This window comes from Flavobacterium sp. CLA17 (assembly GCF_013112255.2).
Lineage (GTDB): Bacteria > Bacteroidota > Bacteroidia > Flavobacteriales > Flavobacteriaceae > Flavobacterium > Flavobacterium circumlabens.
Window position 1 is genome coordinate 634,385 of the sequence record NZ_CP068294.1, and the last position, 230,686, is coordinate 865,070.

Annotated in this window: 195 protein-coding genes, 4 tRNA genes, 3 rRNA genes and 1 pseudogene (2 of these 203 cut by a window edge); 100 read left to right on the forward strand and 103 right to left on the reverse strand. The window is 35.2% G+C overall.

Annotation, left to right across the window (positions count from 1 at the left end; translation table 11 throughout):
• The 10 genes from HAV12_RS02660 to HAV12_RS02705 form a co-directional block, all read right to left on the reverse strand.
• Positions 1–813: the 5' portion of a thrombospondin type 3 repeat-containing protein gene (locus HAV12_RS02660; RefSeq protein ID WP_171568347.1), read on the reverse strand. 10,518 nt of this gene lie to the left of the window's left edge; 813 of the gene's 11,331 nt are visible here — the first part of the coding sequence; the start codon lies at positions 811–813; the stop codon falls past the left edge of the window.
• A 16-nt stretch (positions 814–829) separates the two neighbouring features.
• On the reverse strand, positions 830–1,543 hold the full coding sequence (locus HAV12_RS02665; RefSeq protein WP_171568348.1) for a hypothetical protein: 714 nt from the start codon (positions 1,541–1,543) through the stop codon (positions 830–832).
• A 4-nt stretch (positions 1,544–1,547) separates the two neighbouring features.
• Positions 1,548–5,300 carry a VWA domain-containing protein gene (locus HAV12_RS02670; protein WP_171568349.1) on the reverse strand — a complete coding sequence of 1,251 codons (3,753 nt, stop codon included), beginning with the start codon at positions 5,298–5,300 and terminating at the stop codon, positions 1,548–1,550.
• A gap of 69 nt (positions 5,301–5,369) precedes the next feature.
• Complete coding sequence (locus tag HAV12_RS02675) at positions 5,370–8,069, reverse strand: hypothetical protein (RefSeq protein ID WP_171568350.1); 2,700 nt, start codon at positions 8,067–8,069, stop codon at positions 5,370–5,372.
• 66 nt (positions 8,070–8,135) lie between these two features.
• Positions 8,136–10,784 carry a hypothetical protein gene (locus HAV12_RS02680; protein WP_171568351.1) on the reverse strand — a complete coding sequence of 883 codons (2,649 nt, stop codon included), beginning with the start codon at positions 10,782–10,784 and terminating at the stop codon, positions 8,136–8,138.
• 67 nt (positions 10,785–10,851) lie between these two features.
• Positions 10,852–13,389 carry a PKD domain-containing protein gene (locus HAV12_RS02685; RefSeq protein WP_171568352.1) on the reverse strand — a complete coding sequence of 846 codons (2,538 nt, stop codon included), beginning with the start codon at positions 13,387–13,389 and terminating at the stop codon, positions 10,852–10,854.
• Positions 13,390–13,460: 71 nt separating this feature from the next.
• Entirely contained in the window at positions 13,461–17,387 is a 3,927-nt protein-coding gene (locus HAV12_RS02690; protein ID WP_171568353.1) for a PKD domain-containing protein, read from the reverse strand.
• 11 nt (positions 17,388–17,398) lie between these two features.
• Entirely contained in the window at positions 17,399–23,029 is a 5,631-nt protein-coding gene (locus tag HAV12_RS02695; RefSeq protein ID WP_171568354.1) for a hypothetical protein, read from the reverse strand.
• Positions 23,026–23,628, reverse strand: coding sequence for a hypothetical protein (locus tag HAV12_RS02700; protein WP_171568355.1), 603 nt, complete (start codon positions 23,626–23,628; stop codon positions 23,026–23,028). Before HAV12_RS02700 ends, HAV12_RS02695 begins: the two co-directional genes overlap by 4 nt.
• Positions 23,612–23,974 (reverse strand): OmpH family outer membrane protein, encoded by a 363-nt coding sequence (locus HAV12_RS02705; RefSeq protein WP_240345226.1) that lies wholly within the window; start codon positions 23,972–23,974, stop codon positions 23,612–23,614. Before HAV12_RS02705 ends, HAV12_RS02700 begins: the two co-directional genes overlap by 17 nt.
• 1,221 nt (positions 23,975–25,195) lie before the next feature.
• Between HAV12_RS02705 and HAV12_RS02710 the strand changes: the two genes are divergently transcribed.
• Positions 25,196–25,372: a hypothetical protein gene (locus HAV12_RS02710; RefSeq protein WP_171568357.1), complete on the forward strand. Its 177-nt coding sequence runs from the start codon at positions 25,196–25,198 to the stop codon at positions 25,370–25,372.
• Positions 25,373–25,725: 353 nt separating this feature from the next.
• On the opposite strand, the gene HAV12_RS02715 is transcribed toward HAV12_RS02710, so the two are convergent.
• The 4 genes from HAV12_RS02715 to HAV12_RS02730 form a co-directional block, all read right to left on the reverse strand.
• Complete coding sequence (locus HAV12_RS02715; protein WP_171568358.1) at positions 25,726–26,262, reverse strand: hypothetical protein; 537 nt, start codon at positions 26,260–26,262, stop codon at positions 25,726–25,728.
• A 3-nt stretch (positions 26,263–26,265) separates the two neighbouring features.
• Positions 26,266–27,519, reverse strand: a complete 1,254-nt coding sequence (locus HAV12_RS02720) for a hypothetical protein (protein ID WP_171568359.1) — start codon at positions 27,517–27,519, stop codon at positions 26,266–26,268.
• 149 nt (positions 27,520–27,668) lie between these two features.
• Positions 27,669–28,313, reverse strand: coding sequence for a hypothetical protein (locus HAV12_RS02725; protein WP_171568360.1), 645 nt, complete (start codon positions 28,311–28,313; stop codon positions 27,669–27,671).
• A 158-nt stretch (positions 28,314–28,471) separates the two neighbouring features.
• On the reverse strand, positions 28,472–28,876 hold the full coding sequence (locus HAV12_RS02730) for a hypothetical protein (protein WP_171568361.1): 405 nt from the start codon (positions 28,874–28,876) through the stop codon (positions 28,472–28,474).
• A gap of 149 nt (positions 28,877–29,025) precedes the next feature.
• Here HAV12_RS02730 and HAV12_RS02735 point away from each other — a divergent pair, with 149 nt between their 5' ends.
• Positions 29,026–29,211, forward strand: coding sequence for a helix-turn-helix domain-containing protein (locus tag HAV12_RS02735; RefSeq protein ID WP_240345282.1), 186 nt, complete (start codon positions 29,026–29,028; stop codon positions 29,209–29,211).
• A gap of 115 nt (positions 29,212–29,326) precedes the next feature.
• Here the strand turns inward: HAV12_RS02735 and HAV12_RS02740 are convergent, their stop codons facing one another.
• A complete protein-coding gene (locus HAV12_RS02740; protein WP_171568363.1) occupies positions 29,327–29,761 on the reverse strand; it encodes a RadC family protein in 435 nt (144 codons plus the stop codon).
• A 78-nt stretch (positions 29,762–29,839) separates the two neighbouring features.
• A complete protein-coding gene (locus HAV12_RS02745) occupies positions 29,840–30,235 on the reverse strand; it encodes a hypothetical protein (RefSeq protein WP_171571621.1) in 396 nt (131 codons plus the stop codon).
• Between the two features lie 488 nt (positions 30,236–30,723).
• Here HAV12_RS02745 and HAV12_RS02750 point away from each other — a divergent pair, with 488 nt between their 5' ends.
• The 4 genes from HAV12_RS02750 (at position 30,724) to HAV12_RS02765 (ending at position 35,054) form a co-directional block, all read left to right on the forward strand.
• Positions 30,724–31,953, forward strand: coding sequence for an LA2681 family HEPN domain-containing protein (locus HAV12_RS02750; protein WP_171568364.1), 1,230 nt, complete (start codon positions 30,724–30,726; stop codon positions 31,951–31,953).
• Positions 31,877–32,239, forward strand: coding sequence for an LA2681 family HEPN domain-containing protein (locus tag HAV12_RS23030; protein WP_171568365.1), 363 nt, complete (start codon positions 31,877–31,879; stop codon positions 32,237–32,239). The genes HAV12_RS02750 and HAV12_RS23030 overlap by 77 nt, the downstream gene beginning before the upstream one ends.
• Before the next feature lie 321 nt (positions 32,240–32,560).
• Positions 32,561–33,085 carry a hypothetical protein gene (locus HAV12_RS02760; RefSeq protein ID WP_171568366.1) on the forward strand — a complete coding sequence of 175 codons (525 nt, stop codon included), beginning with the start codon at positions 32,561–32,563 and terminating at the stop codon, positions 33,083–33,085.
• Between the two features lie 22 nt (positions 33,086–33,107).
• Positions 33,108–35,054: a TIGR04086 family membrane protein gene (locus tag HAV12_RS02765; protein WP_171568367.1), complete on the forward strand. Its 1,947-nt coding sequence runs from the start codon at positions 33,108–33,110 to the stop codon at positions 35,052–35,054.
• A gap of 60 nt (positions 35,055–35,114) precedes the next feature.
• Here the strand turns inward: HAV12_RS02765 and HAV12_RS02770 are convergent, their stop codons facing one another.
• The 7 genes from HAV12_RS02770 to HAV12_RS02800 all read right to left on the reverse strand — a co-directional run bounded on the left by HAV12_RS02770 (position 35,115) and on the right by HAV12_RS02800 (position 41,117).
• Positions 35,115–36,173: a DUF3871 family protein gene (locus HAV12_RS02770; protein ID WP_171568368.1), complete on the reverse strand. Its 1,059-nt coding sequence runs from the start codon at positions 36,171–36,173 to the stop codon at positions 35,115–35,117.
• On the reverse strand, positions 36,148–37,017 hold the full coding sequence (locus HAV12_RS02775) for an AAA family ATPase (protein ID WP_171568369.1): 870 nt from the start codon (positions 37,015–37,017) through the stop codon (positions 36,148–36,150). Before HAV12_RS02775 ends, HAV12_RS02770 begins: the two co-directional genes overlap by 26 nt.
• Positions 37,018–37,128: 111 nt before the next feature.
• Positions 37,129–38,343, reverse strand: coding sequence for a site-specific integrase (locus HAV12_RS02780; RefSeq protein WP_171568370.1), 1,215 nt, complete (start codon positions 38,341–38,343; stop codon positions 37,129–37,131).
• Positions 38,344–38,425: 82 nt separating this feature from the next.
• Positions 38,426–39,700: a DUF3987 domain-containing protein gene (locus HAV12_RS02785; protein ID WP_171568371.1), complete on the reverse strand. Its 1,275-nt coding sequence runs from the start codon at positions 39,698–39,700 to the stop codon at positions 38,426–38,428.
• A complete protein-coding gene (locus tag HAV12_RS02790; protein WP_171568372.1) occupies positions 39,681–39,974 on the reverse strand; it encodes a helix-turn-helix domain-containing protein in 294 nt (97 codons plus the stop codon). The genes HAV12_RS02785 and HAV12_RS02790 overlap by 20 nt, the downstream gene beginning before the upstream one ends.
• Positions 39,975–40,099: 125 nt before the next feature.
• On the reverse strand, positions 40,100–40,954 hold the full coding sequence (locus HAV12_RS02795; protein WP_171568373.1) for a hypothetical protein: 855 nt from the start codon (positions 40,952–40,954) through the stop codon (positions 40,100–40,102).
• A gap of 89 nt (positions 40,955–41,043) precedes the next feature.
• Positions 41,044–41,117 (reverse strand) — tRNA-Ala (locus tag HAV12_RS02800).
• Positions 41,118–41,223: 106 nt separating this feature from the next.
• On the opposite strand from HAV12_RS02800, the gene HAV12_RS02805 reads away from it, so the two are divergent.
• From HAV12_RS02805 to HAV12_RS02815, 3 genes are all read left to right on the forward strand, one after another.
• A complete protein-coding gene (locus HAV12_RS02805) occupies positions 41,224–41,988 on the forward strand; it encodes an enoyl-CoA hydratase/isomerase family protein (RefSeq protein ID WP_171568374.1) in 765 nt (254 codons plus the stop codon).
• Between the two features lie 222 nt (positions 41,989–42,210).
• Entirely contained in the window at positions 42,211–42,663 is a 453-nt protein-coding gene (locus HAV12_RS02810; RefSeq protein ID WP_132037325.1) for a 6-carboxytetrahydropterin synthase, read from the forward strand.
• A gap of 70 nt (positions 42,664–42,733) precedes the next feature.
• Entirely contained in the window at positions 42,734–43,477 is a 744-nt protein-coding gene (locus HAV12_RS02815; RefSeq protein ID WP_171568375.1) for a UDP-2,3-diacylglucosamine diphosphatase, read from the forward strand.
• Here HAV12_RS02815 and HAV12_RS02820 read toward each other — a convergent pair whose 3' ends face one another.
• The 8 genes from HAV12_RS02820 to HAV12_RS02855 form a co-directional block, all read right to left on the reverse strand.
• The gene (locus tag HAV12_RS02820) at positions 43,478–44,689 is read right to left on the reverse strand and encodes a cytochrome c3 family protein (protein WP_171568376.1); all 1,212 of its coding nucleotides are present in this window, start codon (positions 44,687–44,689) and stop codon (positions 43,478–43,480) included. It lies immediately after the preceding gene.
• Between the two features lie 83 nt (positions 44,690–44,772).
• Positions 44,773–45,129, reverse strand: coding sequence for a hypothetical protein (locus HAV12_RS02825; RefSeq protein WP_171568377.1), 357 nt, complete (start codon positions 45,127–45,129; stop codon positions 44,773–44,775).
• 105 nt (positions 45,130–45,234) lie between these two features.
• Entirely contained in the window at positions 45,235–46,149 is a 915-nt protein-coding gene (locus HAV12_RS02830; RefSeq protein ID WP_171568378.1) for an alpha/beta hydrolase, read from the reverse strand.
• Positions 46,149–47,429 carry an MFS transporter gene (locus tag HAV12_RS02835; protein WP_171568379.1) on the reverse strand — a complete coding sequence of 427 codons (1,281 nt, stop codon included), beginning with the start codon at positions 47,427–47,429 and terminating at the stop codon, positions 46,149–46,151. The genes HAV12_RS02830 and HAV12_RS02835 overlap by 1 nt, the downstream gene beginning before the upstream one ends.
• Positions 47,419–49,122 (reverse strand): single-stranded-DNA-specific exonuclease RecJ, encoded by a 1,704-nt coding sequence (gene recJ / locus HAV12_RS02840; protein ID WP_171568380.1) that lies wholly within the window; start codon positions 49,120–49,122, stop codon positions 47,419–47,421. The genes HAV12_RS02835 and recJ overlap by 11 nt, the downstream gene beginning before the upstream one ends.
• A 161-nt stretch (positions 49,123–49,283) precedes the next feature.
• On the reverse strand, positions 49,284–49,628 hold the full coding sequence (locus HAV12_RS02845) for a HopJ type III effector protein (protein WP_171568381.1): 345 nt from the start codon (positions 49,626–49,628) through the stop codon (positions 49,284–49,286).
• A 147-nt stretch (positions 49,629–49,775) separates the two neighbouring features.
• Complete coding sequence (rsmI, locus tag HAV12_RS02850) at positions 49,776–50,510, reverse strand: 16S rRNA (cytidine(1402)-2'-O)-methyltransferase (protein WP_171568382.1); 735 nt, start codon at positions 50,508–50,510, stop codon at positions 49,776–49,778.
• Between the two features lie 102 nt (positions 50,511–50,612).
• A complete protein-coding gene (locus HAV12_RS02855) occupies positions 50,613–51,614 on the reverse strand; it encodes a hypothetical protein (protein WP_171568383.1) in 1,002 nt (333 codons plus the stop codon).
• A gap of 244 nt (positions 51,615–51,858) precedes the next feature.
• Between HAV12_RS02855 and HAV12_RS02860 the strand changes: the two genes are divergently transcribed.
• Positions 51,859–52,449, forward strand: a complete 591-nt coding sequence (locus HAV12_RS02860; protein ID WP_042565610.1) for a thymidine kinase — start codon at positions 51,859–51,861, stop codon at positions 52,447–52,449.
• Between the two features lie 45 nt (positions 52,450–52,494).
• The gene (locus tag HAV12_RS02865; RefSeq protein ID WP_171568384.1) at positions 52,495–52,932 is read left to right on the forward strand and encodes a hypothetical protein; all 438 of its coding nucleotides are present in this window, start codon (positions 52,495–52,497) and stop codon (positions 52,930–52,932) included.
• A gap of 240 nt (positions 52,933–53,172) precedes the next feature.
• On the opposite strand, the gene rpoN is transcribed toward HAV12_RS02865, so the two are convergent.
• The 3 genes from rpoN to HAV12_RS02880 all read right to left on the reverse strand — a co-directional run bounded on the left by rpoN (position 53,173) and on the right by HAV12_RS02880 (position 58,845).
• Positions 53,173–54,633 (reverse strand): RNA polymerase factor sigma-54, encoded by a 1,461-nt coding sequence (gene rpoN, locus HAV12_RS02870; RefSeq protein WP_132037336.1) that lies wholly within the window; start codon positions 54,631–54,633, stop codon positions 53,173–53,175.
• A gap of 96 nt (positions 54,634–54,729) precedes the next feature.
• Entirely contained in the window at positions 54,730–56,163 is a 1,434-nt protein-coding gene (asnS, locus tag HAV12_RS02875) for an asparagine--tRNA ligase (protein ID WP_132037337.1), read from the reverse strand.
• A 315-nt stretch (positions 56,164–56,478) separates the two neighbouring features.
• A complete protein-coding gene (locus HAV12_RS02880; RefSeq protein WP_171568385.1) occupies positions 56,479–58,845 on the reverse strand; it encodes an RND family transporter in 2,367 nt (788 codons plus the stop codon).
• 182 nt (positions 58,846–59,027) lie between these two features.
• Here HAV12_RS02880 and HAV12_RS02885 point away from each other — a divergent pair, with 182 nt between their 5' ends.
• The 4 genes from HAV12_RS02885 to HAV12_RS02900 all read left to right on the forward strand — a co-directional run bounded on the left by HAV12_RS02885 (position 59,028) and on the right by HAV12_RS02900 (position 63,515).
• Positions 59,028–59,357: a multidrug efflux SMR transporter gene (locus HAV12_RS02885; protein WP_171568386.1), complete on the forward strand. Its 330-nt coding sequence runs from the start codon at positions 59,028–59,030 to the stop codon at positions 59,355–59,357.
• 202 nt (positions 59,358–59,559) lie between these two features.
• Positions 59,560–60,321, forward strand: a complete 762-nt coding sequence (locus HAV12_RS02890; RefSeq protein ID WP_171568387.1) for a sensor histidine kinase — start codon at positions 59,560–59,562, stop codon at positions 60,319–60,321.
• The gene (locus HAV12_RS02895) at positions 60,284–61,003 is read left to right on the forward strand and encodes a LytTR family DNA-binding domain-containing protein (RefSeq protein WP_171568388.1); all 720 of its coding nucleotides are present in this window, start codon (positions 60,284–60,286) and stop codon (positions 61,001–61,003) included. The genes HAV12_RS02890 and HAV12_RS02895 overlap by 38 nt, the downstream gene beginning before the upstream one ends.
• A 241-nt stretch (positions 61,004–61,244) precedes the next feature.
• Positions 61,245–63,515, forward strand: a complete 2,271-nt coding sequence (locus tag HAV12_RS02900; RefSeq protein ID WP_171568389.1) for a cation:proton antiporter — start codon at positions 61,245–61,247, stop codon at positions 63,513–63,515.
• A gap of 332 nt (positions 63,516–63,847) precedes the next feature.
• Here HAV12_RS02900 and HAV12_RS02905 read toward each other — a convergent pair whose 3' ends face one another.
• The 3 genes from HAV12_RS02905 to pyrH form a co-directional block, all read right to left on the reverse strand.
• Positions 63,848–66,343: a DUF5686 family protein gene (locus HAV12_RS02905; protein ID WP_171568390.1), complete on the reverse strand. Its 2,496-nt coding sequence runs from the start codon at positions 66,341–66,343 to the stop codon at positions 63,848–63,850.
• Positions 66,344–66,461: 118 nt separating this feature from the next.
• Positions 66,462–67,025: a ribosome recycling factor gene (gene frr / locus HAV12_RS02910; RefSeq protein ID WP_132037344.1), complete on the reverse strand. Its 564-nt coding sequence runs from the start codon at positions 67,023–67,025 to the stop codon at positions 66,462–66,464.
• Positions 67,026–67,175: 150 nt separating this feature from the next.
• Positions 67,176–67,883 (reverse strand): UMP kinase, encoded by a 708-nt coding sequence (gene pyrH / locus HAV12_RS02915; protein ID WP_127340530.1) that lies wholly within the window; start codon positions 67,881–67,883, stop codon positions 67,176–67,178.
• A gap of 192 nt (positions 67,884–68,075) precedes the next feature.
• Between pyrH and HAV12_RS02920 the strand changes: the two genes are divergently transcribed.
• Positions 68,076–68,693 carry a thioredoxin family protein gene (locus tag HAV12_RS02920; RefSeq protein ID WP_171568391.1) on the forward strand — a complete coding sequence of 206 codons (618 nt, stop codon included), beginning with the start codon at positions 68,076–68,078 and terminating at the stop codon, positions 68,691–68,693.
• Positions 68,694–69,050: 357 nt separating this feature from the next.
• Here the strand turns inward: HAV12_RS02920 and truB are convergent, their stop codons facing one another.
• The 4 genes from truB to HAV12_RS02940 all read right to left on the reverse strand — a co-directional run bounded on the left by truB (position 69,051) and on the right by HAV12_RS02940 (position 71,912).
• The gene (gene truB, locus HAV12_RS02925) at positions 69,051–69,746 is read right to left on the reverse strand and encodes a tRNA pseudouridine(55) synthase TruB (RefSeq protein WP_171568392.1); all 696 of its coding nucleotides are present in this window, start codon (positions 69,744–69,746) and stop codon (positions 69,051–69,053) included.
• Positions 69,746–70,543: an undecaprenyl-diphosphate phosphatase gene (locus HAV12_RS02930; RefSeq protein ID WP_171568393.1), complete on the reverse strand. Its 798-nt coding sequence runs from the start codon at positions 70,541–70,543 to the stop codon at positions 69,746–69,748. The genes truB and HAV12_RS02930 overlap by 1 nt, the downstream gene beginning before the upstream one ends.
• Positions 70,544–70,733: 190 nt before the next feature.
• On the reverse strand, positions 70,734–70,976 hold the full coding sequence (locus HAV12_RS02935; RefSeq protein WP_171568394.1) for a DUF3098 domain-containing protein: 243 nt from the start codon (positions 70,974–70,976) through the stop codon (positions 70,734–70,736).
• A 60-nt stretch (positions 70,977–71,036) separates the two neighbouring features.
• A complete protein-coding gene (locus HAV12_RS02940; RefSeq protein ID WP_171568395.1) occupies positions 71,037–71,912 on the reverse strand; it encodes an ABC transporter permease in 876 nt (291 codons plus the stop codon).
• 675 nt (positions 71,913–72,587) lie between these two features.
• Here HAV12_RS02940 and HAV12_RS02945 point away from each other — a divergent pair.
• The 5 genes from HAV12_RS02945 to HAV12_RS02965 all read left to right on the forward strand — a co-directional run bounded on the left by HAV12_RS02945 (position 72,588) and on the right by HAV12_RS02965 (position 78,709).
• Complete coding sequence (locus HAV12_RS02945) at positions 72,588–75,683, forward strand: leucine--tRNA ligase (RefSeq protein WP_171568396.1); 3,096 nt, start codon at positions 72,588–72,590, stop codon at positions 75,681–75,683.
• Positions 75,684–75,957: 274 nt separating this feature from the next.
• Positions 75,958–76,809, forward strand: a complete 852-nt coding sequence (locus HAV12_RS02950) for an alpha/beta fold hydrolase (protein ID WP_171568397.1) — start codon at positions 75,958–75,960, stop codon at positions 76,807–76,809.
• Positions 76,809–77,279: an RNA polymerase sigma factor gene (locus tag HAV12_RS02955; RefSeq protein ID WP_171568398.1), complete on the forward strand. Its 471-nt coding sequence runs from the start codon at positions 76,809–76,811 to the stop codon at positions 77,277–77,279. Before HAV12_RS02950 ends, HAV12_RS02955 begins: the two co-directional genes overlap by 1 nt.
• Positions 77,269–77,859, forward strand: a complete 591-nt coding sequence (locus tag HAV12_RS02960) for a hypothetical protein (protein WP_171568399.1) — start codon at positions 77,269–77,271, stop codon at positions 77,857–77,859. The genes HAV12_RS02955 and HAV12_RS02960 overlap by 11 nt, the downstream gene beginning before the upstream one ends.
• Before the next feature lie 163 nt (positions 77,860–78,022).
• A complete protein-coding gene (locus HAV12_RS02965; RefSeq protein WP_171568400.1) occupies positions 78,023–78,709 on the forward strand; it encodes a zinc metallopeptidase in 687 nt (228 codons plus the stop codon).
• Positions 78,710–78,867: 158 nt separating this feature from the next.
• Here the strand turns inward: HAV12_RS02965 and HAV12_RS02970 are convergent, their stop codons facing one another.
• The 3 genes from HAV12_RS02970 to HAV12_RS02980 all read right to left on the reverse strand — a co-directional run bounded on the left by HAV12_RS02970 (position 78,868) and on the right by HAV12_RS02980 (position 81,005).
• On the reverse strand, positions 78,868–79,338 hold the full coding sequence (locus tag HAV12_RS02970) for an Lrp/AsnC family transcriptional regulator (protein WP_007811264.1): 471 nt from the start codon (positions 79,336–79,338) through the stop codon (positions 78,868–78,870).
• Between the two features lie 233 nt (positions 79,339–79,571).
• The gene (locus HAV12_RS02975) at positions 79,572–80,321 is read right to left on the reverse strand and encodes a uroporphyrinogen-III synthase (RefSeq protein WP_132037353.1); all 750 of its coding nucleotides are present in this window, start codon (positions 80,319–80,321) and stop codon (positions 79,572–79,574) included.
• Positions 80,322–80,336: 15 nt separating this feature from the next.
• Positions 80,337–81,005, reverse strand: coding sequence for a DUF4271 domain-containing protein (locus HAV12_RS02980; RefSeq protein WP_132037354.1), 669 nt, complete (start codon positions 81,003–81,005; stop codon positions 80,337–80,339).
• Between the two features lie 105 nt (positions 81,006–81,110).
• On the opposite strand from HAV12_RS02980, the gene HAV12_RS02985 reads away from it, so the two are divergent.
• Genes HAV12_RS02985 through HAV12_RS02995 form a run of 3 tightly spaced genes read left to right on the forward strand, consistent with a single transcriptional unit; the run spans position 81,111 to position 83,691 of the window.
• Complete coding sequence (locus HAV12_RS02985; RefSeq protein WP_171568401.1) at positions 81,111–81,836, forward strand: polyprenol monophosphomannose synthase; 726 nt, start codon at positions 81,111–81,113, stop codon at positions 81,834–81,836.
• Positions 81,837–81,849: 13 nt separating this feature from the next.
• The gene (locus tag HAV12_RS02990) at positions 81,850–83,190 is read left to right on the forward strand and encodes a dihydroorotase (RefSeq protein WP_171568402.1); all 1,341 of its coding nucleotides are present in this window, start codon (positions 81,850–81,852) and stop codon (positions 83,188–83,190) included.
• A 12-nt stretch (positions 83,191–83,202) separates the two neighbouring features.
• On the forward strand, positions 83,203–83,691 hold the full coding sequence (locus tag HAV12_RS02995) for a DUF4296 domain-containing protein (protein WP_171568403.1): 489 nt from the start codon (positions 83,203–83,205) through the stop codon (positions 83,689–83,691).
• 4 nt (positions 83,692–83,695) lie between these two features.
• Here the strand turns inward: HAV12_RS02995 and HAV12_RS03000 are convergent, their stop codons facing one another.
• Both HAV12_RS03000 and HAV12_RS03005 read right to left on the reverse strand, forming a co-directional pair.
• On the reverse strand, positions 83,696–84,697 hold the full coding sequence (locus HAV12_RS03000) for an NAD-dependent epimerase/dehydratase family protein (RefSeq protein WP_171568404.1): 1,002 nt from the start codon (positions 84,695–84,697) through the stop codon (positions 83,696–83,698).
• 142 nt (positions 84,698–84,839) lie between these two features.
• A complete protein-coding gene (locus tag HAV12_RS03005) occupies positions 84,840–86,087 on the reverse strand; it encodes a tRNA modification GTPase (protein WP_171568405.1) in 1,248 nt (415 codons plus the stop codon).
• Between the two features lie 270 nt (positions 86,088–86,357).
• On the opposite strand from HAV12_RS03005, the gene tyrS reads away from it, so the two are divergent.
• Both tyrS and HAV12_RS03015 read left to right on the forward strand, forming a co-directional pair.
• Positions 86,358–87,653: a tyrosine--tRNA ligase gene (gene tyrS, locus HAV12_RS03010; protein ID WP_171568406.1), complete on the forward strand. Its 1,296-nt coding sequence runs from the start codon at positions 86,358–86,360 to the stop codon at positions 87,651–87,653.
• Between the two features lie 168 nt (positions 87,654–87,821).
• The gene (locus tag HAV12_RS03015; protein ID WP_171568407.1) at positions 87,822–88,169 is read left to right on the forward strand and encodes a hypothetical protein; all 348 of its coding nucleotides are present in this window, start codon (positions 87,822–87,824) and stop codon (positions 88,167–88,169) included.
• Positions 88,170–88,230: 61 nt separating this feature from the next.
• On the opposite strand, the gene HAV12_RS03020 is transcribed toward HAV12_RS03015, so the two are convergent.
• From HAV12_RS03020 to HAV12_RS03035, 4 genes are all read right to left on the reverse strand, one after another.
• Positions 88,231–89,211 carry an acyl transferase gene (locus HAV12_RS03020; RefSeq protein WP_171571622.1) on the reverse strand — a complete coding sequence of 327 codons (981 nt, stop codon included), beginning with the start codon at positions 89,209–89,211 and terminating at the stop codon, positions 88,231–88,233.
• Between the two features lie 177 nt (positions 89,212–89,388).
• Positions 89,389–89,727 carry a T9SS type A sorting domain-containing protein gene (locus HAV12_RS03025; RefSeq protein WP_171568408.1) on the reverse strand — a complete coding sequence of 113 codons (339 nt, stop codon included), beginning with the start codon at positions 89,725–89,727 and terminating at the stop codon, positions 89,389–89,391.
• A gap of 126 nt (positions 89,728–89,853) precedes the next feature.
• Positions 89,854–90,993, reverse strand: a complete 1,140-nt coding sequence (locus HAV12_RS03030) for a hypothetical protein (protein WP_171568409.1) — start codon at positions 90,991–90,993, stop codon at positions 89,854–89,856.
• A gap of 210 nt (positions 90,994–91,203) precedes the next feature.
• Positions 91,204–93,987: a TonB-dependent receptor gene (locus tag HAV12_RS03035; RefSeq protein ID WP_171568410.1), complete on the reverse strand. Its 2,784-nt coding sequence runs from the start codon at positions 93,985–93,987 to the stop codon at positions 91,204–91,206.
• A gap of 230 nt (positions 93,988–94,217) precedes the next feature.
• On the opposite strand from HAV12_RS03035, the gene HAV12_RS03040 reads away from it, so the two are divergent.
• The 3 genes from HAV12_RS03040 to HAV12_RS03050 all read left to right on the forward strand — a co-directional run bounded on the left by HAV12_RS03040 (position 94,218) and on the right by HAV12_RS03050 (position 97,671).
• On the forward strand, positions 94,218–94,901 hold the full coding sequence (locus HAV12_RS03040) for a response regulator transcription factor (RefSeq protein ID WP_026983516.1): 684 nt from the start codon (positions 94,218–94,220) through the stop codon (positions 94,899–94,901).
• A gap of 225 nt (positions 94,902–95,126) precedes the next feature.
• Complete coding sequence (locus HAV12_RS03045; RefSeq protein WP_171568411.1) at positions 95,127–96,212, forward strand: cell wall metabolism sensor histidine kinase WalK; 1,086 nt, start codon at positions 95,127–95,129, stop codon at positions 96,210–96,212.
• 163 nt (positions 96,213–96,375) lie between these two features.
• A complete protein-coding gene (locus HAV12_RS03050) occupies positions 96,376–97,671 on the forward strand; it encodes a porin (protein ID WP_171568412.1) in 1,296 nt (431 codons plus the stop codon).
• Here HAV12_RS03050 and HAV12_RS03055 read toward each other — a convergent pair.
• The 7 genes from HAV12_RS03055 to HAV12_RS03085 form a co-directional block, all read right to left on the reverse strand.
• The gene (locus HAV12_RS03055; RefSeq protein WP_171568413.1) at positions 97,668–98,744 is read right to left on the reverse strand and encodes a glycosyltransferase; all 1,077 of its coding nucleotides are present in this window, start codon (positions 98,742–98,744) and stop codon (positions 97,668–97,670) included. The genes HAV12_RS03050 and HAV12_RS03055 overlap by 4 nt on opposite strands.
• 243 nt (positions 98,745–98,987) lie before the next feature.
• Positions 98,988–99,557: a hypothetical protein gene (locus HAV12_RS03060; protein ID WP_171568414.1), complete on the reverse strand. Its 570-nt coding sequence runs from the start codon at positions 99,555–99,557 to the stop codon at positions 98,988–98,990.
• A 63-nt stretch (positions 99,558–99,620) separates the two neighbouring features.
• Positions 99,621–103,049: a hypothetical protein gene (locus HAV12_RS03065; protein WP_171568415.1), complete on the reverse strand. Its 3,429-nt coding sequence runs from the start codon at positions 103,047–103,049 to the stop codon at positions 99,621–99,623.
• A gap of 188 nt (positions 103,050–103,237) precedes the next feature.
• Positions 103,238–103,867 (reverse strand): hypothetical protein, encoded by a 630-nt coding sequence (locus tag HAV12_RS03070; RefSeq protein WP_171568416.1) that lies wholly within the window; start codon positions 103,865–103,867, stop codon positions 103,238–103,240.
• A 421-nt stretch (positions 103,868–104,288) separates the two neighbouring features.
• A complete protein-coding gene (locus HAV12_RS03075; protein ID WP_171568417.1) occupies positions 104,289–104,516 on the reverse strand; it encodes a DUF5808 domain-containing protein in 228 nt (75 codons plus the stop codon).
• 169 nt (positions 104,517–104,685) lie between these two features.
• Positions 104,686–105,039, reverse strand: a complete 354-nt coding sequence (locus tag HAV12_RS03080; RefSeq protein WP_171568418.1) for a hypothetical protein — start codon at positions 105,037–105,039, stop codon at positions 104,686–104,688.
• Between the two features lie 11 nt (positions 105,040–105,050).
• Complete coding sequence (locus tag HAV12_RS03085) at positions 105,051–105,542, reverse strand: hypothetical protein (RefSeq protein ID WP_171568419.1); 492 nt, start codon at positions 105,540–105,542, stop codon at positions 105,051–105,053.
• A 155-nt stretch (positions 105,543–105,697) separates the two neighbouring features.
• Between HAV12_RS03085 and HAV12_RS03090 the strand changes: the two genes are divergently transcribed.
• On the forward strand, positions 105,698–106,051 hold the full coding sequence (locus HAV12_RS03090; protein WP_171568420.1) for a helix-turn-helix domain-containing protein: 354 nt from the start codon (positions 105,698–105,700) through the stop codon (positions 106,049–106,051).
• Between the two features lie 81 nt (positions 106,052–106,132).
• Here HAV12_RS03090 and HAV12_RS03095 read toward each other — a convergent pair whose 3' ends face one another.
• Together HAV12_RS03095 and HAV12_RS03100 are read right to left on the reverse strand one after the other, a co-directional pair.
• Positions 106,133–107,392, reverse strand: coding sequence for an aspartate kinase (locus HAV12_RS03095; protein WP_171568421.1), 1,260 nt, complete (start codon positions 107,390–107,392; stop codon positions 106,133–106,135).
• 335 nt (positions 107,393–107,727) lie between these two features.
• Positions 107,728–108,201, reverse strand: coding sequence for a GNAT family N-acetyltransferase (locus tag HAV12_RS03100; protein ID WP_171568422.1), 474 nt, complete (start codon positions 108,199–108,201; stop codon positions 107,728–107,730).
• Positions 108,202–108,372: 171 nt separating this feature from the next.
• On the opposite strand from HAV12_RS03100, the gene fbp reads away from it, so the two are divergent.
• Positions 108,373–109,380, forward strand: a complete 1,008-nt coding sequence (gene fbp, locus HAV12_RS03105) for a class 1 fructose-bisphosphatase (RefSeq protein ID WP_132037375.1) — start codon at positions 108,373–108,375, stop codon at positions 109,378–109,380.
• Positions 109,381–109,557: 177 nt separating this feature from the next.
• On the opposite strand, the gene HAV12_RS03110 is transcribed toward fbp, so the two are convergent.
• Positions 109,558–109,989: a TerB family tellurite resistance protein gene (locus HAV12_RS03110; protein ID WP_132037376.1), complete on the reverse strand. Its 432-nt coding sequence runs from the start codon at positions 109,987–109,989 to the stop codon at positions 109,558–109,560.
• Between the two features lie 169 nt (positions 109,990–110,158).
• Here HAV12_RS03110 and HAV12_RS03115 point away from each other — a divergent pair, with 169 nt between their 5' ends.
• The 5 genes from HAV12_RS03115 to HAV12_RS03135 all read left to right on the forward strand — a co-directional run bounded on the left by HAV12_RS03115 (position 110,159) and on the right by HAV12_RS03135 (position 113,554).
• A complete protein-coding gene (locus HAV12_RS03115) occupies positions 110,159–110,752 on the forward strand; it encodes a HupE/UreJ family protein (protein ID WP_171568423.1) in 594 nt (197 codons plus the stop codon).
• A 5-nt stretch (positions 110,753–110,757) separates the two neighbouring features.
• Positions 110,758–111,189, forward strand: coding sequence for a dCMP deaminase family protein (locus HAV12_RS03120; protein WP_171568424.1), 432 nt, complete (start codon positions 110,758–110,760; stop codon positions 111,187–111,189).
• Entirely contained in the window at positions 111,190–112,767 is a 1,578-nt protein-coding gene (locus tag HAV12_RS03125) for a S41 family peptidase (RefSeq protein ID WP_171568425.1), read from the forward strand.
• A gap of 16 nt (positions 112,768–112,783) precedes the next feature.
• Positions 112,784–113,149: a nuclear transport factor 2 family protein gene (locus HAV12_RS03130; protein ID WP_171568426.1), complete on the forward strand. Its 366-nt coding sequence runs from the start codon at positions 112,784–112,786 to the stop codon at positions 113,147–113,149.
• 93 nt (positions 113,150–113,242) lie between these two features.
• Entirely contained in the window at positions 113,243–113,554 is a 312-nt protein-coding gene (locus HAV12_RS03135) for a hypothetical protein (RefSeq protein ID WP_171568427.1), read from the forward strand.
• Positions 113,555–113,653: 99 nt separating this feature from the next.
• Here HAV12_RS03135 and HAV12_RS03140 read toward each other — a convergent pair whose 3' ends face one another.
• From HAV12_RS03140 to HAV12_RS03150, 3 genes are all read right to left on the reverse strand, one after another.
• Positions 113,654–114,259, reverse strand: a complete 606-nt coding sequence (locus HAV12_RS03140) for an FAD-dependent oxidoreductase (protein ID WP_171568428.1) — start codon at positions 114,257–114,259, stop codon at positions 113,654–113,656.
• Between the two features lies 1 nt (position 114,260).
• Positions 114,261–114,461, reverse strand: coding sequence for a hypothetical protein (locus HAV12_RS03145; RefSeq protein ID WP_047778985.1), 201 nt, complete (start codon positions 114,459–114,461; stop codon positions 114,261–114,263).
• A 104-nt stretch (positions 114,462–114,565) separates the two neighbouring features.
• On the reverse strand, positions 114,566–115,144 hold the full coding sequence (locus HAV12_RS03150) for a MarC family protein (RefSeq protein WP_132037383.1): 579 nt from the start codon (positions 115,142–115,144) through the stop codon (positions 114,566–114,568).
• A 400-nt stretch (positions 115,145–115,544) separates the two neighbouring features.
• Between HAV12_RS03150 and HAV12_RS03155 the strand changes: the two genes are divergently transcribed.
• From HAV12_RS03155 to HAV12_RS03250, 20 genes are all read left to right on the forward strand, one after another.
• Positions 115,545–116,114 (forward strand): DUF3109 family protein, encoded by a 570-nt coding sequence (locus tag HAV12_RS03155; protein ID WP_132037384.1) that lies wholly within the window; start codon positions 115,545–115,547, stop codon positions 116,112–116,114.
• A 346-nt stretch (positions 116,115–116,460) separates the two neighbouring features.
• Positions 116,461–117,450, forward strand: coding sequence for a ribonucleotide-diphosphate reductase subunit beta (locus HAV12_RS03160; protein ID WP_132037385.1), 990 nt, complete (start codon positions 116,461–116,463; stop codon positions 117,448–117,450).
• A 266-nt stretch (positions 117,451–117,716) separates the two neighbouring features.
• The gene (locus tag HAV12_RS03165) at positions 117,717–120,119 is read left to right on the forward strand and encodes a ribonucleoside-diphosphate reductase subunit alpha (RefSeq protein WP_171568429.1); all 2,403 of its coding nucleotides are present in this window, start codon (positions 117,717–117,719) and stop codon (positions 120,117–120,119) included.
• A gap of 164 nt (positions 120,120–120,283) precedes the next feature.
• Positions 120,284–120,490 carry an addiction module protein gene (locus HAV12_RS03170; RefSeq protein ID WP_171568430.1) on the forward strand — a complete coding sequence of 69 codons (207 nt, stop codon included), beginning with the start codon at positions 120,284–120,286 and terminating at the stop codon, positions 120,488–120,490.
• Positions 120,490–120,789: a type II toxin-antitoxin system RelE/ParE family toxin gene (locus tag HAV12_RS03175; protein WP_171568431.1), complete on the forward strand. Its 300-nt coding sequence runs from the start codon at positions 120,490–120,492 to the stop codon at positions 120,787–120,789. The genes HAV12_RS03170 and HAV12_RS03175 overlap by 1 nt, the downstream gene beginning before the upstream one ends.
• 364 nt (positions 120,790–121,153) lie before the next feature.
• Positions 121,154–121,981 (forward strand): prephenate dehydratase, encoded by an 828-nt coding sequence (locus HAV12_RS03180; RefSeq protein WP_171568432.1) that lies wholly within the window; start codon positions 121,154–121,156, stop codon positions 121,979–121,981.
• 192 nt (positions 121,982–122,173) lie between these two features.
• A complete protein-coding gene (locus tag HAV12_RS03185; protein ID WP_171568433.1) occupies positions 122,174–123,319 on the forward strand; it encodes a pyridoxal phosphate-dependent aminotransferase in 1,146 nt (381 codons plus the stop codon).
• Positions 123,320–123,553: 234 nt separating this feature from the next.
• Positions 123,554–124,411, forward strand: coding sequence for a prephenate dehydrogenase (locus tag HAV12_RS03190; protein ID WP_171568434.1), 858 nt, complete (start codon positions 123,554–123,556; stop codon positions 124,409–124,411).
• Positions 124,412–124,424: 13 nt separating this feature from the next.
• Positions 124,425–125,507 carry a bifunctional 3-deoxy-7-phosphoheptulonate synthase/chorismate mutase type II gene (locus tag HAV12_RS03195; RefSeq protein ID WP_171568435.1) on the forward strand — a complete coding sequence of 361 codons (1,083 nt, stop codon included), beginning with the start codon at positions 124,425–124,427 and terminating at the stop codon, positions 125,505–125,507.
• Between the two features lie 380 nt (positions 125,508–125,887).
• Entirely contained in the window at positions 125,888–129,196 is a 3,309-nt protein-coding gene (locus HAV12_RS03200; RefSeq protein ID WP_171568436.1) for a VIT domain-containing protein, read from the forward strand.
• Between the two features lie 139 nt (positions 129,197–129,335).
• Positions 129,336–130,313: a ribosome small subunit-dependent GTPase A gene (gene rsgA / locus HAV12_RS03205; protein ID WP_171568437.1), complete on the forward strand. Its 978-nt coding sequence runs from the start codon at positions 129,336–129,338 to the stop codon at positions 130,311–130,313.
• A 131-nt stretch (positions 130,314–130,444) separates the two neighbouring features.
• Positions 130,445–130,897: a D-aminoacyl-tRNA deacylase gene (gene dtd, locus HAV12_RS03210; RefSeq protein ID WP_171568438.1), complete on the forward strand. Its 453-nt coding sequence runs from the start codon at positions 130,445–130,447 to the stop codon at positions 130,895–130,897.
• Between the two features lie 63 nt (positions 130,898–130,960).
• Positions 130,961–132,868 (forward strand): DUF3857 domain-containing protein, encoded by a 1,908-nt coding sequence (locus tag HAV12_RS03215; protein WP_171568439.1) that lies wholly within the window; start codon positions 130,961–130,963, stop codon positions 132,866–132,868.
• 8 nt (positions 132,869–132,876) lie between these two features.
• On the forward strand, positions 132,877–134,892 hold the full coding sequence (locus HAV12_RS03220) for a DUF3857 domain-containing protein (RefSeq protein ID WP_171568440.1): 2,016 nt from the start codon (positions 132,877–132,879) through the stop codon (positions 134,890–134,892).
• Entirely contained in the window at positions 134,893–136,884 is a 1,992-nt protein-coding gene (locus HAV12_RS03225; protein ID WP_171568441.1) for a DUF3857 domain-containing protein, read from the forward strand.
• Positions 136,885–136,887: 3 nt separating this feature from the next.
• Positions 136,888–137,214, forward strand: a complete 327-nt coding sequence (locus HAV12_RS03230; RefSeq protein ID WP_012022600.1) for a nucleotide pyrophosphohydrolase — start codon at positions 136,888–136,890, stop codon at positions 137,212–137,214.
• 134 nt (positions 137,215–137,348) lie between these two features.
• Entirely contained in the window at positions 137,349–138,572 is a 1,224-nt protein-coding gene (aroA, locus tag HAV12_RS03235; RefSeq protein ID WP_171568442.1) for a 3-phosphoshikimate 1-carboxyvinyltransferase, read from the forward strand.
• Positions 138,573–138,917: 345 nt separating this feature from the next.
• A complete protein-coding gene (gene queA / locus HAV12_RS03240) occupies positions 138,918–139,967 on the forward strand; it encodes a tRNA preQ1(34) S-adenosylmethionine ribosyltransferase-isomerase QueA (RefSeq protein ID WP_132037397.1) in 1,050 nt (349 codons plus the stop codon).
• Between the two features lie 222 nt (positions 139,968–140,189).
• Complete coding sequence (gene kynU, locus HAV12_RS03245; RefSeq protein ID WP_171568443.1) at positions 140,190–141,467, forward strand: kynureninase; 1,278 nt, start codon at positions 140,190–140,192, stop codon at positions 141,465–141,467.
• A 100-nt stretch (positions 141,468–141,567) separates the two neighbouring features.
• Positions 141,568–141,996: a glycine zipper family protein gene (locus HAV12_RS03250; RefSeq protein WP_132037399.1), complete on the forward strand. Its 429-nt coding sequence runs from the start codon at positions 141,568–141,570 to the stop codon at positions 141,994–141,996.
• A gap of 62 nt (positions 141,997–142,058) precedes the next feature.
• Here HAV12_RS03250 and HAV12_RS03255 read toward each other — a convergent pair whose 3' ends face one another.
• Both HAV12_RS03255 and HAV12_RS03260 read right to left on the reverse strand, forming a co-directional pair.
• The gene (locus tag HAV12_RS03255; RefSeq protein WP_171568444.1) at positions 142,059–143,864 is read right to left on the reverse strand and encodes a hypothetical protein; all 1,806 of its coding nucleotides are present in this window, start codon (positions 143,862–143,864) and stop codon (positions 142,059–142,061) included.
• Positions 143,865–143,948: 84 nt separating this feature from the next.
• Entirely contained in the window at positions 143,949–145,505 is a 1,557-nt protein-coding gene (locus tag HAV12_RS03260) for a hypothetical protein (RefSeq protein WP_171568445.1), read from the reverse strand.
• 117 nt (positions 145,506–145,622) lie between these two features.
• Here HAV12_RS03260 and HAV12_RS03265 point away from each other — a divergent pair, with 117 nt between their 5' ends.
• Positions 145,623–148,010: a penicillin acylase family protein gene (locus HAV12_RS03265; protein WP_171568446.1), complete on the forward strand. Its 2,388-nt coding sequence runs from the start codon at positions 145,623–145,625 to the stop codon at positions 148,008–148,010.
• A gap of 99 nt (positions 148,011–148,109) precedes the next feature.
• Here HAV12_RS03265 and HAV12_RS03270 read toward each other — a convergent pair whose 3' ends face one another.
• From HAV12_RS03270 to HAV12_RS03300, 7 genes are all read right to left on the reverse strand, one after another.
• Entirely contained in the window at positions 148,110–148,562 is a 453-nt protein-coding gene (locus HAV12_RS03270) for a hypothetical protein (RefSeq protein WP_132037403.1), read from the reverse strand.
• 221 nt (positions 148,563–148,783) lie between these two features.
• Positions 148,784–149,200, reverse strand: a complete 417-nt coding sequence (locus tag HAV12_RS03275; RefSeq protein ID WP_171568447.1) for a DUF6157 family protein — start codon at positions 149,198–149,200, stop codon at positions 148,784–148,786.
• Positions 149,201–149,321: 121 nt separating this feature from the next.
• A complete protein-coding gene (locus HAV12_RS03280) occupies positions 149,322–150,788 on the reverse strand; it encodes a serine hydrolase (RefSeq protein ID WP_171568448.1) in 1,467 nt (488 codons plus the stop codon).
• Positions 150,789–150,923: 135 nt separating this feature from the next.
• A complete protein-coding gene (locus HAV12_RS03285; RefSeq protein WP_240345227.1) occupies positions 150,924–151,397 on the reverse strand; it encodes a DUF4440 domain-containing protein in 474 nt (157 codons plus the stop codon).
• A gap of 31 nt (positions 151,398–151,428) precedes the next feature.
• Positions 151,429–152,958 carry a serine hydrolase gene (locus tag HAV12_RS03290; RefSeq protein ID WP_171568450.1) on the reverse strand — a complete coding sequence of 510 codons (1,530 nt, stop codon included), beginning with the start codon at positions 152,956–152,958 and terminating at the stop codon, positions 151,429–151,431.
• A 75-nt stretch (positions 152,959–153,033) separates the two neighbouring features.
• Positions 153,034–153,840, reverse strand: coding sequence for an AraC family transcriptional regulator (locus HAV12_RS03295; protein ID WP_171568451.1), 807 nt, complete (start codon positions 153,838–153,840; stop codon positions 153,034–153,036).
• Positions 153,841–153,898: 58 nt separating this feature from the next.
• Complete coding sequence (locus HAV12_RS03300; RefSeq protein WP_171568452.1) at positions 153,899–154,294, reverse strand: helix-turn-helix domain-containing protein; 396 nt, start codon at positions 154,292–154,294, stop codon at positions 153,899–153,901.
• A 166-nt stretch (positions 154,295–154,460) separates the two neighbouring features.
• Between HAV12_RS03300 and HAV12_RS03305 the strand changes: the two genes are divergently transcribed.
• Positions 154,461–154,799, forward strand: a complete 339-nt coding sequence (locus tag HAV12_RS03305; protein WP_171568453.1) for a hypothetical protein — start codon at positions 154,461–154,463, stop codon at positions 154,797–154,799.
• Between the two features lie 17 nt (positions 154,800–154,816).
• Here the strand turns inward: HAV12_RS03305 and HAV12_RS03310 are convergent, their stop codons facing one another.
• Positions 154,817–155,410, reverse strand: a complete 594-nt coding sequence (locus HAV12_RS03310; RefSeq protein WP_171568454.1) for a GNAT family N-acetyltransferase — start codon at positions 155,408–155,410, stop codon at positions 154,817–154,819.
• A gap of 508 nt (positions 155,411–155,918) precedes the next feature.
• Here HAV12_RS03310 and HAV12_RS03315 point away from each other — a divergent pair.
• Positions 155,919–157,262 (forward strand): NAD(P)/FAD-dependent oxidoreductase, encoded by a 1,344-nt coding sequence (locus HAV12_RS03315; RefSeq protein WP_171568455.1) that lies wholly within the window; start codon positions 155,919–155,921, stop codon positions 157,260–157,262.
• A gap of 88 nt (positions 157,263–157,350) precedes the next feature.
• Here the strand turns inward: HAV12_RS03315 and HAV12_RS03320 are convergent, their stop codons facing one another.
• Positions 157,351–158,868: a helicase HerA-like domain-containing protein gene (locus HAV12_RS03320; protein ID WP_171568456.1), complete on the reverse strand. Its 1,518-nt coding sequence runs from the start codon at positions 158,866–158,868 to the stop codon at positions 157,351–157,353.
• A gap of 380 nt (positions 158,869–159,248) precedes the next feature.
• Between HAV12_RS03320 and HAV12_RS03325 the strand changes: the two genes are divergently transcribed.
• The 8 genes from HAV12_RS03325 (at position 159,249) to HAV12_RS03360 (ending at position 165,745) form a co-directional block, all read left to right on the forward strand.
• Positions 159,249–160,073, forward strand: coding sequence for a MotA/TolQ/ExbB proton channel family protein (locus tag HAV12_RS03325; protein WP_171568457.1), 825 nt, complete (start codon positions 159,249–159,251; stop codon positions 160,071–160,073).
• 45 nt (positions 160,074–160,118) lie between these two features.
• The gene (locus tag HAV12_RS03330) at positions 160,119–160,745 is read left to right on the forward strand and encodes a biopolymer transporter ExbD (protein ID WP_127340436.1); all 627 of its coding nucleotides are present in this window, start codon (positions 160,119–160,121) and stop codon (positions 160,743–160,745) included.
• 19 nt (positions 160,746–160,764) lie between these two features.
• Positions 160,765–161,322 (forward strand): biopolymer transporter ExbD, encoded by a 558-nt coding sequence (locus HAV12_RS03335; protein WP_171568458.1) that lies wholly within the window; start codon positions 160,765–160,767, stop codon positions 161,320–161,322.
• Positions 161,323–161,362: 40 nt separating this feature from the next.
• Entirely contained in the window at positions 161,363–162,163 is an 801-nt protein-coding gene (locus HAV12_RS03340; protein WP_171568459.1) for an energy transducer TonB, read from the forward strand.
• The gene (locus HAV12_RS03345; protein WP_026983456.1) at positions 162,163–162,393 is read left to right on the forward strand and encodes a hypothetical protein; all 231 of its coding nucleotides are present in this window, start codon (positions 162,163–162,165) and stop codon (positions 162,391–162,393) included. The genes HAV12_RS03340 and HAV12_RS03345 overlap by 1 nt, the downstream gene beginning before the upstream one ends.
• 2 nt (positions 162,394–162,395) lie before the next feature.
• The gene (locus HAV12_RS03350) at positions 162,396–163,319 is read left to right on the forward strand and encodes a PstS family phosphate ABC transporter substrate-binding protein (protein ID WP_171568460.1); all 924 of its coding nucleotides are present in this window, start codon (positions 162,396–162,398) and stop codon (positions 163,317–163,319) included.
• Positions 163,320–163,335: 16 nt separating this feature from the next.
• A complete protein-coding gene (locus tag HAV12_RS03355; protein WP_171568461.1) occupies positions 163,336–165,006 on the forward strand; it encodes a tetratricopeptide repeat protein in 1,671 nt (556 codons plus the stop codon).
• Between the two features lie 106 nt (positions 165,007–165,112).
• Positions 165,113–165,745: a 7-carboxy-7-deazaguanine synthase QueE gene (locus HAV12_RS03360; RefSeq protein ID WP_171568462.1), complete on the forward strand. Its 633-nt coding sequence runs from the start codon at positions 165,113–165,115 to the stop codon at positions 165,743–165,745.
• Positions 165,746–165,830: 85 nt separating this feature from the next.
• On the opposite strand, the gene HAV12_RS03365 is transcribed toward HAV12_RS03360, so the two are convergent.
• A complete protein-coding gene (locus tag HAV12_RS03365) occupies positions 165,831–166,376 on the reverse strand; it encodes a YfiT family bacillithiol transferase (protein WP_171568463.1) in 546 nt (181 codons plus the stop codon).
• Between the two features lie 17 nt (positions 166,377–166,393).
• Entirely contained in the window at positions 166,394–167,101 is a 708-nt protein-coding gene (locus HAV12_RS03370) for a bifunctional 2-polyprenyl-6-hydroxyphenol methylase/3-demethylubiquinol 3-O-methyltransferase UbiG (RefSeq protein ID WP_171568464.1), read from the reverse strand.
• Between the two features lie 74 nt (positions 167,102–167,175).
• On the opposite strand from HAV12_RS03370, the gene HAV12_RS03375 reads away from it, so the two are divergent.
• From HAV12_RS03375 to rrf, 7 genes are all read left to right on the forward strand, one after another.
• Complete coding sequence (locus HAV12_RS03375; protein WP_171568465.1) at positions 167,176–167,670, forward strand: YkgJ family cysteine cluster protein; 495 nt, start codon at positions 167,176–167,178, stop codon at positions 167,668–167,670.
• Between the two features lie 119 nt (positions 167,671–167,789).
• Positions 167,790–169,025, forward strand: a complete 1,236-nt coding sequence (locus HAV12_RS03380) for an ABC transporter permease (RefSeq protein WP_171568466.1) — start codon at positions 167,790–167,792, stop codon at positions 169,023–169,025.
• Positions 169,026–169,954: 929 nt separating this feature from the next.
• Positions 169,955–171,468: ribosomal RNA gene (locus HAV12_RS03385) — 16S ribosomal RNA — on the forward strand.
• Between the two features lie 121 nt (positions 171,469–171,589).
• Positions 171,590–171,663: transfer RNA gene (locus HAV12_RS03390), tRNA-Ile, on the forward strand.
• Positions 171,664–171,761: 98 nt separating this feature from the next.
• Positions 171,762–171,835, forward strand: a tRNA-Ala gene (locus tag HAV12_RS03395).
• A 185-nt stretch (positions 171,836–172,020) separates the two neighbouring features.
• Positions 172,021–174,904: ribosomal RNA gene (locus HAV12_RS03400) — 23S ribosomal RNA — on the forward strand.
• Between the two features lie 150 nt (positions 174,905–175,054).
• A 5S ribosomal RNA gene (gene rrf, locus HAV12_RS03405) occupies positions 175,055–175,164 on the forward strand.
• The 16S, 23S and 5S rRNA genes sit together here with 2 tRNA genes alongside, the layout of an rRNA operon.
• 590 nt (positions 175,165–175,754) lie before the next feature.
• On the opposite strand, the gene HAV12_RS03410 is transcribed toward rrf, so the two are convergent.
• The 4 genes from HAV12_RS03410 to HAV12_RS03425 form a co-directional block, all read right to left on the reverse strand.
• Positions 175,755–178,142, reverse strand: coding sequence for a TonB-dependent receptor domain-containing protein (locus tag HAV12_RS03410; RefSeq protein ID WP_171568468.1), 2,388 nt, complete (start codon positions 178,140–178,142; stop codon positions 175,755–175,757).
• Between the two features lie 149 nt (positions 178,143–178,291).
• Positions 178,292–179,440, reverse strand: a complete 1,149-nt coding sequence (locus HAV12_RS03415; protein WP_171568469.1) for an AraC family transcriptional regulator — start codon at positions 179,438–179,440, stop codon at positions 178,292–178,294.
• Between the two features lie 118 nt (positions 179,441–179,558).
• Positions 179,559–179,957: a VOC family protein gene (locus HAV12_RS03420; protein ID WP_171568471.1), complete on the reverse strand. Its 399-nt coding sequence runs from the start codon at positions 179,955–179,957 to the stop codon at positions 179,559–179,561.
• 120 nt (positions 179,958–180,077) lie between these two features.
• Positions 180,078–180,524 carry a GNAT family N-acetyltransferase gene (locus tag HAV12_RS03425; protein ID WP_171568473.1) on the reverse strand — a complete coding sequence of 149 codons (447 nt, stop codon included), beginning with the start codon at positions 180,522–180,524 and terminating at the stop codon, positions 180,078–180,080.
• Between the two features lie 408 nt (positions 180,525–180,932).
• Between HAV12_RS03425 and HAV12_RS03430 the strand changes: the two genes are divergently transcribed.
• The 3 genes from HAV12_RS03430 to HAV12_RS03440 all read left to right on the forward strand — a co-directional run bounded on the left by HAV12_RS03430 (position 180,933) and on the right by HAV12_RS03440 (position 183,527).
• A complete protein-coding gene (locus tag HAV12_RS03430; protein ID WP_171568474.1) occupies positions 180,933–181,649 on the forward strand; it encodes a DUF3667 domain-containing protein in 717 nt (238 codons plus the stop codon).
• Between the two features lie 4 nt (positions 181,650–181,653).
• Positions 181,654–181,845, forward strand: coding sequence for a hypothetical protein (locus tag HAV12_RS03435; protein ID WP_132036287.1), 192 nt, complete (start codon positions 181,654–181,656; stop codon positions 181,843–181,845).
• Between the two features lie 386 nt (positions 181,846–182,231).
• Positions 182,232–183,527 carry a M20 family metallopeptidase gene (locus HAV12_RS03440; RefSeq protein ID WP_171568478.1) on the forward strand — a complete coding sequence of 432 codons (1,296 nt, stop codon included), beginning with the start codon at positions 182,232–182,234 and terminating at the stop codon, positions 183,525–183,527.
• 45 nt (positions 183,528–183,572) lie between these two features.
• Here the strand turns inward: HAV12_RS03440 and HAV12_RS03445 are convergent, their stop codons facing one another.
• Positions 183,573–183,926: a helix-turn-helix domain-containing protein gene (locus HAV12_RS03445; protein WP_171568479.1), complete on the reverse strand. Its 354-nt coding sequence runs from the start codon at positions 183,924–183,926 to the stop codon at positions 183,573–183,575.
• A gap of 109 nt (positions 183,927–184,035) precedes the next feature.
• Between HAV12_RS03445 and HAV12_RS03450 the strand changes: the two genes are divergently transcribed.
• Together HAV12_RS03450 and HAV12_RS03455 are read left to right on the forward strand one after the other, a co-directional pair.
• Positions 184,036–184,791 (forward strand): SDR family NAD(P)-dependent oxidoreductase, encoded by a 756-nt coding sequence (locus tag HAV12_RS03450; RefSeq protein ID WP_171568481.1) that lies wholly within the window; start codon positions 184,036–184,038, stop codon positions 184,789–184,791.
• Positions 184,792–184,824: 33 nt separating this feature from the next.
• The gene (locus HAV12_RS03455; protein ID WP_171568482.1) at positions 184,825–185,595 is read left to right on the forward strand and encodes an SDR family oxidoreductase; all 771 of its coding nucleotides are present in this window, start codon (positions 184,825–184,827) and stop codon (positions 185,593–185,595) included.
• A 120-nt stretch (positions 185,596–185,715) separates the two neighbouring features.
• Here the strand turns inward: HAV12_RS03455 and HAV12_RS03460 are convergent, their stop codons facing one another.
• The 6 genes from HAV12_RS03460 to HAV12_RS03485 all read right to left on the reverse strand — a co-directional run bounded on the left by HAV12_RS03460 (position 185,716) and on the right by HAV12_RS03485 (position 191,138).
• A complete protein-coding gene (locus tag HAV12_RS03460) occupies positions 185,716–186,111 on the reverse strand; it encodes a helix-turn-helix domain-containing protein (RefSeq protein WP_171568484.1) in 396 nt (131 codons plus the stop codon).
• Positions 186,112–186,588: 477 nt separating this feature from the next.
• Positions 186,589–187,086, reverse strand: a complete 498-nt coding sequence (locus HAV12_RS03465) for a hypothetical protein (RefSeq protein ID WP_205423346.1) — start codon at positions 187,084–187,086, stop codon at positions 186,589–186,591.
• A gap of 497 nt (positions 187,087–187,583) precedes the next feature.
• A complete protein-coding gene (locus tag HAV12_RS03470; protein WP_205423347.1) occupies positions 187,584–187,775 on the reverse strand; it encodes a hypothetical protein in 192 nt (63 codons plus the stop codon).
• Positions 187,776–187,886: 111 nt separating this feature from the next.
• Positions 187,887–189,389: a Fic family protein gene (locus HAV12_RS03475; RefSeq protein ID WP_171568489.1), complete on the reverse strand. Its 1,503-nt coding sequence runs from the start codon at positions 189,387–189,389 to the stop codon at positions 187,887–187,889.
• A gap of 804 nt (positions 189,390–190,193) precedes the next feature.
• Complete coding sequence (locus tag HAV12_RS03480; RefSeq protein WP_171568492.1) at positions 190,194–190,790, reverse strand: ImmA/IrrE family metallo-endopeptidase; 597 nt, start codon at positions 190,788–190,790, stop codon at positions 190,194–190,196.
• Positions 190,791–190,802: 12 nt separating this feature from the next.
• On the reverse strand, positions 190,803–191,138 hold the full coding sequence (locus HAV12_RS03485; protein ID WP_171568493.1) for a helix-turn-helix domain-containing protein: 336 nt from the start codon (positions 191,136–191,138) through the stop codon (positions 190,803–190,805).
• A gap of 136 nt (positions 191,139–191,274) precedes the next feature.
• Between HAV12_RS03485 and HAV12_RS03490 the strand changes: the two genes are divergently transcribed.
• The 6 genes from HAV12_RS03490 (at position 191,275) to HAV12_RS03515 (ending at position 195,907) form a co-directional block, all read left to right on the forward strand.
• Complete coding sequence (locus tag HAV12_RS03490) at positions 191,275–191,499, forward strand: DUF2188 domain-containing protein (RefSeq protein WP_171568495.1); 225 nt, start codon at positions 191,275–191,277, stop codon at positions 191,497–191,499.
• Between the two features lie 3 nt (positions 191,500–191,502).
• A complete protein-coding gene (locus HAV12_RS03495; RefSeq protein WP_171568497.1) occupies positions 191,503–192,309 on the forward strand; it encodes a hypothetical protein in 807 nt (268 codons plus the stop codon).
• The gene (locus HAV12_RS03500) at positions 192,306–193,436 is read left to right on the forward strand and encodes a nucleotidyltransferase (RefSeq protein ID WP_171568500.1); all 1,131 of its coding nucleotides are present in this window, start codon (positions 192,306–192,308) and stop codon (positions 193,434–193,436) included. Before HAV12_RS03495 ends, HAV12_RS03500 begins: the two co-directional genes overlap by 4 nt.
• Before the next feature lie 173 nt (positions 193,437–193,609).
• Positions 193,610–193,855, forward strand: coding sequence for a hypothetical protein (locus HAV12_RS03505; RefSeq protein WP_205423348.1), 246 nt, complete (start codon positions 193,610–193,612; stop codon positions 193,853–193,855).
• Positions 193,856–193,861: 6 nt separating this feature from the next.
• A complete protein-coding gene (locus tag HAV12_RS03510; RefSeq protein ID WP_171568504.1) occupies positions 193,862–194,941 on the forward strand; it encodes a hypothetical protein in 1,080 nt (359 codons plus the stop codon).
• A 477-nt stretch (positions 194,942–195,418) separates the two neighbouring features.
• Entirely contained in the window at positions 195,419–195,907 is a 489-nt protein-coding gene (locus HAV12_RS03515; protein WP_240345228.1) for a response regulator, read from the forward strand.
• A 138-nt stretch (positions 195,908–196,045) separates the two neighbouring features.
• On the opposite strand, the pseudogene HAV12_RS03520 reads toward HAV12_RS03515, so the two are convergent.
• The 10 genes and pseudogenes from HAV12_RS03520 to HAV12_RS03565 form a co-directional block, all read right to left on the reverse strand.
• Positions 196,046–196,477, reverse strand: a pseudogene (locus HAV12_RS03520) (IS3 family transposase); the annotation flags it as partial.
• 182 nt (positions 196,478–196,659) lie between these two features.
• Positions 196,660–198,765, reverse strand: a complete 2,106-nt coding sequence (locus HAV12_RS03525) for an ATP-binding protein (protein WP_171568511.1) — start codon at positions 198,763–198,765, stop codon at positions 196,660–196,662.
• A gap of 160 nt (positions 198,766–198,925) precedes the next feature.
• Positions 198,926–199,627, reverse strand: coding sequence for a hypothetical protein (locus HAV12_RS03530; RefSeq protein WP_171568512.1), 702 nt, complete (start codon positions 199,625–199,627; stop codon positions 198,926–198,928).
• A 172-nt stretch (positions 199,628–199,799) separates the two neighbouring features.
• Positions 199,800–200,696 carry a hypothetical protein gene (locus tag HAV12_RS03535; RefSeq protein ID WP_171568513.1) on the reverse strand — a complete coding sequence of 299 codons (897 nt, stop codon included), beginning with the start codon at positions 200,694–200,696 and terminating at the stop codon, positions 199,800–199,802.
• Between the two features lie 260 nt (positions 200,697–200,956).
• Positions 200,957–201,256 carry a hypothetical protein gene (locus HAV12_RS03540; RefSeq protein ID WP_205423349.1) on the reverse strand — a complete coding sequence of 100 codons (300 nt, stop codon included), beginning with the start codon at positions 201,254–201,256 and terminating at the stop codon, positions 200,957–200,959.
• A gap of 10 nt (positions 201,257–201,266) precedes the next feature.
• A complete protein-coding gene (avs1c, locus tag HAV12_RS03545; RefSeq protein ID WP_171568515.1) occupies positions 201,267–201,527 on the reverse strand; it encodes an AVAST type 1 anti-phage system protein Avs1c in 261 nt (86 codons plus the stop codon).
• A gap of 1 nt (position 201,528) precedes the next feature.
• Positions 201,529–206,685 (reverse strand): serine protease, encoded by a 5,157-nt coding sequence (locus HAV12_RS03550; protein ID WP_171568516.1) that lies wholly within the window; start codon positions 206,683–206,685, stop codon positions 201,529–201,531.
• Entirely contained in the window at positions 206,669–207,877 is a 1,209-nt protein-coding gene (gene avs1a, locus HAV12_RS03555; RefSeq protein ID WP_171568518.1) for an AVAST type 1 anti-phage system MBL fold metallo-hydrolase Avs1a, read from the reverse strand. The genes HAV12_RS03550 and avs1a overlap by 17 nt, the downstream gene beginning before the upstream one ends.
• 504 nt (positions 207,878–208,381) lie before the next feature.
• A complete protein-coding gene (locus tag HAV12_RS03560; RefSeq protein ID WP_171568520.1) occupies positions 208,382–210,304 on the reverse strand; it encodes a UvrD-helicase domain-containing protein in 1,923 nt (640 codons plus the stop codon).
• 9 nt (positions 210,305–210,313) lie between these two features.
• On the reverse strand, positions 210,314–212,476 hold the full coding sequence (locus HAV12_RS03565; protein ID WP_171568521.1) for an AAA family ATPase: 2,163 nt from the start codon (positions 212,474–212,476) through the stop codon (positions 210,314–210,316).
• A 295-nt stretch (positions 212,477–212,771) separates the two neighbouring features.
• Between HAV12_RS03565 and HAV12_RS03570 the strand changes: the two genes are divergently transcribed.
• Positions 212,772–214,289 carry a recombinase family protein gene (locus HAV12_RS03570; RefSeq protein ID WP_171568523.1) on the forward strand — a complete coding sequence of 506 codons (1,518 nt, stop codon included), beginning with the start codon at positions 212,772–212,774 and terminating at the stop codon, positions 214,287–214,289.
• A gap of 368 nt (positions 214,290–214,657) precedes the next feature.
• Here HAV12_RS03570 and HAV12_RS03575 read toward each other — a convergent pair.
• A tRNA-Val gene (locus tag HAV12_RS03575) sits at positions 214,658–214,732 on the reverse strand.
• A 179-nt stretch (positions 214,733–214,911) separates the two neighbouring features.
• Entirely contained in the window at positions 214,912–216,138 is a 1,227-nt protein-coding gene (locus HAV12_RS03580) for a folylpolyglutamate synthase/dihydrofolate synthase family protein (protein ID WP_171568525.1), read from the reverse strand.
• A gap of 131 nt (positions 216,139–216,269) precedes the next feature.
• On the opposite strand from HAV12_RS03580, the gene HAV12_RS03585 reads away from it, so the two are divergent.
• Together HAV12_RS03585 and HAV12_RS03590 are read left to right on the forward strand one after the other, a co-directional pair.
• Positions 216,270–216,965, forward strand: a complete 696-nt coding sequence (locus HAV12_RS03585) for a MotA/TolQ/ExbB proton channel family protein (protein ID WP_171568526.1) — start codon at positions 216,270–216,272, stop codon at positions 216,963–216,965.
• A 3-nt stretch (positions 216,966–216,968) separates the two neighbouring features.
• A complete protein-coding gene (locus tag HAV12_RS03590; RefSeq protein ID WP_035682654.1) occupies positions 216,969–217,364 on the forward strand; it encodes a biopolymer transporter ExbD in 396 nt (131 codons plus the stop codon).
• A gap of 309 nt (positions 217,365–217,673) precedes the next feature.
• On the opposite strand, the gene HAV12_RS03595 is transcribed toward HAV12_RS03590, so the two are convergent.
• The 3 genes from HAV12_RS03595 to HAV12_RS03605 all read right to left on the reverse strand — a co-directional run bounded on the left by HAV12_RS03595 (position 217,674) and on the right by HAV12_RS03605 (position 221,081).
• Positions 217,674–218,579, reverse strand: coding sequence for an energy transducer TonB (locus tag HAV12_RS03595; RefSeq protein ID WP_171568528.1), 906 nt, complete (start codon positions 218,577–218,579; stop codon positions 217,674–217,676).
• Positions 218,580–219,133: 554 nt separating this feature from the next.
• Positions 219,134–220,360, reverse strand: a complete 1,227-nt coding sequence (locus HAV12_RS03600) for a Glu/Leu/Phe/Val dehydrogenase dimerization domain-containing protein (RefSeq protein ID WP_132036297.1) — start codon at positions 220,358–220,360, stop codon at positions 219,134–219,136.
• 145 nt (positions 220,361–220,505) lie between these two features.
• Positions 220,506–221,081 carry a chalcone isomerase family protein gene (locus tag HAV12_RS03605; protein ID WP_132036298.1) on the reverse strand — a complete coding sequence of 192 codons (576 nt, stop codon included), beginning with the start codon at positions 221,079–221,081 and terminating at the stop codon, positions 220,506–220,508.
• Positions 221,082–221,520: 439 nt separating this feature from the next.
• On the opposite strand from HAV12_RS03605, the gene HAV12_RS03610 reads away from it, so the two are divergent.
• The 12 genes from HAV12_RS03610 to HAV12_RS03665 all read left to right on the forward strand — a co-directional run bounded on the left by HAV12_RS03610 (position 221,521) and on the right by HAV12_RS03665 (position 230,325).
• Positions 221,521–222,663 carry an acyl-CoA dehydrogenase gene (locus HAV12_RS03610; RefSeq protein ID WP_171568530.1) on the forward strand — a complete coding sequence of 381 codons (1,143 nt, stop codon included), beginning with the start codon at positions 221,521–221,523 and terminating at the stop codon, positions 222,661–222,663.
• 110 nt (positions 222,664–222,773) lie between these two features.
• Entirely contained in the window at positions 222,774–223,451 is a 678-nt protein-coding gene (locus HAV12_RS03615; RefSeq protein ID WP_171568532.1) for a Crp/Fnr family transcriptional regulator, read from the forward strand.
• Between the two features lie 92 nt (positions 223,452–223,543).
• Positions 223,544–224,140, forward strand: a complete 597-nt coding sequence (locus tag HAV12_RS03620) for a peroxiredoxin-like family protein (protein ID WP_171568533.1) — start codon at positions 223,544–223,546, stop codon at positions 224,138–224,140.
• Positions 224,141–224,147: 7 nt separating this feature from the next.
• On the forward strand, positions 224,148–224,606 hold the full coding sequence (locus tag HAV12_RS03625) for a YHS domain-containing (seleno)protein (protein WP_171568535.1): 459 nt from the start codon (positions 224,148–224,150) through the stop codon (positions 224,604–224,606).
• 6 nt (positions 224,607–224,612) lie between these two features.
• Positions 224,613–224,999: a DoxX family protein gene (locus tag HAV12_RS03630; RefSeq protein WP_171568537.1), complete on the forward strand. Its 387-nt coding sequence runs from the start codon at positions 224,613–224,615 to the stop codon at positions 224,997–224,999.
• A 2-nt stretch (positions 225,000–225,001) separates the two neighbouring features.
• On the forward strand, positions 225,002–225,490 hold the full coding sequence (locus HAV12_RS03635; RefSeq protein ID WP_171568539.1) for a DinB family protein: 489 nt from the start codon (positions 225,002–225,004) through the stop codon (positions 225,488–225,490).
• Entirely contained in the window at positions 225,478–226,188 is a 711-nt protein-coding gene (locus HAV12_RS03640) for an NRDE family protein (protein ID WP_171568541.1), read from the forward strand. Before HAV12_RS03635 ends, HAV12_RS03640 begins: the two co-directional genes overlap by 13 nt.
• 11 nt (positions 226,189–226,199) lie before the next feature.
• On the forward strand, positions 226,200–227,234 hold the full coding sequence (locus HAV12_RS03645) for a D-alanine--D-alanine ligase (RefSeq protein ID WP_171568543.1): 1,035 nt from the start codon (positions 226,200–226,202) through the stop codon (positions 227,232–227,234).
• Between the two features lie 2 nt (positions 227,235–227,236).
• Complete coding sequence (locus HAV12_RS03650) at positions 227,237–227,896, forward strand: hypothetical protein (protein WP_238698714.1); 660 nt, start codon at positions 227,237–227,239, stop codon at positions 227,894–227,896.
• 23 nt (positions 227,897–227,919) lie between these two features.
• A complete protein-coding gene (locus HAV12_RS03655; RefSeq protein WP_171568544.1) occupies positions 227,920–228,900 on the forward strand; it encodes a M20/M25/M40 family metallo-hydrolase in 981 nt (326 codons plus the stop codon).
• 35 nt (positions 228,901–228,935) lie between these two features.
• A complete protein-coding gene (locus HAV12_RS03660; protein ID WP_171568545.1) occupies positions 228,936–229,613 on the forward strand; it encodes an SDR family oxidoreductase in 678 nt (225 codons plus the stop codon).
• 106 nt (positions 229,614–229,719) lie between these two features.
• Positions 229,720–230,325, forward strand: coding sequence for a SprT-like domain-containing protein (locus tag HAV12_RS03665; RefSeq protein WP_171568546.1), 606 nt, complete (start codon positions 229,720–229,722; stop codon positions 230,323–230,325).
• Positions 230,326–230,426: 101 nt separating this feature from the next.
• Here HAV12_RS03665 and HAV12_RS03670 read toward each other — a convergent pair whose 3' ends face one another.
• Positions 230,427–230,686 carry the 3' end of an ABC transporter ATP-binding protein gene (locus HAV12_RS03670; RefSeq protein ID WP_171568547.1) on the reverse strand. 502 nt of this gene lie beyond the right edge of the window, so only the last 260 of its 762 coding nucleotides appear in the window; the start codon falls outside the window, past its right edge; the stop codon is at positions 230,427–230,429.

Below are 230,686 nucleotides of genomic sequence, written 5' to 3' on the forward strand. Positions count from 1 at the left end.
TTTGAAATCCTGTTCGGTTAGGGCAATTTCAGCCGGCGTTAATTTACTGCCGTCTTTTTTGTAGTTGTCAATCCACGTCCATTCCAGTTCGTATTCTACGGCAGGGGCAACGGCGTCTTTGGTCCAGTTGATGATTAACTCATCTGCACCGTCACTTACTTTAGAAACCACAGTTCCTCTTGTCGAGTTGTATTTTACAAATTGGTGCGTAAGCGGAAACACAGAGGTAAACTGTGTATTGCTCAATTGCATGTTGTAATAACGATCGGTATTAAACTTTAGTTCCAGATAGGCCGGAGCATTGGTGATACTGATTTCAGTGGTACCATCGGTGTCAAAATATTTGATCGATTCAACGATGACATCTGCTTTATGAACGCCCGGTAAGCGATACACGGCGTAATCGTCAAATTTCTTTTCTTTGTTAGCGTAATCGTGTTTGATTTTTAAGGTCAACGAATTCTGGAACGTTTTTACCGCTCCGGTCTTGTCCTTATAAGTAGTAATCGGGTTTCCGTTTTTATCCAGCGGAATCACCGTTAATACCACCTGGCTGTAATACACACTTGCAAAAGCGGCAGTGTTTACCGGCTCATCGGCAAAACCAAAATGAATAGATACTCCTGCGTTCACAGAAGTAAATATTTTTTTCTCGTTGATGTTGGCAATTTTAGAGTCTGTTACTTGCAGCTTTGTCTTTTCGCTCAGTTGATTGCCTTGTTTTTTATCTCCTAAAGTTTCTTCCTGCTGGCTGAAAGCGAACAATGAAAACAGTGTAAATACAAATGCTATTAGATGCTTGTTGATATACATATATCTATTTTTTATTTTATTTATTGGAAACTCTTTGATCGATAATCTCGTATTTTTTCAATCTTTCGGCTAAAAGGATTTCCTTTTTGGCCGATGTTGTAAAATAGGTCTTGCTATTAAAAATCGAAGCGTTAACCGGATTTCTGTTATAATTCGTATGGATAATCTCTAATCTCGGATAATGTGGATCCGGGCTTCGGTAATCTTTCGAAAAATTGGCTACTGTACTGTAATAAAAGGTCTGTTTTTGTATTAAAAAGCCTTTTGTAATCTGTACGATAATCTTAGAATAGGGAAGATTCGAGTAGGATTTTGCTACCAGTCTTATTTCCCAATAGGTTTTGCGATCAACAAATTTTTCAATTTTACAGAGTTCCAGCAAGGGTTTTATATCAAAATCCCCGGCGTAATTGGGGACCGGATCTGAAATCTGAAGGGCTTTCTCCGGATGGCTTATTTTAAGATAAACGGTTTTTGCATTCAGTATTTCGGTCTCGCCGACTTTGCTGTAAACTTCGTTGTCTGCATTTTTATAATAAATGCCTTTGTAACTTTCCTCGATTTTTTTGGAATCGAAATCCTTGTACAGGGCATAACTTGATTTGTATTGTAAAGGCTTGGCGAGGCTGTATTGCCTGGCTACTTTCTGAAAAACCTCATTTACCGTCTGTGTATGTGCTAAACAACAAGTGAATAAAACCCATACGTATATTATTTTTTTACAGAACATACTATTATTGGGTTATATTAATTACACTACCGGAGCGGGTTTCCTGAATGGTTTTGATCCCTTTTGCGGTTTCTTTCTTGACACGAACAAGGCCGCCTTCATTATCGTACTCGTAAAAAGTACTGTAATTGTTTTCATCCAGTTCCGACATCAATTTGAAAGTTACCGGATCATAGACAAATGATTTGACACTTCCCTGTAGCGGATGAATCCTGATATCATCAAAATAGACCGGGATACTCGGGCTCATGTTTTCCAGCTCGATTGCCATTGTAATGGTTGCTGTTGGTATTTTGAATTTTTTAACGACACGCTGCCATCCGTCAATAATATCACCGTTGGCTTTAACCACTAAGGAATCAATTCTTTGGGCAGGGATGTCCAATGCTTCTTTATTATTATAGAAAACGATTTTTATTATTGGGTTTTCGTAATTCTTTACTTGTATAAAAGACTCTTCTTTTACCCACGCACTCAGGATATATTCTTTTCCCGGTTCCGGTTTGAAAGAGAAACAGTCATCACAGAAATCTTTTATCGCAGCAGTTCCGCAGACTACTTTTCCATCGGCTAATTTGTCTGAGAAATAGGTTTCATCTGAAGCCAGTAACTCAAAATTATCGTGTCCGTAATAGGTACCAACCGTAAACTGATTGATGTCTGATAATGGCCATTCCGTTGGAGTAAGATCTAAAAGATACTGTAAAGATTTAGTAAGGAACGGTGTTGTTCTGGCAGCCAGATTATCTTTAGGCGCTAATGACGGATTGTAATTAGGATCCTGATCTCTTGGGATTCCCTTACTGGTATACGAATCTCTGTCGATATAGAAACCGTTTTCGATACCCACTACGTATAAGTGAGGCAGTTTTGGTTCCGTTTCTGCTTTATTATTGTTGTTGAACATCTTAAAGGTGGCTCTTAAACCGGCAACATTGTCTGTCTGGGCACCATCGGTTACCATGATCACAAAAGTTGGTTTCATAGAGTAGGCTAAAGCACCATCCAGTCCACTTTTCCAGTAATCGGAAGCCTGGCTGATTCCGGTTTTACCGTATCGTTTTCCTAACTGATCGATCCAGTTGTTAAATTGGCCAACGTTACCCGCTGTCATTTTAAGAGGAGCAATAAAATCAGTTCTGGTATTGGCGTCACTATCCGACATACCGGTGATGGAAACATGTATGTTGGATCCGATATCATCATTCGTTTTGGCTTGTTGCAGTACAAATGATTTTAATTGTTTTTTGATTTTATTGAATTCAGTGGCATCAATAGAACCCGATTCATCTATGACAAGGGCGACATGCGATACACAGGACAATTCTTTAGGACAGAAATCGATATTTTTTACGTGACCGTCTTTCGTATTTGGCACACCATTGTTATAGGTAGTCGCCACAGTAGTTGCTGTAAGAGCGTCTTCATATTTACTTAAATCAATTGCCGTAATCGATCCCGTAGCAGATTTAGGAAGATATACATCACTTTCCGTAGCTGTTTTGGTGAACGAGAAGCTTATGGCACTGCTGGTATTGATGAAATTGTAGATCATGGCAGTCTTCTCCGTAGTATAAGGAGCCATTGCTGCAATCTCTTTGTGCGCATATACGTTTACATCAATGCCGTTTGGAGTAGTTGCCAGTTTACTAATCAAGGCAATAAACAAACGGTGCATTTCCGGAGAAAGCGGGTTGTCTTTGGTACACGAAATAAACGGTACGCATTCGTCAATCGTAATATTTTTGGTAAATAAGCTCACACATTGTGAAGCTCCGTTGGCTACTAATTCAATTACATAGTCTCCGGGAAGCTCTGGTGTAAAAGTATAAAGCCCTGTTGTATTGGTTACGGTATTGACAATATTCCCGGAAGAATCTGTACTCGTCCAGGTATAGTTCAGATTTGTAGATGTTGTTTCGAAAGCAAAATCAACCGGTTCTTTCGCACAATATCTGTCCACCACTTTAATGGCTTTCGTGAATGTGGTTGAACATTGATTATCATCTTTCACAATTAAGGTCACAACATAATCACCGGCTTCCGTAAAACTATATGAATACAAACTGGTTGTATTAGATGGCAATGTGTTTACCGGAGTTCCTGTTGCAGTAGCTGTAGACCATTCGTAGGTTAAACCGGTAGCAGTAGTTTCAAATGAAAACTTGCTTTGGGCATTGGTATAGAATTTTTCTGCGGTTGATTTTAAAGTTCCTGCTATTGGATCGCAGTTGACTATATTTAGATGAATTGGGTTTCTTGTTAGAATAAGATTCCTATTCACATTTGTAGGGATTGTGATTTGAGGATGGGTTGAAACACAGTAATAGTCTCCGGCATCTGACAGGTCTAAGTTAGGGATAACAAATTTTCTTGAAGTTGCCCCGGCAATTAAAACACCATTTGGACTTATCCCTTTATACCACTGAAAAACTTCGTTAGGAGAAAATCTTTCATCTTCATACATAGTTAAGGTTACTGAGTTTCCAATATTTCCATTTATGGTTTTTTCGCTATCTATTGCAGCTTGATACGCATAAGTTAGATAAAGAAAAGTTGAATCGTATAAATTATATTGAGTTTCAAAATCTGCAAAACGGAATTTGTTAGAGTGAAAATTGAAAGCATTAAATGACTTTAAAATTGTAAAATTGAAATTAGGAATTGGTCCGGTAAACGAATTATTGTTGATAAATATTCCTGCCAGTTTTGATAATTGGGTTATTTCATTTGGTACATTTCCTTCAAATTTATTATTGGATAAATTGAAGCTGGATAGATTGATTAATTTACCAACGTTCGAAGATATTGTTCCAGTCAATAAATTACTGGTTAACTGTAATCTATCTAGTTTTGTTAGATTATAGATTTCCTCAGGAATAGTTCCATCAAGTTTATTAATAGTGAAATCAAGAACTTGCAAATTTGATAATTTTCCAATTTCCGCAGGAATATTACCTGATAGTTTATTGTAAGAAAGGTACAAAGTTTTTAGTGAGGTCAAATTCCCTATTTCTGAAGGTATTGCACCCTCTAAATTATTGTTCATTAAGTCGATGTTCTCAGCTTTAGTTAATAATCCAATCTCTTTAGGTATTGAACCACTTAATTCTAAATTCCTTCCTAATTGTAAATATATAATATCAACTAACTGACCAATTTCGTGTGGGATTGGCCCACTTAGTTTGTTACTTCCCAAATCAAGAGATCGTAGTTTAGAAAGCTGCCCTATTTGCAATGGAATTGTGCCTTTGAGATTGTTACGATTTAGATATATACGGGTAACGTGACCGTCAGTTACCTCAACACCATACCAACCCGGATTTGCACCATTATTGCTGTGGTTTTGCGAAATGACTGGGGTTGAAAAATCCCAACCTTGATTACTCGTCCATTTTGTACCTTCAGTACTATTGTAAAGTGCCAGTAAAGCATCTTTTTCAATCTGTGGAATATCAGCCTCTGCTAAAGAACGATTTGTATTAGCTTTTGTAGTTTGGGCATTAGTTTTGTTTGAATTTACATTTTCATATTTTTTTATCGCCAGATAATTATCGGTATGTATCTGTCGCATTAATGTAATTTCACGATTTATATCCTGATCCTTAATACCATGTTCTCTTAAAGAAATGGCAGCTTTGGTTACATCAAAACCTGTTTCTGCATCACTCAAATCCTGCGCAAAGGACGCCAATGAACAAAACACTATACAAAGAGTGGTGATCCAGTATTTTTTTATTTTAAGATTGTTTGCCATAATCTAATTTTCTTTTTTTTATAACTACTTGTCCGTTAAAACAATTAGTGTTTTTTTATCTTAAGTGAGTTATATTTTTGAACTAGAGTTTGTTGAACTTTGACCTGTTTTTTTTGCCTGTGCAGTTGCTTTTTTGACAATGTTGATCACCCCAGTAATTGGAATACATTCTGCGATTGGACAAAAATCAATATTACGGACATAACCACCGGAACCATTAGATCCGTTGCTATAATTGGTCGTAACCGCAGTGGTGCCCTGTGCACCGAAATACTTACTTAGATCGATAGTTGTAATTGTTCCCGAAGCAGATTTTGGTATGTAAACATCATTTTCAGCTCCGTTTTGAGAAAACGAAAAGGTTACTGCCGCATTTGAATTACTGAAATTGTAAATGCTGTTGGTAGTTCCTGCTACATAAGAAGATAAAGCGATAATCTCATTGCGGGCGTATACATTTGCATCTGTTCCGTTTGGAGTATTCACTAGTTTTGTAATTAAATTGATGAACAAACTGTGTACTTTTTGCGTAAGCGGATTGTTTACCGTACAGGAAACAATTGGAGTACAATCCTCTACAGTAATATTTTTGGTAAACAAGGTTTTACAACTGGTTGCCGTCTTCACAATTAATTCTACTTCATATTCACCACCAAGCTGCGGTATAAAAGTATACAGGCCTGTTGTGTTTGTAGCAGTATGTACAATAGTACCGGAAGCATCTGAACTGTTCCAGGTGTAAGTTAGACCTGGGGTTGAAGTTTCAAAGCCAAAATTTATGGGTTCATTCGCACAATATCTTTCAACAATGACCTGAATAGGTTTTGTAAATGTTGTGGTACATCCATAGGTGTCTTTAGCAATTAGTTTCATTTCATAATCTCCGCCTTCTGAAAAAGTATACGAATACGATGCTTTAGTAGTTGCTGGTGCTACATTTACAGGAACTCCTGCCGCCGTCGCTATGGACCACTCATACGTTAAACCGGTAGCGGTAGTATTAAATGTGAAACTGCTTTCTGAATTAGTGTAAAATTTTTCTGTTGTTGTAAACGTTCCTCTTATTGGTGAACAGGGGGCTATTAATAATCTAATGGGTTCTCTCAGTAAAATAAGATTTCGAGAATCATCGTACGGTATTGTCATTTCAGGATGTGTCGATAAACAGTAATAATATCCTTCATCGGACAGCTTTAAATTTGAAATTGTAAGTTGTCTTGATTCAGCTTGAGGAATTAAAACCCCATTGGGATAGAGTCCCTTATACCACTTAAACTTATCATTGTCGGTGTACCTGTGAATTCCATCATCAGACATGGATAAAGTTACTGAACTACCAATACCACGATTTAATGTTTCAGTTTTATCAGTGTTGGCTTGTAGGCTATACCAAAACGAGGTACCTAAGTTTTTATACTTAGAAAATATGGGTTCTATGTCAATAAATCTAAAATAGTTACTCCCTATATACAAGTTAGTTAGGTTAAGAGTACTTAAACTGACAAGGGAGCCGCTAATTTTATTTCCGGCTATAGCTAAATAGGATAAATTAGTCAATTGAGCAAATTCAGGAGGTAGTGAGCTGATTGAGTTTTGTGCACTATTAATAGTTTGTAAGGAATTTAGACTAGATAGCACTGACATGTCTGTTATATTGTTAAAATAAAAATTAAAGAAGGTTAATTTTTTTAATGCTGAGAACTCTGAAGGTAAAGGGCCTTCAAATGTATTATAATCGATTTGTAAATTGGTTAAATTTATGAGATTAGCTAAAACTTTCATATTATTTTTCAAACCGTGCCCTTGCAATCCTAAAGAGGTCAGGTTAGTTAAGTTTTTAAAACTTTCGGGAATAGATCTGTTATTATAATCTAAAGTTCCAATTTTATTAAAGTTGTTTCTGCTTAATTGTAAAATTGCCAATGTGGGAATTTGCCCTAAAACACTATAGTCTCCTTCTAACTTATTAGAAGTCAGGTCTAAGGATGCTAACTTCGATAGTTTATAAAAATCTTCAGGAAAAGTTCCGCTTATGTTGTTACTTGGTGCTCTAAAAATTTGTAAGTCTGTTAACTTTATTAAAGATTGAAGATTTCCATCAAAATTACAATTAGAGATATATAGATGAGATAGTTTCGTTGATTCACTGAATGCATCTATATTTCCTCCTTCAATTTTATTGTACATAATAGAAACTGTTCTTAGTTCTGTTAAGGCATTTAGATTTGGTAAATATCCTGTTAAATTGTTACTATTTAGATTCAACCTTGTAATCCTTCCTTCATCGCTGATTTCATCAACTCCATACCAACCAGTATTAGTGCGTTCATTCCAATGTGTGACTACCGAATTGGGATCATTTATTGGCCAAGCTCCCTGATTGCTGATCGTATTTTTCCATGCGGAACCGTTGGTACTATTGTATAAAGCGACTAAAGCTGCTTTTTCCTGAGCGAGAATCTCAGGGCTGGCCAATGCTGTCTTGTTTGTATTTCCTTTTTTACTTTGTTCAGCACTAATCTTTTGTAAAATAGCATCTTCTATTTTTTTAGTTTCAAGATAATGACGTTTTTGTATATCACGCATCATAGAAATTTCAAAATCAATGTACTGATCTTTTACCCCATTTTCTCTTAAAGTAAGGGTTGTTTTGGACACATCAAAACCAATTGTTGCATCACTTAAGTCTTGAGTAAAAGAAGCCAATGAACAAAATACCATGCAAAGTGTGGTGATCCAGTATTTTTTTATTTTAAGATTGTTTGCCATAATCTGATTATCATTTTTTTATAACTACTTGTCCGTTAAAACAATTAGCGTTTCTGTCTAAGTGCGTTATATTTTTGAACGATTGTTTGTTGAACTTTTGCCTGCTCCATTTGCAGAAATAATATTCATTTTACCAATAGTAGGTGAACAGTCGGCAGCAGGACAGAAGTCAATATTTCGAACATATCCTCCGGAAGGATTATTAGATCCATTACTGTAATTGGTAACGACCTCAGTAATTTCCTGTGCACCGAAATATTTACTTAAATCAATACCTGAGATCGTTCCTGAAGCAGATTTTGGCAGGAGTACATCATTTTGAACTCCATTTTGAGAGAAAGAAAAACTTACAGCAGCACTGGTATTTACAAAGTTGAAAATTCTGGTTCCAGAAGTGGTGGCATACGAAGCCAATGCTATAATCTCAGTACGGGCATACCTGTTTACATCCGTTCCGTTTGGTGTGCTAACCAGTTTATTGATTAAATTGATAAACAGGCTGTGTACTTTTGGTGTAATTGAACTATTCTGTGTACAGGAAACAATTGGAGTACAGTCTTCGACAGTAATATTTTTAACAAGCAATGTTTTGCAACTGTTTGCTGTATTCACTACTAATTCTACAAGATACTCTCCAATAAGTTGTGGTGTAAAAGTGTACAAGCCAGTTGAATTTGTAGTAGTATGTACTATAGTTCCGGAAGCATCTGAAGTGTTCCAGGTATAACTCAACCCCGGTGTTGTAGTTTCAAACGCAAAATTAATGGGCTCTATCAGACAATATTTTTCGGCAATTACCTGAATAGATTTAGTAAATGTTGTAGTACATCCACTAGCATCTTTTGCGACTACTTTTATGATATAATCTCCACCTTCTGAAAAAGTATACGAATACGATCCGGCTGTATTTGATGGAGCCACATTGATAATAGCTCCAGCCGCTGTTGCTACAGACCACTCATACGTTAAACCGGTAGCGGTAGTTTCAAATGTGAAATTGCTTTCTGTGTTGGGATAGAAATTTTCTGCAGTTGTTTTGATATTTCCCGCTATCGCAGTGCAATTTTTTATGGTTAATGTAATTTGATTTCGGGTTAGAACCAGATTTTGTGTTGTTGAACTTGTATTTGTCATTTGAGGTTCGGTAGAGACACAATAATAAGATCCTGCATCAGCAGCTTTTAAATTAGATAAAGTATATTCCCTTGAAGTGGCCCCAGGAATTGCAACACCACCTGGTGCAGATCCTTTGTACCATTGATAAACCTGATTAGGTGTAAATCGGCCATCTTCATGCATTTTTAGCGTTACGGAACCTGTTGGAGATCCTGTTACTGTTGAAACCTCGTCAGTTTTAGCCTGAGGAGCATATTCAAATATGGAAGCACGTGATTTATAGGTACTGTATTGCGCTGCAAAGTCTGCAAAAGTAAATTTATTCGATTGAATCCTCATCCCGGTTAATTTGGTAAGATTGGACAGATCCGGGAATGTATTAGAGAATGAATTGTCTTCTATTGCAAGAAAATTCAAACTGGATAACGATTGAAAACTAATTGGTATTGCCCCTTCTAACTTATTAGAACTCAGTAACAGATGTACTAATTTTGGCATAGTACCCATATTGACCGGTATGGTTCCTGTCAATCTGTTTGTTTGCGCCCAAATCATGTTTAGTTTATTTAGATTACCTATTTCGGTCGGTATAGGACCTTCTATTTTATTCCATGCTATAGTAAGTTCTTCCAGATTAACTAAATTAGAAAGTGAAGCAGGTAGTGGTCCGGTTATCCCTGATCCACTAATATCCAAGTGTTTTAAACGGGTAAGATTACCAATTTGATCCGGTATAGTTCCTCCGAAATTTGGATTTGTATGTAAATTGATGACTTCTAAGTTGACCAATTCAGATAGTCTGGAAGAAATTCCTCCCGTTATATTTGAGTTAGGTATTGAAAGTTCTTTCAGATTTTTAAAATTGTATATTTCGTCTGGTATTGTCCCTGTAATAGTTGTACCGGTAACAATTAATGTTTCCAATTTTGTTAAGGTCGCCAGCGGTAAAAGAGTATCAGTAAACTGGCAAGAATTTAAGTTTATATTTTTTAGTGAAGTTAAATACTGAAAATTGGTTAAAGGTCCGGTTAACTGGCTATTATTATATAGATTTAGAGTTTCCAGAAAAGGCAAATTACGAAGATCAGGAAAGGTAACATTCATATTATTTAGATTGTTACTGCCTAAAACAATTGAGGTAACATGACCATCGGTCACTACAATACCATACCAACCCGTTCTGGTGTTCATATCCCACGACGTAACTTCAGTCGAAAAGTCCCATCCCGTTTTATTCGTCCAGCTGTCACCATTTGTTGCATTATACAACGTTTGTAAGACCTCTTTTTCACTTTGTGGTACGGCACTAGTTTTGGCGGAGCGTCCTGTAGTACTTTTTTTTGATGCTATATTTTGAAAAAAGGACTGTTGTTCTTTTTTCATTTCGGTAAATTCTTTCTGGCGATGCTCACGCATCATTGCAATTTCGCGTGCTATAGTTTCCTTGGAAAGACCGAGTCCCTTTAAGTAAACTGTTGTTCTGTTTACATCAAAACCTATTTCCTTATCCGTTAAATTCTGGGCAAAAGAAGCCAATGAAAAAAGTACGATACAAAGAGAGCTTAACCAGTATTTTTTTATTTTAAGATTGTTTACCATGATGAATTATCTTTTTTTATAACTACTTGTTCGTTAAAACAATTAGTATGTTTTTATGTTAAGTGAGTTATATTTTTGAATGATTGCTTGTTGAACTTTTATTTGCTCCATTTGCCCGACTAATGTTGATTTTACCAATTGTTGGAAAACATTCGACAGCAGGGCAGAAGTCAATATTTCGGACAAATCCGCCAGCAGGATTATTAGATCCGTCACTGTAATTAGTAATGACCTGAGTGGTTCCCTGCGAACCGAAATACTTACTTAAATCAATACCTGAAATTGATCCCGAAGCAGATTTTGGCAGGAATATGTCGTTTTCAGCTCCATTTTGAGAGAAAGAAAAACTTACAGCAGTACTATTATTTACAAAGTTGAAAATTTTGGCTCTTGAACTTGTGGTATACGAAGCCAATGCTATAATCTCATTAAGGGCATAACTATTGACGTCCGTTTCGTTTGGTGTAGTAACCAGTTTGTTGATTAAACTGATAAACAGACTGTGCACTTTTGGTGTAAGTAAACTGTTCTGGGTACAGGAAACAGGGTTGCCACCACAACTCGTTATCTGTACATATTTCGAAAATACGGTTACACAATTTTCAGCATTGGTCGTAGCAAGACTGATCTCGTAATTTCCTGCCTCAGTCGGTGTGAATGTATAGGTTCCATTTGTGTTTGATTGCGTATTCACGATATGTCCGCTGGTATCAGTAGCTTTCCATTCATAATTTAAAATCGTATCAGCTGTTTCAAATTTAAAGGTATAGGGCGTGTTCTCACAATGTGTATCACGAACCGATATAAGACGGCTGAAAGTTTTGCTGCAGCCTGTTGGGTCTTTAGCGGTTACTGTAACAAAGTAAGTGCCCTCATATTTAAATTTATAGATATAGGGGACGGTGATATCAGGATCACTAGTATTAATTATTTCTCCGCTTTCTAATGCGACAGCCCAGCTATAGGTTAAATTAGTTGCAGTTGTAGTAAATTTAAAAGAAACGTCCTCATGTGTAAATACAGTTTGGGAACGATTATCGATAAAGCCAATTATTGCCGGATCGCAAGTAACACCGGTTCCCGGGCAAAAATCGATATGTCTGATTTGCGAACCAAAATCACAGTAATCCAGATCAGAACCATCTTTCTTTTTACTCATCTTTCCTTCTCCACTGTATCTGCTTTTACAGGAAGTTATAAATTCTTCTGAAGTCATGTATTGACCAAAATCAGTATAAAGGGAATCTCTTATAGTTTTTTTAAGCTGTTCTATAGTTGTTTTTTTCGAATCATATCCAACACCCCAGCCAATTACGGCATCAACATCATATTCTCTGTCCGGAGAAAATGAAAAACGGGCTCCCGTAATTTTTTCTCTGCCGCTTACTTCAGTATAATTGCGTGATTTTGATACATAATTATATATTTTATCCTTACGGCCATTTGTGATGTAAGGCTTTAATGCAATAAATTCTGCCGTAGGTGCGCTGGCATTAATTTGCGCATCAGTTTCTCCCTGAATAGATCTCGAAATAAGGTTTACTAATAAATCTTCATATAAAGCTTTTACTTTTTGGGACTTCGGATTATCATTCGTACAAGAGTCTGTAATTAAACATAAAATACCCTGAACCATATCCGTTTCACATCCGTTAGAAGGATCAGTGATTTTTAAGTGTATCATATAGGTTCCCCCTGAAGGTAAGGTCATAGGGAAATTGGCTCCTTCTGAAGCACTTATTGAGACTCCTTTAGCATTAAATAATTCCCATTTATAGGTAAAACTTTCGGATGGTTTTCCGTTAGAATAAAAAGATAAATTATTAGATTCATTAGCGTAAACTGTTAGGCCATTATTGTAAGGCGAATTGTCTGTGGCTATATATCCTGATCTTTCTCCGCCATTATATATACAGGTTTCAATTGGAGTTACTAATTGGGTTAAATTAGTGATACAACCCCTAAGGTCTTTCGCTTCTAATTCTATTCTGTATTCTTCAATTGCAGTAAATGTAACAGGGAAAGTCGGTTGTATACCTGTACTGATTAATGATCCTGCTGCATTATACAGTTTCCATTTAAAAGTAAAGTTTGCCTCATTGTACCCGCTAGGATTACTTAATTTAAGAGGTGTTTCAACATTTACCGGAATTCCACGCCAATAGGTTTCTATATCGAAAGAACCCTGAAAACGATCTTCAGCCGGCACAATGCAGGCATTTGGATCTCTTCCTGTGATTATCTTTTCAGTATAGGAACAGCCTTGGGAATTGGTAACCTTTACGGTTACTTTATAATCTTCTGCTTTGGTTAACAAGATTAGGAAATTAATACTGTTTCCTGTATCCACTAAGGTACCATTGGCGTCATATAACTTCCATTCATAGGTCAATCCGGAAATAGGATTTCCATATTTTCCGTATGTAATGTTAACTCCGGTATTGATTAGTGTTCCTTTAGGATCTCCGTATACCTCATTTTTGAAATAAATTTCACCACTGCGATTCCATGAATCGGTACATTCCTGCGCAAAAGAAGCCAATGAACAAAACACCATGCAAAGTGTGATTATCCAGTATTTTTTTATTTTAAGATCGTTTACCATAATCTAGTTATCTGTTATTTTTTATGCTATTGCTTTTGATAAACAATAGCATGTTTTTTATCTTAAATGAGTTATAGTTTTGAACCAGTTTTTTTTGAATTCTTATCTGCCTGGGATGATGGATATTCTAAACTAAATCCACTTTGTATAACCCCAATGGTTGGTCGACAAGCTTCTGCAGGACAAAAATCGATGTATCGAATTTCTGATTCTTTATAACAGTCATTTGTATTTAAGGATATCTTACTTAGCTTTTTTGTTTTTTGTGCTTTTTGAAGGGTCGGTGGGTTTTCAGGGTCTGGAACAGAACTTTGCTGGGCATTCTGAACGTAACAAGAAATCAAATACTCATTTGAAGAGCTATACTGACTTAAGTCCATGTAAATTTCAGCTGCAATATTTGCAGAAAATTGAGTGAATGTTCCATCATAATCTGAATCATAATTCCATAATCCTTTTTTCATCAAGATCTGAACATCATAATCCCTCTCTGGTGAAAAAGAGAACCTAACACTAATTAATCTGCCCTGTTCATTTCGTACCGTGGTATAATTATAGATTTTATCTTTTGTACCATTTGTGATATAAGGTTTTAATGCTGTAAATTCATCCGTGGCTCTGCTGGCATTAATGTGCTCATCTGTTTCCTTGGTTAGGGATCTTGAGATAAGATTCTTTAACACACTCAGATAGATGTCTTTAATAATTTCCGATTTTGGATTTTCATTAGTACAGGAGTTCTGAATCAGGCAATTGACCGGTTTCGAGAAACTAAGAATACAGCCCGCTTCATTTTCAATAGCTACATTTACTTTGTAAAATCCAGCTGTTGTTAATGTTAATAAGTGTTTTTCCTGATTTCCGGAATCCACCAATTCATCATTGACATTGTAAATTTCCCACTTATACGTATAAGATCTTGTTATTTCGTAATCTGGACGAAATCCTAACTCTTTTGTCTGATTGATTTGTATGGTTGAAACCTCAGCGTTGTCCTCATTTTCGAAGGCAATAGATCCGGATAGATTCTCACCACTAAATTCGCAGGCTTCCGTAACTAGTAACTCTCTGTCAAAATAATGAGGACAATTATTACGGTCTTTGATTGTTAATTTCAGTTTTAAATTATCTGATGTTGTTGGTGTGAAAACAAATGTTTCTCCGGTAAAAGTGGTTATCGGTGTATCGTCCAGCTTAGTTAATTCCCAATTGAGTGTCAGATCACTTAAGTTCCACATGCTGTATGGCCAAAATGTAAATTCATTTGGTTTATTTATTAAAACCTGCGGACTATAATAGTTAGAATGAGTACGATTATATATAATACCAGTTACTGAATTCATCTTACAGTCATATGTAGGCCTAAATATTTTTTCAAAATGGGTTACGCAATCATTTGAATCCTTAACATCTACCATTATTGTATAGTCTCCTTCTCCATATTGAAGGTAAACTTGATAGGCATTACCTCCTCGCGGATCATTATAATATCCGCTATTTTCAGGAATCTTAAGATTCCATGTGTATGTCAGATCGGTAGCTGTAGTTTCGAACGAAAAAGTCGTATAGGTAAATAAGAAAGGAGTTTCAGTGTCCATTTTTATTGCTCCCTCTATAAGGGGACAATCTGCAACAACTTTAACGGTTAAGCCTTTATACGTTTTGCAGCCATTTTGATCTGTAATTTCTAAAGCAACTAAATAGTCACCGGGAACATTATAAGACCTGCTTGCTGTACTTGTTGCTGCACGGCCAATTTCAACAAAAGCCTGATTGTAGAAAATCCAATTATACGTAAAATTTGTAGCAGCTGTTTCAAACGAAAATGTAACATTTTGATTTGGAATAATTTTTTCACTGGAAGTCTTGATTTCTCCAACGATAGCGACACAAGCCGGTTTTGCCGCAACTTCCATAATTTTAGTAAAAGTAGTTTTACATCCATTACTATCTGTGACTACCAAAGTAACATTGTAGCTTCCTGGAGTAGGATAAGAATAAGTAGCTGAACTTGATGTAAAAGAGGTAGAATTACTTACGTTCTGAAAAGTCCATTCATAAGTTAATCCTGTTGCAGTAGTTGTTAAAGAGAAATTAACATCTGTGTTTGTAAATGTATTCTGAGTTGTTGGATTTATTGTTCCTATAACCGGAGTGCAATTAATTATACTTAATGTAATAGGTTCTCTTTCTAAAACTAACGGCGAAATATCAGGACTAGAAGTGTGATACGATCTGCAAATATATACTCCTGCATTAGAAGTGGTTAAATTTGAAATAGTGTAAATGCTGTTTACAGCTCCAACTATTTCTACACCATTTTTAAACCATTTATAGGTATCACTTGGCAAGTATTCTGTATCACCAGTCGCAAACATATTTAAATCTACAGATTGTCCTGCTGATTTAGGGATTTTTTCAGCTTTATTGATTTTAGATTGAGGAGAGAAAGTATGTGTTGTAACGTTCGTTTTATAAGTTTGAAATTGATTAATAAAGTTTTTAAAACGAAGATTGTTGTTATCGTATTGGAATGTTTTTAACAAAGTTAAATTTGTAAGATCTGGTAGTTCTCCAGTTAACTTATTTCTAGATAACGAGAGTGTACGAAGTTTGCTTAATTGATTTATTGCTGCAGGTATGCTAGTCAATAAATTATCGGCTAATATTAAATTTTCCAGCTTAGTAAGCTGACCGATTTCTGAAGGAACGGGGCCTTCAAATTGATTGCCCTGTAAGGTAAGATAATTAAGGTTAATTAGCGTGCCTATTTGTGGGGGTATTGGTCCGCTTAATTTGTTAATATGTAATGTAATTTGAGCGGCATTAGTTAAAAGACCTATTTCTGCGGGTAAGTTTCCTTCAAGAGTATTATAACCAACACTTAGAAAACTTAATTTTGTTAATTGTCCAATTTTATTAGATATACTGCCTGTTAATTTATTATTACTTAAATTTAACCAAATCAAATTTGTTAATTCATATAACACTACAGGGATATTTCCCTCTAATTTGTTTTGATTAAGGTAAAGATAAGCTAGTTTTCCTTTTAGTTGGCCAATTTCAGCAGGAATATTTCCGTCTAATTTATTATTTGAAAAATCTAGATTAGTAACATTAGTGAGCTGATCAATATTATTAGGTATACTTCCTGTCAAGGAGTTGATCCTTAAATTTATATTTGTAGCATTAGTTAATTGAAAGAGTTCTGCAGGGATATTTCCTTGTAGATTATTATAAGACAGGTCTACAGATTGAAGTTTATTTAACTGCCCAATTTCAGTAGGGATGTTTCCTGTTAGTGTATTATTGTTACTTAGATTTAGTGTAGTTAGCTGACTTAATGATCCTATTGTGTTAGGGATATTTCCGGTGAGTTTATTTTGTACTAAAGTTATATTTTGAATTTTAGTTAATTGCCCTATTTCGCCAGGAATATTTCCGGTTAAATTATTTTGGACTAAATAAAGTACGGTAAGTTGATTTAATAATCCTATTTCAGCAGGGATAGTTCCTGTTAAATTGTTGTTTGAGATTACAATACTGCTTACATGATTATTGGTAACGGTAATACCATACCAGCCTGTACCTCCATTCCATGAAGTAACTGGCTTTGAAAAGTCCCAACCCGTTTTATTTGTCCAATTGTCTCCGCCAGTACTGTTGTAAAAAGCTTGTAAAGCATCTTTTTCAGTTTGAGGAATATCTGTAACAAGAGAAGAACGATTTGTTTTATTTAGTATTTGTTGTTCAGCGTTTGTCTTTTTGAGAATATCGTCTTTAATTTTTACCATCTCTAAATATTGGCGAAGTTGTACTTCACGCATCATTATAATTTCTTGAGAAAGGTGCTGATCCATTATTCCATGCTCTTTCAAAGAAATTGTAGCTTTCTCCACATCAAACCCAATCTCTTTGTCGCTATACTGCTGAGCAAACCCCGCAATCGCAATAAAAAAACTAATTATAGTAAAAACTAATGTATATTTTAATTTCATCTGGCTCTTCATTATTTTTTAGCGGTTACAGCAGGTGTAGGCGTACTACATGAAACAACCTGTTTTTTTATAATTGCTTTTTTACTCGGTGCTATTTTCAAACTTTTTCTTCCGGTGTGGGATTGTTTGTCGGAAACAGAAACATCGTTAACTTTCAGTTGTGCCTGGAAGTCAAAGTGCGAAGCATTTCCACAGTTCGATAAATCATAATCCTCAAAACCATCAGAAGCCAGTTCGGTATATTTGGTGTTTGAAGCTACAGCAACCGGGAAACGATTGTTGTACCCATACAAAGCCGAAGAATAACGTTTTAAGGCATCTTTGTTTTCTACTTCCTGTCCGGCAGGGCTGTACTGTGTTACTTCCGATGCAAAAGTCCATCGGTCATAATTGGCAGCTGTTTTCCCCCAGGTATTTTTAGTTGTATCAAATACATAGAACGGGAAGAAATCATTAAAGAATCCAGTTTTACGTGGAGTCGGATCGATGGTATAATTTCTACCGGTTAGGTACGCATACGATTTATTGGCTCTCCAGTTTCCTAAGATATTGTACAGGTACGGGTTGAATGATCTTTTTAAGATATCATCATCCTCAGCCGTATTGTTTTCTTTCTCGTATTCAAAGGTCAGTTCACCATTAGTGGCAAAAGTCATTTTTGGTAAATCACACTCACACTGCGAAGGCCATTTGTCATTGTATTGTACCGCAGAAGCATTGACGATTCTGTTAACGGCCGTAGTAGACATATAAGGATTTTCCCCGATGTTTCCTTTTACTTTTACGATGGTATTATTCGCATCATAATCGTATAACGGATTCGTCATAGAAGTCACACTTGCCATAGAAGCCATTTGCATGTTTCTGTATCCGGAACGGATTACTTTCATTTTGGCCGTATTAATTACTTCCGGTTTGATCAGCAATCCTTTATCATCAATCAGTTTAAAGTTACTGTCGGTTACATGAACCGCCCAGGCTTTCATCAGCGTTTTCGTCTTTTTGTCAGGGGCTAAACCGGTTAACCATAATTCGTCACCATCGATCAGATAATCAGATTCGAGATGTGTTCCGTTCAATTGGTATTTACCGCCTGTTGCCGTGATATCCCATTCCAAACCAATATTTTTAGAGGCCTGACTCATTCCGGCATACGCCCAGTAAGCAGGAAAATTCAAACTGAAGTATTTATCATTGTATTCATTGACTGTTTCAGTCAGTAACAAATCTCCGGTTTCTGCATCCCACGCAAGGTTCTTTGTTGATACTTTTGAACCAAGGTCATAGGCTATTTTTTCTGAAAGAAGTGCCGTCGTATGGATTACCTTAGTAGTCACAGCAGTTCTTATTAAACTTTCGTGTCTCGAATAACTCGGTAACGGAACCGGTACAATAATTAAAACTAAAAACAATGGAAGACCTGCTGTGTTAAAATGTATACCCGCAGTTTCGGTAACCGATTTGCTTTCTCTGAAATCGTTAATTACGTCATAATCAACTCCTACTAATTTATCACTTATGACTCCTTTTGAATCAATAGTCTGAACGGTATTGTCCAGTTTGCCCAGACTGTTGCGGCGTGTTTTGCTGGTCGGCAGGGTCTTGTATTTGTAATCTACGCCCGAGATAAAATCAGTCTGACCTTCTGCATATACACGTTGGTTTTTCATTTTACCATCCATATCATTGGTGTGAACAGCAAATCCCTGAGATAAGGTAATGTGATCTTTCACACTCAGGTTAAGAATGCTCGCCAGGGCTGATGATTTATCATAATTGGACGACAGGGTCGTGCGATCTGTGATGGTCGGATAATCTTTAGACGTATAAAATTCTGTTACCACAGATCCTGTAGCGTGTTTTTTTACGATGCTTGTAATCTCTTTAGACGCATTTTCTTTATCTCTTGGCAGATTGGTCACCGTTACTCTGCTGTATGTTATTTTAGGAGAAGGGAAAAAAGATTCACCGAAAGGTTCTTCTACATAATTGCTGCTGTCAGGCCCCAGTAATAATTCTCTTTTGCTTTCGTCATAAAATGGTTTTACAAATGGGTTTTCTTTACAACCTAACGGTTCGTAAGTAGCCACCCCTGAAGATTTTCCGTTTTCAGTATCGTAAGAATAGATCTGACCATACGATTGCTGGTAAATCTCTTTGTCTTTGTTGTTGGTCATAACATTCCACTGGTCATTAATCCTGATGTCATGTACCCTGCTGCCGCCGCCAATTTTTCTGGATTCCGGCTGAAATAAACGGATCCATGATTTATCGGTTACAAATTTTGATGCAATTCCATTTTGTTCCAATTTTGCATTTGGACTTTTAAAAATATCAAGAAGGGTTGGTATGAAGCCGATAAGTTCCATTACGATACTTTTCAGGTCGGTGGTATCTTCTTCATTATTCATACTGTATACCAATCGGTTTAGGTGCTGTCTTCCAAAATTCCATCCCGCTTTCGTAATCGGATTTACTGGGGATTTTGAATTAAAACCATCTCCTTTTCCAACATAATCAACAGGAATGGCTACATATTGTTTTCCGTTTGCTTCCAGAAAAGCATAATCGGTTTCGGCTGATTTTTTCGAAATATTGACATATCCGGTTACATAATCGTATTTATCCGTTCCGTCAATTCCAGGTAGTGGATTCGGATTGGCCATGTTTAATAAGAACCTGAAGTAAAGCGGATTGGATGCCTCTCCGACATTTCGGATATATTTATCGTAAAATATCTTGGGAATTTTCGGGTCATTAATAGATAAATTGTCATCTATTTTATGATCTAATTCTACATAAATACATTCGCCAAGATTTCTCTTTTCAATAGTATTAGAAATGTTTGACGGAGTAAGTCCTGTTTTAGGGCCGCTTCCTACGACTTTAAACATTTGCATTACGTCTTTGTTTTGTACCGAACTGTAATCATCTGACTCGTATTTTAATTCCATTTCACCACCGGATGGCAGGTGAATAGACTTTAAAAGCCATGCTGCGGCATATTCGTCTGCAGTCGCTCTGTTACTTTGATCCACAAATGGATATTCTGCATTAGACAGATTAGATGTTGTGTCAGGACCCAGTTTGTCTTTTGGAAGTTTGTAATTTCCCCATACGTCATACGCCTTCATGTCGTAACGTGGGTTAAACCCATAGGTAAAAACATAGGGTGTAAATTTACCCATATTAGAGTTTTTATAGGTAAAGTAAACTTTGCTCAGGGTTAGTTTTCCTTCTTTGTTGATACTGTTGTCAATACCCTGGCACAAACTGTAGTTGTATTCGAAATTAGCTTCTTTTATTGGAGTGGCTTTGTCACCATCGGCTAAATATTCCGGTTTGGAGTACAATGAGATTTTATCTAATTTATACATTTTAGCTTTATCGCTCAGGCCGCCATTTTCATCCTCAACACCATAGCCGTCATTTCTCACAGAAAGGTGAAAAATAGCAACGTGCGTTTTGGTTACAATTTTTTTAATGTAAATAAGTTCTTTTTCCCCATATTGATAATTTCCTTTATTGTCCTTTCTGCTGGAACGTAAGCCTTCATCGTAATTGGCTTGATTTTTCAGGAATGGGATTCTCCATTTGTATAAATTGTCTCTGTCAGGAGTTTTGTTTTCATACTCGAATTTGGTGTAGTTTCCTAAATCGTCATCTGTCGGACCGTCATTTTTTAAATCCTGATAGTCCGGTGACAATACCGAAGTTAATAAGTAGGAGTGCGCATATGCCGGAGTAGTTACTCTGTTGAAGTACTGATCTCCGTCTTTTTTGTTCTTGGCAGAATTATCAACCCCAGGATTGTATTCTACCAGGTTGGTATCAAATTTAACTTTTTCGTTAGGGTTACTTGTGTTACTAACATCAAATGTTACTTCTCTTTTAATTACGTTATAAGCCGCTTTACCATAAATGTAACGTTCACCGCCTTCTTTGGTAATTCTTACCTCGGCAGTATGATGATCTCTGGCATATTCGCTAGCCTGATTTTTTGAGCCGAATCTTTTGGCTTCCAATTTGGTTAATTTTTGTATCGACTGATTTCTGGACAAACGGGAAGATTCTCTTTTCAGAATTCCTGTATTTGCAATGTCCCCGCTGTTTTTAGAGTAGTTTACATTTGTACGTCTTGAAAATTTACCACCACTTAATCCTAATTTTATAGCATCGTAGCCTCCCATTTGGGTGCTGAATAAATCTAACTCTTTGTCTACGTGAGCACCACCAATATTTTTGAAAAATACTTTTTCGTAATCAGGTCTGTTTCCGTCTTTTTTCTCTTTAAATCGGTTCAAAGCTGGATTTAATGTTTTCCATACTGCCGAGCTGCTATTTCCTCTTGTAGCTGTAGCATCAAAACCCCAGTGAAAACCTCCACCTGCACCGAACTCCAAACCAAGGGTTCCTCCGGCACTGTCATCATTGGTTTCATTATCATATACATAGCCTACCTGTGATTTATAAGGGCGGTACATTCCCGATATACCTTGTCCCTGAATATTGTATATGTCATAGGTATTATTGGTGATCGGTAATGAAGTTGTGTTTTTATTAAAAGTCCGGTCTTTTTCTCTGTTAAAATCTAGAATGTCCGAAGTAGCGGCATTGTAGGTGTTTTCGTAACCGTACGCTTTTTCCGTTTTATATTTTTCGGAATTTTTGATTCCCTGACTGGTTCTGTATCCTGTAAATTTCATTCCAGGCTCAACACCCCAGATTTCTCCTTCTAAATTTAAATTGAACATGAAATTAGTCGAAACCATACCCACTCTTTTTGTTGGAGTGTAAGAGGCATCGATAAAAGAGATAGAACCTCCAAGTCCAAATGATGGAGTATCTGCTCCTGCTTTTGCATCAGTTGTTTCGGTTGCAGCAGCTGCAGCAGACAGGTCTTGCTTCTTTTCCTGTTTATGTGCTCTGGAAGCTGACAACGTCATACCTTCAACTCCTTTTCTGCTATTGTAAGTAACACCGAGACTTCCGGTTAAAACGTTGTCTTGTGTTTTACTGTTTTTGTTTTTATTATCAAGTGTAATGCTCGGAGATACAGAAACGCCTTCAGAAGCAGAAGATTGTAAATCCATTCCGACTCTTAAGTTATCGGCAATCTGAACACTCATACCACCACTTGCGGTAGCTCCGAATCCGTCATAATTATTATATTTAATCGCCATTCCAACACTTGCCTTAGCTTCACTTACACCAAAGGCAGCAAAAAATATATTATAGTTGGAACCTACGGTTACATTGGGCTTCATACTGTTTTCATAGGTCATTTCATCCCCGTTAAAATCATCCGGAAGACCACGCAGCTGTCTTGAAATCTGTCCAACATTAAGGTCCCAGCCTAAACCTACCCACGAAGCTTCCTGGTCCATACCAACACCTGAATTATAGGCTAAGTTGATCGGATATCCGCCAACATCCATAATAGGAATGTTGTAATTGAAGTCTCCACTGGAGAGATCAACCATATCGGAAGTTCCGATAGGAGTAAACGCCTCAAATTCCGGTTGTGAAGGACCTCCGGTCAATGCATAAATCTGCATTGGTTGAATTGTTTCCAAAAGAATCATCATCGCTAAGTAGATAGCAAGAGTTTTTTTAAACTTATTAATTTTTGGCTGAATCATAAGGCTATTTGAGTATAGGTGTCTTTAAATTGAAATTTTAATGTTCCTTTTCTAAAAAGATAATCTTCGTAGATGAGCTGTATTTTTTCGTTTGGATCTATCCCGGAAAAAAACAGTAAAACTTTTTGATAAGGCGCTATTTTGTAATTGCGTTCGTAGGTAACTCCCGAACAGGCAATGGTGTCTTTTTTTGAAGTAACGACGTAAAAATCCTTGTTAAGTCCGAAAGACATATATTTTACGGCATCGGTGTAGTTTATGCCTGTAAATTCTTTTTCAAGTAAATCTTTCTCTTCGTCCTGCTGAAAGGTGAATTCTATAATACGCTCTCTTTTGTTTGCTTCATACAGCGAGTCAACCGAAATAAGATTCTCAGTTCCTAAATCTTTTAAGATATAATATTGAATAGGCACTTCGGTTGCAATAAAACCAATGTCATCGACCTTTTGCGTGTAGGCACGAGATTTCCATCCTATTTTTTCTAAGTTAAAATAGCGGTCACGGATTTCTGAATTTCTCGTATCTTCCTTAGTCTCTTTTTTACAGGAAATACATAAAAAAACGAAAAGGATACAAAACAACTTATTTAAGTCCTTCATATCTTTTGTTTATGTAAGTAAGTAATTCCTTTGTTACCGTCAGTTTTTCGTCGGCATATAAAACATTCGTTTTATTTTCGGAACCTAAGATTAATTGGTAATTGTTCTCTTTGCAGAAATCTTCTGTGTAACTGTGTATTCTCGACCAGATTTTGGCAGATTCATTCGAAGCAAAGATTTGGTTGAATTGTTGAAGTTCTTCTTTTCCTTTAACAAACTGATTCATTAAAGTCTCTTTTTCCGATGCAGAAATGGATGGTGATTGTATTTTGGAGTATAAATTATCAAGAGCCGTTTTTCGGGTTATAAATTCCTTCTCTCCAACACGTTTTAATTCAGTAGTCATTACAAAGCCATCAAACAACTCGCTGTTGTTGACATAAACAATTTTTGTTTTAGAAATAAATGAACTAATTATAATATAAAATATTAGTGAGAAAATTAGTAAATAATTGAAAATGAGCAACAAACGGCTTTTATTTTTTATCACGGAAAGACTTGTTAATTTTTTCGTAAAAATATAATTTTATTTTTCTTATCAAAGAAAATTCCCATTTTATTTTTGTTAAATCGTGAAATATTTGAACTTTCTTGTGAGATTTATTGTGTTTAATTCAATAAATTAATAAAAAATGGCATTATATTGTAACGTTTTACTTACATGGTTTTTTGTAACACAATAATTATGAATGTGTTGCGTTGTAAGTGGCTCATGCAATAAATATTTCGGTTTGACGTTGACTGAAAATTGAAAGGCAAATGACAACCTGATCCGGATAATTCTAAAATGGAAAGGGTACAAAATAAAATATGTTTTAAGTCCGTTTTATTTTGTCTGATCTGAAGTTTAAATTGAAATAGTCTCGTAACGCTCTTAACCTATATACCTTTTATAAGGAAACAGGATTGTGAAAAGACGATGTACTATCTTTTTAGGACATAATTCATAGTTTACCATTTAGATAAATAAAAAAAGCCGTAATCCTGAGATTACGGCTTTAGTACGTGTTTTATGTTTGAATGTTGTATGCTTTAATTTCAGTGTACTAATTCAGAAATATTTAAAAATGATACTAAAATTCAGAAAACAAATACTTATTACTTTTTGAAGACGAATGGATTGTTTCCATTTACTTCTGTTATATTTTAGATTAATTGACAATGCTGTAATTTATACTGCAATAATTAATTACTACAGGAGCTAAACTTTAAGTGCCTAAACAGGATTGTATGGATTTAAACGACAATATGCTGTTATGGGCCTTAAATTTTTTGCAAAAGTACGAAGAGATGTTTTAATAAATTGTCAATTACAGGTTAAATTTATAAGTTATAATGTAAATTTTTATCTAAAAACAATATTCAAATTACGTAATAGTAACTTTGTGAAGAAAAATCTCAATAATTTATTAATAGAAAATTCACAATTCTTTTGGATGTTTTAAAATGGGAATAATAATGAATTTTTCAAAACCAGGATCACTTCTGATTTTAGAATCACAGACTTAACCTTTTGATAATATGCCCGGACAAATAAAACTTTACTTTTAATGAAAACACTATAGTTATGGAAATCAACTGGACAATACTAGGAATTGTGGTTGCGGTTTTAATTGTTTTAATCGTATTCGTGATTAGAAAGAATCAAAAGGAGAAAAAGAAATTGACGGAATTTTTAAACAATGATTTTAAGAAAGCAGAAGAAGACGAACCGGATTTTGATAGCACGGCAAATGAACGCTAGCTGCTCCTAAAGGAAGAAAAAAGAAACCCTTGTAAAATTAGTTCTTACAAGGGTTTAAATGATGTGGAGAATACCGGATTCGAACCGGTCACCTCTTGCCTGCCAGGCAATTATAATTAATTTTCATTCTTTTGCAATTAGCCTTAATCATTGGAATTTAGAAAAATTCTAAAAGAATCATTAATATTCAATTTCATTGTATTTCATTTAGTAAATGAATTTGTTGCAGTATTGTTTCAGTTGATTTATTCTTCAGTGCATTAATATGTAAGCCTGTAATTGTTGCAATAAATGTAAATCCTTATTAAAATTGTTTTTAGAAATTACTGTTGTTTTCAATAAAGGACCAATAATTATATTTTTAACTCCAAAAGTCCTTTTCTCAACTGTTTGTTAAAGATTTTATTTGAAATTAGATTCATAATTTCAATATTAGAATTTAATCCTTTTTTAATTGAATTTTGATAATCGACCAAGGTTCTTTCATCCGATTGTGACTTTGGATGTATAAGATCATTTCGGAGATCTTTAAAATTGTTAAAATTTGACCAATCGGCAGAGTTTGACAAGTCAATTGGTACAGAGAATTTTTTAATAATAAATTTTATTTTTGCATCTACTGCATTGAACTTAATCTTTTCTTCAATTTTTGCTTTAGGGACCGAAATTTCTAAAACTTTATCATTCAAATAAGCAATTTCAATTCTGTCTAAGGTATCTCCTTTTTTAATAGTATCTCCAATAAAATTAACAAATGCTTCTAAAGCTGATGCAGCACAAAATATAGAAGCCCGATAAAACATTTTTGCTTCCCGTTCTTCTAATTTATTTTGTTTTTCAAGTGCTAGAGTATAAAAAGTATATGAATCTTGGATATAGTCTTCGAACATTTCCTAAATTTTTGATAATGACTTTTGTGCGTTATATGTAGCTTTCTTTGCTTCATATGATTGAATAGCTGCATTAGCTAAATTTTTTGTAATCTTTTTCTCGGTAGCTTTTTCAACAAGAACTTGAAAGACTTCAAGCATTCTACCGAGTTCGCTTTCTCCAGTCCTAGCGCCCAAACCTCTGTATGTGTCAGGATCTATACCTTTTAGTCTGGCTTCAGATAAAGCTTTTGCATTAAGAGGATCCTCATTTGCACCTAAAGAATCCGTAATTCCAAATAAAATATTTTGAAAAACTTTATTGGGTGAATAATATCCAGCAGCATAACTCCAACTTGCAACTACAGTTAAAGAAAGTGCCTTACTTGCAAATTGTCCAGCAGTGTCTGTTTTTCGATTCATTACTTTTGCCCTTTGTGTACTATGTAATAGAGCAAATCTTTTTCCTGCTTCAATAAAATTTTTATCTTTCCAGTTTAATGATTTTCTTGTAGTTTGATAATCTTCGTCTAGCCCCCCTGTTTTACACACTACTGGAAAATGAAAAGTTTCTTGTGAATTTTTCTTGCCTTTCCAATAGTTGACAACAAGGGTTCTTGCTATTCTTACAGTAGGAATTGCAGAGTCTTTTTTATCTGAAAAATCTTCATTTTTCTTCAGCAATCCAACTTCTTGACAAAAATCTCTTAACTCGTTTCCTAGCAACTGTTCCTTCATTCTATCAAGTAAATCACTTGAAACTGCAATAGATGTGTTGTTAATTGTTGCTATTTCAACTTTTTGTTCTTTACTTAACCCAAAATAAACACGAAAACCATGGTATATTTCTGGTTGAAAGTCAACTGCCGTATCTATTGCTTTTATGCGATGTTGTCCTCCATATATTTTTAAAGGCATTGAAGGATTGTAGGAAGTATCATATTCAACAACAATATCCTCAAAAGTTCTTCCTTCTTTTGAATCTTCAACCATCGTAGTATAAGCACTTTCATTTTCAGTTACATTTCTATTTAACTTATATAATTCATCTTCTTCTGCATCATCGATTGAAGCTTCAAAGTCTGCTTTTTTATGAATATCAATTGCTTTTAGATGACAAGGAACATAAAAAGATTGACTTTTTTCATCAAAAAGCAGAAGGACTTTTTCGTTTTTGATAATTTCTAATGGAGAAAATTTGGCTAGAAAATCATTAACAGAAGCTGAAATCTTTTCAGATGGATTATTAGTACTAGATGTATTTATAAATTTTGTCATATGATTAGGGTAATATTCAAAAAGTTAAAAGTACACAAATATCTTTATTAGTAAGTGAAAATGATAAACTTTCAATTATTTACCTGTAAGCATTTTAAGCTTCTAGAAATAAAAAAACCTTATTATAATTAATAAGGTTTTTTAAGTTATTAGCTTTTATTGAGCAATTTAACTACTTCTTTATCTTTAAATATATCTTCAAATAATTTTGTCATGGCTTTTGGCATATAAGTTTTATACGAGCCTGGACCAAATGCTACATTTCCTCCTAGTTTTTCTTTGCCATCAATTGATTTATATTTTAGCAGAGTACCATCTTTATCATAAATATATAAGTTTATCTTATAGTATAAAAATTGAATCATGTAACCATCAGTGTTTAATTGGTCAAACACAATAAAAATCTTTTTATCTCCTGGTAAGTTTAATAATTGTGATTTAACTGCTTTTTCGTCTTCCTCCCATTTTGTTGAAAGGCCATTTACTTTGATATCATATCTGTTTAATGAATTCACTATGTTGTTAGTTAAGTCTAGCATTAAACTGTTTTTGCTTTCTGTACCTATTGGGTAGGCTATTCCAACATTACTTCTCATATATCCCACAAAATCTGGTTTTCTTGAGCCATCTATAACAGCTTCTCTATGATCTAAAAGAGCTAAGTCTAAATTTTTTGTTTTAATATCAAATAGATCTAATTTGAGGTCATTGTATTTTACTTTCCTTCCTACGGCACAACTTGTTAGTAAGATACAGCTAAATAAAACTAGTACAGTTTTTATTGTTTTTTTCATCGTTTTTAATTTGTATAAATTGGTTTGTTACTTTGATTTAAATATGTTAAAGCATAATATTCTTTGAATTGACTTAAAAATATTTACAGTACCAGGAGGCAAAGGGATAATTAAGTCGATGATCAAAAGATAAATTTTGTTAATGAGTGGGGATTATATTAGAACCAGAACCTAAAAAATACTAATTCATTAGGTTTATTCCTGTTCCAACCTTTTGAATGACCATATGCAAAAGCAGGCTTGCCGCTAATAAAGGTAATTTCAATTTCGGAATTTGTACCTCTTACCAATGGTGGTACAAAGGTTTTAACCTCATTACCATTTTTATCTGTGCTTTTTGAAATCTCTAATTTATATATGAAAACAGTTTCTTTGTTAGGAAGAGCTATTTCAAGACTGCCATCTGGAATGAGGGTAACAGAATCAATAAATGCATTTTCAGTTGTTTGACTCCAAGTATTATTTTGAATATCAATTAAAACTTCTGTTTTTGAGACATCATATTTTTGGCAATATACTGTGGCACTTAATAAAATCATTAAAAGTGTAGATTTATATTTCATTCTAAAATTGTTTAAGTTAAGTCACAAATATACATAGTATCATATTTGATAACAATAAATTTACCAAATATCACAACTTTTGATTTCATAATAATCAAAGGTTGAATAAAAAGGATTTTCAAATAGCATTAGGTAATAGAATAAGACAGTTGAGAGAAGATCGAAATATTTCTCAGACTGAATTAGGAAACTTGTGTAATATTGAGAGGACTAATATGAACAGAATTGAAGCAGGAAATACAAATCCTTCAAGCTACTTACTCTATGTGATTTCTCAAAAACTAGAGGTAAAAGCATCAGAGTTACTGAACTTTAATTTAACTTCAGAACAATAAAAAGCTATTAATATTAATCTTTACTTTATTTACATTTAAGGATTTAATAAATAGTCCAAGTGTTTAAATACTTACACATATTCAAAATTTCTAAAATATAAGAAATTAGAAAATTTTAAAGAAGACCTTCTTGTGTAAAGCTAAAAAAGTTTGTTTTACTAATTACAACGTGATCCAGTAAAGTAATTTCTAGTAAATCGCAAGAGTCCTTTAGCCTCCTGGTAATTTTTCTATCTGCCTCACTTGGGTTAAGATTCCCACTAGGATGATTATGCACCAAAATTATTCCTGATGCATTACATTTTAGAGCAATACCTAAAACAATTCTTACGTCAACCACTGTTCCTGAACTTCCTCCTTTTGAGAGATTATATATACCTAACACACAGTTTACTCTATTAAGTAAAATAACTTTACATTCTTCTTGAAATTCTATAGTATTTATATTCCATTGAGATAAAATAAATTCAAAGGTTTGCTTACAGTTAGTTAGGATGATTTTTTCTGTTTGATTAGTTGAATAACTAACATTTATTTCTGCGACTTCCATAAAATGAGTTTGTGAAAAAAGAAAATCTGCTCTATTTTGAAAATCAATTCAATGTAAAGCAGATTAATTCTAAAATTGTTAAGCATGTTCTAATTCAAGTTTTCCGTTTTTTGAAAATACATCTTGATTAGGTTTGAAATTGTCATGAAAGGGTTCTTGTGCTCTTTTTACCTCCAGTTCTTCTTGTGCATATACATATCTATGATACATCATGATGACTTCTCCTGATTCTTTGTTTATGTATTCATAAGGATCACATTGTTCTTTTATGATTTGTCCCGGCATTTGAGTTCCAATAAGAGCTTTGCAAGTAACTTCATCAAAGGTTGCAGGAATAAATGCTTTTTTTGCTGTGGCATAGAAATTACCGGTTACTTTACTTTGAATCATTTCAATTCCACCTTGAGCTTCTAGAACAAAAAATACTTTCCCTTCTTCTGTTTGTCTTTCTTTAAAATTAATAATTGTTACCATTTTTTGAGTTTTTGAATTGAGTTTTGCTAATAAAACTTTTTTAAGATGCCTGAAAATTTCAACTATCACCTTGAATTTTGGGCAAACTTTCTAAATTCATTTTAGCACAATGATTATCATTGCTCCAAATGAGTGGGGGTTTTTAGGGTAGTTTGTTTTTGTGAAGTATTTTTGAATTAACCAATTCCAGAATATGAATTAAATAGAATGAGTTAAACAAACAATTGTAGCAATAGAGATGATAAGCTTTTTGTGAAAATTATTGATTTCAAAATGTTATACAATTTCTAACTAAAATATTTAGTAATTTTTGATTTGAAAGTTAACTTGGTAAAATTTCAGAGAGATATTTATTCTTGGTGCAAATAAAATGGCTTTGTAAATTATTGGGCGGGGCTGTTTCTTAAATAAGTGAGGGTCGGGACATTGTATAGGGTGATTTGAGCTCTTGAATTTTTTATAAAAAAAAATTATATCTTGCTTTTACTATGAGAGAAACTTTAAATGAATATTTGGCAATAGAGGATTTTGGAAATAAAACTCCTAAGGATATAAATTTAATACTAGGAACAATATTTGAATTCTCGAGAGAATTAAATTGTATTGGTAGTTTAGAAAGAGGCATAGAAATATCATCACGTATTGATTTACAGGGCTTTAGTGATGATTATGAAATGACATTCTTTTATAACCTCTCAAATGCATGGTCATATAAAAAAATTATGAATCAAGTGTTGAATCCTTCAAATACTTTGGAATTTGAGAATCCAGAATTAACACAAGAAATTTTAAATTGCCGAAAAGCACTTTTACTTTCGGAAAACTCTAGTGATTTAAAAAGAAAGTGTGAAATACTTACGAATTTAGGAAATGACCTAAGTCATTTAGGCAGGTATTCTGAAGCAATAGAACTGTGGAATAAAGCTCTGCATTTAGATGCGAATTTCTCGATGGCTATAGGTAATCTTGGCTTTGGACTTTTTCACTATGCTCAGATTTTGCATGATGATGGACATAAGGCTTATTTTTTAAAAGAATCGTATTTAAAATTGGAAAAAGCTATCCTATGTGATGATGTATATCCCGAAGCAAAAGCTTCATTCAAAAATATTGTTTCAGTCATTAAAGAAAAAGTAAATATTGATTTCCTAAATACATCAAATAATTTTAAAAATTATTCTTTGGGTAATACAGATGAAGAAATAAAATACAGAAAATGGTGTATTGAAAATTCTTTATTCATTAATCCTCTAAATGACATTTACAAAGAATCTATTGTTGCACAAGATATTCTATGTCTCCCCACAATTATGGTAAAAAAGGAGGATAATAATATCTATAATTATCATTCATTCTACAATCAAATGAAACAAGAGTTTTGTTCTGCAAGATACCTGTTTTACGAATCCATTACGGATAAAAATTTGCATTACTCAGATAATGGAAACGTTATTATAGATACTCTTGATTATGCAGCTTATTCATTCAATATTGAGAAAACAAAAATAGCGTTTAAATTATTCTATTCTATTTTAGACAAAATTGCATATTTGATTAATTCCTATTTCAAATTGCAGCTCAAACCTTATGATATCTCATTCAAAAAGATATGGTTGGATAAAAATAAATTAAATCCCATAATTGAAGGTACTCAAAATTGGGGATTTAGAGGCTTATATTGGCTGTCAAAAGATTTTTCAGAAAAAGAATCTTTATAATTTATTAGAGCCTGAGGCAAAGGAATTATCCACAATAAGAAACTTTATCGAACATAAATCATTCAAATTAATTGAATTTGGAACATCTGGAATTTCAGAAGACGGTTTTACTTATAACATACAAAGGAGTGTGTTTGTAAATAAAACTTTTAAACTAATGAAAACTATAAGGGCATCTATAATCTATACCTCTTTAATGATTAGTATGGAAGAAAATAAAAAAGCAAAACCAGAAAATATGAATACAATAAATTTAAATTCATTAGATGACAATTTTAAACATTAGTAGAAATTGTAGATTTTTACATGTTGATAATCCAAGAAGTTCAGAGTTGTATATTAATTTTTTAATGAAATATTAGAGCTATCTATAAATACATCTAATCATTAATAAGAGAGTTCTTTAGATTAAAATAAAGTCAAAAAACTGATTTATATTAACATAAGTTGAGTGAGATTGTTTGGTTTGTTTTTTTATTCTACCACAGAATATTATTTTTGGTTATCATCTAATGAGTTATTAATAGGTAGTATTGTCATTAAATTGAAAATAATAATTATATTTACTATGTAAAAGAATTACATTTGCTAACTTTTATATGTAATTATGGACAAGAATCAAGCATTTGAATATTATGTAGTTAAATTGCTGGAATGGTATTATGAGATTGCTGGCAATAATGGGAACAATGACTTAAGTACTCTAAAAGTATTAAAATTATTGTTTTTTGGCTCTGCTATAAGTGCAGAGGAAACAGGGATAGATACATTGCTTGATGGACCATTTAATACATTTTATGCTATGCCGTATGGACATGTTGAAAGTGAAATTTATGATTCAATTAGAAGAAAAGAATTTCATAATTTAACAATTAATAATTCAAGTTCAAATATTGATCTTACTTTAATATTTCCAGAAGGAGAAATTAAAAATCAAATAAATGTAGCGATACAAAAGCTAAAAGAAGCAAATTCAAAATTAATTTTAATGACACCTTTTGAGCTTGTTGAACTAAGTCATAGATGGTATTCTTGGCAGTTTTATTTTAACAAGGCTCAAAGAAATGGTTCTTATAGTGAACTTATTCCTGCTCAAATGATTAAATTGGAACAAAAGTTCTTCAGTTTATAATTAATTATTTATACAAAGGAGAATGAGTTTTATAGATAAAATAATTTCTAAAATTAGTGTTTTTGAGGAGAGAATAACTGAGTTGGAAACAAAATTTAGTAATTATCAAGTAGCTACTACAAATTCAGAAACTTTATCAACTTTAGAAACTACACCGGTTATAGAAATTCCATTAACCGAAATAGAAGAAGAACTGTTTATACAAAGTGTTGATATATCTGTAATTGACATTATAAAACAACTTGCTTTCTCATTACTTTCAGGAGAATACATTTCTATTGTTAATATTATTGAAAGTTTAGAAGCAATTGAAAACACTGTAAAAGATTTCCCAAATAAAACCAACTCACTACCAACTAATTTACAAGTTAAAATATTTGAGTTTTCTTCTAGTGTTAATATGTCAATTGAGGGATATATAATTTTTATTAGAGATATTTCTAATGTTTATTCTAATGATAGATTAGATTTTTTATTTTCACATAATAATCAGATTGAAAAAATAATAAGAGAAAGTAACCTGTCTAGTAAAATAGATAGTGTGACTGATTATTTTTTCTATTTGATAACTTTATCTAGAATTGATCATTTTCCGTCAAATGAAAATAATTACATTTCTAGTTTATTTGATGTTGAAAAAAGAATTAAAAATCTTGATTTGCAAGAATATTCGGCAATTACAAAAAATGTATTTACAAAAATTAGTTTTTTAAAACATAAATGGAAATCAAGAAAGTTTAATGAAAATCCAACTTCAATATTATATGAAGAAGATGGAATAATAAAAAAAATAGAAGATTTTAAAGATGATAATAATGCTAAACTAAAAGAATGGGCTGACATTATCGAAACTCAGTATGAATTAATATCTAGAGATTGGAAATATATTTTACAATCAAGGATAAAAGATTACAAAGGTGAAGAAAATTTTGATAGACTTAAAACTTTAGAAATACACCAGCTAATAAAGTATTACAAAGACGTTAAACCTAATTATTCAAAATTAAATGAGATAAAAAAATATCTAGAAAAAAAAATTGAACTATCAATTAATAAGTATGATAAATATGCTTCTAGTGTTTCATATAATTATTCATTAAATAATTGTTTTTCATTATTTCTTATTAACCATGATGATTTTGAAAATGTTAAGGATGAATACTCTAAAATAAATGAGGGTGTAAAAGGAAATGTTAATAATTTCTTTTTGCAGTTTAAGTATTTAGAATTTGTAACAAAATATTTACTAACAAAGATTAATGATGATGAAAAAGTAAAATACATTGAAAAGTATGAAAGTATAATTGAAAATCATTGCAAATCTGAAGTTGAGTCATATTTTGATAAAAAAGAATGGTCAAAATCTAATCACAATTATGTTTTTATACTACCTTTTAATGAATGTTTGGTGCCAACTAGTGAATTAGATGGATTGAATAATATTTTTTATGCATCCTCCTTCGTTTTGCCTCCTTCAATTGAAAAAATGGAGAAAGATTTTAATGAGATAAAAAATGACTTTGACAAAATAAATCTGTATATAAATACAGGAAAATATTTTAAAAAAGAAATTGAAAAAATAGAGAGTTTAAATAATGAATTAGATAAGAAAGATTTTAAGTCTATTGAGATCATCAGTATTTTTACTGCTATAATAACCTTTGTTTTGGCTTCAATTCCTTCCTTTAAATTTGTAGACAATGTTTGGCAAGCATTGTTATTTATGCTCTCATTAGCTTCTGCATTAGGTATTTTTGTAGCGCTGGTGCTGTTTGCTACAAGAGGATTTAAAAACAATGTTGGCGGAATCATTTATGCCATAGTTTTATTTTTGATAGCTTTCGTTGGTTATAATTCTCTCGCAAGTTTTGAAAAAAAGGAAGTAAAATTCAGTAAGAAAATTAATAAAGAATTAGATTCAATAGCTCTCATAAAAGTTGATTCTATTTTGAAGAAAAGAAACAATTAAAAAATTCACTACTTTTTAATTAATTAAACCCAACCTTTAATTAAAAAGATTGGGTTCTTCTCAACTCAAAAACCAATGATAATCTCCATTACCAATTAGTGTTTTTTGAATACCTTGAGTAAAATCAAATGCATTCACATTCCTATCAAGAAAAGTATCAATGTAACTACTTTTGTTGGCTTGTGTAAAGAGATTATACACATCCCATAAGTTTATATCCCCTTGCTGATTTCTGCTAAAACTTGCATCCTCATAATAATCTTTGGCAATGGTATTAATATGACTATCTGTAAAGTTCAAACATGGAATAACCGATTTGTCATTTTTTGGCAAATGTTGATATAATTTTGTTCTACCAATTAACTGAGCAAATTGATTTTCTGTCAAAGAGTGTTGAGATAACTCTTTCATTCCTAATAAATGTTTTTCAGCATTGTAATGTTTTATAACAGATAAAATCTTGCTTTGAAGTTCTTGATATGAATCAACTTTCATGTCATCTACAAAACCATCACTCCAAACACATAAGTTACAACAAACTTTATTTTGAAACCCAATGAAAAATTTGAATTTTTCAAATGTCTTTTTACTGTATAGATTCTCTAGATTATAACTTCTTACTCCTCCAATTGTAAGAGCAATTTCATTACCATTAATAGTGTCTACAATACCAGGAACTCTAATAATGAAAGCCATTCTTTCAAAATATTGAGTTTTTTCGTGTTCCAATAAATCATTGACATTTTTATGAATTGCTCCTGGTGTTCTACCTTTAATTTGATGGCTTACTCTAATTTCTGGTTTGTCAAAATTGGTGTTTAAAAACACTCTTGAAAGAGATTCCTGAGCAATCTCTATAAATTCCTGATGTGCAATTGTTCTTTCATTATCTTTTGAAAATACAGGTATAACACAGTTATTCTTTAAGTGATCCAGATTGATTTCTGTAGTATTAGCCTCAATAAAAGGTTTGTTAGGAAATTGTGTGACAATTGGGATAATATTTCTTTCAGATTGAGTCGTACCAGGAATTGTATATATACTATCATGCCTTACAGGTGTTAATTTATATGTTTCCTGGTTCTTTTTCTGCTCAATTGTGGTGAGTAGTGCTTCCATTAGGACTAAATGTTTTAGGGGTTAATAATAATTCTTTTGAGTTAATAGTATCGTTCTGAAGTTTGAAATCATATTCCAATAATTCTCTCCAATTGCTATATTGATTGTAAAGAATTTTTAATTCCTCAACTGTCTTTGTAGTTTTGATCTTTTGTCTTGCATCTTGCAAATTAGTTCCACTATTGCACCATTCCAAGATCTTTTTTCCGGTGTAAGAATTTATTACAAATTCAGGCTTCCCCATAAACAAGCCAGTTCGATCCTTACTTGACACGGCAAAATGCTTGATGTCGATTTCAAAGACTAAAGTAAATTCATAATCTAAATCATTTCTTTGAATGGCTTTTAATCCAACTTTTTCAGGAATAAATTTCCCGTCTTTTTGATTCAAAACATAATCTTGTTTTGTTCTCATAGTAGCTATAATATGAGCATCTGCCTGCAAAATTTTATCAATGAAAGCATTTTGTCTTGGTGTTACTTTTGCCCAATTGGTAAAAGAGTTACCTGCTAATGAGCTATGATAATCTAATAGTTCTTCCCATGATTGAGAAATAGAATCAATAATTATAACCTCCATTCCTGCTTTTTCACACACCTCAATTGCTTTGATGTAATTTTCTGGTGTAAATGGTGGTTTTAATGAAAGCACATTATATTGTCCTAAATGAGCATATAAATCTGCACTTCCATTTTCACTGTCAATCACTGCTACTTTACTAAAATCACCATTAGTTAATCCTTGTGAAAGTAATAGACTTGAATAAGTTTTACCACTTCCTGATGAACCTTGAAGAGCCATTTTTATTTTAGCTTTCTTCCTTTCTGATTGTCTTAATTGCATATTTTCAAATTTATTGGTTGTTAATAATTTCTTTAACTGCTTAATTTTTAAATGAAAAAAGGTTAATCTCAATATGAAATTAACCTTAGTAAAATGAATTTTATTTAATAATTATAAATCAATGAATTTTCTATTTTCCATATCTAAATCCTCATTTGAGAATTCCTTTAGATAATTCATTGTAACACTTACATCTGCATGACCCATCATTTCCGAAATTTTTTCTATAGGAGTTCCTTTCATTTTTAAGATCGTAGCAAAACTGTGTCTGGCAACATAGGAAGTTAGTTTAGCATCTATACCAACTAATTTTGCAATTTCTTTTAATTTTGAATTATAAGTTCTTAGAACTCTTTGCTTTCTATAATCAATTTGTTTTGGGGTTAAATCTTCGTGTAATAAAATTGGAAATACATATTTAGTAGGTCTATTTTGCTCTTTGTAATATGTTAAGATTTTAAGTGTATTTTCAATTATTTCTATACTAAACTTTCCTTTTGTTTTTGATCTAGTGTAATGGATTCTATTATTTTGAATATCTGAGAATTTTAGAGTCATCATATCTTTAAAATTCATTCCCCTAGTATATATCGAGAACATGAAATAGTTGTAGGCATCTATTAAATGTTGATGTTTACTTAAATCTACATCCCTGATTTTCTTAAACTCGTCTATTGTTAAAGCTCTTTTGGTTACATTAGATTTAAGTTTTGAAACTTTATAATTTTCAAAAGGATAAGGTTCTTTTGTGATAAGCTGTCTACTCCTGGCTTTATTGAATAAAGCTTTAAGTCCTCTCATTTTAAATGAAATACCACCATTTTGATTGCCATTTTCTCTTAGATAAACTTCATATTTTTCTAAAAAAGCCGATGTTATCTCTTTAAATTTGATTTTCTTTCCTTTAAATTTAATCAATGAATCTCTTGTGCTTTGATAGGCTTTGGCATTACTAATATTGCCTGATCTATTCATCTCATCAATAATTTCATTAAAGAATTCAATAACATTTGCATTTTTTTCTATATTATTTTTTCCTCTAAATTTTACTTCAAAATCTTCCAATGTATAATTTGAATTATCTAGTTGATAATCTCTAATAATTTGATTTGCTCTAGATTTAAAATTTGTTAGTAAGTCATTTTCAACTTTATAATCCTTATGTTTTTTGTTGAATTGCTCATTTTCAAAATGTTCTTTTAAACATTTTAATCCTAAACTTAAGTTCTTTTTTTTTCTGTCTTTTATTATTCTTAGATATACTCTGTGGTAACCATTAGACATAGGTTTACTATCAAGTACAAATTTTACAGTTGTATTTGTCATATTTTTAAATTTTAAATTCCGAAAATATACTGCCCCAGAAGAGAGGCAGTATTACATTAATTGCAGTAATTACATACTTACATTACAGCTTTCTGTAGAGTCCTTTTTTGATTTTTTTAGTGAATCTCTTATTTTGAAATTGCACTAATTTGTCATCAATTGTTCTTATAGGAATACCCATTTTTTCCCCTACAGCAATTGCATTTTGTCTTGTGAAAGGACTATTTAAGCTGTCTAAAATCTCTTCATCTTGAGCAGATAAGATCCCTGTTTCTATTGTGTCAAAAGTAAATTGAGAATGTCTTAGAAGCGTAGCTGTTAGTGATAAAGCATTTAAAAAATCTCTATTGTTGCAAACTAAAACTTCATTTGATGTTATTATATCTTTATTTCTTAACGCAGTTAGAATCATGCAAATTCTAAACATTATTAAGCCATGTCTGTTTAGGTTAGATAAGAAAGATGCCGTATGATTTACTATAACGTCTTCTCTTATGAATTTGAATCTCCTGGTAAATCTTTTTATTTGATTGTCAGTGAACTGAAATTCTATAGGATTTTCCAATTCTGTTAATTGACGATATAAATCAAATATTACTTTAGATAATTTTTCAAATGCCTTTCTATTGTCCTTTGATTTTATGGCAAAGACATCTTTAAATTCGGCAATTTCATCAAAACTGTAAATCAGAAATCTTGAAAAAAGACCATTATCTTTGGATTTCATTAACGGTTGTAATTGATTAGGAGTACCACTTATAACCATTGATAATTTAGGCTGATTTATTTCTTCAAAGACCTTTTCTATTTTTCTACTTATAGAGATCGGTTCATGGTGAAAAGCTTTTCTTAAAACGTCTGAATAATTACTCCAATCATTATTTAGCATATTAGAAAGAGTGTCGGCTTCAGATTCCATGATTAATAGTCCATGCTCTGAACTGCCAAGAAAAGAATACATTTCTGCCGTACTTACATTTGCAGGGAGGATCTTAATTTTGATGTTTGGACAAATGTCATTTTTACTGTCTTTACTTTTCTTTTTTTCACTTTCACAAAGTAACAATTCTGCTTTACTATCTTCTAGTATTTTATTATGAATGGGTTCAATTAAAATTCTTGAAAAATTCATCACACCTTTACCAGATGCAGGTGGTGCAATTATTAAAACATATAAATTGGCAAATATATCATCCCCATCATAGTAGCCTTTGATATTAGGTAGGCAGTCACTTAAAACTCCTAAGCTTGACATCAAAACAATATCTTTTTCTCTGCCTTCAAATGATTCAGTTATTAACTTTAAATCTTCTGGTAGGTTATTATACACCTCTTTGTTAATTAATCTTCTTTCCATCTTTTCCCTCTTTTAAATAATTATTCACTTCATCTTCTAAAACGAGAATAGACTTTATTTCATTCTTTGTCATCCAATCATGTAGATCAGATTTTCTAAAGTATAGTTTACCACCATTTGGTTTGTAAAAAGTTAAAGCTCTATTCGAAGTTAGTTTATACAGTAAACTTTCTGATACATCTAAGTAAACTAATGCTTCTTTAAAACTCAATATTTCCTTTTGTTGCAGATTTTGCTCACTTTGGAAATTTTGTCCCTTCATTGTATTTTTCATAATTTAAATATTATGATACCCTGCGCGCATTAAATTCAGGTATCTGATTTTCTGCTGCAATGTTAGATAATATAAAATGCTGATCTCTAGAAGCGTGACGAGAGTAGTGAGAGAAAGTGTGAGGATTATTTATAGTCAGATGTTAATTCTTCTAAATCCTTATTTAGTTCGATTATTTTAAAATTTAATTTAATCCTGTTCTTTGAAGATTCGTAATTAGTAGTGCTGAGTACAGTTTTCTGTTTGGTGAAAAATCTTTTACTTTTTGCAATTGAAGAAGTGCTCATATTGTCAAAAAGAGGTTTGATTCCTTCAAAGAAAGAAACTGCTAATTGATTATTGCAAGTAAAGACAATATTTTTTAAGGTAGATTGACTTGTGAATACATCAATAAAATCTTCTTTTGAAAAGCTTTCATCTATAAGTTCATGAAATATGCAAATGGCAAACAAGCTTGAGAAAAAAGCTCTTCTAATATTGTCATGTGGTTTAAAGGGAGAGTCTTTTAAATTTTGATTATATTCATTAATGTTGTCCAGAACTTTGTAATGATTTAGTTCTTGTTTAATGAGATTAAGATATTTAATTAGATATGGGAATTGTTTATTTCTGGAGTGTGACAATAAAAAATCATATTGCCTGTCTAATTTGTCTAAATAATTAGGGATAGATTGATTAGAAATGAAACAAATATTTATTCCATCTGCAATGACATCAAAGGACTTATAGATTAAATTAGAAAAATGGAATTTAATCTCATTCTCAAATGTATAAGTGTCGTATTCTATTTCTCCTTCATTATAGCAATCTTTATAAAATTGAATTTCATTCTTATCTTCATTAATATCTTTAATTCTAAATGCAAAAAACTCATTTTTAAAAGAACTGTAGAAGTATTGCAGTTTCTTATCTATATCAGTTTCTAAGAAATCGGACACTTTTTGGAAAGGATATGAATATGGAATAAGATTTGTCTTCATTGAGTGTAAATTTACAAAATGTTGCAGTATAGTTGCAGTCAAAAAAGAAAAGCACCTACAAATGTTATGTAAGTGCTTGATTTTAATCGTGGAGAATACCGGATTCGAACCGGTCACCTCTTGCCTGCCAGGCAAGCACTCTAGCCAAATGAGCTAATCCCCCAATGCGAGAGCAAATAAAGTCAATTATTTTTCAAAAAGCAAATTTCAAAACAGGTTCGGACGAAAATAATTACCAAAACCGTAACTTTACAATCAAATTTATATTTATGAGTTCAGAATATCAAAGCGGATCTTTGCAGACTACTATTCAAAATGCCGTTGCAACGGTACAATTTTGTCATCCTGCCAGTAATTCTTTTCCAAGACAACTGCTGGACAGGCTTACTTCCGAAATTAATGTATTAAGTAGTAATGAGACGGTCTCTTTAATTGTGCTGCAAAGCGAGGGAAGCAAGGTTTTTTGTTCAGGTGCTTCTTTTGATGAACTTCTTGCAGTGGAAAATGAGGAGCAGGGCAAAGCATTTTTCTCTGGTTTTGCTCATTTATTGAATGCGATGCGAAAATGTTCGAAAATTATTATGGGCCGTGTCCAGGGAAAAGCCGTTGGTGGAGGTGTTGGTATTATAGCCGCTTGCGATTATGCTTTGGCAACCCCCGAGAGTGCCGTAAAACTTTCTGAGCTGGCTATTGGTATCGGACCTTTTGTAATTGAGCCGGCTGTTTCGCGTAAAATTGGTAAAATGGCGATGGCCGAAATGACACTGGCTGCCCACGAATGGAAATCGGCAGAATGGGCGTTACAAAACGGGCTTTTTTCGGCGATTCATGAGGCTAATGAACTTGATGCAGCTGTGGAGGATTTTGCACAAAAATTAAGTTCCTATAATCCGCAGGCTTTATTCGAAATGAAAAAGATCATTTGGGAAGGAACTGAAAACTGGGAAACATTACTTGTGGAACGTGCTGCCATTACCGGAAAATTGGTTTTGTCTGATTTTACCAGAAAAGCTTTGACACAGTTTAAAAAGTAAATGTTTTAGTGTCAGTCCCGGTCTCAGTTTCAGTTTCGGAAAGTTGTCAAAGCGATCATCATAAAAACCGATATTTTTGTGCGTTTAATATTTTGCCGCAGATTTCAGGATTGTAAGGATTAATCATTTAGATCTGCGAAATCTGTGGCAGATAGAACAAAGCTAAAAAAACACCCAAAAACGGTTATTAATTTGTAAATTTGCAACCTAAAATTCAAATCGATGAGTAATATCAGAATTACAAAACAATTTAGTTTCGAAACCGGTCACGCTTTGTACGGTTACGACGGAAAATGTAAAAACGTTCACGGGCACAGTTATAAATTATCGGTAACAGTTATTGGTTCACCAATCACAGACCGGTCTAATGTGAAATACGGAATGGTTATCGATTTTTCGGATCTAAAGAAAATTGTAAAAGAAGAAATCGTCGATCAGTTTGATCATGCAACTGTTTTTAATGAAACTACACCACATATCGAATTGGCAAATGAATTGAAAAATCGAGGTCATCACGTTATTCTAGTGGATTATCAGCCGACAAGCGAAAATATGGTAGTCGATTTTTCAGATAGAATCATTGCACGTCTGCCTGCCGGAATTTCACTTTTTTCCCTTAAACTTCAGGAAACCGAATCTTCATTCGCCGAATGGTTTGCGAGTGATAATGTTTAAATTCCAATAATAAAATTCCAAATTCCAAACGTTCGCAACTCATAACTCATAATTAATAACTCACAACTTAATGAAGAAAGTATATTTCGCTTCTGATCAGCATTTTGGTGCTCCGACTCCGGAGCTGAGTCTTCCCCGCGAACAAAAATTTGTAGCGTGGTTAGATGAAGTAAAACAGGATGCCGAAGCGATCTTCCTTCTTGGGGATTTGTTCGACTTTTGGTTTGAATATAAAACGGTGGTGCCAAAAGGTTTTGTGCGTGTTTTGGGAAAACTGGCTGAAATTCGGGATAGCGGAATTCCAATTTATTTTTTTGTTGGAAATCACGATTTGTGGATGAATGATTACTTTCAGACGGAACTGAATATTCCGGTCTACCACGACAATAAAGAATTCACTTTTAATGGAAAAACGTTTTTAATTGGCCACGGAGACGGAAAGGGACCCGGGGATAAAGGTTATAAACGAATGAAAAAAGTGTTTACCAATCCTTTTTCCAAATGGCTTTTCCGTTGGTTACATCCTGATGTTGGAGTAAGTTTAGCTCAATATTTATCAGTTAAAAACAAACTTATTTCGGGTGATGAAGATGTGAAATTTTTAGGGGAAGAAAACGAATGGCTGGTTTTGTATGCCAAGCGTAAACTTGAAACCAGACATTATAATTACTTTATTTTCGGTCATCGTCATTTGCCAATGATTATTCCGGTTGGAGAAAATTCCAATTATGTAAATCTGGGTGACTGGATCGGATATTTTACTTATGGTGTTTTTGACGGAGAAACTTTTGAGCTGCAAAAATTCGAAAAATAATTATTTTTTGGCTGCCGGATAAATTCCGATTTTATGTGTTCTTAAAGAATAACTGGTAATCGGAGCCTTATTGGATTGCTGAAAATGAATAGCTTTAGAATCTTGCTTCGGCATATGGCATTCCACACAATTATTGGCCAGCATTTTTTTCGAAAGTGTTTTTACAGTTGCTGCTTTGTGTTTGGTTTCCTGATGGCAGCTCATGCAAATTTTGGAATAAGAGGCAAGATTCTGCGAGGCATCCTGATGCGGATTATGACAAGACATGCAATCCATAGTAGGACTTTTTTTGAAACATTTACTCTGCGAAAGCAAACCAAGCTGATTTCCATGCACATCATAATTTAGGGTGTCCGGTGTACCCGGTCTCTCCCTGAAATAATCCGTAAGGCTTTCTCCGGGCTTGAATTGAAATCTTGATTTTAGCTTCATTTTATCATTTCCCGAATGGCATAAAGCGCAGGCGTCTATTTTTTGCTGCCTGTTCAGATTCCTGAAAGCTACAATGTCCTTAGCGATTTTTAAATCCGGAAATTTTAAATGGGTCTGAACGTGTTTTTTGGCAGGGCCGTGGCAGCGTTCGCAATCTATTCCGTATAGCAATGTTTTTTTGTTCATGAATTCTTCCACTTCCATTGTCATGAAAGTAATGCTGTCCGAACTTGTAGTGATATACCGGCTTGCGATATTAGAACTGTGGCAGGCAAAACATTCCTTGTCAATTTCTCTCTCAAAATTGGGAATTGTAGCAGAATATCCGGGACTTGTCGCCCAGCTGTTTAAAGATTTATAATAAGAGATGGGTAATTCGTAAGTAAAATGATTTTTCCAGTAAGCACTTGTCTGCGCATGTTTAGTTCCAAAAAGAATCTCAAAAGGATACGCTTTTGCTTCTTTTCCATTTTTATATAAAACCTGATAAAGACTGTCGTTGCGTTCTTCCATGACAAGTTTGGTATTCTTGTCATAAACGAAATTATTTTTGCCATTGCTAAAGTGACCCAGAATATTTTCTTTGGTTGCGGGAGCAGAAGCTTTGAAATGTGAAGTATGAAAAGTAGATTCGTATTGCGCCTGATGACATTGAATGCAGCTTTCTGAACCTGCATAGTCGGTTCCGCGCGGATCAATGTATTCGTCAGATTTGTTGGTGCAGTTTGTGAGTAAAACTGCCAAAACAACAATCGCAAAAAGAAACCCTGTTTTTTTCATTGAAGTAAATATACTTTTTTTAGTTTAAATCTAAAATATATTTTTATAATGAAAAATAACTGTTAAATACTTTAGAATGCTTCTTAGTTTAGGCCAACGCCGTAAACATATTCTTCCAGTTCAATTTTGAATAAAGAACCTTCAACTAAATCTTTAATGGATTTTAATTCTTTCATTGAAACCGCTAAATCAATTTGTGCACAGGGTGTTTTGAGCAAAAATTTATGGCAGGAGTTTTTCAATTCGCAAGATTCACAACACGCATTTTCAATGAGACTGTCCTCAATCAAATCACAAAACTGATTCAATTCTGCAACTGTAAAATAGAAACCGGTTTCTTTAAAAACCAATTGTATTTTCTCTGATATCACTTCTTTTCCGTTCTTCCAGTAAAAAGCTATTCCAAAATTGTTGTGGTAAATTTGTTCAATTTCTCTCATCGTAAATCTTTTATTTCAACAAATATAAATATTATTTATATTAATTCTAAATAAAAAAATCATAAAATAAGACAAATTTTATTTAACAATTTACTGAAGTATAATTTATTGAAGCCATTTTTTTATATAAGATAGAAATTGTTTCTGCTGATCTGCAAATAAATAATGCGAACAATTATCTAACAGAGCAAAATGATTTTTACCCGCCAAATTTTTAATCGAACTGATTTGGGAGCTGGAAAAAATACCATCTTCTTTTCCGTAAATAGCATAAATGGGAATGCCTTCGGCTTTTATCTTTTTTAAAGATAGCCTGGTGTCTATGTTCCTGCGCTTTTCGTTTTGATAAAAAAGCAACGGAGCGTTCTTATTTCGGATATTGGTTTTGTTAAAAATACTCACTCCGTAATCGGCATATAATTTTTTAGATGCTTTAGTTGGATTTGGCATTTTAAAATAATCATTATCACCCGCCAGGTCAAAACAATGCTTTCGGTACCCTGCGGAATTTTTATCCAGTTTTTCTACGTAAGCTATTTTATTAAGCGTTTTAGAATCACCTTTGTGACTTATTTTTAGAGAATTTAAAATATGATCGTAAGTTTCCTGTTGCGAAAACAGAGCACCAGCCAATACCATTGCACTAACATTCTGAGGATATTTTTCAGTGTAAAGTGCCGCGACCAAACCGCCAAAACTATGGGAAAGAAGCACCGCTTTTTTAAAATTATATTTTTTGTAGATAGTATTTAAATCCTGAAAAGCTTCTTCGTAAGTAAATTTTGCATCAGGATCAGCAGATCTTCCTTCGCCTCTTCGGTCATAAGCAATTACATAAAAACCTAAGTTAGCCAGTTTTTGAGCCGTTGTAGCTTCAAATAAAGTTGCATTTCCACTTGGACCTCCATGAATAAAAATCAGGGCTTTCTTTGTTTTATCACCGTATGTTTTGATGTAAAGCTTTTGCCCGTTTACAAAACAGGAAATTAGAAAACAGAAAGCCAACAAGATATGTTTCATTATTCCATGTTTTGATGTTCTTCCATATCTTTTCGAAGGTCTAAGTTTCTGAAAGTGGGAGATTTTATTCCAAATCCAAGAACCGTTAAAAGGGTCATACTTCCTCCGAAAACAACAGAAGTTACAGTTCCCATCAGTTTGGCTGTTAAACCGCTTTCAAAAGCCCCTAATTCGTTTGACGAACCAACGAACATGGAGTTTACAGCCGCAACTCTTCCGCGCATGTGATCGGGCGTTTTAAGCTGTAAAATGGTCTGACGGATTACAACTGAAATTCCATCGGCCACTCCGCTCAGGAATAAAGCAACGACAGAAAGCCAGAAAAGAGTAGAAATACCGAATACGATAATACACAAACCAAAAATAAAAATGGCAACCAAAAGTTTCATTCCGGCCTTTTTGTATAATGGAACGTAAGCAGAAATTAGCATGGTAATAAAAGCACCAATGGCCGGAGCAGCTCTTAATACTCCGAAACCTTCCGGCCCGACTTTTAAAATATCCTGTGCAAATACGGGTAATAAAGCTACCGCTCCTCCAAAAAGAACCGCAACCATATCAAGGGAAAGTACGCCTAAAATCGTCTTATTGTTGAATACAAATTTGATTCCTTCTTTTAAACTTTCCATAACCGGCTCCCCAATCTTTGGATTCATAATTGGTTTTTTCTCGATTTGGGATAAAGCCATTAATGAAAAAACAGAAAACCCGACCACGAGACACATGGACCAGTGAACCCCCATCCAGTTAATCGAAAAACCGGCTACGGCAGGTCCTAAAACCGAACCAATCTGCCACACCGAACTGCTCCAGGTAGCAGCATTCGGATATACTTTCTTCGGAACAATTAAGGATAAAAGCGAGAAGATAGTCGGCCCAAGAAATGCGCGAACCAAGCCGCCTAAAAAGACCAAAGCGTAAATAGAATACAAAATAACAGTGGGTGACCATTCGCCAACAATTTTGGGCCATGTTAATAAAAATAAACCAAAACTAATTACTGAAAATCCTAAAATACATTTTACCAGTAAGCCTTTTTTCTCTCGCTGATCGACAATGTGTCCCGCAAACAAAGCCATCGAAACGGCAGGAATAACTTCCATCAAACCAATAATTCCCAAAGAAAGCGGGTTTTTGGTTAAACTGTACACTTCCCATTCAATTACAATAAATTGCATCGACCAGGCAAAAACCATGGCAAAACGCAATAACAAAAACACATTAAATTCTCTGTAACGAAGCGCCTGATACGGATCGGCTTTTTTTAGTTTATCTGTCATTTGTCCTGATGTCTTTTAGCATAAGCTGAGTAGAAACGGTATTGTTCCACTCATTTTCAGCAATACAGTAGGCGAGCTGAAAGGGCTTTTGATTTTTTGTAAGGTCTATTTTTTTTCCGAGTCCAAAACCAATGGCGGCAATTCCGTCTGTGCTTCCGGGTTGTTTGACGAACAGTCTCAGATGTTCTTCGTCTGCTCCCAGAGTTTTGGCGTAACCGGTGTCTGTTACCTCTGATGTCATAAAAACGGGCGTCATATTCAGCGGGCCAAAAGGCTCGAATTGCTTTAAAATTCGGATCAGTTTTGGCGTAATGTCCGTGAAGTCTATTTCGGCATCAATCTCAATTTCCGGAGTTCGCATTTCCGGTAAAATAGTTGCCGAAACCTGTTTTTCAAAGGCATCTTTAAAGATGTTATAGTTTTCTGCTTTTAAGGTCATTCCCGCTGCATACATATGGCCTCCAAATTGCTCGAGATGATGGGCGCAGGCATCAAGTGCATTGTAAACGTCAAAACCTTTTACAGATCGTGCAGAAGCGGCATATTTGTCACCGCTTTTGGTAAACACCAAGGTTGGGCGATAATAGGTTTCGATTAACCTTGACGCTACAATTCCGATCACACCTTTGTGCCAGTCTTCCTGAAAAACAACGGTAGAATATCTTTCTTCTTCGTTGTTTGCTATAATTTGCTCAAAAGCTTCTTTAGTGATTTTTTTGTCTAAATCTTTACGATCCGCATTGTATTGCTCAATTTCTGATGCAAATTGCTGTGCCTGCTCAAAATCAAATTCGGTCAGTAATTCAACCGCATGATTCCCGTGTTTGATTCTTCCGGCTGCATTTATTCTAGGTGAAATAATAAAAACAACATCGCTAATATCTAAAACTTTCTTTTTTATCTGATGTACCAAAGCTTTAATTCCCGGTCTCGGATCACTGTTGATGACCTTTAATCCAAAATACGCCAAAACCCTGTTTTCCCCTGTAATCGGAACAATATCTGCCGCAATTGCCGTAGCGACCAAATCAAGATACGGAACTAAATCTGCTGTAGTTTCATTTCTGTTTTTTCCTAAAGCCTGAATCAGTTTAAAACCAACTCCGCAACCGCATAATTCGTCATACGGATACGAGCAGTCTTCTCTTTTCGGATCTAAAATCGCAACAGCATCGGGAAGAAATTCTCCGGGTCTGTGGTGATCGCAAATGATAAAGTCGATGTTTTTTTCTTTCGCGTAAGCAATATGGTCAATTGATTTTATACCACAATCGAGTGCAATAATTAACGAAAAACCGTTATCGTCAGCGAAGTCAATTCCTTTAAAAGAAATTCCGTAACCTTCTTCATAACGATCCGGAATATAAGTCGCAATATTCGGATAATGTGATTTTAAATAAGAAGAAACCAGCGAAACAGCTGTTGTTCCGTCGACATCGTAATCACCGAAAACCAATATGTTTTCCTGATTTTCGATTGCCGATTCAATTCGGGCAACTGCTTTATCCATATCTTTCATTAAGAACGGATCATGCAGATGTTCCAATGAGGGGCGAAAGAAATTCTTCGCATCCTCAAAAGTTTCAATGCCACGCTGAATCAAAAGCGTTGCTACAAAATCTTCTACATTTAAGGCCTGAGCCAAATGTTTGACTTTATCTTCGGAAGGTTTTGGTTTTAATGTCCAACGCATTTTTTTATTGTAGATTTTAGATTTCAGATTTCAGATTTTTGAAATCGTTTAATCGAATAGATAATTTTTTTGCCACAGATTAAATGATTAAATAAATTTTTAATCTGTGCTAATCTTTTAATCTGTGGCAAAATATTTTAAGACCGTTTTTACCTCGTGGTTTATTTCAATTCCAAAGCGTTTCCTTCAAACTGAATTCCGTTCCAGCCTGTGTTGATGAAATTTCGAATGTTTTGATGATTGGTTCCGTTTGGATCTCCCAAAACTTCATCAAAATAAATAGCACCAAAACAAGCCAAAGTTTCGTCTTTGGTTAAGTTTTGCAATTTGGCGAAAGAAAATAATTTGCAGGAACCGGAGTTTTCTCCTGCTGCATTGTGTTGTGTTCCGTTCTGAAAAGCGGTTGGAGTGAAGTTGTAATTTTCTTCTACAGTTGCAATTGTTTCGGCGAAAGCTACGTCATTTGGAGTCTGCTTTACTTTTTCTAAAAAGGCTTGTATATTCATAAATATTGGCTTTGTTTTTTTGCCACTAATTACACAAATTATCGCGAATTTAATTAGTGGGAATTTGTGTAATTAGTGGCAGACTATTTTATTAATCTGCAAGAATTCTTTTTATCCCGATAGCTATCGGGAGTGGCTTGAATAATTTTAATCTTCTTCTTCTTTTTCTTTTTCATCCTTCGGAAATTTACTCTTCTTAGGTTCTTTTGTTATAGTTTTTCCAGCTACGACGACTACAATTTCGCCACGTGGTGCTGTTTTTTCAAAGTGGGTTAAGACTTCTTTTGCGGTTCCGCGGACATTCTCTTCGTGTAATTTTGATAATTCCCTGCACACACAAATCTGTCTGTCTTCGCCGAAATACGTCACAAATTCTACTAAAGTCTTCAGTAATTTATGAGGAGAGACATAAAGGATCATTGTTCTGGTTTCTTCGGCAAGTGCTAAAAACCGGGTTTGGCGTCCTTTTTTCTCGGGAAGGAAACCTTCAAAAATAAACCGGTCATTGGGTAGTCCGCTGTTAACCAAAGCGGGAACAAATGCGGTTGCGCCGGGCAAACATTCTACTTCTATTTTATTTTCGACGCAGGCACGGGTCAGTAAAAAGCCAGGATCTGAAATGGCAGGTGTTCCGGCATCAGAAATTAGTGCGATGGTTTCACCGGCTTTTAAACGCGCAATCAGATTCTCGGTCGTCTTGTGCTCATTGTGCATGTGATGGCTGTACATGTGGGTGCCAATTTCAAAATGCTTTAAAAGTTTGCCACTCGTTCGGGTATCTTCGGCTAAAATCAAATCGACTTCTTTCAGAATGCGAATGGCACGAAAAGTCATGTCTTCAAGATTGCCAATAGGCGTAGGAACAATATATAATTTGGACATAATTAATTTTAAATATTTAACACAAATTGCACGAATTAACACGAATGATTAAAGTGCTTAAAATTTCACGAATAGATTAGTGTAAATCTGTGAAATTCGTGTTTAGGAGAATTTCTTTTCTACAATTTCCAGAAAACGTTGTGCGTAATCGTCTTTTCCTTCCCAATTGTTGTAATCCGGTTTTACCATGTTTTCGATAAAATTAACAGCTTCACCGTAAGAATCAAAAGTCAGTAATTGATTTAAAACACGACTGTAATCTTCGGTACTGCCTGCGAAAAGATTTTTGGTGAATGCAATTCGATCATTCAGATCAATATGAAAACCTTTTCCTAATTTTTCGTTTAACGGAACGGCTTTCGGTTTTGCCGATTCCAGAATGGCAGTTTTTACTTGCTCTTCTTTCAATTCGTTTATGGTTGGAGTTGGAGCAGAGGTTATATTTTCGAAACTGTCCACTTTTACAAATTGGGCATCAGCATAATTAACGCCCAATATATCTTCAAACGAAATATGAACCGCATCTGACCTGGCAGGAACTTCAATTTTCGGTTGTTCGTCTTCTATTTTTTCTTCTGTTTCTAATTCAAACGAGGGTTTGAAATCAGGAATTGGTTTTAAATCATTAACCGTTCTAAAAGAGAATTCTTCAGTGGTTTCAGGTTCTTTTTCATTTTCAATTACTGTTTCTTCAACTGCTTCAACAGGTTCAGCTGCGGCGACAGGTTCTTCAACAGTTTCCGCTACTGTCTCTTCAGGGATTTCAGCAACAATTTCTTCTTTTATCTCTTCAGTAACTTCAGGTTCAGGTGTTGTTTCAGTTACAATTTCTTCAACAGGAGCGGGAGTTTCTTCTTCAGCTTTACTCGTATCCGGAATATTTATTTCTTCTTTTTCAAAAACAGTTTCGATTGTAGATTCAATTTCACTGCGGCCGATTGTTGGTTTTAACGTATCAAAATTTTCATCTACAAATTTCAAAACCGCCAGTTTTTCATATAATTTCTGTGTTTCAAGATACAATTGATTGATATCGGATTTATTTTTTAGTTTTAAAATTCGATGTGCAATGCTGATTAAATCGGCTTCCAATTTTTTTTTCATAACTGTTGAAATTATAGTGAATACGGTATTTTAAGATATTTTGTAATTTTTTTGAATGTCTTTAATTCCTGATGGAATTTCGCGTGGTATTATTTTTATTTCTGTTAATAAGGCTTTGCGAATCCTCAATTTCGATAAAAATTTTCTACTTTTGAAAAAATGTAAAACATCAAATTTTTACATTAATTTATTACCAGTACAAAGTAATAAAAACTATTCATTTTAAAAGGTAGAAAAATACAAAATGTTTCTCGAAAATACAGTAAATCACAAAGAACAGTTTGGTTGGATTGAAGTTATTTGTGGATCAATGTTTTCGGGTAAAACCGAGGAGTTAATCCGCAGATTAAAACGCGCTCAATTTGCCAAACAAAAAGTCGAAATTTTTAAACCCGCTATTGATACCCGCTATCATGATGAAATGGTGGTATCTCACGATGCCAACGAAATTCGTTCCACTCCGGTACCTGCCGCCGCCAATATTGCTATTCTGGCACAAGGCTGTGATGTAATCGGTATTGATGAAGCACAGTTTTTTGATGATGAAATTGTTACTGTTTGTAACGATTTGGCCAATCAGGGAATTCGTGTAATTGTAGCCGGACTGGATATGGATTTTAAAGGAAACCCTTTCGGCCCAATGCCGGCACTTATGGCAACTGCTGAATATGTGACAAAAGTTCATGCGGTTTGTACCAGAACCGGAAATTTAGCGAACTACAGTTTTAGGAAAACCGATAATGATAAATTGGTTATGCTTGGTGAAACGGAAGAATATGAACCGCTTAGCCGTGCAGCGTATTATAATGCCATGAAAAAAAATCAGGAAAAATAGATTTCTCTTTTGATTTTCTAAAGAATATTTAAGCCAAAATTAACCATGCAGGAAAAAGAAAATAAAAGAAAACAGAATATACGTTTATTGATTGCAATTGCAATTGCATTGGTTTTGGTGGTTTTGGCTCAGGTGTATTTCTACAGAAGCACTGACGCTCTGAATAATGAAATAACGGAATTGGTAACGAAGTACAATAAAAATTGTCCTTTAATAATCCAGGAAGGGATTCGTCTGGACAGTGTAAGTTTACCGGATAACAAAGCTGCTCAGTATAACTTAACCCTGCTGCATGTAGAAAAGAAAACTGCAGATGTAAGTCTGATACAAAAAGAAATTGAAAAAAGTCTGGTAAGCACTGCGAAAGCAAATCCGGGTCTTCAGGCTTTCAGGGATAATGATTTTGTCTTGTTTTACAGTTACAGTGACCAAAACAAAGTATTTTTGTTTAAAATTACCATAGCACCGGATCAATATAAATAATTGGAACGTTTTATACTCGTAAAAATATTAAACCCGACAGTTTTTAAAACCTGTCGGGTTTGTTGTTTTTGAAAACTACTGTCATCCTGAGCGAAGTCGAAGGATTGATTTGCACAAAAGGCTTCGACTTCGCTAAGCCTGACAACAACGGTGATTTTTGACTTTGCAGAATAATAATAAAATAAAACCCGACAGGTTTTAAAAACTGTCGGGTTTTATTTTAAAAATTAAAAGAAAGATCTAAATCTTTTTCCTCATCCTTGCTACCGGAATGTCAAGCTGTTCGCGATATTTGGCGATTGTTCTTCTCGCAATCGGATAGCCTTTTTCTTTTAGGATATCAGCCAGTTGATCGTCCGGAAGAGGTTTCTTTTTGTCTTCTTCTTCAATCGTATTCTGAAGTATTTTTTTGATCTCTAAAGTTGAAACATCTTCACCCTGATCGTTTTTCATGGCCTCAGAGAAAAATTCTTTAATCAGTTTTGTTCCGTAGGGTGTTTCTACATATTTGCTGTTGGCCACACGGGAAATCGTTGAAATGTCCAATCCAACCATATCTGCAATGTCTTTTAAGATCATTGGTTTTAGCTTCGTTTCGTCGCCATCCAGGAAGTATTCCTCCTGATAATGCATAATGGCATTCATGGTCACAAAAAGCGTCTCCTGACGCTGTCTTATCGCGTCTATAAACCATTTGGCAGAATCCAGCTTTTGTTTGATAAACTGAACGGCATCTTTTTGAGCACTCGATTTATCACGGGAATCTTTATACGTCTGCATCATTTCCTGATAATCCTTGGAAACGTGCAGGGAAGGGGCATTTCTTCCGTTTAAGGTCAGTTCCAGCTCACCGTCGGTAATTCGGATCGCAAAATCCGGAACTACGTTTTCTGTCACTTTATTGTTTCCGGTGTAAGATCCTCCCGGTTTCGGGTTTAGCCTTTCAATTTCGTGAATCGCTTTTTTCAGCTGTTCGTTGGAAACGCTGTATTTCTGCAATAGTTTATCGTAATGTTTCTTGGTAAAAGCATCAAACTGATTTTCGATAATATCAATTGCCAAATCAACATATTCGGTTGGTGTTTTGTGCTTTAACTGCAATAATAAACATTCCTGTAAATCACGTGCCCCGACTCCCGAAGGTTCCAGTTCGTGAATTACATGCAGCATTTTTTCAACCATTACGTCATCGGTATAAATACCCTGCGTAAAAGCCATGTCGTCTACAATGTCGGCAACACTTCTGCGGATGTAACCCATGTCATCAATACTTCCTACGAGGAATTCAGCGATTTCGCGCTCTTCATCATTCAGAATAAAAGTATTCAGCTGATTGATTAAATCCTGATGAAAACTAATCGGAGAAGCAAAAGGAGTTTCGCGTTCTTCTTCGTCTCCGTAATTGTTAACCTGCGTTTTGTAATCCGGAGTATCGTCGTCGCTTAAGTATTCATCTATGTTAATGTCGTCGGCTTCAATTCTGTCCGATTCTGCATCGTCATAATCGTCGTATTCTTCATTCGCAAATTCATCCGCTTCGTATTCGTCTTCTTTTCCAGCTTCTAAAGCCGGATTTTCGTTCATTTCTTCTAATAAACGTTGTTCAAAAGCTTGCGTAGGCAATTGAATTAACTTCATCAGCTGAATTTGCTGTGGAGATAATTTTTGGGATAATTTTAAATTTAAAAATTGCTTTAGCATTGATATTTGTTAAAAGTTTCAAGTTTCAGGTTTCAAGTTTGCTGAACGTCCAACAACCTGAAACTTGAAACCTGAAACAAATTTTATAACTTTTTTTTAAAACTCTGCATTCCCCGGAGTTCTTGGAAAAGGAATTACGTCTCTGATGTTTGTCATTCCTGTTACAAACAATACCAGACGCTCAAATCCAAGTCCGAAACCTGCGTGAGTTGCCGATCCGAATCTTCTGGTGTCTAAATACCAGGATAATTCTTCTTCGTCGATTTCCAGGGCTTTCATTTTCTCAATTAAAACATCGTAACGCTCTTCTCTTTCAGAACCACCTACGATTTCTCCAATTCCAGGGAAAAGGATGTCCATGGCGCGAACTGTTTTTCCGTCTTCATTCAGACGCATGTAAAACGCTTTGATGTTGGCCGGATAATCGAATAAAATTACCGGACATTTAAAGTGTTTTTCTACTAAATAACGCTCGTGCTCTGACTGTAAATCAGCGCCCCATTCGTTAATGATATAGTTGAATTTTTTCTTTTTGTTCGGAGTGGAATCTCTCAGAATGTCAATGGCTTCCGTATAAGAAACACGTTTGAAATTGTTTTCCAAAACGAAATTCAGTTTTTCCAGCAAAGGCATTTCGCTTCTGTCCGCCTGTGGTTTTGATTTTTCTTCTTCCAAAAGTCTTCCTTCCAGAAATTTCAAATCATCACCGCAATTGTCCAAAGCATATTTGATTACGTACTGAATAAAATCTTCAGCCAGATCCATATTGTCATCCAGATCATTGAACGCCACTTCCGGCTCGATCATCCAAAACTCCGCCAGGTGACGGGAAGTGTTGGAGTTTTCGGCTCTGAATGTTGGTCCGAAAGTATAAATCTGCCCCAAAGCCATAGCGAAAGTTTCCCCTTCTAATTGCCCTGAAACCGTTAAGTTCGTTTCTTTTCCGAAGAAATCTTCTTTATAATTTACTTTTCCGTCTTCCGTTCTTGGAGTGTTGTCAAATGGCAAAGCGGTAACTTTAAACATTTCTCCGGCACCTTCAGCATCAGAACCTGTAATGATTGGCGTGTTTACATACACAAAACCTTTTTCCTGGAAATATTTGTGCACCGCAAATGACAATACCGAACGCACACGCATAATAGCGCCAAAAGCATTCGTACGCACCCGTAAATGCGCATTTTCACGTAAAAATTCAAGGGAATGTTTTTTAGGCTGCATTGGGAATTTCTCCGCATCTGAATCTCCAAGAATTTCCAGAGTTTTAACCTGAATTTCATATTTCTGACCAGCACCTTTGCTCTCTACCAAAGTTCCGGTTACAGAAACGGCAGCTCCGGTTGTAACTCTTTTCAGGGTTTCTTCCGGTGTATTTTCAAAATCAACAACACATTGTATATTATTAATGGTAGAACCGTCGTTTAGCGCGATGAACTGATTATTTCTAAAAGTTCTCACCCATCCTTTTGCATTAACTTCCTGAAGCGTCGTAGTACTGTTTAATAAGTCTTTAACTTTTGTGTGTTTCATTTTATATATAAGGTTGAAATTAAATTATTTGTTGTGTAATACTGCAAATATAAACGATAATAATTAAAATTAGAAGCTGTTTCCTGCTATCCGCTATATCTTTTTCTGTCTAAAGAAGCCAGAAAAAGGATGTCGCTGCTATCAGGGCTAAGGCAATCGTTTTTCATAAGAGCTCTACTATGTCATTTCGACGAAGGAGAAATCTCCGCAATGCAATTCCTCAAAGCTAAGAAATGCTGAGCAGAGCTACTTGTGAAGATTTCTCCTTCGTCGAAATGACAAGCAGTGTTTTATCAATTCGTGGCAAAAAAAATGTTACCCCTCCAAACTCTCCAAATCCTCTTTCTTCGCTTTCTTCTTTTCGAAAGTTAAAACCAAAGCCGGTAAAACCAATAAATTGGCAAACATAGCAAAGGCAAGTGTGCAGGAAATTAATCCGCCAAGCGCGATTGTTCCGCTAAAGCTGGAAAGCGTGAAAGTAGCAAAACCTAAAATCAAAACTACCGAAGTATAAAAAGTACTGATTCCGGTTTCTCTTAAGGCACTGAAAACAGATTTTTTTACTTTTCCGTTGTTCTGCAATAAATCATGTTTGTATTTTGCCATAAACTGAATCGCATTATCAACCGAAATTCCAAACGCAATACTAAATACTAAAATCGTCGATGGTTTCAAAGGAATCCCGAAATAACCCATTAACCCCGATGTAATACACAGCGGCAAAATATTCGTAATAACAGAAGCAAAAACCATTTTGAACGAACGGAATAAATACAACATCAAAGCTGCAATTACCAAAATGGCAAAAATCAAAGATTCAATTAAGTTGTCTACCAGATACGAAGTTCCTTTCTGGAAAACCAAAGCTTTTCCGGTAACGGTAACTTCATAACGATCGCCTGGGAAAATCTCATCGATTTTCTTGTGCAGCTTTTTCTCCACTTTCGCCATTTCGTCCGTACCAATATCTCTCATAAAAGTCGTGATTCGGGCGTATTGTCCTGTCGAATCCACATAACTTTTCATTAAATTATCTTTGCTGTTTTTGGTCGCATTTTTAGCATACGACAAAATAAAAGTCTGTTCCTGCGAAGTCGGCAATTGGTAATATTCCGGATTTCCGTTATAAAAAGCCTGTTTCGAATATTTAACCAGATTTACGACAGAAACCGGCTTTGATAATTCCGGCATTGTTGCAATCGTATTTTGCAATTCATCCATTTTGCGCATCGTCGATAATTTCATGACCCCTTTTTTACGCTTGGTGTCGATCATTATTTCGAGTGGCATCACGCCGTTGAATTCTTTTTCGTAGAATAAAATATCTTTAAAAAAGGAAGCACTTTTTGGCATTTCACCAATCAGACTACCGGAAACTTTCATTTGCGAAACTCCGATAACACTAAAAACCAAAAGCAATCCGTAAAGGGTATAAATAACTTTTCGTTTGTTTTTTACCACATTTTCAACAAAGTCAAGCAAAGTCGAAATGTAGGTTTTAGTCAAATGATAGAGATGTTTTTCATTTGGCATTGACATAAAACTGTACACAATGGGTACAATCAAGAGCGTCAGTAAATAAACCGAAATCACATTGATTGAAGTCACAAGTCCAAATTCAAAAAGTAAATCGTTACCTGTGATCATAAAAGTAGCGAAACCAATGGCAGTCGTTAAATTCGTCATTAAAGTCGAAACCCCAATTCTGGAAATAATACGCTGTAAAGCTTTTGCCTGATTGCTGTGCAGTTTGATTTCCTGCTGGTATTTATTGATCAGGAAAATACAATTCGTAATTCCGATTACGATAATTAATGGCGGAATAATAGCCGTTAAAACTGTGATTTTATAATGAAACAATCCTAAAGTCCCAAACGACCAGATTACACCCACTATTAAAATACAAATAGAAATAAATGTAGCCCTGAAGGAACGGAAAAAGAAAAAGAAAATTAAAGAAACGGTAAACAAGGCTGCTCCGATAAAAAGCCCAATCTCACCTTTCATGTTATCCGCATTGATGGTTCGGATGTAAGGCATTCCTGAAACACGAAGATCAACTCCGGTAGTTTTTTCGAATTTATCGATTTTAGGTACTAGATTTTCAAGTATAAAAGTTTTTCTTTGGGCGGTGTTTACCAACTCTTTATTCATGTAAACCGCAGATCTCACACTACCGCTTTCTTTGTTAAACAACAATCCTTCGTAAAAAGGCAAATTGTGAAACAAGTCGTACTGAACGCTTTTTAAATAAGCCGGATCGTGCGTTTTACTTTGATTGATAAAAGGCGATAAAACGAATTTTTCATTAACCGTATCCTTTTCTAATTTCTTTAAATCATTTAATGAAACAACCAAATCAACTTCTTTCGAATTTTTTAAACCTGTCATTAATTCATTCCAGGCAGCGTAATTTTTGGGTGTAAAAAAGTTCGGATCTTTAAAACCAATAACCACAAGATTTCCTTCTTCACCAAACTTATCTAAAAACTTCTGATACTCTTTATTTGCAATATGATCCTTAGGAAGTAAATTGGCTTCGGTATAAGTCATAGCCAGATTTTTCCATTGGAAAGCAAGGAATACTGTTAAAGCAGTAAGAATAATCAGAATTATAATTCTGTTTTTAAGTATGAGTCGGGCTATTTTTTCCCAAAATCCAACTTGAATTGTGTTTTTCATAAAATCTTTAAAATGGTTGCAAATGTAGTGAAAAGCGCTCTAAATCATAATTAATCGACCTCGTTTTTACTTTTTGTTAACACAAATGACGATATTGCTTTTGCAATAATATTGGGTTTTTTTGATGGTTTCTCCACAGCCTTTTCTCATATTTGTATTCAAATTTAAAAAAGGAAACGAAAATGAACTGGATTTTATTGATTATCGCCGGACTTTTTGAAGTTGGATTTGCATCCTGCTTAGGAAAAGCCAAAGAAACCACCGGAATGATAGCAACCTATTGGATGGCGGGTTTTTTTGTCTGTCTTTCGATCAGTATGATTTTGTTGTATAAAGCGACTCAGGTTTTGCCCATTGGTACAGCCTATGCGGTATGGACAGGAATTGGTGCCGTTGGAACAGTTTTAGTAGGTGTTTTGGTTTTTAAAGAACCGGCAACTTTTTGGAGAATCTTTTTTCTTTCGACTTTAATTGCTTCGATTATCGGGTTGAAGTTTGTGTCCAGTCATTAAATTATAGGTCACGGATTTTACGGATTATACTGATTTACACAGATTAGAAAATCATTTTAATCTGTGGCAAAAAAAAGTTCCCGCAGATTTTGTGGATTTGCGCAGAAATCGGGATTTTAAATTTGTGTAATTCGTCCAATTGCTTCACCTGTTCGCTATCGCTCGGGTCGTGGCGAAAAAAACGTTTAAACTTTACATAACAATGCAGGAAAACAATACCATCACTTTTATATTTCTCGCAATTCTTTTATTGCTGATTGGCATTATCTGCTTTTTGATCTATCAATTGATGCAATTCAAAAAAGCAAAAGATGATGCCGAAAAAAGTTTTTATGCACTCGAAATGAAAGTGAACGATTTACAGTTAGAAACGCTGGAGTCAAAACTGAATCCGCATTTGTTTAAGAATATCCTGAATTCGATTCAGTCCCACGCGTACCAAACCTATTTTGCTTTGGATAAACTAGCGAACGTTCTGGATTATATTTTATACGAAAGCAAAAAGAAATTCGTAACGGCAAAAGAAGAAATTGATTTTGCTTTGAATTTAATCGAAATCAATAAAATCAAGATCAGCCCGCTTTTTGAGCTGAAGATCAAAACCAATATCAATAAAGAAGATAAATTGTATGAACAGCCGTTACTGGCGCCACTGATTTCTATTGATTTAATTGAAAATGCCTTTAAACACGCCGATTTGCAAAGCGCGGATGCTTTTATATCAGTGGTTTTTGAATTTAAGGACAATGCTTTTTTTATGACCGTTTCGAATAAAATCTCCGATAAAAAAGTATTAAAAAAAGAACGCAGCGGTTTTGGTCACGCGACTTTAGAACACCGTTTGCGAATTATTTATAAAAACAACTTCAAACTTGAAAGGTTTGTAGAAAACGATATTTATATAGCCCATCTAAAAATAGACTTACTTGAATACAAAACTGAAATGCTTGCTGCTGGACGATGAGTTACCGGGATTAACGTACCTGAAAATGCTTTGCGAACAAATTCCCGAAGTAGAAATCGTAAAAACGTTTAATAATCCGGAGAAACTCCTTGCTGATATTCCAAATCTTGATTTTGATTTGCTGATATCAGATATCGAAATGCCCGGAATTGATGGTTTGCATCTGGCCGAAATGCTCGATAATAAATTGGTGATTTTCTGTACAGCGTATAAAGAATATGCTGCGGATGCTTTTAATATTGATGCGGTAGATTATATTACAAAACCGGTAAAACTCGACCGTCTGCAAAAAGCGATCTCAAAAGCTTTTGAACGTTTTCACAAACCGGATGCGGCTAAAAAGTTCATTCAACTCAATACAGACAAAGGAAAAACCTTATTGTATTTTAATCAGATTCAGTATATCAAAACCGCAATTAGTGACAGTCGTGATAAAACGGTTCTTCTGGCTGACGGAAGTTTTCTAAATTTGAAAAACGTTAAATTCGATACCCTTTTAAGCGAATTGCCTGAGGCCGATTTCTGCCGGGTAAATAAGAAAGAAATTGTTGCCGTAAAAGCGATTAAGTTTTTTAACCACAACGAAATTGTCCTGCATCACTTAGAGAAAAAAGACAAAAACAGCACCCTGATTTTGAGTGAAACGTATCGTGCTGACTTTTTGAAAAAGGTAAAGATTTAGATTATACCAAACATCTCAGACAAAGCAAGTCGAATATCAGGCTGAGCGAAGTCGAAGCCCCCTTTTTTGACATCATAATCAGACCTTCGATTAGAGAAACATACTTGTTTTTAGAGCAATTACATAACTTATTACAAAGTTTTTCAGACTTGTTACATACATTTGAAATTAAGTAAAAAAAACTTTTTCCACTTACTGTTCAGTGTTGATATTTGCACCATTAAAATCAAAAAAACGAGTTATGAATAATATTAAAAACTCCTTATTTTACATTACGGTTATTGGTGGTTTTACAACTCTGATATATTGGGTAATTTCAAAAGGTGCCGCACTCGAAGTAGGGCGCGGAATCGTTCAGAAAAAAATCGAAAGCAATCATTGGAATGATTTTTTACATTCCATGGTAGAAAATCTGCAGCATCCCCTGGCTATTTTACTGGCGCAGATCGTGACTATTATTTTGGTAGCGCGTTTGTTTGGATGGGTTTTCAGAAAAATAGGGCAGCCATCTGTAATTGGGGAAATGATTGCAGGTATCGTTTTAGGCCCCTCTTTGGTCGGCATGTATTTTCCTGAATTTTCAGCCACATTATTTCCAAAAGAATCATTAGGAAACTTACAGTTTTTGAGTCAGATCGGTCTGATTTTTTTTATGTTCGTAATCGGAATGGAACTGGATTTGAAAGTGCTTAAAAATAAAGCACATGATGCTGTTGTCATTAGTCACGCCAGTATTGTGATTCCGTTTGCATTAGGATTGTCATTAGCTTATTTTATTTATCATACGTTTGCTCCGGTCGGAGTAGAGTTTGCTTCTTTTGGATTATTCATGGGAATTGCTATGAGTATTACGGCATTTCCTGTATTGGCCAGAATCGTGCAGGAGCGAGGTATGCAGAAAACAAAACTCGGAACTATTGCCATAACTTGTGCCGCAGCCGATGATATTACAGCCTGGTGTATTCTTGCCGTTGTAATTGCTATTGTTAAAGCGGGTTCTTTTACGAGTGCTTTGTACGTAATCGGTTTGGCTATTTTGTATGTAATTGTCATGCTGAAAATAGTTCGTCCGTTTCTGAAACGTGTCGGAGACTTAAATTCAACCCGCGAAAGTCTGAATAAACCTGTGGTGGCTATTTTCTTCCTTACACTTTTATTCTCTGCGTATGCGGCTGAATTAATTGGAATTCACGCTTTGTTCGGAGCTTTCTTAGCAGGAGCCATTATGCCGGAAAACAACAAATTCAGAAATATTTTTATTGAAAAAGTAGAAGACGTTTCCATCATCGTTTTACTGCCGCTATTCTTCGTATTCACAGGTTTACGTACGCAAATTGGTTTGCTGAACGATCCTTATTTATGGAAAGTTACCGCGGTAATTATCGCAGTAGCCGTAGCCGGAAAATTCCTGGGCAGTGCTTTTGCTGCCAAATTTGTCGGACAAAGCTGGAAAGACAGCTTGGCTATTGGAGCCTTAATGAATACGCGTGGTTTAATGGAGCTGGTGGTTTTAAATATTGGTTACGATTTAGGCGTTCTTTCTACCGAGATTTTTACCATGATGGTCATTATGGCTCTGGTTACGACTTTTATGACGGGTCCGGCCTTAGACTTTATCGGTTTTATTTTTAAAGATAAGATAACCGCCATTCCGCAGGAAATTGGAAATAAAAGTAAATACAAGATTTTACTTTCGTTTGCAACCCCGGAAAGAGGTAAAAAATTATTGAGAATCGCGAACAGTCTGGTTAAAAAACAAGGTGATAATTCTATCGTTACCGCAATGCATTTATCATTAAGTACCGAGATACATTCGTTTGATGTAAAAGATCACGAACGAAAAATGTTAGTCCCTGTTATTCAGGAATCAGAACGTTTGGAACAAAACATGATAAGTGTTTTTAAAGTGACGAATGATATCGATACCGATATTATCGACACGGCCAACCAAGGTGAATATGACTTATTGTTAGTGGGACTGGGACAATCTATTTTTGACGGAACTTTATTAGGGAAAATTCTTGGTTTCACCACCCGGATCGTAAATCCGGATCGTTTGATTGATAAGTTTACCGGAAAAGAAGGTCTGTTCGAAAATTCTCCTTTTGATGAAAGAACACGTCATATTATTGCCAAAAGTAAAATGCCTGTCGGAATTTTTATCGATAAAGACTTAGAAGAAGTAAATCAGGTTTTTATGCCAATTTTCAGTAAAGAAGATTCTTTTTTAATTGAATACGCTAAAAAATTAATCAATAATAATGGTTCTCAGATTACGGTTCTGGACGCAAGCGGTGAAGTGAAAAACACACGTGATATTCAGGAAACAATTCGTTCGATAGAACAGATTGCTCCCAACCATATTATGATCATGCACGACAGAACGATTAAGAAAGAATTTCTGGAAAATCAGAATCTGATGATCATTAGCTTAGACAGCTGGAAAAAACTGATTGAATCACAAAGTACATGGTTAAATAACACTCCATCGGTTTTGATTTTGAAGCCATAAACGGAAAGAAATTCCAATAATTTAAAATCCCAAATCCCAATTTTACGATTGGGATTTGGGATTTTTGTTTGGTGTATAATGTTGTTCCTCTTTAAACTTTGTTCATTTCGACGTGAGGAGAAATCACATTTGCAGAATCCACACCGTTAAAGTTGGAATTTGGAATCTCAAAAATATGGGATCTTTATTTTTTCTATAGTGTTACTCTTTACGCTTTGTCATTTCGACGTGAGGAGAAATCACATTAGAAATTCCGCAAAGAAATTCGCCAGTCTTTGTCGATCTGCTTGTGTGATTTCTCGTGCCTCGAAATGACAAACTAAAATTTAAATCTAAAGTCCCAAATCCAGTACATAAGAAATCTTAACAGCAATATTATCGTCAAATCGCGGTAACTGATTAGGGCCATATCTGTAAAATCCGCCTAAGCCAATCCCTTTGTAGATTTTGTTTAATTCAATTCCGGATTCAAAAAAACCTTTGTCCAGTGTTTTGTAGGCAGGACCGACATGTTGCTGCGGATTTTCCATATTTCCCCAGGCCATTCTGGTAACCAATACCAGTGAAGGACGAACTTTTCTCATGATTTTGATTCGGTCGAAACCATGTTTGATCTGAAACATCACATATTCACTGGAGAAAAACTCATTAAAAAACATCGTTTCAAAACTGTTTCGTCCCGAAAAAGTAATACGCTGAACGATGGTCTCTTTGGTTAAGTTATTTGGAGCCGTATTGTAGAGATGCGTGATAGGAACATTTCCAAAAGCATATCCTCCCTGCAGCAGTAAACTTGTTTTCTGGCGATTTAAATATTGTTTTTCATATTCGGCCTTAAAATCGATTTTACCAAAGTTAAAATCGTTTTCCAGAACATTGGGCAGCGATTGCGTATACTGGAAAGTAAATCTCGGAAACCTTTTATCCGATTCAAGTCTTCCGGTTGGCGTTTGCATGAATTCACTAAATGGTGCCCAAACAATAGATAACATTGCTGTTGTCATAATATAACTCGAATACAATTTTCCGTTCAGATTAAAAAGATAATCAAATTTGGGCTCGATTAAGTTTCTTGATACTTCTAAAACAGCTTCGGTTTTCGGGATAATTTTAGATTGAACATTGGCTCTCCATCCTGTATACTGATAAAAGGTACTAATGTTTATCGGACGTGGATCGTAAATTTTAAAAACCCGCTTGTCAACGGCAAAAACGGTACTTGCAATTTCCCGTACATCATCCATATAATAACCATTAACCCACGTATTGGTGCTTTTGTCAAGCAGAACTCCCGTACCGATACTGTATTTAAAAGCACCATCTTTAGTTCCGTATGCCGTATATCCTTCAATGCGGAAATTTTTAGAGAAACGATCATTGGTAATACCGCCAAGACCCAATCTGAAACCTTCGTAATTATTGTAACTTATAATTTTCTTCAGGTCAAGATCAACAGGTCCGACCGGGTAGAATCCATTAATAATTTTACGGCCGATTCCCAGGCGCTTTTCTACTCTCTTTTTGATCGAAAGGCTGTCCAGCAACAAATAGGTTTTTTGGCTTCTTAAATCCAGATTTTCTTTTCGGTAATCTTCCCAGAAAGTTTCCGGTTTTTTGCTGGCATCGTCTTTAATTTCGATATAAAGAGACGGATTTTTTATCGGAGGATTGGTGTTGTAATGAATGTCGAAGTTGTTGCTTTCGGAAAGTAAATAAGTGAAGTCAGAAGCTACCTTTTTTCTCGGCTCGAAATTTTCTTCCGCATCTGCATCAAACTGAATGGTTCCGCCTAAAATTTTAATATCCTCCTCGTTTTTACCTTTTACAATTTTGAAAGTGGTATTGCTTTGAAACCATATTTTTTCGCTTGGAGCATATTCAAACTCATGAATTCCGCTAATATCCAAAACGCCTTTTATACGCATGACTGCTTTGGCGACGGCAAAATTCTCCTCATCGATATACAAAACACCTTCCAATCCTGAGGTTTTTCTTTTGTGTTTGTTTTTAAAATAAATCATATAGGTATCGCGGCCTTTTATGTTTACCGTATCAAGCAGTTTATAATTGTAATCTTTAAGGGCGTTGTTTGAAATCGGACTTTCGTATTTGGTTTCCAATAATTCATATTTGGGATCGTAAATAGAAATAGATTGTAAGTTGAAAGCGATAATCTCATAAACAGGTTGTTTGAAACCTGCCATTTTTGTACCTAAAACAGTTTCTTTGAGTTTGTTATTGCCAAATTGATATTGCGACACTTTTTCAGTCTGAAACAAATGCTGCCTGCTGATGATTTCTTTGAATTTATAATCGGAAGAATCAATATTGATTTTCTTTTTGTCTAAATCTTTGTAAACTGCTGTGGAATCAATACGTCCGTCAATAGAATCAGGATTGGCGGTGACAATAAGCTTGTTGTACGTTTTATACTCAAAACTGTTCAGCTTTTTTTGCGGATTGTTCGTGTTTTTATTTGAAATTACTTTTCTTAAAATCGCTAAAGCCGGATTTTCATTTGAAACCACCACTTCTTTTAAATCGTCTGTTTTCTGGGAAAGGGAAACCGTGTAGAATTTTTTGTTTTGTATTACCGTTATGGTTTTAGTTTCAAAACCAACATAAGAGACCGTATAAAAAGGAATGTCAGATGAAGCTGTAAACGTAAATTTTCCATCAATATCTGTTATGGCACTAAAGTTCTCTGATGATTTGATGGTAGCAAACGGAAGTGGTTTGTTGCTGGAATCATTTACAATTCCGCTTATTTGAAATTGCGCCTGAATGGTAAGTGTAAAAAACAAAGTCAGAAAACAAAATAGCTTCATACAGAGGATTCTAGTTTCGAAAATGAAAACAATTAATTTTTGGTACGCAAAAATAAGAATAAAAAAATCCGTCTAGTACAATTTAACTAAACGGATTTTTATTTTGTGTGGAATAAGATTACACTTTCATGATTTCAGCTTCTTTTGCAGCCAATAATTCATCAATTTTTTTAATGTATGTATTTGTTAAGTTCTGAACTTCTTCTTCAGCAGATTTGCAGACGTCTTCAGAAGTTCCTTCTTTTTCTAATTTTTTGATATCAGAATTGGCATCCTTACGTACGTTACGCACACCGATTTTGGCATCTTCTGCCTCAGATTTTGCCTGTTTGGCCAAATCTCGGCGACGTTCTTCCGTCAAAGGCGGAACACTGATAATGATAACGTCTCCGTTATTCATGGGGTTGAAACCAATATTGGCAATCATAATTGCTTTTTCAATGGTTTGCAGCATGTTTTTTTCAAACGGCTGTAAAGTAATTGTTCTCGCATCAGGAACACTGATTTTTGATACCTGGGAAAGCGGTGTTGCAGATCCGTAATAATCTACAAAAACACTTCCAAGCATAGCCGGAGAAGCTTTTCCTGCGCGAATGTTAAGAAATTCTTTCTCTAAATGCGCTATCGAACCATTCATGGATTCTTCAGTACTATCTAATATAAATTCTATTTCTTCAGTCATTTTTTTTAGATTTTTAGATTTTCAGATGGTTGGATTTTTAGATTTCTAAAAATTTTGGCATCTAATTTACTAACTATATGTTTTTTTGTTTTTTGAATATTAAGCGATTATTGAAATCTAATAATCTAAAATTCCAACAATCTAAGTAGTCTAAATATTAACTACGGTTCCTATGTTGTCCCCTTCACAGATTTTCAATAAATTTCCAATTTTGTTCATATCAAAAACAACGATTGGTAATTTATTTTCCTGGCTTAATGTGAAAGCGGTTGTGTCCATTACATTTAATCCTTTTTTCAGCACATCATCAAAAGAGATAAAGTCGAATTTTACTGCCGAAGCATTTTTTTCCGGATCGGAATCGTAAACACCATCAACGCGTGTTCCTTTCAGGATTACGTCAGCATTGATTTCGATTCCTCTTAAAACGGCTGCTGTATCAGTGGTGAAATAAGGATTTCCGGTTCCTGCACCAAAAATTACAATTCTTCCTTTTTCAAGGTGACGGTCTGCTCTTCTTTTGATGTAGGGCTCAGCAATAGATTCCATTTTCAAAGCAGTCTGCAAACGCGTTTTCATTCCCTTGTCTTCCAGCGCACCCTGTAATGCCATTCCGTTAATTACGGTTGCCAGCATTCCCATATAATCGCCTTGTACTCTATCCATACCGGCACTTGCACCTGCAACGCCCCTAAAAATATTTCCTCCTCCAATAACAATAGCAATTTCGACTCCTTTGCTGTGAATTTGCTTAATTTCCTCGGCATATTCGGCTAATCTTTTTGGGTCAATTCCGTATTGTAAATCACCCATTAAGGCCTCGCCACTTAGTTTTAGAAGAATTCTTTTATATTTCATTTGTGTGTTGCGTTAATTGGTGCAAATATAGACATATTCTGTTTTTTAAAAATAATGTTTTGAAAAAATAATTTTGTGCTCTGTTTTTTAATTCAACATGCTTTTTTAGATTCATTTTCTTCTTAATGTGACAAAAGTCATTCCCGCGTCTTTCTAAAATTTGTATTTTTATCGCATCCTAAAAAATCAAATATGAAAAGTATTGTAGCCAAAGCATTATTCAACAGTTACTCTTATTCTGAATATCGAAAATTAGTTACCGATTTATTGTCCGAAGGAAAATCTACAGGTGATGTGCAATCCGAAAGCCTCACGCATTACACAAGCCTGAACGAAGCGCGAATGAATCGTCTGGAGAAAACCATAAAAATTACTGAAGATACTATTGATAAGCTGCAAAAACTGGAAAATCATTTTATCTGGCTCGTAATTTCCGAAGGCTGGTGCGGCGATGCGGCACAAATACTTCCCATTATCAATAAAATGGCTCAGGGTTCTGATAAAAAAGTGGATCTGCGAATTGTTTTGCGGGATGAAAACGAGGAATTAATGAGCCAGTATTTAACAAACGGCGGAAGGGCTATTCCTAAGGTGATCGTTATTTGCAAAGAAGCCGGAATCGTCCGTACCGATTGGGGACCAAGACCAAAGGGCGCAGCCGAACTTATGGCTAATTATAAAAAGGAGTTTGGAGTAATTGATGAAAAAATCAAAACCGATTTGCAATTGTGGTATCTGGCTGATAAAGGAGTTTCGGTACAGGAAGAATTACTTGAAATCATGGATAATATCCAATACAACCGTTTGTGATTTTTGAACGGGAGAATTCAAAAAAATGTTATATTTTTGTTAAAACGTTTAAAATAAGCGAACTACAATTTTAATATGTGTTTTTTATTTAAATTTTTTATATCTTAGTAACGTATTCCCAATTCTATTATTTACTTTTTGATTTACTCTTTTTATTGGTGTCTATTTAATATTTAACCATTAAAAACACGCTATTATGAAAAAGTTATTCGAAAGGTTTTATGATTTTATTTCAGGTTTATTGTTTGGAGGGAAAAAAGTTTCTCACTATTAACCCAGAAAAATCAGGTATAGAATATAATATTCTAATTCAGGAGCAGCACATTACTATTGTTTTTCGTAATGTGCTATTTGTTTTTATTGGAGTGGGATAGTTTCTTCAAACAAAGTAATATCAATCGCATTCTTTACGTCATAATCTCCGATTTTTGTTCGGCGTAAAACGGTTAAGTGTGAACCTGATTGCATTGCTTTTCCAAAATCAAAAGCTAAAGAGCGAATGTAAGTTCCCTTGCTGCAAACTACTCTGAAATCAATTTCAGGCAATGCAATTCGCGTAATTTCAAATTCGTGAATCGTTGTTTTTCTGCTGGCAATTTCTACCGTTTCTCCAGCGCGTGCATGTTCGTACAAACGTACACCATCTTTTTTTATAGCCGAAAAAATAGGCGGTTTCTGATCGATTTCCCCTAAAAACTGTTTTACGGTTTCGTGAATTAAAGCTTCATCGATATGTTCCGTTGGAAATGTCTCGTCGATTTCAGTCTCTAAATCATAAGATGGAGTAGTCGCACCAATATAAAAAGTTCCGGTATATTCTTTAGCCTGACCCTGCAATTCCGAAATTCTTTTGGTAAATTTTCCGGTGCAGATCAATAATAATCCGGTCGCTAAAGGATCTAAAGTTCCTGCATGACCAATTTTGAACTTCTTTGGAAGTCCCGCTTTATTGATTAAAAGATACTTTAATTTGTTGACTGCTTGAAACGAACTCCATTTTAGTGGTTTGTCTATCAGTAAAACTTGTCCGTTTAAATATTCTTCAGGCGTCATTATATAATGGTAAGCGGGTGAATGAAAAAGTGAATCACTAATAAAATGATTCCTGCAAGTATGCGGTAATAACCAAAAACCTTGAATCCGTTTTTAGTCAAAAAGCCGATGAAAGTTTTTATAGCCAAAAGGGCTACAATAAAAGCAACGACATTTCCAATAATCAAAAAGTTGATTTGATCGTGAGATAATTCGAAGCCGTCTTTATAATAATCGTAACATTTTTTTACGGTTGCTCCCAACATTGTAGGAACGGCCAGAAAGAAGGAGAATTCAGCCGCAGTAGTTCTGGAAAGTTTCTGGGACATACCGCCAACGATACTGGCACCGCTTCTTGAAACTCCGGGAATCATGGCAATACATTGAAATAGTCCAATTTTAAAAGCCTGTAAATAGGTAATCTCCTGAGCAATTTCGCCTGTTTCCGGCTGGTTGAACCATTCGTCCACTTTCAATAAAATTAAACCGCCAATCAAAAGAGAAACGGCTACTGTAACTGGATTTTCTAATAATCCGTCTATAAAATCACTTAGCAATAATCCCAAAACTACTGCCGGAATAAAAGCTACTAAAAGTTTAAAGTAAAAATCCAGCGTCTGAAAGAAACGTCTGAAATATAAGACAACCACAGAAAGTATGGCGCCAAGCTGGATTACAATGGTGAAAAGCTTTGTAAAGTCGTCTTGGGCAATTCCAAAAAAAGAAGAGGCAATAATCATATGTCCAGTTGAAGAAACAGGTAAAAATTCTGTAATTCCTTCAATGATGGCAAGGATAATAGCTTGTAATGTATTCATTTATTTAGATTATTGGATTTTTAGACTTTTGGATTTTTAGATTTGTCATATTTTTTCAGAAAGAATCTAACCAATCTAAAATCTAACAATCTAAGTAGCTTATTTAGATTATTGGATTTTTAGACTTTTGGATTTTTAGATTTGTCATATTTTTTCAGAAAGAATCTAACCAATCTAAAATCTAAGTAGTCTATTTAGATTTTTTGAATATGGAATAAATCGTGATTCCAAAACCTATCAAAACAGTCGTTGGAGCCAATCGGATACGTCTGAAGCTAAAAACATCTTCGTTAAAAACATTCGGATTATCACTTCCGCCACCAGACATTAAAATAAAACCCAAAGCAATAACCGCGATTCCGATTAAAAGAATTTTATAGTTGATGCCGTCAAAAAGGAATTGTTGTTTTGGTTCTTCGTTATTGTTTTTCATTGCTAATTAAATTCTTTTATAAGGTTTGCTGTAAACTAAAAACTGTGACTATTTACTTTATTAATAAAGATCATCAGTTCTTAAATTCAGGAAACGTTGTGTTGCAAAATGCGTACTTAACCAGGTGATCAGAATTCCTAATCCTAAAACGGCCAGTAGTACCAGTGCGATTAAGATTTTGTCTTCTAAAATTCCCAATCCCGGGAAATTCGTTTCTACGTAAAGTAAAAGTGCAATTAAGGCAATTATAGCCAATCCGGATCCTAAGAGACCCAATTTTACACTTCGCATTACGAATGGTTTACGGATAAACGATTTTGTAGCACCAACCATTTGCATGGTTTTGATGATAAAACGATTGGAATGTATGGATAAACGCAGTGAACTATTAATAAGTAAAACGGCTATTATCGTTAGAAAACCACTGATAATAAGGATCCACATGCTAACTTTCTTAATATTGTCATTTACCAGATTTACCAGTTGTTTGTCGTAAACAATATCTGAAATCATGGCATTTTTACGCAGATTACTTTCAATTTGTAAAATACTGTCTCTTTCAACATAATCCGCTTTTAAGTGAATGTCGTAAGAGTTCAATAAAGGATTTTCTCCTAAAAAGGTCAGGAAATCTTCTCCAATAATATCGGTATGTTCTTTAGCTGCTTTTTCTTTAGTAACATAAACAAACGATTTTGCATAAGGAGCTCTTTTTAATTCGGTGTTGAAAGCTTTTATAACGCTGTCATTGGCTTCATTTTTAAAGAAAACCGTCATGGCGATTTTTTCTTTAAAATCATCAGCTAGTTTTTTAGAATTTATAATAAATAATCCCAGTACCCCCAAAAGGAATAATACCAGAAAAACACTTAATACAACCGAAAAATAAGAGGAAATTAACCTGCGCTTTTGAAATTTATCAAAGTTAGAACTCATAGTTTGCTTAAATTATGTGGTAAAAATAATAAAGAATTTCTTTATTTAAAGTTAATAACGAACTTTTATCTATAAATGTACAATTTGATATTGAATAGTGATAGTAATTTAACCGCAAAGTTCGCTAAGGCTTTCGAAAGGTTCGCAAAGTAAAAAGAGAATAGCCACAGATTAATGGATTTACACAGATTTTAAAAATCCATTTTAACCCTTTTAATCTGTGACTAAAAATATTGATGTAAAGTTCGCAAAGTTTTGTGCAGATAAAGCTTTGCGAACTTTGCGTTTTGAGCGTAGTACTTAAATAAAAAATCTTAGCGAGCCTTGCGGTTAAATTCTCCGACGAAGTCCTCTTTTTGTTTTTCGGAGAATCACACATTGTACACGAAAATGCAATTACTAAAATGAGAATGTAATTTTTGATTTTTATAAAATCGGGTGTTATTAAAGATTCAATACAGCTGTTTTTACTTAATTTGAATATGTATTTCGTTATTTTATTTGTTTGTCAATAAAATAGCTTTGGTACAATCTGTAATAAATGTAAATTTGCGCTGAATTCACTAAAGTGATAAACCTTAGAACCTTTGTCACTTTGCAACTTTGTACCTTTAAAAAAAATGACTTGAGGAAGCGAAAGCATGACTCCGTAAAAAATAAAAATATAAACAAGGAATGAAATACAATCCGAACGAAATAGAAGCCAAATGGCAAAAATATTGGGCAGATCATCAAACTTTTGCAGCCGAAAACAATTCTGAAAAACCAAAACACTACGTACTGGATATGTTTCCGTATCCCTCTGGTGCTGGATTACATGTTGGGCATCCGCTGGGATATATTGCTTCAGATGTTTATTCCCGTTTTAAAAGACATCAGGGTTTCAATGTTTTGCATCCAATGGGCTATGACAGTTTCGGATTGCCGGCAGAACAATATGCGATCCAGACAGGACAGCGTCCGGAAGATACTACACGCGTAAATATCGACGGTGGAACAGATAAAGAAGGAAAAGAAATTGCCGGATACAGAAAACAATTGGATAAAATTGGATTTTCATTTGACTGGAGCCGTGAAGTACGTACTTCAAATCCGGATTATTACAAACATACACAATGGATTTTTATCCAGTTATTTAATTCCTGGTACTGCAAAAAACAAGGGAAAGCCTTTGATATTGATACTTTAGTTCAGGTTTTTTCAGAAGAGGGTAATATTTTGATTGAAGCAGTCTGCGATGATAATGTTGCGATTTTTACGGCAGAAGAATGGAATTCTTATTCAGAGGATCAAAAAGAAAAAATACTATTGCAATACAGAATGACTTATCTGGCAGAAACAGAAGTAAACTGGTGTCCCGGTTTAGGAACTGTTTTGGCCAATGACGAAATCGTAAACGGCGTTTCGGAACGTGGAGGATATCCTGTAATTCGTAAAAAAATGACGCAATGGAGCATGCGTATTTCTGCTTATGCAGAACGTTTACTGCAAGGTCTTAATGATATTGACTGGAGCGAATCTATAAAAGAATCTCAAAGAAACTGGATTGGGAAATCGGTTGGAGCGCTTGTAAAGTTTCAGGTTTCAGGTTTCAAGTCTCAGAGCGCTGCGCCAAGTGATGCAGCTTCAAACGTGAAACCTGAAACAGATTTTATTGAAGTTTTTACGACCCGTCCTGATACAATTTTCGGAGTAACTTTTATGACTTTGGCGCCGGAACATGATTTAGTTGCTAAAATTACAACTCCGGAACAAAAAGCGGCAGTTGAAGCGTATATCGAAAAAACAGCAAAACGTTCAGAACGGGAACGTATGGCTGATGTAAAAACAATTTCAGGCGTATTTACCGGAGCTTATGCGGAACATCCTTTTACAAAAGAGCCAATTCCGGTCTGGATTGGCGATTACGTTTTGGCGGGTTACGGAACGGGTGCTGTAATGGCGGTTCCTTGCGGAGACGAAAGAGATTATGCTTTTGCTAATTTCTTTAAAGGACAAAACGGAATGCCGGAAATCAAAAATATCTTCGCCAATGTTGATATTTCTGAAGCGGCTTATGGTTCTAAAGATAATGTAGAAATTGCCAATTCGGATTTCTTAAACGGGCTAAACTATAAAACGGCTACTAAAGCTGTTATTCAGGAATTAGAAAAAATAGGGCAAGGAGCCGGAAAAACCAATTACCGTTTGCGTGATGCGGTATTTTCACGTCAGCGTTATTGGGGAGAACCTTTCCCTGTGTATTATGTAAACGGTCTTCCAAAAATGATCGATGCAAAACATTTACCGATTATTTTACCGGAAGTAGAAAAATATTTGCCAACCGAAGACGGTCTGCCTCCTTTAGGAAACGCAGCTGTCTGGGCATGGGACAGTGTTCAGTGTTCAGTTGTTAGTACTCAGTTGATCGACAATGTCACTATTTTTCCACTTGAATTGAATACAATGCCAGGTTGGGCGGGAAGTTCCTGGTACTGGATGCGTTATATGGATGCACATAACGAAAACGAATTTGCAAGCAAAGAAGCGTTAGCCTATTGGGAAAGCGTCGATTTATATATCGGTGGAAGCGAACACGCTACCGGACACTTATTGTATTCCCGTTTCTGGAATAAATTCTTAAAAGACAAAGGTTTTGCCCCAACCGAAGAGCCATTCAAAAAACTGATCAATCAGGGAATGATTTTAGGGACTAGTGCTTTTGTGCAAGAGGTGAAAATGGAACATTTTGATATTTCAATCAAAGGAGTTAATCAAACAGATCAAAATATTAGTATTACAGTTGATGATGCTTTTGTTTATGTTTCAAAATCTTATGACTTGAAATCCGATGTAAACCAAACTATATTATTACTTAAAAATTTTGTATTAGATAAATTTTGTTCGAATAACGAAATTAAATCATTCATCGAGGCAGATGTATATATTCCAACTTATAATGTAAGAAGCATTCACGCTGATGTTTCAATGGTCAATTCTTCTGATGAATTAGATATTGAAAAATTCAAAGCCTGGAGAGAAGATTATGCTGATGCAGATTTTATACCTGATGGAAGTGGTAAATTTATTGTAGGCCGCGAAGTCGAAAAAATGTCGAAATCAAAATACAATGTGGTAACCCCGGATGATATTTGTAACGAATATGGAGCCGATACCCTGCGTTTGTACGAAATGTTTTTAGGTCCGCTGGAGCAGGCTAAACCCTGGAATACCGCCGGAATCTCAGGAGTTTTTGGTTTCCTGAAAAAGCTGTGGCGTTTGTATGTGGATGAGAATAACGGTTTGATCGTAAACAACGACGAGCCTACAAAAGACAACTTAAAATCATTACACAAAACCATCAAAAAAGTGGCGGAAGATATTGAGAGTTTTTCTTTTAATACCTCAGTGTCCCAGTTTATGATTTGTGTAAATGAATTGTCAGCTCAAAACTGTCATTCAAAAGCGATTTTAGAACCATTGGCTATTTTAGTTTCTCCGTATGCACCGCATATTGCAGAAGAATTATGGTCACAATTAGGACATACAACTTCAATTGCGACAGTTGATTTTCCAGTTTTTGAAGCGAAACATTTAGTAGAAACCAATAAAGAATATCCGGTTTCTTTCAACGGAAAAATGCGTTTCACGATCGAATTGCCTTTGGATTTAACAGCGGCTCAAATCGAAGAGATCATTATGAAAGACGAAAGAACTTTACGTCAGCTAGATGGAAAAACACCGAATAAAGTGATTATCGTTCTCGGAAAGATTATCAATTTGGTAGGGTAACCGAATAAAATCCAATATTTAAAAATTCCAAATTCCAACTTTTGTTGGGGTTTGGGATTTTTTTTTGTTTAAAATTCTCACACTTCGATTGTCCGAACTTATTGGCTATTTGTTAAATCTATGTTTAATTGTATGCCTGAATTCAATGTATTTGAAAGGCGCACTATATATTTACGCACTTAATTGAAAAAAAAGAGTTGAGGTTTGTAACATTTTGATTCTTCCGGTATCCAAAAGGCAAATTTGATTCAGTAACCATCTAAAATTATCAAAAATGAAAAAGCATATCTTCTTAGTTTTCGCATTATTATTTTCAGCCGTAGGTTTAAATGTTGTTGCGCAAACAAAATCATATCCGTTTGAGGTTGTTAAATCGGGAAAAGGAAAACAATCTATTTTATTTATTCCGGGTTTTGCCTCTTCAGGGGAGGTTTGGAATGATACAAAAGCCAATTTCGAAAAAAGTTTTACGTGTTATACTTTAACAATGGCTGGTTTTGCCGGAGTACCTCCGCAAGCCAATGCTTCGTTTAAAAATTGGGAAGAGGCGATTGTGAGCTATATTCAGGATCATAAAATCGTAAAGCCAATTATTATCGGACATAGTATGGGTGGCGGACTGGCCCTGGCAATTGCTGCAGATTATCCGGATTTAGCAGATCGAATTGTTGTGGTAGATGCGGTTCCGTGTCTGGCTGCCCTGATGGATTCTTCTTTCAAAGCAAAAGAAAATAATGATTGTACGCCAATGGTTGCTGCAATGATGAGCCTGACCGATCAGGAGTTTTATGACAATCAAAAAAAATATCTTCCCAAGCTGACAGCAGATACTACGAATCATGAATTATTACTGGGCTGGAGCACCAAATCAGACCGAAAAACGTTTGGTGAAATGTACTGCGATTTCTCCAATACCGATTTAAGGGATAAGATCGCAACCGTAAAATGTCCGACCTTAGTTTTGCTGGAATCTTATTTTGTAAACCTTAAACCTGCCATCGAAGAGCAGTATAAAAAATTAAAACCCGCCAATCTTCAATACGCGACTAAAGGGTTGCATTTTATTATGTATGATGATAAAGATTTTTATTTTAAACATCTGAACAACTTTATAAAGGTTAAATAATGGAGTTTGAAAATATCTACAAAACCTATTGGGAGCGGATATTCAGACTTTGTATGGGTTTTGTCAATGATCGTGATCTTGCACAGGACCTGGCTCAGGAAACTTTTATTATCGTGTGGCAAAAACTGGATACTTTCAGGAACGAATCGAGTATTGGAACCTGGATCTTCAGAATTGCTTCCAACAATTGTTTAAAACAGATTGAAAAAGAAAAACGTTTTCCAAAATCCGAACTTCCGTCGCATATTGCAGAAGAACAACATTATTCATTAGAACCACAAATTCAGTTTTTGTATCAATGTATTGCTGAACTTCCGGAGATGGAACGTATTATTATTTCACTGGAACTGGAAGAAATCAAACAAGCCGAAATTGCCAAAATTGTGGGACTTTCGGAAGCAAATATCAGAGTTAAAATTCATCGAATAAAAGAAAAACTGACTCAAAAATTTAAAGAAAATGGACAATAATATTGACTTTAAGGATTTATGGAAGAAACAAATCACGGGTCAGCCCAATATTGAGGATTTACTGGAAAGAGTAAAACAGTTTAAAAAAGCAAGTCTACAATCTTTATGGAAAGCTAATATTTTGTTTACTGCAACAACTGCTTTTATGATTTTTGTCTGGTATTATTATCAGCCTCAGTTTATGTCAACTAAAATCGGAATTATTTTGGTGATTTTGGCTATGGCGATTTATATGGGCCTCTACAATAGATTGTTGAATACCTATAAAAATAGTGATGCTACACAGGCTAATCATGAATACCTACAGGAACTGATTTTTATTAGAAAAAAACAGCAATTCATGCAATCTACGGTTTTGAGCTGGTATTTTATCTTGCTTATGGTCGGAATTTGTCTGTATATGTATGAGTACGCTTCAAGGATGACGGTTTTCTATGCCCTTATTACTTATGGAGTCACTTTGTTGTGGATAGGCTTTAGTTGGTTTTATCTTCGTCCAAAACAAATTCAAAAACAGAGAAAAAAAGTAAATAGTCTTATTGAGAAGTTTGAAGAAGTTAATGGACAATTAGAGTCATGAAAAAAGGAAAGCTTTGTGTTATTTACAAAGCTTTTGTTTTGAATAACAATCTTTTAAGTTGAGGTTTTTAAGATTCGAAATGTCATTTTGGCATTTTGTTAAAGTGGTTCGGAAATTGCTGTTTGTTTTGTAACTTTAAATTCAATCAAAAAAAACTAAAGATATGGGAAGTGGATATTTAATTCTTGCCGGAGCAATCATGTTGTTCAGCTGGATGGTAAGTTCAAAACTAAAAAGTAAATTCGAATTATATTCTAAATTGCAATTAAGAAACGGAATGAGTGGTGCCGAAATTGCAGAAAAAATGCTCGCTGATAACGGAATTACGGATGTGCGTGTTATTTCGACTCCGGGACAATTAACAGATCACTATAATCCGGCAGATAAAACCGTAAATTTAAGTGAGGCAGTTTATAATCATCGTAATGCTGCTGCAGCTGCGGTCGCCGCACACGAATGTGGTCATGCCGTACAGCATTCAATAGGGTATGAATGGCTGACAATGCGTTCTAAATTAGTGCCAATTGTAAATGTAGCCTCCAGCTACATGCAGTGGATTTTATTAGCAGGAATTCTGATGATCCGTACTTTTCCGCAATTGCTGCTTATCGGGATTGTTATTTTTGCGGCAACGACTTTATTTTCGATTATTACTTTGCCGGTAGAGTATGATGCGAGTAATCGTGCGCTCGCCTGGCTGGAAAACAAACATATGCTGACACAGGAAGAACAGGCAGGGGCGAAAGATGCTCTAAAGTGGGCAGCAAGGACGTATGTGGTGGCTGCCATCGGATCGATTGCCACGTTGTTATATTATATTTCGATTTATTCAGGAAGCAGGAGGAACTAATTTTTTAATTAGATAATGAGAAAATTAGTCAATTAGATAATTTTACAGGAAGTGCGACAGTTTCCGAATACTCTAAATTAACAAACCCGACAGGTTTTAAAACCTGTCGGGTTTGTTGTTTAAATTATCAAATTATCCCATTATCCCATTATCAAATTTTAAAGCTGAATCTGCCTGTCAATCTGCTGATCCAGCGAGATGAAAGTTTCTGTTCGTGAAACACCTTCTATAGCCTGAATTTTGGTGTTTAAAAGCTGCATTAAGTGTTCGTTGTCGCGACAGATAATTTTTATCAGAACAGACCAGTTTCCTGTGGTGTAATGACATTCTAAAACCTCGGGGATTTTTTTCAGGTCTTTTACGGCTTCAGAGTTTCGGGAAGCTTTGTCCAGGTAAACACCAATGAAAGCCATGGTGTTGTATCCTAAAACTTTTGGATTAACCGTAAATTTAGAACCTGAAATAACACCTGATTGTTCAAGTTTCTTCAGACGCTGATGAATCGCGGCTCCTGAAATGCCTATTTTATTGGCAATTTGTAAAATAGGTTTTCGGGCATCATCCATTAAATAACGAAGGATTTCCTTATCGATACCGTCAATTTCGATCAGAAGAGAGTTGATTTTCATAAGAGTTGATATTTGAAACTAATTCTGGTAATTTGGTTTAGAATAGAAATCAAATTTAAGGATAAAACTTTTAATTGAATAGGAAGTTGCCTCTTTTAAATCTTTGTCAAAGTTTTAAACTTTGGCAAAGATGGAGAACTGTAAACAGAGGAATTGCTTTAAATCAAAAATTCCAAATCCCAACAGTTAAAGTTGGAATTTGGAATTTAAAATATTGTTATTTTCTAAAAGGATTATTTTCCTTTATTGGCTTCACTGATGTATTTTTCCAAAGCCATGGTCATGGAAGGAGTTTCAGGAGTTGGAGCAAGAATATCAATTCTTAATCCATAATCTAAAGCTTCTTTTTGAGTGGTGCTTCCAAAAACAGCAATTCGGGTTTCGTTTTGTTTGAAATCCGGGAAATTTTTAAACAAAGACTTTATTCCGGTTGGACTAAAAAAGGCTAAGACATCATAATAAACATCTGCCAAATCTGATAAGTCACTCATTACGGTTTTGTAAAAAATGGCCTGAGTCCAGTCTACTTTTAAATTATTTAAAGTAATAGGAGCATCTGCATTTAACTGATCAGAAGCCGGAAGCAAGAACTTTTCGTCTTTGTATTTTTTAATTAATGGAGATAAATCTGCAAAATCTTTTGCACCTACATAAATTTTACGCTTTCTGTACACTACATATTTCTGCAGGTAAAAGGCAACTGCTTCAGATTGGCAAAAATATTTCAATCCTTCAGGTACTTTATAGCGCATTTCATCCGCCACTCTGAAAAAATGATCTACTGCATTTCTGCTTGTCAAAATAATCGCAGTGTAATGATTAATATCGATTTTTTGTAATCGAATCTCTTTTGCGTTAACCCCCTCCACATGAATAAATGGTCTGAAATCAATTTTTATTTTGTGTTTTTGTTGGAGCTCAAAGTAAGGAGAATTTTCCACTTTAGGTTCAGGCTGTGACACCAAAATTGTTTTCACTTTCATATTATAAAACTTTTACTAAGCCGCCTCTTTTGTAATCCAATAATACATGAAATAATAAGGGGCTATTTCAAGAGCGCAAAGATATAAAATAAAATAAAATAACTTACTGATTATTACATTTTGATACGTTTTAATCGAAATAAAGTATGAGAATAGACTTATACATAGTGAAACACCGATGATTGCTAGCGGTACACTTTTCGGAATATTGTCATAATAAAACAAAACAGCATTAAAAGGAAGGATTAAAACGCCAATATAGGTTCTGTATGTTGCTTTTTGTAAGTTAAGAAGGTCTATAAATTCCTCAATGTTGAATGAAGTTGCAACGATTTTTTCGATTAAATATTTTGCTAGAATAAAATAAAGTAAAAATGTGGCAATCTGAATAAACAAAATCCAGTCTGTTTTTGAGGCATATCCAAAAATATGCATCGTAAGCTGAATGAAAAAGGAAAACGAAATAATTTGTACAAAAAACAAACCTACAATGAAACTGCCTTTCAGATTACTGGTGTCACGATAGATTTTAGCGTATTTATCTGAAAAAATAAGCTTGCTAAATTCGCTAAATCTAGCTTCGTATGCTGATTTAGTAACGGCAACAAGGCCAAAGGCCAACACAAATAAAAGTGTCGCCCAATCTTTGTTTTCGAAAATACGGGGATGAAGTTGTTCAATCATAACGCTGCAAAATTAGTAATTTTTTATATCAATACTTTTATTATAAATTTATTATGAATCAAATGCCATAAAAAGTTTACTTTTGCGGTGAAATTACCCAGCAAAATGAATGATTGTATTGTCATAATTCCCACTTATAACGAAATAGAAAACATAGAAAGTATAGTTAGAGCCGTACTTTCTCAACATAAACCTTTTCATCTTTTAATAATTGATGATAATTCTCCGGATCACACTGCTAATAAAGTAATTGCATTACAGGAGGAATTTCCGGAAAGATTGTTTTTAGAAATAAGAGCTAAAAAATCCGGTTTGGGAACAGCTTATGTTCATGGTTTTAAATGGGCTTTAGAACGAAAATACGATTTCATTTTTGAGATGGATGCCGATTTTTCCCATAATCCAAATGATCTTGAAAAATTGTTCGATGCCTGTCACTTCGGAGGTGCCGATTTAGCAATCGGATCGCGTTATGTAACCGGCGTAAATGTTGTAAATTGGCCATTAAGCCGCGTTCTGATGTCTTATTTTGCTTCGGTTTACGTAAAATTCATTACCGGAATGAAAATTCATGATGCCACCGCAGGTTTCGTCTGTTATAAAAGAGAAGTCCTGGAGAAGATCAACCTCAATAAAATTAAATTTGTTGGCTATGCTTTTCAAATCGAAATGAAATACAGAACGTATTGCGGTAAATTTGAAATCTCCGAGGTTCCGATTATTTTTACTGACCGTACAAAAGGAGTTTCGAAAATGAGTAATGCTATTATTAAAGAAGCGATTCTGGGCGTAATATCACTTCGATTGAAAAAATTATTCAATACCTTATAAAAAAGCTACCGTCATGAATAGAATTTTAATAAAGAACGCTAAAATTGTAAACGAAGGATCAATTTTTGAAGGCGATGTATTGATTGAAAATGACTTAATTGTTGAAATTTCAGATAGTATCAGCTTAAAAACATCCGATTGTAAGGTTATTGATGCCGAAGGGAATTACTTGATCCCGGGTGCTATTGATGATCAGGTGCATTTCAGAGAGCCGGGATTAATGCATAAAGGAGATATTGAATCAGAATCCAGAGCAGCTGTTGCCGGGGGAATCACTTCTTTTATTGAGCAGCCTAATACGGTGCCTAATGCTGTTACCCAGGAAATTTTAGAAGATAAATACCAAATTGCAGCCGTAAAATCATTTGCGAATTATTCGTTTATGATGGGGGCAACCAATGATAATTTAGAAGAAGTTTTAAAAACGAATCCCAGGAATGTTGCCGGAATCAAAATCTTTTTAGGTTCTTCAACCGGAAATATGCTGGTGGATAACGAAGCGACTTTAGAAAAAATATTTTCAAGTACACCTATGTTAATTGCGGTGCATTGCGAAGACGAAACGACTATCCGTAATAATCTTGCTTTGTTTAAAGAGCAATATGGTGATGATGTTCCTGTAACGGCACATCATTTAATCAGAAGTACGGAAGCGTGCTATATTTCATCTTCCAAAGCAGTGGCACTGGCTAAAAAAACAGGTGCCCGTCTGCATATTTTTCATCTTTCTACTGCGAAAGAAATGGAGTTGTTTACGAATAAAATTCCATTAGAAGATAAAAAGATTACCGCTGAGGTTTGTGTGCATCACCTTTGGTTTACCGATGAAGATTACAAAACGAAAGGAAATTTCATAAAATGGAACCCGGCCGTAAAAACAGCAAGCGACAGAAAAGCGCTTTGGGATGCTTTGAATGATGGCCGTATTGATGTAATTGCTACAGATCACGCGCCGCATACCAAAGAAGAAAAGAAACAATCTTACCTAAATGCTCCTTCTGGCGGGCCATTGGTTCAGCATGCTGTTGTAGCCATGTTTGAAGCGCATCATCAGGGCAAAATTTCAATTGAAAAAATCGTGGAGAAAATGTGCCATAATCCGGCTAAGATTTTCAAAATCGAAAAGAGAGGTTTTATAAAAGAAGGTTATTTTGCTGATTTGGTTATCGTAAATCCAAGTCTACCTTGGAGTGTTAATCCGGATAATATTTTATCAAAATGCGGGTGGTCTCCATTTGAAGGTTTTGCTTTCAGATCCAGAATCACGCATACTTTTGTAAATGGAGAATTGGTTTACAACAACTTTAAGGTAAAAGATATTCGTAACGGAAAGAGATTATTGTTCGATAGATAAAAAAAAGCACAGATGAAGAATTTTGTATGTATAGTATTGGTTTTGTTTCTTTCTGTAAGTTGTAAAAAAGAGTTGGTAAAACAGCCCAAACGACTTATTGAGAAAGGAAAGATGATTGATATCATGTATGATTTGTCTCTTCTGGATGCTATTAAATATCAAAATCCGTTATCATTAGATTCAAGTGATACAAGTCAAAAGAGATTTATTTTGCAGAAATACAAAGTCGACAGTCTGCAGTTTGCACAAAGCAATATTTATTATGCTGCTGATTACGAAGGTTATAAAGATATGTTTGATGAAATTGCCAAACGATTGGAGAAAAACCAAAGAGCGGCAGATTCATTATCTAAAATCGATGAGAAAAAAGCAGCCAAAGCTAAAAAAGAAAAGGAAAAAATCTCAGGGCAAGCTCCTAAAGCAGATAGAACAAAATTGGTGAAGGTCAATGTTGATTCGATCAGAAGGACAATGCAAATGAAAAAGGCAATTCAAAAGTAATAGCTTATAATTTTGAAACGTCTCTTACATACTGATGTACATCTAAAAAAACCGTTCCCAGAGCGGTTTTTATTTTTTGGTTAGAATACAAACTTTTAGAATAAGAAGCTTTTGCAGTGGCTTTGGTAATTCTTCTTTTCTGAAAGAACAAAGTCGAAAATATTCCATCGGCTATCCAGGCAAAATTCAATAAAAAAGGCCTGGCATGAATGCCTGGTCTTTTTACTTTCAGGGTATCGGCGATTGTATTGAGGATATCGCGGAATACTATATTTTCTGCAATCAGTGTAAAACGTTCATTTTTTATATCACTTTTCATTAATTCAAAAGCAATTTTTACGACGTCATTTACGCTGATGAATCCGGTACTTCCCAATGTGTAGAAGGGAAGCCCATTAGCTACTTTTACGTAAAATTCAGCACTGCCCTGTTCGCAGGTTTTCGTTTTTGGAATAGGGCCTAAAATTACTCCCGGATTTATTATAATGACATTTAAGCCTTCCTGCAGTCCTCTCCAGACTTCCATTTCCGCACCATATTTAGAAATGGCATAATCACTGTGTGGTTTTTCAGGATTCCATTCGGTTTCTTCTGTTATAATGGTTTCGTGGGGAGTCAAATCTCCTAAAGCAGCAATCGAACTCACAAAACAGAATTTTTTTACTTGCTTTGCGATAGAAAAGTTAACCAGATTAGCTGTTCCTTCAATGTTGGTTTTTCTTAATTTATCTTCGTCCTTTGGATCAAGAGAAATAAAGGCAGCACAATGATAAACATAGTCAATTCCGGAAAAAGCAATTTCTAAAGACGGAACATCAAGGATATCCGCTTCCAGCCATTCGATTTTTTCAAATAAATCTTCCTTTTTATGCAATTCGAAAACAAATCTGGTTTTCTGAATGTTGTTTAGTTTTCTGTAAATCGCCCTGACAGTTTCTCCATTTTCAATTAAATGAAGTAATAAATGCGAGCCGACCAAACCTGTTCCTCCTGTAACTAATACCATTTTGTAAAGATAGTATTTTTGATAAATCAATTGGTAATGGAATTTTTATCATTGCAGATTTACCCGCCATATAAAAAGAAAGCAACGAAAATAAATGGTTAATTTACTTACGTTGCTTAAAGTTAAACTGGTTGATCTTTTACTAAAAGATAGTATAGCCAAAAATAAAATCTATTGAACTGTATTTTGCAGAATGATAGACATAGTTGACCAATTCTTTTTTTGTATTCAATCTCATCTCAGCTGAGAACTTATTTTTGAAATTATAACCTAATCCAAACGCCAGGTTTTTCCCCGGATTACTATCAAATTTCACGGTACTGTTGTCGGTCTTATTGGTGTAAACTAAATCAGTCTTACTGCTTACGTCTAATGAATAGGCAGCATTAATGAATATTTTTGAGTTTTGGTTTAAAAACATATAATGTCTTATTCCTATTGGTAGTTGTACGGAAGTATGATTTATTTTTACGTGATAAGGACTTTGTGGATTTGATATAAAACCACTGTAAACACTGTAATCTTTTTCATCCTCATATTTTTGATAAGAAGGATTGATGAAAACACTCCATTTGTTTTTGTTGTAAGGAAGTATGTATTCTACTTCTGCACCAATTTTGAAGATTATTTTTTTATCGAGATCAACAGTAAATTGAGACGCAGCAGTATTCTTCATTGAAGTGGAAACGATGCTTACCCCTGGTGTTATTTTGATAAAAAACTGGCTTTTTGCTCTTTTTGTATTATTTTCTTCACCTGAAACAGGAGTGATGTTGTTGTACTTAGAAAAATAATCAGTTAGATCGTCTTTTTTGTATTTAAGCTTAAGAATGTCTTTTTCGGTGGTGCCTGAAGATTTAACATTTGTGAAGAGCTGTTGTTTGTATTCGTTGTTTTCACTTATTCTTTCTGCTCCTTCGTTTTTATCTGCCTGAATAAATTTGACATAAATTAGTTGTTCTGTCGGAACTGTTTTTGTTGAATAAAAATATCTGTTCGTATTGCCTTCTGTATAGCTGTACAAAGTGGCATCACCTGATACGAGTACTTTTAAGAAGATGGTTTCTTCTCTCCAGTCCGGATTTCGATTCATCGTTATTTTTTTCAAATCATTGCTTGAACGGTCTATTTTTATCTTAAATCTTTTATACGTACTTTCATTGTCAATTCCGAATTCTTGTATTGTTGCAATGCTTTCTGTTGCAGGTTCTGAGTCTGTAAGTTCTGTCTTGTGTTTAAAATTTGTCGGATTATCTTTCCAGTCTAAATTTTTGATGTAGCATTCTGTTCTTTTTCCGTCATTTGAAATAAAATATCCTTTTTCAAATGATATTTGTGCGTTGGAAATAGTGTAATAAAAGAATAAAGTAAGAAGTAAAATTTTTTTCATAAAAAGCGTTTGTTTTTTCGCCAAAAGTAATTAACGAAACACAATAACCTATTGCTTCTTTAAAATATTTTTTGCATTTTGGAATAAATTTTTATTGTACTGTTTTAAAGGTCTGTATGTTGAATTTTAAGTGCCAGATTTAGTAAATTTATTTATGGATTTCCCGTTCATTCCTGAAATATAGCTGAAACACAAAATCTTCGAGGCATATAAATTTATATGATACCACTACTGTGGAATTAATTATATTTGCACAAATTATTTAAAAAAATGAAAAATCTAGTTGAAGAATTAAAATGGCGCGGGTTATATCACGACAGTATGCCTGGAACGGAAGAACAATTACTGAAAGAAGTAACAACAGCGTATATTGGTTTTGATCCAACGGCAGATTCACTTCATATTGGAAGCATGGTTCAGATTATTTTACTCGTTCATTTAAAAAACTTTGGTCACCAGCCGATCGCTTTGGTTGGAGGTGCAACCGGAATGATTGGTGATCCGTCTGGTAAATCAGATGAAAGAAATTTATTAAACGAAGAAACCCTCGCTGAAAATGTAGCCGGAATAAAAAGTGTTTTGTCTCGTTTTCTGGACTTTAATTCGACTGATAAAAATGCTCCGGTAATGGTGAATAACTACGATTGGATGAAAGAATTTTCGTTTATTGATTTTGCGCGCGAAGTTGGAAAACGTATTACCGTGAATTACATGATGGCGAAAGATTCGGTAAAAAAGAGACTGAGCGGAGAAGGAGAAGGAATGTCCTTTACGGAATTTACTTATCAGTTAATTCAGGGATACGATTTTTATCATTTATATAAAAACAACAATTGTATTTTGCAAATGGGAGGTTCTGATCAATGGGGAAACATCACCACCGGTACAGAATTAGTCCGCAGAATGGGAGGGGAAAACTCAAAAGCTTTTGCGTTGACCACGCCTTTGATTACAAAAGCAGACGGCTCTAAATTCGGGAAATCTGAAGGAGGAAACGTTTGGCTGGATGCTGATAAAACTTCAGTTTATAAATTTTACCAGTTTTGGGTAAATGCTACAGATGTTGATGCTGAAAAATATATAAAGATTTTTACTTTCTTAGAAAAGGAAGAAATCGACACTTTGATTGAAGAGCATAAAGCCGCTCCTCATTTGAGAGTTTTACAAAGGAAATTGGCGGAAGAGATTACAATTTTCGTTCACAGTAAAGAAGAATTGGAAAAAGCGATTCAGGCATCAAATATCCTGTTTGGAAACTCAACGGCAGACGATTTGAAACAATTGGATGAAGCAACTTTCTTAGAAGTTTTTGACGGAGTTCCACAAGCTGAAATTGCAAAAGCAGATTTAGAAAACGGATTGGATATCATCACGGTTTTAAACGAAAAAACGGGTTTCTTTAAATCAAACGGGGAAGCAAGACGTGCGTTGACGGCCAATTCAATTTCGGTAAACAGAGAGAAAATCAAAGAAGATTTTGTGCTGACGGCAAATGATTTGATCAACAATCAGTTTGTGTTATTGCAAAGCGGAAAGAAAAATTATTTTGTGATTAGAGTGGTTTAATTGGAATTTTAAAGGACGATTAAAAATTGACACGACCATTTAGGTTACAGCCGCGAATATCAGAATTATCAAAACGTCCCAATGCTTCGAAAGAGCGTTGGGATTTTTTTTTGATTAGAACTGAGTAAGTTTTTTATTTACTAAGTTTATCCCCTAAAACTAAAACAAATGATTGGAATATTATTTCTTTATTGGATTTGGAAGGCATTCAGCAATCTGGCTATTGAATACAATAAAAACAAATGGAAATATTTTTTTATTGGATTAGGTTCGTATTTTGGTGCTAATTTTTTGGCGGCACTACTTTATGTTTTCGGGCTTGCAATTGTTTATGGAATCGAGTCATTAGATGATGATAGTAATTATAATTCAAGTTTGGATTTTATTTGTGCAATAGTGGGAGGATTTGGATGCTATGGTATTTATAAATATCTGGAAAAGAAGAATAAAAAAGAAAAAGAGCTTTTTAATCAAGATGAAATAGAAAGTATTGGTATTGCAGTTGATGAAAATTAAAAACAATTCTTTTTTTGGAAGTTTTTAGGTTAACCAATGAAACAAATCAACGATTAAACTTTTACAAAACCATCAAGTTGCACCCACGAATATCTGAATTATCAAAACGTCCCAGTACTTCGAAAGAATTGTTGGGATTTTTTTTACCTAAGTCCTGTGTAGCGATAAAAGAACACGAATTGATATTGGCTAAATCAATAACGTTGATTCCGCCGGTTTTTCCATCTTTTACGTAAGTGAGGGCATCTTCAGGATCACGGACCAGGATAGTCATCCAGGAAGGACATTCAAAAACACCTTCTCCTAAAGAATACGCCTGTCCTAAAAGCTCTGTCATTCCGTATTCGGAGTGAATGGCCTGAACCCCGAATCCTTTGCAAAGCTGTTCGTGAAGTTCTTCCCGAATCATTTCTTTACGTTTGCCTTTCATTCCTCCGGTTTCCATAATAATGGTATACTGAAGTTGAAACTGATGTTTTTCGATTAAGTCCAATAAGGCATAAGTAACGCCAATCAGAATTGTATTCTGGCCTTCCTGATCTAATTCAGTAAGTTTTTGGATAAGTTCTTCGTGGTTGTGTAAATAAAACCCGCTTTGAGGCTGATTGGATAGTTTTATCAGGTCTTCGACCATGTATATTAATGAAGAGCCTTCTCGTTCGAGATAAGACGGCAAAAGGGCTAAAACAACGTAATCTTCAATATTGCCGTAAAATTCAGAGAATCCTTTTCGGTAGCTTTCTTCATATAAAGAAACATCCGTTACTAAATGTTTACTGGTTATCATGCCTGTAGTTCCGCTGCTGGTAAAAGTAACATGGGCAGGATCTGTATTGGAAACCACATTATGGCTTTTAAAAAACTGAATAGGCAGAAAAGGAATTTGCTGTATTGATTTTACCTGTTGTGGATTTACTTTTAAGAAATCACAAAAATCACGATATACCTTATTGTTTTCATGCTGAAAACGAAACACTTTTAGTGCTGTTTTTTCAAATTGTTTCTGACCTGAAATGGTAAATATATCGTTGGCTGTAATCAAAACTTTTTTGAGCAAAGATAACTATAATTGTAAAAAGTTTGCAGTTTTCAGTCGCAGTTTTCAGTGCTGCTTTAGCGGTTAGAGTTTTCAGTGCTGATTCGCATTTCACTGAAAACTGCGACTGAAAACTGAAAACATAAAAAAAAGCCCCAATGTTACTTGGAGCTTTTTGATGTTTTATCGAATAATAAGCTTTCGGGTTGCGGTAGCATTATCTTCGCTAATTTTTATGATGTAAACGCCGGGAGCTAAATCAGCGACATTTAATTCTTTTGAAGTCAGATGGATCTGAATCACTTTTTTTCCTAAGAGATCAAACACAATAATTTCTTTCTCTAAATCGTTCTTAGATGATATATATACTTTACCATTTAAAACCGGATTAGGATAAAGGCTAAGTCCCTCTATAGTATTTCCATCCTGAGGTCTTGACGTTTGTTTGCCGTCTTGTGCTGAGGCACTTACGGTAAAGAAAAAAGCCAGTAAGATTATAATATAAAAGTAGTTTTTCACCATCGCATTTTTTTAGATAAGTAAATGTACAAAAAAAAATGCAAAAATTACACCAAAAAAAAACATCCTAAAATTTTAGGATGTTTTTAACATTTTATGTGTGAGGTGATTATAAATCAACTCCTTTAATTACTTAGTCCAGTTAGCCCAAGTAGGTAATGCAGCACCAGAACCAGCACCAGTTGCAGTTCCTACTGTTCCTGATAATTTAGGACCATCTACATTTGTAATTTGAGCTCCAAAAGAGTAGTTTGTAATAGTAAAGAAACCATCTGTGATGTTTTTAGCAGCAGCAGTATCAGTAGAAGATATTTTAATAAGTGCAGTTGGCATATCATCAGCAACATAAAAATTTGTATATGCTTGTTTTCCACCACCGTCTTTAAAGTTGATTGTTTTTTCGTCAGCTAAGAAAGTAGCTCCACCTTTAACAATTGAGAAGTTAACTAATTTAGCAGTTGTTACAGGAGTAGCTTCGCCTGGGTTTTTTTCGTTGTTAGATCCTTCAATTGCAGCTTTTGATACTCCTTTGATGTATACATTAGTTGCAGTACCTTGCCATCCGTCAGCAAAATCTAATGAATCATCATAAGAATTTTCAATTATTAGATTAGAAGCGTTTACTGCTCCACCAAAAAATTCAATACCATCATCACCACTTTCAAAAGTATAGATATCAGATACTACTGTTCCTGAACCTACTCCAAAGAAAGAAACTCCATTGTATTCTTTAGTAGCAGAGAATTTAGAACCAGTATAAGAAATTCTTAAGAAGTTAATGTTTCCAGAAGAATCAGCATTGTCATTACCACCGTAGCTTAAAGCACCTACTTCAGATGTACCATTATCACCAGTGTTAACTTTACCATTACCAGCGATAATTAATCCACCCCAGCTTCCTTCAGTTGGAACTGCCTTTGCAGATGTCATAACTACTGGTTTTGCAGCTGTACCGTTAATATTAATTTTAGCATTTCTTTCTACAGCAATGAATAGAGAAGTAGCATCTGCTGTTGCAGAAGCTTTAATAGTTGTTCCGGCTGGAATAACTAGAGTTGCTCCACCTTTAACAACTAAACCACCTGTTAAGGTGTAAGTTTTAGTTGGGTCTAAAGTTACAGTTCCATTAGTAATGTCTCCTTTTAAATCATCAACTTTTACCACAAAAGTACTTTTGTTATCGTCAACGTTGTTGTTGTTATCATCAGAACTACAGCTAGATACAGTAAGTCCTAATATTGCAGCCATTGCAAAAAATGTTTTTTTCATTTTGTTGTGTTTTATGTTTTATTTTATTTATTGCAAAGTAAGGTCATGTATGTTCCTACTGAGTTAAGTCGATATTAATAATGTATTAAGTATTTCAGATTAAGTGATTTTTTCTTAATGTAAAATTTACATAAGACTTGCAGTAAATAAAGAAGGTGATTAGTATTACCTAATCACCTTCTTCTTTTTCTTATATTAAAATATTGTTGTTTAGAATGTATAGTTTAAAGTAAGTCTTAAGTCAGAGCCGGCTTTATATGAAGTTACAGTTACATCACCAACCGCACTTTTTCCTGGTACCTCTCCTTGCTCTTGGACGCGCTCAAAGGTTGGGTTTAAAATGTTATTGTATATAAGTCCTAATTTTAAATTTTTAGTTAAGCTTGTATTTAAAATAAAATCTAATTTATTTACTGCTTTATCAACCTGGTTACCTATGAGAGAGGTTCCTATTACGGCCAATTTATCAGAAAAATAAGAATAAGATACTGTCGCTGTTATATCATTGTATTCTGTAAACTCTTTTAAAAATGATAGGTTGGCGTTAGCAAGAAAAGTAGAAGCTCCTGACAATTTACTTTCTGTAAAAGTGAAATTAGCTCCAAATTTATTTTCCCTGTTTACTTTTTCGTTACTTAAATCCTGATTACTATAAAGATAAGATCCATTTACATCAAACGAAAGTTTTGTTTTTAGGCTATTAGCATTTTCGATTGTAAAAATATCTTTTCTAAGTTCTAATTCAACTCCTGCTACAGTTGCTTTTTCGCCTGTATTAGCGTAAGTAATATCATTTGAAGAAGAGTTTTCGAACATTTCGTTGATAGGATTTTGAATAATTTTACCAAATGCAGTTACAGAAATCAATTCTCCAGATTTTGGAAAATACTCCCATCCTAAATCGGCATTGTAGTTTGTCGAAGGATATAAGTCTGGATTTCCTCTGTATGCTTGCGTAACATCCTCATAAATGATAGGTACTTTTTCTTTAAACTGAGGAAGTGTATACGTTTTGCTGGCAGAGAATTTTAAGTTTTGTTTGTCGTTTAACGTATATTTCGAGATTAAACTTGGTAAAATATTAAACTTAGAATAGTCAGAGTCGCCTCCGTCAGGAAGTGTGGTTGTAATGTAGAAAACATCTTGAGTCAATTGCTCTAACCTTGCTCCTAAAATTATACTTAATCTTTCAGTAAGGGAGTATTGAATAGTAGCGAATGCACCATGCGTATCTAAATTACCATTGTATAATTGACGTATTCTGTTAGATGAAGACGATCCAAAGTTTGCAGCATTTAGATAGTTGTCAGTATTTTGAATGTCTTCTACAGGAAAAGATATTGTTGTTCTGTTTGGGAAAAATGAATATTGCTCCATTGTATAATCCAGTTTTTTCATTTTACCAGAATAACCAAAAGTAGCTTTTCCTTTGTATCCGTCATCTTCATTTTTTTTGTTGAAATTATAAGAAAGAGCAACATTTGCAGCAAACTCATTTTCTTTCAGATCCTGAAAAAACCTGTGATTATTGATGTTTGAGTTGATGAAGAAAGTATAGTCTATCCCGTTAGGAGCATGAACAAAAGTATTTTGCATACGATCCGGAATTGCACTGTTTGAAGTACTGTAGCCCGCAGCCCAATTTAAATTCCATTGGTCGTTAAATTTGTTTTTACCTGTTAATTGATTTACAATTAATTGTGTTCTTTCGAATGTTCCACGTTTGATAAATCCGCTTGTTTGCTGAAGCTCAGTATCACCACCGCCATCAAAATCCTGATTAGTTCCTTCGTATTCACTATAATCCTGATCACTTGAGTTCAAGAATAATGAAGTAAACATTATAGAATTTTTGTTGTTAATTTTGTAGTCAGCAGTAGCCATTACAGTTGTAGTGGTGCCATGTTTATATGCTTTTCTATACAAATTGCTGTTTATATTCCCATTAGCAGTAATAGATCCTCCTCTGCTGTAGCCTTCAGTAAATCGGTTTCTTGCGCTAAAAGATCCTGTAACAAAAGTACCTATTGAACTTTCATCGTTTATGGTAAATCTTTTTCCTGCAGATAATGTGTAGAAAGCATTTAATACATTCTTGTTTTCTTGTCTGTCCCAGCTGGTAGAGTAATTGTACGGCTTTAATGGCGAGTCAGGAACGTTTACTGTTTTAAATCCAGTATAAGAAGGTCCGTCTTGTAGATAAAAATGATCCTCACCCAAAACATTTGTATTAGCCCCTGTACCAATTGAAAAACTAACAAAAGGCTTGCCGCTGAATTTTTTTGCGGTAATGTCAATATTTGCACCTCCAAAATCGGCATAATTTTGAGCCTCAAATGTTTTGCTCACTCCAATATTGTCAACAATATTAGTTGTAAAAATATCTAGAAGGATGTTTTTATTTGCAGGATTATTTGATGGTAATGGAAGTCCGTTTAAAGTTGTGACATTATAACGATCTCCTAATCCTCTTACGAAAACATTTCCGGAGTCATCTTGTTTTGATACTCCACTAATTTTAGATACTGCATTTGCAACATCATTAATTCCTTTTCTGGATATTTCTTCGGCACCTATGGCAGCTTTAAAAGCAACTGCGTTTTTTTGGTCTAATAATAATGCTGATTCTTTTTGTTTATTTCCTGCTGTAGATTTTACAACAACATCTTTCAATGTATAGCCACCTGAAGAAAGCACCTGGTCTACAGTAATAGTTTCATTTGCTTTAACAGTAACTGGTTTTTCTACAGATTCGTAACCAACAAAACTAAAAATTATGATGTAGTTTCCCGGATTTACATTTAATGAATATTTTCCGTCAATGTCAGTGTTTGCGCTAATGTTTGTTCCCTTAATTAAAACATTTGCAAATGGTAATGCTTGATTATTAGATTCCTTGTCGGTTAATACCCCAGAAATCGTACCTTTGTTCTGAGCGACCGAAATCGTGCAGATAAATAATGTGATTAATAGAAATTTAAGATTGAATTTCATTTGAGTTGTGTTTAATTTATTTTTTTGCAAAGAAAGAACCGCCCTGTAAAGTTCATGTTACGCACTTGTTATGTTTTTGTGTGCTGTAGATTATCAAATTGTTACCAGATTAAATTACCGTTAACAGGGATTTTTGGCTGTTGATTTATTATTATATTTACCATCGCAATTAAAAACCATCAGATTTTCAAAAATAAAATTTGATGAGAAAACTCAATTTTTGCTACTTTATGAAAAAAACACAAACCAAGATCTTATTAGTTGATGATGAACCGGATATCCTTGAAATCGTTGGCTATAACCTTGCTCAGGAAGGCTACCAGATTGTAACTGCCTCAAATGGAAAAGACGCTATCGCAAAAGCTCAGAAAGAATTACCGGATTTAATTATTATGGATGTGATGATGGCTGAAATGGACGGAATGGAAGCTTGCGAACACATTAGAAAAATACCAGAATTAAATAATGTAATCATAACATTTTTAACGGCAAGAAGCGAAGATTATTCTCAAGTGGCTGGTTTTGATGCAGGTGCAGATGATTACATCACCAAACCTATAAAACCAAAATTATTGGTAAGCAAAGTAAAGGCTTTGTTAAGAAGGTTAAAAGAACAAGAAGTTGTTAGTGATACCTTAAATGTTGGCGGAATTGAGATTAACCGTGAAGAATATAAGATTATCAAAGGTAATGTAGAGATCGCTTTACCAAGAAAAGAATTCGAATTGTTTTATTTATTAGCATCAAAACCAGGTAAAGTTTTTAAAAGAGATGAAATTCTTGATAAAGTCTGGGGTAATGAAGTTGTTGTTGGAGGAAGAACAATCGATGTGCATATCAGAAAGTTACGAGAAAAGATCGGAGAAGATCTTTTTAAAACCATAAAAGGTGTTGGTTATAAATTTGAAGTTTAAATTTTTTAAGAAACTAAGGTGCTGAGATACTAAGCCGCTAAGGCTTCTGGTGTAATTTGGAATTTTAGTTAAGATTTAAACGAATTCAAATTATTTTAAAAACATTCCATAAATTTAAACCATATAAGAAATTGAAGTTCATTACATTTATTTGAACTTCAATTTCTTATATGGTTTTTGAGTTAAGCTTAATTTTTCCTAATCTCTTAATGATTAAAACTATCAATGAAAATTAATTTTAAAAAAACATACAAATTTGCTATAAAGTCGGCATTATACATAAGCCTTTTTACAACTGGATTTGTAATGATGCTGATGTCTTTGTTTTATAAAAATCAGCTAAAACATCAAATTGCATTTGCCTTAATTTTTATTATCTCCGTTTATATTTTCTCCTTTTTGGTTTTACAATATCGTGTAGAGCGCTTTATATACAGAAGAGTTAAAAAAATATACGATGAGGTTTCTTTATTAGAATCAACTACACTTATCAATCAGCCCATCACCACAGATATGGAAACGCTTTCACGTGAAGTGAAAAAGTTTGCCACCGATAAAAAACTGGAAATAGAAATGCTCGAAATTCGGGAACAATACCGTAGGGAGTTTCTGGGTAATGTTTCCCATGAACTTAAAACACCTTTGTTTACGGTTCAGGGTTATGTTTCAACTTTGCTGGATGGTGCCATGGACGATAAAAATATCCGTAAAAAATATCTCAAACGTGCCGAAAAAGGGGTAGAGCGCCTGATCTATATCGTGGAAGACCTTGACATGATTACCAAACTCGAATCGGGTGATTTGGATTTACTGATTACCGATTTTGATATCGTAGAACTGATTGAAAATGTTTTCGATTTATTAGAGATGAAAGCTGATAAAAAGAAAATCAAATTGGCTTTTGAAAGTAAAAACATTAAATCACTTTTTGTTCGGGGAGACCAGGACAGAATTCAACAGGTCCTTGAAAACCTGATTGTTAACTCTATCAAATACGGTAAAGATGAAGGTTTAACGGAAGTTGGTGTAGTCAACCTAACAAAGAAAAAAGTATTGATTCGTATTAGTGATAATGGAGAAGGAGTTGAAAAACAAAATATCCCAAGACTTTTTGAGCGTTTTTACAGAGTTGATAAAAGTGGAACACGCTCTGAAGGTGGCTCCGGACTTGGATTGGCAATTGTAAAACATATTATTGAAGCGCATAAAGAGAAAGTATATGTAGAAAGTGAGTTCGGAATTGGTTCTGAGTTTTCATTTACACTGGAAAAAGCGCATAAAACACAAAAAGCTGAGGTTAATTTATTGTAAGTTTTATTTTTACAAACCGCCATATAGCCTAATCCGGAAAGCTTCGTTATAATTACCTAACAATTTAGAAACAAATCTTCTTATTATAGTAACACCTTGTTAATGATTTCTTAACATTGGTGATACATCTTTGCACCTTGAAATGTAGTGCATTAGAAAAAAGATGATAAAAAGAAAAATAATTGCAGTTTTATTGCTGATTGGTTCGGTAGCAAATGCACAGGATTTAAAAAAGGAGGATGTAAAAAAAGAAGTAATTCGTCTTCTCGATTCTATAAACAAAGCAAAACTTCCCGATACAAAATCCGGAGTCAGTAATGACGAACATTGGTACGACAGAATCTCACTTCGAGGTTATGCTCAAATAAGATACAATGGTTTGTTTTCTACAAATGATAAAGTTTCCTGCGATCAATGCGATAAATCATGGGGAACAACGTCTACAGATCCGGATGCAAAAGCAAATAATGGTCTTTTTATCAGACGTGCGCGTTTGGTATTCTCAGGACAGGTTCATCCAAATGTGTTTTTCTACTTTCAGCCCGATTTTGCGAGTTCACCTAGCACCGGAATTCAGAACTTTGTTCAGATCAGGGATTTGTATTTTGATCTTTCTTTTGATAAGAAAAAAGAATATCGCCTTCGTGTGGGACAAAGTAAAATTCCTTACGGATTCGAAAACATGCAGTCAAGTTCCCAGCGTTTGACTTTAGACCGGGCCGATGGTATAAACAGTTCAATAGCAAATGAACGTGATTTAGGAATGTTCTTTTACTGGGCACCAGCCGAAATCAGAGAACGTTTTGAAATGCTGGTTAAAGACGGATACAAAGGTTCGGGCGATTTTGGTGTATTTGCCTTAGGAGTTTATAATGGACAGATTGCAAATAAAATAGACGGAAACAGAGACCTGAATGTTGTGGCAAGAGTTACCTATCCATTTGTAATTGGTAATCAGATTATTGAACCGGGGATTCAGGCCTATACCGGAAAATGGGCATTCACAGGTGAAATTTCATCCGGCGTAATTGTTAATGATCCGCAATATATAAAAGACCAGAGAGTAGGAGCAACCTTTGTTTTGTATCCAAAACCTTTCGGAATTCAAACGGAATATAATATCGGAACCGGACCACGCTACAATACGGTAACAAAAACCGTTGATGTAACAGATTTAGATGGAGGCTATGTTTTATTGAATTACAAATGGGACCTGAAAAAACAACGTTTGTATCCTTTTGCAAAATTCCAGTATTATGACGGAGGAAAAAAATATGAAAAAGATGCCAGGAGCTATGTCGTCAGAGATTACGAATTTGGAGTAGAGTGGCAGCCATTACAGGCTTTTGAACTTACGGCAGAATATGTTATTGCGGACAGAACCTTTGAAGACAGTGCCCTTCCCATCAACAGACAGCAAGGGAACTTATTGAGATTACAAGCGCAATTTAATTTCTAAACCTTATCTTCGAATATAGAAAATAACGAATCCCAGTCGATGTTATTTTTAAATTGAGCGAAACCTTTAAACGATTTTACTTTTGAAAGATCTTCAATTGTAAAGTCGTTTTGCGTTGCATAAGGCACTAAGTTTTCGTCCTGAAGTTTTATGGCCAGGTATTCCTGCTCGTATTGCCCCGGAGTTGGAATGAAAAAAGCTTTTTTTCCCAATTTCGCCAAATCCATAACGGTTGTATATCCCGAACGGCACAGCACTAATTCACTTTCATTAAAAGTCTGTTCCAGCTGCTTGGAGTTCATGAAATTGTAATAGGTCACGTCTCCAATTTCCTCTTTTGTTTGTGTTTTCTCGACAACCCCTTTTACAAAAACGACCTTTCCATCAAAACGTTTCACTTCTTCCTGTAACTTTTCATCTAAATAAGTACGCTGAGGTTCCGGTCCCGAAAGAATCACCATCAGGTCATATACTTTAGGGGTATCTTTTTGGCGCATCCTGCTTAATGGCCCTATATATTTCAAATTTAGTTCATTCGTTTTAAGATGTCCGAGATCACCCGTTAGATTTACGGTGTCATTCGTATCGGGAACCCAGCATTCCGAATATTTTTTTATGATATGCTGATGGCATTTACTTGTAAACCAGGTTGTGTTTCCGGTCATTACATTCAGTTGATGTGTCATAAAGACAGATGGAATCTTTCTGCTGAAAACGCCCAGCCTGTTGTCTGAGATGATTCCGTCAATTCCGTGTTTTTTAATCAGTGACTTCACCATTTTCTTCTCATCTAAAATTGCCGTAATCATTTTAGGTAAATTTTTAATCAGTTTCCATTTGAAGTTTTTACCATTTTTAGCATATTCGATATGGTAAGAAGGTAATTCTAATGTTTCTATGTATGGGAATTCTTTACGTAATAAAGCCAATGCAACTCCATCGGAAGCTATTATTGGGATGTACTTGTTTTCCTGGAGCGCTTTTATGATAGGGATACATCTTGTCGCATGTCCTAAACCCCAGTTTAATGGAGCTACTAAAATAGTTTTGTTCGCAGAATATTCAATGCTCATGGTTTAACGCTTTTTGAAACGAAGATAGATAAATATGTTTTTTGTGTTATTTCAGGCGTATTACTAAATTATTAACTCTATAATTCAAGTGAAGCCTCATTTTTCAGTTAAAAGGGATAAATAATGGCAGAATTTAGAGGACAAGGTTATTTATATGTTAACTGCCGATTTGATTTTGAAACGTTTGGACATAAAAAAGGAACCATTTAAATAGTTCCTTTTTCTATAGAAGTAAAATTATATTTAGTCCTGAATGTACGTTTTGTTGCCGTTTGAGTTAATGTAATATTTACCGCCTCTTGGTCCTGTGTATACTTTTTTACCATTGTACTCTCCGGTAATTTTATCTGCAACTTTTGGTGCCTTTTCGTTGGTTTCTTTTAATGTTTTAGCAGCCGTTTTTTTCGTTGCCGTACCATCTTTTTTCACCGCTTTGACTTTGGCATCGGTTTTAGCTTCTGTTTTTTTCAAGTCCGCTTTCGTGCTTTCTTCCTTTGCAGTTTTTTTGGCTTTTGCAGCATCGCTTTTTGTTTTTGCAGCATCAGCTTTGGCTTTTGTTGATGCGTCAGTAGCTTTGTCTGCTGCTTTTTTTGCTTTTGCGGCTTCTTTCCTGGCATCTGCCGATGCCTGGTCTGCAGTTGCTTTTTTAGCTTTGGCGGTTTCTTTTTTAGCGTCTGCTACTTCTTTATCAGCAGCTGCTTTTTTCTTTTTAGCAGCCGTTTCACTTTTTGCTTTAGCCGTTTTTGTGGTTTCCTGAGCGTAAAAATTTCCAGACAAAATCAACATGAAGCAGAATAAGAATAATTTTTTCATAAGTTAAGGTGTTAGAATTTCAATTAAAATTAATCAATTTATGTGAATGTTTCCCGTAAAGTGTTAAAAATAAGCGCGAAGCTGAATATTTCCGGTATGAATGGTATTTCCGGTTTCGCTTTTACGGCCCTGATAGTTTAAATTGACATCCAGAAATTGGGTTATGTTTTTCTGCAAAAGAAGTTTCCAGACTAAATTCTGCCCCGCCTGAAGCCCTTCTAACATTTGAAATCCAACCGATGAAAACTCATTTCCCGTAAATTTATTTTCATAAAATGAAAACTCTCCGCTTATAGTTACTTTTTTTTCACCGGCATAAGAAAAGGAAGTTCCGATTCGGTTTTGAGCTAAAGTTTCTAAGTTTCCGGTCTGATTTTTTTTGTTTTGTAATTCATAAAAGAAATCCAGGCTGGTATTTTTCGAAAACAAATAGCTGATTTTCGGGGCAATCTGATAGCCTTCCAAATCATAATTTTTTTCTGTAAAGTCTTCAGAAACTAAGGTGGTTTTGATTGTTTTGGTAAACCAGTTAAGCAACCAGCTTTTTTGATATAAATGCGTGTATTGCAGTTGATGGGAATTATTCTTCACTTCTTGCGAACCAATCGAAAGTAAATTTTTTCCTTTATTCATAAGGTAAGAATAGGTTATCGAATGGTTTTGTTTTCCCCGATTATAATAAAGGCTGTTTCTGAAACTGGAATTTAATCCCAGCATATTTTCATCAGAAGAATTAAACGGATTGACTTCAAAATGACCACCGTCATTTTTTACTTTTCGATCCATGATAAAAGAAGTCTGGTTGTAAAAATAAGACGCCAGCTTTTTAAAACCTTTTTCGTTTTGCCATTGCAGCGGATTCAGAGTCACTGATTGCGAGAACTTATTCTGATTGGTTTTGATGTAAATCTGATTCGGTAAAAAGATGCGTATAAATTTGGCCTGATCCGGAAAAGGAGCAATTTCAAACTCTTCCAATTCCTGAATTCCGTTGCCATTATAATCGTTCCAGGTATAAACTCCCTGTCCGGTTGGAACTTCTACATACGTGAATTCCTGTTGGGCAATAGTTCCGGAACTGGTTTCGTAAGCCGTTCCGATTTGCATCAACTGATTGAAAAAACGATCATTGTAGAGAATTCTGGAATTTAGTGAAGGTTCACTTTTGCGGGAGGGATCTGTAAAATATAAAGTCCTGTAACTCGCATAAACTGCTAAATCTGTTTTTTTGTTCTGAATTAATTTCGATTTCAAAACATACATTTTCGAATCATTCACATGCTGCAGGAAACCATTTTGTAAACTGTCATTACGGCGCTGTAAATAGCCCAGTTCTACAAAAACTTTTGTACTGTCGCCTCGTCCAACAAAAACGCCATATTCCGAAAATCTCTGGCTCAGCGTCGAAAACTGATTGGAGACTTTGTCTTTTTCCTGATTATCTTCGATCTGAACACTTCCGCCAACCCAGTTTTTCCCAAAATGATATTTGGTTTTCGTAAGGTTTCTGATAAATTTAGAACTTGAAGTGGTGGCATCAGAATTCAGGAAACTACCCCGATTTTCAATTGTCCATTTGTTCAGCTTAAAGAAAGCATTGGCCGTATGGCGTGACCCGGAATAGCTCTCCGTAAAATCTAATTTTTCGAATTGATATGTAAACAAACCAATATTTGTTGTTTCTTTTTTAGAGAATAAATCAAAATTCAACCCTGTAACCAGCAGACTCTGATTGCCTAAAAGTGTCGAATTTAAGTTCCAGTCCCGATTGAATTCAATATTATACAAACGCTCTACAGATTTGAAATCTTCCTGTACAAACTGATAATTGGCAAAAGCATCCAATGTCCAGTCTCTGGTAAAAAGACGTTTTTTGATATTCGTTTTTACAGCAACACCTTCGTTATTAGAATCATCAATAGTTGAAAACAGGTTTTTATCGTTATTACTTATGGCAATTTCAAAATCTGCCAGCGTTTTTTCATCCGGATTGTATTTCCCTAAAAACGTAGCCACCTGAATTTTCATGGGAGCAGTCAGTTTTACAATCGGTTCATAATTTCCCTGCAAAACACCATTTACGGAAGGAACATATTCGTAAATACGCTCGACCGAATTATTGTTCTGAATGACATAATTCCCAAGATTATTTCCGACAAGACTGAACTTTACATTGTATAAAACATCCGTTGAATTATTCGAATATTCATAAACGTCAAGACCGTTAAGAATTATTTTTTTGTATAAAATTTTATTGTCGGCATAAGCATCTTCGTAAGCAGACGGAGCCGTCATCAGGTTCTGATCGTCTCCGGCCTGGCCAAGAATCCGGACTTGTTCTGTCGAAAGATTTTGTTGTAAAGGCTGATTTTTCAAATCGCTTTCAGAATATAAATAACCTCCAAAACTCCAGTTTTTATTTTCATGGGTTCCTCCGGCATAAGTCACTAAGCGATTGTAATTTCGATCTGAATATTGGTATTCAATATTGATACGCATTTCTGATGTAATTGTAAAAAGCGACGTGAAAACAATTTCACCCGCATTATAATCAATTACATAATCATTGTTTTCGCCGCGTTTCAGTAAAACACCATTTACATAGACACGTTCCGAACCCGAAATAACCAGAACATACAACTCTCCATTTTGTCCTTTTAATTTATACGGCCCCTGATTGCCTTCCTGGCCCACAAAAGTACTTTTGGCGTATTGCCCTTTCACAAAAGCAACCGATGCAAAAATATTGGTTTTGCTTTCTTCGGTATCAAAATCAAAGCTTGCGGCGATTCCCTGAACTTTTTTATTGAAGCTTAAAAATTGTGTTTTCCTGTTTTCTAAAAAGACATCACCGGCCCGAATGTTCCAGTCATCGCTGAAAAGTTCCATGAAAATATTATCAAACTGATCCAGTTTTTGAGAATAGCCGCCATCCTGCAACGGAATATTACTGTCCTGAAGCGAGGCTCTTAAACTTACTTTGTCGGATATTTTTCCTGTGATTTGTAAATCTAAATTAGAGTTTAAAACGGTATTCTGATTATTTCCGACGGTGACGCCCCGTGTTATGCTTCCTGAGGTATTTAATCCGTCAAACGGAATGACTTTTTTGGTTGAATTCTCAATTTTATACAATTTATCGGTCGTAACATCATTGCTCACGACCTGACTTTCGTTATACAAACTATATTCTTTGGTTAGAAAATCGGGATAGTTTAGATAATTTACGATTAAGGTATCGGAATATGAAGTGAAGTTTTCCTTTAGGATTAAACTTCCTTTGGCAAAATCTATCTTGTAAAAAGTGGAATCAACCGGTTCGTTTTTTGAATTTAAAAGTTGAAAGAAGCCCGAATTGATGCTGAATTTTTCCAGTTGAATCGTGTCTTTTGAAACTGCTATTTTTTTTGTTTTGTACAGTGAATTGCTTTCCTGAGCTTGAAGCCCGGAATAAAAAACAAACACCATCAAAAAAAGTAATTTTTTCAACATAAAGACTTTAACTGCAAAAAGTCAAAAGTAGTATTTAATAGTGGTAAAATGAAAAGGCAGTTTGCTAAAACAAAAAAGGCTTTAATTTGGAATGAAATCTGATTTTGCTATTCTTTTCTCCAGTAGGCATTATAAAACTGGCTATATAGTAACCTGAAAGTTTCCTTTTGTTTTTTTAATAATTCGGTTTACGAATAATTTCTTGTAAAGAACATTATCGTAACCACCCAAAGCAGTAATATGTGTACATAACTATAACCTACTATTTTTATACCCTTATCGGTATTGGTGTTTGTTAACTGACCAATCTGGTATCCTAAATTAATAATATAGGCTAATTCAAATAAGTTTAAAATCTGAAAGGGATAAATAAACCATAGTTCGAGTTCTTCGTATCGTACCATGTTTAATGCTGATAAAGGATAAAAATTCTGAATTTCTTTTAAAGAGTAGCTGGTCTGGAAAAAGTAAAACCAGATAATTTTGAAAACAGGAACAAGTAAAAAGATAAATTCTGCTTTTATCACAATGTTCCAAAGGCCACTAAACTTTAAATCTCTATCAGAGAAAAACAAACCAATATAGAGTATAGTAGCAATTAGGATAGTTTTGATTAACAGAATAACCGGAATAGCCACATATCCAATCCATTGCCATTTTTTTTGAAAGCCGATGAAATTTTCAATTTGTTTTGAGGTGAGCCGCTCTGAAAGTGAATTGTAAAGTAAATCATCAAAATGGATGGTTCTTTTAAAAATTTCTGCTATTAAAATGGAAGCAATAGAAAGTATTAACCATTTTATCAATGGAAATTTCATAAGTATAAAGTTATAGATTTAATAGATCAAATATTACAAGTAGTATTTGAAGAATAGCTTTTATCATGATTTATTCTTAGGATATTTGATCCCCCATCGCAGTAGGATAAGACTAATAATAGCCCAAATAATAGCAAAATACATTCTTGGATCATATTTATGAGCTATTATCTGTGTTATAGAAAAAGTATCTCCATTAAAAAAAAATAACCAAAACATTATAAGGATGTAAATAGAGCTAATAATATAGTTATTAATAAAAAGGAGTTTTTTTATATTGTTGGGTTTCATAAGTTATTCTATAAAATTTATCAATCTCATTATTTAAGGTATCATAATCAATAGCTTTCACAAATTTTTACTGCATGATTACGGGATGTGATGTAGATTTAATTAAATAAAAAATTTTTTTTTTTAGAAATTATCTGGTATATTTTGTTAAGAGATAAATAGTTGCGATTATAGTTAATATAAATAATATTGAGTTAGGATTTGCGAAATTTATGGTCCATCCTAACTGTTTTATTCTTTTAGGTGGAAATAATCTTTTATCTTTTGGATTGTAATAAAAAATTCTCCATTTCCAGTTTTTTGGATCATGATGCCATTCGTTTTTGGTTTCTTTACTTGGTTTATTATTTGTTGCCATAATTTAAAACTTTAAGTTTTGTTTTTAGAATTTTAATAATATAATTTTCACTGTCTAAATAAAGAATGAGTGCGGAAGTCATGGAGAAAAAGAATGTTATTAAACCGTGTGATTTAACTTATAAAGTTTGAGAAATACGATCTATGAAAAGAACTATCAGTCAATGCTTTTAACAAAGCTCAATACAATTAAAATAAGTGTCGGCGATTATGTTCATTGCCTCTCCATGTATATAATTTAATTCTCTGAGACAGTCAAAGTATTGCTCAATGGTATTTAAAGCTGAGGGAGGTAAAAATAGATCTACACCTTCAATGTATGATTCAAGTATTGCATAGTCTCCCTGATTATTATTGACAAATGGAGTGCATTCCTGAGCTGTCGCATAAAAAAAATATTCCTGTAAAGCATTTATATTGTAGGTATATTCATCATGACATGAATATTGACATTCTCTTTTTTGCGCTTTGGATGTCGGTATTAATAAAATTAATAAACCTATTGTTGTGATAATCTTTTTCATTTTTTAGTTTATTAGATCTTTTTTAACTGTATTTCTTTTCTTCCTAATAACAATTGTTTCATTCTTTCATCTCCGATCTGGGATCGTCGGTTTTTTATGAAAAAGGAATAAAATTTCTTCTTGTTGACTTTCAGTTCGGGGTATTTTTGAAAAAGTTTTTCTTCAGCTGCTTTGAAAGCAATTAAATTGCGGATTCTTTTTCCAAAATCAACGTATCCTGCTTTTTCCTTGGCTTTCGCATAATCATTGAAACTTTTAAATTTATTTAGTTCTAAGTCTTTTTTGAATTTTTTATCTGAGATTTGATTTACATTGTCTCTGGGATATTTTATCATGTCTTCTAAGTACTTGCTATAGGCCTTATCCATTGACTCAAATAGTGGATCTTTTGTTAATTCTTGAGAGATTTCTCCGTTTTTGTTAATCACTTCATCCCTTGTACAGGATAAAAAAGTAAGAAATGATATCAGGACTACTATCAGTGATTTAATGTTGATTTTCATAAGAAAGCGGGTTTATTATTACAAATTGTTGAACTTTCACTCAACAAATTTATACTACTTTTCAAAAGAGTCTTATTCGAAAATCGGTTATTTAAAACCTGAATCCGAATAATTATAAAACATTTCTTATGTTTATATTTGTAAAAATGTGAATTATGAATAAAATTATAGGAAATAAGCTAAAAATATTGCGTCAGTCTAAAAATCTGTCACAAGAGCAATTGGCAGATTTTTTACATATATCATTATCTGCCTATGCAAGAATGGAAAGAGGGGAAAGTACTTCATGGGCAAGTCATTTTAATCGAATTTGTGAGGTCTTCGAAATTACTCCTGAGGAATTAGTTAAGAATGAGGGAGTTCTAAATGAAAAAGAAGATTTTGTAAATATTGAATACGAAACTCAAAGCGCACTGCTCAACGCCTATAGAAAAATATTAGAAAAGTATGAAGGGCAAATTATCGTGTTAAAAGCAATAATCGAAGATTTAAAAAGAAGCAAGGAATAAACAGTACAAAAAAAAGGTTCCACCGTTAAGTGAAACCTTTTGAATAGGCTGAATTTATATAATTAACTTTATAAAGAAAGCTTAATTGATTTCCTTAGTAACAATCTGCATCGTCTCACGGCTTACCTGTTTCAGTAAAACCGCTTTATTTTCTTCGACAGTTTGCGCCGCTTGTTCGGTGAAATGACGAATGGTATATAAAGTAACATTCTCGTTATAATCTACTTTGAATTTCTTCGAAAGAATTGCATTCAGCTCATTAAAATTCCCAAATTTATCTTCTACACAAACAGAAAAACTAATCGCAGAATTCTGGATTAAGTTTACCTTGATTTTGAATTCGTGGAATAAAGCAAAAATCTCGCTGATGTTTTCCTCCATAATAAAAGAGAAATCAATCGAGGAAAGCGAAATCAGAAGCTGGTTTCTTTTTACTATAAAGCACGGATATTGCGGTTCTAAATCAACTCCTTTTGATACGCAGGTCCCTTTTAGTAAAGGATTGATAAACGATTTAACGTACAACGGAATTTCTTTTTTCTGCAATGGCTGTAAGGTTTTCGGGTGAATTACCGTTGCGCCGTAAAAAGCCAATTCGATAGCTTCACGGTACGAAATCTGATTCAGTAAGCTTGCATTTTCAAAATAACGCGGATCGGCATTCATAACGCCGGGAACATCTTTCCAGATCGTTACACTTTCGGCATTCAGGCAATAAGCAAAAATTCCTGCGGTGTAATCTGAACCTTCACGACCTAAAGTGGTGGTGAAATTATTCTCGTCAGCACCCAAAAATCCCTGAGTGATGTTCAATATTTTTCGCGGTACATTTTTGCTTATATTTTTTTGGGTTGCCTCCCAGTCCACTTCAGCGTCACGGTAGTTGGAATCGGTTTTTATAAATTCACGAACATCCAGCCATTGTGTTTTGATGCCCATAAAATTCATGAAATGACTCAAAATCGTAGTCGAAATCAATTCTCCGAAACTTACCACCTGATCATAAACAAAATTGTAGTTTGGGGATTTATTATGTGCTAAAAAATATTCCAAATCAGAAAATTGTGCTGTTACAGCTGCAAAAACATCGTGTTTTTCATCTTCGAATAAGTCCAGTAATATTTGATTGTGGTATTTTTTTATTTCCTGTACAGATGAATTCAATTCCTCTGATTTATCAAAGTAATTTTTGATCACCACTTCAAGTGCGTTGGTAGTTTTTCCCATTGCCGAAACAACCAGAATCACATCTTCATAACCCACTTTTTGTAAAACGTCATATACGTTTTTAATTCCGTCGGCATCTTTTACGGATGCTCCTCCAAATTTAAATACTCTCATTCTTAATTTTAGATTTTTAATTTTAGATTTCAGATTGAAATGAAATCTGGTACTTTATTATTTTTCTGCCACAGATAATATCAATTAGAAAGTATTTTTTAATCTCTTTAATTCTGTAATCTGTGGCTGTCTTTTTCTGTTTTTTATAAATTCCAATTGCATTGGATCGTAGAGACGCACAGCAATGCGTCTTTTTGCTACAGATTAATGATTTCGTTGGTTTTTCTAGCCACGAATTTTAACGAATTAATTCGTGCCAATTTTTGAAATTCGCGGCAAACTCAGGCAGATTTTAAAATTATTTTAATCTTAATAATCTGTGGCAAACTATTTTTTTACAATTTTTCCAGGAAAGAATTAATTCCCGCTTCGTCCATTTGAACTACTTGCCAGTCTTCAAGAATTCTTGCGCCGGAATTCTCGTAAAATTTCACCGCTGGCGTATTCCAGGCCAGCACATTCCATTCGATTCTTCTTACGTTGTCTTTCTTTCCCTGTTTCATGATTTCAGCGTATAGGGCAGATCCTACACCGGAACCGCGCATTTTATCCTTTACAATTAAATCTTCTAGGTGAATCGTTTTTCCTTTCCAGGTAGAATAACGGTAATAATATAAGGCTATTCCAACAATTTCTTCCTTTTCCTCTGCTACAAATACATGAAATAACGGTTTCTCGCCAAAACCGTCACGCAGTAAATCATTTACTGTTATTACGACTGCATCGGGTTCTTTTTCGAATATTGCCAGCTCCTGTATTAATCCTAAAACCGATTCCATGTCTTCCGGATTTCCTTTTCTAATATTCATATATTCTTATTATTAAGCGTTTATTGGCTAAAATAGTATGGTTTTAATACTCAATTTTTGCTTTTGATTACCAAATGTACAATAGTAGCAAACTAACGAAATAATTTTTAAACCATTCTCACAAAAAAAACGATATTTGTGACTTAAAATTAAAACTACAACGATTTAGTAATGGAAGAACGCAATAAAACACTAGGAGAGTTTATTATTGAGAACCAAAAAGCATTTCAATACTCATCAGGAGAGTTATCCCGAATTATCAACTCTATACGTTTGGCGGCGAAAGTTGTAAACTATAAAGTAAACAAAGCAGGTTTGGTGGATATCATTGGCGCAGCAGGCGAGCAAAATATTCAGGGAGAAGATCAGCAAAAGTTAGATGTCTATGCAAACGAAGTATTTATCCAGACGTTAATAAACCGTGAGATTGTCTGTGGTATTGCTTCTGAAGAAAACGACGATTTTATTACTGTTCAGGGGAGCGACAACAGTCATAATAATAAGTACGTGATCTTAATGGACCCTTTAGACGGATCTTCAAACATTGATGTCAATGTTTCTTTGGGAACGATCTTCTCTGTTTTCAGAAGAATTACGCCAATTGGAACTCCGGTGACCAGCGAAGATTTTCTGCAGCCGGGCGTAAATCAGGTTGCAGCCGGATATGTGATTTACGGAACATCAACGATGTTAGTCTACACAACAGGTCATGGCGTAAACGGATTTACTTTAAATCCTGCTATCGGAACATTTTACCTTTCACATCCTAATATGAAATTTCCGCGTGACGGAAATATCTATTCGGTAAACGAAGGTAATTATGTGCATTTCCCGCAGGGCGTAAAAAACTACATCAAATATTGTCAGAGAGAAGAAGAAGACAGACCGTATACTTCCCGATATATCGGAAGCCTGGTGTCTGATTTTCATCGAAATATGATCAAAGGCGGGATTTATTTGTATCCAACCAGTTCAAAAGCACCCAAAGGAAAATTACGTTTGTTATATGAATGTAATCCAATGGCGTTTATTGCAGAACAGGCGGGAGGAAAAGCAACAGATGGTTTCGGAAGAATTATGGAAATCCAGCCAACTGAACTGCACCAGAGAGTTCCTTTCTTCTGCGGAAGTTATAATATGGTTGAAAAAGCCGAACAGTTTATGGCAGAGGCTAAGTAGGTCTCAGTCTCAGTTTTCAGTAACAGTTACCAAACCCGACAGGTTTTTAAATCCTGCCGGGTTTATGGATATAAAAAGTAAACCCGACAAATCTAAGATCTGTCGGGTTTCTATTGTAAGTATTAGTTTTTAGTGGCAATTTGGAACTGTAAGCTGCGACTGTAAACTGAATACTTTCTATTTATGCATATGTTGCATTTCGTAAACAAAAGTATCACCGTCTACTTTTTTATCAACTAATGATAATGCTTTTGCAATAATATAGTTTACGTTGCTTGGGGTAAAACCTAAAGCAATACCTAATTTTCTTAACATTACTTCTTGTTGGTCTTCAAGGTGGTGATCAACGTGTACCATTCTTGTCAGATCATATAAACGCTCTAAACGCTGTACGTGTAAATAAGGTGGATTAATTGGATATTTTAATGGGTCGTTAAGAATTTCTTCGTATTCAGTTTCTGAAATCTCTAAACGTGCAGCTAATTTATCTAAGAATTTTTTTTCCTCGGGATGTACAATTCCATCGGCTAATGCTACACGAACAATAGCTGAAAAGTGACCTTTGTTTCTTTGTTTGAATTCGCTATCAAATAAATCTGAAAATGACATAATTATGTTTTTTTATGGTGCAAAGATAATTTTTATTTTAAATTATTAATTTTAAAGTTCTCATAAAATTTAACTTATTTTTCTTCGTTGTTTTAAGGCAGGGTTTTCTTGAATTTTCAAAATTAATCGTAAGTTTACAACCCCTTAATCAATTAATACCAGTACCTATATGTCACAATTTTGGATTTATTTTCAAATAGGATTAAAGCATGTTTTAGACATTCATGCCTATGATCACGTTCTTTTTTTAATCGCATTGACAGTTCCTTACACTTTCAAAGACTGGAAACGCATTTTACTTCTGGTGTCTGTCTTTACCATTGGTCATACGGTTGCTTTGGTTCTTTCTGTTTTTGGAATTATAGCGGTAAAAGTAAATATTGTAGAGCTTTTAATTCCGATTACCATTCTGATAACGGCTTTATATCATTTGTTTACAGCAGGCAAGGCTTCTAAAAATGATGGACTGAATCTGATCTTTTTTGTAACCTTATTTTTTGGAATTATACACGGACTTGGATTTTCAAATTATTTCAAGACTATATTAGGAGGGAGTGCAACCTCAAAATTACTACCTTTGGGAGAATTTGCATTAGGAATTGAAGTAGCGCAGCTGGTAGTAGTATTTGTGGCTTTATTATTTTCATATATAGTGCAGACCGTTTTTCGTTTTTCTAAACGTGATTGGGCACTTGTAATGTCGGCTTTTATCATTGGAGTTGTCATTCCTATGATTATTGAAAGCCCTATTTGGAACAGATAAAATAAATGGAATTAAATAAAATAAATAAATACGATAAAGCGTATTTGCGAATTGCCAAAGAATGGAGTTTGCTTTCTTATTGTAAACGGAAACAGGTAGGCGCCATTATCGTAAAAGACCGAATGATTATTTCTGATGGTTATAATGGAACACCCTCCGGATTTGAGAATTGCTGTGAAGACGAAGACGGATTAACGCGCTGGGATGTTTTACACGCCGAGGCAAATGCAATCCTGAAAGTAGCAAGATCAACACAATCGTGTGAAGGAGCGACTTTGTATATTACACTTTCACCCTGTAAAGAGTGCAGTAAATTAATACATCAGTCAGGGATAAAAAGAGTCGTGTATCAGAATGGATACAGAGACGATTCGGGAATTCAGTTTTTAATAAAAGCAGGCATTGAAGTATCACATATTCCCGATCTAGAAGAGTAAATGAAATTAAACTCAAAATATTTACCCCTTGTCATAGGAGCCGTTTTTGCTCTTGGCACAGTCCTCGGAAGCCTGATGAATGCTCCCGTTGACGATCAGCTTTTGGCTAAAAATTACTCCAAGACAAAACTGAACAAACTCATTGATTTTATTAATAACGAATACGTGGACAGCGTCAATACGGATTCGATTGTAAATTTGACAGTAGACAATATACTGTCTAAATTAGATCCGCATTCCGTTTATATTCCACCTACAGAACAGGCAGAGGTTGCCGAAAGTATGAAAGGGGACTTCGTAGGAATCGGAATCAATTTTTACATGTACAAAGATTCGGTTGCAATCATAAGGCCTGTTGAAAATGGTCCTTCGGCGAAAGCTGGATTGAAATCCGGAGACCGAATTTTATTTGCCGGAAAAACCAAATTGTTCGGCAGGAAATTACCTTCAGACAGCCTGTTCTCCAGATTAAAAGGAATAAAAGGTTCTGAAATAGAACTTACTGTTTTTAGAAAATCAGAACAGAAGAAACTGAAGTTTAAAATTAAAAGAGATATTATTCCGATAAAGAGCGTTGATGCGTCTTTATTATTAGGGAATAATACGGGTTACATAAAAATAAACCGTTTTGCGGAAACCACATATAAGGAATTCAAAACAGGTTTAACCCGTTTGCAAAAAAAAGGAATGCAGTCGTTGATTATTGACCTTCGTGATAATGGAGGAGGCTACATGGAAGAGGCTGTTGCTATTGCAGATGAATTTCTAAAAGACAAACAACTGATCGTTTTTACCAAAAGCAAGAATGGAACTACCGATAAAACCTATGCGAATAAAGGCGGAAGTTTTGAAAACGGAAAAGTATATGTCCTGATTAATGAAAACAGTGCATCGGCAAGTGAAATCCTGGCCGGAGCGCTTCAGGATAACGACCGCGGAACTATTGTAGGACGCCGTTCTTTTGGAAAAGGACTCGTGCAGCGAGAAATGGATTTCAACGACGGATCAGCGGTAAGACTGACCGTTGCGAGATACTACACCCCAACCGGAAGATCGATTCAGAAACCGTATAAAAAAGGGAACGAAGAATATTATAAAGAATCTGAAGACCGCATTAAATCAGGGGAACTTTATGCAAAAGACAGCATAAAAGTAGCGGATTCGCTAAAATTTAAAACGCCAAAAGGAAAAATTGTCTACGGCGGAGGCGGAATCGTTCCGGATGTTTTTGTGCCAATCGAAGCAGAACACGGAAATGAAAATGTGGCTTATTTGATGCAGACCGGAATTGTGGGGCATTTTGTTTTTGAAGAGCTGGACAAAAACAGAAATGCATTTGACGGACTTCATTTTAGTGAATTTCAGGCTAAGATGAAAAACTCGGATGAGTATTTCAAAAAATTCAGGAACTATATTTTAATGACCGGTTTAGACTTGAAATTAGATAAAACCAAAGCTTTGGTTAATCGCTATATCAATGCTGAATTTGCCAGACAATTGTATGGTGAATTGTATTACTACGATGTAATCCTGAAAGAGGATGCGATGGTTAAAGCAGTTTTGAATCCAAAAAAGTAATTTAAACTTTTTTATAATGGAAAAAAGCAACGTTGTAAATGCAGAAATAGAACTTCTTACTGCAATTAAATATGCAGACGTTTCAGTATTGGAAAAAATGCTGCATGATGATTTACTTTTTAACTTACCCGACGGGCAAACGATCACCAAAGAATTTGATCTGAATGCGTATCGGTCCGGTAAAATGAAAATTGATTTAATTGAAACCTCAGATCAAATCATCAATTGTATTGGAGATACAGCGATTGTGAGTGTTACGGTTTTATTAAAAGGCAATTACGATAATAATCGGATAGACACAGCTCTCCGTTATATTCGCGTTTGGAAACAATTTGACGAAGGACTGAAAGTAATTGCAGGCAGTTGTGCGGAACTGAAATAAAAACTACAGCAAATAATAATAATTTTTTAAAACAGAATGTAACAAATTTTGCTTAACAGTAGCGAATTTTACAGTTAAAATAATAATTATAATATGAAAAATCTAAAAAGAATAAGTGCTCTGATTGTTTTAATGGCTTTTGTGATTTCTTGTGCTTGCATGAAAGATAAAAACACCATTTCAGGAAAAGTAGAATCTGTTGAATTTGGTAAGGACGGTTACACGGCTAAAATTAATACAGATAAGAATGAGGTTTATTTTGCAACCATCAGTATTGTAAATGTTGGCGGACCGGAGCATTATAAACTATTAAAACAAGGCGATGAGGTTTCTTTAAAAGGAGAATTCTGGAAAACAGATACGGAGAAACATATCAAGGTAAAAGAGATTGTTTCAGTGAAGTAAAACCTTAGAATTTTAAAAAAAAAACCATTAAGAGATTAAGAAAAATTAAGCTTTAAAACTTAACGACCTTAATCTCTTAATGGTTTTTAAATATATAAGTTATCGAATACTGTCGTGTGCATGAGTCTGCACACCATTGTTCCATAAAGTAAGAATGTCTGTTGCTACAGCCGCGCCACTTCCGGCAGCAATTGCCAGTTGGCTTCTCCAGCCAGCCAGAGTTCCAATCACATAAATACCATCTGCTACTTTATGATCGTCATTTTTAAGCTGAATACGCTGCTTTTCCGGTAATGCTTTTTTATGAGGTTCAATATAGTGCATTAAACCTTCAATGTCAAAAGTATTGGCAGAACCAATTCCGATAACGATGCTTTTAGTCTGATAAGAGTTTTTGTTAGTAGTAACGGTAAATTCAGGAAAGGATCCTTCTACTTTGATTACTTTTTCATTCGCGATCTGCGTAATATGCGGATACGTTAATGCCAGATCCTGTGTGCTTTCAGAAAGTAATTCCGAACCCAGTTTGCCTGGTGTTATACCGTAAGCATTGTAGAAAATAGCCTCCTGTAAAGAAGAATTTTTCTGGTGGGTAAAAATCCCGATTTTTTTATCGCTTGCAAAAGTTTTGTTTTTGGCTGAACCTAAAACGAGAGCACAGGACATGCCTGAAACGCCTCCGCCGATAATTAAAGTGTCAAACATATTATCGACCGTTGGTTTTTTCTTCGATCTTTTTCGAAATTCTAAAAATCAAAAGAATCAAAACGGCGCAAAAGGAAGCAGCTATTCCAATAAAAGCTACTGCACTGTCCCCCTGAAAAGGGTTTTTGAAGTCTAGCAACGTAATATTAAAAACAATTAAAGCTAATGCTAAAAGCACTAAGATTGAAGTGAAGATTTTCATATGGCTGTTTGTTTGTCTAAAATAGTAAAGTAAAATTCTCCGGCAGGGATTACCGCAAAATTGAATTTTTTAAATTTTATGAGGTAAATTTATAAAAATATCTGTTAGACAAACAAACCTTTAACATTAGCAGCGAATAATTTAACAGCAATCGCTAAAAGTATTACTCCAAATGTCTTGCGAACTACGCCAAGTCCGTTTTCTCCTAATAAAGTTTCGATTTTTTTAGATGATTTCAAAACTACATAGACCAGAATAATGTTCAGTAAAATAGCAATGATAATATTAATGGTGTGAAACTGGGAGCGAAGGGAAAGTAAAGTGGTCATGGTTCCTGCTCCGGCAATTAACGGAAACGCTAACGGAACTATAGAAGCTGATCCCGGTTCTTCATCGCGATATATTCTAATTCCTAAAATCATTTCCAAAGCCAGGAAAAATAAAACAAACGAACCGGCAACGGCAAACGAATGTACGTCGATCCCGATCAGGGTTAAGAAACCTTCTCCGACAAAAAGAAAAACAATCATGATCAGTCCGGCAACAATTGAAGCTTTTTCAGAATCGATGTGGCCAACCTTTGCTCTTAGATTTACGATGATAGGAATAGATCCCACGATATCAATTACCGCAAAAAGTACCATCCCGACAGTGATAATTTCCTTAAAATCAATTTCTAACATACTTTTTTCTATTTAGTGTTTAAAGATGTGCAAAGGTAGATAATAAAGTTAGGGCTTTTTTTGATAAAATCAGACCTTGTGTATTTTTGTTATAAAAACATGTATTATGGATTAAAATAATGATTTTTATAACAAAACATTCCCCTCACCGCAAAGATTCGCAAAGATTTTTCGCAAAGAGCGCAGGGTTGTGGGCGGAAATAATTGGTAGCTTTTATAAGGATTTTAAACAACGGTTTGTTTTTTACTTTCGGTTGATGATAAAACTTCGCGGATCTTTGCTAAAAACTTTGCGTTGTTGGCAGTTAGACAGCAACGATGATGCACTCAGAATTTAATCTCCTTTCATCTGTTTTCTTTGTCTATCTTTGCACTTTATAAATTACAGTATTTTAGTATCATGTTTCAATTAGGAAAAACCATTATTTCAGAAGATATTCTTGAAAAAGAATTTGTGTGCAATTTGTCAGCTTGTAAAGGAGCCTGCTGTGTTGACGGAGATGCCGGTGCACCTTTGAGTGAGGCGGAAACTAAAATCATGGAAGAGATTTATCCGAAAGTCAAACCTTTTTTGCGAAAAGAAGGAATTGCAGCTATTGAAGCGCAGGGAACCTGGGTAAATGGAACAGATGGTGACCTTGAAACACCATTAATTGATAATAAGGATTGTGCTTACGTTATTTTTGACGGGAAAACGGCGCTTTGCGGAATCGAGCAAGCCTACAATCAGGGAATCGTAGATTGGAAAAAACCAGTTTCCTGTCATTTGTATCCGATCCGTGTAAAAGACTTTACGGAGTTTGCTGCAGTCAATTACGATAAGTGGGAAATTTGTGATGATGCCTGTTCTTTAGGTAAAGAATTAGAAGTTCCGGTTTATAAATTTGTAAAAGAAGCGTTAATTCGCCGCTTTGGACAGGATTGGTATTTAGAGCTCGAAAAAGTGGCCGAAGAACTCAAAAAATCGTAAAATACAGGCGCTTTAGTTACCACTTTAAAAGAGGATATTTTAACTCAAAAAATAAACTTTTAACTCAAAAAATAAAGTTTTAAAAACTTTTAAAAACAATTAATAATTTCTTGCTTTTTATTGTAAAAAGTCTATATTCTACGGGGACTTAAGGTGTGAATGACAATATTAAATGTCTCATTTACAAATATTTAATTATTGTCTGAAAAATATCTCATTTTTCCTGCGTTGTTAAAAACTACGACCAATTGTGAATAAGTTTGGCTTTTATTTTCGCCAACAAATGACAATCTTTGTACTCTACTGAATCAGCAAAAATTCAATACAAAAAATAAACATAAAAGCCATGTCACAAGTTGAGCCAATTTTACAAGAAAATAAGAATCGTTTCGTAATTTTTCCTATCAAACACCACGATATTTGGGATTGGTATAAGAAGATGGAAGCGAGCTTTTGGACTGCAGAAGAAATTGACTTGCATCAGGATTTGAATGACTGGAATAATAAACTGTCAGAAGAGGAGCGTTATTTTGTAAAACACATTTTAGCATTTTTTGCTGCTTCTGACGGAATTGTAAATGAAAACCTTGCAGAGAACTTTGTAAATGAAGTGCAATATGCAGAAGCGAAATTTTTCTATGGTTTTCAAATCATGATGGAAAATATTCACAGTGAAACGTATTCTCTTCTAATCGACACCTATGTCAAAGATGAAGCAGAAAAAGCGGAATTGTTTAATGCGCTGGAAGTTTTTCCTGCGATTGCCAAAAAAGCAGAATGGGCTTTGAAGTGGATCGAATCTGATTCGTTTGCAGAAAGACTTATTGCTTTTGCAGCTGTTGAAGGAATATTTTTCTCAGGTGCTTTCTGTTCTATTTTCTGGTTGAAAAAACGTGGTCTGATGCCAGGTTTGACGTTTTCTAACGAATTAATTTCCCGTGACGAAGGGGTACATTGTGATTTTGCAGTGCATTTACATAATCACCATTTAATAAATAAAGTTCCGAAAGAAAGAATTAAAGAAATCATAGTTGATGCTTTAAATATTGAAAGAGAATTTGTTACAGAATCTCTTCCGGTAAGTTTAATCGGTATGAATGCAGTTTTAATGACGCAATATCTGGAGTTTGTCGCAGACAGATTACTGGTAGAGTTAGAGTGCGACCGTGTTTACGGATCCGCAAACCCATTTGACTTTATGGATATGATATCCTTACAGGGAAAAACCAATTTCTTTGAAAAAAGAGTTTCCGAATATCAAAAAGCAGGAGTAATGAACAGTGGCTCAGGCGGAGATAGTGATTCTCAGAAAATTAGCTTTGATGCAGATTTTTAGCGCATAAGAATATTTTAGTGATTGCCCCAAAAAACACTAAAAAGAATAAATTTTATAACACAATATTTTTGAGATTGAATCTCTTCCCAAATCGCGGATTCAATTATTTTAATTCATTTTCAATTTGTTTTTCAAATTTGAAGTAGGTAACTATTGAGAATCCTGTAATTCTCAAAATAAAAACAATAAAACACACAATGTTTAAGCACTGGAATCCGTTATTCCAGTGTCTTTCATTTTTTCAATAACAATAAAAAAGTAAGCTTATGTATGTAATAAAAAGAGATGGACGCAAAGAGCCGGTAATGTTTGATAAGATTACAGACAGAATCAAAAAATTGTGTTACGGTTTTAATGAACTTGTAGATCCTGTAAAAGTCGCCATGCGCGTTATTGAGGGATTGTATGATGGTGTTTCTACTTCAGAGTTGGATAATCTTGCTGCTGAAACAGCTGCTTCTATGACTATTGCACACCCTGATTATGCTCAATTAGCCGCTCGTATTGCTATCTCTAACTTACATTCTAATACAACAAAATCGTTCTCAGAAACGATGTCGGATATGTATCATTATGTTAATCCAAGAACAGGGAAAGAAGCTCCTTTGTTGGCAGATGATGTTTACGAAGTAATTAAGAATAACTCTCAGGTTCTGGATTCAACTATTATCTATAATCGTGATTTTAACTACGATTATTTTGGATTTAAAACATTGGAACGTTCTTATTTGCTAAAAATAAACGGAAAGATTGTAGAGCGACCACAACATATGCTGATGCGTGTTTCTATCGGAATTCATAAAGACGATATTGCCTCTGCGATTGAAACGTACGAGTTGATGTCTAAGAAATTCTTTACGCACGCTACACCAACATTATTTAACGCAGGAACTCCAAAACCTCAAATGTCATCTTGTTTCTTGTTAACCATGAAAGATGACAGTATTGACGGTATTTATGATACCTTAAAGCAAACGGCTAAAATTTCGCAGTCTGCCGGAGGAATTGGTTTGGCTATTCACAATGTAAGAGCTACCGGTTCTTATATCAGTGGAACTAACGGAACTTCTAACGGAATTGTTCCAATGCTTCGTGTATACGACATGACAGCCCGTTATGTAGATCAGGGTGGTGGAAAACGTAAAGGAAGTTTTGCCATGTATATCGAGCCCTGGCATGCTGATATTTTTGATTTCCTTGACTTAAGAAAAAACCACGGTAAGGAAGAAATGAGAACCCGTGATTTATTTCTTGGAATGTGGATTCCGGATTTATTCATGAAAAGAGTTCAGGAAGATTCCACATGGACTTTGATGTGTCCTAACGAATGCCCTGGATTATCAGAAGTGCACAGTGAAGAATTTGATGCTTTGTATTTACGTTATGAAGCAGAAGGAAAAGGAAGAAAAACCATTAAAGCTAGGGAAATCTGGGAAAAAATCCTGGAATCTCAGGTAGAGACAGGACTTCCGTACATGTTGTACAAAGATGCGGCAAACCGTAAATCGAACCAGAAGAATTTAGGGACAATCCGTTCCTCTAACTTATGTACTGAAATTATCGAGTACACCTCTCCGGATGAAGTTGCGGTTTGTAACCTTGCTTCGATTTCATTGCCAATGTTTGTGGAGAACGGGAAATTTGATCACCAAAAATTATTTGATGTTACAAAACGTGTTACATTCAACTTAAATAAAGTAATTGACAGAAACTATTACCCGGTAAAAGAAGCTGAAAATTCCAATGTACGTCACAGGCCAATTGGTTTGGGAGTGCAAGGTCTTGCAGATGCTTTTATCATGTTAAGAATGCCTTTTACAAGTGACGAAGCAAAACAGCTGAACCACGAAATTTTCGAAACGTTATACTTTGCTGCTGTTACCGCTTCTATGGAACTGGCAAAAGTAGAAGGACCGTATTCTACATTTGAAGGATCTCCAATGTCTCAGGGAGAATTCCAATACAATATGTGGGGAATGAAAGACGAAGAATTATCAGGACGTTGGGACTGGGCTTCATTACGTAAAGAAGTTGTAGAACACGGAGTTCGTAACTCATTATTAGTGGCACCGATGCCAACCGCATCAACTTCTCAGATTTTAGGAAACAACGAAGCTTTCGAGCCTTACACTTCTAATATCTACACAAGAAGAACGCTTTCCGGAGAATTCATCGTGGTAAACAAACATTTACTGGAAGACCTAGTGAAATTAGGAATCTGGAATGAATCTTTGAAGCAGGAAATTATGCGTCATAACGGATCTGTTCAAAACATTAAAGGAATTCCGGATGATATTAAAGAATTGTACAAAACAGTTTGGGAAATGTCTATGAAGGATATTTTAGATATGTCACGTCAGAGAGGTTATTTTATTGACCAGTCGCAGTCATTGAATTTGTTCATGCAGGATGCTAATTTCTCTAAACTAACTTCTATGCACTTCTACGCATGGCAATCCGGTTTGAAAACAGGAATGTATTACCTAAGAACAAAATCTGCGGTAGATGCGATTAAATTCACGTTAAACAACGATAAAAAAGAAGAAACAACGCCTGCCTCAGCAACTTTAGTTCCGGAAACAGAACCGATAAGTGTTGAAGAATACAAAGCAATGTTGCTAAAAGCACAAGCAGCAGATCCTGAGGATTGCGAAATGTGTGGGTCTTAATTTTTTTAGAATAGAGAATAGATTTATTCTTATAGTAAAGCAGTTATTGTAATGATAGCTGCTTTTTTTGTTTGACAATTTAAATAGAATAGTTCTTTTTATTGAAATTCATTTCAAAGGTAAATTTGATTAAATTTGTTATATTCAATTATAATAATAGAAACATGGAGATCAAAAATTTATCTAAATATAGCGATGCTGAAAAAATTGTTTTGGCGGAGCAATTGTGGGATAGCATTTCTAAAAAGGATTTGGAGATTTCTGATGATGTTAAAAAAGAATTAGATAGTAGGATACAGAATCTGGAAGAAGGTAAAACGGAACTGTACACATGGGATGAGGTCAAAGCCCATTTGAAATCGATTCGATAATGCCCAAAATTTATTTTGTAAAGGAAGCATTATTTGATATTGAAGATATAATTCTTTGGTATGAAGAGCAACGGTTAGGACTTTCCTATGATTTTGAACTTTGTCTGGAAGCCGGAATTGAGGAAATATCAAGAAATCCGAATTCCTTTCAAAAGAAATACAAAAATATAAAGATTAGGTTCATTGCAAGATTTCCATATGGTATTCATTATCATTTTGAAAACGATGAAATAATAATTTACGGTGTTTTTCATACTTCCCGTTCACCTAAAAATTGGTCCAAAAGATTAAGCATATAATTAGGCTCTAAGAACCTTAGTGCCTCAAAATCTCAGTACCTCCCTAAAAACCAATTGCCTAAATCGCATTTTAAAGCTGATTTATTTAATTATCTTACAAAAGGCAGGGAATTTGTTAAGAAATCCTTTTTTGTTTCATAAAATGCAATATTTTTTTTGGTGCAGTGAAAATAATTTATACATTCGCAGAGAATTTATTGAAAAACACAAACAAAATGTCCAATAACCGTTTTTATTTTAGCAACTCTTTTTATTTCTTCTTTAGTAGAAGTGAGGATTGTGCTATGGTTATTTGAGAAAATTAAAAAAGACAAATAAAACTAATATACAATCCTGATGAAAATCAGGATTTTTTTTTGAATATATGACAACGAAAATTGCAATACAAGGTATAAAAGGTTCTTTCCATCATCAGGTAGTAAAGGAGTATTTCTCTGAAAATGTGGCTATTGATGAGTGTTTGTCTTTTGAAGAATTAATTGACAGCCTGCTTTCAGGAAAATCGGATCAGGCCGTTATGGCAATTGAAAATTCGATCGCAGGACCAATTATTCCGAATTATGCGTTGATTGACAAGAATAATTTGCACATTATCGGAGAACATTATTTGAGCATTCACCAAAATTTAATGGCGTTGAAAGGTCAGAAAATGGAGGATATTAAAGAAGTTCATTCACACCCGATGGCGATATTGCAATGTATGGATTTCTTAAAGAAATATCCAAACATCAAATTGGTTGAAGATAAAGATACAGCCGAAACCGCCAGAAGAATTCAGGAAAAACAATTAACCGGAATTGCTGCAATCGCGAGTAAAACGGCTTCAGAAATGTATGATTTGGAAATTCTGGCACCGGAAATTCAAACGATCAAAAATAACATGACCCGTTTCGTGATTATTAAAAAACAGAATTCATTTTTGCCGGAAAACGAAATCAACAGAGCTTCCATCAAATTTGAATTAGATCATAAAAGAGGAAGCCTGGCAGCAGTTCTCAATGTAATGAGTGACTGCAAACTGAATTTAACAAAAATCCAGTCGCTTCCAAAAATCGAGACACCCTGGAAATATTCGTTTTTCGTAGATGTGACATTTGAGAGATACGAGGACTTTGCAAAAGCAAAAGCATTACTGAATATTATGGCAGAATATTTAAAGGTTCTGGGAGAATATAAGAATACAAAACCGTAAAGTGAAATTCCAATTTTTTGAAATTCCAAATTCCAAAGGTTTAAAATAATGATTGTCAGGCTGAGCGAAGTCGAAGCCCCGTTTTAGTTTTCAAAAGCCTTCGACTTCTCTCAGGGTGACAGAAGTTTAAAAGTCAAAAAAAGCATAAAGCATAAGGCCTAAAGCCTAAAGCATTTTAATAAAAAAATAGAAATGATTACAACAGCAAAACGATTAGAGACAGTTGAAGAATACTACTTCTCCTCAAAATTAAGAGAAGTTCGTCAATTGCAGTCGGAAGGAAAATCGATCATCAACATGGGAATCGGAAGCCCTGATTTGAGTCCGTCGAAAGCAGTAATTGAAGCAGTAGCTGCCGCAATTCTGGATGAAAACGGGCATGGGTATCAGAGCTATCAGGGATTGCCGGAATTGAGAAAAGGAATGGCCGATTTTTATCAGGATCAATTTGGTGTTGCCTTAAATCCGAATAATGAGATTTTGCCTCTGATGGGTTCGAAAGAAGGAATTATGCATATTTCGCTTGCATTTCTAAATGAAGGTGATCACGTTTTAATTCCGAATCCGGGTTATCCGACTTATACTTCGGTAACCAATCTGGTTGGAGCTGTTCCGGTTTATTATGATTTAAAAGAAGCGAATGCCTGGGAACCGGATTTCGAAGCGCTGGAGAAATTAGATCTTTCGAAAGTAAAAATCATGTGGCTGGGATATCCGCACATGCCAACCGGTGCCAGAGGAAGCTTAGCGTTATTTGAAAAATTGGTTGCTTTTGCTAAAAAACACAACATATTATTGGTGAACGATAATCCGTATAGTTTTGTTCTGAATGATAATCCGATGAGTTTATTGCAGGTGGAAGGGGCAAAAGAAGTGGCTCTGGAATTGAATTCATTAAGCAAAACCTTCAATATGGCAGGCTGGAGAGTCGGAATGGTTTTAGGGAAACCTGAAATTATCGATGCAGTCCTTAAAGTAAAAAGCAATATGGACAGCGGAATGTTCTACGGCATTCAGAAAGGAGCAATCGCTGCTTTAAATTGTGATAAGTCATGGTTCGAAGATCAGAATAAAATTTACAGACGCCGTCGGGAATTAACAGAGAATTTAGCAGAGAAATTAGGCTGCAAAGTGTATAAAGAAGGTGTTGGATTATTTGTATGGGCAAAATTGCCGGAAGGAATCGAATCAGCAGAAAAGTTCATTGACGAAATATTATACGAGAAACACATTTTTATCACCCCTGGAACCATCTTCGGAAGCAATGGTGAAGGCTATATCCGATTCTCCTTGTGTGTGAAAGAAGAAAAAGTACAGGAAGCGATAGATAGATTTTAAGGATTAAGATTTTAGAATAAAGAATAAAGATTTTTGACAAAGATTGGTCATTTTGATTGTGGAGTTACTTGTGAAGATTTCTCCTTCGTCGAAATGACAAGAAAGACAGAAAGTAATAAAAGGTCTTAAAAAAACAAGAGGTTCTAGCCCTGATAGAAGCGGCATCCTTTTGCGCCGGGGTTCGGCGGAAAAGATATAGCGGATAGCAGGAACTAGCTTCTAATAAAAATAAATATGAAAGTATACGTAATAGGAATAGGGTTAATAGGTGGATCGATGGTGCTGGACATCAAAGAAAAACATCCGGACGCGACTATTTTCGGAATAGACAATAACGAAAAACACTTGCAGGAAGCGATTGATTTAGGCGTTATTGACCAGGCGGGAAGCTTTGAAGAATTGGCTGAAGCTGATTTTGTGATTGTTTCGGTTCCTGTAGATGTTGCCCTGACGATTTTGCCTAAAGTACTGGATTCAGTTGGCGATCAAACCATTGTTTTTGAAGTAGGATCTACAAAAAAGCCCATTTGTGATGCAGTTGCCAGTCATCCGAAAAGAAGAAATTTTATCGCCACGCACCCAATTGCAGGAACGGAGTTTTCCGGACCATCGGCGGCGATAAAAGGATTGTTTCAGGGAAAAACGAATATTATTTGTGAGGTGGAAAAAACCACTTTCAAATTGCAGGAAAAGGCATTGAAGCTTTTCAGCGAAATCGGAATGCGGATTCGGTATATGGATCCGACTTCACACGACAAACACATTGCTTACGTTTCGCATTTGTCGCACATTAGTTCGTTTATGCTCGGAAAAACGGTGATGAATAAGGAAAAAGACGAGCAGGATATTTTTGATATGGCAGGAAGTGGTTTCGAAAGCACCGTTCGTTTAGCAAAAAGTTCGCCCGCCATGTGGACACCAATTTTTAAGCAAAACAAAGAACATGTCATCGAAACCTTAGAAGAATATATTTCAAATCTCAGTCGGTTTAGGGATTTGTTAAAAGAAGAAAATTACAATGCCATTTTTGAAGAAATGGAAAGTACCAATAAAATTAAAGAGATATTAAACGGATTAACAATTAAAAAATAAACTAAAAATTAAGATGGAAAATAAGAAAGAAATGAGAAAGTGGTTAGAAGATTTCAATTTAAATCACCCACTTGTGATAGCCGGACCATGTAGTGCAGAAACGGAAGATCAGGTTTTGAAAATCGCTCATGAGTTGAAAGATTCAAAAGTTAGTGTATTCAGAGCCGGAATATGGAAACCAAGAACGCGTCCGGGAGGATTTGAAGGTGTTGGGGAAATTGGATTGAAATGGTTACAGAAAGCTAAAAAAGAAACTGGTTTATTGATGGGAACTGAAGTTGCCACTGCGGCTCACTGTAAACTGGCTTTAGAACATGATATAGACGTTTTATGGGTTGGTGCCCGTACTACTGCAAATCCATTCGCAGTTCAGGAAATTGCGGATACATTGAAAGGAACAGATAAAATCGTTTTGGTTAAAAACCCTGTAAACCCTGATTTAGCTTTATGGTTAGGTGGTGTTGAGCGTTTACACATGGCCGGAATTGAGAAATTAGGAGTGATTCACAGAGGTTTCTCGACTTACGAAAAAACAAAATACAGAAATATCCCGGAATGGCAGATTGCGATTGAATTGCAAAATAAATTCCCTGATTTACCTTTAATCATCGATCCATCGCACATTACAGGAGATCGTAAAATGATTTTCGAAGTAACGCAGGAAGCATTGGATTTGAATTACGATGGTATGATTATCGAAACGCACTACGATCCGGACAATGCCTGGTCTGATGCTGCACAACAAGTTACTCCGGATGCTTTGAAAAAAATCATCAAGGATTTAACCATCAGAAAAACAGATGATACGACAGACGAGTACAGTTCAAAAATGACGAAACTAAGAGCTAACATCGATGTTTTGGATGCTAACTTATTAGAGTTATTAGGAAAACGTATGAAAGTAGCTGACGAAATCGGTCAGGTGAAAAAAGACGCAAACGTAGCGATCCTTCAAAACAACCGTTGGAACGAAATCTTAGGAAAAATGATTTTGGAAGGGGAGAAAAAAGGTCTTACTGAAGAGTTTGTTTTGAGAATGTTCAAAGCAATTCACCAGGAAAGTATTGGTCACCAGGAAAAAATATTTAATGCCTAATTTCTTCTAAACCATATAAGTGATATAAGTGATATAAGTTTTTTTTATTTTTGCAAGCGCATAGCTTAAATTTTCTTATATCACTAATGTGGTAAAAAAAATTAAAATCTCCATTGCTGTAAGGCTTTGGGGATTTTTTTTTAAAATAAATTGAAGATGTTCCAATATTACAGTTTGTTTTGAAAATGTCAAATCAATTCACCGTAAAAGTATTGATTAGCAGGAATTTTTTTTTCAATGCCTACTACTTATATGGTAAAACTTTAAACCTGCACTGCTTTTTGAGCTTTGGAGATTTTTTTTGAAATAAATTGGAGGTGCTCCCAACCTTTGCAAGTCTTTTTCGCTCTATAGAAGTATACAACCTTAACTTCTATGTTATGAAATCGAAAATCTGTTTATCTAAGCCGGAAATTTTTCAGGGAATCCTGAAATTATTCCTTTTTGTTTTATTGTTTTTAGCAACAAAAACTTTTGCGCAGAGTCCTGAATTGACTGTAAAGGGTGATGCTACAGAAAGTGTCAGAATGAGCCAGCTTATTGTCAATGTAAAAGTGGTTGGGAATATTGCTTACACCACTGCTGAGATGCATTTTTTTAATTCAGGCAGCCGTCAGATGGAAGCGGAACTTATTTTTCCGTTGCCGGAAAATGTTTCGGTTTCCAGATATGCCATTGATATTAATGGAAAAATGCGCGAAGCGGTTCCTGTAAATAAAAATAAAGGAAAACAGGTTTTTGAGGCTATCGAACATCGTCGCGTTGATCCGGGATTACTGGAGAAAGTAGATGGGAATAATTTTAGAACAAGAATTTATCCGCTAATGCCAAATGGCGAACGAATCGTCATTATTGGCTACGAAGAAGAACTTTCTGCTTTCGATAAAAACAATCTGGCGTATCAGCTGGTGAGCCGTTATCCGAAAAAGCTGGATAAATTTGAAATTAATGTTTCGGTTTTGGGAACTGCTGCTTCGCCAACTGTTAATGAAAATTCAGGGGAGCAAATCGTCTTTTCAAAATGGAATCAATCTTTTCAGACTTCACTGAAAAAAGAAAATTATCAGCCTTCCGAAAAATTAGTTTTTAACATTCCGATTCAGGAAAATGCACCAGGTGTTCTGATGCAGAATTTGGGAGGGCAATATTATTTTTATGGAAATACATTTGTTGAAGGAAATAAAACAGCTAAAAAAACACCAGCCTCCATTGGTTTGGTCTGGGATAATTCTTTGAGTTGCAAAACACGTGATTTAAAAAAGGAATTGAATTTACTGGACGCCTATTTTCAAAAAATCAAAAACACGAAAGTAACTTTATACTTTTTAAATTATACTTTCGAAAGACAAAAGGAATTTGTGATTTCAAACGGTAACTGGGCTGAATTACAATCCGTTTTGCAAAATACAAAGTATGATGGCGGTACCCGTTTTTCACAAATAAATTTCCCAAATCATGATGAATTTTTGTTTTTTTCGGATGGATTATCTTCTTTAAGCGAAAACGCTTTGCCTAAAACGAATAGTCCAATTTATACGATTACCTCTTCCGTTTCTTCAGATTTTGCTTTCCTGAATTTTGCTGCCATGAAAACCGGCGGTAATTTTATCAATCTGAACCAATTGAATCTCGCAAATGCTTTAGATAAACTAGTGAATAGTAATTTGAAATTTTTGGGAATAAAAGAAAATTACACCATTACAGATTTGTTTCCGATGAAAGGTACTTTGGTTTCAGGAAGTTTCAGTTTTTCAGGAATTTCCTTAAATCCGAAAAGCGAAATCACATTGTTGTTTGGTTACCATAATACAGCGGTACTGGAACGAAAAATCACTCTGGATGCCGGGACCCAAAATACAACAGATGTAAATATTGAAAAACTCTGGGCCCAGAAAAAAATAGCGAATCTTGATTTGCAGTATGATAAAAATGCGGATGAAATTGAACTGCTCGGAAAGAAATACGGAATCATTACCAAAAATACCTCCCTGATTGTTCTGGAAGATATCCGCGATTATATAGCGTATGATATTGTACCGCCTGCAGAATTGCGCGCAGAGTTTGACAGGATTAAGAAACAGGAACAGGATACTAATTTAGCCAGACAAAAGAATAATTGGGAAAGTATTGATACTTATTTTACAGCCTTAAATTCCTGGTGGAAACAAGATCTTAAATATACGGCTCCAAAACAGCTGCCAAAACCAAAAGTTAAAAATCCCCGCACAACAAATAACAGGGTATCAAATGTGAGTTCCAGCAGAAGCAGAACAGTTCCACCCGGGTTTATTTCGGGAGTTGTTGTCGATCCTCAAGGGTTACCATTACCGGGAGCTGTTGTTGGTGTAAATGGAGAAAGAGGACAAGTGAGTACTGATTTTGAAGGGAAGTTTAGCATACAAGCTCCCGAAAATAGTAATCTTACTATTAGATACATTGGTTATGAGTCTTCGCAAGTAAATGTGGGCAGAAATAATCAGATTAGAGTACCATTACGAGAGAGTTCAGCACAGTTGCAAGAAGTCGTAGTAACAGCCGGATATGCAGCAGAGCGAAAAAGAGAAGTTTCTTATTCTACTCAGGTGGTTTCACAAGAAAGTATTTCTAAAAGTGCTACTATATCGCAAGCACTTGCCGGTAAAGTGGCCGGAGTTCAAATAGCGCCATCGGTAACCAGTGATAAAATGATCAGTAGTCAGGACGAAACCAATTCTGATTCTAAAAAAGATTCAGATCTCGAAGATGAAGATGAAGACGTGGAATATGCAGAATCAAATGGAATCGAAAATCAGCCTAAAACCTGGAATCCGGATCGCCTGTATTTAAAAGCTCTTGCTTCGGCTCCAAAAGAAAAACAATATGAACTGTATTTTGAATTACGAAATGCACAGGAAAGAAACCCTGCTTTTTATTTTGATGTGGCTCACTTTTTTTATAATCAGGGCGATGTCAAAAAAGCATTGCAGATCATCAGCAATATTGCCGATTTAGGATTGGAGAACCATCAGCTTTATAAAACCTTAACCTACACGCTGCGTCAATGGAAGGATTTTGATGATGCCTTGTTTACGGCAAGACAAATTGCAAAATGGAGAGCACATGAACCACAAAGTCTCAGGGATTATGCTTTGGCATTGGAAGATGCCGGAAAATATCAGGACGCTTTTGACCAATTGATTAAAGCATTAGAAGTGAATTATTACGGAGAAATGAGCGGACAATATGAAGGTGTAGAAGATATTATCCTGATGGACATTAATCGTTTGATGATCGAACACAAAAATCTGAAAACGGGTAAACTGGATAAAAAATATCTCGATAAAATGCCGGTTGAAATCAGAATTATTATGAACTGGAACCTGATGGATGTCGATTTAGATTTGCATATTATTGAACCAAATGGGGAAGAATGTTATTACGGGCACAGAAGTACACAAGCCGGAGCGAGATTTTCTAAAGATTTTACGCAAGGTTACGGACCGGAACAATATTTAATTCGAAATGCTATAAAAGGAAAATATCAAATCAAAACCAATTATTTTGGCGAAAGAGAATTAACCGAAAGCGGCCCGGCGACTGTTATGGTAGAAATTTATACCACCAGAGCCGGAAAAACTTCCAAAACTTCCAAAACAATTCAATTAGGAAAAATTAAGGAAAATGAAATTTTAGCCGAAATTATTTGGTAAACGAACCAATTTTAGGATCTGTTTTTTAATTTTAAAAGGCGAAGTTGCGTTGTTCAATTCTAAAAACGTAATTTTGCCTTTTAATATTTTTTAGTTTTCAGTATAATCTGAATTCTAAAATAAACAATCTACAATTTGAATGACAGGACTCGTTTATAAATCTACAGGAAGCTGGTACACCGTAAAATCTGAAAAAGGCGATTTTATAGAATGCCGTATGAAAGGAAAGTTCAGGATGAAAGGGATCAAAAGTACCAATCCTATTGCTGTAGGCGATATTGTCGATTATGAACTCGAAGAAACTTCTGATGCCTTAACCGGAACTATTTTTAATATTCACGAAAGAAAGAATTACATCGTTCGTAAATCGGTTAATTTATCGCATCAAATGCATATTATCGCATCGAATATTGATCGTGTGTTTTTACTGATTACGATTAATAATCCACCTACGACTTTCAATTTTATTGACCGTTTCCTCGTAACTGCCGAGGCGTATAATATTGAAACAATTCTGGTTTTTAATAAAATAGATACTTTTGATGAGCCAACGCTTGAAGATCAATTGTATATGCAATATGTTTATCAGCAGATTGGCTACAAATGCCTTCGTGTTTCTTCTACAGAAATGAAAGGTGTTGAGGAACTTAAAGAAATGATGATTGGCAAAGTAAGCATGTTCTCCGGACATTCCGGAGTTGGAAAATCAACGTTGGTCAATGCGATGGAACCTTCCCTTCATCTTAAAACCAAAACCATTTCTGAAGCCAGTAAACAAGGTCAGCACACGACAACTTTTGCGGAGATGTATGACTTATCTTTTAATGCAAGAATTATCGATACACCCGGAATCAAAGGTTTTGGAATCGTAGATATGGAAAAAGAAGAAATCAGCGGTTATTTTCCGGAGTTTTTCAAATTAAAAGATCAATGTAAATTCAACAATTGCCTTCATAAAGAAGAGCCTCATTGTGCCATAAAAGCTGCTTTAGAAAGAGACGAGATCGCCTGGTCACGTTATAATAGTTACTTAAAGATTCTGGAAGGAGACGACGAAAATTATCGTACCGATTCTTATGATGAAGATCGAAAAGCTAGTGATGAATTGAGAAAATAAATTTAAATTCCAATATTTAAAAATTCCAAATTTCAAAACACTGTTTTTGCACCTTTTCAGGCATAATTTTAAAAATCTGTTTAATCTTTGTAATCTGTGGCTAATAAATCAAATTTATATAAAACTTAAAAATGAAAGTAGTTCTTCAAAGAGTTTCAGAGGCATCAGTAACTGTAGATCAGCAAAAAGTAGCTGATATTCAAAAAGGGTTATTGGTTTTAGTCGGAATTGAAGATGCCGATGCACAGGAAGATATTGACTGGCTGGTTGGAAAAATCATTAAAATGAGGATTTTTGGCGATGAAAATGAGGTCATGAACTGCTCCGTTCAGGATATCGATGGCGATATCATAGTCGTAAGCCAGTTTACATTACACGCTTCTACCAAAAAAGGAAACCGACCTTCGTATATAAAAGCTTCAAAACCAGATGTTGCCATTCCGGTTTATGAGAACTTTATAGCATCTTTGGAAAAGGAGTTTGGTAAAAAAATACAAGCCGGGATTTTTGGGGCAGATATGAAAGTCAGGCTTTTGAATGATGGCCCTGTTACTATTTTAATAGACAGCAAAAACAGAGAATAAATATTCTTAAAGATTTGTTAAGGATTTCTGAAAATAATATATATTTGGCGAAACTCCCTGTTAATGAAAAAGCTTTATTGTGCGCTGTTTTTTTTCTTGTTTTACTTCCTTTCTTTTGCTCAAAAGAGCGAATATAATACTACTTCTATTTCAGACACTCTCAAAGAAAATGCAGATGCAGTTGTTCGTTTAGATCAAATGGATATCACCATTGAATCGCAACGCAGTATGAACATCAAAACGCAGAGAGTAGTCTCGGTTTTTAATGAGAAAGGATTAAATGACATTGATGCTTATCAGAACTATGACAAAACAACTTCGGTAAAAAATATTGAAGCCATAGTTTATGATGCTTTTGGTAAAGAAATCAAAAAAATAAAACGAAAAGATTTTAAAGATCAAAGCACTGTAGGAGGAAGCACTCTTTTTTCAGACAGTCGTGTAGTTTTTCTGGAATATACTCCGGTTTCCTATCCGTTTACGGTGGTTTACACCAGTGAAATAGAAACTTCAAATACGGCCTTTATACCGCAATGGTACTTTTTAGGAGGATATAATGTAAGCGTGCAGAAATGCATCTTAAATGTGACTTTCCCGAACAACCTCGGATTTAAAAAGAAAGAATTTCAGTTTGCCGACCTGAACATCAAAAAAACTACAGATACGGATACAAAACTGTCTTATCTCGGGGTTAATATTTTAGCCCAGAAACCGGAAGATTACAGCCCGTCTTCTTCTGATCTTTTTCCAAGGGTAATGATGGGTTTGGAAAATTTTCATTTAGAAGGTGTAGACGGGACAGCAAAAACATGGGAAACATTTGGCAAATGGTACAGCGATAAGATTCTAAACGGAACTACTGTTTTGCCGGAAGAAACTAAAGTAAAAATAAAAGCGCTGGTTGGGAATGAAAAAGATCCCATTAAGAAAGCAAAAATTATTTATGATTATGTACAGAAAAAATCAAGATATGTAAATATTGCGATTGGTATCGGAGGATGGAAACCAATGCTGGCGACTGATGTAGACCGTTTGGGATATGGCGATTGTAAAGCCTTGACCAATTATACAAAAGCACTTCTGGAAACTGTCGGCGTTCCATCATACAACACTATTTTATACGGGGATAGTTATAAAAGAAACATACAATCTGATTTTGTTTCTATGCAGGGCAACCATATGATATTGGCAATCCCAACCGGAGATAATTACACGTGGCTTGAATGTACGAGCCAGGATGATCCTTTTGGTTATCAGGGAATATTTACAGATGACAGGGATGTCCTGGTGGTGAAGCCTGAAGGCGGAGTAATTGTAAGAACTAAAATATACGAAGACAAAGGCAATGATCAAACCGACAAAGGAATCTACACCATAGATGAAAACGGTAATTTTTCGGGTTCAGTTTCTATAATATCCGGTGGTTCTCAATACAACTCAAAAGCAAGAGTAGAACATTTACAGCCAACCGAAAAAGAAGCACATTACAAAGAATACTGGGATAATATCAATAATTTGAAATTAGGAAAAATAGCTTTTACAAACGATAAGGAAAATATTCGTTTTACGGAGAATATTGAAATCAGTGCCATAAATTATGCGACTATTTCTGCTAATAAAATGATTTTTGTGGTTGATGCATTCAATAGGAATAACGGAAATGTAAAACGAATCCGAAACAGAAAAAATCCATTTCAGATTCAGCGTGGATATCTCGATTCTGATGAAATCGAAATTAATCTTCCAGCCGGTTTTACTGTGGAATTTCTGCCAGCAAATTTCGAATTGAAAGGGAAGTTTGGCGAATACAAAACCGAAATCGTCAAAAAAGAAAATAACAAGCTGACCTACAAGCGTTCAATGCTTTTGAATAAAGGAAAATATTCGAATAAAGAATATGATGAATACCGTCTCTTTATGGAACAGGTGTCAAAAAATGATAATGCCAAAATTATACTAACAAAGAATTAATCAAACGAATGAAAATCAAACAACTATCTATTATTTTATTCTTTTTCCTTTTTTCATTTCTTCAGTTGACAGCTCAGGAATTTAAACTTGGAAAAGTTTCAGTTGCCGAATTAGAGGAGAAAAAACATCCTAAAGATACCGCTGCAGTTGCTGCTGTTTTATACAAAAAGGGAGTTTCCTACTTTGATTATAATGAGATTAACGGTTTCGTTCTAACAACGGAAGTTGAAACGCGTATCAAAATATATAAAAAAGAGGGTTATGATTTTGCCAATCAGACTGTCGGTTATTCCATTTCAGGAAACTCAAAAGAAAGTGTTCAGATATCAGATGCGAGTACATTTAACTTAGTGGGGGGGAAAGTTGAAAAAACAAAATTAAAAAGTGATGGAATATTTGACGAACCGGTAAGTAAATCTTACGGAAGAAAGAAAATCTCATTGCCTAATGTAAAAGAAGGTTCTGTTATTGAATTCAAATATACGATAAGAGCTCCTTTTGTAAGCTGGATGAGAGACTGGAGATTTCAATATGACATCCCTGTAAATAAATCAGAATTTTCAACCTCTATTCCGGAGTATTATGTGTACAACGTAATGCAAAAAGGATATGTTTTTCCAAATAAAACTGTCGAAACGAAGTCGAAATCAATAGTGTCTACAACTAATGAAAGAAGTGTTAATAATAGAAGTTCGACTAATTTTTCGACGCAGAAAACAGATTATTTTGAAACAAAAACAACGTATGTTGCTGAAAATCTACCAGCAATAAAAGACGAATCTTTTGTAAATAATATCGATAATTATACATCAATTTTATCTTTTGAACTGTCTGCTATTAAATGGCCAAACAATCCTATTCAAACATTTTCTTCAGATTGGAATTCAGTGGTGAAAACAATTTACGATTATGATGATTTCGGACCGGAACTAAATAAAACAGGTTATTTTGAAGATGATTTGAAAAAGCTTCTGACCGGAATTACAACAACTGACGAAATAATACTGACTGTTTTGAATTATGTAAAATCAACCGTTAAATGGGATGGTAACAGCAGCTATGGTTGTGATGTAGGGGTACGTAAAGCTTATAAAGAAAAAGCAGGAAATTCTGCAGATATCAACCTGATGTTAACAGCTATGTTGCGCAAAGCAGGCCTTACGGCAAATCCGGTCTTAGTAAGTACACGTTCGAACGGGATTGCTTTGTTTCCTAACAGAACGGCCTTTAATTATGTGATTGCTGCCGTAGAAACACCAAACGGAGTTATTCTGTTAGATGCAACAAGTAAATATTCGTCTCCTAATATTTTGCCTTTTAGAGCTTTAAACTGGCAGGGAAGACTGATTCGCAAGGACGGAACTTCTGAAGCGATTGATTTAATGCCTAAAAAAGCATCCAATGATAATATTTTTATCAATTATGAGATTGATGCCGAAGGTAAAGTAAATGGTAAAGTGAGAAGACAATGTACAGACTATAATGCCATGTCGTACAGAAATGAAGTAGACGGGGTAAAAGAAGATGTATATCTTGAAAAACTTGAAAATGATAATAATAAAATAGAAATTAGCGAATACAGCAGAACAAACGAAAAAGAAGTTTTACTGCCAACGATAGAAAGCTATTCTTTTAAAGGAGATAATTTAGCGGAAGTCATTGGAGGTAAAATCTATATCAACCCAATGTTGTTTTATACCAAAACAGAGAATTCTTTCAAGCAGGAAGTCCGCGAATATCCGGTAGATTTCGGATTCCCTTTTGTAGATAAATTCAATATTACCATTAAGATTCCTGAAGGGTTCGCTGTAGAAACTTTGCCGGCACCGGCAATATTGGCAATGGAAGATAATTTAGGAACATTCAAATTTAATATTGCTGAAAATGGAAATTCACTGCAATTATCAATTCTCCATCAGATAAATGAAGCAATCGTTTCAGTTGAAAAATATGAAATGCTAAAAGAATACTATCAAAAAATGATTGCAAAAGAAACTGAAAAAATAGTTTTAAAAAGGATATAAATGAGATTTCACAGTTTCTTAATAATTACTTTTTTATTTTTTGGATTTTCAAAAAGCACAGCTCAAAGTTATGAACTGGGGAAAGTAACGGTTTCAGAATTAAAAGAGAAAGCTAATCCAAAAGATACAACTGCACCGGCTGCAATTTTATTTAAAAAAGGAAAAACATTTTTCACTTACAATAAAGATAACGGTTTCACAGCAAATCATGTCTATGAATTTAAGATCAAAATTTATAAAAAAGAAGGATTAAAGTGGGCAGATCAGAAAGTGCGGTTTTACATTGGGTATGAAACTTTAAGAGAAGATCGTTTAGAGTTTTCAAATGCCGTGACATACAATCTGGAAAACGGGGCAATTATAAAAACAAAATTAGAGAATCAGGGAACTTTTAAAAAAAAAGTCAACAAATTCTGGAATGAGAAAATGATAACAATGCCCAACGTAAAAGTGGGCTCTGTTATTGAATACAAGTATGTTCTAAAATCTGATAATATTGTAAAATTGCCGGATTTTGATTTTCAATATGAAATTCCGGTAAATTATTTTGAGTATAAAACCGATATTCCCGAATACTATATTTATAAAACCCTTTTGGTAGGGAATTATAAAATTGAATCAGATTCAAAGTTTACCAGTAAAACTCAAAGTTATGATGATGACTTTCATAGGTCCTCATCAATTTCCTATAAACAAATTAGTTCTTTTTACCTGGGAAAAGATATTCCTGCTTTAATAAATGAACCTTATGTAGATAATATTGATAATTACAAAGGTTCAATTCAACATGAATTAGAAAGAATTCGTTATCCGGATCAGCCTGTAAAAGATTATGCAATGACATGGGAAGGCGTGGCAAATACTATTTTTAAGGATAAAAGTTTCGGAAAAGAGCTCAGCGAAAAAAGCTTTTTGTCAGAAGACGTTAAACGAATATTGACTAATGTCGAATCGCAAAGTGAAAAATTAAAAATCATTTTTAAATTCGTTCAAAGTAAAATGAACTGGAATGAAAAGAATGATTATTATACAGATAAGGGTTTAGTAAAAGCTTACGCCGATCAAACCGGAAATATTGCAGAGATCAACTTTATTCTAATCAATATGTTGAAGCTGGCAGGAATAGAAGTAAACTCGGTTTTGGTAAGCACAACAGAGAACGGAGTTCCGGTTTATCCCACAAGAACAGGATTTAATTATGTAATTGCAGCTACTGAAATCGATGGGAATCAAATTTTATTAGATGCATCCAATAAGTTTACCTATCCGGGAATTTTGCCGTTGAACGTTTTAAACTGGAAGGGAAGATTGATTAAAAATGACGGAACTTCTAAAGAAATAAACTTAGTACCCACTGCGACATCGAAGGATTTTTGGAACATTTTGGTTAAAGTCGACAATCTTGGCAAACTGGAAGGGAAAATTAAAGTTCAGAGAACAGATTATAATGCATTTCGTTTTAGAGCTGAAAACACCAACAAGAGCCAGGAAAATTATCTTGAAAAATTAGAAGAACAGTTGGGGGATGCGAAAATTTCAAACTATACAGTTGAGAATACGAAAGCAAATTTTTCAGATCCGGTGGTGGAAGTATTTTCTTTTGTTTCAAATAATGGAGTAGAGATTATCGGGGATAAGATTTTCATAAATCCGTTATTGTTTTTTACCCGGACTAAAAACCCATTTAATCAGGAAGTACGGCAAATGCCCGTTTGTTTTGGTTTTCCAACCCAGGAAAAATTCAATTTAAGTTTAGAAATTCCCGAAGGATATGTGGTAGAATCACTGCCAATTCCGGTAAAAATTACATCTGAAAACAAAGACATCGTTTATTTCTTAAATATTGCAAACCAAGGAAACAAAGTTCAAATAAGTAGTTCAAAAGAAATTAACAGTAGTATTTTTGCAGCAGATCAGTATAATGGATTAAAAGAGTTATTCCACAAAATGATCGTGAGTCAAAATGAAAAAATTGTTCTTAAAAAAATATAAAAGATGGATTTGAAAAACGCGCAATTAGACGTCGATACCTGGATAAAAGAGCACGGTGTTCGCTATTTTAATGAATTGACCAATATGGCACAACTCACAGAAGAAGTGGGTGAAGTGGCTCGAATTATAGCCAGACGTTATGGCGAACAATCAGAAAAAGAAAGTGATAAAAACAAAGATTTAGGAGAGGAATTAGCAGATGTGGTATTTGTCGTTTTATGTCTGGCCAATCAAACCGGAATCGATTTACAAGCCGCTTTTGATAAAAAAATGGATTTAAAATCAGTTCGGGATAAAGACCGTCACAAAAACAACGATAAACTAAAATAATTGTGAAATATCACTCATAAGCTTTGAATTATGAGTTTTGAATTTTGAATTATGAACGGGGAGTGGTAAATTGCGTGGCTGAATTACGTTTCTAATCATTCTTAATTCATAATTTACAACTTACAATTAAAAAAATGAATTTACTACTTCAGACAACGCAACATAATTTACAAGGACAAATTGCAGTAACAGGATCAAAAAGCGAAACCAATCGTTTGTTATTGCTCAAAGCATTGTTTCCAAATATCACCTTGGCGAATACTTCCAACTCCGATGACAGCGAAGTAATGCAAAAAGCCTTGATTGGAAATGATGAAATTGTAGATATTCACCACGCCGGAACAGCGATGCGTTTTTTAACTGCTTATTTTGCTGTAAATGAAGGTCGCGAAGTAGTTATGACTGGTTCAAATAGAATGCAGGAGCGTCCGATCAAGATTTTGGTAGAAGCTTTGGCACAGTTAGGTGTTGAAATCTCCTACCAGAAAGAAGAAGGATATCCGCCAATAAGAATCAAAGGAAAAAAAGTTACAGCTTCAAAAGTTACTTTGGCTGCCAATGTTAGCAGTCAGTATATTTCGGCACTTTTATTAGTAGCTTCAAAACTGGAAAATGGTTTAGAGCTTACTTTAGAAGGAGAAATTACTTCGGTTCCATACATCAAAATGACTTTAGCTTTGCTAAATGATTTGGACATTCAGACCAGCTTTGAAGGAAACGTAATCAAAGTCTATCCAAAAGCTGAGGTTGAAACTAAAGAAATGGTAGTAGAATCAGATTGGAGTTCCGCTTCTTACTTTTTTAGTTTAGTGGCTTTGGCAGATACGGCTTCAATCACCTTGAGCAGTTATAAAAAAGATAGTCTGCAGGGCGATTCGGCTTTGGTTTCCTTGTATGAAAAAATGGGCGTTCATACTACGTTTCAGGACAATCAAATGACACTGGTAAAACAAGAGAACTTTAAATTTGAAACGGTAAATTTTGAATTAAACAATACACCTGACATTGCACAAACTATTGTAGTAACCTGTTTAGGTTTAGGAATAGGTTGTCATTTAACAGGCCTTCATACGTTAAAAATTAAAGAAACAGACAGACTGGAAGCGCTTCGAATTGAACTTACAAAATTAGGGGCAAACATTTCAGTAACTAACGATAGCCTGACTTTGGTTGCTTCTCAAAATATAAATCACAACGTGAAAATTGCGACTTACAACGATCACCGTATGGCAATGGCTTTTGCTCCGTTGGCTCTAAAAGTTCCAATTATAATCGAAGATGCCGAAGTGGTTTCAAAATCATATCCTGATTTCTGGAATGATCTGAAACAATTGAATTTCGAAATTTCAGAATTGTAAAAGAAATTGAACCATATAAGTTGTATAAGTTCATTTAAATAAATGAGCATAATTTGCATAGCCTCCAGTTTTAACTGGAGGTTTTTTTTGCGTTTAAATTTTCGGCTTTAGCCAAATTAAAATACGATCAATTTTTTGCAGCATCCCAATTAAATGAACTTATACAACTTATATGGTTTAAAAACGTCTTTTTGGTGTTACTGAAACTCCACTAAATCAACGGCTTTTGAAAATAAACAGCAAAACACTTGACAACGCCTATCTCACAGTCGTATATTTGCACACGATTAAAAATCAGGTGTCCAAATAATCCTGATCGAAATCTATAACTCATAACTTTCTCAAATGAAATTATCACATTTTCAATTTAATTTACCGAAAGAACTTTTAGCGGAATTCCCGGCAGAAAACAGAGACGAATCTCGTTTAATGGTAATCGATCGTCAAAAACAAACTATAGAGCACAAAATGTTTAAAGATGTTATCAATTATTTTGATGACGGAGATGTTTTGATTCTTAATAATACTAAAGTTTTCCCTGCACGTTTGTACGGAAACAAAGAAAAAACAGGAGCAAGAATTGAGGTTTTCTTATTAAGAGAATTAAATTCAGAACAACGTCTTTGGGACGTTTTGGTTGATCCGGCCCGTAAAATCAGAATTGGTAACAAACTTTATTTTGGTGATGATGACTCGTTGGTCGCTGAGGTAATTGACAATACGACTTCTCGTGGCAGAACTTTACGTTTCTTGTACGATGGTTCTTACGAAGAATTCAGAAATAAATTAACAGAACTTGGAGAAACTCCAATTCCAAAATACATCAACAGAGAGGTTACGGCAGAAGATGCTGAAAGATACCAGACTATTTACGCAAAGGAAGAAGGAGCTGTAGCGGCACCAACTGCTGGTTTGCACTTCTCTAAACACCTTTTGAAAAAATTAGAAATCAAAGGAATCAATTTTGCTGAAGTTACACTTCACGTTGGTTTGGGAACTTTCAATCCGGTTGAGGTTGAAGATTTATCGAAACACAAAATGGATTCTGAAGAATTGATTATCAAACAGGAAGCTTGCGATATTGTAAATGCTGCTAAAGTAAACAAAAAACGTATTTGCGCTGTTGGAACAACTTCGATGCGTGCTATCGAAAGTTCAGTTTCCTCTCAGAATACTTTAAATCCTTACGAAGGCTGGACCAATAAATTTATTTTCCCTCCTCACGATTTTAGTATTGCAAATTGCATGATTACAAATTTCCATACACCAAAATCAACATTATTAATGATGATTTCTGCTTTCTGTGGTCATGATTTAATGAAAAGAGCCTACGAAGAAGCCATCAAAGAAGAATACAAATTCTATTCTTACGGAGATGCGATGTTAATCATCTAATTAGATATTTCGAATCAAATATAAAAACCTGTCAGAGATGACGGGTTTTTTTATGGCTTGTGATTTTAGTCCCAGTCCCAGTTTTCAATCAGTATTCAGTTAAAGTCCCAGTTTTGAAAACTGAAAACTGCGACTGAAAACTACAACTGAATGCCTAAAACTTGTTAATTTTCGATAGAATATCTTAAAACTTGTTATTTTTACGCTTCAAAACAAAAAACAATGACTTTTTTAAATACACGCGAATTCGCGAAACAACTGGATTCAGAAGATACCTTAAATCAGTATCAGTATCAGTTTATTTTTCCTAAAGTAAATGACAAACGCGTAATTTATTTTACGGGAAACTCTCTGGGATTACAACCAAAACGTACCAAAGCGTACATTGATGAAGTAATGAACGACTGGGCAGAACTTGCTGTTGAAGGTCATTTTTATGCGCAAAAACCATGGTGGGATTATCAGGAAAGATTTGCAGAACCGCTAAGTGAAATTGTTGGTGCTTTGCCTTCAGAAGTCACAGTGATGAATACTTTGACCGTAAATCTTCATTTACTGATGGTTTCATTCTATCAGCCAACAGCAACACGTTATAAAATTATCTGCGAAGAAAAAGCATTTCCTTCCGATCAGTATATGTTTCAGAGTCAGGTTGACTTTCACGGCTATAAACCGGAAGATGCCATTGTAGAAATTAAACGCCGTGAAGGAGAACACAACATTCGTCTGGAAGACGTTCTGGCTAAAATCGAAGAAGTTGGAGACGAACTTGCCTTGGTTTTAATTGGCGGAGTAAACTATTATACAGGACAGGTTTTTGATATAAAAACAATCACCGCAGCGGGACAAAAAGCCGGTGCAAAAGTAGGTTGGGATTTGGCACATGCAGCCGGAAATATCAAGTTGCAGCTTCACGACTGGAATGTCGATTTCGCAGCCTGGTGCAGCTATAAATATATGAATTCAGGACCGGGAAATGCATCCGGTTGTTTCGTTCACGAAAAACATCACAACGATTCCAGCCTGCCTCGTTTTGCAGGATGGTGGGGACACAATAAAGAACGCCGTTTTAAAATGGAGCCTGTCTTTGATCCGGTTCATGGAGCGGGAGGATGGCAAATTAGCAATTTACCGGTACTTGCATTAGCGCCCTATCTGGCTTCTGTTGAAATGTTTGCTGAGGTTGGAATGGACGCTTTAATTGCTAAAAGAGATCGCATCACTTCCTATTTAGAATTCATTTTGCATGAAATAGACAAAGAAGTTAAGGGTAATTTTGAAATTATTACCCCTTCCGATCCGGAAGAAAGAGCTTCTCAATTATCTGTTTTTTTACACGGAGAAGGAAGAAATTTATTCGATTATTTAATGAAAAACGGAGTGATTACAGACTGGCGTGAACCCAATGTAATTCGTCTGGCGCCAGTTCCTTTATATTGTTCTTATGAAGACATGTATGATTTCGGACAAATTCTTAAAAAAGGAATTCTTGAAAAATAAGATAATAGGTAATTATGTAATATTTTGTTGAAATTATGTAACATATCCTTAATTGATACCTCTTTAATTTGCACGGTATAATTTAAATGCCAAAAAAATCATGAAAGCAATATTTGTAATAATAGCAGCCTTAAGTATCGTTTCTTGTCAGAATCAGGATAAGATGGATATTAATAAAGCGAAACAAGCTAGCATAGATTCGATGAAAGTTGAAATTGATAAACAAAAAGTTATTGATTCAATGAAAGTGGAAATGGCTAAAATGGAAAAAGAAAAAACTGAAGCCCAAGCCGAAGCTCAAAAAGTAGTTGTCGTAAATCACCAGACTGAAGGAACTGCGACCGCTGCGCCAGCCAAAAAGAAAGGTTGGAGTTCTGCAGCTAAAGGTGCTGTAATTGGTGCCGGAGTCGGAGCCATTACCGGAGCAGCTGTTAGTAAGAAAAAAGGCCAGGGTGCTATAATAGGAGGATTGGCCGGAGCCGGAGTTGGAGCCGGAACAGGCGCTATTATAGATTCCAGAAAGAAATAATCTAAACTAAATCAGTTTAAATATAAAACCCCGGATTAAATTTTAATCCGGGGTTTTCGTTTTTAGCAATGTTCAGGGACTTTAATTTCGGTTAATTCTAATTTACAGGACTTGAATTGTTCTCTGATTTTATCTAAATCTGCTTTGAAAAATAAAGTCGACTCAAATAAATTTTGATAATAGGCAATGCCTTCAAAAAGATTAGATTTAAAAACAGTCCATTTTTTTAATTGATTTGAAGTGACTTCCCCTGAACTATTTTCGATTTCATTCCTGAAATAATCCAGGTACATTTTTAATTCTTTCACCAATATATTAGGGCGGTCTACAGTTCTTAAAACAGAATTGTTTCCATAAATATGCTGTACCATTTCCTTCAGTGAAACTTCCTGATCAAAATAAGCCATATTAGGTCCCGGGCAGATAACCACGCCCTGAGCCTGTCCTTTTATTCTGATATCATTTTCTAAATAAGCAGCATTGGCCAAACCGACACACAAACATGATTTCTCGGTAATTTTAATTTTTGATTTCTCATAAACAGCATCAGAGACAGTATTTTTTGTCTTTTCTAATGCTGCCAGTTTTATATCCTGATATTTTTTTGCTGCCGTACAAATTCCCTTTGGATCATATTCTTTGCTTAAAGCCAAAAAGCGTTTCGGACAAGAACTGCCGGCTTTGTTTTCCTGAATTCGTTTTTGTTTCAGAATTTCATTAGAGGTGCCTTTCACAGAATTAAACGGAACTCCTAAAGGCGAAATGTGGCTTAAATATAAATCTTCTTCTTTGGCATTTATCAATAACTTTCTCGTTTCCGGATCTACGGAAGTTGCTTCCGGAACCAGTAAAAAGGGAGTTCCCCATCCAATAGAATTTACTTTATAAGTGGCTAACAAAAATTCGTGTTCTTCTGCAGTTCCAACTCCTCCCTGAACCGTAATTTTTGTGGCTAACGGTTCGTTAGGAAAAGCGGTATTTTTTTGCTGTAGTGCCTTAACCATCAATTCGTGTGACGATTGTACTAATTGTTCTTTTTTTTGTCTGAATTCCTCCAAAATGGTACCCAAAAGCAATCCTTCCGTAGCAAAGGCATGCCCGCCGCAGTTCAGTCCGGATTCTATTCGGTATTCTGAAACCCAAAGTCCTTTCTTCGCCAGAAAGTTTCCCTGAATCAACGCAGAACGAAAATCACTTACTTTTAGAATGATTTTCTTTTTCAGTACATTGTTTTCATCCGGATAAAAATCACTGAAATTTTCAAAGTAACTATAAAGCCTTGGATTCATTCCGGCAGAAAGAACAACCGAAGAACTAAGGTTGCTTTTTGCAAAACCGCGTAAAGCGGCATGGGCATCATTAAATTCAATAGGAAGTGGTGCGTTTTTGTCAAAATTATCTTTGTCAAGTTTGGTCATGATATTGACATCAATAGCCCCCGGTGAAAGATGTGATTCGATATAATTCTGAATGTTATCCTTAAAAGAAATTCCATCATCCAACAGGTTTTGGAAGCCTTTCTTGATATCGGAAGTATTGGGTAACATCGCCATGAAATTTTCTAAAGCAGTTTTGCTCTCGGCTAATTCCGCTTTAAAACTTTCAAATTTTTGTTTTACGATTTTATCGACTAAATTCAGATAAGAAGTAATGCGTTCAGCACGATAATCCTGTATTTTCTGGCTGATTTCCTGATAAGGCTGATTGAATTTGGTACTGTAAAAAAGTCTCATTTTTTCAATTAACTCATCGTCAGCAATAGAGATTACGGATGAAATACCGTATTGCGCCACCCGAATCGGACTGTCAATTGTATAAGCAAGTCCCATGACCGGAATATGAAAAGTGTGTAAATTATTTTTTGTCATTTGCTTTTTGAGTTAAAAGAGCAAATGTTGGCAAAAAGATTCACTCAAAACCTGATATATGTCAGGTTTTGAGTGATTTAAATTTTAGATCAAAATTTTCTTCAGCGATTCGGCTACACTGCGCCATAAAAAATTGTAAAAGGACTTTTCGGGAATTCGTTCCAATTCAACATCGGCATTTTTGGCTTTATTATCCGAGTCGTTTTTTACTAATAAATTGGCAACAGTACTTTTTAATTTAGCTTCCTTTTCCGGATTTTTCTTTTTGTAAAATTTCACTTTCAGATCATCATAAACCAATGCTGCATTTCCTTTTGCGGTAACATCATTTCCGTAAAAATCAAAACTATAGGTTTTAAAACTTCCCGTGAAAGAAGTATTCATATAAGGTTTGCTAAATTGAGTCATGGCAGCAACATCAAAATTAGAAATCTTTCCCTGAATATGAAAACTGTCTTTTACATCCAGTACATTAAAATTCCAGTTCACATGAAAAGGCGATGTTTTCATAAACCTGCAATTAATAGTAATTTTTACATCCTCCGCTTTCTTTAACCCAAAACCACTTTGAAGATTATTGGCCTGAAGATTAAAGTGATCGAAAGTCAGAATTCCCGGGCCTTTAGAAAAATCAATTTCTTCCTCATAAACCAATTTTGATTTTCGAATCAGCAAAGAATCAATCTTCATTGGGAATTTGATTTTTCTCAATAAATTGTTATACAGGTATTTTTTGCTTAAATCGTCTTTAGGCATTTTACTGCGGTAAATATTAGCATCAAAATGATCCATAACAACAGAAGAAGCATTAAGGAAAAAACGATCGTTCTTGAAACCCCATTTCAGATTGTTAATATTGGCAGAATCGACTTTTAAGGTGTAAATGTCTTTTTCCTTTTCCAGTTTCTGAACGAAAACTTTTCTCGAATATTCAGGTAAAAGTGAAAATTTATTGATTTTTATAAAGTTGTTTTCGGTAATAATTTTGCCAATACCAATTCGGTAAAAAGAATTCGGTTTGTAATAAAGGCTATCACAAACTAAAGTGTACTTTTCATATTGAAGTGGAATTTTTTCTTTTAAAGTAGCGTCCGTAATCAAAATACCTTCCAGTTTCAGAATGATTTTTTTGACATTCAGAATCGGTTTGTTGGTGTTCAGGGAAACAACATCTACCGCACCGTCATTTAGATAAATATTCTTTACAGCTATTATTTTTCGGAAAGGCTCAATAATTTGTGTCTGAATACTTTTGTTGTTATTCAGCAGTTTTTCTCCTTTTTTATATAAGATTACGCGTGGTTGATCTATCACAATACTTTCAGCCTGGATAATATCGCGAAAAGCCAGATCCCAAATATTAAAATGTTTGATCGTAACAGATTCAATTTTGGCATAAAGCCCGTTTTTACTGTCTTTAGGTTCATTTTTAGGATGCACCAATAAGGTCGTCGCAAAGATATTTCGGGATAGCAGTGAGACTTCTATTTTTTCATAATTGATATTATAGGCCGTATTGTTTTTCTTGTCAATAATAATGGGCAACTGTTTTTTTATCCAATAATTGAGGCCAATATTGATTAAAATCACAAAAAGGAAGACGGAAATTACACCGATTGCTATTTTTTTATAGATTGACATAGTAAAGTAATGGTTTTAATACATAAATTTAGGTTTTTAAAAGGAAGGTTTCTTACATGATTTTTCCTTTAAGTTACAACATTTATGAATCGTCCATTTATTTATACTTTTTTAAATATGAGAAAAATTAAAAAAATACTGTTGGTTTTATTGGTCTTAATTGTGGCTGTCGGAATTGGTTTATTTGCCTATATATTTCATCTTAAGCCTAAATATGACGGAGAATTGGAATTAAAAAATCTCCAGAAGGAAACAACAGTCTATTTTGATGATTTTGGAGTTCCTCATATTTATGCCGATTCAGAAAAAGATGCGATGACAGCTTTGGGTTACGTGCATGCACATGAAAGATTATGGCAAATGGAATTGTTGCGCCGAATTGCCCCGGGAAGATTATCTGAAATCTTCGGATCGGTAGCACTTAAAAATGATACTTTTTTCTCCGGAATTGGTATTGAAGAAGCTTCGGACAAAGCGATTTCCAAATTAGACAAGAACAGTCAGAGTTATCAGTTGGCGATGGCTTATCTGGACGGAATTAATCAGTATTTAGAAGAAGGTACCACACCGCTTGAATTTACATTAGTGGGTGTGAAAAAAGAAAAATTTACCATAAAAGACATTTATAACATTTTCGGTTATATGTCTTTTAGTTTTGCAATGGCTCAAAAAACGGATCCGTTCCTGACCGATATCCGCAGTAAATATGGTGCGGCATATCTGAAAGATTTAGGAATTGAAGGCGAATTTAATACCACGCAGATTAAAAGTTCTAAAGAAAATTTAGGGGAATATACTTCGATTGCAAAATCGGTAGCGGCTTTGTTAGACAAATCTCCGATTCCTCCATTCGTTGGCAGTAACAGTTGGGTGGTCGGACCCCATAAAACAAAAAGCGGAAAAGTTATTTTTGCGAACGATCCGCATATTGGATTTTCGCAGCCGGGAACCTGGTATGAAGCACATCTGGTAACGCCAAAGTATGAAATATATGGCTGTTATCTTGCGGGAACCCCGTTTCCTTTGTTAGCGCACAGCCGCGATTATGCTTATGGCCTGACGATGTTCGAAAATGATGATATCGATTTTTATCAGGAAACCAACAAGAAAGGAGACCCGGATCAATATCAGACGCCAACGGGTTTTAGTAACTATGAAACCATAAAAAAAACAATAAAAGTAAAAGATACATCAGATGTGGTTTTGACGTTTAAATCAAGTCGACACGGACCTGTTATGAATGATGTGCTGGAACATTTAGAAGGCAAAAATCCGATTGCGATGTCCTGGGTTTATACACAGCAGCCAATTCAGATTCTTGATGCTATTTACGGACTTTCCCATGCTAAAAGCAAAGCTGATTTTAGAAAAGCAGTTCAATTGGTAGCCGCTCCGGGACTGAATGTGATGTATGGCGATGCCAAGGGAAATGTGGCCTGGTGGGCGACTGGTAAATTGTATAAGCACAATAAAGGGGTAAATTCATTTTTTATCCTGGACGGTGCCAGTGGAAAAGATGATATCACAGAATATCTGGATTTTTCAAAAAATCCATCAGCTGAAAATCCGAAATGGGGATATGTTTATTCTGCCAATAATCAACCGGAAGCAGTTGATGGCTATTTATATCCCGGGTATTATCTGCCGGAAGATCGTGCGAAAAGAATTTCAGGATTATTAGACCCAAAATCAGACTGGGATAAAGAAGCGATCAGTAAAATGATTTACGACAATACGTCTGCGGTTGTTCCCGGAACGGTTGAAAGTCTAATTGCGAATGTCAATACTAATTCACTTTCCGCGGAAGAAAAACAGGCCATTGCAGTTTTGAAGTCCTGGAAAGGAAGTCATAATGTAGAAGATGTTGCCCCAACCATTTACAATAAGTGGATTTATCTCTATTTGAAAAATACTTTTGAAGACGAAATGGACGAGGATAATTTCAATTTGTTTGTCGGAATGCATTTAGCAAAGCAGATTATTGCGAAACAAATCAAAAATGAAAATTCAGTCTGGTGGGATAACATCAAAACAAAAAACACCAAAGAAACCAGAAGTGATATTGTTTCAAAATCATTTCATGAGGCTATTGCAGCGCTTCAAAAACAGTTAGGCAATCAGGTTTCCGATTGGAATTGGGGAAAAGTGCATACTGTTGAGCATGAACATCCGTTGGGGAAAATTGCGGCATTGCGAAAACTGTTTAATGTCGGGCCTTTTGCAGATCCGGGATCGAATGAGGTAATCAATAATCAGTTTTTTAGTTTTAGCAGTGACGGAAAATATGATGTAAAAGGCGGACCTTCAACCAGAAGAATTGTTGATTTTTCCGATATTGAAAACAGCTGGAGTATTTTGCCAACAGGGCAATCGGGAAATCAGTTCAGCAAACACTATAACGATCAGGCCGAAATGTATAACGCCGGTAAATTCAGAAAAATGAAAATGAACAAAGAAGAAATCATAAAAACGTCAACCAAACTGGTTCTAAAACCGCGGAAATAAAGGTTTCAAGTTTAAAACCTCAGAACCTTTGCTCCTTTGCCCCTCAGAACCTAAAAAAAACGGGAGATAAAAGTTTTAAACTTTTATCTCCCGTTTTTTTTACTTAGAAAGTAGATATTTACCCTTAACAATATCCCGGGCATAAATATCCAGATTATTAAGCAGGACTTTATTGGTCGTCATGGCATTTGTAGTTTGGTACGCACTGTCTTTTTCGTATGTTTTTAATAACGTCTCTAATTCGACTTCGTCATAAAAAGCAAACATATTATAAACGGCTTCCCTGAAGTTTTTAAAATTGATGGTTTCCGTTATGGCCATGGTTTTCTGGTCGTTCCATTTCTCTTTAGAAGCGGTTTCGTTTATTTTGCCAAGGCAATAATCAACAAAATAAGTTTTGTAATTGGTAGCTTCAATAATTTTGTTGACTATAATGGTATTTTGTTGAGAAGGCAGCGGCACATGCGTAGAAGCAGTCTGAGAAATGCAGACAGACGGCACAAACATTGCTAATACTAAAATAAAAAAGGAAAGTATTTTTAAATTTTTCATAGGTTTTTCAAAATTGTCCACAGCTTTTTTTACTGTAAATCAGGTTGATTTGGGATTACAAGATCTTTTTTTCGGGCACGGCTAAAATAGTATTTTTTATTGTAAATGGTCAATAGAAAAATGACTTTCAGACAAAAAAACTCCGACCATACCTTTTTAATTTTGTAGTGTCAGAGTTCGTAAGATTATGATTACCCGTAATTGGATGTTGATTTTTTGTATTATTTTCGGGAAGACCGCATTGCCTTCACAATTTTGAGGTTTTTATCTTTTAGCAGTTTTTGATACGCTTCGGTTTCCCTTCCCAAAAGGGCAATTTTTCCGTTTTCATTATGATGTACGCCCCAGCCATAACGCTTGGTTAATGGAGAAGCACGCAGGCAGGCTTGTCCTTTTGAAAAGAATTTTTCACGGGCTTCCTCATATTCAGATTCCGTTAAATCATTTTTGTCTGCAAAAACCTGAAATAAAACATCATCTGAAGAATATTCATACGGATGCTTGCTGATCATTTCAAATGTAATACCGGCAATGGTCTTTGCCTCTCCTTTTTGTTTGGGAATCTCACCACTCACCGCAGGACAATCTTCTGCCACTTCAATAAAAGTGTTTTCGTAGTTTGTGGTGTGAACTTTCATCTTATTTAGGTATAAAGGATAAATATAGCAATGCTAAAATAATGATTTTCAGATAAAAACTCCGATAACAGATTCTTAATTTCTGCTATCGGAGTTTACTAATTAACGAATATTGGTCTTATTATTTTTTGGAAATTTCTTCCAGAGCTTTTTTTCCGCTTTCATTTGTTGGATCCAGTTCCATTGATTTTTTATAATTTTCGATGGCCAGTTTAGTGTTTCCATCTTTCAGGTAAGCTTCTCCTAAACTGTCATACACATTTCCGGATTTAGGAAAAGTGGCAACATTTATTTTAAATATTTCGATAGCTTCTTTCGTTTTTCCGGTTTGCAGAAGTTGATATCCCACGTTATTTATGTCACCTTCCTTGATCCCGTAAGTAGGATCGTTTTTTAATTTTTGATACGTATCAATTCCGGCTGTCAGCCCTTTTGTTGCAAACACATCCAACAATTCAAAAGCCGTGGATTTTTTTGGCTGTTGATACGGCTGATTGTATAAAATGGCTCTAATCGCCTCATTCATTTCTCCTAAAACAGTTCCTCCTGTGTTGTTTAAGATGACAACCAGGTTTTTATCTGCCGGAAGACGCGATATAATAGTATTAAACCCGTTGATACCGCCGCCATGTTCGATCACCTTTAATTTGTCCTTACCTCCGTTTGCAAACTCTCCGATAAACCATCCGTATCCGTAAGCCTCGTCACCTTTACGGATATACGGTTTATATAGCAAATCCATTGATGCTGGTGAAAGTAATTTATTCGTATAAAGTGCCTGATCCCAAAGGTATAAATCCTCAACAGTACTGTACAAAGAACCTGCTGCGTACGGAATACTCATGTCAATATAAGAAGCATTAGTTATTATTTTGCCTCTTTTTTCATAACCTGCTGCTCTGTTTTTTAGTATAATATCACTGTGGTCATAACCCGTGTTGGTCATTTTCAATGGGGTCAGGATCGTTTCCTGTAAATACTGCTCGTACGATTTAGCGGTGATTTTTTCAATAATATAACCCAGTAAGAAATACCCGGAATTGCTGTAATTAAATTTTTCACCCGGTGTAAATTCAAGTGGTAAGTTTTGGAATGTCTTTACAAAATCTGCCGGAGTAAAGGGATTTCGGCTCTGATCTTTGAAAAAATTAGGGAACGAAGTATAATTTGGTATGCCCGAAGTATGTGTCAGCAAATGATGAATGGTAATTTTGTCACCCGTTGCTTTTGGATAATCCGGTAAATAAGTGGTGATCGGCACATCTAATTTTACTTTGCCTTCTTCCGCTAGCTTAACTATTAAAAGTGCCGTAAATTGTTTGCTGATAGAACCCAGCCTGAATTTGGTATCCGGTTGGTTTGGAATATTCCATTCCATATTAGCGAGACCGTATCCTTTTTTGAAAATTACTTTTCCATGTTCAGAAACCAGTACTGATCCGTTAAGTTGTCCATAGGTATTGTAAAGGCTCATTAACTGGTCAATTTGCTTTGCTTTGTCCTGAGCAAACGATAGTGTAATGGTAAAAAATGCAATCGCACAAACGGCAATTGATTTTAATAAAGAACGGTTTGATTGTTTTTTCATAGTGATTGATGATTAGTTGTAAAGATTAATAATTTATTCTTACAGGCTAATCTGTTAGACGAACAATTTTTTATTTAGTTTCAATAAAAGTCATTTTTTTCTTCTTTTTTTAAATGAATACCTGTAAGAGGTTAACTAAGAGTTGTTTTTATAAGGCCTGTTCTCGTAAGTAACGATTCGTTTCAATTTCCAGTCTTTGCCTTTTCGCTCCCAGATATGAATGAATTTTCCGGTTCCTTCCGGAATATCATTGGTAAAAAAAGTATGTTCTCCGACTTGTACGGCGCCAAAATCGCCTAATTTATCAATAGTGCAGCGGTCTAATTTCCGCGTTACTTTTTCGGCTCGGGTGTAATTTCCCGACAAAGCTTTTATTTCGTTGCCGTAAGGGATGTTAAATCCGTATCGGTCATCATAAAATTCTACATCATCGCCTATTATCTTTTTAAAAAGAGCAGCATCACACTGATTGAAGGCCACATCAAAAAGCAGGCTGTCCATTTTGATAATTTCAGTTTTTAACTGATCTGTTTTCAAATCTTCACTCTTTGTCTGGGCTAATGCTTCCCTGCTTAAAAACAGCATAAAGAGAACTAGTATGTTTATCATTGGTAGCATATTTAAATTTTTAGTACTTCAATTACTTAGTTTCAATATCAATCAGTCGTTTTCCGTTTTTACCTAAATAGTGTAAAAGTAATTTTTCGTAAACTTTATAGCCATCATCAACATTCGTAAAAATAAGTAAGCCTTGTTTGGTTTTGGGTAATATAAAAACAAGAGTCTGAACGCCTTTATCAGAACCCCCATGAGATAAAGCATATTCCCCGTTTTCAAGATCATATTTTTCAAAACCTAATCCAAAATGTTTGCCTTTTTCTGTTTCGACCTGATTGGTCGCCATTTCATCAAAAACCTTTTTGCTTAAACCGTCTCCATTCATTACGCTGCATAAAAATGTTCCGTAATCTTCAATCGTAGTCAGTAAATCATCCGCAGCATTTGCGGTTTTATTTTTATGGGTTTCATACGCATTTCCCTTGTTGTCGTATCCGGTTGCAAATCTGGATTCATCGGTTTTTTTATCCCAGAAATACTGGGTATCTGTCATTTTAAGAGGTTCGAATATCAGTTCAGAAGCCAGTTGATTTAATGTTTTGTGAAATTTACTTTCCAGCGCTTTTCTCAAATATTCTAAGCCTTCACCAGAATATTGATATTTTGTTCCGGGTTTGAATTTAAAATCCAGTTTACCCGATTCGTTCATAAATCTCCAATTCGGAAAACCGGTCTGGTGACTTAAAATAAGCCTCGTCGTCAGTAATTTGTTATTCGGGTCATTGGCGATATCAGGATCTGTCCAGTATTTGTAAACAGGTTCGTCTAAATCCCATTTTCCTGAACTGACCAGTTTTAATGCTACGATTGCTGTTATGGGCTTGGTTAATGAAGCTACATTCCAAATCGTGTTATACGGTGCCGGAACTCCTTTTTTGAGTTCGCCATATACTTTTATTTCCTGCAGTTTTCCGTTGTTGATAACGCCGATCCCAAGTGTTGGAATATTATTTTGTTTCAGCCATTTTTCAATTTCGGGATCATTGTCAAAAATGCTTGCTTTAGTTCCGGCCGTATTTTCGCTCTGATGATCGTAACTAAAAGAACGTCTCAGTTTCCAGACACCGTTTTCTAATAGCCAAACGTGGGTAAATCTTGCTGTGCTGCCAAAATGTTCTTTTGCATTCGCCAGAGATTCATTTTTACCTGCTGATTTTTCATAAAACTGATGAATTCCGTTTTGTAAAGCGCCATACAAAATACCTTTTTTGTATAACGGGAAAACTTCGGTACTGTTTGGCACTAAGTATCTTCTGGATTGATAAGTTCCGACTGAGCCACACAAACCTTTTTTAAGATTTTTCAGGAATAAAGCTTTGTCAGAAATACTGTCTTTGTCGTGATAAAACTCAAAGTTGTCGCTTAATAGGTTTTCAAATTGTGAGATGTCGCAAGTATTGAAGCCAACATTAAACAGAAGGCTGTCTCGGGACATAATAGTCTGGTAAAATGCTGAGGTTTTTTCTTCCTGGGAAAATCCAATATGGAACTGGAAAAATAGTATTCCAATTAAAATTGCTTTTAACCGGAAAATTGATTTGTTGATTTTCATTTTGTGATTGATTGATGATTAATGATTTACAAAAATACCTCAATCGGAGTTTACAAAATTGTACAAATGCGAATATTACCTTTTTTGGGAAAGAAAATACAAACTTGAATTAAACATTTTGGGAGTTGTTTTCGTTACATCTTTAAACTTTTTTATAAAATGTGACTGGTCAAAGTATTTGTTGTAAAGGGCAACATCGGTCAGGTTTAGTTTTTCCTGGCCCATCGTGAGCATTTGGTCTACCGATTTCCTGAATTTTAAAATCTGAATGTATTTTTTGATCGTCAGTCCCGTCGCAGTTTTAAACTTAATTTGCAATAACCGCTGAGAAAGGTCTAAGATTTTTCCAATTTCCGAAACCGAAATTTCTTCATTGTGAAGTTTGATGATTTCGCAGATTTTTTCGACCAAATTTTTATTTGGATTAGCAGTATTTAATTCTTCAAAATAAGAATTAACGATATTTAATAATAAAGTAATATCGCTGTTTAAATCAGCATCGGTTTTAGTTGAAAAGGGCAGTTCGTTTGAGTCAACTTTAATAATAGAATCAGAGAAATCCCTTAAATCATAATTCGGAAACATCGAAAGTGTCCAGGCGTGTAGTTGAATGATCGTAACTTTAGTTTCAGGCTGAATATTGACTAAAACCTTATTCGTCATTTGCGAGCAGAAATAAAACCCTTCGTTCATTTCGTACTTCTTTTTACTCGTATGAACTTCTATGAAATTTCCACTAACAATCGCCAGATTAAAACAGCCATTGGGTAAAACCAGTTTGTTTTCGATTAAAGTCTGGCCCGTGCTATTATCCAGACACCAGATTTTAGTAACGAATCTTTCGCACTTTTCACTCACATAATGTTCAGAGTATAGGTTCATTTTTTTTAGGTTCAAAGAGGCAAAGGAACAGAGGTTTTTTGCGTGCTTTTGAAATAGATTATTTTCCTTTTAGCAATTTCTCTATATATTCAACTTTGTCTTTTTCTGCCTGAACCAGACGTTCGTACAGTTCGACTACTTTATCGAGTGGATTGAAAGAGCAATTATGATTAACTGTTGGCCCGCTATTAATTACGGAACCTTCATAATTATTTTGAATATTATTTAAAACACTTTCATCGCTATAATTTTTGATTGCTTCAGCAGAAACTCCTAGTACTTCTGCAATTGCGTTTAGTCTGTCTTCATCAACAATTTCGCTTCCTTCAATGTTAGAAACAGATTGCTGACTGATGCCAATAGCGATGGCCAGTGCTTCCTGCTTCATGCCTCGTAATTCCCTGATACGGCTGATATTTCTGCCGATGTGTTTTGGTTTTATTGCTGTGCTCATAACTCAAAGGTATTTAAAATTCTTAAAAAAAATAGATTTTAGTGAAAAACAAGTTGGCGTTGGTGAGACACAACTTCTAATAGTTCGAAACAATAAAATCTCTTGCTTACTTGCGGTGCTGTAAAAGTAGGATTTTTACGTCAATTAATAAATTAAAAACAAAAAAATGAAAACAAAACAAGAAGAGTCCGCCACCGATTTTTTAAAATTAGTAAAAAACATGAAATATTTTACAAAACTAAAGTCCGATAACAGCAATGGGGATTTGTTTAATGTCACATTAAAAACAGCTTCGTATAACGAATTAAATCTAATGGTTTCCTGTCTGCTTAAAGCAAGTATTTGTGCGCTAAAAAATGATAATTCTGGTTATTCTTCTGCATCTGAGTCAGGAATTGATGTACTGCTTTTGCTTGAAATGGCCTTACAGCTTCTTCCGGACGAAGAGATGCAGTTACTGGATGAATTTCATAAAAATGCTATTGATCGAAAGGCTGAGCAGTAGAAAATCAGATTTGAATTTTAGAGAAATTCCGTGAAATAGTTTCTTTTAGTTGCAGCCCATTCTTCAATAATGATACTGTAGTAAACATCGTCTTTGCTTTTTCCCTCAGAATCAACGTAATTGTTTCGGAAGATCCCTTCTTTTAAGGCACCGAGTTTTTCAATCGCACTTTGGGATCTTTCATTTTCAAGATCAGCACTAAATTGTATTCTTCTGAATTGGATATTTTCAAAGCCAAAATTCAATAATTCAAACTTACATGCTTTGTTTAAACTCGTTCCCTGAAATTCTTTTGCGTACCAGGTCCAGCCAATTTCGCATTTTTGGCTTGTCTGGTTTAAGTAGCCGTAACGGGTACTTCCGGCCACTTTGTTGGTGGCTTTGTCGATAATCAAAAACGGATAACAAATTCCGGCTGCTTTTTGTTTTAACGTATTTGTAATATAATTTTCAAAATCAAGATCATTTCGGACATACATCCCCATGTATTTCCATATTTCGTCATCAATAATGATAGCTTTGAGTTCGATGTTTCTTTCGTCTTCAAAGGGAAGCAGTAGGACTTTCTCGTTTTCTAAAATAATATTTGTTTGTAATAATTCTGTTCTCATAAGTTTTTTTTTGGTTGGAATTTCCTCGCAAAGACGCAAAGTCGCAAAGTTTTCAAAGCGTGCTGTCATTTCGACCGAAGGGAGAAATCGCATTAGAAACTCCGTAAAGAAAGTCAACAATCTTTGTCTAATTTCTTTTGTGATTTCTCCCTTCGGTCGAAATAGAAAAAAGCTTTGCGCCTTTGCGAGATTATTTCTTTAGCGAAAATAGTCTTTTCCAAATGGCAAATAAATCATTAAAAACGAGAATTTGTTATGAAAAACAGAGTTGCATGAGGGATTACTTCACATAATTTTATTTTAATTGGAGTTCAGTGAATTTCATTTGAAACGGCATCCTTTTGTGGCAATGCGCGGTGCTATTGTCAGCCACAAAAGATACAGTGGATAGCCCGACCCGCTTTTTTCGGCGGGTCATGCCCATATAAATCATAAATATTTCCTTTATTTTTAAGCTCTTGTAGAATTATTACTTATTTTTACGATCTTATTATTTAGATTATTTTTGATGCAAACTCCACTTAAAATTGCTGTTGTCGGTTCTGGATTGGTAGGATCACTTTTGGCAATTTATCTTAAAAAAGCAGGTCACACCGTTCATGTTTATGATCGTAGTCCTGATATCCGTCAAATAAATTTTTCGGGACGTTCCATCAATCTGGCGATGTCTAACAGAGGCTGGAAAGCGCTGGATGGTGTTGGCGTTGGTGATTCGGTTCGAGAAATCGCAATTCCCATGGACAAACGCGCCATTCATTTGGTTGATAAACTCAATTTTCAGAATTACGGTCAGGAAGGCGAATCGATTTATTCGATTTCACGGGGAACGCTGAACAGGAAGATGATCGACCTTGCAGAACAAGCCGGAGCAGAATTTTTCTTCGATCAGAAAATCTGGGATGTGACGCTGAGTGATGCAACGCTTCATATTGGCGAAACCGAAAGAGGAGAGTGGGAGGAGAAGAAATTTGATATGGTTTTTGGTGCCGATGGCGCTTTTTCCAGAATCAGACACCGAATGCAGCGCCAGAGTATGTTCAATTATTCGCAGGAATTTTTGAATATGGGTTACAAAGAATTAAATATTCCCGCAAATTCAGATGCTTCACATAAATTAGATAAAAACTCTTTTCATATCTGGCCGCGCGGCGAATACATGTTAATCGCGCTTCCGAATCTTGATGGCAGTTTTACCTGTACGCTGTTTATGCCTTTTGAGGGTGAAAATTCATTTGCCTCCTTAACAGACCGCAAAATGGTAGAAGATTTCTTCGAGAAAAACTTCCCGGATTCAATAGAAGTAATTCCCGAACTGGCAGAAGATTTCTTTAAAAATCCAACCAGTACTCTGGTTACCATGAAATGTTTTCCGTGGACATATGAAGATAAAATTGCTTTAATGGGAGATGCCTGTCACGCTATTGTTCCGTTTTACGGACAAGGAATGAATGCAGGTTTTGAAGATATTACGGTTTTAAATGAAATGATTGAAAAGTACGGCGATGACTGGAAAAAAGTGTTCTTCGAATATCAGATTTCACGTAAACCCAATGCTGATGCAATTGCGGAACTTTCGTATCGTAATTTTATGGAAATGAGCACGAAAACGGCGGATGAAAAATTCTTGCTGCAAAAGAAAATCGAAAAAGCATTTTCAGATAAACACCCCGATAAATGGATTCCGTTATACAGTCGCGTAACCTTTAGCGACCGTCCCTACGCAGAAGCTTTGGCAATTGGAGATTTCCAGAACGGAATTATGGACGAGATCTTAAAACTCGATAATATTGAAAATAAGTGGAATACTACCGAAATCGAAAATAAGATTCTGGAGCTGTTGCAAAAAGCGTAATGTTTTAAAACATGTAAGTTATATAAGTTCATATAAAAATCGTGCGTGTAGATTAAATGAACTTATATAACTTATATGGTTAGTTTTTTTACTTCTTGAATATTTTCGAAAGAACTCCAAAAACACCTCTGATAAAAGTAGCACTTGTAACCACTTTTAAAACAGATTTAGTAACAACACTTGCTGTGCTTTGTTCTGATTTTGAGGAGCTTACCGGAGCTTGTTCTTCCTGTTCAGCAGCAGCCTGATTAGCGCTTTCAATTTTTTTAGTCAGGATTTCGTAGGCACTTTCGCGATCCATTTCTTCACTGTACTTTTTTACCAATTTCGATTTGTTGTTGATGGCCTCAATTTCATCGGCAGACAAAATATCCATTCGGCTCATGGGTGCGCGCATCATGGTGGCTACAAGCGGTGTTGGAATTCCTTTTTCATTCAATGCGGTTACCAGTGCTTCTCCAATTCCTAAATTGGTAAGTAATTCATCTGTTTTGTAATAGACAGAAGTAGGGTAGTTGTCCGCTGTTTTTTTAATTGCCTGTCTGTCATTTGCTGTAAATGCTCTAAGGGCATGCTGGATTTTTAATCCCAATTGCGCCAGAACACCACTCGGAACATCCATCGGGTTTTGGGTAACGAAATAAACACCAACCCCTTTAGAACGAATCAGTTTTACAATCGTTTCAATTTGTTCTAAAAGAGCCTTGCTGGCTTCGTTGAAAATTAAATGCGCCTCATCAATAAAAATGACCAGTTCAGGCTGATCGGCATCTCCTTTTTCAGGCATTTGCTGATAAATTTCGGCCAGTAAGCTCAGCATAAAAGTAGAGAATAACTTAGGCTTATCCTGAATATCCGTTAAACGGATGATGTTTACGTAGCCTTTTCCGTTTTTATCAATTCGCATCAAATCATCAATTTCGAAAGATAATTCCCCGAAAAACAAATCTCCTCCCTGTTGTTCCAATTCAATTATTTTTCTCAGAATAGTTCCGGTCGTAGCGGTTGAAATTTTGCCGTAAGAAGCGGTAATCTCATCTTTTCCTTCCTCCGTAATAAAATTGATGACTTTTTTGATGTCTTTCAAATCAAGCAAAGGCATCTGATTGTCATCGCAATATTTGAAGATTACAGATACCACTCCGGCCTGCGTATCATTCAAATCCAAAATTCGGGAAAAAAGGACAGGGCCGAACTCTGAAACTGTAGCGCGTAAACGGACTCCGTTTTGTTTAGATAAAGACATTAGTTCAACCGGAAATGCAGCTACATTATAAGGTATATTTATTTTGCTATGTCGTTCTGTAATAAAACCTTCTTCTTTTCCTTCTTTTGCAATTCCGCTAAAATCACCTTTTATGTCCATCATTAAAACAGGAATTCCGGCATTCGATAATTGTTCTGAAAAAACCTGAATAGTTTTCGTTTTCCCGGTACCGGTTGCGCCTGCTATTAATCCGTGTCTGTTTAAGGTTTTTAAAGGAATTTTGACATGCACTTCAGCAAGTGGTTCTCCGTCAAGAATGGCGCCTCCCAGAATAATACTGTCCCCTTTTGATGAATAGCCATTGTTTATTTCCTGAACGAAATTATCTTTTTTATTCATGATTTTATTTGTAATTTAGATGATTATAAGAGTTTTGCTTTGTTTTTTAACAATTTGGCTTAGTTTTTTTTAGTAGGAAAAAGCTTTTCGCTGTTAAAAATAAAACAAAAAATAATTTCGCAACTTTTTAAGAAGATATCAACGGAATGTTTGAATATTTACTAAAACGTTGTAATTTTCCCAGAAATCATCCTGTTTTTTGTTTTATCTAAAAAACAACGGTGGCAATTTAATGAGATATTTTTTAAATTGACGTTAAATTTCCTTCAATAAAATTAAAAAAAGTTTTTTTATTTAAACTAAACGTATAAATTTGCTCCTCTACAAGTTAAATATAACTAAAAAATAAAAATTATTTAAAACTATTAAAATTAAAAAAAATGGCAAACGTTAAAGTTAAAAAAGAAAGTACTTCAAATGGAGGAGGAATGATTACTGGAATCATTATTGTTGCGTGTATTTTGGTTGGGGTCTTTATTTGGAAAGTAATCATGGGAGATGCTTCTAACTTCGAGGGAGGGAATCCTGAAACTGGTCATCCAATCAATACATTAGGTCAGGTATATAAAGGAGGATTCATTGTACCAGTTTTGTTAGGTATGTTTTTAATGGTTGTTGTATTTTCAATTGAAAGATTTATCGTTATCGGAAAAGCAGCTGGAAAAGCTAATTTAGATAAATTCATGAAAAGCGTTCAGGGAAGTATTAAAGAAGGTAACATCGAAGCTGCAATCGCTTCATGTGACAAACAACAAGGTTCAGTTGCAAATGCAATTAAATCTGCTTTAATTAAATACCAGGACGTTAAAAAAGAAGGATTCAACAGTGAAGAAGCTTCAGAAGTAATCCACAAAGAAATCGAAGAGGCAACTTCATTAGAAATGCCAATGTTAGAAAAAAATATGACTATCATCTCTTCTTTAGTATCATTGGGAACTTTAGGAGGATTATTAGGAACTGTATCTGGTATGATTAAAGCGTTTGGTGCGTTAGCTTCTGCTGGAACTCCAGACCAGGCTGCTCTTGCAACAGGTATTTCTGAAGCACTTATCAACACTGCAACAGGTATCTCTACTTCAATCCTTGCAATTGTATCTTACAACTTCTTTACAGCTAAAATTGATGATTTAACTTACTCTATCGATGAGGCTGGTACTACAATCGTAAACACTTACAGAAGATTCAGAGGAAGTTTGAAACAATAATTAATTTTTGATATTAATACTATCAAAATAATAAAATAAAAGAGAATGGCTAAATTAAAAATGAAAAAAAAGTCAACATCGACAGATATGACTGCCATGTGCGATGTTGCGTTCCTTTTGCTTACGTTCTTTATTTTGACTGCTACAGCTAAAGTGCCGGAAGCACTTCCTGTAGATATGCCTTCTTCTGTTGCTCAAACTAAATTGCCTGATACGGATTTAGCTATTATTACAATAGGTAAAGGCGCAGACGGAAAAAGTAAAGTGTTCTTTGACATTAAAGGAAGAGAGATTCGTAAAAGAACTCTTGAAGGAATGGGAGCAAAATTAGGTGTGACTTTCTCAGAAGAAGATAAAACTAAATTTGCTTTAATGGATGACTTTGGTGTGCCATTAGCAAATTTAAAGCAAATCATCGACATGAAAGCGTCTGATAGAACTAAAGCTAATCAACCTGGAATTCCAATGGATTCTTTAAACAATCAATTAAAAGACTGGCTTTTGGTTTCAAGAAGAGCTGCGATTGATATTGATAACAAAGAATTGCAAATTGCAATAAAAGGTGATGCTAAAGAAGAATATCCACAAATCAGAAAGATCATGGATATTTTACAAGATCAGAAAATCAATTCCTTTAACTTAGTTACTGGTATGAGAGATAAAAACTTTTAATTAAAAAAGATACACTAAAATGGCTGAATTAAATACCGGCGACGGTGGTGGCGGAAAAGGTGGTAAAGTAAGAAGTAAAAAGCAGAATTCTAAGGTCGATTTAACGGCAATGGTGGATTTGGCATTCTTATTGATCACATTCTTTATGTTAACCACATCGTTGTCAAAACCTCAATCGATGGATTTGTCTCTGCCAGATAAAGATCCTAATGAGAAAGATACGAAGGATACCAAAGTAGATGAGAACCGTACGATGACTGTAATGCTGGCGGGTGATAATAAGATGGTTTATTATATGGGATTGCTTGCAACTCCTAAAGTTGGACCAAAAGATATCACTTATGGTAAAAACGGAATTCGTAAAGTTTTATTGACTCAAAAAAGAGCAGTTTTGGCGTATTCTACAGCTTTAGGAAAACCTAAAAATGGAATTATAGTTATTATTAAGCCAACTAAAAAATCAAATTACCGCAATTTGGTTGATATCTTGGATGAAATGGCTATCACCGGAGTTGAGACTTATGCTATCGTTCCTGAGTTTTCACCTGAAGAAACAAAATTGGTAGAAAAAAAATAAGAGCGATCTTGTTTTATTGATACCCTAATACTCAAGAAAAATGAAATTAGATATAATTAAAAATCAGTGGCTTGATATCGTATTCGAAGGGCGTAATAAGATATATGGTGCATATGAGTTAAGAAAATCGAACCGTAATACGACTATAAAGGCGCTTATTATTGGTTCAGTTATTTTTAGCTTTGCTGTTGCAGCTCCTCTTATTGCAAGCTTGTTACCGGATTCTGAGGAAGAGGTAGTGAATAACGATATTAAAATTGCGACAGTAAAGATTGCTCCTAAAAAAGAGGAGATTAAGCCAAATCAACCACCACCACCACCACCGCCACCAAAAGTGGATCAGGTTAAGTTTGTGAAACCGGTAGTTGCCAAAGCAAATGAAATTACTGAAGACCCACCAAAAATTGTGGATCTTAAGGATAAGAAAGTAGGTAACGAAACTATCAAAGGAGATCCGGATGCAGTTTTAACTGTAGATGAACCAGTTGGTAAAGGACCGGTAACTGAAATCATACAGGAAGATAATAATGTTTATAATACAGCTGGTATCGAGGTAAAACCTGATTTCCCGGGAGGTATTGAAAAATTCTACAAGTTCGTAGGAAACAATTATAAAACTCCTGAAGAAGAAGGTTTAAAAGGTAAAGTATATGTTACTTTTGTAGTTGAAAAAGACGGTTCATTAACCGACATTAAAGTTTTAAGGGATATCGGTTACGGTACAGGAGCAGAAGCAATTCGTGTTCTTAAAAAATGTCCAAAATGGACTCCCGGCGAGCAAAATGGTAAAAAAGTTAGAGTACTTTACTCTCTTCCTATTACTATTCAATCTGCAGAATAATGTTAAAAGATATGCTTAATAATATTCAGAAGAAATCGCTCAAAGAGCGATTTCTTCTTGTTTTAGGAATACTGTTTTTTTTAATATATCTTGTACTGGGTTTAATGATTATGTTCTGGAAGAAACTTCCATTGGATATGGAACCCAAATATAGATATGCTTTTGGAGGATTGCTGATCGTTTATTCGGCAATTCGTTTTTTGAGATTAATTAATTCAAACGCAGAATAAGTATGTTGAAATATAGCAAAGTTGCAGGTTTGGTTGTTTTTGTTTTTTTGTTTGCCATGTGCAACCAAAAAAGTAAAAATGAAGCTGATAAAGAGACAATTTTAAAAGGGGCACTTGATATTACCGTAGATGAGACAGTAAAACCGATTATTGAAGATCAGGTAGCTGTTTTTGAGGGAACTTACTATGGTTCGAAAATTTCAATAACTCCTAAATCTGAATCAGAATTAATAAATGATTTATTAAACCAACGTACAAAAGTTGTAGTTACTACCAGAAATCTTACAAAAGAAGAATTGACAAGATTTAAGAAAAGTAAAATTCAGCCTAGGGTTACGCCTTTCGGAACAGATGCTATTGCTTTTATTTCAAACAAAAGTAATAATGATACATTAATTGCGTTGAAGACAGTAATTGATTTTATGCAGGGTAAGTCTGATCCAAGATTTGACGGTCTGGTATTTGATAATCCAAATTCAAGTACAGTACGTTATATGAAAGAATTAGCCAAAGTAAAAGAATTGCCTGCAAAAGGTGTCTTTTCTTTTAAAACTAACGACGAAGTGATTAAATTCGTTTCGGAGAATGATGGTATGATTGGAATTATTGGCATGAATTGGCTTTCACAACCATCGGCAAATATGGATGATGTATTAAAGAATATAAATGTTCTGAGTGTTAAAGGTCTAAATAGTGATAAGTACTATAGCCCGACTCAAAATGATCTTGCTGAATTGAAATACCCTTTGGCACGTGATTTGTATATTATAAATTGTCAGGGGTATACTGGGTTAGGAATGGGACTGGCCTCATTTATATCTGGAGACATTGGACAGCGTATTGTTCTAAAATCGGGATTGTTGCCTGTTAGAACTCCGGGTAGAAAACTTAGTATTAGAAAAGAAATTATAAAAGATAAAGAATAAATTAATTACTATAAAGATGAATAAATTTAAAATTTTTAGTCTTGCCTTAGTTGCATCAGCTTCTGTTGCAAAAGCGCAAGACATCAACGAAGCTAAAAAAGCAATTGATGCTGAACAATTTCAAAAAGCAAAATCGTTGCTGAAATCAATTATTAAAGCAAAACCATCTGACGGTGAGGCAAATTTTGTGTTGGGTAATGTATACTTAAATCAATCTGTCATGGATTCAGCTAAAATCTATTACCTAAATGGATTAGAAGCATCTGACAAGAAAAATTTAAACTACATTGGACTAGGTCAATTAGATCTTGATAGTAAAAATGCAGCCGGAGCTCAGGCTAATTTTGCTTTAGCAACAAAAGATATTAAACGTAAGGATGTAAATGAATTTATTTACATTGGTAGAGCTTATATGAATTCAGTAAATCCTGATTATAAAAGTGCCATTACCAGCTTACAAAAAGCTTTAGCAATCGAACCTCAAAATCCTTCTGCACTTTTGGCAATCGGTGATGCTTATTACGGAGCAAGTAATCAAAATGATGCTTATAAAGCATATCGTGATGCGTTTACAGCAGATCCAAAACTTTTAAGAGCAAAAATGCAATTAGGAGTTTTATTAAAAGGAGCTAAATCATACGAAGAAGCAATTAAAGCTTTTAATGAAGTTATTGCGTTAAATCCTAATTATGGTCCTGTTTATAGAGAATTAGCTGAAACATATTACAAATGGGGAAGAAATAAAACATCTACTGCCAAAGTTAATATGCAAAATGCAATTACAAACTATGAGAAGTATTTAAGTCTTACAGATTACTCTTTAGATTCTAAAATGCGTCATGCGGATTTCTTAATCTTAGTGAAAGATTACAAAACTTTAGAAACTGTTGCAAATAAGATGATTGCTGAGGATAAAGTTAATCCAAGAATTTACAGATATTTAGGATATGCTGCTTACGAAAACGGAAATGTTGATGTAGCAATTAAATCTATTGAAGATTTTATCAAAGTACCTTCAAACAAAGTAATCGGTAGAGACTATTTGTATTTAGGTTTATCTAAAATTAAAAAAGGAACTAACGCTGAAGGTGTTGTGGATCAGGCAGCTTTTGATGCCGGTGTAGCTGATATCAAAAAAGCAATTGAACTAGAGCCTCTAGTAGTAGAAGAACTTGCTGATTTAGGAAAAGCATTATTTGGTAAAAAACAGTTTGCACAAGCTGCTACTATTTTTGAACTTGCTGTTAATAACAGTGAATCTAAAAATTATTTAGATGATAATGTTTATTATGGTATTTCACTTTATTATGCTAATGTAAATAAACCTGCAGGTACTGCTCCAAATGCTGAAGCATTAGCTAAGGCAGAAGCTGCTTTCGACAGAGTTTTAGTTGCTTCTCCTACTTATGATGAAGCGTACTTATACAAAGGAAGAATCAATAACTTGCTTGAAAAAGATGATTTAATCATTAAGAACTACGAAGAGTATGTAACTAAAACAACTGCAAAAGGTGCTGAAGAATTGGCAAAACCTGCAACAGTTAAGAAAATAGTGGAAGCTTACAATAGTATTGGTGCCAGTTATGCTAATACTGATAAAGTTAAAGCAGTTGAATATTTCAATAAGACTTTAGCTTTAGATCCAGCAAACACTTATGCTGCACAATCTGTAAAAGCTTTAAAATAATCTAAGCTCTAATTATAGTAAATAAAAAACCGATAGTTCGCTTTGAACTATCGGTTTTTTTATGTTCCGTATTTAATTGACTATCTTTGCACTTTAAAATAAAATAATGTTAGCTAAAGAAATACAATTAGAAGTGAATAAAGGTGCTATGTTGCCTTTGATGGAAGAGTTTTATACGATTCAGGGAGAAGGTTTTCATACAGGAACTGCTGCTTACTTTATAAGAATTGGAGGTTGTGATGTTGGTTGTCACTGGTGTGATGTGAAGGAAAGCTGGAATGCAGAATTACATCCGCCAACAAGTGTTGATTTAATTGTAAAAAATGCTTCGGCCTACGCAGATACTGTCGTAATTACTGGTGGAGAACCCTTAACGTGGGACATGACTTTGTTGACGCAACAATTAAAAGACAGGAATTTAAAAGTTCACATTGAAACTTCTGGTGCTTATCCGTTATCCGGAACCTGGGATTGGATTTGTCTTTCTCCTAAAAAGAATAAATTGCCAACTCAAACCGTATACGATAACGCCCATGAGTTAAAAGTGATTATATACAATAAACATGATTTTATATTTGCAGAGGAACAAGCTGAATTGGTAAATGATAATGCTATTTTATTTCTTCAGCCCGAATGGAGCAAAAAAGAAGAAATGACCCCATTGATTGTAGACTATGTAATGAATCATCCAAAATGGAGAGTTTCGCTCCAAACACATAAATATTTGAATATTCCTTAAATCAGACAAAACAAAAAGCGCTTCCATGGAAGCGCTTTTTGTTTTTAGAAGTATACACAATGTGTAAAAATGAAACAACTGCTGTTTATATCCAGTTTTTATCTTTTTTCAGAGTAATGATATGAGCCAAATGATGATTTCCATGCCAGGCATAAGTGGCTATCATTTGTTTTATCTTAATTTCAGAATTATTTTCGGGATGTATAAAGCTTCTTTCGAGATCGGTTTCAGATAAACTTTTCAGGAGATAAGCCAATCTAAAATGTAATCCTTCCAATAAAGATAAAGTAGGTTGTATTGGCATCGCTAAATTATCTTGTAATGCAGACCATAAAACTTCATCATATGCTTTTATTACAGGATTGTTTTCAGTGAGAGCCCATTTGATTCTTATAAAACAGTTCATATGACTTTCGGCACAATGATGAATTACTTGTCGAACCGTCCATCCGCCTGGACGATACGGCGTGTCAAGTTGTTCATCTGATAAAGAAAACGTTTCCTGTTTTAGTTTTTCCGGGAATTGTGCAATTTCCTCCATTTTTTCTAAAAGATATTCTTTTGAATAGGCTGAAGGAGCAATAAATTTGCCTATCGGATACTTTAATTTTTCTAAATCTGAATTTTCCATAAATTAAAAATCTAATATTAAATAGAAAGTCTGGCTAAATAATCATAATGTTCACCTTCTAAAATAAGTTCACATTTTAACCCATTCGCAACAGCTGCATTCTGAAGTGTATTATAATCTAGATATAGCCAATTGAAAGGTTCTTCTTTTTCTTCTTTATAAGAAATATTAAAAACAAGTTCGCCGTAATAATCGGTACTGGACGGAATCCATTTTCCACCGTCTTCATCTTCATCAAACATATAAATAATATCCGAACTGTCTAATAGAATTTGTCCGCCTGGCTGTAATAGTGATTTTAATTTTGATAAGTATTGATTGCAATTTTTCATCTTTCCAAAAATGCCGACACCATTCATTAATAATACGATCGTATCAAATTTTTCTTCTTCAACATCTAATAGGTTTTGAACCTTAGCATTTTTTACACCTCGAAGTTTGCAGGTTTCTATAGCCTTTTCTGAAATGTCAATAGAAGTAACCTCCAAATTACGGTCATTTTGTAATGATAAACTGTGACTTCCGGCTCCGCAACCTACGTCGAGAATTTTTCCACTCGCCATTTGTAAAGCCTTTTGCTCGATTTTTGGCATTTCATTATAAGAACGGAATAAATAATCAACACTCATTTCATCTTTTTCAGAAATCGAAGTTTCGGTAATAAGGTTTTCCGGTGAATTATTGGTTTGAAAGTCGAACATCGCTTTTCCAAAAAGATCTTTCATTGTATTTTAGTTCAAAGTTTACGGTTTCAAGTTTAAAGTTGTTTAATTTTGCAAATCAACTTTAAATTTTAAACTTGAAACAAATTTTAAATAACTTAAATAAGTTAGCCAAAGATAAGCATATCGAAAACAAAAAGTATTTTGATAAGCTTAAAAAGAAACAGCCTAAAAACTTAGACTATGTTATGCAGGAATTGCACGATAAAGAGTTTAAGAAAACAGACTGTCTGCAATGTGCGAATTGTTGTAAAACAACAGGTCCTTTGTTTACCCTGGCTGATATCGAAAGGATTTCGAAATCTTTCAGGCAAAAACCGCAGCAGTTTATCGAACAATACCTTCGCGTGGATGAAGATAAAGATTATGTGCTAAATAGTGTTCCTTGTACTTTTCTGGATAGTGAAAACTATTGTATGATTTACGAGGTACGTCCAAAAGCATGCAGAGAGTTTCCGCATACGGATCGTAAAAAGTTTCATCAGATTTCAGATCTTACTTTAAAAAATGTTGCGATTTGTCCGGCAGCATATAATATTGTGGAGGAGATGAAGAAACGACTTCCGTTATAAATAATTTTTTTCCGGACTTAAATATAATATAATTGTTTTTCGGAACAATTCATGTTTGCTTTTTTAAATGTATTTTTGACTCAGACGAAAGCGAAACACTAATAAAAGATAACTAAAAATTGAATCTAGAATATTTTATTGCTAAAAGACTTATTACTGCAAGGGATTTTAAAAGCAGTATTTCGGCCCCAATTATAAAAATTGCTATTTCGGCTATTGCCATTGGTATTATTATGATGTTGGTATCGGTAGCAACAGGTATTGGTCTGCAGCAAAAAATCCGCGAAAAGGTTTCTGCGTTTAACGGTCAGATTGTTATTTCGAATTATGATAACAATAATTCAGAAGTAACCATAATTCCAATTTCTAAAAAACAGGATTTTTATCCCAATTTCAAATCCGTTCCTGAAGTGAGCCACATACAGGCAATTGCAAGTAAAGCCGGAATCATTAGAACAGAAAGTTCTTTCGAGGGGATTATTTTCAAAGGAGTTGGTTTGGATTACGATTGGAATAAGATAAAAGAATATTTGGTAGAAGGTAAATTGCCTGATTATTCTAAAGGTATAAACGAGGAAGTTATCATTTCCAGGTTTCTTGCTGACCGATTAGGTTTTAAAGTCGGAGATAATTTCAATACCTTTTTTATAAAAGAGGAGCAGGGCAAGATGCCAAACAGTCGTCGTTTCAAAATAACAGGAATTTTTAATTCCGGTTTTCAGAGTTTTGACGCAACTTACATAATTGGAGATATACGCCACATTCAGAGGATTAATAAATGGAATTCGGATCAGGTTGGAGCTTTCGAGGTTTTTGTAAAAGATTTTGATGAAATTAAAGAAACGGGAGATAAAATCTACGAGCAGACTTCCTCAAGTCTAGATACTAAAACGATGATAGAGAAATACAGTTATATTTTTGACTGGCTTCAACTTTTCGATTTTAATATTATAGTTATTCTTGCAATCATGATCATAGTGGCTACAATTAATATGGTAGTTGCTTTATTGGTTCTTATTTTAGAGCGAACACAAATGATTGGAATATTAAAAGCATTGGGTGCAAACAACTGGGCAGTGAGAAAGATATTTCTATACAATGCATTTTATCTTATTATAAGAGGGCTTTTCTGGGGTAACCTAATCGGAATCTCATTATTGTTAGTACAACAGTATTTTGGAATCATTAAATTAAATCCTGAAAATTACTACGTCAACCAGGCACCGGTATATATTAACTGGGTTTATGTAGTGCTGCTAAATTTACTAACCATCACCGTCTGTTTTTTGGTGCTGTTAATTCCGTCCTATATAATTACTAAAATATCTCCGGTCAAAGCCATCCGTTTTGATTAGTTTCTATTTCTATATATAAAGGTACTATTTCGAATATGCACCCCGACAGTTTTTTGAAAACCTGTCGGGTTTGTTTATAGGTATATAATTAATTTAAAGAAAAAAGGATTTCCATTATGGGGTGGTTTGAAAAGAGGTATATATAAGTATAAAGAATAAACTTTGCGCCTTTGCGTGATCTAAGACTTTAAAGTCGGCTTTTTGAGAGGCTCCGTAACAATACAGGCGTGAAAACCCCCGTTTAGCCCCAAAGAAAGACAAAAGAGGTTATTTGTTAAAAGGGCAGAAAAACGCTTTAGAATTGGAAGACCCGCTAAAAAGGGAGGCTAAGATAAAGTGTTGGTTGGATTAATCGCAAAGACCTGTTGAAATTCCTTACAAATGGTAAAAATGTTTAATTTGTAAAAACTCTGTTATCAGAGAGTTAAGAAAAAGTTTTGAAAAAGATGTAAATTATATAAGTAAAAGCCTTGTAAATGTAAATAAAGGGACTACTTTTGCACCCGCAACAGCGACAGACGTTCATCGAAATACTGACAGGCATTACAAATCAAGACGAAAATTTATTTTCAAAAAAGATTTAAAAAAGCTTGTGAGATTTGAAAACAGATGTTACATTTGCACCCCGCAAAACACGGAAAGTTCATTGATAGATTGGTAGGGATTTGGAGGATGCGAGACTTGAAAAAAGTTTCAAAAAAAATCTTCATAAAGTTCTTGCTAATTAAAAAAGAAGTTGTAGTTTTGCACCCGCTTTGAGAAACAAGCGAAAAGAAGAAATACACGTTCGTAGACATATTGAATTGACAGCCGCTTTAACAGAGATGTTAAGGCAAAAGAATAAAGAGTAAGATAATCGAGAGATTAGAAAGAACCGATAGAGACTGATTCGAATAACAAAACGATCTGATTAATCAGATCAACAATATACGATGAAGAGTTTGATCCTGGCTCAGGATGAACGCTAGCGGCAGGCTTAACACATGCAAGTCGAGGGGTATGGTTCTTCGGAACCAGAGACCGGCGCACGGGTGCGTAACGCGTATGCAATCTACCTTTTACAGAGGGATAGCCCAGAGAAATTTGGATTAATACCTCATAGTATAATGACTCGGCATCGAGATATTATTAAAGTCACAACGGTAAAAGATGAGCATGCGTCCCATTAGCTAGTTGGTAAGGTAACGGCTTACCAAGGCTACGATGGGTAGGGGTCCTGAGAGGGAGATCCCCCACACTGGTACTGAGACACGGACCAGACTCCTACGGGAGGCAGCAGTGAGGAATATTGGACAATGGGCGCAAGCCTGATCCAGCCATGCCGCGTGCAGGATGACGGTCCTATGGATTGTAAACTGCTTTTGTACAGGAAGAAACACTGGTTCGTGAACCAGCTTGACGGTACTGTAAGAATAAGGATCGGCTAACTCCGTGCCAGCAGCCGCGGTAATACGGAGGATCCAAGCGTTATCCGGAATCATTGGGTTTAAAGGGTCCGTAGGCGGTTTAGTAAGTCAGTGGTGAAAGCCCATCGCTCAACGGTGGAACGGCCATTGATACTGCTGAACTTGAATTATTAGGAAGTAACTAGAATATGTAGTGTAGCGGTGAAATGCTTAGAGATTACATGGAATACCAATTGCGAAGGCAGGTTACTACTAATTGATTGACGCTGATGGACGAAAGCGTGGGTAGCGAACAGGATTAGATACCCTGGTAGTCCACGCCGTAAACGATGGATACTAGCTGTTGGAAGCAATTTCAGTGGCTAAGCGAAAGTGATAAGTATCCCACCTGGGGAGTACGTTCGCAAGAATGAAACTCAAAGGAATTGACGGGGGCCCGCACAAGCGGTGGAGCATGTGGTTTAATTCGATGATACGCGAGGAACCTTACCAAGGCTTAAATGTAGATTGACCGGTTTGGAAACAGATCTTTCGCAAGACAATTTACAAGGTGCTGCATGGTTGTCGTCAGCTCGTGCCGTGAGGTGTCAGGTTAAGTCCTATAACGAGCGCAACCCCTGTTGTTAGTTGCCAGCGAGTCGTGTCGGGAACTCTAACAAGACTGCCAGTGCAAACTGTGAGGAAGGTGGGGATGACGTCAAATCATCACGGCCCTTACGCCTTGGGCTACACACGTGCTACAATGGCCGGTACAGAGAGCAGCCACTGGGCGACCAGGAGCGAATCTATAAAACCGGTCACAGTTCGGATCGGAGTCTGCAACTCGACTCCGTGAAGCTGGAATCGCTAGTAATCGGATATCAGCCATGATCCGGTGAATACGTTCCCGGGCCTTGTACACACCGCCCGTCAAGCCATGGAAGCTGGGGGTGCCTGAAGTCGGTGACCGCAAGGAGCTGCCTAGGGTAAAACTGGTAACTAGGGCTAAGTCGTAACAAGGTAGCCGTACCGGAAGGTGCGGCTGGAACACCTCCTTTCTAGAGCCTTAGTGTTAGCACTTGTGCACGCTGAGGAAAAAAGAAGAAGCTTTAAAGGTTTTAATTTTAAGACTATTTTACTCTTGCTGTTAGTTCAAATAATAAATTTTAGGAATAAGAGTGTCTCGTAGCTCAGCTGGTTAGAGTACTACACTGATAATGTAGGGGTCGACAGTTCGAGTCTGTCCGAGACAACTATTTAAACTTAAAAAAAGGAAATTTTAGAAGTTGAAAGATTAAGGATCAAAAAGTTCATAATTTTTAATTCACGATTTTTAATTTTTAATTAAAAAGGGGGATTAGCTCAGCTGGCTAGAGCGCCTGCCTTGCACGCAGGAGGTCAACGGTTCGACTCCGTTATTCTCCACAAAAGGTTTTAAGCTATATGCTTTAAGCCGTAAGCAAAAAAGCCTAAGGCGTAATGCCTAAAGCTTATAGCTAAACAAAGTTCATTGACATATTGAGATAAGAAATAATAAAAAGTAGAAAGCGTTTTTTACTATTTATAGTAAAAGACAAAAAAAACGGTCATAATTGATTTTATGATTGGTACAATAAGCAAAATAAGGGCGTATGGGGGATGCCTTGGCTCTCAGAGGCGATGAAAGGCGTGATAAGCTGCGAAAAGCTACGGGGACGGGCACACACCGATTGATCCGTAGATACCTGAATGGGGCAACCCACTATGTTGAAGACATAGTACACCGATAGGTGGGCAAACCCGCTGAACTGAAACATCTAAGTAGGCGGAGGAGAAGAAAACAAAAGTGATTCCGTAAGTAGTGGCGAGCGAACGCGGATTAGCCCAAACCAATGTTGTTACGGCAATGTTGGGGTTGTAGGACCACGACATTTTATGTACAAAGAATTAGAATTTACTGGAAAGTAAAGCCGGAGAAGGTGATAGCCCTGTATAAGTAATGAGTATAATAGATAGTGGTATCCTGAGTAGGGCGGGGCACGTGAAACCCTGTCTGAATTTGGCGGGACCATCCGCTAAGGCTAAATACTCCTGAGAGACCGATAGTGAACCAGTACCGTGAGGGAAAGGTGAAAAGAACCGTGAATAACGGAGTGAAATAGATCCTGAAACCATACGCTTACAAGCGGTCGGAGCCCTTTCGTGGGGTGACGGCGTGCCTTTTGCATAATGAGCCTACGAGTTAACGTTGCTGGCAAGGATAAGTGGTTAAGTCACGGATCCGTAGCGAAAGCGAGTCTGAATAGGGCGCTTTAGTCAGTAGTGTTAGACGCGAAACCGTGTGATCTACCCATGGGCAGGATGAAGCTGTGGTAACACACAGTGGAGGTCCGAACCGGTTGACGTTGAAAAGTCTTCGGATGACCTGTGGGTAGGGGTGAAAGGCCAATCAAACTCGGAAATAGCTCGTACTCCCCGAAATGCATTTAGGTGCAGCGTTATTTTAGTTATATAGAGGTAGAGCTACTGATTGGATGCGGGGGCTTCACCGCCTACCAATTCCTGACAAACTCCGAATGCTATATAATGATTGATAACAGTGAGGGCTTGGGTGCTAAGGTCCAAGTCCGAGAGGGAAAGAACCCAGACCATCAGCTAAGGTCCCCAAATATATACTAAGTTGAAAGAACGAGGTTTGTCTGCCCAGACAGCTAGGATGTTGGCTTGGAAGCAGCCATTCATTTAAAGAGTGCGTAACAGCTCACTAGTCGAGCGGACGAGCATGGATAATAATCGGGCATAAGTATATTACCGAAGCTATGGATTTAGAGTTTACTCTAAGTGGTAGGGGAGCATTCTAACAGGGTTGAAGGTGTATCGTAAGGTATGCTGGACTGGTTAGAAAAGAAAATGTAGGCATAAGTAACGATAATGCGGGCGAGAAACCCGCACACCGAAAAACTAAGGTTTCCACAGCTATGCTAATCAGCTGTGGGTTAGTCTGGTCCTAAGGCGAACCCGAAAGGGACAGTCGATGGCTAACGGGTTAATATTCCCGTACTACTAATTACTGTGATGGGGTGACGGAGTGATGAAAGCGCCGCGAACTGACGGAATAGTTCGTTGAAGTACCTACCTATAAGCTGCGCAGGCAAATCCACGCGGCTTGGGGAAATACGATAGTACTCGGAGTCTTCGGACAAAGAGATAGTGCGCCTAAGGGCTTCCAAGAAAAACCTCTAAACTTCAGGTAATTAGTACCAGTACCGTAAACCGACACAGGTAGTTGAGGAGAGAATCCTAAGGTGCTCGAGAGATTCATGGCTAAGGAATTAGGCAAAATAGACCCGTAACTTCGGGAGAAGGGTCGCCCTGTAGCAATACAGGGCCGCAGTGAAGAGGTCCAGGCGACTGTTTATCAAAAACACAGGGCTCTGCAAAATCGTAAGATGAAGTATAGGGCCTGACACCTGCCCGGTGCTGGAAGGTTAAGAGGAGATGTTATCTTCGGAGAAGCATTGAATTGAAGCCCCAGTAAACGGCGGCCGTAACTATAACGGTCCTAAGGTAGCGAAATTCCTTGTCGGGTAAGTTCCGACCTGCACGAATGGTGTAACGATCTGGACACTGTCTCAGCCATGAGCTCGGTGAAATTGTAGTAACGGTGAAGATGCCGTTTACCCGCAGTGGGACGAAAAGACCCTGTGCACCTTTACTATAGCTTAGTATTGACCTTGGATAAATGATGTGTAGGATAGGTTGGAGACTGTGAAGTGGCGTCGCCAGGCGTTGTGGAGTCATTGTTGAAATACAACCCTTTGTTTATCTGAGGCCTAACCCCACAAACGTGGGGGACATTGCTTGGTGGGTAGTTTGACTGGGGTGGTCGCCTCCAAAAGAGTAACGGAGGCTTCTAAAGGTTCCCTCAGTACGCTTGGTAACCGTGCGTAGAGTGCAATGGCATAAGGGAGCTTGACTGAGAGACATACAGGTCGATCAGGTACGAAAGTAGAGCATAGTGATCCGGTGGTTCCGCATGGAAGGGCCATCGCTCAAAGGATAAAAGGTACGCCGGGGATAACAGGCTGATCTCCCCCAAGAGCTCATATCGACGGGGGGGTTTGGCACCTCGATGTCGGCTCGTCACATCCTGGGGCTGGAGAAGGTCCCAAGGGTTGGGCTGTTCGCCCATTAAAGTGGCACGCGAGCTGGGTTCAGAACGTCGTGAGACAGTTCGGTCTCTATCTACTGTGGGCGTTAGAAATTTGAGTGGATCTGATTCTAGTACGAGAGGACCGAATTGGACAAACCTCTAGTGTATCTGTTGTTCCGCCAGGAGCATCGCAGAGTAGCTACGTTTGGAAGGGATAAGCGCTGAAAGCATATAAGCGCGAAACCCACCACAAGATGAGATTTCTTTTAAGGATCGTGGAAGATGACCACGTTGATAGGCTATAGATGTAAAGGCAGTAATGTCATAGTCGAGTAGTACTAATAATCCGTAAGCTTATGTACACCCTTTTCCCGGGCCGCAAGGCTCGGGGAGAAACTTTCTAAAATAAAAAACTTTCTTTATCTCAGTATGTTAAGATATTATTGCAATTTTTTTAATTTTTAATTCTAAATTTTTAATTAATTGCAAGTTACCTCAAGTAACAACGACCTTAAGGTGGTTATTGCGGCGGGGCTCACCTCTTCCCATCCCGAACAGAGTAGTTAAGCCCGCCTGCGCAGATGGTACTGCAGTTATGTGGGAGAGTATGTCGTCGCCTTTCTTTTTAAAAACCCTGTTTCAAACGAAACAGGGTTTTTTGTTTTATGTTGAATCGTGGAATTTAAACGCAAAGTCCGCAAAGGAGTTTTTGAATGGTATTAAATTGCAAGGGGCGCAAGGCTGGAGGGGCTGTTTGGGATTCTTTTGAAAACAGATCTCAAATTACCCTTAAACTGCGTTAGGGATCGCAGCGGTATCCTTTTGCGGGGAACGTAAATCTCTTAAAGCACCCCAAACCAATCCCGCAAAAGATTTAGCGTAGAGCCCGACCCAAAGGGAAACGCCCACAAACAATAACTGAGGATATGATGGAGATAGAATGTGTCGAATTATAATCCTTTGGTTTTAGACCAGTGAAAAGCAAATAGGATATTTACTCAGAATGTACTAATCTAACGGCCTGTAAGATCTTAATTAAAACTATTCGCTAAAAAGCTAGTTCCTGCAAAGTTTTTAGTGGTAAATGTATTGTGATCATTCAAACTATTTGCTTCAGGCGGAATTTAAGGTTCGGGAAGGGATGTAAAAGTAGAATAACTTATAAAATAAAAAGATAAAAGCTCCACTTTCAAAAATGGAGCTTTTATCTTTTTATTTTGCCAATCTTCTTTTCTCTTCTTCATTTCCGAAATCTCTTTGTTTGACGCTTATTTTAGTATTTCCGAAATTGTAAATTACAGAAAATCTAAAAAAACGACTGCTTTCATTTTGGCTGTAAACCTGTTTTATGCCATTCACTACAGAAACAAAATCTTTTAAATAAGCGGTATTGAAAATATCATTGGCCAGAAAGGCAATCTGCATGCTTTTCTTAAAAAGATTTTGCTTTAGGGCAATATTCAAACCTGACATATAGCCTACAGTATATAATCCGCTTTTTACGGGCGAACTATAGGTGTAATCTACCTGTAATTTTGTTGCTTCGCCTAATGAAAAAGTATTGCTGGTAGAAAAATCAAGCTGAAGACCGTTGGTCGGAGTAGCATTGATTCCTGAAGTAAACGTCGTTTTCGAACCCAACAGATATAAAGTGTTTTCTGTAGACCACCAATTCGTAATTTCAGCGGTATAACTTTCTCCGAAACCATAATTGATTCCTTTATAATAATTTTCTCTGGTGACCACCTGTGTATTCGTTGCCGGATCTGAAGTGAAGATTACACCATAACCATCGGTAATAGTATTTATGAAAAAACTGGTTCGTAAAATTTCTTTATAAGAATGTGATACTTCAAAATTATTACTAAACGAAGGTTTTAAGAATGGATTCCCTTCAGAATAACTGTTACTGTTAATGTACGTGCGGAACGGATTTAATAAGTCAAAACGGGGTCTGTTGATTCTTTTTCCATAATTGAAGTTAAAACTGTTATTCTCGTTCTTTTTGTAAGTAAGATAAAAGGTTGGAAATAACATAAAATAGTTGTTTTTGATCTCCTGATTTAAATTCGCCGAATATCCATTAGTTTGTGTGTTTTCGGCTCTTAATCCTAATTGAAGATTAAATTTATCATTGAATTTCTTATTTCCGCTGACGTAAATTGCCTGATTGTTTTCTTGGTATTCAAATTCATTAGATTGATTCAGGTCTACAATGGGAGTTCCGCTCCTGTTGTCGTAAGAAAGCAGACTGCTTTCGCTTTTTGTAAAACTTACTTTAGTGCCATAAGACAAATTCACAAATTCAAGCGGATGTTCCATATCGGCTTTTACACTTCTGTTGTCAATATTCTGATTAGAAATATTTCTTCCGTATTGATCCAGACTTATAAAAATCATGTCCGGTGTATATTTTCTTGTGGTGAAATCACGATCGAATTTAGAATCGTAATTGAAATAATCAACATCTACTGAAAATTTTCGATTCAACGTATCTAATTTGGTCAGCAAGTGCAAATTGTAGGTTTGATTACCTGAATTTTTGTTGTTGAAACCATCATTCAAAACAATGCTGTTCATCTTGTTTTCAGTATCATAATTCTTAATGATAATGTCTGATTTGAAATTTGGGTTTTTACGATCGTTCAGATACTGAAAACCAACTGTAGTACGTTCAGAGATATCATAATCTAAAGCCAATTTTCCCGAAAGATTGTCTTCGTTGATTTTTGATTGTGCATTCATATGCTGTAGTCCGTCAGGGAAATAAAGTTTTAAATTTTCATCAGCATTTCTATAGCCTGATTTTGCATTTGCAGTCATACTAAATCGAAATTTGTTTTTGTTGTAAAAGAAGTTGTTTCGCAGCGTATAATTACCATATTTGTTTTGATCGTAAGAAAGCGTGGTAGTATTCTTCCAGGAATCCCGTGTTCCTTTTTTTAAGTTGATATTAATAAGTCCGCCAGTGCCATTTGCGTCATATTTTGCTGGCGGATTAGTTATAATTTCGATGTTTTTGATGTCATTTGCCGAAATTGATTTCAGGAAACTATTTAGTTCTTCACCTGACAACTCCACAATACGGCCATCGATCATGACACGAGATGAACCTTTTCCTAATATATTGATGGTATTGTTTTGTACGACTACTCCGGGTGCTGTATTGATCGCGCTAAGGGCATCGCCTCCGGTGGTTGAAACATTATTTTCAACATTATAAATCAGGCGGTCAATTTTTTGTTCGATGGTTCTTTTTTTTGTGGTAATAACAACTTCATCCAGGTTATTTGTCTTTTTAGTCAGGAGAATTAAACCCAGATCAATGTCTTTTTCAATAAGAATATCCTTTTCCCAATTCATTAAACCTTGCGGGCTTATCTTTATTTTGTAAAATCCTTTACTGATAGTGATTTCAAAAGTACCATCTTCTTTACTGGCAGTTCCGTCAACGATTTTTCCTTCTGGAGAGAAGACTACAATATTTTCCCAAGGTAATGCAGCGGTTTCGTCTGTTATTTTTCCTTTTAATTGGAATGTTGATTGCGCTAAACAAAATAATGGCAATAGTAAAAAAATAAAGAGGTTTGCTTTTTTCATGATTTCTAATTTTAAGCTTGTGATTAATTTGAGACAAAGTTGCTTTAGAAATATCCGGCAGGCGACCGATAAAAAAAAGTCGAACCAATTTCATCTCTAGAAATTGGTTCGACTTTTATGGCTGTGGAGTACGACTTTTTACAAACAGCTTACTGTGAGCTGTTTCTGTAAGCAGTTGGGGTGAGTTCCGTGTATTTTTTGAAAGAAGTATTAAAAGATGATTTTGAATTAAAGCCCACTTCATATAAGATTTCTAAAATTGTAAGATCCTTTTTGCCCTGGTTTTTTAAAATTCCCATGGCTTTTTGAATGCGGTATTCATTTACAAAATCAAAAAAATGCTGATTCATATGATGATTGATTAAAACCGACAGCTCACGAACTGGTATATTAATCTGATTTGAAAGTTGCTGAATGGTAAGGGAAGGATCAAGATACGGTTCCTGGGCAGTCATGTATTCTTTTAAACTTTCGATTTGCGAAGCGATAACAGGACCCGTACTGTTTTTGGATTCAGCTGAAATATTGTCCGACTTGGGAAGAATATCTTTTGCCAGTTCTAATTTCGAGTTGATACCCCTGAAAAGTTCAGGATAATTCAGTGCCTTTAAAACAAACCAGCAGGTAATGCATAAGGCAAACAATCCTACGAATACATTTGCCCAAAGAAATATATCATGGAAAGCCGTATAACGCAGTAAATTTTTGGTGGCTACAATGCTGTGTGCCGCAAAAAAGACAATGGTCATTTGCATGAGCCATTTATAGGTCGAAGTGCTGGCATTAGCATAATTTTCAAGATAGACTTCTCTGTACTTTTTGAGAATCAGTAAGACACTTATGATGTAGAATACGTACTGAATTTCGACTATAAGCTGGAAAGAATACATTTCCGGCATTTTATTATGAACTTCAAAAACACGGCTTTTTTCGATACCATCGGCCAGATAGAATCTCGGAGTTAAAATTAAATTGACCAGTATAAATGGAATCGTATGCAGTAAATGTTTTGCCTTTAATTTAAAGTCAGTATAACAAACCGATAAAACGTAGAGATAAAACAAAGGCATGCCGAGTAGAGAAGTGGTCCATCTGAAAATCTCTAAATTTAAGTGGCTGCTGATAAAATCGAAAATAAAGAAACCACTGAGGTCAATTGCTGATAAAATAAGAAAAGCGGCAAATAATCTGTTAGCCTGTTTATTGCTTGTCTTTACGGTAAGTAAGAAAAAAGCAAGAAGCAGCGAAACAGAAATACCAATGGCAGCCACAATACTTAAAAATACCAATCTATTCATTGCTGTTTTTTTATCAAAAATAAGGTTTAATTGAAGAAAAACTACAATGGAAGTAAATTTGTTGCTTTCACTGAAAAGGAAGTATTGACGGCTTCTTTAAATAGTAATTGGTTTTTTATTACATGCCCGGCCAATACAAAACATTAAACTTATGGCCATCCGGATCCGCAAAGCAAAAGGTATAACCCTGTTCGTAATTTTGAGGTTCAGATAAAACGCTTCCGCCGGCTTCAATAACTTTTTCGCGCCAGCCGTCAACTTCTTCTCTGGTGGTTGCAGAAAGTGAAAAGATAACTTCACTTTGTGTTTTCCAGTGTCCGATTGCGCCATTGATATCCGTTTCCAATTTTGATCTTTTAAAGAAATTGATAATGAATTTGTCTTTGCCAAAGTTGAAACTTGCATTCTCATCCGAACTGTATTTGTTGTTCGATTCAAATCCCAGTTTGGTATAGAATTCATATGTCGCTTTTAGATCGTCTGAGGATAAATTTCCCCATATCATTTTAGGTTCCATGTTTCGAAATTTTGAATTAATAGAAAGTAAAAGTATGATTTTTAATGGTTTGCGTTGTTATGTTTAAATTAGGGAATATTCCGTTTTTATCAGGTTAAAAGTTCTCTCTTTACTTCTTAATTATTTTTTGTAAACCTCCGGATTGAAAAGTTCCATATAAATTTCCGGTTTGGGTAATGGAGTAAAACCATATTTTTTATATAACCAGTCCGCGGTTGAAGTTAGTAAAATCCAGCGTCTTAAACCTTGCAGATTGGGATGCGTCATCACACTTTCCATTAGTTTTTTCGAAAGGCCCTGTCCACGATAAGCGTCCAAAACATAAATGTCGCCTAAATAGGCAATCGTAGAAAAGTCAGATATAACCCTGGCAAAACCTATTTGTTTGCTGTTGTGGAAAAGCCCAAAATTCAGGGAATTATCGATGGACGTTTTTACTTTTTCAAATGGAATATTATCGCTCCAGCCTGAATCTTTCGACAGAAAATCATGAATGGCTACAAGATCCAGTTTTGTTTTGTCTGTTGTAATAAGGAACTCTCCAAATGTTTCTTCAGTGTTTTCCATTTCAATCAATTTAGATTTGTAGTGAACTTGTTTCTACGGTTGGATTAACGGTTATTTTACGAATTGAGTAATAAACAAAAATACAATTTTTCAGTTAAGTACTAAATTTGGATGATTTGCAGGTTTTGGTAGTATTACTTATCTTTTTGTCTGTTTTTTTATAGAAGATTTAAACAATTTAAATAAACCAATTCTGAACAAACATTTCTGTTTCGATTTAAAAAAAGTTATTAAATTGTAGTAAAAATATTTCTTATATTCGCTTTAGGAAAAGTAATCTTATTTCTTAAAAACCGATTATAAAAATTTGATATTGTGTTATTTTACAACTTGAATTTGTAGGTTATTGGCAATTTTATAATAAAAAACGTAAATAAAGAATTTTACAAAATTACTAGAATTAAACAAATGAATTGTAAAAATTGTAATGCAGAAGCAACTCAGAATTACTGTCCGGAGTGTGGGCAGCCAATGAGTTTAAAAAGAATTGACAGACATTATATAACGCACGAAATTGAACATGTTTTGCATTTTGAAAGAGGTATTCTCTATACCATAAGAGAATTAATCACCAGACCGGGAGAAAATATAAAACAATTTCTCCTGGAAAACAGAAGCCGACTTGTAAAACCTATTATTTTTATAATTATAACTTCTTTGATTTATTCATTTGTAAATCATTTTTTCCATATTGAGGACGGCTACTTAAAACCGGACGAAAGTAGTACATCAACTGTAGGTGTAATTTTTAAATGGTCCCAGGATCATTATGGTTATGCCAATATAATAGAAGGGGTATTTATTGCGATATGGACAAAGATTTTCTTTAGAAAGTACGGTTACAATTTTTTTGAGATTCTAATTCTGCTCTGTTTCGTAACCGGAATTGGTATGCTGATTTTTGCAGTTTTCGCCCTACTCGAGGGTTTGACAAAAATTAACTTATTACAAATTGCAACTATTGCAAGTTTAGCTTATTGCAGTTGGGCTATTGGACAATTTTTTGACAAAAATAAACTAATGAGTTATGTGAAGGCCTTTGCAGCCTATCTGTTGGGAATGATAACTTTGGTAATTCTTGCTATTGTGATAGGAATACTAATTGACACACTTATAAAACATTAAAATTATGGAAAATAGAAAACCAGTATCCTTTACTCTTTTAGTTGTAGCAATCATTTTAGGGGTAACATTGTTTAAGCAATTCGACTTTAAAACGCTAAGATTTGAGCAGCCGGCACTGGCAGTTATTTACCTGATTGTCTTTGTCGTTTGTGTTTACTTTCTAATAAAAAGACCCAAAAATCAATCTGAAAAATAAAAAAAACTGTCAGTGACTGATTTTTTTTGAAAAATAGATTCCTGTCTTTTACATAAGTTCAATTAGAAAAACCTCTCAGAAACGAGAGGTTTTTTTGAGCTCTTGTCAGGATAGCAGGAATACTCAGGAGAGATGGGGGTTTTATGATAGTCCTCGCAATTCATTTTATTAGGATTTGAAGAAAATTTCTATAAGATTAAGTTGGGCACTTTTTCTTTTCAATTTAGAAAAGTTTATAACTAATAGCAAAAATATTTTTTACATTCGCTTGCAGGAAAATAATTTATGTTGAAAAGTTAGCCAGAACAAGTGATATTGATATTATTTAATTGCTGCTATACATAAGTTAGCCGACATCTGGAAGAAAAACTCTCAAAAAAAATTAAATGAAAAATCATTTTTTATTATCGTTACTTTTTATAATTCTGGTTATTTGCCAACCACAGCTTGTTAGCGGTCAGCAAAAGAATGTAATTTTAAATCAGGAATCTATTAAATTAGAGACTGACAGAATTTTTGAAAAATTAGTGAAAATTAGAAGAGACTTTCACGAAAATCCGGAATTGGCAGGCAAAGAAAAACAAACTCAGGAAATCATAAAACAATATTTGTTGGGTTTAGGACTTCAGGTTAAGACCAATAGCTATGGATACGGTGTTGTAGGCATTTTAAAAGGAGGTAAAAAAGGGAAGAGCATTGCCTGGAGAGCCGAGATGGACGCTCTTCCAAATGATTTTCCTGATAAAGCTGATTTCAAATCTACTGTAAAAGGGGTACAGCACGGATGCGGTCACGATGTTCACATGGCAATTGCATTAGGAATTGCTGAAGTACTTGCAAAAAATAAAAGTGCCTTGCATGGCACAGTCTATTTTATTTTTCAGCCTGAGGAAGAAACATTTATTGGAGCAAAAAATATGATTGCCAAAGGTTTGCTTTCGCAAATTGATCCTGACGAAATTTATGCCTTGCATGTAACGGCGTTACCTGTGGGGCAGATAATGGTTAAAACAAATGAAATGTTTGCCTGTCAAAAAAGAGTACGGATTCAGCTTAAAGATGAATTATCTAATGGCGAAGCAAAAGAACTGACAAAAAAAATACACCACTTTTTATCTCGTGCCAGTACTGGCAGTAAGCCATGGGAAATACAACAGATCAGTGATCCCAACATCGGACTGATGAACTCCAATACAATTTTCAAAGATTACCTCATAATGGATGAGAATTTTATCACGTATTCTAAAAACGGAGCATTTTTTTTAGAAGCATATTTGTATGAGGCAGATTCCTCTAAACTGGAAGCCATTATACCTAAAATTAAACAAGTAATAGAATCAAGCGGTTATGCTGACAAATTGCTTTCTGTTTCCTATATACAGGAAAACCCGACAATCCTTAATGACGAAAAGTTAACGAACATCGCAGTTAAAACTCTTGATAATATTTATGGAAAAGGTTTCGTGGTTATGGATTATGGCCAGGTTCCTTTTTTTAATGATGATTTTGCCTATTTTCAACAAAAGATTCCCGGAGTTTACTTTTTTCTTGGAGGTTCTAACATTCAAAAAGGCATTACTGCAATGAATCACGCTCCAAATTTTGAGGTTGATGAAGAGTGTATAAAAACAGGAGTCAAAAGCTTTTCCTCCTTAATTCTTGAAAGATTAAGAACCCAGTGAAAATTAAATATGGCTGCTTAGGAGCACTGTTTAAGTACTAAAAAATTATTCTTCTATTATTTTTTTTCGGTGCTCGATTCCCCAATCGGTCAGATTGTTAATTATAGTCTGAAGGGTTTTACCATGTTCTGTAAGTACATATTCAATACTTACTGGCTGAGTATCTAAAACGGTGCGTTTGATTAGTTTGTTGATTTCTAATTCTTTCAATTCCTTGCTCAGCATTTTGTTCGAGATACCCACTACATCGTTGAGAATATCAGAAAATCTTCTTTTGTTATAATAACAAATCGAGGAAATAATAGCTATTTTCCATTTTCCACTCAACACATCCATTGAATCCTGGACGGCCATCATCTCTTTTTTGTGCTTTTCTTTTTCGCGGTAGTTACAATCCATAAGAGGTTACTTTGTTACTTCAAGGTTACTGTTACTTTTAGTTACAAAGTTACTAAAAGTAATTAATGTGTTCTACATTTGCATCTTTAATATTATAAAAAAGTATAAAATGAGTAAATTAAATAACAAAGTAGCCATAGTTACAGGCGCTTCAAAAGGAATCGGAGCTTCTATTGCCCAATATTTTGCAGCAGAGGGCGCAAAAGTTGTTGTAAACTATGCATCAAGTAAAGAAGATGCAGAGAAAGTAGTAAAAGCCATAACGTATAATGGAGGAATTGCTATTGCGGTACAGGCAGATGTATCTGTAGAAGCAGACGTGACAAAACTGTTTGAAGCAACAAAAAATGCTTTTGGAACATTGGATATTCTGGTAAATAATGCCGGTATTTATCAATATGCACCCATCGAAGAAGCCTTAGAGGAATCCTTTCACAGGCAATTTAATACCAACGTTTTGGGATCCCTGTTTTCCATTCAGGCGGCTCTGAAATTGTTTGGTGAAAAAGGAGGGAATATTATCAATATCAGCTCCGGTGCAAGTAATACACCGTTGCCAACAGGTGCCGTATATTCTGCTACCAAAGCAGCCTTAGACGCGATTACGATTTCTTTGTCGAAAGAATTTAGCGGAAGAAATATCCGTATCAATTCTATTTTACCGGGTGTAGTAGAAACAGAAGGTTCACATAGCGCCGGCTTTATTGGCAGTGATTTCGAAGCAAAATTGGTGGCCACTACACCACTTGGCCGTACAGGACAGCCGGAAGATATTGCAAAAGTTGCCGTATTTCTTGCCTCTGATGATGCTGGGTGGATTACGGGAGAAAAAATTTCTGTTTCAGGAGGCATTTACGGGATATAAATTTCAGCTGTTAAAAAATTAAAACAAAGCAAAATGAGCAAACTAAAAAATAAAGTAGCAGTAGTTACAGGCGGTAATAGCGGCATTGGATTCGGTATTGCGGAAGCATTCAGAAACGAAGGAGCTGTGGGTGCCATTACGGGAAGAAATGAGAAAACATTAAACGATGCTGTAGCAATCCTGGGTGCAGATTTTATCAGCATTGCGGGAGATGTCACGAATAGCAATGATCTGGAAAATACATTCAAAAAGACTTTCGATACATTCGGTAAAATCGATGTCTTGGTCGTAAATGCAGGAGGTGTTGTAGACGGTCAACAAATGGGTACCATAGATCAAGTTACAGAAGAAAATTATGATAGCTATATGAATCTTAATTTGAAAAGTGCCTATTTCACCGTACAAAAAGCACTTCCGTATTTAAATGACGGTGCATCGATCATACTAATAGGATCAAGTGCGGCTCATCGCGCGGCACCCGGTATGGCTATTTATGCAGCAGCAAAAGCCGCGATTATAGCATTCGCCAAAGGTTTGTCGCTCGATTTATTGCCACGAAAAATAAGAGTGAATGCGCTGTCGCCGGGTTCTATTGATACACCTGTTTTCGGAAAACTTGTACCGGAGGAACATTTAGATCAGGTAAAACAAATGTGGATCGACATTACGCCGGTAGGCAGACAAGGACTTCCGTCTGACATTGGGCATGCCGCTGTATTTTTAGCCTCAGATGAGTCGTCTTTTATAGTAGGTACCGAAATTCTTTCGGATGGTGGTCTTACCAATATCAGTTTAATGAAATAATTAATATGTTTTGTGGTTTTGCAATGTGTTTGTAGAAAACAGGAGTAAAACAAGCTAAAATAAAAGGAGCTGCCTCAGTTTGAGACAGCTCCTTACTATGCTGTATCTTTTTTCTAAAGGTTATTTATCCTTTAGCATCTTTTCTAAATATTCAACCTTATCTTTTTCAGCCTGAACCAAACGTTCGTATAGTTCAATTACTTTATCTAAAGGGTTAAAGTTGCAAGTAGAACCATTGCCAAAGTTGCCAAAATTTCCATGACTTTCATTGAAAGTATTAAAATAATTAAATACGCCTTCTTCTGAGAAATTTTTAATTGCCTCTACACTTACACCAAGCGCCTTTGCCACTTCTATTAATTTTTCTTCTTCTATGGTCTCGCTGTTTTCCATAATTGAAACTGCCTGCTGATTGGTTCCTAAAGCCTGGGCCAATGCTTCCTGTTTCATGTCTTTCAGTTCACGAATACGGCTGATTTTTCGCCCTATGTGGTTTGGTTTTGTTGCTGTGCTCATCCTTCAAAGATAATAATTATGAATAAAAAAATTAGAGATACGTAAAAAAATGTAACATGTAAGCCGTGACTTGTAAGATGTAAATAGAATACTGTCACTCAAATTATGGTTATTATATTTTAGTGTTGTTGAAAATTTAATTTTCACTCTCGCTTTACAACAAAAGTGTTGTAAATATTTTGTTGTATTTTTTATTTCAACATAAATTTTTCAACAGAATAGTTGTACAGTTAATTTTTAATTTTTATTTACAACGGCGATTTTTTCAGACTTTATGTTGTTTTAAATAACATCAAATGTAGTAAAATGATTACAGATAAAGTAATACCGATAGAAAATATTTTTTTGATAGTTGTTTATAAAAGCTATTGATAAGAAACCTTAAAGAAATTGCAAAAAGAAAATTGGTATGGAACAAAGGCGGGAGATTTCGCCCAGCTGTTGTAGTTTTTAAAAACACTTCGGAGAGTCAGGTAGTTATTTATAGATATTTATGTTTCTGAGATTGTCACAAAAATCAACAAAGTTATCAGGTTGCTTAACGCTAAAATCTTCTAAATAAACCTTTTTAATATTATATGCTCTTTTTATTGTCGGGACCTTAACGTGTTTTTGAGTTTTTTCATCGAACCGGATCCATTCACCAATATATTTATTGGTTAATAAATTTACGCTCGATTCGCCACTGCCATTTTGCATCGCATCTCCAAGATTATATCTACTCATTCCAATCAGCTGAATTCTATTTTCCGTTAGATTGTATTTAAATTGACAATAATACCCCGATCTCATGGAGTGATTGTAAAACTGAAATCCACTTTTTGTTAATTTAATTCCTGAGCTATCGTTTAAATCTTCTAATTCTTTACTTCTAATCGCGATAGAATTTTGCGTTGACAATTTGCATATTATTTGAGCATTTTTTTTATCAAAAATTATCTCATCTTTTATGTTATCATTATCTAAATCTTTCAATAGTAAGTGTTGTGCAAGACAATTTTTTGAGATTGATAAAAAACAAATTAAGATTAAAAATCTGTACATATTCATCTATGATATGATTAAAAGTTGTTGGTTTTTTGTTTTGGGATTAAATTATTTCTAACGTTAGTCTGTGAAAAAACTTCGTTTAGTTGCAAACAAATATAAAGGAAGTATTGTTTTAAAAACAGGATTTTTCGTGTTTTTAAGAATGCAGCTTATGATAGGGATTTCTCGGCTCCGCGAAGTGTTCTCATGAAAATTATTGCTGTGCGAAGTTTCGAGACTTCGTACAGCAGTTGTGGCTTATCAAAAAATATCCAAACGTGCCCACCATTGTCTGAACGTGAACGCTCCAAATAGACGGGAATATTTTTTTCATTACAAGCATTTAGGAAATTTACAGCTTCTTATTTCCAATTTTGTTTATCAAAATCAGCTACCAAAAACCATGAAGTGTTATTTGTGAGTAATGGGTAAACTCCTATTTGCTAAATACCTTCTAAATGTTTTTGGATTTCGTTTTCGTTAAAAGGCAAATAAGTTTTATGAGGATAATTTTGAAAAGTTCCTCCATTCATTTTATGTACTCGATAATGATATGGATCATATTGATAAGCTGGTGTATAGCCTGACTTTCCTGACTTCTCCCAACGAACAGCAAATACATCTTCTCTACCCATAAAAATAGATTTGAATAGTTGAGTTGTATCTAGTGGTGTTGATGAAGACATTGTTTGATCTCTAGAATTTAAAAATACCTAATGATTTATAGTGTTATTTGATCAGATGTTTTATTCGTTTATGTGTTTTTTCTTTAAGAATACTTGATCATAAGCTTGTTGCATTTGCTCTATTTCATCATCACTCAGCTCCTTGTAAAAATCACGTTTACGACTTGCCAGTTTTCCTTTGTTTTGATGAAGAAACAAAATCATACGGTCAACTTTATTATCGGGCATATCAACTATGTTTTGTATATCGTCTTTAAGTTTATCATAGCATTGAAGAAAATACAGTTCTTCTGGAATATCATTATTAACTGTAGCTTGTATTGCTCTTGCCAAAAACACGGTATGATTGGTTAGATCTGGAAATCGATATATCGCTTCTATTTCTGAAGCGTTATTAACAATCATCTTTTCTGTATCATCAAGATTATATTTTACCTTTCGTTCAATCAATTTAGAAAGTAACTCTAAAATAGTGTCGTATTCACCCATATTGGCAAGTATTTGAGCAGAAACAGGAAGTATCGTTCCATTAGGTACAATACCGTCACGTACCAGAATATCATGAATAAGAAAACGATGTATCCTTCCGTTACCATCTTCAAATGGATGGATATATACATATCCAAATGATACCATTGAGGCTTTTATAATTGTTTTAGTAGAACTGTTTTTTTTATTTAAGTCGAGTATCCCTTGCATAAGAGATTTTACATATTCTGGAGGAGGGCATACGTAATGTACTTTCTGTGTATAGTCTCTCATTGTTTGACCAATATAGTTTTGAAAGTTCCTAAAACTATGATCTGCATATCTAGGATCAACTATGATGTTTTGTAAACGTACCAATTCGGTTTCTGATAATGATTCTTCAAAAGTTTTTTGTACTGCTTCTTCCAGTAATGCTATGAACTTTTCCATTCTGTCTTGTGATGGTTCTTCTTTCTCTATTTCACTGGAAGATTTTGATTCTTTTTTATAAAGATAATAGCTTGCTCGTTTAAAAATTTCTGGAGAATATTCGTATTTTAGATTTTCAATAGCTTCTTCAATATTCCAATCGAGTAATTCGCTAAGTTCAGCAGTTCTTCTTATTATAGGGCAGAATTTGTTTTGCCCTAGAAGATTATCATTTACTTTCCATTTAGTTATTTTTGTAATATCTCCAGTTATATATCGAGATGAGTTTAATATATTCTCGTAATTAGTTGCAGTAATTTCAATTTCAATAGATTTACCTCCAGTAAACTCATATAAGTAACCAATGATTCTTGGATATTTTCTATTTGGATTTTCTCTGATGTAGTCAACTATAATTTGGTGATCAACAGAGGTGAAAATTTCCTTGATGAATGCGAGGTTAAAATCATCATATTTCAATGCGAATTCTAAGTGAGACATTGGATGGTCAATATTTACATCATATTTCGATTTGAATGTTCGTACAACGGAATTTGTTGTACTTAATTCGGTCTTATCCGTTGTTCCGATATATGATTCATGCGTCAGTTGAAAACCTTGAATATTTAGTTTTTCCTTAAGCCATGTAAACCCTACTTTTTTCATTTACTTTCTGTTTTTTGAGGTAAAACTAATTTCATAAAGGTAAATTTAGTTTTTATTGTCAAAAAAAGGGTAAAATTGTTTTGATTTAACACCAAACTATTCTATTATTTGCTTTTGGGGTAAAATTAGTTTAGTGGGGGTAAAATTAATTTTAGAATAATTTTCAGGGTAATTTTGGTTTTTATAAACCATAAAAGTAAAATAATGGAGGACTTTACGTAAAAACTTGCTAAATGATCCTAATTTTGATCCGATTTAGAGAAAAAAAAACGCCAATGTCTTCCATTGGCGTTTTTTGTCTTTTGTGGGCTGTCAGGGATCACAGTCGAACACCTTGTGCCAATTCTAACGCTATTCAACTCATTTTAAAATTTATAATTAATTGATTTACAGTATTTTGATAAAGCTATATAGCACTATTCAATTTGTATAAGCAAAAAATTATAGATAAGCATTTTACTTAGGGGTCTGCTTATTTTATTATTAAATAAACCAAAAGTGGTCTATATTTAATCTGTCAGGGTAGTATCGAACACCTGTGGAAAAGAACTGTATGTGTAGTCTACAAAAACCTCAGTATACTGAGGTTTAATAATCTATAGAGTGATTGGAAACTGCAATCGAGCACCTGATTCCGTGTTAACTTTTTTGAAAGCTCAAAAAGTGTAGAACTTAATCAACCTGACGATCAATTCAACGTCCCGGCCGTTAGTCTGTGGCGACAGGAAAGTATATTCCATCAAGTCGGCACTAGCCGTTTCAGGTAAGATGGTGTCTTCTAAATTAATTACTATCATGCAGCAACTAATTTACCTGATTTTTTCGAAAAGAAAACTGCTTGTTAATCCCTGTGGAACCGATTCTGAAGTTTACCATTTCCATACTCGCATTAAAATGGGCGGCAATTGCAGCATTGGTCATATTGTTTTTCTTAGCCCATAAAAGGCATGGTCGTGACAGTTGTAAGGTGGCGCCGAGATATATAGCTTCATCTTCCTGGGATTTATCAAAATCACGCATCCCTAAAGGTAAATTAATTCCTTGCGGTGGTAATTTAACTTCATGTTCGCAAATAATATGGGCAATCTCGTGCATAATGTCACTTTGTTGTCTTGCAGGAACATGGTAATTATTATGAATGATAATACGATTACCTGCTTTGGTAATCATCGTTAAGGCACTCCATCCGTATCCCTCGCAATCGATACCTTCTAACTTTTTGAGTTCAGCAGCATCGGTGATAAAGTCAGTAGCTCTATAAATGGGAATCTTTAAGTAATTTGCAAGCTTAAAAGCACAAAGCGGTGCACATGCATGTATACCAAGTTTCTCGCGACATTCAGTTGCGATGCGTTCGGCCTTTGCCTTAAATCCACGTATGAGCGTTGTTTGCGTTGCCAATTTTGTCTACACTTATTTGGTGTCGTATGCCATATCAATCATCTTAATAAGCATGTTGACTGTGTCCTGACTCAATTCTTTTTCTGCCCGAAGGTGAGCAACCACATGCTCTTTATTTGAAGTAGGTTTATTTGAAGTATCCCCCAAAATAAAAGTATCGGTAGTTACTTTCAACCAGTTACAAATACTGATAAATGTATCGACATCTGGTATTTTCCCTTGTTCTATTCTTGATAGTGTTGCTGCACTGACATTGCCAATTTCTTCAGCGACAGCTCTCAAACCCTTACTTGCTCTTTTACTTTTTAACATCCCTGCTAAAAGGTCTGTGTTAAGTGTTGACTGCATGTTGATAAGTTTTATTAATTAAACATTGTTTCATTGGTGCAACATATAAAAATTCTTAATATCTTTGCTGCAACAAGATTGACATTTGTCTTATATATGAAACAAAGGTAATACTAATTTTTAAATTTTAATCATCATGACTAAAAAAAATCAGCATGTTGTGCCAAAAGGTGACAACTGGGCAATCAGAGGCGCGGGTAACAGTAAAGTTACCAAGGTAGTGTCAACGCAAAAAGAGGCGGTTCAAATCGCCCGGAAATTTGCAATTAACCAAGGTTCGGAAATGCTCGTTCACGGCAGGAATGGCCAGATCAGGGAGCGCAATACTTATGGTAAAGACAGTTTTCCGCCAAAAGGATAATCAATGAGCGCAAAAGGTAAAATTAGCTTCGTCATTGGAATACTTGGATTGGTATCCTGTGTTTTTCTTGAGAAAGGAGAAACACAGGGTACTGTATTCAAAATAGCTCTGGGTTTGGCGATTGCCAGTTGCATCGATTTCATTGTGTTCATTTTTGAAAATAAGAAAAGGTGGAAACTGCTTTGGCCAAAGATATGGAAACCGAATAAGCCAGTAAGACTAACTGTTGCTTACCTATTCAGGATAGAGTGCAACGGAAAGTATATGCTGATAAAGCGGCATAAAAATGATTTCGTGGGTTTTCAGCCCGTCGGAGGAGCCTACAAATATTTTAAAGAGGAGAACCGTGCGAATTTTGATAATCTCGGAATTACACCGTGTAATCACGTTCCGCGCGACGGCGCAACGGAACATGATTTAAGGTTGATCATGACGAAACGTAAAAAGTTGACAGAATTTTTCAAATGGTTTGATAGTCGGGAAAACCGTGAAATAGATCCGTGGAGGGAATTTTGCGAAGAACTTGTTGAGTCTGGACTTGTACCCGCTGATGCTTTCAAACATATTAAATACGCTTATATCGGCAAACACCAGGAAGGGATCTTGTGCAATGAAGATTATCCTATTGACCAGTTCCGGCATGCGGATATTTTCGAACTCCGGCTTGAAAATGATGCACAGAAAAACGCAATAAGCGCGTTGAAAAACAATCCAAACATCGCTTTTGTTACGCCCGAAGAAATAAGCAAAGGCGCTACCAATGATGGCATTAGAATATTACCCCACACCTTTAAAATCCTGCCAAAATGATTACATTTCAAGATGAAAACGTCCAATTGGACGACCTGTTGGACAGAATGGCGGAATCGCTACAGTTAGACCAAACAAGATATGAGCTGATGATTCAGCACTATGAGGCAATTAAAAAGTGGATCGAGACTGACGAACTTTTTTTCAAGCCTTTTAAGTATGAGTTGTATCCTCACGGTTCCGTGAAAATCAGAACAACTGTAAAACCTATCGGGAAAGACGAATTTGATCTGGATATCGCTCTACACTTAAAAACGAATTGGAACCAACATACACCGGAAAAAATCTATTCCGAACTTAAAAGGCGATTGTCAGAGCACGCTGCTTATAAGGAAAAAATGGAGTTGAAAAACCGTTGCATCCGTTTAAATTATGCCGGAGATTTCCACATGGATATCCTGCCCGGTATACAGGAAAATGAGTGGGATGAAGACAAGCTTTGCGTTCCGGACAGGGCATTGGGATATTGGGTAAGCAGTAATCCGCGAGGTTACTCGAAATGGTTTATGAATCAGGTAAATATGGCCAAGACCAGCATTTTACTGAAAGCATTGCGTGCCGAAAAACTACCCGAAAATGATTACGAAAATAAAAAACCGTTACAAAGGGGCGTACAGTTGATCAAGCGATACAGAGACATTTATTTTCAAAAAGACGATACGTATAAGACATCAAGTATAGTACTGACAACGATTGCAGGCCAATTTTATAATGGAGAAGAAAGCATTTTCCTGACGGTTGAAAATATTGTAAACCGCATACGGCAGCATACAATGTATATGCCTGCGAGGATTAAAGTGCTTAATCCTGTCAACTCTGCGGAAGACTTCACTGACAAGTGGGAAACGGAGCCGGAATATTATACAGCATTCAAAGCATTTGCCGAGCATTTGTATTTTGAGTGGCAGGAACTTAAAAAGAAGCATGGGATTATTTCTGAAAGCAGGATTCTGAAAGGGCTTTTTGGGGATGATTTATATCTTCGTGCGCAGGAATCTCAAGCAAATATCATTGAAAAAGCAAGATCAGCAAATGAACTTGGTATCAATAGAAATACGGGAATGTTGGGAGCCGCCGGTGCGGTTAGTACTTCGGCGGTTAAGAGTAATACCTTTTTCGGCGATTAATGAAGATTAAAAATTTAATAAGGAATAAAACCTTAGCACAGCAGGCCAGTGTTCTGAAGGCGAAGTATCCCAACTGGGATGTCCAGTTTGATGCTGTTGACCTGGTAGCGACCGGAAAGTTACGTCCTACGTCGAGGAGTGAAGCCTATAATATAGAAATACAGCTTGGCATTATGAAAGGCGATACTATACAGGTTAGGATATTGAATCCTAAATTAGTTGCAAATGTAAAAGGAGAAAAAATACCACATATGTATTCCCAAAAGACGCTATGCCTTTACATGCCAAAGTACGCCGAATTCAAAAGAACGGATTATATTAGTGATACGATTATACCGTGGACGATATTATGGCTTTATTACTATGAATTGTGGCATGCTACAGGAAAATGGCTCGGTGGTGGAGAACATCCAAATTAAGAGGAAATGAGAAAGCAAGATAAACATATATTTAGTGCAGCTATTGTCGTTGCAGGTATTTCCGCATTGGTAGATGTATGGCGACAACATGACGAGCAAAAACGTAACGGCAACAAATTTAACTGGGACAATTTCGATGGATTCAGGACGCTGAAATGGACGGCAATGGGCGCCATTTCGGGAGGAATTGTTGGAAACGAAATTTACAGGTCAAAATTCCAAAAAGCTTGTGGCGAGTCATTTTCGTCTGATGCATTTATAAAAAAAATCCTGAAAGAGGAAAATGTAAAAAGCAATCCTATGAAATATAAAGTAGTTCAAACTATAAAAACGGAAGTTAAGGAAACGTTGTATGACAAGTTTGAAAATGAATTAGTAATCTTTCCTGAAGATGTGGGCTCTCTTAAGAAAGGAACTGCTTTGGGTTCTTGTTATGACGCGGATGTTGTGTTAGCCGTAAGAAAATATAATAGCTTTGGATCGCTTGCAAATATGTCAACTACCATACATAATACAATTGATAATTTATACGGTAGGAAGGCAATCGTTACAAAAAGGAAAAAAGCAACAAACGTCTTTTTTCATAATCTTTCCACACCGGTTAGTATTGATGTTGTGTATGGAAGAGAAACCGGAAATTATTTGGCAGATAGAAAACTGAACCTTTATGCCAGGCCAGATTATTTTTGGCAGACCGGAACGCGTTTTAAAACAGATATTGGTATTCAGAAGCTTATGCTGGTTAATAAACCGAAGGTTCGGGAAGTCATTAAAGCCTTTAAAATTTATTTCAGGAAGAATAATTTAGTTATTGAAAATGTCTTGTTGGATCAACTTGTATTGGAGGCAATGTCGCAAAAAAATTACGGGACCGATTTTTCGGTAACTGAAAATATACTTAACTGTATGGACTATATTATTCGCAAAATGGACTGCTCTGCTATCAGAGATTATGCGAATTCAAATAATAATCTATTGCAAAAAATTGATTTAAATTCCAGAACGGCTATTATTGATATTTTGAGTTCTGATTTAAATAAAATTGGACTTAACAAGCATTACCTTAGGGAAGCTTTTCATCAATGATTTTTCATTTAACTACACGCCCATGCAAAAAAATATTTTTCACGTTGTCTGCTTTTTAATTCCTGCTTTTCCATTCCCAAATACCATAATTTCAGTATGTGATTTTTCCTCAGTTTGGACAGAAATCATTTTGTTAGTTGCGTGTGCAGCAACTTGCATTATTTTTTTAATCTGGACAGTTATTATGTTTATAAAATGCCTGACAATAGGGTTCAATTCTCATAGTGTAAAAAAACTTATTGTTACAGCTTTAACTAGTATAGTAGCGGGGCTCGCTGCAATTGCATTGTTCAATTACCTTTTAAAATTACCATTGAAGATGCTGCATCGTAAGCTGATGCCTATTTTCGATATAAAAGATTTAAGACGTGAATTTTTGGAATTAAGACAAAACGTAATTATAATCATGAAAAGTATTGGTTATCTGCAAAACAGGTATTTACAAATTATGACAATTCTTCCTTGATTATGCGGTGAATGACAATAACAGTTACCTTGCAATATTCACTGGCATTACAGCCCAAAATGGATTATAATATGAACAAAAATGGACCGGTAATCGTTATCGAAGATGATAAAGATGACCAAGAATTTTTAAGTGAGATCTTTAAAAGTCTGGCGTACAAAAATGAGATTGTGTTTTTCGAGGACGGCAATGAGGCACTTGCATACCTCAATAAGAATGAAATCACACCATTTTTGATATTGTCAGATATTAATATGCCAAAAATCAACGGGTTTGAATTACGGAGTAAGGTACATACGAATGAGCAATTGCAGGTAAAGTGTATCCCGTATTTATTTTTTACTACCAATGCAAATAAAAAATCAGTGATGGATGCTTATGCATTATCTGTACAGGGATTTTTTGTAAAACCTAACTCTCACGCTGCGCTTAAAAATACTATTTTTAAAATAATGGAATATTGGAAGGAATGCATTGCACCGAATGAATTTGATAATTAATTCTCTTGCTGGCTTAGGCTGCATTAATCTATAAATTGCTAAAAGCTTAGATCAAGCTGTTATTTATAGTAAAAAAGCTTATAAAAAAATAACGCCACTGTCTTTAGACTGCACCCAAAAGTTTAGACGAATTTATAATTAAATTTGATAATAATGAGCTCGATATTGTATCGGGCTCATTCCTTTTAGATTTAGTTTTATTCTATCATTATTATAGTAATTTATATATTCAACTATTTCTTGTTTTAATTGATTAATAGAACTGTATTTTTTAAGATAAAAAAGTTCTGATTTTATTATTCCGAAGAAATTTTCTATTACCGCGTTGTCAAGACAATTTCCTTTTCTTGACATGCTTTGTTTGATTCCTTTTTGTTTTAATAAAGATTGATATTGTTTCATTTGATACTGCCATCCTTGGTCTGAGTGTAGTATTAAATTAGTTTGATCGGGTATTTTTTCAAAAGACTTTTTAAGCATCGATGTAATTTGGTTAAAATTTGGTCTTTCAGATAAATCATAACTAATAATTTCCCCATTAAACAAATCAATTATGGGAGATAAATATAGGCAATCGAACCCCTAATGTCAATTTTGATGTTTTTGGAAAATTTAAAGTGATTATTTGGTAGCGTTTCGTAGCTTCAAGAAGTGGCGAACTGCGTAAACGCATATTTTTCAAAGATAGTTTTCTTGCGAAAGAAAAACGTGAATTTTTCCGCCATTTCTTGAAACCGCTGTTAGCTGCAGTGCTACATTTTAAATCCCAATTTTTCAATAAATATTTTATTTCTCAATTCAGCTCTCTTAAGTATTGAGCTATACTTTAGGACTTCGGTATAAATTGCGCCATTTTCTTTTCCATCAAAACCAATTACACGTTGTGAAGGACTAAACAAGTAATCTAAATGGTAAGAATGTTCAAAAGTGCTTACGCTACCTTGTACATCTTTTGCTTCAATTCCTTCTCCAATTAAGTAACCATAAAATATTTTAATCTCAAATTCATCGTTTGTGTAGTTCCTTATCAAAGACGCATATTTGTTAATCTGCGTTAAATGGTCAGAAGCGTTAACAAGCGGTGCTTTAAACTCAATAATGATGCATTTTCCTTCTTCTGGAAAAAGCAAAACGTCTGGCCTTTTGTCTAATCTACTTTCACTTAACGATTTTAAATAGTCCAACTCCTCTTTTTCAAACTCCTCTTTAAAAATCTTTTTCCCCTCTAATTCAATATCTTTAAGTTTAAATTCAGAGTTACCTTTAAAATATATAAATTCTTCGTTCAAAATCCACAAGTCACTTCCATATGTATTAGTTGATTTTTGATGAAATAATAGATTATGAATTAAAGCTTCATCTTTTTCCCTTGAACCATCATTTTGAGTTTTTAATTTCTTGTCGTTAATTTTTGAAAACAATTCGATTACTAATTTTCTTCTAGCAACATAATGACTTAACGTACGCTTGTTTTGCTCAGGAAGAATTTTTACTATGGCATTTATTTGCTTTTCAAGTTCCTCTTCATAGTTGCCGGCAGTTGTATCTAAATTTTCCAATTTATCAATAGACTGTTTAATAGTTGCGTCAAGCCTGGCTTCCTTTTTTGCTTGTGCTTCATAATACTTCTCTAGAATTCTTTTATCGTCGTCATTTATCGAAATGTCCACTTCTTCTTCATCCTCAATTAGAAACATTTCCTTTAGTTCTTGAAGTTCATTACTATGCTTTTCTATTATTTTTTCAATTTCTGGATATAAATTTAAAAGTTTATCATTTACACCATTCTCAATATCTTCAAGGAAAATCACTTCACTATTAAATGCATTAAATGCTTTTGGAGTTCGTGATTGAATGTCCAATTCACCGCGAATATTTGTGTCTTTATCGTCAATATAGTTTCCTGATACCAAAACCAAATATTTGTTTCCAGCAATATTATCATTTTTCGAAATACCCTTTAAGCTTATTTTAGTTTCTTCAACAACTTCACCTTTAGAAATTAGTTTGAGGTCATTATGATCTAATAGTTTTTTTGGTATTTTAAAAGTTGTTATATCGAGTTTCTCTTCTCGATCAGTTTTTTCAATTGATTTTGCATCATTACTTAATCGACTGTAAGGAACGCTAAAGTCTTCTTTCTTATCAAACTGGGGAATATCTGTTCGTTCAATTCGTGAAGTTGATTGTAGTTCTCCGAAAACATAAAAGTTAATTTTTATATCTGGGAGAGAGTCAGAGTTAAAACAAAAATAATGGAGATAACGCTTGAGTAATTCCTCTTTTAAACTTTTGTCGTTTAGTGTATTATAAATATTGTTTGGTTCTAAAAGATTATTGAAAGAAATGTTTGTGTATGTTTTTTTCTCCTCAGATGCTAAACAGTGTAATGATTTTACTATTGCATTTTTACTCAGAAATGGTTGGCTTTTTGATACTGTAAACTCTCTTTCATATAATTGACCATTTTCATCGAAAACACTTTTTATATTTGTTTTGTCGAAATAATGAACATATTGTAATCTCCCAGAACCTAAATTTTTGTATCCTTTTGAATTGTCTTTAAAAGTATTAAAACGTGAAAATTCTTTTTCATTAAATCCTATTCCATTATCTTTGATTGATAATGATTTTAAATCAGTTGTGCCATCAGTCAATTCTTCAGTGTAAATTGAGATATTAATTTCACCCTTCGTAAAATGCTTATCGACATTACGCTTAATCTTTATAGCTTCTAAGGCATTTGTAAAGGCTTCGAAGATTGGCGATAGACTTGTTCCAGATTTTCTTACATCATGTAGAATACCTGTAAAAGATAAATCTTTAGCAATCAATAATTCTGGTTCATTTTTTATCATAATGTCTGATTTTTTTAACCATTGCAGCTAAGTTTTCCTACTTGGCGATGTAGCGGAAATTTAGTACAAAAGTTCAATATAATTACTGTCGTTGAACCTTGCAGAATGTTCATTAAAGCACTTCACCCGCCATATCGCCAAACCGATGTTAGCTGCCTTTTTATCGTCCAAGCGATTGTCTAATTTCATTGTCTTGAAATGTCGTTATGTCGTTAGCTGCGTTGTTTTCGAAATACTCAAAGTAATTATTGTCTTTCATTACGTCTGCAATTTCCTTTGCTGTCAACACTTTTTTAATATTAGGAACAACTGGTGTCGCAATAAGAAAATCGTAATCATTCATTTCTTCTGTCCAGTCAATTTTTAGAAACCCGTTGTCGTCAATCACTGGTGTTTCATTGTCTATGCAGTATTTGGTTGATTTGAATGTGTTCGTGTAGTTCTGATAAATTTCAGCCCATCTTTTTTTTATAATGTCGGCACCTGTTTTGTCTTTACTGTCAATGTTTGGATTTACAAGCAATCCAACTGTTCCCCAAGATTTGTTTAATGAAGGTTTGTCTCCCCAAAGTCCTTCTGCACTTGCTAAAGCGAATGCTTGACTTTCTAATATTCTCGCATTTTTAATTATTTCTTTAAATCCTAAAACATATGCTTGCCCGTATTCCGTTGAGTGATGATTAGAAAAAATCATTGAATAGGTATTCTGTCTTGATTGCGATTGTCGTCCGTAACGAATTTTGACTTTAACAGGTGTCTTTGTCGAAATTTCATTTAAACAAAGTGTCCGCCATTTATGTCTGATTGGTGTCTTGTCCCAAAGCAACGAGCCGATAATTATTGTTCCACCTTTAAAGTTCATTTCTTGTTAGTGTTAGATTGTTTAAGGGTTACCACTAACGTTCCGCGGATTTACGCAGTAGCGGCAACTTATCGCTTAGTTGTAAAGATATGTAAATTTCCTTTTGAGTAATTTCCGGCTAAGAAAAATAAAACTAGCTTTTGCAGTAGCACTTTAAGCAATTTTCACTACTTTATTTAGTTTTCGCTGTATTATTTCTAAATTCATCGGTTTCCGTTGACATAGATACTGTCTTCGCCTTTCCTTTAACCATTGTCTCAGCTACGAAAACAATTTGCCCTTTTTTATTGGCAAAATAATCTGATTGAAGTAATCTAAAATGTCCTTTCCTAAAATGCGGTATTTTTGATAGTTGCGAATTTTCGCTCTCTCTGATCTTTTCGGATAACTGAAAAGTAAAGTTTCTCACCGACTTATCTTCGCTTCTTTCAAATAGATTCTCTGGCACTCCATCAGCAACGCAATCTGGAAAGCAATTCATATAGGCAATTGTATTAATCGCAAGCCGAAACATTTTCAAAATGGTTAGTGAAATTTCGTCAACTTTCTTATTCGTGTCTGCGTAGAATTTATCCGACATACGACCACCATTTTCGCCCAGTGAAAAGAATAGCTCCACACTCCCATCATTCTCGAGGCTTAGAGAAAAGGCATATCCTTCCGCTTCATAAGGCAAATGCAGGGCAAATCGATAAACTACATGCTTGCTTTGTTCTTTTGAATACAAATGTATAACATCATTACTTTGACCATTTTCGTATAGGAATTTTTTAATACCCTCTAAATCCGATAAAGGAGTGTTCTCGAGAAACTCCCGCAATTGTTTATCTAGGAAGAAAATATGCAAAAGCTCTCCTCTCGAGTCCTCTCTCCACAATTCTAACCCTGATATTATCAAACCTCTCGACTCTGCAGTCTCAAAGGCTCCCATAGGAGCAGTTAAAATATTTTGACGAAGTAAAGCGAATATTTGATCATCCGTAAAACTTGGTGTAAGTTTTTTTTGAGGTCCATAAAGATGGTGCCAAAAATATTTTAACGGTTTGCTGTAATATACTTTTCTAGCCATGTCAATTTATTTTGAATTTATTAAGATGTCGAGCAATTGATATTTACCACCTATTTTATAGTGCAATCTACCTTATTATAGAATATATAATACATAATCAATAACGTTCTTATACTTACCTGCCCGAACAAATATAGAACTTTCTTGTAGAGGATTTATAAAGGTTATTAAACAATTTCTATCGATAGAAATGCATCGTAAAGCTATCACCATATGGCAAATTTAACATACTTAGATATAATTTGTATCAGGAATTTTAGTTATTCAATTTCAGTTGTTGGAGGAAACTTTTGATTCGTTGTTTCTTCAGCCTTTTTTCTAATTTCCTGAAAACGATCTGACTCCATCCATTTTTGCATGTTGGAATGCAACCTTACTTTTTCATCGATTGTAGTGAGATCTATCCGGTGATTCGGAAGTGATTTAACCTTCCTGAGGCTGGGCACCACAGATTGATACAGTCCATAGTCTTTAATATCATTTTCGAGTTTAAACCGAACTTCTTCAATGGACAAAAATATGTTATGTTCAAATTCCATTCGCGTTGTGGGCGGGGGCATACCGCCCAGATTATTTTTTTTCATTGTGTTCCTCGTATTTCATGTTTTCAAAGTTTGCTGCTGAGTTTGCGCTTAGCCTGGCCATTTCATTGACAGTATGAAAATCAATACGCCCATTTGGTAATTTTCTGACTTTTTGCAATCCTTCCACACTTTTTATACTGCCTTCTGTAAACGACATCCTTCCGTTTCGTAGAAGTTCTTCTAAAATGTAAAAATGTCTTTCGAAACCCTCACGGGAAGATAAAAATTCTTGTCTGCTTTTTTCCATGTTAAATATCAATTTCGTCAAAAATTTCGTCAATATTGGCAAGGGAAGCCCTGTGATTAATTGCGATATTTAAGGCATGTTTTACAATGTATTCAAATCTGGTAGGCCCATTAGTGCCTTCATAGAAGCTTCGATAAACATATCCGTCGGATTTAATAAATTCAGTTAGAGATAATGGTGCAATGCATTTGTTGATAGTCTCCAGAAGCCTTTCACAAAAGGTCCTGTCCAATAAATGTTTTTCATTAAGCCTGCTGATATTCCACTCGACAGACTCCAGAAATTCTTCATCAAGATCAACTTCCGCAGTAGGAGCAACTGCATCAGGAATGCCAGCAATTATTTCATTATAGAGTTGGCTGTTCCCCAAATCTTTCAGGATTATACTAATCCTGAAAAAATTGTACCTAATAGTGAAATGGTCAATCGTTCTAAACTCAGCTATTCCTATTTTTGCAATCGCATCAGTTATCATAACGTGCTGCGAAGTCGTTGCCTCATAAAGGATAAATGATGATCGTTCCGTAGAATATAATGGTTCGCCACTTAGGGATTGTCTTATCAGAACGAGGATAATCATCTCGGGATCAGTCTGGCAAAGTAAGGTTATACTCCTATAGGCGCTTTCAGATATTCGATCGGCTGGATGATTAAGTAGCCAAATAAGGAAAGAAGCTATTTGACCGTCTGTATCTTCTGTGGCATTAGACGGGTTTTCAATCCATGAGTATTTTTGCATCCTTTCCGGGTGCGGTTGTATTAGCTTAGTAAAATGCCCTGAAACCAAGCCGTAAAGTCTTTGGGTTTGCTCAGGTGAAAATTTGTCCTGTAAGAACCATAAAAGTTGGCTTACAACAATCCACGGAACCTCATCAAATTCCTCGATAAACGGTTGCAGGCTGGAAATAGCCTCATCTGCGGAATTGAAAAGGCTTTTAATTATTCCACGAGCATCAGTATTTTCCCTGGAATAGTTGCCATGCCAAATCATGTATTTTTTGTTCATGAATGCATTTGTACCCTGCTGCAATAACTGAATTCTTTGTCCCGGTTGATCTTTAAGCCTCACGGCTTCCGTTACAAATTGTTTGATGGGATTTTCAGATTCATCCCGATAATAAGACTTCTCTGATTTTTCTTCTTTTTGAACCTCAATGTTATATTCTATTTCTTTTGCTCGCAATAGAGTTTGCAATTCCAACTTGTTGGAATGATCCAGAGCATCAAAAATCGTTGTGAGATAGTAATTTGCATGACCTTCTGCATGAAGTTTTGTCCCAGTATTAGCAGTATAAGGAAGCAACAATTTAATGGAATCTGGGTCTTTCTCAACCAGCCGTTCCAAGGCTTCAGCTTGAATCATCGTATATCGTTCAATATACCTGTCAGTATCCGTATTGACAATAAAGACTTGGGTTAAGGCCCACACTAATTGCGGTGATTCGATTTGGCTATTTTCAAGGATTTCCAAAATTGCTCTTTCTTCTGTTAAATTTCCGGCACCGAGAATATATCCATTTCCAACTATGGGTGCATCGATTACGTCATATTCCGCATTTTCAATTACCTGTTTCGCATCAGCCAATACTTCGAATCTGTAATAATCGAGCGCATTTTTCAGACGCGCATTTTTTATTAAGCCTCCTATAAAATGCTCCTTTTCCTGTCGTACGTATCGCTGGAAGGTCATTTCACCCGAAGCGAAATCCAGAAGACCGGCCATCGTCTTCAGATCTGCCGCAAGAACACTACCTTGATTTGGAAGAGACATGACGCGGCCTATTAGTGCAAGCTGATCTTCCTTATACCAACTTGGGCCCATAGATGTTTTAAGCATTTCGGAAAAAACTGCGTTGGCTTTATCATTATTTCCTGCTAAACCATAAATTTCCATAATTTTAAGCAATTCAGGTGTTCTTTCCCACCTGTTATAAACACTTCCAATAACGTGTGATTCCCAGATTTTTATCAGATCTTCCAGCTCAACAGTATATTTTTCCTTGATGAGGATTTTACATATTCCGTGGAGCACTTTTCTAAATCCTTCTGAGTACAGGCCAAGCTGTGTGTCCATCCTTGACATAAATACGGAAAATAACTGCTCAAAAATTTCGGGTGCCAGATTAATCGCTATCTCAAAACTTTTGCAGTAAAGGATAGGGAAAAGATTCTCTGGTAAATGATACGCACGATCCCAGTAACTTCTCTCATCCAATGAAAAATTTATAGCCGTAAAAACTTTAAGGAGTTGCTGGGTCGCAGAAGCAGGAGATGTCCCCGTCGCACGGCACCATAATAGCCTGCCTTCAATGTAGGCTAGGTTTTTCAAGAGTGACGTAGCATAGCCCTCCCAATTTTTATGCCTATAAGGTCCGGTACTTAATTGCGGGAAATTCTCTGTCGTATCATTGTAACCGGAACAAAGCCATCGAAAAAGAAGGCTATATATTTCTTCATACTGCAGATCTACTCCATTTGATGCCCGCAGGTTAAAAGGTTTCTGGTCTTGTTTGATTTGTCTTTCAAGAATTTGCCTTACTAACACAGCATTTTTGCTATTATTCAATAGTGCTGTTGCTATGGCTTCACTATGGCTTTCCCAATATCCAAAGTTGTTTACAAGACTTTCCAAATCGTTAATCAATAGCTCGAAGTTTTTGCTTTTCTCTTTTATGTCAGAATTATATTCATTGAATTCTTCGAAAATTAGTACTGCAAGGGCACGGAGATTTGCCCATCCATTATCAATGTCCAGACCTGTCTGCTGTTTGACTTTTTCTGAAGCAACAAAAAAATCAAATCTTCGCAGGGCATAAGCATACATCCAGGATGAATTTTGTTCACGTAACTCGTATAATGCATCTGCAGCATCACTGTCGCCAGCATCGCGAGCACCATTTTCCATTTTTTGCAGCATGGACAAGAGTGAAGTAGATTTAAAATACCCAGACTTAAAATCTTCATTCATAGAAAGCGCATTTGCTTTTATCATAACGCCGAACATACCTAGGCTCATGCCTTCCTCTGAGCGTGATCCTTCTTCGATAAATTTCCTGTACCTCTTTTCTAATGCTTCATATAGCATATTAGCCTCATGGTATGCCTCTCGTTCGTAAAATTGTTGCAGAAAGAAAATGGCATCGTAGTTTCCTATAAGCAGATCATTATCCCTTACCAAGTATTTTACTGCCGCCTCATATTTTTTAACCGCTAATAATGCTTGGGCCATCAAATTGGCATATTCAGTAAAAACACTGTCGTAACGAAAATCTATTCGCTGGAGTAACAATAGCAGACGAATCGTATCGATTGTCATTTTTAGATTTATCGACAGGCTGATAATCTGTCTGATATCGTCTAACACAAGATCAGGTGCAACATCGTTCATTGCGCACAGGTCTGCCCATTTTTGGTTGCATTGCTCAACTGCAAATGATTTATTGGAACTTTTTGAATAGTGATAGAGCAGGTTATTCAGCGACAAATCCAGTTCCGGATTCGCTGCAAGGAATCCCGAGATATAATCGTTTGCAAGTAGTTCTTCCTTAGTCGTTCTTGAGGCTACATATGTTTTGAAGGAGTTGTGGTAGATTTCGAGGTAATTTTCCCCGTAAAACAAATATTTTATTGATTCAAAATTAGAGGTAAAGGTAAGCTGCAAGGTTTGAGGCAGTATCTTGTATGCTTCCTCCTGAGAGATTGGCTGGCGAACCTGCGAAAAGATTATGATAATCCATAATTTGGCCGGATCCTCATAAAACCTGTCCCATATAGAATTGTAGTAATTGGTAATGTCCCCCTGAATTACTGGAATCTTCGTCAGCCATTCATCAAACTGCTCACCAAAAAAAGTAGGATCAGAATTATGTAAAAAATTTATGAGGTAGCGCAGATAAAGCGGATGTCCCTCTGATTTTTGAGCGACGCTCTGGACTGCATCAACCGATAAAAGCTCCTGACCCAATTCTTCTATTATTAGCCCTTCGCATTGCGCCATTGTAAGCGGAGTAACTAGTATTTGCTGTTCATCACCTACGAGATTTCTGTAGGAGGAGGGTAAAATTTGAGGCGAGGTTGATGACAATATTATCTTGATACCAACAGGAATAGTCTGAGGCAACACACCAAGGAATTCTTCCAGAGAGGGAACTTCATCAAGTCCGTCGATAATCATACAGACGGTCTGGCCTTTTGCCAAATGATAGGCTGCAAACTGCTCCAGAAGATCGCCCATCCTCACAAGGCGTTGTTCAAAAGAAAGTTCTTCTTTGGGTAGCCGTTGCCCTGTGATAGTAGTCGCAATCATGTTTTCCAGATATTCCAAAAAATATATCTTGGATCTGCGTAATGCTAAAGGTTCGCTGTCGTTCGGAATTTTAAGGAAATACCTACAGGCAACTACCATAGTTTTTAGGCTCGGAGAAAAGGATGCCGAAAGTGTTGATTTTCCTGGTCCGGGCGATCCGTGGATTAAAAACCAACTGTTGTTGCTTTGAAGAGCCTCTTCCAGATTGGCGATCACGGCACGATTTGGTCGGGAGGCGGCGACTTGTTCCTCAAACCCATGTGGAACGCCATATGCCGGAAGATTTACGTCAATTTCAATACCGTTATCTTCCAAAAATTGCGAGGCTTTCAAAACACTTACCATCGACAGTCGATCGTCGAGTTGCCTACGCACTATTCCGGCAACCTTACCTTCTATTATCACAGGTGCTCCCGAAAGCCCGTCGTGATCATAATTTGGATCGATGTCAAGCTCATTGATTATAAAGTCACTGGCATCGTCCTTCAAAGGCTGACTTATTTTTCCATTCAGACTGAGGATGGATGCGGAAGATCTGTAAGGGAAACCATGTATCTGGCACGGTTCCCACAAGCGAAGCATACTGGCCTCAAGAGGTACAAAAGCAAGATTCAGCCCTTCGCACGTTAACAAGCAAAGATCCAGTTCAATGGAAATATTCATGACATTACAATCAATGGGGCCTTCAGCGGTCTTTATAAATATTTTTTGATCCTCACTGTGATCCGCAATGACGTGGTAGGCTGTGAGGATTGTATTTTCGGATATTAAAAACCCAGTTCCCTGGTCGGCGCCACAATGAATTTCCAGACAGGATTCCAGAGCTTGTGAAGGATTAATTAGTGGTTTCATGCAAGGTAATTTTTATTGCTGTACCGTCAGATATAACGCATTGGTAATTGTATTTTTCTTTCAATTTTTGATTGTTAATCTGACTGACAATTTCCAGCGGGTAATTGAAATATAGGGTTCTTTGATAATCTGTCTTTCTTGTGACAATCCTGGCGATGGTTTCAGTATCGGGATGTCCAAATGATTTTCCGTTGGTGGAGATCAGAAATTTTTCGGAATCAATCAACTCTAGTAATTCGGGACTAGTATTGAGTGCGCTACCATGGTGGGAAACTTTAATAGCATCAAAATACAGCGGAAATTCGTCATCAGTATACAGAAGTTTCAGGCTCTCAATAATCACTGAAGGATGTGAATCACCTAGGAAGAGAATTTTAGCTTTTCCGCATTGGAGTATAAAAGATATGGAACTTCCATTAGCGGGTGCATTGTCCTCTGTAAACTCGGCCAAAACTAATGCTTCAAAATCCAAATTACTGCTTGCCGAAATATTCTTTTCCCGTAACACCTTCGTTTCTTTGGCGCCAGCGATTACAAATTCAAAAGCATCATCAATAAACTCAGAGGCAGTTTTATCGTCCACATATCCCAACTTATAAAGCTCTTTTAGCCAGTAGTCCTTTAGTCTGTCTAATTTTTTTTTACTAGGTGATAAAATCTGGAAAGAAAAGTTACCTTCAATAATAAGCTCCTTATGAAAAACAGCTTCCGAACCCGCAAAGTGAGCATTCCATGGATATCCTCCCTCGCGAATAAGTTTTGCAAGGGCTGATCCTTTTTTTGCACTTATATCCTTATCCAAAACCGGCGGATCTTCTTTTAATATGGGGGCAATTTTCATTTCATTTAAGCTCTTCAGTGTACTGGATTCGAATTTTTTGCTATCACTCTCTTGAAATTGTAGATGCCGATAAGAGTTGTGCCAAATGTTTCTGATGTCAATAATTTTTGTTTTGTTGTTTTCTTCCAACAGCTTACAGATCCCAGATATGTGGTCACCGTCAATATGGCTGACAATGATTAAATCCAGAACTTCCTGTTTCTGCTGCAATTCGAAAAGTTTAGGCTTTAAAAAATTCCGATACGTATTTACGTAACCGCCGTCAATCAATACATTTGTGCCTTCACTTGAGATCAGAAAACTGTCTCCATTAAGTGCAGGAAAAAAATATATATCGGTTGTTTCTTTCATATTTTTATGTTGTGTTTTTTTAGCCTAATTAATTTAACGTTGTATGTTTACTTGACCAGCCAGCTAGACATTATTGTTCTTTCAGGGAGTGGTAGATGTTTAGAAAATATTAAGCCAAAAGTTTTCTATGAATTTTTTATTTTACCTTGAGATAGACCTCTTCATTAAGGTTTTCTTCAAATGTGTAAATATATTTGCCTCCTAAATTAATAGTTTATCCATTATGGTTGTCTCCAAAAATATGTAGTAATGTTTCGCTTGGAATGTATATCGCTGCTAATCTCATAATATTTTCCTTCTCATAGTTTAAATTTTAAAAGCCTGTCGATTATAATTATAAAAAATGTCTCAAATAACAGTAAAATATTTTTTCTAACGACTCTTTATTAATAATTGATCAGGTATTAAACTCTGTTATTCCGATTTTGCAGATACTTGAAGAGTACGTTTACGGTTTCTACATTTATGACTGAGGTTAATGTGTATTTATTAAATAAAATATATTTATTTTTTATAAATTATTATCTCATCTTCATTAAACCAACCATAATCAATAGCGTTCTTTTTTACAATTTCCGGGAAATCAGTATATGCAACAATAGCTAAACTTTCTTTTGCCCTACTGCAGGCAACATAAAAAAGTCTTTTAGTTTTATCTATTCCTGTTTCTTTATCTGCTTTAATACTTTTTTTATCTGCATCGCTAAGTTCTTTAGTACCAAATAGCTTATCATAACTGAATCCATTTCCTCTAGATTCTTCATCGTCTAAAATAACCATAACCCTAGAGAATTCTAATCCTTTTACACCTTGATGTGTGCCGAATTTAGATTCTTCAGACAGGTACATATTATACTGTCTTATTTGTGAAAATGAGCTTGATAAAGCTAAATCCCAAGCATCAATTATTTTATCAGACATATCTATATTTTCCTCATCATCAGTTTCAACTGAATTAACATTTTCTTCAATAGCTACCTTTTGTTCATCATTAGTTCTTGATGCGATTGTAATTAAACTATTAGGGATGATAAATAAATTTGATTTATAGATATTTTGCAAAATTTCAATTAATGACGGATCACTATTTTCATCCCAAAGATTGAAGAGATTGTCTAATGCTTTTTTTGCGGCCTTAATATTAAGGGTTTGATCAGCATTTTTAAGCAATTCCTCCTTTTTAAAAAAAGGAGATTCGCTTTTGACTATTCTTGCTATGGCAAACTGATCATTTTTTACTTTTGCTTCTATTAGTGGTAAAATAATTTTAGTAAAGAAGTTAGCACCAGATAGTGTTCCATCTAATACTCCTGTCTTTAATTTTTCTTCTTTATATAAAGGTTCAAAAAAATTTGTAAACCCCATCCTACTTGCTGCCATGTGATGTTCTAGTATCAATGTCATTACATCTTTATCATCATTGTTCCATTTAGAATCCTTCGTAACAATACTCATTTTATTACATACCGATTCTTCCGTTTTTGACTTATCATTTCTATTAGAACAAATAAACAATCTAACAAAACCCTCCTCTTTATCAGTTCGTGGTTTTTGCTCTTGACCATCTACATCTTCTCTAATTTTGTTTACAAGAGTTATGATTCTTTTATTAGAACGATGGTTCATTTTTTTTACTGGTTTTACCCAGCTCGTTGGAAGTCCCTGCTCTAATTTTTCTTTGCCATCAAAATAAATACGTTGCATTGTATCTCCAAATAGGCCAAGTGAAAAATTATTATTTTTGTTTTTTTGTAGTTCAAAAAAAGCATCTATTAATTCTTTTTTAGTATCTTGACTTTCATCAATTAGTAGAATAGGATATTTGCAAACTAACAGTTCTTGCATTAAAGCTTTGTGATGGATAAAATAGGCTGCAATACTAATTACTTCTGAATGGTTTAATGAGTCTTTAGTTATATTGTCTCCATTAGGATTATATGTAAATTTTATAATATTTTCTAAATTAGAAATTCTCTTGTTTTTAGATTCAATTTTTCTTGCCCTGTCAATGGAAGTTTTATTTTTTAAATCTCTGCTTCTGCTTTGTTCATCTTCTAATTTTAAAATTTCATTCTCTAAATTACTTGTCAGCCATATTTTAATATCTTTTACGAATGGTTCTATTAGTTCCCAGGCGAAACTATGGATAGTGCTTACCGAAAATATAGGATCAAAGTCCAGCCTGTCTTTTATTTCATTGCTGGCTGCATTAGTATAGGTTATAATTGCAACCCTCTTTCTATTCAATCTAAATTCTCTACCATGATTTTTTTTGAATTCGTTTAATACATTAACTAGCGTTCTAGTTTTACCTGAACCAGCACCTGCAAAAAGAAAAAAACTTTTAGGATTATCCAAATTCAAACAGTCATAGATTTCAGTATCAACATGTTTGTCAATATCATTATTGTGTAGTTTTGTACTCATTACTGCCTGTTAAATGTTTAAACCTTCTTTTTTACTTACTAACTTATTTTCAAGCCATTTTAAACCCTCTTCAATGTATTTTGGCACAGCAAGATTATCAGGATCTTTAAAGTATAATAATTCTAAAGCAAACTCTGCTTTTTTTGCTCCATTGTCAGTAATGATATCATACATTTGTTTAGCTGATTTGTTAATATCTGTTACACATGCAGCCTCTACCATTTTTTTTAAAAGGCCTTTTGAGTCTTTAATGTTTTTAAAAATTTCTCTATTTTCCATTACTAAAGAGTCTTCAAAAGTATATGGATAGACCACGATTTTGTCAGTAACATTTACAGGTGTTTGATATGCAACTTGAATTGGATAATCTTTGTGTTCCTTTAGTTTTAGTTGTAAATCTAATAGTTCATCAAGGTCAGGTATCTTGGGAATCCATGATTTCAATACGTCATTACCAGTTTTATATTTTTTCTTTTTTTCTGGTTGTACTTTGCTTTTTTCTAAGACAGAATCTAAATCTGTTATAATTAGAGTAACTATGCCTAGTTGTTCAATTAAAGGTTTTAAGGTTTGAGCGTGACTGCCACCGATTTCTAAAATTGAAATATAGCATGAGCTAAGTTTTTCGTGGTGTTTTTTGATAAAATGAGGAACCAACATTCTTTCAACAGGTCCTTCGACAAGTATTACTGCATCAGCGAAAAACAAATCGCAATGTGTTGTTTTTAAATATCTAATAGCAAATTTTGTAGTGTCATCATTGTTTCCAAATGTTTCCGATAAGTTTTCCACAGATGATGTGTGAATTTGACTGATGCCTTCATTAACCCTTTTAAAATATCTTAAAGATGTAAAGTCAATTTCATGAGCTATGTGATTTGAATGAGTGCTAATTACAAGTTGAGTCGTGAAATTTTCGTTTAAGTCTGGATGTTTTCGAAGTACATCGTATGCTTTTTTTATAAAAACCTGCTGGACTTGCGCATGTAAATGGGCTTCGGGTTCTTCAATTAATACTAAATGTAAGGGTTCAAATTCATTATCAATGCTTTCTTTTACATCTGGTTTGTATTTTTTTCCAACTTTCATCCATTCATCTCTAAATGCAATAAGTTTAAAAATCATAGAAATCAAGTTTTGATAACCTAACCCATTATACTTTTCTGGTAAAGTCAATTCGACACTTATAGCTGATAATTCATAGCGAACCGCTGAACTATGATTTAAACTATCCACCGTGTCCAATTTACTTTCTAATTTAATTTTTGGATTGCCAAATCCAGGATAATTTAAATCTTCTAATTCCTTTAAAGATGGATTAAAGCTCTTGTTAATGTCATCATCAAAAAGCTTTTTAGCGTTAATTATTGAACTTAAGGCATCTATGTCATGCTCTGTTGGGTTTTCAGCTGGATTTAAATGTTTTTCATAATACCCTTTGAGTTGGCTTGATAAATTCTTAACATTAGAATTCTCATGACTTTCAGAATTTTCGTTTGAAAATCCTCTTTGTGCATTAATGATGTCTACTTTTATCAAACTTTTAAAGACGTCAGAATCAATTGGAATGCTATGTTCAGAGAGTTCTTGCGGAGTATTATGTAATAATGGATTTAATAGATGGGTTTTAATACTAAAGAATTTGTTTAAATTCCCTTTATTATCTAAAAAATGCCATAAATGTTTTGGCCATAAATTTATATCTTTTTTATCTCCCACAATCTTTTTCGAATTTTCGCAGATAGATTTAAATTCTTTAAATAACTCTTCAATATTATTTGGTTCTAGTCTTAACCGAACACCAATTAATCCTTCGTTCCAATCAAGGGTTGGTATTAAATTGTTTACATAGTGAATTTCATTTTTTTTAATATGTAGCCAGACATCAAGAGACGGAAGATAGGCCTGCCAATTATCGATTTTTAAATCTTGTTTGGCAAAATCTTTTTCAGTTAACCAAGATTCACCGATTTTATTTAATTCAAGCCAATTTGATAAAGTGAAATCCCTGGTTGAGAATTTACTTTTCTTTAGAAACTTTATTAATGCATCCATAGCAGTTGTTTTTCCACTATTATTTGCTCCAACAAATATGGTTTCCTTTTCAGAAATATTGATTCTGCAATTTTTTAATTTTCTGAAATTTTGAATGTCTATAAAATCTATATTCATTTGATGATCTTTAAAGTGTTGATACAATTTATGTGCACATAAATTTTAGATAGTGTATGAATTTTATTATTAACAAATATATAATAATTAACCAAAATAATTGTTTTTTTCAAAGCTAAGAAGTTTAGATACAAATGGTTTACGGTTTTCCGTAATTCAAAAAATATATATAAGCACATTCTTTTATCAGTCCTAAATTTTTAATTGCATTTCTCAGTATAGAGCATACTATTTTAAATCTTGTACCTTTTTTTAAACTTGGTAATTTTATATTAAATTATAAAGTTTAACCATTATGAAATCAGCGTATTTATATGTCAGGGTAAGTACTGATGAGCAGAAGAGAAAAGGCTATTCCCTTCCTGAGCAGGAAGATAGGTTGTTAAGGTACTGCGAGCAGAACCAAATTGCAGTCAGGGGTATATTCAGGGAGGATTTTTCAGCCAAGGATTTTAATCGGCCAGAGTGGAAGAAAATTATCAATACATTAAAGAAGCACAAGAAAAGCCCTCCAGATAGCATACTGTTTATAAAATGGGATCGATTCAGCAGAAACATTGAATATGCCTACCAGATGCTGGGGATATTGAGAGGACTTAACACTAAAGCTATGGCAATCGATCAACCAATTGATTTCGATGTACCCGAAAGTATAGTGATGCTTGCGGTTTACCTCTCAATACCGGAAGCAGAGAACAGCAGGAGGGGCAGGAATACTTCGGATGGCATGCGAAGATCCCGAAAAATGGGACGGTGGCCCGGAAAGGCCCCGATGGGATATAGTAACCAGTCAACACAAGAAGGCAGGAAGATTATAGTGCCAAAGTTCCCGGAGGCAGATTTAATTAGATGGGCTTTTGAACAGTTTGCAAAGGGCACATTTTCCATTAGGCAAGTTAGGACTATGACATGTCAAAAAGGGCTTCAATGCAGCAATAACAATTTTTGGAAGATACTGCGAAACCCCATTTATTGTGGAATAATAACGGTCCGAGCCACGAAAGATGAAGAAATCCAATTTATAAAGGCTATACATGAACCAATCATATCCGAAGATCTCTTCAGGAAAGTCGAAATACTGCTTACGAGCAGGCGTAAACAGAAAGAAGCAAAATTTTGCAGAAAGCTTTTATTCCCTCTGAGGGGATTTACAGACTGCCCATTCTGCGGATGTAGGTTTACAGGTAGTATATCACAGGGAAAATTGTTAAAATACAGATATTACCATTGCTCTACTTCAAGATGCAAGGGTAGATATAGGGCTGACATTCTGGAGGCCTTGTATGAAAGCCAGTTAAAGAGAATAACCCTTTCGCCGTCTGTATACGAGCTTTTCAGTTTGGTGCTAGAAGATGAAAATATCTTCTCTGCCAGAAGGCAATGCCTGGATGAAAAAAAAGCTGTCCTCACTGAGATTTCTCAATTTGAGGAGTTGATATCAAAAGCCAGAAGGCACTTGCTTGCCGAGAAGATAGACTTTGAGGATTTCAGGTCTATCAAAAAGGAGTATAATGAAAATATTCATAATTTGAATGGGAGATTGCAACATCTCCTACAGAAACTGAATGGATATGATTCCAGCAATAAAAGTGTTTGGTCAGATAGCGGGATCAATATTTTCCAGTGCTACAACGCACTGGACTTTGTAGGCAAAAGGCACATTGCGAGCCTGTTTTCTCCTTCGTCAATAAACATACAAAGGAGGGATTTTAACCCGCTGCAAATCGATCGGGCTATTAAAAAGATAGTAATTTGTAATGCCATAGATTCAGATGTAAAACAAGCTAATTCTCAAGTTTATGCAAAAGAGTAATGATAGAATTGTGAAGCCTTTTTCAAGCAGAAAGGTTTCTGTCGAGAAGGCCATAAAATTATTAAGGCAAAGAGGTATAAAAGTTAATGAAGACGAGGCGGTTATTATTTTGGATTTTCTATATCTCTTGGCCTGTTCTTTCAAGAAAGATGATACAGCAGGCGGATGAGGTGAATGAATGGTCAGGGAGATTTTGAACACGCAACACTTATGTATAGTGAAATTTGATGCTAAAATATTTTAGTAAGCAGAATTCAAAAAAAAATCGAACACTTTTTAAAGCAGATACTGTTAGATTTAACTTACTGTAAATCAACATATTGAATTGATAAAAAAAGGAGACATCCAAATTTGGACGTCTCCTTAAGTGGGCGATGAGGGGTTCGAACCCCCGACCCCCTCGGTGTAAACGAGGTGCTCTGAACCAGCTGAGCTAATCGCCCTATTTTACTAGGTTGCTATCGTTTCGTGATTGCGAGTGCAAATATACGTTAGTTTTTGAGTTCTGCAAAGAAAACATCGTAAAAATTTAAAGTTTTTTCGGGAATGTTTCTATCTCACTGGGGTTGAATTTATTATAAAACATATAAATTTCAACTTTTAGCAAGGATTTCGGCTTTGTTTAATTCAAAGGCAATTCGGCTACTACAAAAGTGCTTCCGCCCACATAAATAAAATCATTTGGGCCCGCATTTTTCTTTGCTTCCAGAAAAGCAGCGATAACAGAATCGTATCGGTCTCCTTGTAAATCGTATTTTTTGGCGGCACTTTGTAAAATTTCGGTGCTCAGACCTCGCGAAGAATCCGGTCGGCAAAAATAGTATCGTGCCTTTTTCGGGAAAAGCGGTAAGATAGCATCCAGGTCTTTGTCGTTCACCACACCCAGAACGATATGCAGGTTGTCGAAAGTTTCTTTCTGAAGCTGATTCATCACTACCGTCAGCCCGTGTTGGTTGTGTGCCGTGTCGCAAATTATTTTCGGGTTTTTGCCCAACTGCTGCCATCTTCCTTGTAAACCGGTATTTTTTACAGTATTTAGTAAACCGCTTTTTAAATGATCAATCGAAACTTTAAAATCAGTTTGTGAGTTTAAAACAACAACAACCTGCTGAACAGTTTTTTTATTATGAAATTGATAATCGCCAAGCAAATCAGACGGAAAAACTCCGGAGATTAAATCGGCAGCAAAATAAATAGGTGCATTATTTTCTTCAGCTTTAGCTAAAAATACCGCTTCTGTTTCCTCTGTATATTCTCCAATTACAACGGGAACATTCGGTTTAATGATTCCGGCTTTTTCTCCTGCAATTGCCGTAGTGGTGTTTCCTAAAAATTGTGTATGATCTAAGTCGATATTCGTAATAACCGAAACGAGCGGAGTGATGATATTGGTAGCATCCAGACGTCCGCCCAGACCCACTTCAATAATGGCGATGTCTGTTTTTTCGGAAGCAAAATAATCGAAAGCCAGACCCACCGACATTTCGAAAAAACTCATGTCATTAGACTCGAAGAAGTCTTTGTGTTTAGCGACGAATGCACAGACAAAATTTTCCGAAATTTCGGCGCCGTTTATTTTAATCCTTTCCCTGAAATCTTTGAGATGCGGAGACGTATACAATCCGACTTTGTATCCCGATTCCTGTAAAACCGAAGCCAGCATATGAGAGGTCGAACCCTTACCGTTGGTTCCTGCCACATGTATGCATTTTAGCTGACGCTCGGGATTGCCGAGATGTGCCGCCAAAAGTGTAGTGTTGGTTAAATCTTCTTTGTAGGCCGAAGCCCCCTGAAGCTGATACATGGGCAATTGGTTAAACATCCAGTTGGTGGTCTCTTGATAGTTCATTTTGTTTGGATAAAAGAGTGGTGAATTGAAATAATTTCCGTTTTTTTTAGTTTACTATTACAATGAAAATTATCTTTAGTGCAAAATTGAAATATTTTTTAGAATTAATTATTAAAAACACGAATTAAAATATGTTAAGCTTCATTCAAGTACAAGCAGATACTCTCGCAAACGCCGCATCTAACGTAGTTATCGAAAAAATCGCTCCCAATACCGAAATCTCTGTTTTAGGATTTATCTTAAAAGGAGGTTTTTTCCTGATCCCGATTGCCCTTTTGTTATTTTATACTTTTTATGTAATTATAGAACGTTATTTATACATCAGCAAAGCGTCTAAAATTGACGGCAGACTGATGCAGGACGTGGGCGATAAGCTGAATGCAGGGAATATTGAACTGGCCAGAACCATCGTGGAAAGAAGTAATACCGCTGCAGGAAACATTCTGAAAGAAGGGGTTTTAGTCATCGGAAGACCAATTGCTGAAATTGAATCAAACATGGACCGCGCTGCTGATATTGAAATTGGTGAAATGGAAAGACGCCTGGGACACCTTGGACTTATTGCCGGTATTGCGCCAACTTTAGGTTTCATCGGAACTATTTCGGGAGTTATTAAAATTTTCTACAGCATTTCGGTTACAGAGAATATCAGTATTGGTAATATCTCGGGAGGTTTGTATGAAAAAATGATCAGTAGCGGATCCGGACTAATTGTGGGGATTATCGCGTATAGCGCGTACCACTTACTGAACGGAAAAATTGATGATTTTGCTTTAAAGATTCAAAAACAAATATTAGAATTTGTCAATATAATTCAAAGAGCATAAGGTATGTCTATTAAAAGAAAAAGAAGATTTCATGCCGAGGTTGCAACTTCGTCGTTAAGTGATATTATGTTTTTCCTGCTGTTGTTTTTCCTAATTATCTCAACGCTGGCCAATCCTAATGTGATCAAGATGACTTTGCCGAAAGCGAAAGCCAATGAAAAAACGAATAAACAGCTGATCAGTTTATCAGTAACCGAAGATAAAAAGTTCTACATCGACAAAGAACCGGTAGATTTTGAAAACCTGGAGACTTCCTTGATGGCTAAAATTGGTGCCGATAAAGAACAGACTGTTGTCGTTCGTATTCCGTTTAATTTGCAGGTGCAGGATTTAGTAGATGTACTGCAAATAGGAGTAAAGAACAACCTGAAGTTTGTGATTGCAACGAGTCCGAAGTAAAATTATCATTAGGGCGTGACCACAATAAAAAAATGGGCGAATCAGTATAATGTTGATTCGCCCATTTTTTTATTGCGGTCGGGCTATCCGCGCTACTTCGGTAGCCAGCTCCTATCCCTCACGCAAAAACAAAAACACAATCTTGTCATTTCGACGAAGGAGAAATCTTCGCAAGTAGCTCCGCAACGAAAGTCCAATCTTTGTCGATCTTGCAACGAAGATTTCTCCTTCGTCGAAATGACAAAATGATCAATAAAAAAAGGCTTTCAGTACATCTGAAAGCCTTTTTTGTTATAATCGTTCTGTTTGCTAATCTGCATTCAGACTGAAATTGTAAATAATTTTCCCGACTTGTTTCGCAGGGGCATTACTGTCAGCATCCCATTTGGTATTCATGGCAGCAATCTTGGCTTGGTCTAATAAACATCTCGCTAAATTGGTAGTCCCTTTTATGCCTGCGGTTGCGCTGATGGTTCTTCCGTTTTGGTCGACTGTTACTTCTACGACTACTTTTCCGGCTTCGTCACAAGTATATTTTGGTGCAGGTTTAGACAGTGCTTTTCGGTTTCCGAGGGAATAACCTGATCCGCCACCGGAACCTCCGCCGCTTCCGGGGCCGTAACCGCTTCCGGTACCAATTCCATTTCCGGTTCCGTTACCGCCGCCTGTTCCTCCTCCGGAACCGCCACTTCCGTAGTAGCCGTTAGAGCCTAAGCTTCCGTTTGCTTTTCCTTTATTTCCGGCTGTTTTGTCATTACCGTCTCCTCCTTTGTTTGATCCTTTTAAAATGCTTGATAACGCATCATTGGTAGAATTGGAAACTTTTGGTTTCTCAGGAACAGGTTTTGTTACGGGTTTTTCAACCGGAGTATTTTTTTTAGGTTTTTCTTTTACGGGAATAACAACACTTTCTTCTGTGGTTGTGTTTTCCTGGGTGATAATGGCTTCTTCAGGTGTTGCCTTTACGGGTGTTTGCCTGGCTTCGTTTTTTACATTCAGAACCTCACTTTTATAATTGGCTCCCGATCCTAAGTCACTGTCTCCAAAATTTATGGTCACACCACCACCGCCGCCACCGGAAGCAAGTGCTGCATTGTTTTCCGGATTGTAAGGAGGCCAGAAACGTATAAAAAACAACAATAGTAAAATTACTGCATAAATTACAGTCGAGATTAATAATGATTTCTTTTTATCGGAAGAACTGGCTGAGCTCATTTTGATTCTGAATTTTGGAATTGTATTAATAAACGTTTAAAAGTAGTAAAAATTGTTTAGAATCAAAGTGGGGGAAGGAATTTAACCGCGAAGTTCGCAAAGTTGTGATTTATTTAATCGCTTCATTTTGTGGATATTTTTTTTGCTCGCAGATTTGGCAGATTGAGCAGATTTTATTTCCTAAATAATTTTTTAAAATAGATCTGCTCAATCTGCCAAATCTGCGGGAAAGCTTAACTGCAAAGTTCGCTAAGCTGTTTGTATTTAATCTCGCAGAGTCGCAAAGTTTTTCTTTTAGGTTTTTAAAATTGGCGTCTTTGTGACTTTGCGAGAAATATTCAATCGCTTTATTTTGTGTATATTTTTTTTGCTCGCAGATTGAGCAGATTTTATTTCCTAAATAATTTTTTTAAAATAGATCCGCTTAATCTGCCAAATCTGCGGGAAAAATTTATCCCAGAGCTTGAAAAAATCATCATAAATCCTTAAATCTGTGGCAAAAAAAAACGAGCCAGAAATGATCTGGCCCGTTTAGAAAAAATGTATAAAAAAAATTATACTAACTGTTTCAGTGCAATTTCAAAAGCAGTTGCACTGATATTTGTTTTCGATTGATTCAGGGCATGTGCTTTGACAATCGCATTTTTTATAATTTCTGAAGTATCATTAAAAATAGCCTCATCTGTCATTTGTACTTTCTTCTCCATGAAATAAGCAAAAACTCTCGCCATTCCGCAGTTTGAAATGAAATCAGGAATCAAACTTACTTTGCTGTCTACTTCTTCCATAATAGAACCGAAGAAAATTTCTTTGTCTGCAAAAGGCACATTCGCCCCGCAGGAAATTACTTCCAGTCCGTTTTGAATTAAACTGTCAATTTGAGTTTGGGTTACCAGTCTTGAAGCGGCACAAGGCGTGAAAATTTCAGCACCAATAGCCCAGATTTTAGAATTGATTTCTTCAAACGGAATCATGTTGTCAGCCACCAGTTTGTTTCCGTCTTTGTTTAAAAACAACGTTCGGATTTCTTCAAAAGAAAAACCCTCTTCTTTAATTAATCCACCATCACGGTCAATAATTCCGATTACTTTTGCACCCATTTCAGCCAGGTAAAATGCTGCGGCAGAGCCTACATTTCCAAAGCCCTGTACGATTGCTTTTTTGCCTTTTATATCACCGCCGTAAGTAGCATAAAAATGACGAACAGCTTCAGCAACACCATAGCCTGTAATCATATCGGCTACTGTATATTTGCGGGTAACATCAGGTGAGAATTTAGGGTTTTCGATTACTTTGATAACGCCCTGACGCAACTGACCGATTCTGTTGATTTTATCGGCTTCGGTTGGCTTAAAGTGTCCGTTGAAAACACCTTCCTGCGGATGCCAGACCCCGCATTCTTCCGTCATTGGGATTACTTCGTGAATTTCATCAACATTTAAATCTCCACCGGTTCCGTAATAACTTTTTAATAAAGGGGATACGGCTTTGTACCAACGTTGTAAAACTCCTTTTTTACGCGGGTCGTTAGGATCAAAATTAATTCCGGATTTAGCACCACCAATTGCAGGACCAGAAACAGAGAATTTAACTTCCATAGTTTTAGCCAGAGACAGAACTTCATTCATATCCAGACCTTTTCTCATTCTTGTTCCTCCACCAGCGGCTCCTCCACGAAGTGAATTAATTACTGTCCAACCTTCGGCTTCTGTTTCAGAATCTTTCCAGTTAAAAACAATTTCAGGTTCCTTATTTTCAAATTGCTGTAATAAATCTTTCATTTTGTTGTGATATGTTTATTTTGCGTAAAAGTATAAAATAGAATAATGCGAATAATGTATTTGGTATCAATTTTATTGAAACCCAAAAATAAAGCCGGAAAACACTATCGTTTCCGGCTTCATACTATATTAAAATTTAGGAATTTTATTTCCCCAATAAGTTTTCTTTTAAGGTTTGATCAACTGGTTTGTCTGAAAGCCAGATGCCGAACAATGCTTTTTTGAAATCAAATCCCGGGATTTTTCCTTTCAAAACTTCATTTTTGTAAACATTGATGGTTTGGTCAAAAGGATTGTAGGCTAAAACAAATACATCTTTTTCTGTAATAGGATCACTTAAAAGTTTTTTGAAATCCTCAATTCTTGGTCGTAATTCCTGAAGATTGCTTCCCGCTGATTTTTCAAAACCGGTATTCATGGCTTTAGTCAGTTTATTGGAAGACACCATAGAAGATGTAATTTCTATACGAACTGCCATTTCGGTATCACTGTCAATAATAAATTGCGGATCCTGACTTAATTGCGATAAATACAACGCCTGAACATACACTTCCAGCCACATTTTTGATCTTCCGCCAGCACCGTTAAGCTGCAAAGTTTTGTTTTGGAACTCAATTTTTCTGGGAACTGTAACACCATTAACTTCTAATGTATTCTGTGCAGAAACAGTAGAGAATTGTAAACTTAAAAGGAGTGTAAATGCTAGTAAAATCTTTTTCATACGCTATCAATAATTTATTTTTTTTAGGCAAAAATAATGTAATTTATAATTTTTGACTATTTAAAGTTAGTATTTTTTTTTAGTAAAACGTTTTTTTATTGCTGTTACGCTATTCATAATCAAAATAGTAAGAGTTGTTTTACGTACATATACGTGTTTTTGTCTTTTTTGGTTTTTTTGAGATTATAATAATTTAAGGCATTTAGAAGATGTCATTTTAATCCATAATTTAACGCTTTAGTTTTAAAGAAAATGTTGTAAAATTGACGTTCATCAGACTAAAATTCAATATAATCACGAAAACGTTATCGTGATTATTGATAATATCTTAAAATGATATGCGCGCATTGTTAATTCGCATTTAAAAATTATCTTTGGAAGCCTTTATTTAAGAAAAAAGAAGGGCTTCAAAAAAAACAAAACAACAAAAACACAGAATATGGATTTCAATCTTACTGAAGAGCATTTAATGATTCAACAGGCCGCAAGAGATTTTGCTCAAAACGAATTGTTGCCGGGTGTTATCGAGCGTGACGAAAAGCAAATTTTTCCGACAGAGCAAGTAAAAAAAATGGGGCAACTGGGTTTCATGGGAATGATGGTTGATCCGAAATACGGCGGAAGCGGTCTGGATGCTATTTCTTATGTAATCGCTATGGAAGAAATTTCAAAAGTAGATGCATCAGCTTCAGTAGTAATGTCTGTAAACAATTCATTGGTTTGCTGGGGATTACAGGAATTTGGAACAGAAGAGCAAAAACAAAAATATTTACCGGGCCTGGCTTCAGGTGAAATTCACGGCGCTTTTTGTTTAAGTGAGCCGGAAGCAGGTAGTGATGCGACTTCACAAAAAACTACTGCGGTTGATATGGGAGACCATTATATTGTAAATGGTACCAAAAACTGGATTACCAACGGTAACACAGCATCTGTTTATTTAGTAATTGCTCAGACACATCCGGAATTAAAACACAAGGGAATCAATGCCCTGATTATGACCAAAGATATGCCGGGCTTTTCTATCGGGCCGAAAGAGCAAAAAATGGGAATTCGTGGTTCAGATACCCACTCGTTAATGTTTAGCGATGTAAAAGTTCCTAAAGAAAACAGAATCGGTGAGGATGGTTTCGGATTTAAATTTGCAATGAAAACTTTAGCGGGAGGGCGTATTGGTATTGCTTCTCAGGCTTTAGGAATTGCTTCCGGAGCTTACGAACTGGCTTTGAAATATTCTAAAGAGCGTAAAGCTTTCGGAACAGAAATCTGCAATCATCAGGCCATTGCTTTTAAACTGGCGGATATGGCGGTAAATATCGAAGCAGCACGTCATTTATGTATGAAAGCGGCATGGGATAAAGACCAGCATAAAAATTATGATATAAGTGGTGCCATGGCGAAGTTATTTGCTTCTCAGGTGGCAATGGATACGGCTGTTGAAGCAGTTCAGATTCATGGTGGCAATGGTTATGTGAAAGAATATCACGTAGAGCGTTTTATGCGTGACGCCAAGATTACCCAGATTTATGAGGGAACTTCCGAAATTCAGAAAATTGTAATTTCAAGATCCGTTATCGCAGGATAATTTCTTCTGAAATAATTATTATAAAAACCCTTTTGAAGTTTACTCTTCGAAAGGGTTTTGTTTTTAAGATGAAAATTTAATTACTTTTACAACAACTGAACTCGATTTTTATGTACGAAGATTTAAAATACTGGTATTTACGCGATCACAAATTGTTCCGCACGCTGAGCTTCAGTCAAATCAAACAACTGTGTATTATTACAGGTTTTAAAAAAGCGTCGAAAGGAGAAATCATTTATTTTTCATCTTCTGATGTGCCTCGTATTTTTTTGCTTAAAAAAGGGAATATCAAAATTGTTGCCGTTGATGAAGACGGAAACGAAACTATAAAGGATATTATCCAGAAAGGGGATTTGTTTGGCGAACTGACTCTGGAAACAGACGATAAAGCCAATGAATATGCCAAAGTACTTTCTGATGATGTTGCGATTTGCAGTTTCCTAATGTCCGATTTTGAAGATTTATTACTGCGAAATCCAACATTGGCACTTTCGTATACGAAGTTTGTGGGTCTGAAAATGAAACGCATCAAAAACAGCTATGCCAATTTAATTTCTAAAGATGCCAAAACCAGATTGTATCAGTTCCTGAAAGACTGGGCAGAACAGGAAGGCGTCAGAAATGGCGATTCGGTTGTGATTGAAAATTATTTAACCCAAAACGATATTGCCCAGATTATCTGTACTTCAAGACAGACAGCCACCCAATTGCTGAATGAGATGGAAACCAATCATCTTTTAAGGTATACCAGAAAAGAGATTTTTATACCTAATATTACGCAATTATAAACTATTTTGCCTCAAGTGTAAATTAGCCGACAAATAGTTTTTTCATACCACAGTAGTTTTACATCATCATAAAAGATGAAAAATTATACACTATGAAAAAAGCACTCTTCATTCTATTCGCAGCATTAAGTACTGCTGCGAATGCACAAAATGCAGTTCCAAAATCTGCAACCGATATAGCGCCCTTATTAATAGGAGAGAAAATTCCCAATTCGATTTTAAAATCATCAGAGAATGCAACAGTCAGTCTTTCTGATGTAGTCAGTAAAAAGAAAACCGTATTGGTTTTTTACCGTGGCGGATGGTGTCCGTATTGTAATCTGCATCTGGCTGCCCTGGCGGAAGCCGAAAAACAAATTCTTGATTTAGGTTATCAGATTGTTGCGGTAAGCCCTGACTCTCCTGAAAATTTAAGGAACACAGCAGAAAAGGATAAAGTACGATACACGTTGCTTTCCGATGCAAATGGCGTCTTAATCAAAGAATTTGGAATTGCTTTTGAAGCTCCCGAAAACTATAAATCAGTTATTAACGTACATTCTAATGGAATGAACACGAGTCTTTTACCCGTTCCTTCTGTTTTTGTAGTAAACACAAATGGTGACATTCTGTTTGAATACGTTTCGCCTGATTTTAAACATCGTATAACCGCTGAATTATTGGTTTCAGTATTAAAAACCTTAAAATAAAATCAAGATGAAAAAGTTAATTGTACTACTATTTGTTTTAGCATCGGCAGCTGTTTTTTCGCAAAATGATGCAAAGAGAATCGCCCAGTTTAATTTAGAAAATAAAGTGGCGATTCACGGATATGATCCGGTGGCTTACTTTAAACAAAATAAAGCGATAAAAGGTAAAAATGAGCTGACGGCTTCTTATATGGGAATTACCTATAAATTTTCGTCAGCGGCGAATAAAGAGTTGTTTTTGAAAAATCCTGCCGGCTTTGAACCGCAATTTGGTGGCTGGTGTGCGTATGCCATGGGAAGTGCCGGTGAAAAAGTGGAAATAAATCCCGAAACTTTTAAAATTACTGACGGTAAACTTTATTTGTTTTACAACGCCTATTTCAATAATACCCTTAAAAGCTGGAATAAAGACGAAACCAATCTGAAAGCGAAAGCGGAAGTGAACTGGAAAAAAATATACAAATAAACAGTTATGAAAACACAATTAATAAGCTGGATACTGCGAATAACTGCTTCAGTTATTTTACTGCAGACTTTGTATTTTAAATTTACCGGCGCACCCGAAAGCATTTATATTTTTTCGACTTTAGGAATAGAACCTTACGGAAGAATCGGATCGGGAATTGCCGAATTGATTGTAGTGATTTTACTTTTAATTCCCAAAACAACGTGGCTTGGCGCTTTAGGCGGATGCGGCGTTATGACCGGGGCAATTCTTTCGCATTTGTTTGTTTTAGGAATTGAAGTTAAAAACGATTCGGGATTGCTTTTTTCTCTGGCCATAATCACATTATTCTGTTGCCTGATATTACTTTATGGGAATAAAAATATAATTATGAACCTTTTAAGAACGAAATAATTATGCTGCTAAAATCAATAAACCACAGTTTAGAGGAGTTGACAAATTTGTTAAATCAATTGTCCGATCAGTCGTATTCAAAATCGTGTACGGCTTTAAGTGACTCCAGTATCGGCGAACATACCCGTCATATTCTTGAAATGTTTCAATGTCTTGAAAATAGTTACGAATCGGGAATTTTAAATTATGATCATCGGGAACGCAATAAACGCATTCAGACCGAAACGGAGTTTGCAAAACAATGTATTCTTGATATAAAAATGGGTTTGCAAAAGGAAAATAAGCCTCTATATTTAGAGCAAATGATTGATGGACTTACGTTTAGGATTCAGAGCAATTATTACAGGGAATTGCTTTACAACCTGGAACATTGCATTCATCATCAGGCCTTGATAAAAGTGGCTGTTTTACAATTGGAGGATATTTTACTGAATGAAAATTTTGGTGTGGCACGTTCCACCATAGAATACAGAAATCAATGTGTACAGTAAGTTTTGTAGTTCATAATGAAACCGTGATTATCACCTCGAACCGTGATGAGAAGGTGATTCGCCCCACCGCCATTCCACCCAGAAGTTATACCTGCAATGGTAAAAATGTAGTATATCCGAAAGATCAAAAAGCAGGAGGAACGTGGTTTGTGGCTGATGCAAACGGAAATGTGTTGGTGCTTCTAAATGGTGGCAGTACGAAACATACAGTGCAGTTTTCGTACAGGAGAAGCCGTGGGCTAATTGCTTTGGATATTATTTGCAGTGACTCTCCGAAAGATTTTTGGAGCGTGATTAATCTGGAAGATATCGAGCCTTTTACGCTGGTGCTCTATCAGAATAAAAAATTGTACGAACTGATCTGGGATGGTTTAATCAAAATAACGACTCCGCTAGATGAAACGCAAAATCATATCTGGTCGTCTGTAACCTTATATCCGGATGAAATCAGAAAGAAACGATTGGCTTGGTTTTTTGATTTCCTGAAAAATAAAAATGAAATTTCAGCTTCAGATATGCTCGATTTTCACCGGAATACGGAAGGGGATGATTCTGAAAATGGCCTGATCATTAACCGGGAAAATACGCTGAAAACCTTAAGTATTACACAAGCGATCATCGGGCAGAATAAAACGGCAATAGCATATCATGACTTAGTTCTGGAACAGGAATTTTCGACAGCATTTATTAGTATTTAATATCGTATCAGATGAAACTCTTTTTTCATAAAATCGCAAATTGGGAGTACTGGCCGTTTCAGGTGGTGTACATTCCTATTTATTTTCTGTGGGCCTATTATGCCATCAAAGCAAGATCTATTTTTTTCTTTAATGCTTCCAATCCAAGAATTAAAAACGGAGGGTTTATTATGGAAAGCAAGAAGCAGATTTATGATTTGATACCCCGTAAATATTACCCGAAAACAATTCTGATTCCCAAAAATACGGATCTGAAAAAAATCGTTCAGCAGGTCATAGAGAAGCAAATTTACTTTCCGTTAATCGCAAAACCGGATATTGGTTTAAGAGGTTCGGGAGTGAAGAAAATCCACACCGTTTCGGAGTTGCAGCGTTATATGGAAAAAGCCAATTTCGATTTCCTTTTGCAGGATTTGATTCCTTACAGAAATGAAGTGGGTATTTTTTACGTACGCCATCCCAATGAAAAAGAAGGCAGGATTACAGGAATTGTGTCGAAGGAATTTTTGACTGTCGTAGGTGACGGAGCCTCAACAATTGAAGTGTTAATTCATAAAACGCCAAGATTTCAACTGCAGTTGGATGCTCTACAGGAAGAATACGGGGATTCGCTGCATAAAATTTTAGCAGAAGGTGAAGCATTCAATTTAGTGCCGTTTGGGAATCACGCCCGTGGTGCCAAATTTTTAGACGGAAGTCATTGGATTACCCCAAAATTGACCCAAACTATCAATCAGATTTGTGCGCAGATTCCGGAGTTTTATTTTGGGAGATTTGATATTATGTACGATTCTTTTGAAGCTTTAGAGAGAGGCGAGGATTTTCAGATTGTCGAATTGAACGGTGCAGCAAGCGAACCGACACATATTTACGATCCGAAACACTCTATCTGGTTTGCCTGGAAGGAGCTGGCAAGGCACATTACGTATATGTATGAGATCAGCGTGGCCAATCATAAAAGGGGTTTTCCTTATTTAGATTATAAAGCCGGCATGCACGAGTACCGTTTGCATCAGGTTCAGAATAATAAAATTTTAAACTTTTAGAAATGCTGCAAAGAGCGCAAAATATTTCGGTGGGGTTTCTGGTGAGTTTTATTGGCTCTGTTCCTTTGGGTTATCTCAATCTGGCTGGACTGGAAATTTATTCCCGATCCGGACTTCACCATTTAATTTTATTTTTGTCAGGAGTTGTTTTCGTAGAAACGTTTGTGATTTATTTTACACTGCTTTTTGCAAAACGACTCGTAAAAAATACAAAACTGATGAAAATTATCGATCTTTTTGCGGTCGTGTTTATGTTCGTTTTGGCGTATTTGTTTTATTCAAATTCGCACGATACATCAGGTTCGAATGATAAGCTGAATTCCTATTTGATGTATTCTCCTTTTGTAATTGGAGTCATATTGAACTGTTTTAATTTTTTGCAACTGCCTTTCTGGACGAGTTGGAATTTATATTTAATTAATGCAAAGTATATTACGACCGAAAAAAAGTTAAAATATTATTATATTGCAGGAACTTTGGCGGGTGTTTTTTCAGGAATGTTAAGTCTTATTCTAATCTTACAGACTTTATTTCAAAAAACAAATTCATTTTCAAAGTATGTAATGCCTGTTTTTATTCCGTTGTTTTTTAGTATCATGGGAAGTATTCAGGTGTTTAAGGTGTATAAAAAATATTTTAAATCAACTGCTTTGGAATCGTAGCTTCTGAAGCTAAAATTCTATTCATGAAAAAATTATACTTTCTGCTTCCATTGGTTTTATTAGCTTGTAAATCCAATAATTCAGCCGTAAACGACCCATCATCTTCAAAAGTAAGTTCTCAACCGGTTGAAATTACGTATAAGGTAGAACAGACAAACGTTTCGGATTTCTTAAAATACCTTTCTTCAGATGAATTGGAGGGGCGCGAAACGGGAACAAAAGGAATAGAGAAAGCGGCTGAATTCCTGGAAGGTTTTCTTAAGAAAAATAATGTGAAGCCTTATTTTAAAACCTATCGCGACACGCTGACCAATTTTAAAACACCGGCCTTTAATATTGTTGGGGTTATAGAAGGAAATGATCCTGAACTTAAAAAAGAATTTGTGGTGCTGAGTGCGCATTACGATCATATTGGTGTAGATAAAAACAAAAAAGAAGATGTGATCAATAACGGAGCCAATGATGATGCTTCCGGAGTAACAGCGGTGGCCGAAATGGCGAAATATTTCAGCGAAACAAAATCGAATAAGAGAAGTATTCTTATTGTGTTTTTTGCCGGAGAAGAAAAAGGCCTGCTTGGGTCTAAAAGCTTAGTGGAAAAACTGAAGGTTCAAAAATTCAATTTATACGCCCAGCTGAATATCGAAATGATTGGCGTACCTATGAAACGCGATTATCTTGCCTATATTACAGGTTTTGACAAATCGAATATGGCGGAGAAAATAAATGAATATACCGGAAAAAAGACAATCGGATTTTTGCCAAAGGAAGCCGAATATAAATTATTCTACAGATCTGATAATTATTCGTTTTATGAAGCTTTCAAAAAACCATGCCAGTCAATAAGCACTTTTGACTTTGAGAATTTCGAATTTTACCATCATCCATCCGATGAATTCAAAGTGATGGATATTCCGCACATGACTTCTTTTATACAGGAGTTTTTGCCGGCCGTAACTCAGATCGCAAATTCTAAGACGCAGGAAATTACAATGAAGAATTAACGGTTCGTTTTGAGTGTTTTGCTTATTTTTGCTTCATGAAAAATATTATTATTACAGGAACGAGCAGAGGTATCGGTTATGAATTGGCCCTGCAGTTTGCAAATGCCGGAAATCAGGTGTTGGCGATTTCAAGAAAAATACCCCAGGCACTTTTAGAACATGAAAATATAACGTGCCTGTCTGTCGACTTATCAAACGAATCAGAATTATATAAAGTAGAAGATTTTCTTTCTTCTGCGTGGAAAAAAGTAGATGCTCTGGTGCATAATGCCGGAGCTTTGCTTTTGAAGCCTTTCGCAGAAACCACACAGGCGGATTTTGAAAGTATTTACAAAGTAAATGTTTTTGCAGTCGCCAATCTTACCCGAATTTGCCTGCCGTATCTTCAGAAAGGTAGTCATGTGGTCACAATCAGTTCAATAGGCGGTGTACGCGGAAGTCTGAAATTTGCAGGTTTAGCGGCGTACAGTTCCAGCAAAGGAGCTGTGGGTACCTTAACGGAATTGCTGGCGGAAGAGTACAAAGAAAAAAGGATTTCCTTTAATGTTCTGGCATTGGGTTCTGTTCAGACCGAAATGCTTCAGGAAGCTTTCCCCGGATATCAGGCACCTATTTCTGCCAAAGGAATGGCGACTTATATTTATGATTTTACGCTTAATGGCCATAAGTATTTTAACGGAAAAGTTTTAGAAGTTTCTTCAACTAACCCTTAAGTAAAAAGCTCCAATAAAAAAAATCCAAATTCCAAATTCTAATTGAAACTAAAAACTTTTAACTTTTCACAAATAACGTCTCACCAATAACTTTTAACTTCAAAAATTGAACGAAACTTTAGCAAGATATATACCCGAACATGCTGTAAAGCCTGTTTTTGATTTGATTGTGGCCAATCAGGTTCATCTGAAAATTGTAAATGAACGCCAGACGCGTCATGGCGATTACAGAAGAGGACCCAGTGGTAAACATGAAATCACGGTAAATGCCAGTTTAAACAAATATCGTTTTTTGATTACGCTGATTCATGAGATTTCACATTTGGTAGCGTTTGAAAAGTTTGGGAGAAACATCAAGCCACACGGAAATGAGTGGAAATATTCGTTTCAGCGTATGATGGTTCCTTTTATTCGTCCCGAAATTTTCCCCGCTCATCTGCTGCCGCTTTTAGCGAGGCATTTTAAGAACCCTTCGGCGAGTAGTGATACCGATACCACTTTGTCGCTGGCTTTAAAGCAATACGATCAGGAAAACGATAAAAATTATGTTTTTGAAATTCCGTACGGAAGTGTTTTCAGAATCAAGAACGGTAAAATATTCAAGAAACTGGCCGTTCGCACGAAACGTTTCGAATGCATCGAAATAAGTTCAGGTAAAACCTATCTTTTTAATCCAAATGCTGAGGTAGAGTTGATTAAAAATTCCAATTAAAAAATCTCAAATTCCAAGTTTCTAATCTCAATAAAAAAATCCCAAATTCCAATTTAGACAGTTGGAATTTGGGATTTTTTTTATTGAATTTTAAAAAAGGTTTATCCTTTCAAATACGCTTCTCTTACCTTTTTGAACAAATTAGAAGAATACACAAATTTCACAATGTCTTTATTGTCAGTTCTGAAGATTTCTTCTTTGGTTCCCTGCCAGGCTTTTAGTCCTTTTTTCAGGAAAACAATATTTTCCCCGATTTCCATTACCGAGTTCATATCGTGGGTATTGATTACGGTTGTGATATTGTATTCTTCGGTAATTTCTTTAATAAGGTTATCAATCAAAGTGGAGGTGTTTGGATCCA

Bases quoted from the DNA above. Each gene is read 5' to 3' on its own strand.
- HAV12_RS03185 (WP_171568433.1), top strand. From the start codon at position 122,174: ATGATTACAACAGCAAAACGATTAGAGACAGTTGAAGAATACTACTTC.
- HAV12_RS03485 (WP_171568493.1), bottom strand. From the start codon at position 191,138: ATGCAGTCAACACTTAACACAGACCTTTTAGCAGGGATGTTAAAAAGT.
- HAV12_RS03455 (WP_171568482.1), top strand. From the start codon at position 184,825: ATGAGCAAACTAAAAAATAAAGTAGCAGTAGTTACAGGCGGTAATAGC.
- HAV12_RS03265 (WP_171568446.1), top strand. From the start codon at position 145,623: ATGAGAAAAATTAAAAAAATACTGTTGGTTTTATTGGTCTTAATTGTG.
- truB (WP_171568392.1), bottom strand. From the start codon at position 69,746: ATGACGCCTGAAGAATATTTAAACGGACAAGTTTTACTGATAGACAAA.
- HAV12_RS03305 (WP_171568453.1), top strand. From the start codon at position 154,461: ATGAAAACAAAACAAGAAGAGTCCGCCACCGATTTTTTAAAATTAGTA.
- HAV12_RS03150 (WP_132037383.1), bottom strand. From the start codon at position 115,144: ATGTTAGAAATTGATTTTAAGGAAATTATCACTGTCGGGATGGTACTT.
- HAV12_RS03115 (WP_171568423.1), top strand. From the start codon at position 110,159: ATGTCACAATTTTGGATTTATTTTCAAATAGGATTAAAGCATGTTTTA.
- HAV12_RS03285 (WP_240345227.1), bottom strand. From the start codon at position 151,397: ATGATAAACATACTAGTTCTCTTTATGCTGTTTTTAAGCAGGGAAGCA.
- HAV12_RS02715 (WP_171568358.1), bottom strand. From the start codon at position 26,262: ATGTTCGAAGACTATATCCAAGATTCATATACTTTTTATACTCTAGCA.
- HAV12_RS03535 (WP_171568513.1), bottom strand. From the start codon at position 200,696: ATGGCTAGAAAAGTATATTACAGCAAACCGTTAAAATATTTTTGGCAC.
- HAV12_RS02720 (WP_171568359.1), bottom strand. From the start codon at position 27,519: ATGACAAAATTTATAAATACATCTAGTACTAATAATCCATCTGAAAAG.
- HAV12_RS02665 (WP_171568348.1), bottom strand. From the start codon at position 1,543: ATGTTCTGTAAAAAAATAATATACGTATGGGTTTTATTCACTTGTTGT.
- HAV12_RS02965 (WP_171568400.1), top strand. From the start codon at position 78,023: ATGGGAAGTGGATATTTAATTCTTGCCGGAGCAATCATGTTGTTCAGC.
- HAV12_RS03625 (WP_171568535.1), top strand. From the start codon at position 224,148: ATGAAAAAGTTAATTGTACTACTATTTGTTTTAGCATCGGCAGCTGTT.
- HAV12_RS02810 (WP_132037325.1), top strand. From the start codon at position 42,211: ATGAGTAATATCAGAATTACAAAACAATTTAGTTTCGAAACCGGTCAC.
- HAV12_RS03050 (WP_171568412.1), top strand. From the start codon at position 96,376: ATGATAAAAAGAAAAATAATTGCAGTTTTATTGCTGATTGGTTCGGTA.
- HAV12_RS03280 (WP_171568448.1), bottom strand. From the start codon at position 150,788: ATGAAAAAACAATCAAACCGTTCTTTATTAAAATCAATTGCCGTTTGT.
- HAV12_RS02905 (WP_171568390.1), bottom strand. From the start codon at position 66,343: ATGAAGCTATTTTGTTTTCTGACTTTGTTTTTTACACTTACCATTCAG.
- HAV12_RS03475 (WP_171568489.1), bottom strand. From the start codon at position 189,389: ATGAAAAAAGTAGGGTTTACATGGCTTAAGGAAAAACTAAATATTCAA.
- HAV12_RS03655 (WP_171568544.1), top strand. From the start codon at position 227,920: ATGAAAAAATTATACTTTCTGCTTCCATTGGTTTTATTAGCTTGTAAA.
- HAV12_RS03055 (WP_171568413.1), bottom strand. From the start codon at position 98,744: ATGAGCATTGAATATTCTGCGAACAAAACTATTTTAGTAGCTCCATTA.
- HAV12_RS03365 (WP_171568463.1), bottom strand. From the start codon at position 166,376: ATGGAAAATTCAGATTTAGAAAAATTAAAGTATCCGATAGGCAAATTT.
- HAV12_RS03490 (WP_171568495.1), top strand. From the start codon at position 191,275: ATGACTAAAAAAAATCAGCATGTTGTGCCAAAAGGTGACAACTGGGCA.
- HAV12_RS03425 (WP_171568473.1), bottom strand. From the start codon at position 180,524: ATGGAAAACACTGAAGAAACATTTGGAGAGTTCCTTATTACAACAGAC.
- HAV12_RS03250 (WP_132037399.1), top strand. From the start codon at position 141,568: ATGAAAGCAATATTTGTAATAATAGCAGCCTTAAGTATCGTTTCTTGT.
- HAV12_RS03140 (WP_171568428.1), bottom strand. From the start codon at position 114,259: ATGTTTGACACTTTAATTATCGGCGGAGGCGTTTCAGGCATGTCCTGT.
- HAV12_RS02685 (WP_171568352.1), bottom strand. From the start codon at position 13,389: ATGGTAAACGATCTTAAAATAAAAAAATACTGGATAATCACACTTTGC.
- HAV12_RS03025 (WP_171568408.1), bottom strand. From the start codon at position 89,727: ATGGTGAAAAACTACTTTTATATTATAATCTTACTGGCTTTTTTCTTT.
- HAV12_RS02845 (WP_171568381.1), bottom strand. From the start codon at position 49,628: ATGAATATACAAGCCTTTTTAGAAAAAGTAAAGCAGACTCCAAATGAC.
- HAV12_RS02770 (WP_171568368.1), bottom strand. From the start codon at position 36,173: ATGGAAGCACTACTCACCACAATTGAGCAGAAAAAGAACCAGGAAACA.
- HAV12_RS02750 (WP_171568364.1), top strand. From the start codon at position 30,724: ATGAGAGAAACTTTAAATGAATATTTGGCAATAGAGGATTTTGGAAAT.
- HAV12_RS03315 (WP_171568455.1), top strand. From the start codon at position 155,919: ATGCAAACTCCACTTAAAATTGCTGTTGTCGGTTCTGGATTGGTAGGA.
- HAV12_RS03230 (WP_012022600.1), top strand. From the start codon at position 136,888: ATGGATTTGAAAAACGCGCAATTAGACGTCGATACCTGGATAAAAGAG.
- HAV12_RS02920 (WP_171568391.1), top strand. From the start codon at position 68,076: ATGAAAAGTATTGTAGCCAAAGCATTATTCAACAGTTACTCTTATTCT.
- HAV12_RS02700 (WP_171568355.1), bottom strand. From the start codon at position 23,628: ATGAAGGACTTAAATAAGTTGTTTTGTATCCTTTTCGTTTTTTTATGT.
- HAV12_RS03550 (WP_171568516.1), bottom strand. From the start codon at position 206,685: ATGAAACCACTAATTAATCCTTCACAAGCTCTGGAATCCTGTCTGGAA.
- HAV12_RS03645 (WP_171568543.1), top strand. From the start codon at position 226,200: ATGAAACTCTTTTTTCATAAAATCGCAAATTGGGAGTACTGGCCGTTT.
- HAV12_RS03595 (WP_171568528.1), bottom strand. From the start codon at position 218,579: ATGAGCTCAGCCAGTTCTTCCGATAAAAAGAAATCATTATTAATCTCG.
- HAV12_RS03000 (WP_171568404.1), bottom strand. From the start codon at position 84,697: ATGGTATTAGTTACAGGAGGAACAGGTTTGGTCGGCTCGCATTTATTA.
- HAV12_RS02945 (WP_171568396.1), top strand. From the start codon at position 72,588: ATGAAATACAATCCGAACGAAATAGAAGCCAAATGGCAAAAATATTGG.
- avs1a (WP_171568518.1), bottom strand. From the start codon at position 207,877: ATGAAAGAAACAACCGATATATATTTTTTTCCTGCACTTAATGGAGAC.
- HAV12_RS02930 (WP_171568393.1), bottom strand. From the start codon at position 70,543: ATGAATACATTACAAGCTATTATCCTTGCCATCATTGAAGGAATTACA.
- HAV12_RS03560 (WP_171568520.1), bottom strand. From the start codon at position 210,304: ATGAGTACAAAACTACACAATAATGATATTGACAAACATGTTGATACT.
- HAV12_RS03640 (WP_171568541.1), top strand. From the start codon at position 225,478: ATGTGTACAGTAAGTTTTGTAGTTCATAATGAAACCGTGATTATCACC.
- HAV12_RS02670 (WP_171568349.1), bottom strand. From the start codon at position 5,300: ATGGCAAACAATCTTAAAATAAAAAAATACTGGATCACCACTCTTTGT.
- HAV12_RS02995 (WP_171568403.1), top strand. From the start codon at position 83,203: ATGAAGAATTTTGTATGTATAGTATTGGTTTTGTTTCTTTCTGTAAGT.
- HAV12_RS03275 (WP_171568447.1), bottom strand. From the start codon at position 149,200: ATGAAAGTTCACACCACAAACTACGAAAACACTTTTATTGAAGTGGCA.
- HAV12_RS03330 (WP_127340436.1), top strand. From the start codon at position 160,119: ATGGCTAAATTAAAAATGAAAAAAAAGTCAACATCGACAGATATGACT.
- HAV12_RS03040 (WP_026983516.1), top strand. From the start codon at position 94,218: ATGAAAAAAACACAAACCAAGATCTTATTAGTTGATGATGAACCGGAT.
- HAV12_RS03435 (WP_132036287.1), top strand. From the start codon at position 181,654: ATGGAAAATAGAAAACCAGTATCCTTTACTCTTTTAGTTGTAGCAATC.
- HAV12_RS02880 (WP_171568385.1), bottom strand. From the start codon at position 58,845: ATGAAAAACACAATTCAAGTTGGATTTTGGGAAAAAATAGCCCGACTC.
- HAV12_RS02990 (WP_171568402.1), top strand. From the start codon at position 81,850: ATGAATAGAATTTTAATAAAGAACGCTAAAATTGTAAACGAAGGATCA.
- HAV12_RS03470 (WP_205423347.1), bottom strand. From the start codon at position 187,775: ATGGGTAGAGAAGATGTATTTGCTGTTCGTTGGGAGAAGTCAGGAAAG.
- HAV12_RS03430 (WP_171568474.1), top strand. From the start codon at position 180,933: ATGAATTGTAAAAATTGTAATGCAGAAGCAACTCAGAATTACTGTCCG.
- aroA (WP_171568442.1), top strand. From the start codon at position 137,349: ATGAATTTACTACTTCAGACAACGCAACATAATTTACAAGGACAAATT.
- HAV12_RS02705 (WP_240345226.1), bottom strand. From the start codon at position 23,974: ATGACTACTGAATTAAAACGTGTTGGAGAGAAGGAATTTATAACCCGA.
- HAV12_RS03270 (WP_132037403.1), bottom strand. From the start codon at position 148,562: ATGAAAAATTTAAAAATACTTTCCTTTTTTATTTTAGTATTAGCAATG.
- HAV12_RS03620 (WP_171568533.1), top strand. From the start codon at position 223,544: ATGAAAAAAGCACTCTTCATTCTATTCGCAGCATTAAGTACTGCTGCG.
- rsgA (WP_171568437.1), top strand. From the start codon at position 129,336: ATGACAGGACTCGTTTATAAATCTACAGGAAGCTGGTACACCGTAAAA.
- HAV12_RS03310 (WP_171568454.1), bottom strand. From the start codon at position 155,410: ATGAGAACAGAATTATTACAAACAAATATTATTTTAGAAAACGAGAAA.
- HAV12_RS03450 (WP_171568481.1), top strand. From the start codon at position 184,036: ATGAGTAAATTAAATAACAAAGTAGCCATAGTTACAGGCGCTTCAAAA.
- HAV12_RS02890 (WP_171568387.1), top strand. From the start codon at position 59,560: ATGCAGGAAAACAATACCATCACTTTTATATTTCTCGCAATTCTTTTA.
- HAV12_RS03420 (WP_171568471.1), bottom strand. From the start codon at position 179,957: ATGGAACCTAAAATGATATGGGGAAATTTATCCTCAGACGATCTAAAA.
- HAV12_RS03165 (WP_171568429.1), top strand. From the start codon at position 117,717: ATGTATGTAATAAAAAGAGATGGACGCAAAGAGCCGGTAATGTTTGAT.
- HAV12_RS03615 (WP_171568532.1), top strand. From the start codon at position 222,774: ATGTACGAAGATTTAAAATACTGGTATTTACGCGATCACAAATTGTTC.
- HAV12_RS03370 (WP_171568464.1), bottom strand. From the start codon at position 167,101: ATGAAAGATCTTTTTGGAAAAGCGATGTTCGACTTTCAAACCAATAAT.
- HAV12_RS03170 (WP_171568430.1), top strand. From the start codon at position 120,284: ATGGAGATCAAAAATTTATCTAAATATAGCGATGCTGAAAAAATTGTT.
- rpoN (WP_132037336.1), bottom strand. From the start codon at position 54,633: ATGCTAAAGCAATTTTTAAATTTAAAATTATCCCAAAAATTATCTCCA.
- HAV12_RS03610 (WP_171568530.1), top strand. From the start codon at position 221,521: ATGGATTTCAATCTTACTGAAGAGCATTTAATGATTCAACAGGCCGCA.
- HAV12_RS02950 (WP_171568397.1), top strand. From the start codon at position 75,958: ATGAAAAAGCATATCTTCTTAGTTTTCGCATTATTATTTTCAGCCGTA.
- HAV12_RS03130 (WP_171568426.1), top strand. From the start codon at position 112,784: ATGGAAAAAAGCAACGTTGTAAATGCAGAAATAGAACTTCTTACTGCA.
- HAV12_RS03495 (WP_171568497.1), top strand. From the start codon at position 191,503: ATGAGCGCAAAAGGTAAAATTAGCTTCGTCATTGGAATACTTGGATTG.
- HAV12_RS03075 (WP_171568417.1), bottom strand. From the start codon at position 104,516: ATGGCAACAAATAATAAACCAAGTAAAGAAACCAAAAACGAATGGCAT.
- HAV12_RS02790 (WP_171568372.1), bottom strand. From the start codon at position 39,974: ATGAAAAATACAATGAAGGGACAAAATTTCCAAAGTGAGCAAAATCTG.
- HAV12_RS03415 (WP_171568469.1), bottom strand. From the start codon at position 179,440: ATGAATAGATTGGTATTTTTAAGTATTGTGGCTGCCATTGGTATTTCT.
- HAV12_RS02830 (WP_171568378.1), bottom strand. From the start codon at position 46,149: ATGAAACATATCTTGTTGGCTTTCTGTTTTCTAATTTCCTGTTTTGTA.
- HAV12_RS03410 (WP_171568468.1), bottom strand. From the start codon at position 178,142: ATGAAAAAAGCAAACCTCTTTATTTTTTTACTATTGCCATTATTTTGT.
- HAV12_RS03515 (WP_240345228.1), top strand. From the start codon at position 195,419: ATGACAATAACAGTTACCTTGCAATATTCACTGGCATTACAGCCCAAA.
- HAV12_RS02825 (WP_171568377.1), bottom strand. From the start codon at position 45,129: ATGAGAGAAATTGAACAAATTTACCACAACAATTTTGGAATAGCTTTT.
- HAV12_RS02785 (WP_171568371.1), bottom strand. From the start codon at position 39,700: ATGGAAAGAAGATTAATTAACAAAGAGGTGTATAATAACCTACCAGAA.
- HAV12_RS03015 (WP_171568407.1), top strand. From the start codon at position 87,822: ATGATTGGAATATTATTTCTTTATTGGATTTGGAAGGCATTCAGCAAT.
- HAV12_RS03350 (WP_171568460.1), top strand. From the start codon at position 162,396: ATGTTGAAATATAGCAAAGTTGCAGGTTTGGTTGTTTTTGTTTTTTTG.
- pyrH (WP_127340530.1), bottom strand. From the start codon at position 67,883: ATGAAATATAAAAGAATTCTTCTAAAACTAAGTGGCGAGGCCTTAATG.
- HAV12_RS03135 (WP_171568427.1), top strand. From the start codon at position 113,243: ATGAAAAATCTAAAAAGAATAAGTGCTCTGATTGTTTTAATGGCTTTT.
- HAV12_RS02975 (WP_132037353.1), bottom strand. From the start codon at position 80,321: ATGAAAGTGAAAACAATTTTGGTGTCACAGCCTGAACCTAAAGTGGAA.
- frr (WP_132037344.1), bottom strand. From the start codon at position 67,025: ATGACTGAAGAAATAGAATTTATATTAGATAGTACTGAAGAATCCATG.
- HAV12_RS03295 (WP_171568451.1), bottom strand. From the start codon at position 153,840: ATGAACCTATACTCTGAACATTATGTGAGTGAAAAGTGCGAAAGATTC.
- HAV12_RS03585 (WP_171568526.1), top strand. From the start codon at position 216,270: ATGTTAAGCTTCATTCAAGTACAAGCAGATACTCTCGCAAACGCCGCA.
- tyrS (WP_171568406.1), top strand. From the start codon at position 86,358: ATGAAAAATCTAGTTGAAGAATTAAAATGGCGCGGGTTATATCACGAC.
- HAV12_RS03145 (WP_047778985.1), bottom strand. From the start codon at position 114,461: ATGAAAATCTTCACTTCAATCTTAGTGCTTTTAGCATTAGCTTTAATT.
- HAV12_RS03065 (WP_171568415.1), bottom strand. From the start codon at position 103,049: ATGTTGAAAAAATTACTTTTTTTGATGGTGTTTGTTTTTTATTCCGGG.
- HAV12_RS02820 (WP_171568376.1), bottom strand. From the start codon at position 44,689: ATGAAAAAAACAGGGTTTCTTTTTGCGATTGTTGTTTTGGCAGTTTTA.
- recJ (WP_171568380.1), bottom strand. From the start codon at position 49,122: ATGCGTTGGACATTAAAACCAAAACCTTCCGAAGATAAAGTCAAACAT.
- HAV12_RS03175 (WP_171568431.1), top strand. From the start codon at position 120,490: ATGCCCAAAATTTATTTTGTAAAGGAAGCATTATTTGATATTGAAGAT.
- HAV12_RS03190 (WP_171568434.1), top strand. From the start codon at position 123,554: ATGAAAGTATACGTAATAGGAATAGGGTTAATAGGTGGATCGATGGTG.
- HAV12_RS03035 (WP_171568410.1), bottom strand. From the start codon at position 93,987: ATGAAATTCAATCTTAAATTTCTATTAATCACATTATTTATCTGCACG.
- fbp (WP_132037375.1), top strand. From the start codon at position 108,373: ATGGAAGAACGCAATAAAACACTAGGAGAGTTTATTATTGAGAACCAA.
- HAV12_RS03570 (WP_171568523.1), top strand. From the start codon at position 212,772: ATGAAATCAGCGTATTTATATGTCAGGGTAAGTACTGATGAGCAGAAG.
- HAV12_RS03505 (WP_205423348.1), top strand. From the start codon at position 193,610: ATGAAAGGCGATACTATACAGGTTAGGATATTGAATCCTAAATTAGTT.
- HAV12_RS03345 (WP_026983456.1), top strand. From the start codon at position 162,163: ATGTTAAAAGATATGCTTAATAATATTCAGAAGAAATCGCTCAAAGAG.
- HAV12_RS02815 (WP_171568375.1), top strand. From the start codon at position 42,734: ATGAAGAAAGTATATTTCGCTTCTGATCAGCATTTTGGTGCTCCGACT.
- HAV12_RS02835 (WP_171568379.1), bottom strand. From the start codon at position 47,429: ATGACAGATAAACTAAAAAAAGCCGATCCGTATCAGGCGCTTCGTTAC.
- HAV12_RS03630 (WP_171568537.1), top strand. From the start codon at position 224,613: ATGAAAACACAATTAATAAGCTGGATACTGCGAATAACTGCTTCAGTT.
- HAV12_RS03155 (WP_132037384.1), top strand. From the start codon at position 115,545: ATGTTTCAATTAGGAAAAACCATTATTTCAGAAGATATTCTTGAAAAA.
- HAV12_RS03540 (WP_205423349.1), bottom strand. From the start codon at position 201,256: ATGCCCCCGCCCACAACGCGAATGGAATTTGAACATAACATATTTTTG.
- HAV12_RS03530 (WP_171568512.1), bottom strand. From the start codon at position 199,627: ATGAACTTTAAAGGTGGAACAATAATTATCGGCTCGTTGCTTTGGGAC.
- HAV12_RS02805 (WP_171568374.1), top strand. From the start codon at position 41,224: ATGAGTTCAGAATATCAAAGCGGATCTTTGCAGACTACTATTCAAAAT.
- HAV12_RS03220 (WP_171568440.1), top strand. From the start codon at position 132,877: ATGAAAATCAAACAACTATCTATTATTTTATTCTTTTTCCTTTTTTCA.
- HAV12_RS02675 (WP_171568350.1), bottom strand. From the start codon at position 8,069: ATGGCAAACAATCTTAAAATAAAAAAATACTGGATCACCACACTTTGC.
- HAV12_RS03300 (WP_171568452.1), bottom strand. From the start codon at position 154,294: ATGAGCACAGCAATAAAACCAAAACACATCGGCAGAAATATCAGCCGT.
- HAV12_RS02985 (WP_171568401.1), top strand. From the start codon at position 81,111: ATGAATGATTGTATTGTCATAATTCCCACTTATAACGAAATAGAAAAC.
- HAV12_RS03225 (WP_171568441.1), top strand. From the start codon at position 134,893: ATGAGATTTCACAGTTTCTTAATAATTACTTTTTTATTTTTTGGATTT.
- HAV12_RS03060 (WP_171568414.1), bottom strand. From the start codon at position 99,557: ATGAAAAAATTATTCTTATTCTGCTTCATGTTGATTTTGTCTGGAAAT.
- HAV12_RS03440 (WP_171568478.1), top strand. From the start codon at position 182,232: ATGAAAAATCATTTTTTATTATCGTTACTTTTTATAATTCTGGTTATT.
- HAV12_RS03260 (WP_171568445.1), bottom strand. From the start codon at position 145,505: ATGTCAATCTATAAAAAAATAGCAATCGGTGTAATTTCCGTCTTCCTT.
- HAV12_RS03325 (WP_171568457.1), top strand. From the start codon at position 159,249: ATGGCAAACGTTAAAGTTAAAAAAGAAAGTACTTCAAATGGAGGAGGA.
- HAV12_RS02765 (WP_171568367.1), top strand. From the start codon at position 33,108: ATGAGTTTTATAGATAAAATAATTTCTAAAATTAGTGTTTTTGAGGAG.
- asnS (WP_132037337.1), bottom strand. From the start codon at position 56,163: ATGAAACACACAAAAGTTAAAGACTTATTAAACAGTACTACGACGCTT.
- HAV12_RS02780 (WP_171568370.1), bottom strand. From the start codon at position 38,343: ATGACAAATACAACTGTAAAATTTGTACTTGATAGTAAACCTATGTCT.
- HAV12_RS03660 (WP_171568545.1), top strand. From the start codon at position 228,936: ATGAAAAATATTATTATTACAGGAACGAGCAGAGGTATCGGTTATGAA.
- HAV12_RS02865 (WP_171568384.1), top strand. From the start codon at position 52,495: ATGCAGGAAAAAGAAAATAAAAGAAAACAGAATATACGTTTATTGATT.
- HAV12_RS02730 (WP_171568361.1), bottom strand. From the start codon at position 28,876: ATGAAATATAAATCTACACTTTTAATGATTTTATTAAGTGCCACAGTA.
- HAV12_RS03215 (WP_171568439.1), top strand. From the start codon at position 130,961: ATGAAAAAGCTTTATTGTGCGCTGTTTTTTTTCTTGTTTTACTTCCTT.
- HAV12_RS03355 (WP_171568461.1), top strand. From the start codon at position 163,336: ATGAATAAATTTAAAATTTTTAGTCTTGCCTTAGTTGCATCAGCTTCT.
- HAV12_RS02860 (WP_042565610.1), top strand. From the start codon at position 51,859: ATGTTTCTCGAAAATACAGTAAATCACAAAGAACAGTTTGGTTGGATT.
- HAV12_RS03580 (WP_171568525.1), bottom strand. From the start codon at position 216,138: ATGAACTATCAAGAGACCACCAACTGGATGTTTAACCAATTGCCCATG.
- HAV12_RS02710 (WP_171568357.1), top strand. From the start codon at position 25,196: ATGGAAATCAACTGGACAATACTAGGAATTGTGGTTGCGGTTTTAATT.
- HAV12_RS02725 (WP_171568360.1), bottom strand. From the start codon at position 28,313: ATGAAAAAAACAATAAAAACTGTACTAGTTTTATTTAGCTGTATCTTA.
- HAV12_RS03290 (WP_171568450.1), bottom strand. From the start codon at position 152,958: ATGAAAATCAACAAATCAATTTTCCGGTTAAAAGCAATTTTAATTGGA.
- HAV12_RS02970 (WP_007811264.1), bottom strand. From the start codon at position 79,338: ATGAAAATCAACTCTCTTCTGATCGAAATTGACGGTATCGATAAGGAA.
- HAV12_RS03110 (WP_132037376.1), bottom strand. From the start codon at position 109,989: ATGTCATTTTCAGATTTATTTGATAGCGAATTCAAACAAAGAAACAAA.
- HAV12_RS03340 (WP_171568459.1), top strand. From the start codon at position 161,363: ATGAAATTAGATATAATTAAAAATCAGTGGCTTGATATCGTATTCGAA.
- HAV12_RS03070 (WP_171568416.1), bottom strand. From the start codon at position 103,867: ATGAAATTTCCATTGATAAAATGGTTAATACTTTCTATTGCTTCCATT.
- HAV12_RS03460 (WP_171568484.1), bottom strand. From the start codon at position 186,111: ATGAGCACAGCAACAAAACCAAACCACATAGGGCGAAAAATCAGCCGT.
- HAV12_RS03125 (WP_171568425.1), top strand. From the start codon at position 111,190: ATGAAATTAAACTCAAAATATTTACCCCTTGTCATAGGAGCCGTTTTT.
- HAV12_RS02955 (WP_171568398.1), top strand. From the start codon at position 76,809: ATGGAGTTTGAAAATATCTACAAAACCTATTGGGAGCGGATATTCAGA.
- rsmI (WP_171568382.1), bottom strand. From the start codon at position 50,510: ATGTCCAAATTATATATTGTTCCTACGCCTATTGGCAATCTTGAAGAC.
- HAV12_RS03600 (WP_132036297.1), bottom strand. From the start codon at position 220,360: ATGAAAGATTTATTACAGCAATTTGAAAATAAGGAACCTGAAATTGTT.
- HAV12_RS03030 (WP_171568409.1), bottom strand. From the start codon at position 90,993: ATGAAAAAAACATTTTTTGCAATGGCTGCAATATTAGGACTTACTGTA.
- HAV12_RS03335 (WP_171568458.1), top strand. From the start codon at position 160,765: ATGGCTGAATTAAATACCGGCGACGGTGGTGGCGGAAAAGGTGGTAAA.
- HAV12_RS02690 (WP_171568353.1), bottom strand. From the start codon at position 17,387: ATGAAATTAAAATATACATTAGTTTTTACTATAATTAGTTTTTTTATT.
- HAV12_RS03590 (WP_035682654.1), top strand. From the start codon at position 216,969: ATGTCTATTAAAAGAAAAAGAAGATTTCATGCCGAGGTTGCAACTTCG.
- HAV12_RS02740 (WP_171568363.1), bottom strand. From the start codon at position 29,761: ATGGAAGTCGCAGAAATAAATGTTAGTTATTCAACTAATCAAACAGAA.
- queA (WP_132037397.1), top strand. From the start codon at position 138,918: ATGAAATTATCACATTTTCAATTTAATTTACCGAAAGAACTTTTAGCG.
- HAV12_RS03360 (WP_171568462.1), top strand. From the start codon at position 165,113: ATGTTAGCTAAAGAAATACAATTAGAAGTGAATAAAGGTGCTATGTTG.
- HAV12_RS02680 (WP_171568351.1), bottom strand. From the start codon at position 10,784: ATGGTAAACAATCTTAAAATAAAAAAATACTGGTTAAGCTCTCTTTGT.
- HAV12_RS03510 (WP_171568504.1), top strand. From the start codon at position 193,862: ATGAGAAAGCAAGATAAACATATATTTAGTGCAGCTATTGTCGTTGCA.
- HAV12_RS02960 (WP_171568399.1), top strand. From the start codon at position 77,269: ATGGACAATAATATTGACTTTAAGGATTTATGGAAGAAACAAATCACG.
- HAV12_RS03080 (WP_171568418.1), bottom strand. From the start codon at position 105,039: ATGAAAAAGATTATCACAACAATAGGTTTATTAATTTTATTAATACCG.
- HAV12_RS03045 (WP_171568411.1), top strand. From the start codon at position 95,127: ATGAAAATTAATTTTAAAAAAACATACAAATTTGCTATAAAGTCGGCA.
- HAV12_RS02900 (WP_171568389.1), top strand. From the start codon at position 61,245: ATGAATAATATTAAAAACTCCTTATTTTACATTACGGTTATTGGTGGT.
- HAV12_RS02775 (WP_171568369.1), bottom strand. From the start codon at position 37,017: ATGCAATTAAGACAATCAGAAAGGAAGAAAGCTAAAATAAAAATGGCT.
- HAV12_RS03090 (WP_171568420.1), top strand. From the start codon at position 105,698: ATGAATAAAATTATAGGAAATAAGCTAAAAATATTGCGTCAGTCTAAA.
- HAV12_RS03565 (WP_171568521.1), bottom strand. From the start codon at position 212,476: ATGAATATAGATTTTATAGACATTCAAAATTTCAGAAAATTAAAAAAT.
- HAV12_RS03100 (WP_171568422.1), bottom strand. From the start codon at position 108,201: ATGAATATTAGAAAAGGAAATCCGGAAGACATGGAATCGGTTTTAGGA.
- HAV12_RS02760 (WP_171568366.1), top strand. From the start codon at position 32,561: ATGGACAAGAATCAAGCATTTGAATATTATGTAGTTAAATTGCTGGAA.
- HAV12_RS03525 (WP_171568511.1), bottom strand. From the start codon at position 198,765: ATGATAAAAAATGAACCAGAATTATTGATTGCTAAAGATTTATCTTTT.
- HAV12_RS02795 (WP_171568373.1), bottom strand. From the start codon at position 40,954: ATGAAGACAAATCTTATTCCATATTCATATCCTTTCCAAAAAGTGTCC.
- HAV12_RS02855 (WP_171568383.1), bottom strand. From the start codon at position 51,614: ATGAAAAAAAAATTGGAAGCCGATTTAATCAGCATTGCACATCGAATT.
- HAV12_RS02695 (WP_171568354.1), bottom strand. From the start codon at position 23,029: ATGATTCAGCCAAAAATTAATAAGTTTAAAAAAACTCTTGCTATCTAC.
- HAV12_RS03085 (WP_171568419.1), bottom strand. From the start codon at position 105,542: ATGAAAATCAACATTAAATCACTGATAGTAGTCCTGATATCATTTCTT.
- HAV12_RS03445 (WP_171568479.1), bottom strand. From the start codon at position 183,926: ATGGATTGTAACTACCGCGAAAAAGAAAAGCACAAAAAAGAGATGATG.
- HAV12_RS03605 (WP_132036298.1), bottom strand. From the start codon at position 221,081: ATGAAAAAGATTTTACTAGCATTTACACTCCTTTTAAGTTTACAATTC.
- HAV12_RS02885 (WP_171568386.1), top strand. From the start codon at position 59,028: ATGAACTGGATTTTATTGATTATCGCCGGACTTTTTGAAGTTGGATTT.
- HAV12_RS03180 (WP_171568432.1), top strand. From the start codon at position 121,154: ATGACAACGAAAATTGCAATACAAGGTATAAAAGGTTCTTTCCATCAT.
- HAV12_RS02935 (WP_171568394.1), bottom strand. From the start codon at position 70,976: ATGAAAAACAATAACGAAGAACCAAAACAACAATTCCTTTTTGACGGC.
- HAV12_RS03255 (WP_171568444.1), bottom strand. From the start codon at position 143,864: ATGACAAAAAATAATTTACACACTTTTCATATTCCGGTCATGGGACTT.
- HAV12_RS02980 (WP_132037354.1), bottom strand. From the start codon at position 81,005: ATGATTGAACAACTTCATCCCCGTATTTTCGAAAACAAAGATTGGGCG.
- HAV12_RS03005 (WP_171568405.1), bottom strand. From the start codon at position 86,087: ATGAAAAAAATTTTACTTCTTACTTTATTCTTTTATTACACTATTTCC.
- HAV12_RS02745 (WP_171571621.1), bottom strand. From the start codon at position 30,235: ATGGTAACAATTATTAATTTTAAAGAAAGACAAACAGAAGAAGGGAAA.
- HAV12_RS03160 (WP_132037385.1), top strand. From the start codon at position 116,461: ATGTCACAAGTTGAGCCAATTTTACAAGAAAATAAGAATCGTTTCGTA.
- kynU (WP_171568443.1), top strand. From the start codon at position 140,190: ATGACTTTTTTAAATACACGCGAATTCGCGAAACAACTGGATTCAGAA.
- avs1c (WP_171568515.1), bottom strand. From the start codon at position 201,527: ATGGAAAAAAGCAGACAAGAATTTTTATCTTCCCGTGAGGGTTTCGAA.
- HAV12_RS02940 (WP_171568395.1), bottom strand. From the start codon at position 71,912: ATGAGTTCTAACTTTGATAAATTTCAAAAGCGCAGGTTAATTTCCTCT.
- HAV12_RS03200 (WP_171568436.1), top strand. From the start codon at position 125,888: ATGAAATCGAAAATCTGTTTATCTAAGCCGGAAATTTTTCAGGGAATC.
- HAV12_RS03635 (WP_171568539.1), top strand. From the start codon at position 225,002: ATGCTGCTAAAATCAATAAACCACAGTTTAGAGGAGTTGACAAATTTG.
- HAV12_RS03320 (WP_171568456.1), bottom strand. From the start codon at position 158,868: ATGAATAAAAAAGATAATTTCGTTCAGGAAATAAACAATGGCTATTCA.
- HAV12_RS03195 (WP_171568435.1), top strand. From the start codon at position 124,425: ATGGAAAATAAGAAAGAAATGAGAAAGTGGTTAGAAGATTTCAATTTA.
- dtd (WP_171568438.1), top strand. From the start codon at position 130,445: ATGAAAGTAGTTCTTCAAAGAGTTTCAGAGGCATCAGTAACTGTAGAT.
- HAV12_RS03650 (WP_238698714.1), top strand. From the start codon at position 227,237: ATGCTGCAAAGAGCGCAAAATATTTCGGTGGGGTTTCTGGTGAGTTTT.
- HAV12_RS03500 (WP_171568500.1), top strand. From the start codon at position 192,306: ATGATTACATTTCAAGATGAAAACGTCCAATTGGACGACCTGTTGGAC.
- HAV12_RS03120 (WP_171568424.1), top strand. From the start codon at position 110,758: ATGGAATTAAATAAAATAAATAAATACGATAAAGCGTATTTGCGAATT.
- HAV12_RS03095 (WP_171568421.1), bottom strand. From the start codon at position 107,392: ATGAGAGTATTTAAATTTGGAGGAGCATCCGTAAAAGATGCCGACGGA.